At 70.9% G+C, this 230,686-nt stretch carries 191 protein-coding genes and 6 pseudogenes; 119 read left to right on the top strand and 78 right to left on the bottom strand.

The window, feature by feature from the left end:
- Window positions 1–11: 11 nt before the first annotated feature.
- From OHS70_RS03085 to OHS70_RS03050, 8 genes are read right to left on the bottom strand one after another with little or no spacing between them, the layout of a single operon-like run.
- A complete protein-coding gene (locus OHS70_RS03085) occupies window positions 12–443 on the bottom strand; it encodes a gas vesicle protein K (RefSeq protein ID WP_328393366.1) in 432 nt (143 codons plus the stop codon).
- Window positions 433–636 (bottom strand): gas vesicle protein, encoded by a 204-nt coding sequence (locus tag OHS70_RS03080; protein ID WP_384049586.1) that lies wholly within the window; start codon window positions 634–636, stop codon window positions 433–435. The genes OHS70_RS03085 and OHS70_RS03080 overlap by 11 nt, the downstream gene beginning before the upstream one ends.
- A gap of 2 nt (window positions 637–638) precedes the next feature.
- Complete coding sequence (locus tag OHS70_RS03075) at window positions 639–1,463, bottom strand: GvpL/GvpF family gas vesicle protein (protein ID WP_328393362.1); 825 nt, start codon at window positions 1,461–1,463, stop codon at window positions 639–641.
- Window positions 1,456–1,908: a gas vesicle protein gene (locus OHS70_RS03070; RefSeq protein ID WP_443062554.1), complete on the bottom strand. Its 453-nt coding sequence runs from the start codon at window positions 1,906–1,908 to the stop codon at window positions 1,456–1,458. The genes OHS70_RS03075 and OHS70_RS03070 overlap by 8 nt, the downstream gene beginning before the upstream one ends.
- Window positions 1,901–2,161 carry a gas vesicle protein GvpG gene (locus tag OHS70_RS03065; protein WP_328393358.1) on the bottom strand — a complete coding sequence of 87 codons (261 nt, stop codon included), beginning with the start codon at window positions 2,159–2,161 and terminating at the stop codon, window positions 1,901–1,903. The genes OHS70_RS03070 and OHS70_RS03065 overlap by 8 nt, the downstream gene beginning before the upstream one ends.
- Before the next feature lie 10 nt (window positions 2,162–2,171).
- Entirely contained in the window at window positions 2,172–2,885 is a 714-nt protein-coding gene (locus OHS70_RS03060) for a GvpL/GvpF family gas vesicle protein (RefSeq protein ID WP_328393356.1), read from the bottom strand.
- Between the two features lie 3 nt (window positions 2,886–2,888).
- Entirely contained in the window at window positions 2,889–3,368 is a 480-nt protein-coding gene (locus tag OHS70_RS03055) for a gas vesicle structural protein GvpA (RefSeq protein WP_328393354.1), read from the bottom strand.
- 24 nt (window positions 3,369–3,392) lie between these two features.
- Window positions 3,393–3,719, bottom strand: a complete 327-nt coding sequence (locus OHS70_RS03050; RefSeq protein ID WP_443062553.1) for a gas vesicle protein GvpO — start codon at window positions 3,717–3,719, stop codon at window positions 3,393–3,395.
- A 124-nt stretch (window positions 3,720–3,843) separates the two neighbouring features.
- On the opposite strand from OHS70_RS03050, the gene OHS70_RS03045 reads away from it, so the two are divergent.
- Together OHS70_RS03045 and OHS70_RS03040 are read left to right on the top strand one after the other, a co-directional pair.
- Window positions 3,844–4,671 (top strand): histone H1-like repetitive region-containing protein, encoded by an 828-nt coding sequence (locus tag OHS70_RS03045; protein WP_328393352.1) that lies wholly within the window; start codon window positions 3,844–3,846, stop codon window positions 4,669–4,671.
- Window positions 4,672–4,673: 2 nt separating this feature from the next.
- Entirely contained in the window at window positions 4,674–5,645 is a 972-nt protein-coding gene (locus OHS70_RS03040; RefSeq protein ID WP_328393350.1) for an SRPBCC family protein, read from the top strand.
- A gap of 183 nt (window positions 5,646–5,828) precedes the next feature.
- On the opposite strand, the gene OHS70_RS03035 is transcribed toward OHS70_RS03040, so the two are convergent.
- From OHS70_RS03035 to OHS70_RS03025, 3 genes are read right to left on the bottom strand one after another with little or no spacing between them, the layout of a single operon-like run.
- Window positions 5,829–6,932 (bottom strand): iron-containing redox enzyme family protein, encoded by a 1,104-nt coding sequence (locus tag OHS70_RS03035; protein ID WP_443062552.1) that lies wholly within the window; start codon window positions 6,930–6,932, stop codon window positions 5,829–5,831.
- Window positions 6,929–7,099 (bottom strand): CDGSH iron-sulfur domain-containing protein, encoded by a 171-nt coding sequence (locus OHS70_RS03030; RefSeq protein ID WP_328393348.1) that lies wholly within the window; start codon window positions 7,097–7,099, stop codon window positions 6,929–6,931. The genes OHS70_RS03035 and OHS70_RS03030 overlap by 4 nt, the downstream gene beginning before the upstream one ends.
- 16 nt (window positions 7,100–7,115) lie before the next feature.
- Complete coding sequence (locus OHS70_RS03025) at window positions 7,116–7,802, bottom strand: HemK2/MTQ2 family protein methyltransferase (protein ID WP_328393346.1); 687 nt, start codon at window positions 7,800–7,802, stop codon at window positions 7,116–7,118.
- A 263-nt stretch (window positions 7,803–8,065) separates the two neighbouring features.
- On the opposite strand from OHS70_RS03025, the gene OHS70_RS03020 reads away from it, so the two are divergent.
- Window positions 8,066–9,562 (top strand): aminotransferase class I/II-fold pyridoxal phosphate-dependent enzyme, encoded by a 1,497-nt coding sequence (locus tag OHS70_RS03020; protein WP_328393344.1) that lies wholly within the window; start codon window positions 8,066–8,068, stop codon window positions 9,560–9,562.
- 58 nt (window positions 9,563–9,620) lie between these two features.
- Here OHS70_RS03020 and OHS70_RS03015 read toward each other — a convergent pair whose 3' ends face one another.
- Entirely contained in the window at window positions 9,621–10,184 is a 564-nt protein-coding gene (locus tag OHS70_RS03015; protein WP_328393342.1) for a cysteine hydrolase family protein, read from the bottom strand.
- 485 nt (window positions 10,185–10,669) lie between these two features.
- Between OHS70_RS03015 and OHS70_RS03010 the strand changes: the two genes are divergently transcribed.
- On the top strand, window positions 10,670–13,399 hold the full coding sequence (locus OHS70_RS03010; protein WP_328393340.1) for a hypothetical protein: 2,730 nt from the start codon (window positions 10,670–10,672) through the stop codon (window positions 13,397–13,399).
- Between the two features lie 99 nt (window positions 13,400–13,498).
- Here OHS70_RS03010 and OHS70_RS03005 read toward each other — a convergent pair whose 3' ends face one another.
- The gene (locus tag OHS70_RS03005) at window positions 13,499–14,419 is read right to left on the bottom strand and encodes a peptidoglycan-binding protein (protein ID WP_328393338.1); all 921 of its coding nucleotides are present in this window, start codon (window positions 14,417–14,419) and stop codon (window positions 13,499–13,501) included.
- A gap of 559 nt (window positions 14,420–14,978) precedes the next feature.
- On the opposite strand from OHS70_RS03005, the gene OHS70_RS03000 reads away from it, so the two are divergent.
- The 4 genes from OHS70_RS03000 to OHS70_RS02985 are packed head-to-tail and all read left to right on the top strand — an operon-like array spanning window position 14,979 to window position 18,022.
- Window positions 14,979–15,650: a hypothetical protein gene (locus OHS70_RS03000; protein ID WP_328393336.1), complete on the top strand. Its 672-nt coding sequence runs from the start codon at window positions 14,979–14,981 to the stop codon at window positions 15,648–15,650.
- A 50-nt stretch (window positions 15,651–15,700) separates the two neighbouring features.
- On the top strand, window positions 15,701–16,276 hold the full coding sequence (locus tag OHS70_RS02995; RefSeq protein ID WP_328393334.1) for a toxin-antitoxin system, toxin component: 576 nt from the start codon (window positions 15,701–15,703) through the stop codon (window positions 16,274–16,276).
- Window positions 16,277–16,289: 13 nt separating this feature from the next.
- A complete protein-coding gene (locus OHS70_RS02990) occupies window positions 16,290–17,669 on the top strand; it encodes a DUF6545 domain-containing protein (protein ID WP_328393332.1) in 1,380 nt (459 codons plus the stop codon).
- Window positions 17,670–17,677: 8 nt separating this feature from the next.
- Window positions 17,678–18,022: a hypothetical protein gene (locus OHS70_RS02985; RefSeq protein ID WP_328393330.1), complete on the top strand. Its 345-nt coding sequence runs from the start codon at window positions 17,678–17,680 to the stop codon at window positions 18,020–18,022.
- Between the two features lie 153 nt (window positions 18,023–18,175).
- Here the strand turns inward: OHS70_RS02985 and OHS70_RS02980 are convergent, their stop codons facing one another.
- On the bottom strand, window positions 18,176–21,520 hold the full coding sequence (locus OHS70_RS02980) for an ALF repeat-containing protein (protein ID WP_328393328.1): 3,345 nt from the start codon (window positions 21,518–21,520) through the stop codon (window positions 18,176–18,178).
- Between the two features lie 605 nt (window positions 21,521–22,125).
- Here OHS70_RS02980 and OHS70_RS02975 point away from each other — a divergent pair.
- The 4 genes from OHS70_RS02975 (at window position 22,126) to OHS70_RS02960 (ending at window position 26,097) form a co-directional block, all read left to right on the top strand.
- Complete coding sequence (locus OHS70_RS02975; RefSeq protein ID WP_328393326.1) at window positions 22,126–22,650, top strand: hypothetical protein; 525 nt, start codon at window positions 22,126–22,128, stop codon at window positions 22,648–22,650.
- Window positions 22,651–22,766: 116 nt separating this feature from the next.
- The gene (locus tag OHS70_RS02970) at window positions 22,767–24,410 is read left to right on the top strand and encodes a trypsin-like serine protease (RefSeq protein ID WP_328393324.1); all 1,644 of its coding nucleotides are present in this window, start codon (window positions 22,767–22,769) and stop codon (window positions 24,408–24,410) included.
- Window positions 24,411–24,676: 266 nt separating this feature from the next.
- The gene (gene panD, locus OHS70_RS02965; RefSeq protein ID WP_328393322.1) at window positions 24,677–25,093 is read left to right on the top strand and encodes an aspartate 1-decarboxylase; all 417 of its coding nucleotides are present in this window, start codon (window positions 24,677–24,679) and stop codon (window positions 25,091–25,093) included.
- A gap of 353 nt (window positions 25,094–25,446) precedes the next feature.
- Window positions 25,447–26,097: an aspartate/glutamate racemase family protein gene (locus OHS70_RS02960; protein ID WP_328393320.1), complete on the top strand. Its 651-nt coding sequence runs from the start codon at window positions 25,447–25,449 to the stop codon at window positions 26,095–26,097.
- A gap of 459 nt (window positions 26,098–26,556) precedes the next feature.
- Here the strand turns inward: OHS70_RS02960 and gndA are convergent, their stop codons facing one another.
- Both gndA and OHS70_RS02950 read right to left on the bottom strand, forming a co-directional pair.
- On the bottom strand, window positions 26,557–27,996 hold the full coding sequence (gndA, locus tag OHS70_RS02955) for an NADP-dependent phosphogluconate dehydrogenase (protein ID WP_328393318.1): 1,440 nt from the start codon (window positions 27,994–27,996) through the stop codon (window positions 26,557–26,559).
- Between the two features lie 264 nt (window positions 27,997–28,260).
- Window positions 28,261–28,845 (bottom strand): cysteine hydrolase family protein, encoded by a 585-nt coding sequence (locus OHS70_RS02950; protein ID WP_328393316.1) that lies wholly within the window; start codon window positions 28,843–28,845, stop codon window positions 28,261–28,263.
- Window positions 28,846–28,916: 71 nt separating this feature from the next.
- Between OHS70_RS02950 and OHS70_RS02945 the strand changes: the two genes are divergently transcribed.
- The 3 genes and pseudogenes from OHS70_RS02945 (at window position 28,917) to OHS70_RS02935 (ending at window position 32,102) form a co-directional block, all read left to right on the top strand.
- Window positions 28,917–29,936 (top strand): GlxA family transcriptional regulator, encoded by a 1,020-nt coding sequence (locus OHS70_RS02945; protein WP_328405371.1) that lies wholly within the window; start codon window positions 28,917–28,919, stop codon window positions 29,934–29,936.
- Window positions 29,937–30,380: 444 nt separating this feature from the next.
- Window positions 30,381–30,733: pseudogene (locus tag OHS70_RS02940) on the top strand (VOC family protein).
- Between the two features lie 493 nt (window positions 30,734–31,226).
- Window positions 31,227–32,102, top strand: a complete 876-nt coding sequence (locus OHS70_RS02935) for an NAD(P)-dependent oxidoreductase (RefSeq protein ID WP_328393314.1) — start codon at window positions 31,227–31,229, stop codon at window positions 32,100–32,102.
- A 29-nt stretch (window positions 32,103–32,131) separates the two neighbouring features.
- On the opposite strand, the gene OHS70_RS02930 is transcribed toward OHS70_RS02935, so the two are convergent.
- From OHS70_RS02930 to OHS70_RS02915, 4 genes are read right to left on the bottom strand one after another with little or no spacing between them, the layout of a single operon-like run.
- Entirely contained in the window at window positions 32,132–33,517 is a 1,386-nt protein-coding gene (locus tag OHS70_RS02930; protein ID WP_328393312.1) for a GH1 family beta-glucosidase, read from the bottom strand.
- 20 nt (window positions 33,518–33,537) lie between these two features.
- On the bottom strand, window positions 33,538–34,410 hold the full coding sequence (locus OHS70_RS02925) for a carbohydrate ABC transporter permease (protein WP_328393310.1): 873 nt from the start codon (window positions 34,408–34,410) through the stop codon (window positions 33,538–33,540).
- The gene (locus tag OHS70_RS02920) at window positions 34,403–35,410 is read right to left on the bottom strand and encodes a carbohydrate ABC transporter permease (RefSeq protein WP_328393308.1); all 1,008 of its coding nucleotides are present in this window, start codon (window positions 35,408–35,410) and stop codon (window positions 34,403–34,405) included. Before OHS70_RS02920 ends, OHS70_RS02925 begins: the two co-directional genes overlap by 8 nt.
- Before the next feature lie 9 nt (window positions 35,411–35,419).
- The gene (locus OHS70_RS02915) at window positions 35,420–36,730 is read right to left on the bottom strand and encodes an extracellular solute-binding protein (protein ID WP_328393306.1); all 1,311 of its coding nucleotides are present in this window, start codon (window positions 36,728–36,730) and stop codon (window positions 35,420–35,422) included.
- A 142-nt stretch (window positions 36,731–36,872) separates the two neighbouring features.
- On the opposite strand from OHS70_RS02915, the gene OHS70_RS02910 reads away from it, so the two are divergent.
- Together OHS70_RS02910 and OHS70_RS02905 are read left to right on the top strand one after the other, a co-directional pair.
- Window positions 36,873–38,195 (top strand): ROK family transcriptional regulator, encoded by a 1,323-nt coding sequence (locus OHS70_RS02910; protein WP_328393304.1) that lies wholly within the window; start codon window positions 36,873–36,875, stop codon window positions 38,193–38,195.
- 268 nt (window positions 38,196–38,463) lie between these two features.
- Window positions 38,464–39,726: a transglycosylase family protein gene (locus OHS70_RS02905; RefSeq protein ID WP_328393302.1), complete on the top strand. Its 1,263-nt coding sequence runs from the start codon at window positions 38,464–38,466 to the stop codon at window positions 39,724–39,726.
- On the opposite strand, the gene OHS70_RS02900 is transcribed toward OHS70_RS02905, so the two are convergent.
- Entirely contained in the window at window positions 39,607–40,575 is a 969-nt protein-coding gene (locus tag OHS70_RS02900; protein WP_328393300.1) for a DMT family transporter, read from the bottom strand. The genes OHS70_RS02905 and OHS70_RS02900 overlap by 120 nt on opposite strands.
- Before the next feature lie 320 nt (window positions 40,576–40,895).
- Between OHS70_RS02900 and OHS70_RS02895 the strand changes: the two genes are divergently transcribed.
- On the top strand, window positions 40,896–41,591 hold the full coding sequence (locus OHS70_RS02895) for a (2Fe-2S)-binding protein (protein ID WP_328393298.1): 696 nt from the start codon (window positions 40,896–40,898) through the stop codon (window positions 41,589–41,591).
- A gap of 163 nt (window positions 41,592–41,754) precedes the next feature.
- On the opposite strand, the gene OHS70_RS02890 is transcribed toward OHS70_RS02895, so the two are convergent.
- Genes OHS70_RS02890 through OHS70_RS02855 form a run of 8 tightly spaced genes read right to left on the bottom strand, consistent with a single transcriptional unit; the run spans window position 41,755 to window position 51,252 of the window.
- Window positions 41,755–42,567 (bottom strand): endo alpha-1,4 polygalactosaminidase, encoded by an 813-nt coding sequence (locus OHS70_RS02890; protein WP_328393296.1) that lies wholly within the window; start codon window positions 42,565–42,567, stop codon window positions 41,755–41,757.
- Window positions 42,564–43,223, bottom strand: coding sequence for a spherulation-specific family 4 protein (locus OHS70_RS02885; RefSeq protein WP_328393294.1), 660 nt, complete (start codon window positions 43,221–43,223; stop codon window positions 42,564–42,566). The genes OHS70_RS02890 and OHS70_RS02885 overlap by 4 nt, the downstream gene beginning before the upstream one ends.
- 10 nt (window positions 43,224–43,233) lie before the next feature.
- A complete protein-coding gene (locus tag OHS70_RS02880; protein ID WP_328393292.1) occupies window positions 43,234–44,130 on the bottom strand; it encodes an NAD-dependent epimerase/dehydratase family protein in 897 nt (298 codons plus the stop codon).
- Window positions 44,131–44,138: 8 nt separating this feature from the next.
- Entirely contained in the window at window positions 44,139–44,852 is a 714-nt protein-coding gene (locus OHS70_RS02875; RefSeq protein ID WP_328393290.1) for a nucleotidyltransferase family protein, read from the bottom strand.
- Between the two features lie 16 nt (window positions 44,853–44,868).
- Window positions 44,869–45,870: an SDR family NAD(P)-dependent oxidoreductase gene (locus tag OHS70_RS02870; RefSeq protein ID WP_328393288.1), complete on the bottom strand. Its 1,002-nt coding sequence runs from the start codon at window positions 45,868–45,870 to the stop codon at window positions 44,869–44,871.
- Window positions 45,871–45,929: 59 nt separating this feature from the next.
- Entirely contained in the window at window positions 45,930–47,294 is a 1,365-nt protein-coding gene (locus OHS70_RS02865) for a hypothetical protein (protein WP_328393286.1), read from the bottom strand.
- Window positions 47,291–48,784: a GT4 family glycosyltransferase PelF gene (gene pelF / locus OHS70_RS02860; protein WP_328393284.1), complete on the bottom strand. Its 1,494-nt coding sequence runs from the start codon at window positions 48,782–48,784 to the stop codon at window positions 47,291–47,293. The genes OHS70_RS02865 and pelF overlap by 4 nt, the downstream gene beginning before the upstream one ends.
- Before the next feature lie 8 nt (window positions 48,785–48,792).
- Window positions 48,793–51,252: a hypothetical protein gene (locus tag OHS70_RS02855; RefSeq protein ID WP_328393282.1), complete on the bottom strand. Its 2,460-nt coding sequence runs from the start codon at window positions 51,250–51,252 to the stop codon at window positions 48,793–48,795.
- A gap of 462 nt (window positions 51,253–51,714) precedes the next feature.
- Here OHS70_RS02855 and OHS70_RS02850 point away from each other — a divergent pair, with 462 nt between their 5' ends.
- From OHS70_RS02850 to OHS70_RS02835, 4 genes are all read left to right on the top strand, one after another.
- Window positions 51,715–52,338: an ArsR/SmtB family transcription factor gene (locus OHS70_RS02850; protein WP_328393280.1), complete on the top strand. Its 624-nt coding sequence runs from the start codon at window positions 51,715–51,717 to the stop codon at window positions 52,336–52,338.
- 170 nt (window positions 52,339–52,508) lie between these two features.
- Window positions 52,509–53,237 (top strand): SRPBCC family protein, encoded by a 729-nt coding sequence (locus OHS70_RS02845; protein WP_328393278.1) that lies wholly within the window; start codon window positions 52,509–52,511, stop codon window positions 53,235–53,237.
- Between the two features lie 157 nt (window positions 53,238–53,394).
- On the top strand, window positions 53,395–54,858 hold the full coding sequence (locus OHS70_RS02840; RefSeq protein WP_328393276.1) for an SDR family NAD(P)-dependent oxidoreductase: 1,464 nt from the start codon (window positions 53,395–53,397) through the stop codon (window positions 54,856–54,858).
- Window positions 54,859–55,146: 288 nt separating this feature from the next.
- A complete protein-coding gene (locus OHS70_RS02835) occupies window positions 55,147–55,317 on the top strand; it encodes a hypothetical protein (protein ID WP_328393274.1) in 171 nt (56 codons plus the stop codon).
- A gap of 55 nt (window positions 55,318–55,372) precedes the next feature.
- Here the strand turns inward: OHS70_RS02835 and OHS70_RS02830 are convergent, their stop codons facing one another.
- A complete protein-coding gene (locus OHS70_RS02830; RefSeq protein WP_328393272.1) occupies window positions 55,373–56,779 on the bottom strand; it encodes a lipase maturation factor family protein in 1,407 nt (468 codons plus the stop codon).
- An 11-nt stretch (window positions 56,780–56,790) separates the two neighbouring features.
- Complete coding sequence (locus OHS70_RS02825; RefSeq protein ID WP_328393270.1) at window positions 56,791–57,357, bottom strand: DUF1990 family protein; 567 nt, start codon at window positions 57,355–57,357, stop codon at window positions 56,791–56,793.
- A gap of 255 nt (window positions 57,358–57,612) precedes the next feature.
- On the opposite strand from OHS70_RS02825, the gene OHS70_RS02820 reads away from it, so the two are divergent.
- The 4 genes from OHS70_RS02820 (at window position 57,613) to OHS70_RS02805 (ending at window position 63,487) form a co-directional block, all read left to right on the top strand.
- Window positions 57,613–58,845: a DUF6777 domain-containing protein gene (locus OHS70_RS02820; protein WP_328393268.1), complete on the top strand. Its 1,233-nt coding sequence runs from the start codon at window positions 57,613–57,615 to the stop codon at window positions 58,843–58,845.
- A 56-nt stretch (window positions 58,846–58,901) separates the two neighbouring features.
- Window positions 58,902–60,980 carry a SpoIIE family protein phosphatase gene (locus OHS70_RS02815; protein ID WP_328393266.1) on the top strand — a complete coding sequence of 693 codons (2,079 nt, stop codon included), beginning with the start codon at window positions 58,902–58,904 and terminating at the stop codon, window positions 60,978–60,980.
- Between the two features lie 98 nt (window positions 60,981–61,078).
- Window positions 61,079–62,458, top strand: a complete 1,380-nt coding sequence (locus OHS70_RS02810; RefSeq protein ID WP_328393264.1) for a wax ester/triacylglycerol synthase family O-acyltransferase — start codon at window positions 61,079–61,081, stop codon at window positions 62,456–62,458.
- Window positions 62,459–62,626: 168 nt separating this feature from the next.
- Window positions 62,627–63,487, top strand: a complete 861-nt coding sequence (locus OHS70_RS02805) for an Fpg/Nei family DNA glycosylase (protein ID WP_328393262.1) — start codon at window positions 62,627–62,629, stop codon at window positions 63,485–63,487.
- Window positions 63,488–63,519: 32 nt separating this feature from the next.
- On the opposite strand, the gene OHS70_RS02800 is transcribed toward OHS70_RS02805, so the two are convergent.
- The gene (locus OHS70_RS02800) at window positions 63,520–64,200 is read right to left on the bottom strand and encodes a hypothetical protein (protein WP_328393259.1); all 681 of its coding nucleotides are present in this window, start codon (window positions 64,198–64,200) and stop codon (window positions 63,520–63,522) included.
- Window positions 64,201–64,358: 158 nt separating this feature from the next.
- On the opposite strand from OHS70_RS02800, the gene OHS70_RS02795 reads away from it, so the two are divergent.
- The 5 genes from OHS70_RS02795 to OHS70_RS02775 all read left to right on the top strand — a co-directional run bounded on the left by OHS70_RS02795 (window position 64,359) and on the right by OHS70_RS02775 (window position 69,099).
- Window positions 64,359–65,174, top strand: a complete 816-nt coding sequence (locus tag OHS70_RS02795; protein WP_328393257.1) for a LytR/AlgR family response regulator transcription factor — start codon at window positions 64,359–64,361, stop codon at window positions 65,172–65,174.
- A gap of 178 nt (window positions 65,175–65,352) precedes the next feature.
- Window positions 65,353–65,622, top strand: a complete 270-nt coding sequence (locus tag OHS70_RS02790; RefSeq protein ID WP_328393255.1) for a hypothetical protein — start codon at window positions 65,353–65,355, stop codon at window positions 65,620–65,622.
- A 120-nt stretch (window positions 65,623–65,742) separates the two neighbouring features.
- Window positions 65,743–66,123 carry a hypothetical protein gene (locus OHS70_RS02785; protein WP_328393253.1) on the top strand — a complete coding sequence of 127 codons (381 nt, stop codon included), beginning with the start codon at window positions 65,743–65,745 and terminating at the stop codon, window positions 66,121–66,123.
- A 22-nt stretch (window positions 66,124–66,145) separates the two neighbouring features.
- Complete coding sequence (locus OHS70_RS02780) at window positions 66,146–67,882, top strand: sodium/solute symporter (protein WP_328393251.1); 1,737 nt, start codon at window positions 66,146–66,148, stop codon at window positions 67,880–67,882.
- Window positions 67,879–69,099, top strand: a complete 1,221-nt coding sequence (locus OHS70_RS02775; RefSeq protein WP_328393249.1) for a sensor histidine kinase — start codon at window positions 67,879–67,881, stop codon at window positions 69,097–69,099. Before OHS70_RS02780 ends, OHS70_RS02775 begins: the two co-directional genes overlap by 4 nt.
- 23 nt (window positions 69,100–69,122) lie before the next feature.
- Here OHS70_RS02775 and OHS70_RS02770 read toward each other — a convergent pair whose 3' ends face one another.
- The 3 genes from OHS70_RS02770 to OHS70_RS02760 form a co-directional block, all read right to left on the bottom strand.
- Window positions 69,123–69,632, bottom strand: coding sequence for a hypothetical protein (locus OHS70_RS02770; protein ID WP_328393247.1), 510 nt, complete (start codon window positions 69,630–69,632; stop codon window positions 69,123–69,125).
- Window positions 69,633–69,801: 169 nt separating this feature from the next.
- On the bottom strand, window positions 69,802–70,344 hold the full coding sequence (locus tag OHS70_RS02765; RefSeq protein ID WP_328393245.1) for a sigma-70 family RNA polymerase sigma factor: 543 nt from the start codon (window positions 70,342–70,344) through the stop codon (window positions 69,802–69,804).
- 187 nt (window positions 70,345–70,531) lie between these two features.
- A complete protein-coding gene (locus OHS70_RS02760; RefSeq protein ID WP_328393243.1) occupies window positions 70,532–70,993 on the bottom strand; it encodes a universal stress protein in 462 nt (153 codons plus the stop codon).
- A 60-nt stretch (window positions 70,994–71,053) separates the two neighbouring features.
- Between OHS70_RS02760 and lysX the strand changes: the two genes are divergently transcribed.
- Together lysX and OHS70_RS02750 are read left to right on the top strand one after the other, a co-directional pair.
- The gene (gene lysX, locus OHS70_RS02755; protein ID WP_328393241.1) at window positions 71,054–74,365 is read left to right on the top strand and encodes a bifunctional lysylphosphatidylglycerol synthetase/lysine--tRNA ligase LysX; all 3,312 of its coding nucleotides are present in this window, start codon (window positions 71,054–71,056) and stop codon (window positions 74,363–74,365) included.
- Between the two features lie 163 nt (window positions 74,366–74,528).
- Complete coding sequence (locus tag OHS70_RS02750) at window positions 74,529–75,416, top strand: polysaccharide deacetylase family protein (protein ID WP_328393239.1); 888 nt, start codon at window positions 74,529–74,531, stop codon at window positions 75,414–75,416.
- A 122-nt stretch (window positions 75,417–75,538) separates the two neighbouring features.
- On the opposite strand, the gene OHS70_RS02745 is transcribed toward OHS70_RS02750, so the two are convergent.
- Entirely contained in the window at window positions 75,539–76,204 is a 666-nt protein-coding gene (locus OHS70_RS02745; RefSeq protein ID WP_328393237.1) for a class F sortase, read from the bottom strand.
- Window positions 76,205–77,371: 1,167 nt separating this feature from the next.
- On the opposite strand from OHS70_RS02745, the pseudogene OHS70_RS38970 reads away from it, so the two are divergent.
- A pseudogene (locus OHS70_RS38970) lies at window positions 77,372–77,635 on the top strand (hypothetical protein); the annotation flags it as partial.
- A 72-nt stretch (window positions 77,636–77,707) separates the two neighbouring features.
- Here the strand turns inward: OHS70_RS38970 and OHS70_RS02735 are convergent.
- The gene (locus OHS70_RS02735) at window positions 77,708–78,223 is read right to left on the bottom strand and encodes a hypothetical protein (RefSeq protein WP_328393235.1); all 516 of its coding nucleotides are present in this window, start codon (window positions 78,221–78,223) and stop codon (window positions 77,708–77,710) included.
- Window positions 78,224–78,393: 170 nt separating this feature from the next.
- Window positions 78,394–78,888: a helix-turn-helix domain-containing protein gene (locus tag OHS70_RS02730; protein WP_328393233.1), complete on the bottom strand. Its 495-nt coding sequence runs from the start codon at window positions 78,886–78,888 to the stop codon at window positions 78,394–78,396.
- 47 nt (window positions 78,889–78,935) lie between these two features.
- Here OHS70_RS02730 and pip point away from each other — a divergent pair, with 47 nt between their 5' ends.
- From pip to OHS70_RS02710, 4 genes are all read left to right on the top strand, one after another.
- The gene (pip, locus tag OHS70_RS02725; RefSeq protein WP_328393231.1) at window positions 78,936–79,898 is read left to right on the top strand and encodes a prolyl aminopeptidase; all 963 of its coding nucleotides are present in this window, start codon (window positions 78,936–78,938) and stop codon (window positions 79,896–79,898) included.
- Between the two features lie 212 nt (window positions 79,899–80,110).
- A complete protein-coding gene (locus OHS70_RS02720) occupies window positions 80,111–81,058 on the top strand; it encodes an SCO0930 family lipoprotein (RefSeq protein ID WP_328393229.1) in 948 nt (315 codons plus the stop codon).
- Between the two features lie 205 nt (window positions 81,059–81,263).
- Complete coding sequence (locus tag OHS70_RS02715; RefSeq protein ID WP_328393227.1) at window positions 81,264–82,076, top strand: SAM-dependent methyltransferase; 813 nt, start codon at window positions 81,264–81,266, stop codon at window positions 82,074–82,076.
- Window positions 82,073–84,244 (top strand): putative bifunctional diguanylate cyclase/phosphodiesterase, encoded by a 2,172-nt coding sequence (locus OHS70_RS02710; protein WP_328393225.1) that lies wholly within the window; start codon window positions 82,073–82,075, stop codon window positions 84,242–84,244. Before OHS70_RS02715 ends, OHS70_RS02710 begins: the two co-directional genes overlap by 4 nt.
- Before the next feature lie 135 nt (window positions 84,245–84,379).
- Here the strand turns inward: OHS70_RS02710 and OHS70_RS02705 are convergent, their stop codons facing one another.
- Entirely contained in the window at window positions 84,380–85,282 is a 903-nt protein-coding gene (locus tag OHS70_RS02705; protein ID WP_328393223.1) for a LysR family transcriptional regulator, read from the bottom strand.
- Window positions 85,283–85,376: 94 nt separating this feature from the next.
- On the opposite strand from OHS70_RS02705, the gene OHS70_RS02700 reads away from it, so the two are divergent.
- The 6 genes from OHS70_RS02700 to OHS70_RS02675 all read left to right on the top strand — a co-directional run bounded on the left by OHS70_RS02700 (window position 85,377) and on the right by OHS70_RS02675 (window position 91,460).
- Window positions 85,377–86,084 carry a succinate dehydrogenase gene (locus OHS70_RS02700; protein ID WP_328393221.1) on the top strand — a complete coding sequence of 236 codons (708 nt, stop codon included), beginning with the start codon at window positions 85,377–85,379 and terminating at the stop codon, window positions 86,082–86,084.
- Between the two features lies 1 nt (window position 86,085).
- Window positions 86,086–88,044 carry a fumarate reductase/succinate dehydrogenase flavoprotein subunit gene (locus OHS70_RS02695; protein ID WP_328393219.1) on the top strand — a complete coding sequence of 653 codons (1,959 nt, stop codon included), beginning with the start codon at window positions 86,086–86,088 and terminating at the stop codon, window positions 88,042–88,044.
- Complete coding sequence (locus OHS70_RS02690) at window positions 88,041–88,790, top strand: succinate dehydrogenase/fumarate reductase iron-sulfur subunit (RefSeq protein ID WP_328393217.1); 750 nt, start codon at window positions 88,041–88,043, stop codon at window positions 88,788–88,790. Before OHS70_RS02695 ends, OHS70_RS02690 begins: the two co-directional genes overlap by 4 nt.
- Before the next feature lie 460 nt (window positions 88,791–89,250).
- Complete coding sequence (melC1, locus tag OHS70_RS02685) at window positions 89,251–89,637, top strand: apotyrosinase chaperone MelC1 (RefSeq protein WP_328393215.1); 387 nt, start codon at window positions 89,251–89,253, stop codon at window positions 89,635–89,637.
- A gap of 19 nt (window positions 89,638–89,656) precedes the next feature.
- Window positions 89,657–90,484: a tyrosinase MelC2 gene (gene melC2, locus OHS70_RS02680; RefSeq protein ID WP_328393213.1), complete on the top strand. Its 828-nt coding sequence runs from the start codon at window positions 89,657–89,659 to the stop codon at window positions 90,482–90,484.
- 64 nt (window positions 90,485–90,548) lie between these two features.
- Complete coding sequence (locus OHS70_RS02675) at window positions 90,549–91,460, top strand: transposase (protein WP_443062551.1); 912 nt, start codon at window positions 90,549–90,551, stop codon at window positions 91,458–91,460.
- On the opposite strand, the pseudogene OHS70_RS02670 reads toward OHS70_RS02675, so the two are convergent.
- Together OHS70_RS02670 and OHS70_RS02665 are read right to left on the bottom strand one after the other, a co-directional pair.
- A pseudogene (locus tag OHS70_RS02670) lies at window positions 91,359–91,841 on the bottom strand (ABC transporter); the annotation flags it as partial. The gene OHS70_RS02675 and the pseudogene OHS70_RS02670 sit on opposite strands and share 102 nt — an antisense overlap.
- A gap of 46 nt (window positions 91,842–91,887) precedes the next feature.
- The gene (locus OHS70_RS02665) at window positions 91,888–92,946 is read right to left on the bottom strand and encodes an LLM class flavin-dependent oxidoreductase (protein ID WP_328393211.1); all 1,059 of its coding nucleotides are present in this window, start codon (window positions 92,944–92,946) and stop codon (window positions 91,888–91,890) included.
- Between the two features lie 71 nt (window positions 92,947–93,017).
- Here OHS70_RS02665 and OHS70_RS02660 point away from each other — a divergent pair, with 71 nt between their 5' ends.
- The gene (locus OHS70_RS02660; RefSeq protein ID WP_328393210.1) at window positions 93,018–93,512 is read left to right on the top strand and encodes a phosphatase domain-containing protein; all 495 of its coding nucleotides are present in this window, start codon (window positions 93,018–93,020) and stop codon (window positions 93,510–93,512) included.
- A 39-nt stretch (window positions 93,513–93,551) separates the two neighbouring features.
- On the opposite strand, the gene OHS70_RS02655 is transcribed toward OHS70_RS02660, so the two are convergent.
- Window positions 93,552–93,767, bottom strand: a complete 216-nt coding sequence (locus OHS70_RS02655) for a dodecin (RefSeq protein ID WP_328393208.1) — start codon at window positions 93,765–93,767, stop codon at window positions 93,552–93,554.
- 239 nt (window positions 93,768–94,006) lie between these two features.
- Between OHS70_RS02655 and OHS70_RS02650 the strand changes: the two genes are divergently transcribed.
- The 3 genes from OHS70_RS02650 to OHS70_RS02640 all read left to right on the top strand — a co-directional run bounded on the left by OHS70_RS02650 (window position 94,007) and on the right by OHS70_RS02640 (window position 97,117).
- Window positions 94,007–95,257, top strand: coding sequence for an extracellular solute-binding protein (locus tag OHS70_RS02650; protein ID WP_328393206.1), 1,251 nt, complete (start codon window positions 94,007–94,009; stop codon window positions 95,255–95,257).
- A 139-nt stretch (window positions 95,258–95,396) separates the two neighbouring features.
- Entirely contained in the window at window positions 95,397–96,221 is an 825-nt protein-coding gene (locus tag OHS70_RS02645; protein WP_328393204.1) for a GNAT family N-acyltransferase, read from the top strand.
- A complete protein-coding gene (locus OHS70_RS02640; protein ID WP_328393202.1) occupies window positions 96,218–97,117 on the top strand; it encodes a lysophospholipid acyltransferase family protein in 900 nt (299 codons plus the stop codon). Before OHS70_RS02645 ends, OHS70_RS02640 begins: the two co-directional genes overlap by 4 nt.
- On the opposite strand, the gene egtD is transcribed toward OHS70_RS02640, so the two are convergent.
- From egtD to egtA, 4 genes are read right to left on the bottom strand one after another with little or no spacing between them, the layout of a single operon-like run.
- Window positions 97,012–97,974, bottom strand: coding sequence for an L-histidine N(alpha)-methyltransferase (gene egtD, locus OHS70_RS02635; protein WP_328393200.1), 963 nt, complete (start codon window positions 97,972–97,974; stop codon window positions 97,012–97,014). The genes OHS70_RS02640 and egtD overlap by 106 nt on opposite strands.
- On the bottom strand, window positions 97,971–98,726 hold the full coding sequence (gene egtC / locus OHS70_RS02630) for an ergothioneine biosynthesis protein EgtC (protein WP_328393198.1): 756 nt from the start codon (window positions 98,724–98,726) through the stop codon (window positions 97,971–97,973). The genes egtD and egtC overlap by 4 nt, the downstream gene beginning before the upstream one ends.
- A complete protein-coding gene (gene egtB / locus OHS70_RS02625) occupies window positions 98,726–100,045 on the bottom strand; it encodes an ergothioneine biosynthesis protein EgtB (RefSeq protein ID WP_328393196.1) in 1,320 nt (439 codons plus the stop codon). Before egtB ends, egtC begins: the two co-directional genes overlap by 1 nt.
- On the bottom strand, window positions 100,042–101,316 hold the full coding sequence (gene egtA / locus OHS70_RS02620) for an ergothioneine biosynthesis glutamate--cysteine ligase EgtA (protein ID WP_328393194.1): 1,275 nt from the start codon (window positions 101,314–101,316) through the stop codon (window positions 100,042–100,044). The genes egtB and egtA overlap by 4 nt, the downstream gene beginning before the upstream one ends.
- A gap of 126 nt (window positions 101,317–101,442) precedes the next feature.
- Between egtA and OHS70_RS02615 the strand changes: the two genes are divergently transcribed.
- Window positions 101,443–102,276 carry a TIGR02452 family protein gene (locus OHS70_RS02615; protein WP_328393192.1) on the top strand — a complete coding sequence of 278 codons (834 nt, stop codon included), beginning with the start codon at window positions 101,443–101,445 and terminating at the stop codon, window positions 102,274–102,276.
- On the opposite strand, the gene OHS70_RS02610 is transcribed toward OHS70_RS02615, so the two are convergent.
- The gene (locus OHS70_RS02610; RefSeq protein WP_328393190.1) at window positions 102,261–102,737 is read right to left on the bottom strand and encodes a type II toxin-antitoxin system PemK/MazF family toxin; all 477 of its coding nucleotides are present in this window, start codon (window positions 102,735–102,737) and stop codon (window positions 102,261–102,263) included. The genes OHS70_RS02615 and OHS70_RS02610 overlap by 16 nt on opposite strands.
- Before the next feature lie 165 nt (window positions 102,738–102,902).
- Here OHS70_RS02610 and OHS70_RS02605 point away from each other — a divergent pair, with 165 nt between their 5' ends.
- Together OHS70_RS02605 and OHS70_RS02600 are read left to right on the top strand one after the other, a co-directional pair.
- Complete coding sequence (locus tag OHS70_RS02605; protein ID WP_328393188.1) at window positions 102,903–103,925, top strand: LacI family DNA-binding transcriptional regulator; 1,023 nt, start codon at window positions 102,903–102,905, stop codon at window positions 103,923–103,925.
- 57 nt (window positions 103,926–103,982) lie between these two features.
- Window positions 103,983–104,252 carry a hypothetical protein gene (locus OHS70_RS02600; RefSeq protein WP_328393186.1) on the top strand — a complete coding sequence of 90 codons (270 nt, stop codon included), beginning with the start codon at window positions 103,983–103,985 and terminating at the stop codon, window positions 104,250–104,252.
- A gap of 113 nt (window positions 104,253–104,365) precedes the next feature.
- On the opposite strand, the gene trxA is transcribed toward OHS70_RS02600, so the two are convergent.
- The gene (gene trxA, locus OHS70_RS02595; RefSeq protein WP_328393184.1) at window positions 104,366–104,743 is read right to left on the bottom strand and encodes a thioredoxin; all 378 of its coding nucleotides are present in this window, start codon (window positions 104,741–104,743) and stop codon (window positions 104,366–104,368) included.
- A gap of 129 nt (window positions 104,744–104,872) precedes the next feature.
- Here trxA and OHS70_RS02590 point away from each other — a divergent pair, with 129 nt between their 5' ends.
- The 3 genes from OHS70_RS02590 (at window position 104,873) to OHS70_RS02580 (ending at window position 108,651) form a co-directional block, all read left to right on the top strand.
- Window positions 104,873–106,306 (top strand): dihydrolipoyl dehydrogenase family protein, encoded by a 1,434-nt coding sequence (locus tag OHS70_RS02590; RefSeq protein WP_328393182.1) that lies wholly within the window; start codon window positions 104,873–104,875, stop codon window positions 106,304–106,306.
- A 179-nt stretch (window positions 106,307–106,485) separates the two neighbouring features.
- Window positions 106,486–107,649 carry a glycoside hydrolase family 64 protein gene (locus OHS70_RS02585; protein ID WP_443062721.1) on the top strand — a complete coding sequence of 388 codons (1,164 nt, stop codon included), beginning with the start codon at window positions 106,486–106,488 and terminating at the stop codon, window positions 107,647–107,649.
- Window positions 107,650–107,724: 75 nt separating this feature from the next.
- On the top strand, window positions 107,725–108,651 hold the full coding sequence (locus tag OHS70_RS02580) for an AEC family transporter (protein WP_328393180.1): 927 nt from the start codon (window positions 107,725–107,727) through the stop codon (window positions 108,649–108,651).
- Between the two features lie 13 nt (window positions 108,652–108,664).
- Here OHS70_RS02580 and OHS70_RS02575 read toward each other — a convergent pair.
- Window positions 108,665–109,012, bottom strand: a pseudogene (locus OHS70_RS02575) (tetratricopeptide repeat protein).
- Window positions 109,013–109,134: 122 nt separating this feature from the next.
- On the opposite strand from OHS70_RS02575, the gene OHS70_RS02570 reads away from it, so the two are divergent.
- Window positions 109,135–110,100 carry a pirin family protein gene (locus tag OHS70_RS02570; protein ID WP_328393178.1) on the top strand — a complete coding sequence of 322 codons (966 nt, stop codon included), beginning with the start codon at window positions 109,135–109,137 and terminating at the stop codon, window positions 110,098–110,100.
- Between the two features lie 394 nt (window positions 110,101–110,494).
- On the opposite strand, the gene OHS70_RS02565 is transcribed toward OHS70_RS02570, so the two are convergent.
- The 9 genes from OHS70_RS02565 to OHS70_RS02525 all read right to left on the bottom strand — a co-directional run bounded on the left by OHS70_RS02565 (window position 110,495) and on the right by OHS70_RS02525 (window position 120,299).
- Complete coding sequence (locus OHS70_RS02565; RefSeq protein WP_328393176.1) at window positions 110,495–110,950, bottom strand: tetratricopeptide repeat protein; 456 nt, start codon at window positions 110,948–110,950, stop codon at window positions 110,495–110,497.
- A gap of 396 nt (window positions 110,951–111,346) precedes the next feature.
- Window positions 111,347–111,616, bottom strand: coding sequence for a hypothetical protein (locus tag OHS70_RS02560; protein ID WP_328393174.1), 270 nt, complete (start codon window positions 111,614–111,616; stop codon window positions 111,347–111,349).
- Between the two features lie 458 nt (window positions 111,617–112,074).
- Window positions 112,075–113,553: a UDP-N-acetylmuramoyl-L-alanyl-D-glutamate--2,6-diaminopimelate ligase gene (locus tag OHS70_RS02555; protein WP_328393172.1), complete on the bottom strand. Its 1,479-nt coding sequence runs from the start codon at window positions 113,551–113,553 to the stop codon at window positions 112,075–112,077.
- Window positions 113,554–113,801: 248 nt separating this feature from the next.
- Window positions 113,802–113,954 (bottom strand): hypothetical protein, encoded by a 153-nt coding sequence (locus OHS70_RS02550; RefSeq protein ID WP_328393170.1) that lies wholly within the window; start codon window positions 113,952–113,954, stop codon window positions 113,802–113,804.
- A gap of 50 nt (window positions 113,955–114,004) precedes the next feature.
- The gene (locus OHS70_RS02545; RefSeq protein ID WP_328393168.1) at window positions 114,005–114,520 is read right to left on the bottom strand and encodes a CBS domain-containing protein; all 516 of its coding nucleotides are present in this window, start codon (window positions 114,518–114,520) and stop codon (window positions 114,005–114,007) included.
- A 454-nt stretch (window positions 114,521–114,974) separates the two neighbouring features.
- Window positions 114,975–116,615 (bottom strand): phosphoglucomutase (alpha-D-glucose-1,6-bisphosphate-dependent), encoded by a 1,641-nt coding sequence (pgm, locus tag OHS70_RS02540; RefSeq protein WP_328393166.1) that lies wholly within the window; start codon window positions 116,613–116,615, stop codon window positions 114,975–114,977.
- A gap of 389 nt (window positions 116,616–117,004) precedes the next feature.
- Window positions 117,005–117,697 carry an NADPH-dependent F420 reductase gene (locus tag OHS70_RS02535; protein WP_328393164.1) on the bottom strand — a complete coding sequence of 231 codons (693 nt, stop codon included), beginning with the start codon at window positions 117,695–117,697 and terminating at the stop codon, window positions 117,005–117,007.
- A 59-nt stretch (window positions 117,698–117,756) separates the two neighbouring features.
- Window positions 117,757–117,894, bottom strand: coding sequence for a hypothetical protein (locus OHS70_RS02530; RefSeq protein ID WP_328393162.1), 138 nt, complete (start codon window positions 117,892–117,894; stop codon window positions 117,757–117,759).
- Window positions 117,891–120,299 carry a SpoIIE family protein phosphatase gene (locus OHS70_RS02525; RefSeq protein WP_328393160.1) on the bottom strand — a complete coding sequence of 803 codons (2,409 nt, stop codon included), beginning with the start codon at window positions 120,297–120,299 and terminating at the stop codon, window positions 117,891–117,893. Before OHS70_RS02525 ends, OHS70_RS02530 begins: the two co-directional genes overlap by 4 nt.
- A gap of 584 nt (window positions 120,300–120,883) precedes the next feature.
- Here OHS70_RS02525 and OHS70_RS02520 point away from each other — a divergent pair.
- On the top strand, window positions 120,884–121,045 hold the full coding sequence (locus OHS70_RS02520; RefSeq protein WP_328393156.1) for a hypothetical protein: 162 nt from the start codon (window positions 120,884–120,886) through the stop codon (window positions 121,043–121,045).
- 337 nt (window positions 121,046–121,382) lie between these two features.
- On the opposite strand, the gene OHS70_RS02515 is transcribed toward OHS70_RS02520, so the two are convergent.
- Entirely contained in the window at window positions 121,383–121,541 is a 159-nt protein-coding gene (locus tag OHS70_RS02515; RefSeq protein ID WP_328393154.1) for a hypothetical protein, read from the bottom strand.
- Between OHS70_RS02515 and OHS70_RS02510 the strand changes: the two genes are divergently transcribed.
- The 18 genes from OHS70_RS02510 (at window position 121,540) to OHS70_RS02425 (ending at window position 152,736) form a co-directional block, all read left to right on the top strand.
- Window positions 121,540–121,884, top strand: coding sequence for a phage holin family protein (locus tag OHS70_RS02510; protein ID WP_328393152.1), 345 nt, complete (start codon window positions 121,540–121,542; stop codon window positions 121,882–121,884). The genes OHS70_RS02515 and OHS70_RS02510 overlap by 2 nt on opposite strands.
- A gap of 57 nt (window positions 121,885–121,941) precedes the next feature.
- The gene (locus OHS70_RS02505) at window positions 121,942–122,244 is read left to right on the top strand and encodes a gas vesicle protein GvpO (RefSeq protein ID WP_328393150.1); all 303 of its coding nucleotides are present in this window, start codon (window positions 121,942–121,944) and stop codon (window positions 122,242–122,244) included.
- A 109-nt stretch (window positions 122,245–122,353) separates the two neighbouring features.
- Window positions 122,354–122,776: a gas vesicle structural protein GvpA gene (locus tag OHS70_RS02500; RefSeq protein ID WP_328393148.1), complete on the top strand. Its 423-nt coding sequence runs from the start codon at window positions 122,354–122,356 to the stop codon at window positions 122,774–122,776.
- On the top strand, window positions 122,773–123,489 hold the full coding sequence (locus OHS70_RS02495; RefSeq protein WP_328393146.1) for a GvpL/GvpF family gas vesicle protein: 717 nt from the start codon (window positions 122,773–122,775) through the stop codon (window positions 123,487–123,489). The genes OHS70_RS02500 and OHS70_RS02495 overlap by 4 nt, the downstream gene beginning before the upstream one ends.
- A gap of 4 nt (window positions 123,490–123,493) precedes the next feature.
- Complete coding sequence (locus OHS70_RS02490; RefSeq protein ID WP_328393144.1) at window positions 123,494–123,730, top strand: gas vesicle protein GvpG; 237 nt, start codon at window positions 123,494–123,496, stop codon at window positions 123,728–123,730.
- A complete protein-coding gene (locus OHS70_RS02485) occupies window positions 123,727–124,377 on the top strand; it encodes a DNA primase (RefSeq protein ID WP_328393142.1) in 651 nt (216 codons plus the stop codon). Before OHS70_RS02490 ends, OHS70_RS02485 begins: the two co-directional genes overlap by 4 nt.
- Entirely contained in the window at window positions 124,370–125,467 is a 1,098-nt protein-coding gene (locus OHS70_RS02480; RefSeq protein ID WP_328393139.1) for an SRPBCC family protein, read from the top strand. The genes OHS70_RS02485 and OHS70_RS02480 overlap by 8 nt, the downstream gene beginning before the upstream one ends.
- Window positions 125,464–125,778, top strand: coding sequence for a gas vesicle protein (locus OHS70_RS02475; protein ID WP_328393137.1), 315 nt, complete (start codon window positions 125,464–125,466; stop codon window positions 125,776–125,778). Before OHS70_RS02480 ends, OHS70_RS02475 begins: the two co-directional genes overlap by 4 nt.
- Window positions 125,775–126,548, top strand: a complete 774-nt coding sequence (locus tag OHS70_RS02470; RefSeq protein ID WP_328393135.1) for a GvpL/GvpF family gas vesicle protein — start codon at window positions 125,775–125,777, stop codon at window positions 126,546–126,548. The genes OHS70_RS02475 and OHS70_RS02470 overlap by 4 nt, the downstream gene beginning before the upstream one ends.
- Window positions 126,545–126,748 (top strand): gas vesicle protein, encoded by a 204-nt coding sequence (locus OHS70_RS02465; protein ID WP_328393133.1) that lies wholly within the window; start codon window positions 126,545–126,547, stop codon window positions 126,746–126,748. Before OHS70_RS02470 ends, OHS70_RS02465 begins: the two co-directional genes overlap by 4 nt.
- Window positions 126,745–127,026 (top strand): gas vesicle protein K, encoded by a 282-nt coding sequence (locus OHS70_RS02460; RefSeq protein ID WP_328393131.1) that lies wholly within the window; start codon window positions 126,745–126,747, stop codon window positions 127,024–127,026. Before OHS70_RS02465 ends, OHS70_RS02460 begins: the two co-directional genes overlap by 4 nt.
- A gap of 547 nt (window positions 127,027–127,573) precedes the next feature.
- The gene (locus tag OHS70_RS02455) at window positions 127,574–130,951 is read left to right on the top strand and encodes a pyruvate carboxylase (protein WP_328393129.1); all 3,378 of its coding nucleotides are present in this window, start codon (window positions 127,574–127,576) and stop codon (window positions 130,949–130,951) included.
- A gap of 192 nt (window positions 130,952–131,143) precedes the next feature.
- The gene (locus tag OHS70_RS02450; protein ID WP_328393127.1) at window positions 131,144–131,332 is read left to right on the top strand and encodes a hypothetical protein; all 189 of its coding nucleotides are present in this window, start codon (window positions 131,144–131,146) and stop codon (window positions 131,330–131,332) included.
- A gap of 506 nt (window positions 131,333–131,838) precedes the next feature.
- Complete coding sequence (locus OHS70_RS02445; RefSeq protein ID WP_328393125.1) at window positions 131,839–133,563, top strand: fatty acyl-AMP ligase; 1,725 nt, start codon at window positions 131,839–131,841, stop codon at window positions 133,561–133,563.
- Between the two features lie 175 nt (window positions 133,564–133,738).
- Window positions 133,739–148,219 carry an SDR family NAD(P)-dependent oxidoreductase gene (locus OHS70_RS02440; RefSeq protein ID WP_328393123.1) on the top strand — a complete coding sequence of 4,827 codons (14,481 nt, stop codon included), beginning with the start codon at window positions 133,739–133,741 and terminating at the stop codon, window positions 148,217–148,219.
- 76 nt (window positions 148,220–148,295) lie between these two features.
- On the top strand, window positions 148,296–150,761 hold the full coding sequence (locus OHS70_RS02435; protein WP_328393121.1) for a thioester reductase domain-containing protein: 2,466 nt from the start codon (window positions 148,296–148,298) through the stop codon (window positions 150,759–150,761).
- Entirely contained in the window at window positions 150,758–151,894 is a 1,137-nt protein-coding gene (locus OHS70_RS02430; protein WP_328393119.1) for an alpha/beta hydrolase, read from the top strand. Before OHS70_RS02435 ends, OHS70_RS02430 begins: the two co-directional genes overlap by 4 nt.
- Before the next feature lie 62 nt (window positions 151,895–151,956).
- Window positions 151,957–152,736, top strand: a complete 780-nt coding sequence (locus OHS70_RS02425) for an alpha/beta fold hydrolase (RefSeq protein WP_328393117.1) — start codon at window positions 151,957–151,959, stop codon at window positions 152,734–152,736.
- A gap of 23 nt (window positions 152,737–152,759) precedes the next feature.
- On the opposite strand, the gene OHS70_RS02420 is transcribed toward OHS70_RS02425, so the two are convergent.
- The 3 genes from OHS70_RS02420 to OHS70_RS02410 form a co-directional block, all read right to left on the bottom strand.
- Window positions 152,760–153,467, bottom strand: coding sequence for a TetR/AcrR family transcriptional regulator (locus OHS70_RS02420; protein ID WP_328393115.1), 708 nt, complete (start codon window positions 153,465–153,467; stop codon window positions 152,760–152,762).
- Window positions 153,468–153,618: 151 nt separating this feature from the next.
- A complete protein-coding gene (locus OHS70_RS02415) occupies window positions 153,619–154,734 on the bottom strand; it encodes a PP2C family protein-serine/threonine phosphatase (protein WP_328393113.1) in 1,116 nt (371 codons plus the stop codon).
- Window positions 154,735–154,849: 115 nt separating this feature from the next.
- Entirely contained in the window at window positions 154,850–155,329 is a 480-nt protein-coding gene (locus OHS70_RS02410; RefSeq protein ID WP_328393111.1) for a DUF2000 domain-containing protein, read from the bottom strand.
- 52 nt (window positions 155,330–155,381) lie between these two features.
- Between OHS70_RS02410 and OHS70_RS02405 the strand changes: the two genes are divergently transcribed.
- Window positions 155,382–156,224 (top strand): helix-turn-helix domain-containing protein, encoded by an 843-nt coding sequence (locus OHS70_RS02405; protein ID WP_443062720.1) that lies wholly within the window; start codon window positions 155,382–155,384, stop codon window positions 156,222–156,224.
- On the opposite strand, the gene OHS70_RS02400 is transcribed toward OHS70_RS02405, so the two are convergent.
- Together OHS70_RS02400 and OHS70_RS02395 are read right to left on the bottom strand one after the other, a co-directional pair.
- Window positions 156,209–157,123 carry a phosphatase domain-containing protein gene (locus tag OHS70_RS02400; RefSeq protein ID WP_328393107.1) on the bottom strand — a complete coding sequence of 305 codons (915 nt, stop codon included), beginning with the start codon at window positions 157,121–157,123 and terminating at the stop codon, window positions 156,209–156,211. The two genes, OHS70_RS02405 and OHS70_RS02400, sit on opposite strands and share 16 nt — an antisense overlap.
- A gap of 2 nt (window positions 157,124–157,125) precedes the next feature.
- On the bottom strand, window positions 157,126–158,334 hold the full coding sequence (locus OHS70_RS02395; protein WP_328393105.1) for an RNA ligase: 1,209 nt from the start codon (window positions 158,332–158,334) through the stop codon (window positions 157,126–157,128).
- Window positions 158,335–158,580: 246 nt separating this feature from the next.
- Between OHS70_RS02395 and OHS70_RS38965 the strand changes: the two are divergent.
- Window positions 158,581–158,706: pseudogene (locus tag OHS70_RS38965) on the top strand (pressure sensor protein); the annotation flags it as partial.
- 985 nt (window positions 158,707–159,691) lie between these two features.
- On the opposite strand, the gene OHS70_RS02385 reads toward OHS70_RS38965, so the two are convergent.
- Complete coding sequence (locus tag OHS70_RS02385; RefSeq protein WP_328393101.1) at window positions 159,692–160,345, bottom strand: hypothetical protein; 654 nt, start codon at window positions 160,343–160,345, stop codon at window positions 159,692–159,694.
- A 613-nt stretch (window positions 160,346–160,958) separates the two neighbouring features.
- On the opposite strand from OHS70_RS02385, the gene OHS70_RS02375 reads away from it, so the two are divergent.
- The 16 genes from OHS70_RS02375 to OHS70_RS02300 all read left to right on the top strand — a co-directional run bounded on the left by OHS70_RS02375 (window position 160,959) and on the right by OHS70_RS02300 (window position 191,541).
- Entirely contained in the window at window positions 160,959–162,185 is a 1,227-nt protein-coding gene (locus OHS70_RS02375) for an MFS transporter (protein WP_328393099.1), read from the top strand.
- 183 nt (window positions 162,186–162,368) lie between these two features.
- A complete protein-coding gene (locus OHS70_RS02370; RefSeq protein WP_328393097.1) occupies window positions 162,369–162,929 on the top strand; it encodes a GNAT family N-acetyltransferase in 561 nt (186 codons plus the stop codon).
- Window positions 162,930–163,170: 241 nt separating this feature from the next.
- On the top strand, window positions 163,171–163,743 hold the full coding sequence (locus OHS70_RS02365; protein WP_328393095.1) for a hypothetical protein: 573 nt from the start codon (window positions 163,171–163,173) through the stop codon (window positions 163,741–163,743).
- 302 nt (window positions 163,744–164,045) lie between these two features.
- Window positions 164,046–165,779 carry a phosphorylase family protein gene (locus tag OHS70_RS02360; RefSeq protein WP_328393093.1) on the top strand — a complete coding sequence of 578 codons (1,734 nt, stop codon included), beginning with the start codon at window positions 164,046–164,048 and terminating at the stop codon, window positions 165,777–165,779.
- Complete coding sequence (locus tag OHS70_RS02355) at window positions 165,780–168,746, top strand: DEAD/DEAH box helicase (RefSeq protein WP_328393091.1); 2,967 nt, start codon at window positions 165,780–165,782, stop codon at window positions 168,744–168,746.
- Window positions 168,743–169,954: a hypothetical protein gene (locus OHS70_RS02350; protein WP_328393089.1), complete on the top strand. Its 1,212-nt coding sequence runs from the start codon at window positions 168,743–168,745 to the stop codon at window positions 169,952–169,954. The genes OHS70_RS02355 and OHS70_RS02350 overlap by 4 nt, the downstream gene beginning before the upstream one ends.
- A 786-nt stretch (window positions 169,955–170,740) precedes the next feature.
- A complete protein-coding gene (locus tag OHS70_RS02345) occupies window positions 170,741–173,221 on the top strand; it encodes a vWA domain-containing protein (RefSeq protein WP_328393087.1) in 2,481 nt (826 codons plus the stop codon).
- Between the two features lie 146 nt (window positions 173,222–173,367).
- A complete protein-coding gene (locus OHS70_RS02340) occupies window positions 173,368–177,210 on the top strand; it encodes a tubulin-like doman-containing protein (protein WP_328393085.1) in 3,843 nt (1,280 codons plus the stop codon).
- Entirely contained in the window at window positions 177,207–179,954 is a 2,748-nt protein-coding gene (locus OHS70_RS02335; protein WP_328393084.1) for a hypothetical protein, read from the top strand. Before OHS70_RS02340 ends, OHS70_RS02335 begins: the two co-directional genes overlap by 4 nt.
- Entirely contained in the window at window positions 179,951–181,039 is a 1,089-nt protein-coding gene (locus tag OHS70_RS02330; RefSeq protein ID WP_328393082.1) for a hypothetical protein, read from the top strand. Before OHS70_RS02335 ends, OHS70_RS02330 begins: the two co-directional genes overlap by 4 nt.
- On the top strand, window positions 181,036–182,130 hold the full coding sequence (locus OHS70_RS02325; protein WP_328393080.1) for a hypothetical protein: 1,095 nt from the start codon (window positions 181,036–181,038) through the stop codon (window positions 182,128–182,130). The genes OHS70_RS02330 and OHS70_RS02325 overlap by 4 nt, the downstream gene beginning before the upstream one ends.
- A 6-nt stretch (window positions 182,131–182,136) precedes the next feature.
- Window positions 182,137–184,497: a hypothetical protein gene (locus OHS70_RS02320; RefSeq protein ID WP_328393078.1), complete on the top strand. Its 2,361-nt coding sequence runs from the start codon at window positions 182,137–182,139 to the stop codon at window positions 184,495–184,497.
- 76 nt (window positions 184,498–184,573) lie between these two features.
- The gene (locus OHS70_RS02315; RefSeq protein ID WP_328393076.1) at window positions 184,574–185,851 is read left to right on the top strand and encodes a toll/interleukin-1 receptor domain-containing protein; all 1,278 of its coding nucleotides are present in this window, start codon (window positions 184,574–184,576) and stop codon (window positions 185,849–185,851) included.
- A complete protein-coding gene (locus OHS70_RS02310; RefSeq protein WP_328393074.1) occupies window positions 185,848–186,879 on the top strand; it encodes an AAA family ATPase in 1,032 nt (343 codons plus the stop codon). Before OHS70_RS02315 ends, OHS70_RS02310 begins: the two co-directional genes overlap by 4 nt.
- 293 nt (window positions 186,880–187,172) lie before the next feature.
- The gene (locus OHS70_RS02305; protein WP_328393072.1) at window positions 187,173–188,015 is read left to right on the top strand and encodes a hypothetical protein; all 843 of its coding nucleotides are present in this window, start codon (window positions 187,173–187,175) and stop codon (window positions 188,013–188,015) included.
- Window positions 188,016–188,022: 7 nt separating this feature from the next.
- On the top strand, window positions 188,023–191,541 hold the full coding sequence (locus tag OHS70_RS02300; RefSeq protein ID WP_328393070.1) for a CHAT domain-containing protein: 3,519 nt from the start codon (window positions 188,023–188,025) through the stop codon (window positions 191,539–191,541).
- Window positions 191,542–191,582: 41 nt separating this feature from the next.
- Here the strand turns inward: OHS70_RS02300 and OHS70_RS02295 are convergent, their stop codons facing one another.
- From OHS70_RS02295 to OHS70_RS02285, 3 genes are all read right to left on the bottom strand, one after another.
- The gene (locus OHS70_RS02295; RefSeq protein ID WP_328393068.1) at window positions 191,583–192,230 is read right to left on the bottom strand and encodes a hypothetical protein; all 648 of its coding nucleotides are present in this window, start codon (window positions 192,228–192,230) and stop codon (window positions 191,583–191,585) included.
- On the bottom strand, window positions 192,220–192,699 hold the full coding sequence (locus OHS70_RS02290) for a DUF6114 domain-containing protein (RefSeq protein WP_328393066.1): 480 nt from the start codon (window positions 192,697–192,699) through the stop codon (window positions 192,220–192,222). The genes OHS70_RS02295 and OHS70_RS02290 overlap by 11 nt, the downstream gene beginning before the upstream one ends.
- Window positions 192,700–192,773: 74 nt before the next feature.
- Entirely contained in the window at window positions 192,774–193,394 is a 621-nt protein-coding gene (locus OHS70_RS02285) for a DUF6230 family protein (RefSeq protein WP_328393064.1), read from the bottom strand.
- Window positions 193,395–193,694: 300 nt separating this feature from the next.
- Between OHS70_RS02285 and OHS70_RS02280 the strand changes: the two genes are divergently transcribed.
- From OHS70_RS02280 to OHS70_RS02270, 3 genes are all read left to right on the top strand, one after another.
- Window positions 193,695–194,264, top strand: coding sequence for a PadR family transcriptional regulator (locus OHS70_RS02280; RefSeq protein WP_328393062.1), 570 nt, complete (start codon window positions 193,695–193,697; stop codon window positions 194,262–194,264).
- A complete protein-coding gene (locus OHS70_RS02275; protein ID WP_328393060.1) occupies window positions 194,251–195,054 on the top strand; it encodes an SGNH/GDSL hydrolase family protein in 804 nt (267 codons plus the stop codon). The genes OHS70_RS02280 and OHS70_RS02275 overlap by 14 nt, the downstream gene beginning before the upstream one ends.
- Before the next feature lie 132 nt (window positions 195,055–195,186).
- Window positions 195,187–195,366 carry a hypothetical protein gene (locus OHS70_RS02270; protein WP_328393058.1) on the top strand — a complete coding sequence of 60 codons (180 nt, stop codon included), beginning with the start codon at window positions 195,187–195,189 and terminating at the stop codon, window positions 195,364–195,366.
- 243 nt (window positions 195,367–195,609) lie between these two features.
- Here OHS70_RS02270 and OHS70_RS02265 read toward each other — a convergent pair whose 3' ends face one another.
- Window positions 195,610–196,014: a DUF5997 family protein gene (locus tag OHS70_RS02265; RefSeq protein ID WP_328393056.1), complete on the bottom strand. Its 405-nt coding sequence runs from the start codon at window positions 196,012–196,014 to the stop codon at window positions 195,610–195,612.
- 60 nt (window positions 196,015–196,074) lie between these two features.
- On the opposite strand from OHS70_RS02265, the gene OHS70_RS02260 reads away from it, so the two are divergent.
- The 3 genes and pseudogenes from OHS70_RS02260 to OHS70_RS02250 all read left to right on the top strand — a co-directional run.
- Window positions 196,075–196,824 (top strand): LysR substrate-binding domain-containing protein, encoded by a 750-nt coding sequence (locus tag OHS70_RS02260; protein ID WP_328393054.1) that lies wholly within the window; start codon window positions 196,075–196,077, stop codon window positions 196,822–196,824.
- Window positions 196,825–197,101: 277 nt separating this feature from the next.
- A complete protein-coding gene (locus OHS70_RS02255) occupies window positions 197,102–198,124 on the top strand; it encodes an alcohol dehydrogenase (RefSeq protein WP_328393052.1) in 1,023 nt (340 codons plus the stop codon).
- Between the two features lie 212 nt (window positions 198,125–198,336).
- Window positions 198,337–199,208, top strand: a pseudogene (locus tag OHS70_RS02250) (histidine kinase dimerization/phospho-acceptor domain-containing protein); the annotation flags it as partial.
- A gap of 149 nt (window positions 199,209–199,357) precedes the next feature.
- Here the strand turns inward: OHS70_RS02250 and OHS70_RS02245 are convergent.
- On the bottom strand, window positions 199,358–200,458 hold the full coding sequence (locus OHS70_RS02245; protein ID WP_328393050.1) for a mechanosensitive ion channel family protein: 1,101 nt from the start codon (window positions 200,456–200,458) through the stop codon (window positions 199,358–199,360).
- A gap of 470 nt (window positions 200,459–200,928) precedes the next feature.
- Here OHS70_RS02245 and OHS70_RS02240 point away from each other — a divergent pair, with 470 nt between their 5' ends.
- On the top strand, window positions 200,929–201,507 hold the full coding sequence (locus OHS70_RS02240; RefSeq protein WP_328393048.1) for an ATP-binding protein: 579 nt from the start codon (window positions 200,929–200,931) through the stop codon (window positions 201,505–201,507).
- 120 nt (window positions 201,508–201,627) lie between these two features.
- Here OHS70_RS02240 and OHS70_RS02235 read toward each other — a convergent pair whose 3' ends face one another.
- From OHS70_RS02235 to OHS70_RS02220, 4 genes are read right to left on the bottom strand one after another with little or no spacing between them, the layout of a single operon-like run.
- Window positions 201,628–202,872: a cytochrome P450 family protein gene (locus OHS70_RS02235; protein WP_328393046.1), complete on the bottom strand. Its 1,245-nt coding sequence runs from the start codon at window positions 202,870–202,872 to the stop codon at window positions 201,628–201,630.
- Window positions 202,869–203,867 (bottom strand): amidohydrolase family protein, encoded by a 999-nt coding sequence (locus OHS70_RS02230; RefSeq protein ID WP_328393044.1) that lies wholly within the window; start codon window positions 203,865–203,867, stop codon window positions 202,869–202,871. The genes OHS70_RS02235 and OHS70_RS02230 overlap by 4 nt, the downstream gene beginning before the upstream one ends.
- Window positions 203,864–204,748, bottom strand: coding sequence for an NAD(P)-dependent oxidoreductase (locus OHS70_RS02225; RefSeq protein ID WP_328393042.1), 885 nt, complete (start codon window positions 204,746–204,748; stop codon window positions 203,864–203,866). Before OHS70_RS02225 ends, OHS70_RS02230 begins: the two co-directional genes overlap by 4 nt.
- Window positions 204,745–205,083 carry an antibiotic biosynthesis monooxygenase family protein gene (locus tag OHS70_RS02220; protein WP_328393040.1) on the bottom strand — a complete coding sequence of 113 codons (339 nt, stop codon included), beginning with the start codon at window positions 205,081–205,083 and terminating at the stop codon, window positions 204,745–204,747. The genes OHS70_RS02225 and OHS70_RS02220 overlap by 4 nt, the downstream gene beginning before the upstream one ends.
- 580 nt (window positions 205,084–205,663) lie before the next feature.
- Here OHS70_RS02220 and OHS70_RS02215 point away from each other — a divergent pair.
- From OHS70_RS02215 to OHS70_RS02195, 5 genes are all read left to right on the top strand, one after another.
- A complete protein-coding gene (locus OHS70_RS02215) occupies window positions 205,664–206,104 on the top strand; it encodes a CBS domain-containing protein (RefSeq protein ID WP_328393038.1) in 441 nt (146 codons plus the stop codon).
- 230 nt (window positions 206,105–206,334) lie between these two features.
- Complete coding sequence (locus tag OHS70_RS02210; RefSeq protein ID WP_328393036.1) at window positions 206,335–208,404, top strand: SpoIIE family protein phosphatase; 2,070 nt, start codon at window positions 206,335–206,337, stop codon at window positions 208,402–208,404.
- 200 nt (window positions 208,405–208,604) lie between these two features.
- Complete coding sequence (locus OHS70_RS02205; protein ID WP_328393034.1) at window positions 208,605–209,156, top strand: hypothetical protein; 552 nt, start codon at window positions 208,605–208,607, stop codon at window positions 209,154–209,156.
- A 278-nt stretch (window positions 209,157–209,434) separates the two neighbouring features.
- Window positions 209,435–210,406 carry an MBL fold metallo-hydrolase gene (locus tag OHS70_RS02200; RefSeq protein WP_328393032.1) on the top strand — a complete coding sequence of 324 codons (972 nt, stop codon included), beginning with the start codon at window positions 209,435–209,437 and terminating at the stop codon, window positions 210,404–210,406.
- Window positions 210,399–211,427 carry an RNA ligase family protein gene (locus OHS70_RS02195; RefSeq protein ID WP_328393030.1) on the top strand — a complete coding sequence of 343 codons (1,029 nt, stop codon included), beginning with the start codon at window positions 210,399–210,401 and terminating at the stop codon, window positions 211,425–211,427. Before OHS70_RS02200 ends, OHS70_RS02195 begins: the two co-directional genes overlap by 8 nt.
- 15 nt (window positions 211,428–211,442) lie before the next feature.
- On the opposite strand, the gene OHS70_RS02190 is transcribed toward OHS70_RS02195, so the two are convergent.
- From OHS70_RS02190 to OHS70_RS02180, 3 genes are all read right to left on the bottom strand, one after another.
- On the bottom strand, window positions 211,443–212,840 hold the full coding sequence (locus tag OHS70_RS02190; protein WP_328393028.1) for a hypothetical protein: 1,398 nt from the start codon (window positions 212,838–212,840) through the stop codon (window positions 211,443–211,445).
- Between the two features lie 60 nt (window positions 212,841–212,900).
- The gene (locus OHS70_RS02185) at window positions 212,901–213,785 is read right to left on the bottom strand and encodes a hypothetical protein (RefSeq protein ID WP_328393026.1); all 885 of its coding nucleotides are present in this window, start codon (window positions 213,783–213,785) and stop codon (window positions 212,901–212,903) included.
- 132 nt (window positions 213,786–213,917) lie between these two features.
- Window positions 213,918–214,862 (bottom strand): nucleoside hydrolase, encoded by a 945-nt coding sequence (locus tag OHS70_RS02180; RefSeq protein WP_328393024.1) that lies wholly within the window; start codon window positions 214,860–214,862, stop codon window positions 213,918–213,920.
- Window positions 214,863–215,150: 288 nt separating this feature from the next.
- Between OHS70_RS02180 and OHS70_RS02175 the strand changes: the two genes are divergently transcribed.
- From OHS70_RS02175 to hypE, 15 genes are all read left to right on the top strand, one after another.
- A complete protein-coding gene (locus tag OHS70_RS02175) occupies window positions 215,151–216,845 on the top strand; it encodes a hydrogenase maturation protein (RefSeq protein WP_328393022.1) in 1,695 nt (564 codons plus the stop codon).
- Between the two features lie 61 nt (window positions 216,846–216,906).
- Complete coding sequence (locus OHS70_RS02170; protein ID WP_328393020.1) at window positions 216,907–218,001, top strand: hydrogenase expression protein HypE; 1,095 nt, start codon at window positions 216,907–216,909, stop codon at window positions 217,999–218,001.
- Window positions 218,002–218,064: 63 nt separating this feature from the next.
- Entirely contained in the window at window positions 218,065–219,843 is a 1,779-nt protein-coding gene (locus OHS70_RS02165; RefSeq protein ID WP_328393018.1) for a nickel-dependent hydrogenase large subunit, read from the top strand.
- Window positions 219,840–220,454, top strand: a complete 615-nt coding sequence (locus tag OHS70_RS02160) for a hypothetical protein (protein WP_328393016.1) — start codon at window positions 219,840–219,842, stop codon at window positions 220,452–220,454. Before OHS70_RS02165 ends, OHS70_RS02160 begins: the two co-directional genes overlap by 4 nt.
- A gap of 71 nt (window positions 220,455–220,525) precedes the next feature.
- Entirely contained in the window at window positions 220,526–221,116 is a 591-nt protein-coding gene (locus OHS70_RS02155) for a DUF5947 family protein (protein ID WP_328405368.1), read from the top strand.
- Window positions 221,113–221,766: a DUF6084 family protein gene (locus OHS70_RS02150; RefSeq protein WP_328393014.1), complete on the top strand. Its 654-nt coding sequence runs from the start codon at window positions 221,113–221,115 to the stop codon at window positions 221,764–221,766. The genes OHS70_RS02155 and OHS70_RS02150 overlap by 4 nt, the downstream gene beginning before the upstream one ends.
- Window positions 221,763–223,169 (top strand): hypothetical protein, encoded by a 1,407-nt coding sequence (locus OHS70_RS02145; RefSeq protein ID WP_328393012.1) that lies wholly within the window; start codon window positions 221,763–221,765, stop codon window positions 223,167–223,169. The genes OHS70_RS02150 and OHS70_RS02145 overlap by 4 nt, the downstream gene beginning before the upstream one ends.
- The gene (locus OHS70_RS02140) at window positions 223,166–223,675 is read left to right on the top strand and encodes a hydrogenase maturation protease (protein WP_328393010.1); all 510 of its coding nucleotides are present in this window, start codon (window positions 223,166–223,168) and stop codon (window positions 223,673–223,675) included. Before OHS70_RS02145 ends, OHS70_RS02140 begins: the two co-directional genes overlap by 4 nt.
- A 10-nt stretch (window positions 223,676–223,685) precedes the next feature.
- Window positions 223,686–223,805 carry a DUF6893 family small protein gene (locus OHS70_RS38960; protein WP_443062550.1) on the top strand — a complete coding sequence of 40 codons (120 nt, stop codon included), beginning with the start codon at window positions 223,686–223,688 and terminating at the stop codon, window positions 223,803–223,805.
- Between the two features lie 150 nt (window positions 223,806–223,955).
- A complete protein-coding gene (gene hypA / locus OHS70_RS02135) occupies window positions 223,956–224,348 on the top strand; it encodes a hydrogenase maturation nickel metallochaperone HypA (RefSeq protein WP_328393008.1) in 393 nt (130 codons plus the stop codon).
- A 3-nt stretch (window positions 224,349–224,351) separates the two neighbouring features.
- Window positions 224,352–225,047, top strand: a complete 696-nt coding sequence (gene hypB / locus OHS70_RS02130; RefSeq protein ID WP_328393006.1) for a hydrogenase nickel incorporation protein HypB — start codon at window positions 224,352–224,354, stop codon at window positions 225,045–225,047.
- 53 nt (window positions 225,048–225,100) lie between these two features.
- Window positions 225,101–227,485 carry a carbamoyltransferase HypF gene (gene hypF, locus OHS70_RS02125; protein ID WP_328405366.1) on the top strand — a complete coding sequence of 795 codons (2,385 nt, stop codon included), beginning with the start codon at window positions 225,101–225,103 and terminating at the stop codon, window positions 227,483–227,485.
- 52 nt (window positions 227,486–227,537) lie between these two features.
- Complete coding sequence (locus OHS70_RS02120) at window positions 227,538–227,873, top strand: HypC/HybG/HupF family hydrogenase formation chaperone (RefSeq protein ID WP_328393004.1); 336 nt, start codon at window positions 227,538–227,540, stop codon at window positions 227,871–227,873.
- A complete protein-coding gene (gene hypD, locus OHS70_RS02115; protein ID WP_328393002.1) occupies window positions 227,870–229,000 on the top strand; it encodes a hydrogenase formation protein HypD in 1,131 nt (376 codons plus the stop codon). The genes OHS70_RS02120 and hypD overlap by 4 nt, the downstream gene beginning before the upstream one ends.
- A gap of 61 nt (window positions 229,001–229,061) precedes the next feature.
- A complete protein-coding gene (hypE, locus tag OHS70_RS02110) occupies window positions 229,062–230,099 on the top strand; it encodes a hydrogenase expression/formation protein HypE (protein ID WP_328405365.1) in 1,038 nt (345 codons plus the stop codon).
- Between the two features lie 88 nt (window positions 230,100–230,187).
- Here the strand turns inward: hypE and OHS70_RS02105 are convergent, their stop codons facing one another.
- Complete coding sequence (locus OHS70_RS02105) at window positions 230,188–230,592, bottom strand: DUF7144 family membrane protein (protein WP_328393000.1); 405 nt, start codon at window positions 230,590–230,592, stop codon at window positions 230,188–230,190.
- Window positions 230,593–230,686 lie beyond the last annotated feature (94 nt).

The following is a 230,686-nucleotide window of genomic DNA, read 5'->3' as shown; positions in this document are numbered from 1 at the left end:
GGCCGCTCCGGTCAGTCGGGGGGCGGCAGAAGCGTGCCCAGCGGGCCGAGGTCGAGGTTGAGGTCCTCCATGGTCAGCCCGTACTGGGCGCACAGCTCGTTCATCCGGTCGTGCAGCACCAGAAGCGTCGCCCCCAGGCGTTCTTCCTGCTCTTCGGTGAGGTCACCCTGATCGACCCGGTGCAGCGCCTGGCGCTCCATCAACTGGCGCAGCAGCTCGACCAGGGTGAGCACCAGCCGTACCAGATCCCGTTCGACGCTGTCGGGGTCGCTGCGGATCCGGTGGGCAGGGGCGGCCGTGCCACCACCGGGCGCGGGCAGGTCCCTGGGAGCGGCGGGCAGCAGCCGGAAGGCACGGGCGGCGGCGTCCGACACCTCTTCGAGGCGGCGCCCCGCGTCACCGGAGCGGCGGCCTGTGCCCGCGGCCTCCTCCTCATGCGCCATGGTCGTCCAGCGGCTGCGATGTACGGATGGAGACGATCAGAGCACGCAGTGACACACGGACCAGGTCGATGTCGGCGATGGACAGCACCACGTCCCCGGTGATGACGACACCACCGCTGAGCAGACGGTCCAGCAGATCGATGAGGGCGACCTGGCGGTTTGCCAGAGGCTCCTGCGACGAGGGGTGGGCCATGGTCATGACGGCCCGCCCTCCTCCGCGTCGCCGGGCGTGGAGGGGGGCATGGCGAAGGAGTACGGCGCCCAGGGGCCGGTGACCTCGACCCGTACGCCCTGGAGTCCTTCGGAGGCACGGCTCACCTCGTTCCGGAATTCCTCCGCGCGCTCACGTGGCACGAGGTAGGCGTCGTTGACCACGTTCTCGGCTGTCGCGTCGGCCAGTTCGCCCTGCTGCACCCGGTGGCGGGCCCGGTCGGCGGCATAGGCGCGCCCTGTTTCCTCGACCCGTTCCGCGGCCTTCTGCGCCGCTCGGTAGACATCGTCGCGCACACTCTTCTGAGCCTTGCGGGCACGCAGATACGCCCGCCCCGGAGTGAGTCCGGGGGCCGACGCGGCGGCAGGCGGGGCGGGAGTGGTGGTCCCGGCGGACGCCTCGACGTAGATCTTGACGCCCCACTCGATGTGCGCGGCGAGATGGTCGAGACGTTCCGCGAACGAGTCCCAGGCGGTGTCCAGGACGGTCCGGGCCCGGTCGTCGTCGAGGTACACGGTCGCGAGCCGCAGAGGGAGGATCGTGGTGCGGTCGGCGAGTGCCTCGATCACCCCGTGGTGGGCCCGGGCGACGGCCTCGAGCCACTCGATGTCTTCGAGATGGCGTTTGAGTGCGTCCTCATGGAAGTCCTCCGAGGGCACCGCGCTCACCACGAGCACCATGTCGTCACCTTGTGTGCCCGCCACGAGCCGGACGGGTGCGTCGGCGACTCCGGTGAGTGAGGCCGCGGCGGCCTGGATGTCCTGCGTGGTGCGGGCCACCGCGTAGACGTAGGTGACACGCTCAGTCATCGTCGGTCTTCCCTTCACGACGAGAGGCGCGTGACGTGGCTGCGCGCGGTTTCCTCTCGCGTTCGGGAACTTCCTCGGGAAGGCTGTCGGGAGTTCCTTCGGGCAGCGCCCCGCTCCTGCGCAGCGCATCGATCTCCGCGCGCAGTCTCCGGTTCTCATCGGCGAGCGAAGTCTCGTCCCTGGCCCGGGACGACAGCGAGGGGTCGTGCTCCCACCAGTCGATGCCCATTTCCTTCGCCTTGTCGACGGACGCGACCAGCAGACGGAGTTTGATGGTGAGCAACTCGATGTCGAGCAGATTGATCTGGATGTCGCCGGCGATCACGATGCCCTTGTCGAGCACGCGCTCAAGGATGTCGGCGAGGTTCGCCGACGAGCCCTGCGCGTACTGAGGTGCCCCTCTGGACGGGTAGGAGCCAAGCCTGTTGGCCACGGGTTCACTCACGGCCCATGCCTCGCTGTTCCTGCCATGCCCTGATCTCCTCCAGCCGGTCGAGCAGTTCGTCCTCTCGCCGGTCGAAGGTCTCCTCGTCGATCTCCCCCGCCAGCAGTTCCGCTTCGAGGGCCGCAAGCGCCTGTTGTACGGGCGCCGGGTCGTAGTACTCGTCCTCTGCCGCTTCCAGGACGCGCTCCACCACCCATCCGACACCGCGCACGGGTGCCAGCGGCAAAGTGACGATCTGAGTGAACAAACCCATCGGATGTCCTTCAGACGAAGCTGTACGGGGGAAGAGGTCCGTTCAGCCGGAACTGGAACTCGTCGCCCATCTGGTTGGCCAGGCTCAACTCCGTGGCGAGGAAGAGCTCTTCCTGATCGTCCGGCACCAGGAAGGACACGCTGAGGAAGTCGCTTCCGGTCGGCTGGGACGAGTCCTCCTCCCGGGAGAACGGCCGCAGTGCCTCGACCACCCCTGCGGCCAGTGCCTCCTGGCGGGCCTGCACCTCCTGGGCGACCAACTCACCCAGGGCAAGCGGTGCATCCGGCCCGGCGGTGCCGCGGCGGATCTCGTCATTGAGCTGCCTGGCCACACTCGACGCCTCGAGGATCTGGCGCAGAAGTGCCTCCTCGTCCTGCATCACCTTCAGGTGGTACTCCGCGCACCCCTTGAGCGCCCGCAGCCTGTCCGCGTACTCGGCGCCGCGCTCTTCGAGCGCGGCGCGGACGGCGTCGTCGTCCGGTGCCGTGAGGCCGAATCTGAGGGGCAGAACCGTGCCGTCCTTCATCAGGCGGTCCTGGACCTGCTGGTGGGCGTTGAGATCGCGGCGTTTGGGACGCAGGTCGTCCGGCGCGTCACTGACCACTGCACACAGTGCACCGGCCGTGACGGTACGGAGTTCGGAGGGCGGTTCGCCGACGCCGGTGACGTCGTCGAGACGGAGCGGGTGCGACTCCTCGGCGATCGAGTAGACGTATACGGCCATGGCTCATTCCTCCTCGCGTTCCCTCGCGCGCCGGGAGGAGGTCCGCCGGGTGGGCCTCCGTCGCCTCTCCACCGGTTCCTTCTCCCTGCTTTCCTCGTCCTCCTCGTCCTCTTCCTCGTCCTCCCGGCCGCCGCCCTTCAGGGAGTCGGTCACGGCTTCCACAGCGCCGCTCAGGGCGCCCTTGGACTTTCCGCGCGCGCCGCTTTCGATCGTGTCCCCGACGATGTCCGTCAGCTGCGCCGGCTGCTTGCTCCCGGACTCGAGATCGAGGCGGTTGCACGCTTCGGCGAAGCGCAGGTAGGTGTCGACGCTGGCCACGACAATGCGGGCATCGATCTTCAGAATCTCGATCCCGACCAGTGAGACGCGGACGAAGACGTCGATGACGAGCCCGCGATCAAGAATGAGTTCCAGAACGTCGTAGAGGGTGCCAGTGCTGCCGCCCCTGGCAACACTGCTTCCGCCTTGCGGCACCACGGTCATGGTGCCTCCCTTCACCGGTCCCTCTCAGGACCGCCGGTCGATCTGTCCACGGGTGTAGCGACGTATGCGTTCGTACGCCACCAGGTCGCCCTCCTTGTCCAGTGTCACGCGGTAGCTGGCCATCACGCTGGTGGTGTCGGGGATGCGCTCCAGCTCCAGGACCTCCACGTCGGCCTCCCATCCGTCGTCCGTCGGCTTGAGGGCCGAAACCGACTCCGGAGCCCGCCCGAGCAGCGCGGAGAGCTGCTCAGCCGCGGATCGCATGGCGGCCGCGGCCTTGCCCTTGGACCGCCGCTTGGCGGGTTCTTCTGGGGCCATCTTGTTCTCCGGTGGGCGGAGCGGGCGCGTCATTCCATGCACAAAACTACAATTGCATCATATCGGGACATATGCCGCGGCGGCGTGGGCAGCTTGTCCCTTGCGGGGCTGGGATCACCTTCGTTCTTTCAATCGCCCTTGCCGGAGGGATCAGTTCATGAACGACACCACCAAGATCGCTCTCGCGGCTGCTGTCGCGGGCGGATACGTGCTGGGACGGACAAAGAAGGGGAAGCTGGCCTTCGCCATCGCGACCTATGTCGCAGGGCGCCGATTCGGGCTCGATCCGCAGCAACTGGCTGCAGAGGGCCTGCGAAAGCTCAAGGACGTCCCGCAAGTTGCCGAGTTGGAGGAGCAGATACGGGGCGAGCTGATGGACGCGGGACGCAGGGCTCTGGCGGCCACGGCTGATCGCCGTCTCGCCGACCTGGCCGACTCGCTCCACGATCGCACGCTCCGCCTCGGTGAGAAACGCGAGGAGGAAGAAGAGGAGGAGCCCGAGGAAGAGGAGGAAGGGCCCGAGGAGGAGGAAGAAGAGGAAGAGGAGGGGGAAGAAGAGGAGGAGCCCGAGGAGGAGGAAGAGGAAGAGGCGCCGAAGGCAGAAGAGGAGCCTGAGGAAGAAGAGGAAGAAGAGGAAGAAGAGGCGGAGGAACCTCCGCGTCGCCGACGGCCGGCCGCCAGGAAGACCGCAAGGCCCGCTCCGCGGAAGACCGCGGCCAAGAAGTCCGCGAAGAAGCCTGCGAAGAAGGCTGCGCCCCCGGCCAGGAAGAGCGCGGCGAAGAGGGCTCCGGCGAAGAAGGCGGCAGCGAAGAAGGCTCCCGCCAAGAAGACCGCCGGCAGGCGGACCGCCGCCAAGAGGAGCACGGCGAAGAAGGCTCCCGCCAAGAAGACGGCTGCCAAGAAGACGACGGCGAGCAGGACGCCCGCGCGGAAGTCGCCCGCGAAGAAGACGTCCGCCAAGAAGACGTCCGCACGGCGGAGGTAGTCATGGCCAAGACAGATCGTGACTCCGGCAACGGCGAGGCCTCGGGCCTGGACATGCTGCGCGACGAGTTCGTCGACTACCTCGGTGCCCAGGTCGAACACCTCGCGGACAAAGCGGGCGACCGGCTGGCCGATCTCACGGACCAGTTGCTCGACGCCGCGGACGGCGATGGACCGCTTCCCGGCGGTGGGTTCCTCAAGACGATCATCAGCGGGAAGGCCAAGGGCGTCAAGGACAGCGTGCTGGGCAAGGCGAAGGACGCACTCGGCGGTGGTGGCGGGGGCCGCAAGTCCGGCGGCGGCAAGTCGATGAACATCGTCGAAGTCATAGACGTCGGCGTCCCGCGCCGTACCGCCTACGACCACTGGACCCAGTACGAGGAGTTCAGCACCTTCACCAAGGGTGTCCGCAGCGTGTCCAAGAACGACGAGACCACCAGCGATTGGAAGCTCAAGGTCGGACCCTCGACACGAGGCTGGAAGGCCACGGTCCAGGAACAGGTGCCGGACGAGCGCATCATCTGGACGTCCGAGGGAGCGAAAGGCACTACGCGCGGCTGTGTCACCTTCCATGAGGTGACGCCCGATCTCACACGCATCGTGCTCGTCGTCGAGTACTACCCCTCCGGATTCTTCGAGAAGACCGGCAACCTCTGGCGCGCTCAAGGACGGCGCCTGCGGCTGGACTTCAAGCACTTCCAGCGGCACGTCTCGTTCGCCGACGAGGAAGTCGAGGGATGGCGCGGCGAAATCCGTGACGGTGAAGTGGTCCGCAGTCACGAAGAGGCACTTGAGGAAGAAGAAGCCGAATACGACGAGGAAGCCGAGGACGAGGAGGCCCCGGACGAGGAAGCGCGGGACGACGAGGAAGCCGAGGACGAGGAGGCCCCGGACGAGGAAGCGCGGGACGACGAGGAAGGCGACGAGGAGGAGTACGAAGGCGAGTACGAGGACGAGTACGAAGACGCGAAATGACTCGGCTGTTCACGAGGGGTCTCGCTCCGGCGAACCGCTTCATGGCAGCGGAACGCCGCGCCGGTCCGGTCCGGTCCGGTCCGGTCGGGGCTGGTTCAGGCGCCGCGCGTCACCGGACGCGGGTGGCGCGCACCGGGATCCCGGTGCTCATGCCGGTCCTCGACGGTGCCTCCTTAGGTCACGTCAGGTCCGGCCAGGTTCCCGTTCCCGGGGCGGCGTCGTCCCGCGGTCGTGCTCGGCGCGGGAAATGCCGAGCGGTACGCGCAGGCTCGTGCGCCCCGTGCGCCACATGGACGTCAGCCGGTCCCCGAACCGGTCGTCGAGCATGGCCGTCGCTGCCAGGCCGAAGGCCATGTCCGATGCGAGCGAGGGCTCTTCCGCGAGCAGTCCGCCGATGACGTCCCGGCGTACCACCTGTTCGTGCACGGCGTCGGCCATGACGTGCTCGGCGTAGAAGTGTTCCGCTGCGGGGCCTGCGCCGGTTCGGCGCATCGCCCCGGCCAGTCGTCGCGACGCGGGCGAGGACGTCGTCTCCACCGCTGCGAAGTGCCCGACCAGGGCGCCTCGCAGCGCCCGGTGCAGGCCGAACAGCGACATCATGTTGACCGTGGCCAGCATCTCCGGTCCGGCAGCGTCCAGATACCGCCCGTAGGTCGTGTCCAGGCCGAGGTCGTGCATGAGATCGGCGAAGAGCTGCGCATGGATGCGCTCGGGGTGCCCGGCGCCGAACTCGTCGAACTCGACGGCAGCGAACGCGGCCTTGGCCCGGCCTCGCAGCCGGGGGATGACCCAGGCGTGCGGATCGGCCTCCTTGAGGTGGTACAGGGAGCGCTGAGCCGCGTACTCCCGCAGCTGCCACAGCGTGCCCTCTTCGGCGAGGAAGTGGGTGATACCTGTTCCGTCGACGGGTTCGACGACGATGTCGTCGAGAGCGGTCTCCAGGCCCGGATGTCCCGCTGTTCCCTCGCGCAGCCCTGCCAGGAAGCGGCGCTCCATCGCGCCGCGCAGACGCAGGAGTTCCGGATCCCACTCCCATGCCGCGTCGACGCCGGCAAAGCCCTGGTAGTGCAGTTCGTAGCAGATGTAGAGGGCCAGTTGGAGATCCTCCGAGAACGGCGCCGCGCGCGAGGCGGCCGCGGGGTCCGGAAGGTGCGTGCCGACCGCGCCGCGCAGGGCGGCCAGCAGGTCGCTCGACACCTCGCCTCGTGCCTGCGGAAGGACGGCGCCTGCTGACGTGGCCGTGGCCGTGGTGGTCGTGGCCCGCGGGTCAGGCATGGGAAGGGTCATGTCCTGCTCCTGCGGCGGTGGCTGGTGTCGCACCATGGGTAGGTGCGGCTGCGCCGGCACGTGCAGACGGCCACGACAAAACGGTCGGACCTCACGGTCGTGCCGTCGTCGAGGGTGAGCTCCACGGGACCGTCGACGAGCATCGGCCCGTCATCGGTCAGAACCATGCGGCGGGGCGGGCACTCACCGGGTACGTTCGGCACGGATGATCACCAGCTCTTCCATCGACTCGCCGGGGGAGATGAGGCCGCGCGTCTCGAGCCAGCCGGCGCGGGAGCGCAGCACCGGTCCGAACGGCACCTGCCGCCGTCGGACGATCGCGGCGTCGAGGCCCCGGCACCGCAGCTGCGTGAGCGTCCGCGCCGTTCCGCACAGCGCGGACTGCACGATCAGCAGCGCGCCGCCCGGCCGCAGCATGTGCGGCGCCTGTGCGCAGATCGGGTCCAGCACGGCACGCCCGTCGGGCCCCGCGTCCCAGGCCTGGGCGCGTCCCCGGTCTGGCGGACGGCGATCAGGCGCGGGGACGTAGGGCGGATTGCTCACAATCAGATCGAATCGACGGTCCTTCACCGGCGTGAACAGATCGCCCCGCAGCACCTGCACCGGGGGACCGTCGAGGCCGGAGTTGGCCCTGGCTGTCGCCACGGCCTCCGGCGAACTGTCGACGGCACTCACCCGCGCGCCACGACGCGCGGCGGCCAGGGCGAGCACGCCGGTACCGGTGCACAGATCGAGGACGTCCCTTCCGGTGCAGGGCGCTGCATCCTCGAGCGCCTCGGCGAGAAGGTGCGTGTCGGCCTGCGGGGTGTAGACCTCGTAGGCCTGCCCGACCTGCCAGGGTGCTCGTAGGGCCTGCGACGTGTACGTCATGGTGCCGATTTCCTCAGCTCGGAAGCATGGCCCACTCACGCGAGCCGTGATCGGCGGGTGCCCGTTCTGATACGGTCCATGCCGGTATGCGGAGATGCTTCATCGGTCGCGTCCGTGCACACACTCGGGGCGGGTGCCTTGACGGCCACTCGAAGGCCGGCCAGGGGCACACGCGGCCCGGCTACCCCGGCCGCCCTCATTCACCGCTGTGACCCGCGCCGGTGATCTGTGCTGGAAGCAGCGACCCGGGGAAGGCGTGGAGGATGGGTACGGACAAGCGACAGGTTCTTGACCAGCGTGAGGCCCCGGTGCTGGAGGCGCTCGCGAGGTACCACGGGGCCGAGGAACTCGCCTTCTCGCCGCCGGGACACAAGCAGGCCCGCGGCGCGGACCCGGAGGTCCGCCGGATCCTCGGCGACGCCGTCTTCCTCGGAGATGTCCTGGCCAGCGGCGGACTGGACGACAGGCGCACACGCGGGCGGGTGCTGGAACACGCGGAGCGGCTCATGGCCGAGGCCGTGCACGCCGAGCACACCTTCTTCTCCACCTGTGGCAGCTCGCTCTCGGTGAAGGCAGCGATGCTCACCGTGGCCTCGCCGCACGAGAAACTGCTCGTGGGACGGGACGCTCACAAGTCCGTCGTGTCCGGGCTGATCCTGTGCGGTCTGCAGCCCGTGTGGGTCGAGCCGGCATGGGACGCCGAGCGGCACCTCGCCCATCCGCCGTCGGCAGCGGCCTACGAGAAGGCCTTCGCGGAGCATCCCGACGCGCGAGGCGCCCTGGTGACCAGCCCGACGCCCTACGGCTCCGCGGCAGATCTCACCGCCATCGCCGAGGTCTGCCACCGCCGGGACAGGCCCCTTGTCGTGGACGAGGCGTGGGGCGCTCATCTGCCGTTCCACGGCGACCTGCCCGTCTGGGCGATGGACGCAGGGGCCGACATCTGTGTCACCAGCATCCACAAGATGGGCAGCGGCCTGGAACAGGGCTCGGTGTTCCATCTGCAGGGCGACCTGATCGACCCGGCGGACCTCGCATCGCGGGCCGACCTGCTGGGCACCACGAGCCCGTCGGTGCTGCTCTACGCCGGCATCGACGGCTGGCGCCGCCAGATGGTCCGGCACGGCGAGGCCCTTCTGACCAGGGCGCTGGATCTTGCCGGACGCGTCCGTGTGGCGATCGAACGCATCGACGGTCTGCATGTGAACGACGCGCATGACTTCTGCGGCCCGGACCTGGCCGCTCAGTTCGACCCCCTGCCGGTGGTCATCGACCTGACGGGCCTGCACATCAGCGGCTACGACGCCGCCGACTGGCTGCGCGAGCACCATCGCATCGACATGCATCTGTTCGACCATCGCCGCATCAGCGCACAGCTCACCCATGCCGACGACAGCGACACCACGCGCACCCTGCTGACCGCGCTCAAGGATCTCGCGCCCCACGCGGATGAGCTGCGGCCGGCTCCCCGGGTGGACGTGCCGGACCCGGCCGGGCTGCGCATGGAACAGGTCTGCCTTCCACGCGACGCGTACTTCGCCGCCACCGAGGATGTCGCGCTCGATGCGGCGGAAGGCCGGGTCGCGGCGGAGATGGTCACCCCGTACCCGCCGGGCATTCCGGCCGTACTGCCCGGTGAGCGTCTTACCGAACGGGTGCTGTGCTATCTGCGGACGGGGATCGACGCCGGGATGAATGTTCCCGACGCGGCGGACCCTGAGCTGCGCACCGTGCGGGTCACCACCAAGAACAGCGCTTGACGGCAGGTCAGCGGTTCACGATGCGGCGTCGTGATGCCCAGCCGCTCGCGCCCTGACGTCATGCGGACCGTCCGGGCGGTGGTCCGTCGAACCCGACCGAATCCGTGCCGACGACCTGGGCGTTCATGTTGCGCTGCATCATCTTCAGCGCTGCCTCGGCCAGTTCCGGATGGATGTGCGCGACGGCGTCGCCGGCCACCGAGACCCGCAGATGACGAATGTGGGCGTCGAGGGCCGAGTAGAGCACGCATTGTTCGGTGACCTGTCCGCACAACACCACGTGATCCACGGTGAGCTGGGACAGCAGGTAGGCGAGAGGGGTCTCGTAGAAGATCGAATGCCGAGCCTTCAGCACGAACAAAGAGTCACGGTCGGGGCGGAGGGGCTCGACCAGATCGGCGTGCGGGCCCGCGAGGGCGGTGTCGAGGATCTCGCCGTGGTGGGAGCGCCATTCACCGAAGTTGTCGTTGACATAGATGACCGGAACGCCGTCCCGGCGTGCTCGTTCGATGAGCCGGACGACCGCCGGCACGGCTTTGGCGGCCGACGGGATCAGCAGGTCGGCGTCCGCGTGATCGTAGGTGTTGATCATGTCGATCACGACGACCGCGGATCTGCCCATACAGCCATGCTGGCACTTCCGCGCGTGATCGCATCCGCTGGGCGACGGCGGCCTGATCGAGGCTTCCCGCGTGGGGCCGCGTCCGGTGACTGCCTGCCCTGACGCCGTCGCCCGTGTCCGGCAGGGCTCGTACCAGTGCCTCCGCAACTACCCGCCGGACGCCACGAGTCCTGGGCACCGCGGCGAGACTCCGTTCGCTGCCGGGACGGGCGATGGTCGTGTGATCCCGTCGGGGAGCGCCCGGTGCCGTACCGGATTCGGTCCCGATGCCGTCACGGCGTCCGGGCGGTGCGCGCGTCCAGCGGCTCCCGGGCAACCCGGTCGTTCACCCACGGCGACCGCTCGACCACCGCTAGTTTGGCTGGATCCGCCGCTGCGGACAGGCGATCACGATCACCGTGTTCGCCTGTTCTGCTGCGCGGCGGGCCAACCCGGAGGACGGGCAGGCAGCGGCCCTGGCCGCCCTGAGCCTTGAAGGAGTACGTGTGCAGCGGCCGCTTCCCCAGGGGATCGAGTACCTGATCGAACAGTTCGACGCCTTCGCCGGAAACCGGAAGGGAAGCCGTCGGTTACCGGTGGTGCTGCTGCGCCGTGACGGCGGGGCCTCCGGTCCTTCCGGCGCAACCACAGCGGCCGGTGCAGGGGCCGGTTCCACCGTGCGATCGATCATCGTGGGTTACCGGGACCGCCTCTTCGAGCAGGACCTCGACCGCACGACCGACCTCGTCCCGCACGCGCTGATCGACGACGGCGATTCAACTCCGCCCACTCCCGCCCCCGCGCCCGGCGAGGATCCGGGCGCCGCGGCCGAACCGCATGTCGCCCTCCTCGACAGCATCGTCGACCAGTTCGAGAACTCCATGCCGCACGATGCAGGCGAGCTCAGGCTCCCCCGCTTCCACACCTGCCGTGCGGTTCTGGACATATCCGTGGGCGCCGGTTCGGCCGCCGGCAAGCGACGGCGCCTGCGGGACGAGCTCTACCTCCAGCTCCTCGGCCGCCGACCCCTCCTGGGGACGCTGGCGCGGCTGGCCGGCGCCAGCGGCACCAGCTTCCTGGCGACCATCTGGCTCTCGCTGTTCCAGCTGCTCGTCGTCGGACTGCCCCGGCGGTTCTACGGCCTGTGGCTCAGCAGACGCCGCACCGCGCGCTGGGTCGGCTCCCGGCGCCCCAAGGGACCGAACTTCCTCCGGATGGCACTGGCGATCACCAGGTCCGGCACCTCCCGGGGCAATCACGCTCTGATCCAGCGCATGCTGCTCATGGCCCTGCTGAACGACCTGTCGAGGGCCGCCCGGCCGTCGAGACTCTGGGTCTACCGGGCCCGACGCCAGTGGCCCTTCGTGCTGCTCCTGCCGGCCGTGGGTGAAGAGGGCACGCCCGTGCGCCGGCTCCTCGACACCTACGCGGACATCGTCCGCACCGAGCCGCCGGCTCCGCTGATGGTGCTCGGCGCGCTCGCCGGTGAGCACCCTCCCTCGTACGCCCAAGCTGTTGCGGCCGATCCCCGGAGCGTCACGGGCGTCGCCGACAAGGTGCATGCGCTGTACGCCCGGAGTTCCGCCTCCGCCGTCTACCTGGTCCCTCTGTCCGCCGGCGATGACGACGGCCCGGCGGACCGGTGGCTGGAGACGAATCCGAAGGTCTCCGTGCGCGCGAACGGTCGGGGCGACTACGTACGGGCCGTGGGGGCTCCGCTCATGGCGCTGGCTCTCGTCGCCGGTGCGACGGCCTTCTACGTGGGGGACGGTGAGCGGCCGCCGTCGTGCCATCCCGTGAGCACGGGGGAGATCGTGGGCATCACGGACGGGCGGGAATGCCATCTGGGAGTTGCCGGCCGGGACGACGAACTGCTGGAGCTGGAGAGCATTGCCGCAGAGCAGAACGAGGAGGCCGTGAACAGCAACCGGCCTTACCGCACCCTGGTGTTCTTCGCGCCGTTGACCGCGGAGCCCGGCGATTCCACTCCGGTCAGCATCCAGAGCCTGCGGGGCGCCCTGGCCGCGCAGAAAGAGGTGAACGGCCGAGAGGGGGACATAGTTCAGATACGTCTTCTGATCGCCAACTCCGGCAAGTACTTCGCGTACGGCTCGCAGAGCTCACCGGGCCCCGATGTCGCGCAGGAGATCATCGACCGGAAGGACCGGGACAAGATCGCCGCGGTCATCGGGATCACGCAGAGCCGGCCCTCGTCGTTCGCGGCGGTGCAGCAACTCTCCGCGGCGAGCATCCCCGTCATCGGGAACTCCGTCACGGGCAGCAGAATGGTCGATGAAAGGTCCCCGTCCTACTACTTCCAGGTCTCTCCGTCGAACGAGCGCACCGCCGAGATCATGGCCGAGTTCTCCAGGCACTCCGAGCAGATCGGCGAGCTGACGACGAACGTGGACGGTGGCGGCAGGACGGCGGTCGTGGTCTACGACCCGGACGACGCATTCTTCAGCGCTGATCTGGGGGCGAAGTTCTCGGAGAAGTACAAGGGCGGGAAGGTGGTCACCGTTCCCTACTACGAGAACCGGAACGGGCAGATCGTCTCGGACGTGGCCAGGAACGTCTGCACCGAGGTCCGCGACACGGGCGGCTTCATCGTCTACGCGGGACGCTCGGGCGAGATGCCGGAACTGTTCGACGCGCTGCAAGGCGCCGCGGACTGCCGGAAGTCGGACGGCAAACAGGTCGCCGTCCTCTCCGAGAGCACAGCCGCCAAGTACCTTCAGGATCCGGCGGAGATGCTGAAGAAGCATTCCGTACTGAAGCCGTACTACGTGATGTTCAACAACTCCAACGGCAAGGAGACCCCCGACAGCCCGTACTCGGAGTTCACCGACCGCTTCCGGGAAGTGTTCAAGGACAGGGTCGTACCGGAGGGCAACGCGGCCGGAGCCTACGATGCACTCCGTGTGGCCTCCGAAGTGATCAACTCGGTGTACGCCCAGTACAAGACCGCGGAAAACACCGATGCCCGCTTCCAGCCGACGGACGTCTACGCACGACTGTCGAATCCGGGCGTCCAGAACTTCTCGGGCGCGTCCGGACTCCTCTCACTCGACACCCGGCACAAGTACCCGCCGAACAAGGCCGTCTACATTCTCGAGTCGCACATGGACAAGAGCGTGACCACCTGGATGGCGTGCGGGCTGCTGCCCGACAAGCCGCTCGGCCTGAACGATCCGGACACCTGGGGCACGGCCGGGGAGGCACACCCCTGTCCATGAGCGCCAGGGTTGCCGCGTGTGGCGACAACTCCCCGGTTCGGCAGCCGGCGCAGGGTGGCCGAAGCCGCCCATGAGGGGCCGCCGCCGGCCGCCGTCCCGCTACTGGGTGCGCGACATCAGGTCGCGTCGGGTGCTGTCGCCGTAGACGCCGGTTTCGTCGCCACGGACGCCGTACCACTCCTGGAACCTGGCCACAGCCGCCTGCACTTCGATGTCGTAGTAGCCGTCGGTCTCACCGTCGTCGTAGATGTTGGGGACCTGGAGCAGACGCTTCTGCAGGTCGGACACCTCCTGCCCGTCGTCCCCCTGCCTCAGCGCGCCCGCGGGGGGCGACGCGGCAGCATCGTCGGGCAGCGGCCACTCGGGCTGTGCGGAGGGCGCGGACGGGACCGGGGGCATGGTGCCGCCGTTGGTCAGGAGCGAAGAGGCGACCATGAGACCGCTCGCCGCGCCCACCCCGAACGCCCCGGCGATACGCACCCGCTTGACGGGAAGGCGCGGCAGCACACGGCCCGTGATCCTCACACGCCAGCGGGCGGCGTGTGGTGCCGTCTCCCGGGTGTCGTCCGGCCACCGGGCGGTGTGCGACCCAGCGGTGCCCGAAGAGACCGTGTCCCGGCGGGCCGCGGCCCACCAGGGCTCCTCGGGGTGCGGGGTGTTCCGGTGGTCCGGGTCTTCCTCCAGGAATCCAGGGAGCGGGGCGGCGCCGGGAAGAGGGGCGTCCGCCGGGGGTGCGTTCCCCGCCCACAGCGGTTCGCCCACCGCGGCGGCCGGGTCGTCCCTCAGGTCGGCGCCGCGGGCCCACAGCGGCTCCACCACCACGGACGACGGGGCGGGCGACGGGCTCCCGGCCCGGCCTCGCTCCTCGTGGGCCCCGTACAGATGGGGGTCGGTCCGGCGGAGCTCGGCGCGTGCGGCGTCCAGCGCATCCAGCACCCGCTGGAAGGAGTTCGTGATCGAGTGCTCGGTGTCAGGTGCTGAACCGAAAGCTCGCTCAGGTTCGGTGTCGTCGACTATCACCGGCAGTCCTCCTCAACCGACATCCACCAGATGTCCGGTCCCGGAGAGGTGGAGGATGTCTTGTCGTGAACAGATAAGCACCAGAATCAAGCGGTATGTGATCTCCGGAGGCAGGGGGATCCCGGGGCGGCCGAAGCCGCACGGGTTGGTTTGTCATGAAGCGATACGCGGCGCGAGTGAGCCGCTCTCATTCGGCTTCTGCGATGTGGCGCACATCTCGGCCTCGCCGTACAGGAGATGACACTGCCTCCGGAAGTCCCGGTGCCCCGATGGGCACTGCGCACAGCGCCGTGCGGACTCGGTGGCTGCGGACGGGCGGCGATGCGCAGGCCGCCCTGTGTCCCGCCGTGCGACCGCCCCGGTGGACCGGGTCCGGCGACCGGCCGGGACGAGCCCGGAGCCGGCGTGATCGGGCGATTGGGGGATCGGTGATGGCGGATCAACGGTGGTTGTTAGCCTTGCACGGCCTCGTTCAATAACCGTTGGAGTTCGCGTGAGTGGTGGGCCGGCTCGGGACCTCGTGGGAACGGTGCGTCGTATCGACTCGCTGCTGGACCGCATGGGATTGAATCGCGGGGACGTGCTGCGGGTGGAGGGCGAGGGCGGGCTGTCGTATGCCTCGGGGGTGGCGGCGCAGGAGGTACGGGAGTTGTTGCGTGGCGAGCGGCTCGGTGGGCCCGGCCCGGGTGTGGACGTGGTCGAGGCGCGCCACCGGCGCGTGGTCGAGCGGATTCTGTTCCTGCGCGCGACGCGGCTGCGCGCGGCCGCGGACGGCAGCAGGCGGGCGTACTCCCTGGCGGAGATCGCGGCCGGCGCGGGAACGAGCGCGCAGTGGCTCGACAAGATGATCAAGACGGGCCGCGCTCCGAACCTCGACCACGCCGCCGGGATCGCGGGATTCTTCGGGGAGAAGATCGAGTTCCTGGTCGCCGAGCCCGCCGAGGCGCTGGACCGCGTCCTTCAGCAGATCCACAAGGACCTGCTGGAGCGGACCGTGGAGCGGCAGGACCAGGACCTGCGGCGCTTGCGAACGGCGGGTCCGGCGGGCGAGTTGGATCCCTCGCTCGGCGTTGTCGCGTACGCCACCCGGGCCCTGGCCGACGTACCGGACGACACCGCTCAGCCCCTGATCGCCCTGATCGAATCAGTGGCGCGGCGGTCCCGGGAGGAGCGCGCCAGGGAGGCCCGGGCCGCCCTCGAGACAGCGGTGGCGCACAATGACGTCGATTGATCGCGGCGGCGTGGACACCACGGCTCACCCGCGGTAACGCGCAAGGAACGATGCATGGGGGGCTGTGCATCCGGCACGAGGGACGGGTGGCACGGGTGGGGGTCTCGCGCGAGATGAAGCGGTATCGCGACGCGCTGTTCATGGGGCTGCCGCAGCCGGTTCCCGAGCAGCCGGTGGAGCTGCTGAAGGCGATCTGCGCGTGTGCGGCACGGAGCAGCGGGCGCGAAGTGCACTTGATGCTGGAGGAGTTCCCGCCGGGCTCGGTGACGGGCCTGTGGCTGGACATGGGCGACTACGACCTGGTCGCCCTCGAGGCGAACACCTCGCCACTGCACCAGGTCGTGATCCTGGGGCACGAACTGTGGCACCTGAAGGAGGGGCATTGCGGTCATGGCAGCGCGGCCGGTGCGATGGCCGCGGCGCGCATGCTGGGGGACCGCTGGAGCCTTGCGGACGCGGTCGCCTACGTCGCCGCCCGTACGGAGCCGGACCTCGAAGAGGAGCGGCGTGCAGAGAGGTTCGGCCGGATGCTCGCCGACCGGGTCAGGTCCTGCCTGGAGGGCAGGCGTAGCACGACACCCTTCGACGGAGTGGCCGGCCGCATCTGGGCGTCGCTCAGAGGATGACGGGCGAGAAAGCGTGAATCTCTACCTCCCGGCCGCCGCGCTCGGCATCGTGCTGGTCGTCAAACTTCCCTCGTTGGTGAGGCGCTGGCGCAGCCCCGTGGTCCGCAGCGTCAACGCCGTGATCTTCCTGCAGGCCGCGGCGTTCTTCTTCTCGGCGCCCCCGACGATCACGGTCGTCAACGAGATGACGGGCGTCAGCAATTTCTCGGCGGCGCTGGTCTACTGCATCCTCTCCGCCCACGCGTGTGCCTGCCGGGTCCTCATGGAGAACTGGCGCGAGGACGTGGAGGTCCTCCCCCACACACGCCGCCGGGTCAGGCGTTGGATCTGGGGCCACGGTGTCGTGACCATCCTGCTCATCGGCTGTTTCGTACGGGGCGAGGCGCCGGTCGAACGGCAGCGTGACTTCGAGACGTATTACGCCAACACTCCCTTCATGCGCGAGATGGTGCTGCTCTGCCTGTTCGCCGTCACCGCCGCTGCCGCCGCTGCGGCCGCCGCGTGCTGGAAATGGGCGCGCGACATCCGCAGGGAGCGCCCCGAGCGGAGGACACCGGCCGGAGGCTTGCTGCGCATCGGGCTCACCGTCCTGGCCGTGGGTTTCCTGACCAACGTCACCTACGGTATGGCCGAACTGGCCGCGGTCGTGGCCGCCTGGAGCGGCCGTGACTGGGAACCGCTCAACCGGGCGGCCGTGTCGTTCGCCTGCCTCGGCACCCTTTTCGTTGCTGTCGGCTTCCTCATCCCCATCGTCGGACCCTGGATCACCGCACGGCTGTTCGGGCCTCTGTGGACCCTGCGTGCCCTGGGCACCCTGCGGCGGACCATATGCCGCGACGGTGGTCCCCGGAGCCCGATGCGGCTCTCCACTCCCTGGAACGCCGGCCCGGGCCGGCGCCTCACGGACCGGATGACCGACATCCACGACCGGATGCTGGAGCTGGGGGCGTACTGCTCGGAGGAGGTACGGGCGGACGCCTACGCCCGGGCCCGCGAGGGCGGCAGGACGGAGGCCGAGAGTGTCGCCTTCGGCCTGGCCGCCATGTTCACGGCGGCGGCGGACGCCCGCGCCCTCGCGATGCCCGCCGACAAGGAACAGGGCGTGGTGGCGGTTCGGGCGCTGCGGGCCGCCGAAGCCGAGTACCGCGACCTTCTGGTCGGCATCTCCCGGGCTCTTCCGGCCCTGGCCGTCATGCCTCGGGCTCCTGCCGGAGCGGCAGATACCCCGACTCCGGACCGGCATCCCTCTGGGCAGTCGCCGGACGGGGCTGCCGACATGGAGGCCGCCTTAGGTGGCGGCCTGTTGGTCAGGCCGCCACCTCGTCAGAATGCCGGCTGGGCGGACCGGGACCGGGCGCTGAACGACAGCCTGGCGCGCCTTTCGTGTCGGTGAGCGGGCTGATGATCGGAGTCGGGGCTCGTACCGGCCTACGGACCGGGCTGATCGACCGGGTGGGAAACCCGCTGCTCGGCATCGCCGCCCTGTGGCGTCTGGTCCACCGGCCCGGGCCCACCCCCAGGAACGCGATGTTGCTTCCCCTGCCTTGGTACACCAGACCCGAACAGGTCCTGCGCTACCGGATGACCACGATGCACGACTGGATGCTCGAACTGTGCGCCTACTGCACGGACGAGGTACGCGAGCCGGCCTACCGGCCGGCGAAGGACAGCGGGCCCCGGAGCGCGAGTCCGTGGCCGCCGGACTCGCCGCCATGTTCACGGCGGTGTCGATCTCCCGGGCCCTGACGGCGGCACCCGGCCGTGGCGGCCGGCGCACGCGGAGGGCGTACCGGCGCGGACGCGCCCGAGGCACGGACGAGAACACTCCGGTGGCGACGCCCTGAGGAGCCGGCGGCATCTCTGCCGCGGGCCCCTCAAGGTGTTTCGGTACGCCGTCGTTCAGTGGGCGGTCATCCGGTTCATGATCGCTCCCCACGCGTCGAACGCGGCGTTCGTGAGCTCGGCGGTCCTGTGGGAGATCGAGGCGTTGACCACCCTGAGACGACTTCCCAGTCCGAGGGTGGCCATGCTGAACAGCGCGAGCCCGGCGGCGTTCTCGAACTCCTCACTCTCCCATCCGTAGCCGTTGAACGCGCAGATCGCGCTGGCGATGTCAAGGTGCGTGGTGACACCACCCAGGCCGAGGGCCGCGTACTGGAGTGGCTTGGCGCCGCTCCACCCGGCGGCGATACCGACATAGGCACCGAGCGTGCCGGTTACGAAGGCCCAATCGTGCGTGGTCCTGGACCAGTCCTGCCAGTCCTTTTTCGACGGGTTGAACGAGAAGATGTCGTTCTCGGAGGTGTCGGCCGGGTTCGTCTTGGCGATTCCGTGCAGCTCCATCTCCTTCGCGGCCTGCTCGGCCGCTGCCGTGCTTTCCCTGTCCCGCTGCCGGTTGGCCTCCTGGCGGGCCTGACTGGCCGCGGTGGCCGCGTCCGCCGCGTTCTGGCCCGCCTCGAGCGAGGCGTGGCGGGCTCTGCTCGCCGATTCCATGGCCGAGTCGGCGGATGCACGAGCACTGCGGGCTGATTCCAGTGCCCGGTTGGCGGAGTAGTTCGCCGAGCGGGCGGCGGTGCGGGCGGCGGCCGCCTGCTGCTTCGCCCTGTCGGCCGAAGCCTGGGCGTTGCGGGCGGACTCCTCGGCCTGGTTCGCGTATGCGTCCGCCTTCTGGGCGGAGGCGACGGCCCGAGTGGCCGCCTCCTGCGCCTTCCCCGCCCACATCTGTGCTTCCTCGCCCGCCTTGCGGGCCGTAGCGGCTGCCTCCTGGGCGCGGGCGGCGTCCTCCTGCGCCTTATCGGCGATCTTCGCGGCCGCGGCGATGGCACCCTGCATGGCCGCGACGTGGGTGGCGAAGTCGTGGTCGAGCTGCGCGGTCTGGTACTGGACGGTGGCGAGGAACTTCCGGCGCATCCACGAGGGGCCCTCGAGCACTGCCTGGGCATAGGCCTTGGTGTACGGCCCCGCGGTCTGGAGGAGGGCCGCGACGGCCACCGCGTCGTCCTCCCGCTGGGCCTTCTCGAACGTACCGAAGAGGAACTGGTGCAGCGCCTCGGGCGTTCCGGCGTTCAGTGCGGCGTTCGCCGCCTCGGTCACCGCGCGGCCGGGCTTGTCGGCCAGTAGCTGCGCGACGATGACACGGTTGTCCATGGCCGCCGCCTCGATGGCACCGGTGCGCAGGAACGCTGCCGCCGCGTCGGGATCGCTGCTCCGCAGCGCCGCGGTCGCGGCGAAGCCGACCTTCGAGCAGGAGGTGCGGGCGAGGTGGAGGGCGGTCTCCCGGTCGTCCTGGCGCTGTGCGATCTGCCGGTCGCCGTCGATCCAGACGTGGACGTCGGCGTCCGTACCGGCCAGGGCGAACTGCGCGGCCTCCCGGGACCAGATGCCGTGGGAGTCCACGAGGGCGAGGGCCGCCTTGCGTCCCGCGGCGGCGGCCCCTGCCAGGTTCCCGCCCCGCAGCGCCGACTCGGCCAGCGCGATGAGGTCCCTCGTCACCTGGGAGGTTTGCTCGGCCTGGCTGCGCTTGGCCTCGCTCTCCGCCCTGTCGAGGGCGTCGGCCTGGGCGAACAGGCGCATCTCCTCCATCCCTTGCCGGGTCTCGTGGTCCAGCCGCTGCTGCTCGGCCTCGCGCGCGTCCTTCTCGACCTTGAGCGCCTGGACGACCGCTTCCGTGGCCATATTGGCGGCCTTGGTCGCCTCGTTGGCGAACTCGGTGGACTTGTTCGCGTGGTCCACCGCCTGGCCGGCGTACTGGACGGCCCAGTCTGCGGCGTCCGCGGCCTTCTCCGCGTGGGCGGCCGCGCTGTAGGCGGCGTTGCGGGCGTCGCGCGCCGCGATTGCGGACGCGGTCGCGAGGGCCTGCGCGGTTCCGGCGGCGTTGGTGGCGATCGTGGCGTTGGCCTTGGCGATCTGGGCCTGGCGCCTGGCTTCCGCGGCCTCCGCATCGGCCACACCGGCCGAGCTCTCCGCGGCGCGCCGGGAAGTCTCTGCCGCGTCGGCGGCGTCGCGTGCCGCGCCGGCGGCTTTGCCACCCTCCTTGGCGACCTGGTCCGCGTAGTCGGCGGCGCGCGTGGCCTCATCCGCCGTGAGCCGGACCCATCGGGCGATCTTCCGGCACTCGCCGGCCAGTGCCTTGGCCTCGGCGGACTTCTCCAGATTCCTGGAGGCGGCGATGGCCGAATTGAACGCCTTTGACGCGGCGGTGCCCGCGGCGGCCGCCGCCTGGCTCGCGGCCATCGCGGCGTTCGCGGCGCGACGGGAAGCCTGAATGGCGGTGTTGGCGGCGTTGGTCGCCATCCGGGCCGCGTCGGACGCCCCCTTCGCGGCCTCCGCGGCCTTGCGGGCTGACCGGGCGGCCCGCACGACGTCGTTCTCCGCGAGGCGCGCCTCGGCCTCGGCGGTTTGCGCGGCCTCCTTGGCCTTGGAGGCGGCGGCCACGGCCTGGGCGCAGGCCTCTTCGGCCTGCTTCGTCTTCAATTCGGCAGCCTTGCCCTCGCGCGTGGCGACGGCGAGGAGCTCTTCGATCTTGGACCGTTCCTGATCGCGGGCTCGGGCGATGTGCTGGCCGGTTTCGAGGAACCACTCGATCTCGGTTTCCGTGCCCGACAGCGCCCTGTTGGCGTACTTCTGCACCTCCGGGCCCGCCAGCATCAACAGCTTGGCGGACTCGACGCGCATGTCCTCCAGACGGGCCGTGAACCGGTCCGCGGTGAGGAACTTCTCCAGCGCGGCCTGGGAGCCGTCGGTGAGGGCGGCGTTGCCCGCCTTGACCACGGCCTTGCCGCCCGTGGCGATCGTCGTGGCGGCGGCCACGCGCAGGTCCTCCAGGAGGGCGGACTTGAAGCCGCCCTGGAGAAAGGCGGAGACGGTGGAGTCACTGCCGTTGAGCACGGCGGTGACCTCGCGACGCGTCCCCTTGCCGGCCTTCGCGAGGCTGCCAAGGAGCGCGGCGCGGTTGTCCACCGCGGTTTCCGAGGCGAGTTTGACGGCCAGGAAGTTCTGCACGTCGGCGTCGGAGCCGGCCAGCGCGACGGCGGCGGCGGCGCGAACGGCCGTACCCCCCAGCACCCATGCCTTGACGACCTTGGCGCGGTCGGTGTCCGGCAGCCGGAGCGGGTCGGCTTCCGGAGGCTCGGTCTCGGCCCAGGCTGCCGTGGGGTTGAGAACGAGGCTGGAAGTCGTGACGACGGCCGCGGTGGCCGCGATGGCGCCGAGAATGCGCCGCCTACTCCAATAAATGGTGTCCAAAACGGTCCTTCGCTATCGGCGCATGGCACGCAGCAAAGAGTGCGGCGCGTCCAGGGCGGCAAGTTATGAGTCGCGTTTCAATCGCCGGACCATGGAACGCATTGCGAGGTCCGGGAGGCGCGCAGCATGAACCTACCCGGGACACGCTGCTTTGGCCAGACGATAGATGATGGACAATCAACGTTCGTTTATGCGGCCCGGTCTGGCGGGGTGTCACCCGGGAGCGGATTGGCCACCCAAATCGGGCACAAGTCCCCTGAGTGGTACATACTCCCTGGTCGACGCCTCCGATCTGTGTGAGTCAAGTCACTTGCCCAGAGGCCCGCCGGAGCCCTTCGCTGCGCTTGAGCCCACCCCGTACGGCGCTCGGTGAGCGGACGTCCTCGCGTCACCGCCAATGCGGCGGAATTGACTGACCGGCTGTCATGTTCGTTTTTCTGGACTTGATTTCCGTTCCAGGTGTGCGGTTAAGATCCCGGAGGAAGTTGGGGGCTTCCAAGGAGAGAACACCCGTCTTTGGTGCACCTCTTGTTGGTTGGACATGAGCCTTCGCATCCGTATGGAACTTTCCGGGCAGTGAACCGGAACTGAAGACTGGGGTAGGGATGAAGGCACGCAAGAAGCTCGTCCGCACGGTGGCCGCGGCCACGGCCGCCGGCGCCTTTGCATGGCTGGCGATCACGGGCGCCAACGGTGCCGCCGCGGGCGGGACCGCCACGGACGCCACCGCGATGAAGGCCGTCGCCGAGGACGGCCCGGGGTACGCCATCGAGGACTTCGGCTACCCGAACGCCGACAAGATCCTCGCCGAGCAGAAGATCACCCTCAAGCGCGGTGACGGCCACATCCTCCTCGCCGACTGCGCGAGCGCGACCGACCTCCTGGAGGTCTGGTCCCGCTCGAACGAGAAGATCTGCTTCCGGGTCACCGGAACCACCGGCTACCTGACCCTGGAAATCCCCTCGGTCTTCGTCATCAAGGGCAACGACTACTCCGCCCAGGTCGACATGACGGTCGGCGCGGAGCGCAAGACGTGGGACGTGAACAAGAACTCCTGGACCTCGGTCGGCGAGAGCGCCGACGAGCAGGGCCGCGAGTTCATGCTCATGGAGATCCGGACCTCCAAGTAACGCCCGTACGGCACTGGCAGGGGTCAGCCAGGACCACCGACTTGAACGGCGGCCGGACGCGCCTCCGGTCAGTACTCGACCGCTTCCCCACGAACCTGTTCACCGAAGGAAGAACCATGCTTGCACCCCGTCTGCGCCCGGCGCGGATAACCGGTCTGCTCTCCGCCACCGCGGTCGCCGCAGGCCTGATCTCGGCCGCCCCCGCCCTTGCGGTGGCCGGTCCCGAGGCTCCGGCCGACCAGTACAAGTCCATTGTGAAGCTGAACATCGGCGACGAGGCCAACTCCCGTGGCTGCACGGCGACCCTGGTCGACGCGAACTGGATCGTCACGGCCGCCAGCTGCTTCGCCGGCACCCCCGGTACGTCGGTCCCGGCCGGCAAGCCGGCGCTGAAGTCCATCGCCACGCTGTCTGACGGCAGGGCCGTCGAGGTCGTCGACCTCGTGCCCCGTACCGACCGCGACCTGGTTCTCGCCCGGCTGGCCACCGCCGCCACTGGTCTCCCGTGGACCAGGCTGGCCCCCTCGGCTCCCGCAGCCGGCACCGACCTCACCGCGGCCGGGTTCGGACGTACGAAGACCGAGTGGGTACCCGACAAGCTTCACACGGGCACCTTCACCACCAATGCGTCCGACACCGGCACCATCACCATCACCGGCAAGGGCTCCGACGTCCTCTGCAAGGGCGACACCGGCGGTCCCCTCCTCAACGCGTCTGGCCAGCTCGTCGGCGTCAACAGCCGCTCCTGGCAGGGTGGTTGCCTTGGCACTGCCACCGCCGAGACCCGCACCGGGGCCATCTCCGCGCGGGCCGACAACCTGAGCGTGTGGTCCGCGGAGGTCCGCTCGCTGACCGCCGGCTGGAAGACGGAGGCCGTCGTTCAGGCGGGCACCTCCCTTTACCAGGGCATCCGCCTGGAAGACGGCTCCTGGACCGGCTTCACCGACGTCCAGTCCAAGGCGGGGAACATCGGCGGCGTCCGTACCGCCACCGTCGCCGGGATCAACGGCGACACCCACGTGGTGGCGCTCGGCACCAACGGCCGCATCTACCACACCATCCGCAAGGCGGACGGCACGTGGGGCACGTTCGGTGACGTCGGTGCCGTCGCCGGCGTACTCTCCAACGTCACTCAGCTGTCCGCCGTCTCCACCGGCACCGAGATGCAGCTGGTCGCGGTCGCCGACGGCAAGGTCTTCCACACCGTGCGCCGCGCGAACGGTTCGTGGGCCCCCTTCGGTGACGTCGCCTCCGTGAGCAGCCCCATGAGCGGCGTGACCTCGATCGCCACCGCCAACACCGGGGGCGAGCTCCAGGTCGTCGCCGTCACCGGCGGCAAGGCCCACCACACCCTGCGCACCACCGCCGGTCACTGGTCCGTCTGGGGCGACGTCGCCCAGGCCTCCGGCGCCACCGGCCCGGTCTCTTCCGTGGCCATGGCCGGCATGGGCGGCACCGCCCACATCGCCCTCGCCACGGACAACGGCACCCGCCAGTACCACACCGCCCGCCGCGCCACCGGCGTCTGGAGCCCCGTCAAGGACCTGACGGCCCACCTCGGCAACATCACCGTCACGTCGGTGGGCGCGGCCGGCGTCGACCACGACGTCGAGTTCGCCTTCACCACCAGCGACAACCGGGTCGTGCAGACCTCCCGCAACACCGCCGGCAACATCTTCACGAACCCGGTCACCGTGCCCACGATCCAGAGCATCGCGGCCACCCCGCTCGGCTCCATCGCACTCGCCGGCACCCTCTGATACCGAGTCGGCTCTTCGCGCCCGCCCATCCGCCCCCGTCTCCGTTCGGGGGCGGGTGGGCGGGCACAGCCATGGCTGGACTGTCCGGCCCTGAACAGGCCATCGGGTGACGGGGTCCGGGCAGCCCCTCATTTTCAGCAACGGGTCAGCGCAAGTCCTGAAAGGCCCGGGGACAGCTGACCGAACATGCGAATCGTTGTAGGGTGCCGAGACCGCCCTTGACCTGCGTGAAGCAGGCAGGGAGCAGAGATTTCGGGAGCTTCTTCATGTTTCGGACAATGTTCAAGTCCAAGATTCACCGGGCCACCGTGACGCAGGCAGATCTGCACTACGTCGGCTCCGTCACTGTCGACCGCGATCTCATGGACGCCGCGGATCTGCTGCCCGGCGAGCTGGTGCACATCGTGGACATCACCAACGGCGCCCGCCTGGAGACCTACGTCATCGAGGGCGAGCGCGGCTCCGGCGTCATCGGCATCAATGGTGCGGCCGCCCATCTCGTGCACCCGGGTGACCTCGTGATTCTCATCAGTTACGCCCAGGTCGACGACGCCGAGGCCCGTGCGCTGGTGCCGAGCGTGGTCCACGTGGACGCGGACAACCGGATCGTGGAGCTCGGATCGGACGCGTCCGCGCCGGTGCCGGGCACCGACACGGCACGCAGTCCGCACGCCGTCGTCTGACCACCGGGCGACCGCCCGCCGGCCGTGCCGCACAGGCGGCCCGGCCGGCGCGGGCGGAGCAAGAGAACCCCGACGGTGTGCGCCCGCCGCGGGGTGTGCCTCTCCTCCGGCGCCGGCGGTGCTCCAGCAGATACCTGGCCGGGTTCGAGCCGGATGGCGGCGGTCCGTGAGGCCCTGGTGCTCCGCCCGGCAAGCTACGCCCTGTCGCGCCGCCTTGCACGCACCCTCTCGCCGTAGCCCCTCGGGCACCGGAGGCGCCGCCTGCGCCGGCTTCCAGCCGCCTTGAGACGGCACGCACCGGACGGCCTCCTTGACGGGGAGCCATTGCCGGTCACGGCACTAACATCGCGACCATGCTGGCGCTGCTCCACACCTCCCCGGTGCATGTCCCCGTCTTCGACGCCCTGCGCGACAGGCACCGTCCCTCGCTCGAGATGCTGCACCTCGTCCATGAGGATCTGCTCGTCCGTGCCAGGACCGACGGGCCGCAGGCGGTCGCGCCTGCCGTCGCGGACGTGCTCGCCGGAGCCGTTGCCGAGGGGGCGGACGCCGTCCTGTGCACCTGTTCCACGATCGGCGCGGTCGCCGAGGCATGCGCGCCCGGGCTCGGCGTACCGGTCCTTCGGGTCGACCGGCCCATGGCGGCGGCAGCCGCCGGGCACCGGCGGATCGTGGTGGCCGCGGCGCTGGCCGGCACCCTCGGGCCGACGGCAGACCTGATCAGGCAGGAGGCCGCGGGGCGTGACATCGAGCTGAGGACGCTTCTCGTCGAAGGCGCCTGGGAGCGCTTCGAGGCCGGTGACCGGGAGGGGTATCTGGATACGGTCGCGGCCGCCGTCGACGCGGTGCGTGAGGCGGATGTCATCGTTCTGGCCCAGGCGTCCATGGCGGACGCGGCGGAGCGCACGAGCACGGCCGTGCCCGTGCTCTCCAGCCCCGGACCAGGGCTGCGGGCAGCCGCCGACGCCGTTTCGGCACCGCCCCGCGGCGCCGGTGACGCGTGAATCCGGCAGGCGTGGGCACCCGGAGGGGGCGACAGTGGGATCGCACGGCTTCGAACCCTGGAGGTCCGGCATGACCCATCCGTTCCCAGACCCCGTACCGCCTACCCCCGGCCCCATGCCGGGGCCGCCGGGACCCGGCCCGGGACCGCTGCCCGGCCCGGTGCCGCCCGGCCCACCCCCACCGGGACCCGCGCCGGATCCGATCCCGAACCCGCCGGGCCCCGACCGCCCCGAGCCGGAACCGCAGCCCGGCCCCGAACCCCAGCCCGGACCGGCGAGTTGTCCGGTCCGGCGAACCGTCCGGCGAGTTGTCCGGTCCGGCGAACCGTCCGGCGAGTTGTCCGGTCCGGCGAACCGTCCGGCGAGTTGTCCGGTCCGGCGAATCGCCCGGCGGGCCGATCCAAGAGGCCGATCGGCCCGCCGCTCGGCGCGTGCGCCCCGGTCCGCCGCCCGCGTCGATCAGCCCGTGACCTCCGAGCGGTCACCACCCCAGAGGGTGTGGAACGATCCCTCCCGGTCGGTGCGCCGATAGGTGTGCGCGCCGAAGAAGTCACGCTGTCCCTGCGTGAGCGCCGCCGGCAGACGCTCGGCGCGCAGGGCGTCGTAGTACGCGAGCGCCGCCGCGAAGCCCGGTGTCGGGACGCCCTGCCGGGCGGCCGTCGCGACGACTTCGCGCCAGTCGTCCTGTGCCGCGCCGATCTCCTCGGCGAACTGCTTGTCGGACAGCAGGCTCGGCAGCTCCGGCTGTGCGTCGTACGCGGCGCGGATCCGGTCCAGGAACGCCGCCCTGATGATGCACCCGGCCCGCCACAGTGCCGCCACGGCCCCCGCGTCGACACCCCAGTCGTAGGCTTCGCTGCCCGCCTGAATCTGGTGGAAGCCCTGCGTGTACGACACGATCTTGGACGCGTACAGCGCCTGCTCCACCCGCTCGGCGAAGCGCGCCGCCTCCTCGGCCGCGAGCGGCTGCGCCGTCGGACCGGGCAGGTTGCGCGAGGCCTCGCGCAGTTCCGCGTGGCCCGAGAGTGAACGGGCGAACACCGCCTCGGCGATGCCCGAGACCGGCACCCCCAGGTCGAGCGCGATCTGCACGGTCCAGCGGCCCGTGCCCTTCTGCTCCGCCTGGTCGGTGACGATGTCGACGAACGGCTTCCCGGTCGCCGCGTCCGTGTGCGCGAGCACCTCGGCGGTGATCTCGATCAGGTACGAGTCGAGCCGGCCGGTGTTCCAGGCGCGGAAGGTCTCGGCGATCTGCGCGGGGGAGTAGCCCGCGACGTCGCGCAGCAGGTGGTACGCCTCGGCGATCAGCTGCATGTCGGCGTACTCGATGCCGTTGTGCACCATCTTCACGAAGTGGCCGGCGCCGTCGGGGCCGACATGGGAGACGCACGGCGTGCCGTCGGGCGCCTCGGCCGCGATCTTCTCCAGCAGCGGGCCGAGCGAGGCGTACGACTCGGCCGAGCCGCCCGGCATGATGCTCGGGCCGTGGAGCGCACCTTCCTCGCCGCCGGAGACGCCGACCCCGACGAAGTGGATGCCGCGCTCGCGCAGCTGCTTCTCACGGCGCCGGGTGTCGGCGAAGTGGGCGTTGCCGCCGTCGATGATGACATCGCCCTCTTCCAGCAGCGGCGCGAACTCCTCGATCACCGCGTCCGTGGCCTCGCCCGCTTTGACCATGATCATCAGTCGCCGCGGCCGCTCCAGCGCCGCCACGAACTCCTCGGGCGACTCCGCCGCCACGAACGTGCCCTCGTCGCCGAACTCCTGGACCAGCGTGCGCGTCTTGGCCGGCGTGCGGTTGTGCACGGCGACCGTGAGGCCGTTGCGGGCGAAGTTACGTGCGAGATTGCGGCCCATCACCGCGAGCCCGGTGACGCCGATCTGGGCAGTTCCACTCATGCCTACGCTCCTGGAAGTCCGTCGAAAAATCCGTGTCCCGCAAATCCGGGTCCCGCCCCCACGCATACGTACGGGCGCGGCCGGCCATTCATCGATCACCAAGTCTCGCGGAGGTGTCCGCATTCCCTGGTGACCTGGGCATCGTGCCCGGTGGCGCGGCCCGGGCGCGAGGCGGGCCCCTTCCTTCTCACGGATCGGACTCGGTCGGGCGGGGCGGGGCGGATGCGGTCCCGGCGGCGAGTGAGTGTGCGCGGCCGGCCGCGGTCAGGCCGCCGCGGCCACGACATCCTTCGTCGTGACCACCGTCGCGAAGCCTCCGCCGTGCAGTGACACGGCCGACGCCTGCGCCAGTTCGTCCGCGGACCGCCGCCAGCCGAACGGCCCCTCGAGGTCGAAGGTGTACGTCGCGTCCAGAGTGAAGAGCACCTCGTACCCGAGGTTTCCACCCATCCGTGCGGTGGTCTCCGCGCACATGTTGGTCTGGATCCCGGCCACCACGAACTGCGAGATGCCCTCGGCCCTGAACCACGCGTCCAGGTCCGGCGTCCCGTAGAAGGCCGAATTCACCGTCTTGGTCACGAAAAGCTCCGCTGCTGCGCCCTTTCCTCGCCGCTGCTCGACGTACTCCTTGAGGCCGTTCCCCTCGTGCCCCGGCCGCAGCGGCGAGTCCGGCTTCGACGAGTCGTGGCGGACGAAGACCACCGGCCGCCCTGTGGCCTGCCATGCGTCGATGAGCGAGGCGATGTTCTCGTCGGCCTCCGGATTGTTCCGCGGACCCCAGAAGGCCGGCTCGTCGAAGCCCTTCTGTACGTCCACCACGACCAGTGCTGCGTTCAGTGCGATCTCCATGCCGACCATGCTGCCGCCCCGGCCGACCCGGCCCCAGACGGGGGAAAGTCAGCGATCGATGGTTTACTGCCATAGTGGCCACCGACCCCGCGCCGTACCGTGTCGCCCTGGTGAGCTTCCCGGGCATCCGGGCCTTCGACGTCTCCGTCATCACCGAGGTCTGGGGCACGGATCGCACCGACCGCGGCGTCCCCGCATTCGACCTGCGCCGCGTCGCCACCGTCGCGGCGCCCGTCCCCATGCGCGGGGGGCTGAGCCTCACCCCCGACCGCACCCTCGCCTGGCTGCCCCGTGCCGACCTGATCCTGGTCCCCGGCCTGGACGACCATCTCACCCCCGCACCGGAACCCGTACTCGACGCCCTGCGCCGGGCGCACGCACGCGGCACCACCATCGCGGCCCTGTGCGGCGGCGCCTTCACACTCGCCCAGGCCGGTCTCCTCGACGGCCGCTGCGTCATCACCCACTGGAACCTCGTCGATCTGCTCAGGGCCGAGCACCCCCGCGTCACCGTCGTACCCGACGCCCTCTTCATCGAGGACGGCAACATCTGGACCGCCGCCGGTACGGCCGCCGGCATCGACCTGTGCCTTCACCTGGTCCGCACGGCCCATGGCGCCGAGGCTGCCGCGGCGATCGCCCGTTCCATGGTCACGGCACCCTTCCGCACCGGAACCCAGGCCCAGTTCATCGAGCACCCCATCCCGCGCACCGACCGCGACGCCGACGCACTCGCATCCGTACGCGCATACGCCGTCCATCACCTGCACGAACCGCTCGCCGTCGCCGACCTCGCCGCCCACGCGGGCATGTCGGCACGCTCTTTCGCCCGCCACTTCGCCGCGGCCACCGGCACAACGCCACTGCGCTGGCTCCTGGATCAGCGCATCGCCGCCGCGCAGAAGCTCCTCGAACACACCGACCTGCCGATGCCCGAGGTCGCCCGCCGTACGGGCTTCGGCAGCGAGATCACGATGCGCCAGCACTTCGCCTCGCGCCTCGCCACCAGCCCACGCGCCTACCGCGCCTCCTTCGCCGCCCATGCGCGGCACAGCCCGGCACTGAACCCACGGCGCCCGCCCGATGCCTGACGGCTCGCCACGCCGGTTGCTCCCGTGCTCCGGTCCGGCGGGGATGCTGCTGCCGCCGTCCCCGGTCGACCCTCGCAGCGCTGTTGGGACAGTGGATGATGCCGTTGGGATGTGAACCGGGCCGATCGGGGAGCCATGTCGTCATTGGAACAACTGAGATCGCTCCTCGGTGAGCCGAAGGTATGGGGCTGGGCGCGGCCCGAGTTGTGGTCAGCGTCGGAACGGCACCTCGGGGTCTCGCTGCCGTCGGACTACACACACCGGAGCGACGGGCGAACCATGGGACAAGGGCTCAGGCAGCGGTCGAGTGACCTGCGCCTTCACGTCACCGCCGACGGGGTTCGAACCCGGGACGTAACGAGTTCCCCCGCGGTTGAGACGGCGGTGGAGCGGGCGATGGTGTGGTGCCGGCCCGCCCGATCGCCGTCCTGGCAAGATGGCGGCATGGAACGTGTGCTTGGAATCGGCGGATACTTCATGCGCGCCGCCGACCCGGCGGCCCTGAGCGCGTGGTATCGCGATTGCCTGGGCCTGGACGCCGATGAGCACGGCCTGTGGCGTCAGGGAGCCGGGCTGACGGTGTTTGCGACGTTCGAGTCCGGGACCGACTATTCGGGTCCCGCGCCCAGCAGACCATGCTCAACTTCCGGGTCCGTGACCTGGATGCGATGCTCGCGCAGTTGCGTGCCAAGGGAGCGGACGTGGCCGAAGAAACGCAGGACATGGAGGGTGTCGGTCGATTCGGCTGGGTCACCGATCCTGAGGGCAATCGGGTCGAGCTGTGGCAGCCCGCCTGACCGCGTCTTCACGCAGGCGGTGACGTGCCGGTGGACCACGAGGTTGTCGAGGTGTGAACCTTGGTCACGCCCGCGGACAGGCATCATGGAGCGCCCGGGGCGGCACAGGCACAGAGCCTGGTGATCATGGAGTTGCAATGATCTGTGATCACCAGGCTCTGTGCCTGCACTGCCGTATGGCTGACCGATCCCCTGTGGGACCGATTCGCGGCGTGCTGCCACAGCCCCGGTCTACGATCCGGCCGGCCCATCCGCTTCTGTCGCGGAACTGTCCCGGCGACGTTGGTGGAGACCTTTCCGGCCCCGATCCGCCGCATGCGTTCGGTGCCCCGTTTTCCCCATGAGGCCAGGGCTGCGTTGAGCGAGACGCCGTGCTCCGTCCAAGGCGTACTTACCCGCGAGTGAGTACCTGACCAATTAGTCCGTACTGGTCAACCCCACTGGCAGCGGAGAGGATCCAGCCGAAGGACGAACACGAGGAGGAGTCCCAGGAATGACAACCAACAACAGCGTCCAGGTGAGTGTTCTCGGGCTTGGGGCGATGGGGAGCGCTCTCGCGGGCGCCCTGGTGAAGGCCGGATACGCGACAACGGTCTGGAACCGTTCACCGGAGAAGGCGGACGACCTCGTTGCGCAGGGCGCGGAGGCCGCTGCGACGGCCGGCGACGCGGTCCGGGCCGGCGGGTTGGTGATCGTATGCCTGCTGGACCACGCGTCGGTCCATGAGGTGCTCGATCCGCTCTCCAATGAGTTGGCGGGACGAACCTTGATCAACGTGACCACGACGTCACCGGCTCAGTCACGGGAGCTGGCCGCCTGGGCCGCCCATGCCGGGGTCGCGTATCTGGACGGCGGCATCATGGCCGTACCGCACATGATCGGCCGGCCTGGGTCATCGATCCTCTACAGCGGATCGGCCGATGTCTTCCATCAGTACAAGCCGCTGCTCGACCTGTGGGGAACCAGTACCTACTTCGGTGAGGATGCTGGGCTGGCGTCCCTGTACGACCTCGCCCTGCTCGCGGGTATGTACGTCATGTTCGCCGGATTCCTGCACGGCGCCGCCATGGTCGCGCCGGCCGGCGTGACGGCGGGCGAGTTCGCCGCTATGGCAACCCCTTGGCTGACCGCCATGACCGGCGCCTTCCAAGGGTTCGCCGCAGTCATCGATGGCGGGGACTACACCGTCGAAGGGCAACAGAGCCTCGAGTTCTCCAACCTCGGTGACCTCCTGGCCGCCAGTTCCGACCAGGGCATCAGCACCGAGGTGGTCGCCATGGTCCAGAGGCTGATCCAACGTCAGATTGATGCAGGCCATGGAGAGGAAGGCTTCGCCCGGATCATCGAGAGCATCAAACAACCGGGCTGACAGCTCGCGCGGACGGCGCTCCACCACGCCTATCCGCGCGAGCTCCAGGTGTCACGAATGCGCAGCCGCCCTGCGCGCCCTTCGCGAGCCGCGCGGATGATGTCCGCGTACCGGTGGCCGCTGCCCTTGACGGTCCGCTTCTGTGTCGCGTAGTCGACATGGACGAGGCCGAACCTCTTGTCGTAGCCGTACGCCCACTCGAAGTTGTCCATCAGCGACCATGCGAAGTACCCGGCGAGCGGCGCGCCCTTGGCGACCGCGCGGCCGCACGCGGCCAGGTGCTCCTCCAGGTACCGCACCCGCTCGGGGTCGTCCACGGTGCCGTCGGCGCGCACGGCGTCCGGGTAGGCGGAGCCGTTCTCGGTGACATGGATGCGCCGGGCGCCGTATTCGTCCGTCAGCCGCATCAGCAGCTGTTCCAGGCCGTCCGCGTGCACCTCCCAGCCCATCGCGGTGTGCCGGGCGCCCGCCGGATCGATCTGCCGGGCGTACGGGGCCCGGCCGGCCGGGTCGGCCTCGACGATCTGGCGGAAGTAGTAGTTCAGACCGATCCAGTCCAGCGGCGTGGCGATCGTGTCCAGGTCGCCGGGGCGCTCCGGCAGCTCGGCCCCGTACAGGTCGAGCATGTCCTCGGGATAGCCGCGGCCGTGGATCGGGTCCAGCCACCAGCGGTTGGTGTGGCCGTCCGCGCGGACCGCCGCCGCGATGTCCTCCTCGCGTTCGCTCGCCGCCTCGATCGGGCTGAGGTTGTTGACGATGCCGATCCGCGCGTCGGGCGACGCCGCCCGGACCGCCTGCACGGCGAGACCGTGACCGAGGTGGAGATGGTAGGAGGCCCGTACCGCCGCATCGAGGTCGGTGAGCCCCGGCGCCATCGCGCCCTCCAGATGGCCGATCCACGCCGAGCACAGCGGCTCGTTGAGGGTCGCCCAGTCCTTGACGCGGTCGCCGAGACGCTCGGTGACCGCGGAGGCGTAGGCGGCGAAGTGCTCGGACGTCTCACGGGAGGTCCAGCCGCCGCGGTCCTGCAGGGCCTGTGGCAGATCCCAGTGGTAGAGGGTGGCGAACGGGGTGATCCCGGCATCGAGGAGACCGTCCACCAGCCGGTCGTAGAAGGCGAGTCCGGCCTCGTTGACCGGCCCGTCGCCACCGGGCACGATCCGCGGCCAGGCGATCGAGAACCGGTAGGCGTCCAGGCCGAGTCGCTTCATCAGTCCGATGTCCTCGGGCCACCGGTGGTAGTGGTCGCAGGCCACGTCACCGGTGTCGCCGTTCGCGACCTTGCCCGGGGTGCGGGAGAAGGTGTCCCAGATCGACGGGGAGCGACCGTCCTCGGCGACGGCTCCCTCGATCTGGTACGCGGCGGTGGCCGCGCCCCAGATGAAGTCGGACGGGAGGGCGTTGAGGTCGTTCACGCACTGCCTTTCGCTCGGTGTCACTTGACCGCCCCCGCGGTGAGGCCCGCGACGAGATAGCGCTGGAGGAGCAGGAACCCGGCGACGACGGGCACGCTGACGACCAGCGAGGCGGCCATGACCTGGTTCCAGTAGACGTCGTTCTGGGTGGCGTAGCCCCGCAGGCCGATGGCGAGCGTGCGGGTGGCGTCGTTCGTCATCACCGACGCGAACAGCACCTCGCCCCATGCGGTCATGAACGCGTAGACGGACACGGCCACGATGCCGGGCACCGCGGCGGGCACGACGACCTTGAACAGCGCGCGCAGCGGCCCGCAGCCGTCCACCATCGCCGCCTCGTCCAGATCCTTCGGGATGGAGTCGAAGTAGCCGATCAGCATCCAGATCGAGAAGGGGAGCGAGAACGTCAGACAGGTCAGGATCAGCCCGCCGCGCGATCCGTACAGGGCGACCCCGGTGCTGTTCCCGACATTGACGAAGATCAGGAACAGCGGGAGCAGGAAGAGGATGCCGGGAAACATCTGGGTGGACAGGACCGTGACCGTGAACACCCGCTTGCCGCGGAACCGGTAGCGGCTGACCGCATACGCCGCGAACACCGCGATGACCACGGACAGCACCGTCGCCGAGCCTGCCACGATCAGCGAGTTGACGAAGTACCGGGCCAGCGGCACGGTGTCCCAGATGTCCACGTACGGGCGCAGGGTGAGCCCGCTCGGGACCCACTGGAACGTGCCCGACACGTCCTGCAGCGGTTTGAGCGAGGTGGACACCATCACATAGACCGGCAGCAGTGCGAACGCCGTCAGGAACGTGAGGATGACACGGCGCGTCCACAGGAAGGACCGTGGCGGCGCGCTCGGGGACCTGGGTGGCCTTGTCGCCCTAGACATCGTCGGCCTTCCTTCCTCGCGAGGTCAGCAGCAGGTACCCGGCCGTCACCAGCAGCAGGAAGAGCAGCAGCAGCACGGACATCGCCGAGCCGCTGCCGAAGTTCCAGGTGACGAACGACGACTGGTAGATGTGCACCGAGATCAGGTCGGCGGCCTCCGGTGCGGACCTGCCGAACAGCACGAACGGGGTGTTGAAGTCGTTGAAGGTCCACAGGAACAGCACGAGCACCAGCACCTGGTTGACCGGGCGCAGGGACGGCAGGGTGATGCGGCGGATCTGCTGCCAGACCCCGGCCCCGTCGATCGCCGCCGCCTCGTACAGCTCGCGCGGAATGTTCTGCAGCCCGGCCATCACGATGAGGAACGCGAACGGCCAGGACTTCCAGACCGCCACGACCACCAGCGCGGTGAAGCTGTTGTCGCCTATCAGCCAGAAAGAGGGCTCGTCGGTGAGCCCGAGCTGGTCGTGCAGCACGTGGTTGATCAGGCCGTTGTCGCGCTGGAACATGAAGGCCCAGGTGATGACGGCCGCGTACACAGGCAGGGCGTACGGGGTGAGGAACACGGCCCGCAGAAACCCTCGTCCCCGGAAGTTCTCCTGCATCACGATCGCCGCGCTCACGCCGAACAGCCAGGAGAGACCGACGGCCAGGACGGTGAAGACGCAGGTGACGAAGAACGAGTCGAGCAGTGCCCGGCCGATCGGGGCGTCGACATCGACGGCGAACTTGTAGTTGTCCGGCCCGGCCCAGGGCGCCGCACTCCAGTTGCGGATGTAGAACTGGGTCAACCGGCGGAAGCTCATCAGGATCCCGATCGCCATCGGGATCAGATGGACGAGCAGTTCGAGCACGACGGCCGGCAGGAGCAGAAGGTAGGGCAGGCCGCCGCGGCGGATCCGGTCGGGGATGCGCGGTACCCGGCGGCGCGCATCCCCCTTGCCCGTGCTCCCGCCGGTGCCCGCCCGGTCCAGGTGGCCGGGTGTCATGGTGGCGGTCATCGGGGGGCCTCAACTCTGCATCAGCTGCTGGGCCTTTTCCATGCGTGCCCTGACGGACTCGGTGGTCACCGGTCGTCCCGCGGCGGCGTCCGCCCACAGGTCCTTGACGGCGGTCCCGACGGCAGTCTCGAACTGCGACTCCTGGGGCACCTGGGGGAGCGGGGCGGCGCTGGTGGCCAGCGTGTCGCGCAGGACCTTCAGATCCGGGGCGGAGAACGCCGGGTCCTGCTGGGCGGCCTTGACGGGCGGGATGGAGCCGTAGCTCTTGTTGAGGAGCTTCTGCTCCTCGTCGCTGGTCATGAACTTCACGAACCTCTTCGCGCCGTCGATGTTCCTGGTGTTCTTGAACACCGCGATGTTGATGCCCGCGACCATCGAGTTGGTGTTCCTGCCGCTGCCCGGCTCACCGGCCGGCACGGGCACCGGGGCTACGCCCCAGTCCTCGGGCTTCATGCCCTGTGCGGCGAAGGTGGACGCGGCGGCCTGCCACAGCACCATCGCCGTCCTGCCCTTGGCGAAGTCGTTCAGCGACTGGTTCTGCGCGTACTCCGCGTTTCCCGGCGCCACGATCTTGTCCTTGGCCATGAAGTCGACGTACTGCTTGACCGCCGCGACCGCGCCGTCCGAAGTGAAGGTCGGCTTCCCGGACGTGTCGAAGAAGTCTGCGCCGTGCTGCTTGCCGAGCACGAATGCCTGGTGGATGTTGTTGGCGAGGTTGCCGCCCTCGGCGCCCAGCGCCCACTTGCCGTCCCTGGAGATCTTCTTGCCGTCCGCGACCAGTTCGTCCCAGGTGGCGGGCGGGCCGTCGATGCCCGCGTCGGCGAACATCTTCTTGTTGTAGTAGAGCGCGTAGGCGAGCGAGTAGAGCGGTACGGCCGCCGGGTCCTGGCCCTCTGCGCCGGCCGAGGCGACCGCCGAGTCGACGAAGCGCTCCCGGCCTCCGATCGCGCCGAAGTTCTTCTCGTCCCACGGCAGCAGGGCACCGGTCGCCTGGAGGGAGGCCGACCAGGTGTTGCCTATGTTCAGGACATCGGGGCCCTGGCCGGACGTGGTGGCGGCCAGGATCCGGTTGAGCAGATCGGACCAGGGGATGACCTCGAGCTTGACCTTGATGCCCGTCTGCTGCTCGAACTTCTTCAGCTCGGCGGTGAGGATCTTCTTGTCGGCCTCGATGCTGGGGCCCTGGTTCGAGGCCCAGTAGGTCAGTGTCCTGGGCGATTCGTTGCTGCCCGCGCCGTCGGTCGCGGTGCCGCCGCCGCAGCCGGTGACGGCGGCGAGGGCACAGACGACGACGGCTGCTGCGGCTCGTGTTCTGCGCATGAGAGGTGGCCCCTTTCCGGGGATGGCTGCGTTCGGGATCCGAACGGCCTCCATGACTTAATTCACGCCGTGATTTAAGAGGTGAGGGAAGGTCGCGTCAAGGCCTGGGGCCGGGGTATGTTGCCTGAAGGGAAGGAGACCCATGGCTCAGAGCGACAGACGGACGGTGCGTGACCTGCGGCGCGGCAATCGCGCACGGGTTCTGCAACGGTTGTATTTCGACGGCCCGTTGAGCCGCCAGGAGCTCGGACCGGCGACCTCGCTCAGTTCGGGTTCCATCAGCAACGTGGTCTCCGAGCTTGTCGCGGAAGGCGTGATCGAGGAGGCCGGAGTGGTCGACTCCGACGGCGGCCGGCCGCGCACCCTGCTGCGCGTGGCGCCCGGCAGCGGGCTCCTCGTCGGCATCGACATCGGCGAGACCCGGATCCGTGTCGAACTCTTCGACCTCTCGCTCACCGAACTCGCCCGCACCGAACGCCCCCTTGCCCAGCACGGTTACGACGTGGAGCGCGTCGTCGCCCATGTCCGCGCCGGCGTCGCCGACGTGCTCCGCGACGCGGACGCCGACCCCGCCCGTCTGCTCGGCATCGGCATCGGCGTGCCCGGACTCATCGAGTACGACTCGCCTGGCGGCGCGATCGTGCACGGCCAGACCATCGGCTGGAGCGCCGTGCCCTTCGAGCGGTTGCTGCGTGAAGCCGTCGACATCCCGCCCGCGGTACCGCTGTTCATCGACAACGGGGCCAAGACGCTGGGGCAGGCCGAGATGTGGTTCGGCGGCGGACGCGGCTCGCGCGAGGCCGCCGTCGCGCTGATCGGCTCGGGCGTCGGCGCCTGCGTCGTACACGCCGCGACCCCCGACGAGAACGCCCGCAGCAGCGCGCTGGAATGGGGCCACACCACTGTCCGTATCAGAGGCCGGCGCTGCCGCTGCGGATCGGCCGGCTGCCTGGAGGCGTACGTGGGAGGTGAAGCGCTGCGTGAACGCTGGCAGGAGGCGGGCGGTCCGCTGCCTCCCGACGCGGACGACGAGACCGCGCTGGCCACCTTGCTGGCCGCCGCCTTCCCCGAAGGGGGCGCAGCGGAACCCGACCCGGTCGCCCTCTCCCTCCTCGACGACACCGCCGAGTACCTCGGCGCCGCAGTCGCCGACCTGATCAACCTCTTCCGTCCCGAACGCATCCTGCTCGGCGGCTGGGCGGGACTGCTGCTCGGCCCCCATCTGCTGCCCGAAGTACGCCGATACGCAGGCGAGTACGCGCTGCATCACGCGGCCTCGCGCACCACCATCGAACTGGGCCGCCTCGGCCCCGACGCCGTCACCGTCGGCGCCGCCACCCTGCCGCTCGCCGACTTCCTCGCACGCGGCGGCAGCCGCCCGCCGGTGACGTCGCGGCCACCGGGCTCACCCGGGCCGGGCGCCCTGGCGCCGGCCCGGCGCCGCAGCTCCGCAGCCCCGGCCTGAGACCTGGCGGCAAGGAGTTCCGGGCCGACAGGCGTGCGTGGTGTCCACTCGTGGCCCGTGCGCCCCGGGCCCGGGCGGAAGGCGCCGCCGGGACTTCGCCCCCGGCGGCGCCTGCCCTTCCCGTACGGCGCGGGCATGGTTCGAGCAAGGCCGGGAACCGGCCACTCTGAGACTGAAGCCTTGTCATGGTCCTTGTGCTGCACCTAAGTTGGCCGCTTGCGACATGACCTGCATGCGTGACCGACATGTCAGTGGGGGAGTCTCAGCCATGGCCGCAACCGGTCGGCACCGCCGATATCAGCCGAGCCGCATCAACCGCGCGTCACTCACCGTCACGGCCGGCGGTGCGGGAATGGCGCTGCCCCTGATCGGCGCCGGGTCGGCCCATGCGGCGTCCGTCGACGTCTGGGAGAAGGTCGCGGCCTGCGAGTCCACCAACAGCTGGAAGATCAACACGGGCAACGGCTACTACGGCGGCCTCCAGTTCAGCCAGGCCACCTGGGAGGCGTACGGCGGAAGGCAGTACGCCCCGCGCGCGGATCTGGCCACCAAGGACCAGCAGATCGCCGTCGCGGAGAAGGTCCTCGAGGGCCAGGGGCCGCGCGCCTGGCCCACCTGTTCCGTGGAGGCAGGTCTGACCCGAGGCGGCGACGCCCCGGACATCGAGCCGATGACGGGTCCGAACAAGCCTGCCCAGCCGAAACAGCTCGCGCCCAGGAAGGCCGGCCCGAAGCGGAACGCGTCGCCCACCACGGTGCCGACCGAGCGCGAGGGTTACACGGTCGCCCGAGGCGACTCACTCTCCGAGATCGCCGGGCGGGAGCGGGTCAGCGGCGGCTGGCAGCGGCTCTACGAACAGAACCGCGCTGTCGTCGGCGACGACCCGGATCTGATCTTCCCAGGCCAGCGGCTGACCCTGCGCATCGCGGCCCCGCGCACCGACTCCCGCACCGACACCCGCCCCGCCGCACCGGACCGGCAGCAGCCCCCGCGCACCCGGCCGCAGCAGCAGACGCCGCAGCCCCGGTCGAAACCCCAGCCGAAGCCGCAGCCGCAGCCCAAGCGGCCGGCTCCGAAGCCGAAAGAGCAGGTCAAGCCGGCCACTGCCGCCAAGCCCGCCCAGCGGGCGGGATTCAGCGCACCTGTGGACGCCAACCCCTCCACCGCCTACCGTAAGGCCGGCTCCGCCTGGGCGAGCGGCTACCACACGGGCGTGGACTTCCCGATCCCCACCGGCACCTCCGTCCAGGCCGTCGCCGCCGGGCGGGTGGTGTCGGCCGGCTGGGGCGGGGCGTACGGCTACGAGGTCGTCATCCGGCACACCGACGGCAAGTACAGCCAGTACGCGCACCTGTCGGCCCTCACCGTGCGCTCCGGCCAGCAGGTCTCCAGCGGTCAGCGGATCGGCCGCTCAGGATCCACCGGCAACAGCACCGGACCGCATCTCCACTTCGAGGTGCGCACGGGGCCGGGGTACGGGTCCGACATCGACCCCCTCGCCTATCTGCGGTCGGGCGGTGTCAGGATCTGAGCCCGCCCGCGGCGGGTTCGGCCCCGTACCGAGCCGCTCGACGGTCAGCAGGATGAGGCCGCCCGCCGCCACCACACCGAAGCCCAGGGCCAGCACGGTCCCGGTCACGCCGTACCGGAAGGTCTCACCGAACATGGTGAGGCCGACGACCGCCGCCACCACCGGGTTGACGACCGTGACCGTCGCAAGCGGTGCCGCGAGGCCCGCGCCGCGGTAGGAGGCTTGGGAGAGCAGCAGCCCGCAGGTGGCGAAGGCGGCGATCGCCAGCAGGCTCGGCCACTGCGTGAGCGGCGCGGCCCAGTTCCAGTCCACCGCGGCCGTCTTGGTGAACACCGAGGCGATACCGAACGACACACCCGCCGCGCCGGCCAGCAGCACGCTGCGGGCGATCGGCCGGTGCATGCGCTGCGCGAGCAGGAACAGCAGCCCCACCGCGCCCACGGTGACCGCCGCGAGCACCACGCGCTGTGCACCCGGCAGCGAGTGGGAGTCGGTGTTCCCGGTCAGGGAGAGCAGTCCCGCGAGCCCCACCGTCGCCATGATCGCGCCCCGCCACGCTGTCGCCCCGGCCTTGCGCCGTACGAACAGCGCCGCCATCGGCAGCGCGAACACGATGGTCAGAGCGCCGAGCGGCTGCACCACGCTGAGCGGCCCGTACGCCAGCGCAGCCACATGCAGCACGGCGCCGATCCCGTTGAGCGCGACGGCGACCCACCAGCCGCCCTGGTGCAGGGGCGCGTAGGGGCGGGAGGGCGTGTGGGACGCCACGTGCTCCTGCAGGATGGCCCCGCCCGCATAGGCGACCGCGGAGACCAGTGACAGGAGCACGGAGAGCGCTAGGGAACTCATACCGACCACCCTGTCCCCCTTCTGCGTTCACGTCGTCGTTCTTGAGCAGGCATTTGGTCGTACTGCTGACGGAGTACGGGATGACCCCCGTAGTCCCCCTAGGGGACGGGGCGCGGGCCGGCCGGGGTGGTTGCCGGCCCGTCTTCACGCGTACGGCGCTCACTCCCAGTATCCGGTCAGCGCTCTTTCCCCGCGCGCTGCCGGGCCGACCACGCCGCCGGCCCGTGCCACCGCGCCATCGTTACGGTGTTCGGGTGCGCTCGCACCGTATTTTCGGTGCGACACCTCGCGCGGGCGACGAAAGAGAGCGGAGAGTGGGCGTGGACCTGGCAGAGCTGGCCTCCGTGGGGGGTTTCTTCGCCCTGCGGACCGGGACGCCGGACGGCGACCACACACCGCTCGGCCGCGTCTACACCGGTGACGGCGCGCGGCTGACGGAACGTGTCGACACCGTCGCCACGCGACTCGGCGTCACCGAACGACGGGTGGCCGCCTCCGTCACCCACCTCGGCCTCGCCGCCCGCCTCTGGTCCGTCGCGCTCGGGTCCGCGGCACTGCACGGGCAGCTGCCCGACCTCGATCCGGCGCTGCTGCACTGGGACACGGACCGCGCCGCCCCGGACGACCTGCTGCTCACCGAGGTGCGAGTGCTGCCCGGGACGCCGGACGGCGTACGCGAGGCGGTGCAGTACGGGCATCTGCTGCCGCTCGCCGACGCGCTGCGGCGCGACACGCGCGTCTCCCGGCAGCTGCTGTGGGGCAACGCGGGGTCCGCCCTCGCCGGGGCCGTACGCGCCCTGCACACATGGGCTCGCCGCAGCGGACGGCCCGAGGTGGCCGAGCGCACCTCCCGTCTTGCCGTGGAGCTGTTCGCGCACGCGGATCTCGCCGGCACGGTTCAGATGCCCGGGCTGCGGCGGCGCAGTTGCTGTCTCTACTACCGCAGTCCGGGCGGCGGGCTGTGCGGCGACTGTGTCTTCGACCGCCCGCCGCGGTCCGCCCCCGCAGCTGAGTGATCGTCGTGACGCCACCTACAGGTGGATGCGCGGGTTTCCCGTGGCCAGGCCACGGCACAGGCCCGGCCCGGCCCTGTTGATGTGCACCGTCTCGCACAACGGCGCGTTCGCTCGAGGCAAGGCGCAGCCGGTCGCAGCCGGCCGCGCCCGGCGGCCGGCTGTTTCAGCAGGGCCGGCGCCACACGCCCAGATCGAGCTTCTTGCGCATGGAGCTCAGGCCGAGACGCTCGGCCTGCTTGCAGAACCGGCCCACCGGAAGCGCGTACTCGACATGGAACACCGCCTTGCCCGCGGCCACGAAGGGCTTGAGCGCCGCGCAGTCGCCGAACTCGGCACATTCCTCGTTCACCGCGAAGTCGAACTCCCGTACCAGCTGCGGGACATGGGGCAGGTCGTTCTTCAGCCCCACCGACAGACCACGGTCGTGAGCGAGCCGCGCGATCATGCGGTTGTAGGCGAGCTGATCGGCGCCGGTCAGGGCGAAGCCCGTGTCGTTGAGGTAGCCGTCCATCAGATCGGGCTCGATCGCGTCGAAACCGCGGTCCCGGCACATGTCGAAGCGCTTCGCCATCAGCGGGCGCAGCACGTCGCGCCGGCGGATGTCCAGCCAGCGCTCGCCCTCCCAGCCGTTGGGCTTGCCCAGCAGCGACTCGGGGAAGTCGTCCCGGTCCGGCCGGAAGTCCTCCCAGGCACCGACGTTGATGTAGCAGATGACCTTGCGGCCTTCCCGGTGCAGCCTGCGCACCGTCGCGGCTTCGTTCTCGAAACCGTCGATGTCGTAGACGGGCACATCGACGCTGTGGTCGATCCTGCCCTGGAGCTGCCACTGCCAGGCGAGTCCGGGCTTCGGCTTCCAGCGCGGCCCCGAGCGGGAGGCGGTGGGGCCGGGGCCGGGCTCAGGGGGCGTCGAGCAGGCGGCGAGCAGGAGCAACGCGGCGGCACACAAGGCCGTCCGCAGCCGGGCCGTACGGGTCATGACGCCTTCCGGAGTGCGGGTGGCAGAGCCGACCAGGGGTTCGGGCCATGCCCGGTCACGGCGCAGTGTACGGCTGCTCCGCGCAGCTCCGCGGTCCGCGCAGCCAGTCCGCACAGCCCGCTGGGCACCCCGTGCACGAGGTGACAGAAGGTCTCGGGCGGATGGCCGCCGGTCCACGGCGGCGGCGCCGGAGCCGTGCGGTAGGCGTCCCACCCGCCCTCGAACGTCACCAGCAGATCGGCGAACGCCGCGTATCCGGGGGCCGGATGGACCCCGGGATTGAGCACGACGGTTCTCGCGCCGTACGTCCGTGCCGTCCGGGCGAGCCGCCGGTAGTGACGCACCCCGCCCCGGTCGGCAGCTACCTGGTCGAGGAAGAACCCGTCCGCGGCGTACCACTCGCGGTGCCGCGCGAAGTCCCGCGCCACATCCCGGGCGGAGCGCCGGCCATAGTCGGTGTCGACATACCCCAGCACCGGCGCCCCGGCCGCCCGCAGCGCTGCGGCCGCACCGGTGAAGTGCGGGTCGGGTGCCCGGCCGGGTCCGTCGTCGGCATTGAGCACCACGCCGTACAGCAGCGGTGCACAGGCGACGAGAGCCTGCCAGGCTGCCGGGTCGACGGCCGGATGGACGTACAGGGGCACGAGCAGTCTCATGACGGGACGCTCACCGGACGGGCCCGCCCGATGGGGCCGAGTTCCACAGATCGGCCAGCGAGTCGGCGAGAGCGTGCCGCGGCTGCCAGCCCAGCGCCGTGCCCGCGGCCGCGATGTCGGCGCACTGCCACGCGACCGCCGAGGAACGCGCCGACCCGTCGCCGCCCTCGTCCAGCTGCCCGGTGAAGGAGGCCACCCGCACGAGGGTCTTCGCCAGGTCCCGTACGGCGGTGGCCTGTCCGCTGCCGATGTTCAGCACCGGCGGCAGCGGCCCTTGCGCCGTCGCCGCACGTGCCACCGCGTCCGCCACATCCCGCACATCGACGAAATCGCGGTGCGCGGACAGATCGCCCACCCGGACCGTGCCGTGCGCACCGGCCCGCCGCAGCTGCGCGGCGAGCCGCCCCGGCAGTCCGGCCGCCGGTGCGCCGGGCCCGACAGGGTTGAACACCCGCAGCACCACCGCGTCGAGCCCCGAGGAGGTGACCGCGACGGTCCCGGCGAGCTTGGTGGCCCCGTACGGGCTCAGCGGCCGCGTGGCGGCCGACTCGGCCACGGGCGTACCGCGGTCGGCTGGGCCGTATTCGGCCGCAGACCCCAGATGGACCAGCCGCGTGCCCGGCAGCACCTCGCCCAGAGCCTCGCACAGGGCGGCCGGCCCGCGGGCGTTGACATCGGTGAGCTGGACGGCGCTGCCCGCCACGAGCCCCGCGCAGTTGACGACGACATCGGGCGCCGCCCGCAGCAGCGCGTCGGCGATGACCTGCGGACATGCGGTCAGGTCGACGGGCAGGTCCGCCGTCGACGAAGGGCCGCTCACGAGCAGGCGCACGTCGGGCAGACCGCGCAGCCGTGCTGCGGCATGCGCGCCGAGGAACCCGGACGAGCCGAGAAGGAGGATGCGCACGGCGCCCGTCACGCTCCCTTGAGCAGCAGACCGCGGTGCGTCGTGAACTCGGCGTTCGCCCGGTCGTAGTCGTCGGGCCGCCCGATGTCGAGCCAGTAGCCGTCGAACTCGTAGGCGTGCGGCGGGTTCTGCGCCTTGAGCAGGTCGAGCACGAGCTCGTCGAAACCGAGCGGCAGACCGGGGGTGTATCCGGCGAGCGTGTCGCGGCTCAGCCCGTACACACCCATGGAGACGCGGTAGTCCATGCTCGGCTTCTCGGCGAAGCCGACGACCTTGCCGGACTCGGTGGTGAGCACGCCGAAGTCGATGGAGACCTTGCGGGCGTAGGTGGCCACGGTCAGCGGCGCGCCGGATGCGCGGTGATGCTTGACGACGTCCCCGTAGTCGAGGTCGGTGAGGACATCGCCGTTCATCACGAGGAACGACTCGGGCAGCCGGTCCATCATGGTCAGCAGCGGGCCCATCGTGCCGAGCGGGCTGTCCTCGGTGGAGTAGCCGACGCGCAGTCCCCAGCGGGAGCCGTTGCCGACATAGGCCCGGATGATGTGGCCGAGGTGGCCGATGGCCAGGGTGCAGCTGGTGAAGCCCGCGGCGGCGAGCTGGCGCAGCACGATCTCCAGGATCGCGTGCTGGTCGCCGATGGGTACCAGCGGTTTGGGCAGTGCGGTGGTGTACGGGCGGAGCCGGACGCCCTTGCCTCCGGCGAGTATCACTGCGTGCATGGAAGCCCCCTGCTGGTCAGATGTTGTAGATGCCGGTCTTGTAGCGGGCCAGATTCGCCGGGTTTCGGAAGAAGTCCACGGTGTGCCGCAGACCGGCCTCCAGGCCGTGCTCGGGCCGCCATCCGGTCGCGGCGCACAGCCGCGTGGCGTCGGCGACCAGGCGCAGCACTTCGGAGCCGGCCGGCCGTACCCGCTGCAGGTCCTCCCGCACGTCCAGCTCGGTGTCCATCAGCTTGCCGATCAGACGCGTGAGGTCACCGACCGAGATCTCCTCGCCCGTGCCGGCGTTGAAGGTGCGGCCGACGACGGCTTCGGCGGGCGCGGTGCCCACCGCGAGAAAGGCGCGGGCAGTGTCCTTGACGTACAGGAAGTCGCGGGTCGGGCGCAGGTCCCCGAGGGTGATGGTCTGTTCGCCCGCCGCGATCTGGCCGATCACGGTGGGGATGACCGCCCGCATCGACTGCCGTGGCCCGAAGGTGTTGAACGGGCGCAGCGTGACGACCGGTGTCCCGAAACTGGCGTGGTAGCTGTCGGCGAGCCGGTCCCCGCCCGCCTTCGAAGCGGCGTACGGGGACTGGGTGTTGATGGGGTGGTCCTCGGTGATCGGCACGGTTCGGGCGGTGCCGTACGTCTCGCTGGTGGAGGTGTGCACCAGGCGCGGGACGCCGAACCGGCGTGCGGCCTCGAGCACATTGAGCGTGCCGGTGACATTGGTGTCCACGTAACTGTGCGGCGCCCGGTACGAGTACGGGATCGCGATCAGCGCGGCGAGGTGGTAGACGGCCTCGGCGCCCTCGACGAGCTGCTGCACCGAACCGGGGTCGCGCACGTCCCCGAGGACGATGTCGACCCGGTCGAGCACGTCGGCGGGCAGGGTCTCCAGCCAGCCGTAGGAGGAGAAGGAGTTGTACTGGGCCATGGCGCGGACCCGGAAGCCCGCGGCTACGAGGGTCTCCGTCAGATGCGAACCGATGAAACCCTCGGCTCCGGTGACGGCGACCAGCGCGTTCGATGTCACGGAAGTGCTCTCCTGTTGTCGGTGGTCGGGTGCGGACGCGTGGGGGCGTGGGTGGGCGATCAGCGGTGGGCGGTGGGCCGGGTGAGCAGCCGGGCGGCCGCGGCGGCCAGCACGAGGGCCGCGGCGGTGCGGCCCGCCAGGGCGACGGGATCCGGTGGCAGGCCGGCCAGCGCCGCACCCGCCTCGGTCGCGGCCGTGGCGAGTGAGACGAGGGCCGGGAGCCATGCCAGCGAGAACGCCTGGAGCAGCAGGGCCGTCCACAGCACGGCCCCGAGCCCGAGCAGCGGGGCCGGCCGGACGCCCACGGACAGGGCGCCGGCGGCCAGCAGGGCCAGATACGAGCCGAGACAGAGCACGAGAGCGCGCACCTCCAGCAGGACGTAACGGCGCAGCGTGCCGGCGGCGCGCAGGGCAGCCAGCGAGAGGGAACGGAAGTGGTACAGAAGCCATTCGGCGCACCCCATGCTGAGAGTGAGCACGACGACCGAGAGCGGTTCCGCGAGGCCCGCAAGCGCCGCGAGGACACCGGCGGCCAGTCCGAACAGCCCGTACGGCAGGGAGCGCAGCCGCGGCGGGCCCGTGCCCTTCGGCGCGGCCGGTCCGGACCGCAGCAAGGCCCGTACAGCGTGGGCGGCGACACCGGCGGTCAGGGTCACGGTCGACAGCAGGAGCACCACGGCCAGTACGTCGGGCGGCCGCTGAAGCCAGCAGACGGCGCCACCGGCGGCGACGGGCAACAGCGCGGCGAGCAGCGCCCGTTCGCGGCCCAGGACCAGCAGGACGCTCGCCGCCGCGAGATAGCAGGACTGGCCGGCGGCGAACGCCGCGCCCGTGTCCGGGCCGCAGACCAGCAGCCCGATGCCCGCGGCTCCGAGCGCTCCGGCCGGAGCGCCGACGGCCAGCGTGCGCGCGGCCGCGGCCCCGCCCTCGGTGGCGAGCCGCAGATGGGCCCGGTGGCTGAGCGCCTGGTTCCAGGCCCAGGCGGCAAGACCGGAGACGACGAGCCCGGTGATGTCGGCGGCGCCCTGCCACAGCCCGGCGCCCAGCACATACGCCAGACCGGGCAGCGCGAACACCACCCCGCGCAGGGCGCAGCGGACGGTGTCGGGCCGCCAGGGGTCGGGGGTGGACGCCGGCTGGGGATAGTGGCGCGGCACCCGGGCGTAGAGGTCCTCGGCGAGCGTGAACAGATCGGGGCGGTCGTAGCGCCGTGTCATCTGCTCGTTCGTCAGTCCGTCGGACTCCAGCAGCGCGGCGACCTCGTAGGGATGGACCGCGGACGCGACCTGCTCGACCATTCGCTCGGCCAGTTCGTCGATCGGGTCCTCGGCCCAGCTCGGCCGAGTGGGAGTGCGCGGGCGCGGCCTGGGTACGGCAGGCAGCGCCTCCCCGTCGCCCGGGATCAGGCGCAGCGGGCCGCTCATGCCGTCACCCCCGCCGTGCGGCGCTCGTCCGCTGAGGTGAACCCGCCGGATTCCAGAGCGAGTTCGTGATAGATCGACCGGAAGGTGTCGACGGTCTGCCGGAGCGTGAACTGCTCGATCACCCGCCGCCGTGCACCCTCACCCATCACCGCCCGCCGTGGCCCGTCGCGCAGCAGTTCAAGTGCGGCGGCGGCCATCGCCGCAGGTTCCCGGGGCGGTACGACCAGCCCGCAGTCGCCGACCGCCTCCCGCACTCCGCCGACATCCGTCGAAACGGTGGCGCGCCCGCAGGACATGGCCTCGATCAGCGTGAACGGGAAACCCTCGCTGATGCTGGACAGCATCACCACATTGCCCGCCGCGTACGCGTCCCTGATGTCGTCGACCCGCCCCTCGAAGGTCACCGCGTCGCCGTGACCGAGCTCGGAGGCGAGCGCCTCGCAGCGCTCCCGGTAGGCCTCGCCGCCACGCGGGGTGCCGCCGAAGAGCCGCAGCCGCGCATCGGGCAGTTCCTCCCGCACCAGCGCGAACGCACGGATGAGGGTCTCAAGATCCTTGATCGGGTCGACCCGGCCGGCCCAGCTGAGCGTCGGGGTGCCCGGTTCGGGGCCCGCGGGCGGGAAGGCCGCCGGGTCGACGCCGTTGTAGACCGTGCGGATGAGCGCAGGGTCCGCGCCGCCGCGCTCCTCCCACAGGCGGTTGTACCGGTTGCCCGGCGTCACCAGCGCGGCCCTGCGGTACGTCTCCTCGGCGAGCAGCCGGAAGAAGCCCAGCAGCAGCGCCTTGACGGGCCAGCGGTAGGGGCCGGTGCGATAGCCGAGATAGCGCTCGCGCAGATAGACGCCGTGCTCGGTGAGCAGCAGCGGCACACCGTGCAGCTCGGCGCCCACCAGTGCGGGCAGCACCGCGAGCCCGCCGCTGACCGCGTGTGCGACTCCGCCCGCCGGGGCCGGCGCGACCAGCGGCCGCAGGGCGTGCTCCAGCAGCTCCGTGGCGGTCAGCGCGTCGTGCACGGTGGGCCGCGCCGCGAACACCGGCAGATCGGGGCGGGTCCAGACGTCCACGAGTATGCGTACGGCGCGGTCGGTGCGCAGCGCGGGCGCGAGGTGGCCGTCGCGGGCCGCCCTGGCCAGTTCGTACAGCGCCGGTCCGAATCCGGGCTCGGCCGCGGGGTCGAGCAGTGCGGTCAGGAACGTCTCGTAGTTCGACATCAGCCGGCGCAGCCGGCGCCCGACCGGCGGCGACCCGGCGGGATCGGGACCCCACAGCGGGACGCAGACGGGCGGGGACACATGGGTGGGCAGCTCCCAGGCGAGGGGCTCCCTTCCGGTGCCCGTCACCGCGGTGATCCGGAAGTCGATGTCCGGCATTCCGCTCACCAGCTGGTCGCACCACACGCTCACGCCGCCGTGGCTGTGCGGATACGTTCCTTCGGTGAGCAGGGTGACCACCGGTGCGCCGGTGCGCAGCGGACGGAGTACGTCGGCCATGGCGGGCGTCAGCCCGTCACGCCGTACGCCACCCGCTCGCGCGTGTGGCGTTGCCCGTGCTGAGCCTGGCCAGGGGGCGTTGGTGGTTGCTGGGGGTGGAGGGTGGGGTCGTTGTGTGTGTGGCGTTGCCCGTGCTGAGCCTGGCCAGGGGGCGTTGGTGGTTGCTGGGGGTGGAGGGTGGGGTCGTTGTGTGTGTGGCGTTGCCCGTGCTGAGCCTGGCCAGGGGGCGTTGGTGGTTGCTGGGGGTGGAGGGTGGGGTCGTTGTGTGTGTGGCGTTGCCCGTGCTGAGCCTGGCCAGGGGGCGTTGGTGGTTGCTGGGGGTGGAGGGTGGGGTGGTTGTGTGTGTGGCGTTGCCCGTGCTCGGCCTCGGCGGGGGGCTTCCCGGTGCTGACAGCCCTTGTCCGGGCCGCCACTGACGGTCCGGCCGCCGGGCCCGGCAGGGTGAGCGTGAGCCGGTCCTCCTGTGGGCCCGGCTCGGTCCAGCCGGAGACGGAGCCGGCGTACGGGCTCCCGAACGCGGCGCTGCCCAGCGGCAGGGACTGCCGGGTGCCGGCGGGCATGGTGGCGGTGATCCGCACGCCGGCGGGCGCCTGCACGGTGACGGCATCGCCGATCCGGTACGCGGTCACCTGCCCGTCCGCGACCGCGGTCCGCCACGCCGCCCGGTCGCGCAGCTCGGCACCGATGTCGCGCTGGCGCAGATTGACCAAGGGAGCGCCGTCCGCATACAGGCCCGCGTACTCGTCGAGGATGCGGCCCAGCACCGGGTAGGCGATCCGGTCCTCGGCGAGGTTGGACTGGTGGATGTAGTGCGGCCGCGGGTCACCCGCGAGCACATGGCCGAGGCCGATCCGGGCCTCCAGCGGCACGATGTGGTCCGCGTAGCCGGTGACGGGGTCCAACGGCCCGTCCAGACAAGTCGTGTTGGCGGCAGTCTCGCAGAGGCCGCTGCCGCCGTCGGCCGCACGGGTGTAGATCCAGTTGTACTCGTCGATCTGCTCGGCGGTGCGTCCCGCGTTGTAGAAGACGTTCATCGGGTGACGCGGCACCGTCAGTGCCGTGCCGACCGGGCGCTGTTCACGTTCGCGGGAGTTGTCGGAGCCGAGCGAGGCGATGGCGTTGTCGGCGAGCGCGGGCGCGAGATGAGGATTGTCGTCCGGCTGCTGCGGCAGGATCCGCAGCCCCGAGTGCTCGCCCGTCACCAACTCGTCGGTCCGCATCGGGAGTCCGGCGCGCAGGCCCCAGCCGCGGTTGTCCGCGATCTGGGCGGATATCTCGGCACGGCCGGTGTACCGCACACTGCCGTCCGCGTTCTTCGCACAGGTCCAGGGGACGACGCCGACGTCCTGGACACAGCCCAGGAAGGGGTGGTTGTAGGTGTGGTTCACCCAGCGGTACGCGGCGCTGTCGGCGGTGAGCTGCTGCGCGAGCGGGTCGCTGCCGCCGTTCTCCTCCTTGAACAGCTCGCTGCCACCGCCGTTGAAGACCATGTCGAGCGTGAACCCCCGGCCGGCCGACCACTGGGCGGCGTACTGGGCGTCGGACGCGGTCATCCGGATGGGGTCCGGCTCGCCCCGCCCCGGCGGGCAGTCCACATCGCCGGGCGTGCAGTTCAGGGTGCTGTCCCAGCGGTCGTCGGCCGCGAAGACGTCGTCGACATGGACGGCGAAGTAGTGGCGGGACGCGCCGAGACGGACGCCTTGGGTCATCCAGTCCACGATGCCGCGGGCGAGCAGCCGGAACTGCTGCTGGTACCGGTTGTAGGCGAAGGTGACGACGAGCTCGCGGCGGCCGTCGTGGCGGTACTCGCCGACGATCGAACCGCGCTCGCCGGAGCCGGGCAGCGGGGCGTCCACATAGCTGGTGAAGTCGGCGCCCGTGGCCGGACGCGCGGCATAGCCGTAACTCTCGCCCACCGCAGGGGAGTTGTCCTCGAACGGCACCGGCCCGTCGAGATAGCCGAACGGTCCCGACCTCCCCGCGGGGGTGACCTGTGCCCGCACACCGTCCAGCGAACCGCTGTAGCCGCCGTTGGCGGGATGATCGAGGCCCACCTCGGGGCGGGCGTAGGTGTAGGCGTCGACCTGCGGGATCGCGAACGTCCGCTCGTACGCGGTCAGAGCCGCCAGCTCCGCGGAGTCCAGCCCGGGTGGAGCGTCGCTGGGCAGCACCACGGCCTGGAACCTTGCGCGCGGCCGTCCCTCCACGGTGTCGGCGAGGAACGCCGCGTCGATCGCCGGCCGGCCGCCCTGCGCGAGGTCGACAACCGTGTACGGCGTTCCCGAACCGGAGAGTTCGGCCGTGATCGCCCCGACCGCCGGACCGCCGTCGTCCACCACCAGCACCCGCAGATCGATGCGCGGCGTCGGCGGTGGCTCTGCCGCCCGGGCCGGCGGTGACGCGACGGCGAGCGCCGTCGCCAGTGCTGATACGCCTGCCAGGGCAGCCCGATGCACGGTGCGCCTCATGTGGTCCTCCCCCGGTAGGGCATGCCGGGCCCCCGCCCGGCATGCCCTACCCCCCCTTTGAAGTGGTCGGTGTGCAGTGGTCACCGTCCACGTCGGCTCTGTCGGATCACATAGTGGGGGGCGATTTGGTCGAACTGTGGGGGCATCGTGAAACCTGGCGTGAAACGGATGCGCGGCCCGGGCGGATGTGATGGGGGAAACGCGGCCGAGGCTGCGGCCGTTCCGGACGCGGCCGGACGGCATCCCTGCATCCGCGCGGCCAGACGTCCCATGTGGGCAAGCGGTTGTCATCCGCGGCTTTGTCCTTCAGAGGTCCAGGCCCATCGTGGTCCACCGCGCCGAGGCCCGGCGATCGCGGAAATCCGGCCAGCCGTGGGACGGCTCGATGACCCCTTCGCTGCGCCTTTGGCCGACAAGTCGAAGTGTCTGGACAAAATTAGTTGTCGGTGAGAACCTGAAGTCATGTTGGACGTGACAGTGATCGAGGACTCGGCGGCAGCCGCCGTCTCGCTGGACCCGATGCGCTCCCGGCTCCTCGCCGAGCTGGCGGCCGGCCCGGCCTCGGCCGCCATGCTGGCGACCCGCGTCGGACTGCCCCGGCAGAAGGTGAACTACCACCTCAGGGCGCTGGAGCGGCACGGCCTGGTCGAGCTGGCAGGCGAGCGCCGCAAGGGGAACGTCACCGAGCGCCTGATGCGCGCCACGGCGGCGTCGTACGTGATCTCACCGGTCGCCCTCGCCGCCGTGCAGCCCGATCCGGAGCGCTTCCGCGACCAGCTCTCCGCGCGCTGGCTGCTCGCCGTCGCGGCCCGGCTGGTGCGCGACGTTGGCACCCTGATCACGGGTGCGGCCAAGGCCCGCAAGCGCCTCGCGACATACGCCCTCGACGGCGAGGTGCGCTTCGCGTCCGCCGCCGACCGGGCGGCGTTCGTCGAGGAGCTCACTCGCGGCGTCAGCGCGCTCATCGCCAGGTACCACGACGAGCACTCCGAGGGCGGCCGCGACCACCGGGTGGTCGTCGCGCTCCACCCCACCGTCAAACCCGCAGCCGAACCCGCCCCCGTCCCGATCGAGGAGTCGTCGTGAGGAGGCCTGGGGCCGCCTTCACCTGGCACGGCCCGTGCTGCCGCGGCAAGCGCCTCTGCTAGGACGGGCCCGCCGCGACCCCCTTCGGGGTCGTCCGGGCCACGGCCTTCGGTCCGGGAGTCCGGCACATCGTCCACGCGCCCGAGAGCGTCTGAGCATCAGGAGCCGTCATGGAGAAGGAATTCGAGATCGTCCGGGAGTTCGAGGTCGACGCGAGCCCCGAGCAGGTATGGGAGGCGATCACCACCGGCACAGCGGGCTGGCTGTGGCCGATCGAGTACGAACCCCGGCAGGGTGGCGCAGCCCCCTTCGGCGGCACCGTCACGGCATGGGATCCGCCGCACCGGCTGACGGCGCGGACGGAGGACGCCGAGGGCGTGTCCGTGCAGACCTTCAACCAGCTCGACCATGTCGTCGAACCACTCGAGGGCGGCGGCTGCCGGGTGCGTTATGTGCACAGCGGGATCCTCGTCGACGACTGGGACAACCAGTACGACGGCGCGAACAAGCACACCGACTTCTATCTGCACACGCTGCGCCAGTACCTCACCTACTTCACAGGCCGGCCCGCCGCGTTCTGCACCCTCGACGCCCCGGACGCCTCCAAGGCCCCCGACGCACTGGAGACCGTCGCCCGCGGCCTCGGCCTGCCGGACACGGCGGCCGAGGGGACGACCGTCCGGGTCGAACTGCCGGGCGCGGGTGTGGCCGATGCCGTGGTCGACTACCGCAACCCCTACTTCGTCGGGCTGCGCACCGATGACGCGCTCTACCGTGTCTTCGGCCGCAACCACTTCGGTGCGCCGGTCGGCGTCAGCGTCCACGACTTCGCCGGCGGCGCGGACGCGCAGAAGACCGAGGCCGCCTGGCGGACCTGGCTCACCGGCCTGTTCACCTGACCCTCGCGACCAGGGCCTGCCCGGACCTCCCCTCCCGGCCGGGCAGCCCTTGGCTCCGCCAGGAGGTGACTTTCGTCATTTGGCCGGCACCCCATCACTCAGTAAAGTTGCGCTTTTGGAACGACGGCATTCGAGTGATCGAGGAACGGCAGCGGCGATGACGGTGACAGAGGACAGCCCGGTGTACGGCCAGGGCATCGACCCGGAGCGTCTGGCCGTCTGCCTGAGCGTGCTCGAAGAGCTCGACAAGCTCGAGGTCGACCACCCGGACGCGATCACCGTCCGCCGGGCCACCGCCGGGGTCTACCGGACCGTGAAGCAGCGCCGGCGCCAGGAGCGCCGGGCCGCCAAGACCGCCCACGACAAGGCGGTCACCGAGGCCACCGCGACCGGCTCCGCCGAGCGGATCGACGACGAGACGCAGGGCCTGCTGCCCTCCTCGTCCGTCGTCGGCGAGATCGCGGGCATACTCCAGCGCCCCCGCTCCTGCTACATCTGCAAGGCGCGCTATGTCGAGGTCGACGCCTTCTACCACCAGCTGTGCCAGGAGTGCGCGGCGGAGAACCGGGCGCGGCGGGACGCCCGCACCGATCTGAGCGGCAAGCGCGCCCTGCTGACCGGCGGCCGCGCCAAGATCGGCATGTACATCGCTCTGCGGCTGCTGCGTGACGGTGCCCACACCACCATCACCACCCGGTTCCCGAACGACGCGATCCGCCGCTTCAAGGCGATGCCGGACAGCGACGAGTGGATCCACCGCCTCAAGATCGTCGGCATCGATCTGCGCGACCCGGCGCAGGTCGTCGCGCTCGCCGACTCCGTGGCCGCCGAGGGCCCGCTGGACATCCTGATCAACAACGCCGCGCAGACCGTACGCCGCTCCCCGCAGGCGTACCGCGAACTCGTCGCCGCCGAATCCGCCCCGTTGCCCGCGGGCGAGCTGCCGCCCGCCCACGTCATCGGCACCTTCGGCAGCGGCGCGGTGGAGTCCGTGGCCGCGCTGCCGTCCGCCGGCGGCGAGGGACTGACCGCGCAGGACGTCACCGACCTGGCGCTGGTGACCGGATCGGCCTCGCTCGAGCGCATCGCCGCGGGCACCGCCATCGACGCCGGTGGTCTGGTCCCCGACCTGCACGACACCAACAGCTGGATCCAGACCGTCTCCGAGGTCGACCCGGTCGAGCTGCTCGAAGTGCAGCTGTGCAACTCCACGGCGCCGTTCATCCTCATCAGCAAGCTCCGCCCGGTGATGGCAGCGGGGCCCGGCAAGCGCAAGTACGTCGTGAACGTCTCCGCGATGGAGGGCGTTTTCAGCCGCGGTTACAAGGGCGCCGGCCATCCGCACACCAACATGGCCAAGGCCGCGCTCAACATGCTCACGCGCACCAGCGCGCAGGAGATGTTCGAGGCGGACCGCATCCTGATGACCGCCGTGGACACCGGCTGGATCACCGACGAGCGCCCGCACCCCGACAAGATGCGACTGGCCGAGGAGGGCTTCCACGCACCGCTCGACCTGGTCGACGGCGCGGCCCGGGTCTATGACCCGATCGTGCGAGGCGAGTCCGGCGAGGACCTCTTCGGCTGCTTCCTCAAGGACTACGCCCCCGCGAACTGGTAACCCCCCTTCCCGAACGGCGTGCTTCGGCCGGTGCACCAGCAGGTGCACCGGCCGTTGTCCATTTGGAGGGGGTCGTTGGCCTGAATTGAGTCGATGTGCAGCCCCCATCGAGCAGGGGGGCGCTCATTTGGTTAACCTTGGGGGACTGGACAGCCCCCAAGGGATCCACGAAACCCCTTCGGCCGTCCTGGGACAGGCCTGCAACCCGGCTGCGGTCCCGCCCGAGTTGACGGCGCCACCGCGACGGAACTGCCCCTGTCCCAGTTACGCGACACAGAGGAGTGCGCGGTGACACCAGATGTGAAGCACGAACAACGACCGTCGGAGCACGGCGGCGACCGGCCCGGCAAGGCCGAAGAGATCCGTAACCTCGAGGTCTGGGCCCGCTCGGCCCCGATCAGGCTGGCCGGGTACGAGGAAGATCTCGCCGAGCCGCACATCCTGCCCGGAATCGACTGATCCGGCGCGTAGCGTCCGTGCCCCCTGCCCGCCCCGGCAGGGGGCACGGACGTACTCACGAGAGCCTGGTGGGATAGAGGAACTCGCGCACATGGGTCCGGTGCCACCAGGCGCCGGTCGCCCGCAACTCGCTCCAGGTCGTGAACCGGTAGCGGTAGAGCCGCGCCCGTACGTACACGGGCGGGGCATCCGGGAAGGGGTTGTGGCGCAGCAGCCGGAGCGTGTCCCGGTCGCCGTCGAGCAGCCGCTCCACGAACGGCAGGAACCACGACCGTGCATAGGCGGGCGACAGTGCGGCGAACCACATCAGCCAGTCGAGCCGCAGATGGTACGGGGCGAACTGACGCGGCAGTCTGCGCACGTCCCCGGGCTTTCCCCGGAACTCGTACTCGCGCCACACCGTGCCCTCGTGGAGCACCCTCTCGTCCGTGCCCTCCACCACGATCTCGTGTCTGACCCGGCCCACCGTGCCGAACGCGCCATAGGCGTTGACGAGATGGAGCGCGTCGTAGGAGCGGTTCATGGCCTGCCGCCTGGAGAACAGGTTGCGCGTCGGGTGGTAGCTGAGGGCCAGCAGCCCGGCGCTGACGGCGATCACGACGATCTCGTACCAGAGCGGGGCGGCGGGCGCATCGGGCGGGTCCATGAACAGCGAGCCGTCCACGGCGGGCAGCGCCAGTGTGATCGTCAGCCAGTTCAGCCAGGCGAAGTTGCCGGAGAACACCAGCCACAGCTGGGTCAGCACGATCACGCCGGCGGCCGCGCTCGCGACGGGCTGCGGAGTGAACAGCAGTACGGGGACCAGAAGCTGGACCGCGTGGTTGGCGCCCGCCTCCACCCGGTGCAGGGGCCTCGGCAGGTGGTGGAAGAACCAGCTGAGCGGCCCTGGCATCGGCTGGGTCTCGTGATGGAAGAACAGACAGGTCAGATTGCGCCAGCACAGATCGCCGCGGATCTTGATCAGGCCCGCACCGAACTCCACCCGGAACAGCACCCAGCGCAGCAGCCAGAGCACCAGAACGGGCGGCGCGGTGCGCTCGTTGCCGAGGAAGACCGCGAGGAAGCCGGTCTCCAGGAGCAGGGACTCCCAGCCGAACGAGTACCAGGTCTGCCCCACATTGACGATCGAGAGGTACAGCGCCCACAGCACCGCCCACCACACCATCGCCACCGCGAGCGGCAGCCGGTCGGCGGCGCCCGCGACCAGGGCCGCCGAGAGCAGGCAGCCCGCCCAGGCGACCATGGCGAAGAAGCGGTCGGAGTAGTGCAGCCGGAACAGGGTCGGAGCGGCCCTGGGAGGGACCCGGCGCAGATGGTCCGGCACGGGCAGCATGCCCCGCTCGCCGATCAGTGCCCGGAACTGCAGCGCGGCGGAGAGGAACGCGACGAGATACATGACGGCCAGAGCCCGCTGGAACACCAGCCGGCTCAACCAGTAGGCGTCGTCGCCGAACCACTCCATCACGTCCAGTATCAGGCCGCGGCGATCCGCCGCAGGCAGCGGCCGAGCCGACGCGCGTACGCCTTCTGCAGGACGGGCACGACCGGACCGGCCAGCCTGCTGTACCAGGCGGCGGGCCGGCTGAACGCCGTGACGGTGAACCACACGGAACCGTCGTCGCGCAGGTCGACCATGAACACCTCCTCGCCGCATTCCGGATGTCCGGCGAGCGTGCCGTACGCGAAGCCCGTCCGGTCCTCGCCGTAGGCCGTCCACACCACCTCGCACGGCGCGGTGAGCCGCAGCGGACCGAGGCCCAGCGAGACCGTGACCCGCGTGCCGGGCTCGGCCCTGTCCGTGGTGGCGCGCACCCGGGCACCCGCGTCGCAGTGCATGGCCCAGGTGGTGACCGCTGTTCCCGCCGCCTGGAAGACGGCGCGCCCGTGGCCGATCCGTTCGGTGTGGTGCAGGTGCTGGTAGCCGTCCGGCAGCGGGCGGCGCGCGGTGGCGCCGACCTCGGGGTAGCTGAAGGGCCTCCCGGCGTCCGCGTCGTCCGCACCGGGGAGCGCACTGCGCACCACGCGGGGGAGCGGCGGCATCGCCCGTGTCCGCCGAATGGACGCGGCCCGCCGTGCGTCCACAGGATTCAGCCCTACGGGTGGGACGGCCCAGGTGCCCGGCTTCGTGATCAAGCTGACCAGTACGGACATCACGCACCATCCTTGAATTGAACGTGTTCAACTCCCTGTGGGCAGAGCCTATGGGGTGAACGCGAACGCGTTCAAGTCGCGAGGTGCCTGCGCTTCCGGCACAACTTTGAGAAACATCTCGAGGAGAAGAGGCAGGAGACACTGGTGCGCTCACCGATGCGGCGTGTGTGCGCGGCGGCCGCCGCGCTGTCCGTGGGGCTGCTCATGTCCGGGTGCGACGGCGCGGGCCGTGCGCACGACTCCGCGGAGGTACACCTCCAGGCGCTCGCGTCACCCGGCCCGGCCCCCTTCACGGCGTCGACGGCCACGTCCGCGTCCGTTCCCGTCCTGCCGCCCGTCACCGCCGTGCCCGTCGGCACGTCCCGCGCCGGCGGACCCGTGCTGCGTACGCTGTCGGGCTCGGCGCCCGGCCTGTACAGCGGCACCCAGGAGGTCGGCAGCTGTGACGTCGAGAAGCAGGTGCGCTTCCTCGATGCGGACAAGGCCAAGGTGCGTGCCTTCGCCAAGGGGGCCGGGATCCAGGAGACGGTCGTGCCCGCCTTCCTGCGCGGGCTGACGCCGGTCATGCTGCGCGCCGACACCCGGATCACCGCTCACGTCTTCCGTGACGGCACCGCCGTCGCGCAGCAGGCGGTGATGCAGGCCGGTACGGCTGTGCTGGTCGACCAGTACGGGGCGCCACGAGTGCGCTGCGCAGGTGGGAACCCCCTGAAGCCCCCGGTCGCCGCCGCGGGCGCCGTGACCGTGAAGGGCACGCCGTGGCAGACCTACCGCACCGATCAGGTGGTCGTCATCAAGCCGGCCAACCAGGTCGTGCGCAGCCTCATGATCGTCAACAACCTCGACAACGGCTGGATCGAGCGGCCGACGGGTACGGACGGTGCGGAGGACGCGCAGCCCGCTGTGTTCCCGCCCGTCAATCCGGACGAGGTCTTCATGGACACCCTCAGCCCCGCGCCGAACGACTCGGTGGCGCCGGCTGAACCCTCGGCCCCGGCCGAGCAGGCCGCACCGCCGGCCCCCGCGCCGGCGGACCCGGCCCCTGCCCCGGTGGACCCGGAGCCCACCCCGGCCCCGGCGGACCCGCAGCCCGTGCCGCCCGCCCCCGTGCCGGCGGACCCACAGCCCGCGCCGGCCGACCCGCAGCCCGCGCCCGCGGATCCGCAGCGCGCACCGGCGGACCCGCGGCCGGTGCCGTCCGCCCCCGCGCCGGCCGACCCGCAACCCGAGCCGCCCGTGGACCCGCCGCAGCCTCAGGGCGGCCTGGACCCGATGCCCCCCGACGCCGGCGGCCCCGCGGTCGACCCGGTCCCGGATGCTCCGGCGTCCGGCCTGCCGTCCCGGGCGGCCACCGACCCGGGCACCTTCCAGGGGTGAGCGGTCTCCCGGGACGACCGCTCGTGGATTGTGACAAATGATGGCAGAGTGGCTCCATGGCTGATCGGGCAGAGGGTGCCCTGTCGCTCCCCGACGACTGGCCGACGCGTGCGGATGTGAGCCTGACTCTCAACCACATGGGCACCTTCGACTGGGATCTGACCAGCGGGCTGATGCACATGGACAGGCCCGCGCTGGACGTCTTCGATGTGCACCCCCATGAGTACGACGGCCACCCGGAGAGCCTGGCCCACCGGGTGCCGCCGGACGAGGCTGTCAGGCTCGACTCCATGGTCGCCCAGGCGCTGAAGAACGGCAGCGACCACTACGGCGCCTACTTCCGCATCCGCCGTCGCGACGGCAGCCTGCGCTGGACCCACACCCAGGGCTGTGTGCGACGCGACGAGAACGGCCGGCCGCTGCGCATCATCGGGGTCGTCCGCGACGCCACGGAGGAGCTCGCCGACTCCACCGCCCGTGTCGAGGTCGACACCGAGCGGCGCCGGCAGACCAGTGTGGTCGAGAGCACCACGGCCGCGCTCGCCCACGCCCGTACCGTCCGCGACGTCATCGCTGTGCTCAAGGACTCGCACGGCCTGGAACACCTCGGCGCGACCAGCATGGTCATGGGGCTGCTGGAGTCCGGCGGCCGGATCCACCTGGTCGCCGAGGGGCCCGAGGGCTCCTTCGTCCCGGGGACCCGCTACACCAGGGTCGATGAGCAGTACCCCATGAGCGAGGTGGTGCGCACGCTGGCTCCCCGGTTCATCGAGTCCAAGCGGGATTTCGCGGATTCCTACCCCATCCTGTGGCCGCACATCAAAGGGCTCGGCATCTCGGCGGCCGCCTATCTGCCGCTGATCGCGCAGGCCCGGCCCATCGGGGCGCTCGGCCTGCTCTACCGCGACAAGACCGGCTTCAGCTCCGAGGAGCGCAATCTGCTGGTGGCGCTCGGCAGCAGCATCGCGCAGAGCCTGCAGCGTGCCGTGCTGTACGAGCAGGAGCACGATCTGGCCGAGGGGCTGCAGCAGGCGATGCTGCCCCGCCGGATCCCCGACGTGCCCGGCGCCCAGATCGCTGTGCGCTACCGCTCGGCACGGCTCGGGCGCGACATCGGCGGCGACTGGTACGACATCATCGCGCTGCCCGGCGGCCGGGTCGGCGCGGTCATCGGGGACGTACAGGGCCATGACACCCACGCGGCCGCCGTGATGGGACAGCTGCGCATCGTGCTGCGGGCGTACGCTGCCGAAGGGCACACCCCGGCGACGGTGATGGCCCGCGCATCCGTCTTCCTCCATGAGCTGGACACCGAACGGTTCGCCACCTGCACCTACGCGGAGGCGGACCTGTCGACCGGTGTGGTGCAGGTGGTGCGGGCGGGCCATGTCGACCCGCTGATCAGGGACCAGGACGGCAGCTGCCGCAGGCTGCCGGTGCAGGGCGGGCTGCCGCTCGGGCTCTCGGCGGAGTTCGGGCGTCTCGAGTATCCGGTCAGCACCGTCGAACTGGACCCCGGGCAGACGCTGCTGCTCTACACGGACGGCCTGGTCGAAGAGCCGGGCGCGGACCTCGACGACGGACTGCAGCTGCTCGCCGAGCTGGTGCACGGCGGGCCGCGCGATCTGCAGCTGCTGGCCGACCGGCTGTGCGAGGTGGTGGACGAGCGGGGCGGCGACGACGACGTGGCGCTGCTGCTGCTGCGCCGCAAGGGCGCGTACACCCCGCAGGCGGGCGGCCGGCTGCAGCAGCATGTCGCACAGAACGACCCCGAGGCGCTGCGCTCGGCCAGGCACATGGTCCGCGCGGCGGTACGTGCCTGGGGTGCGCGTGAGCGCGCCGACGAGATCGAGCTGGTCGCCGACGAGATGATCACCAATGCGCTGATGCACACCGACGGCGGGGCGATCGTCACCGCCAGGGTGCTGTCCGGCGCCGAGCGGCGACTGCGGGTCGAGGTCGAGGATCGCTCCAGCGCGCTGCCGCGGCGGCGTGAGGCGGGCGAGTCGGGAGTCTCGGGCCGAGGGCTGCTGCTCGTGGACCGGCTGACCGAGGCGTGGGGGGTGGAGTCCCGTGGGAGCGGCAAATGCGTCTGGTGCGAGTTCATCATTCCGGAGAGGGCCACGGTTCGATGATCATCCGCTGTTAACTGACCGTAAACTTATCGTACTTGACCGTAACTGATCGAAGGCGATTGACTTCGCATCCCTGGCTTCTAGGACATGAGGACCACTTGAGCAGCGAGCTTCTCGCCCCCCTGGACCTGGCGTTCTGGCATCTCGAATCCACCGGCCACCCGATGCATCTCGGTGCGCTCGCCTTTTTCGCTCCCGCTCCGGGCTCCGGGACCGGGGACGACCGGGAGGACGACGCCGAACGCATCCTGGGTCTGCTCGCGAACCGCACGGCCGCCATCCCCCGGCTGCGGATGCGGGTGCAGGACGTCCTGCTGCCTGTCGGCGGGGCTGCCTGGGCCGCCGACGACGACTTCGACGTGCGGCGGCATGTGCGGCATCTGCGTCTCCCGGAGGGCGACTTCGCCGCCGAAGCCGCCCATGCGGCGGGCGAGCTGATGGAGCAGCCGCTCGAACGCGGCCTGCCGCCCTGGGAGATGTACCTCCTGTCGAGCGAGCGCGCGACGTGCTTCGCGGTGCTCGTCAAGCTCCATCACGCCCTCGCCGACGGCATGCGCGCCGTGGCCATCGGGGCCGGCATCTTCGACGAGATCGCCGACGCCCGCAGGACCGTCGTCCGCCGCTCGCGCACCGTGACGTCTCGCCCGCTGCCGTGGGGCGCGCGGCGCATCGCCGGATTCGCACGGGGGCGCATCGCGGAGCTGGGCCAGGCGCTCGGCGTCGGGGCCTCCGTCGTACTGGCCAGCCGGCTCGACCCGCGCGGACTGCCGGCGCTCACGGCCGGCTCGAGCGGCACCCGTCGCGTCGGCACCGCCGTGCTCGACCTGGAGGAGGTGAGCTGCGTCCGCAGGGCGGCGGGCGGCACGGCCAACGATGTGTTGCTCGCGGTGGTGACGGGTGCGCTGCGGCGGTGGATGTCCGGACGCGGCGATCAGCTGCCCGGAGCCGGCCCGCGTGCCCTGGTGCCTGTCTCCCGGCGCAGGCCCGGCGGCCGGCCCGGATCCGGCAACAAGCTGTCCGCCTACCTGGTGGAGCTGCCGGTCGCCGACCCCGACCCGTGCTCACGGCTGGCGGCCGTACGCCTGGCCATGGACCGCAACAAGGCCGCCGGGCCCCTGCGCGGCGCCGGAGCGGTGGCCGTACTGGCCGACCAACTGCCGCCACTGGCTCATCGGTTCGGCGCGCCGCTGGCCGGGGGCGCGGCTCGGGTACTGTTCGACGTCCTGGTCACCAGCGTGCCGCTGCCCCGCTCGGCGCTCTCCCTCGGCGGCTGCCCGCTGCGCGAGATCTATCCGCTGGCGCCGCTCGCCCGCGGGCAGTCGCTGGCGATCGCCATGTCGACGTACGGCGGGCAGGTCCATGTCGGCCTGGTCGCCGACGGCAAGGCACTTCCCGACCTCGACAAGCTGCTGCTCGCGCTGCGCGAGGAGCTCGACGAGCTTCTCGCCGCCGTCCGGCAGCCCGGGCAGCGCCCGTAGACCGGACAGCGCCGCGCCGGTGGAGGGTGACGGCCTCGACCGCGCGGCCCGGCGGCACGCCGTGCCCGCCACCGCGACGGCCCGCGCACACCACCTGTGTGACCGGCGCACTCGACGATCCCGGGGCCCCGGCGGGCACCGGGCACGCCGGTGCGGCAGGGTGGAGGCATGCCCGAACTGCCTGAGGTCGAAGCCCTGCGAGAGTTCCTCGGCGCACACCTGGTGGGCCGGCAGATCACCCGCGTCATGCCGGTGGCCATCAGCGTGCTCAAGACGTACGACCCGCCGCTCGGCGCCGTCGAGGGCAAGACCGTCACCGCCGTGGACCGGCACGGCAAATGGCTCGACATCACGGCGGGCGGCCTGCACCTGGTCACCCATCTCTCCCGGGCGGGCTGGCTCCAGTGGAAGGACGAGCTCCCGGCCGCGCCGCCCCGGCCCGGCAAGGGACCGCTCGCCCTGCGCACCGTGCTGGCCGACGGCAGCGGCTTCGATCTGACCGAGGTGGGCACCACCAAGCGCCTCGCGGTGCATCTCGTGCACGACCCGGCGGAGGTGCCCGGTGTGGCGAGGCTCGGCCCCGATCCGCTCGCCGAGGACTTCGACCGGGCCGCGTTCGCCGCCGTACTGGCCGGTGAGCGGCGGCAGATCAAGGGGGCGCTGCGTGACCAGAGCCTGATCGCCGGGATCGGCAACGCGTACAGCGACGAGATCCTGCACGCGGCGAAGATGTCGCCGTTCAAGCCCGTCCAGAATCTCGGCGAGGCCGAGACGGATGTTCTCTACGAGGCGCTGCGCAGCACACTCGGCGATGCCGTGGAACGCTCGCGCGGGCTTGCGGCCGGGCGGCTCAAGTCGGAGAAGAAGAGCGGCCTGCGGGTCCACGGCCGCACCGGCGAGGCATGCCCCGTCTGCGGCGACACCATCCGCGAAGTGTCCTACAGCGACTCGTCGCTGCAGTACTGCCCCACCTGCCAGACCGGCGGCAAGCCGCTCGCCGACCGCAGGCTCTCCCGGCTTCTGAAGTAGCGCCCGCCTCCCCGTCGGGTACCGCGACCGGGTCACCCCCCGATCGACAGCAGTTTCTCCCCGTTGTCCGCCCGGACCTCCCAGCGGCCGATCTCCGCAGCGTGCAGGCCCGTGCTGCCCTCGATGTCCAGCGGTGCCTGATGCCCGGCGCCGCCCATCCCGAAGCCGCCCTTGGGTACGTGCCAGGTGAGCACGGGATGCTCCACCCCGTCCTTGCCGATCGCAACCAGCCGGCAGATGCGCGGCCCGGCGAGTCCCGTGAGCCGCATCGCGACCGACGTACCCGATCCCGCCTCCCGGAGAGCCACCGAAGCGCTGACCCCCGAGGACGGATCGCTTGCCACGACGCGTACCTCGGGCGGTACGTCGGGCACCGGACCGGCGCCGCCCCGGAGGGCGACGACACCCACGGGCAGTGCGACGATCAGTGCGGCGGCCGCGGAGACGAGCCGCAGCCGCCGTCGCCGCTCGCGCCGGTGCTCGCACGCCACCGCATCGGTCAGCCGCGCCAGCAACCGGGGTGTGGGGCGGACATCGACCCGGCCCGGGCTGCCGAGCTGGGACAGGGCCGTCGCGACCGAGGTGAAGTCCGACAGCTGCACGGCGCACATGACGCACCGGGAAACATGCTCCTCAAACAGGTACGCGTCGGCAGGTTCCAGGATGCCCAGCGCATAGGCGGCCACGTCATGGTGCCGCTGCTGCCGGTCCATGGGGGTTCCTCTATTCCTCGTGTTACGGGCGGTCACCCTGGAATACGCAGCAGGAAGGCCTTGCGCTCAACCGGTCGGCACGGTGTGAACGCGATCGCAAAGCCGTGCGACGAACAGGCCATGGTCCCGGCCCTCGAGGCACGCCTACACTCCGCACCATGCTGCGCGTACTGGCTGTGGACGACGAGAAACCGGCGCTCGAGGAACTGCTCTATCTGCTGCGTTCCGACACCCGGATCAGCAGCGCGGAGGGGGCGACGGACGCCACCGAGGCGCTGCGCCGCATCGGCCGTGCACTGGACGCCGGCCCCGACGGCGACGACGCCATCGACGTCGTCTTCCTCGACATCCACATGGCCGGGCTCACCGGACTCGACGTCGCCCGGCTGCTCGCCGGGTTCGCCCGTCCGCCGCTGATCGTCTTCGTGACCGCGCACGAGGGGTTCGCCGTCCAGGCCTTCGACCTCAAGGCCGTCGACTATGTGCTCAAGCCGGTGCGCAGGGAGCGCCTGGCCGAAGCGGTACGCCGGGTACGCGACCTGCATCTCACCGCCCGCGAGCCGCACCGCGCGGGCCCGGCTGCCACTGCTCCCGCCCCGCACACGGCACCGGCACACCCAACTCCCGGCCCGGCCCAGGGCGGCGAGCAGATAGCGGTGGAACTGGGCGGTGTCACCCGCTTCGTACCGGTCGACCAGATCACCTATGCCGAGGCCCAGGGCGACTACGCGAGGCTCCACACCGCCGACGGCAGCCATCTGGTCAGAATCCCGCTCTCCACCCTGGAGGAGCGCTGGGCGTCCCGCGGCTTCGTACGCATCCACCGCAGCCATCTCGTCGCCCTCGGCCGCATCGACGAACTGCGCCTGGACGCCGGTGCCACCACCGTCCGGGTCGGCACGGCCGAGCTCGCCGTCAGCCGCCGGCACGCACGCCAGCTGCGCGAACTGCTGATGCGCCACGCCCGGGGCTGACCTGCCGGCACCGCGGCGACGGGCACCCACGACCGTTCGACCCGGTGGGAGCGCCGCTCGTCGCGCGGCAACGGCCACCCGGCGACGCACGGCACCCGTCCGCCGAGACGGGCCCGGATCGGGCACGCGCCGCCGCACCGCGCGCCTAACCTTGATCGCGCCAGGGAGAAGGGTCCGGATGTCCGACATCGAAGCACTGCTGGACGAGCTGCGCAGCCTGCCGGCGACCCGGCCCACCGGCCCGGGCGAACTGCAGGCGCTGCTGACCGCAGCCAAGAGCGCCGCGGGCCGCTGGGCCGATGTGCTGTACGAGATCAGGGAGTCCGCCCAGGGACTGGCCGGCCCACGCGCCGAAGCCGCCCTCGAGGTCGCCTTCCGCAGGGCCGAGGAGTCCTACGTGGAGCTGGAGATCGCCCTCGGCGACTGCGCCCGGCACACCACCGGCTGACCCGCCCGGCCCGGTGGGCGCGCGGCCGCACCGCCTGCCCACCGGTCTCTACCGCAGCCGATCCCACCTGCGTAGACTCCACTTCTCCCGAGGCCGCCGACAACGCTGGAGCGGACGACGATGTCTGCAGAGCAACCCCCACGCCGAGTGGTCGTCACCGGAGTGCCGCGCAGCGCCCGCCGGGCCCCCGGACACGCGCCGGCCCGCTCGGAGATCAGCGAGCAGACCACGCTCGGCGCCACCTATGTGCGCTCCCTGATGCGCAGCCAGCTGCGCGCCGCCCTGTGCGCGCTCGGGACACTCGTGCTGGTCGTCGGATCGCTGCCGCTGCTCTTCGCGCTCCCGGCCGCACTCGGCGGCGGTGTCTCCTCACCGGCGCCGTTCATCTGGGCCGCGCTCGGCGTCGGGGTCTACCCCGTGATGTGGCTGACCGCCCGCTGGTACGTGCGCCGGGCCGAGCGCAACGAACGCGACTTCACCAGGCTGCTCGAAGGCCGCTGACCGTGCCGCCCGGGGAGCCCGCGTGAACCAGACCTACGCGGTGGCCGCCGTCACCGCCGTGGTGCTCGCCACCGTGCTCATCGGCGCGCTCGGCCTGCGCATATCCCGCACCACCTCCGACTTCTACGTCGCCTCCCGCACCGTGAAACCCGGCCTCAACGCCGCGGCGATCAGCGGCGAGTACCTGTCCGCCGCCTCCTTCCTCGGCATCGCCGGACTCGTCCTGCTCCAGGGCCCCGACATGCTCTGGTACCCCGTCGGTTACACCGCCGGATACCTCGTCCTGCTGGTCCTGGTCGCCGCCCCGCTGCGCCGCTCCGGGGCGTACACCCTCTCCGACTTCGCCGAGGCACGGCTGGAGTCCGCACATGTGCGCAGGCTCGCGAGCCTGTTCGTGGTCGGCATAGGCTGGCTGTATCTGCTGCCTCAGCTGCAGGGCGCCGGCCTGACGCTGGAGATCCTCACCGGCGCACCGGACTGGGTCGGCGGACTGGTCGTCGCGTTCGTCGTCACCGGGGCCGTCGCGGCGGGCGGCATGCGCAGCATCACCTTCGTCCAGGCCTTCCAGTACTGGCTCAAGCTCACCGCCCTGCTGGTGCCCGCCCTGTTCCTCGTCGCCGTCTGGGCGGGCGACGACACTCCGCGGGCCCGCTTCGACGCACCCGCCGTCTTCCGCGAGCACACCGACGTGCGCGTCGACGACACCGTCCGCATCGACCTCGACGCGCCGCTGACGCTCACAGTGACCGGCCGCGTCGACGGCACCCGTCACCAGGCACAGCGGATCACTCTCGACCGGGGCACGCACCGCGTCGACGCCGGCACCGTGCTCGCCTTCCCGCAGGGCGCCACGGTTCCCGAGCGGGCCGCCGCATCCGGCGCGGACACCTTCAGATGGTCCCAGCCGCTGTCGGGCGGGCGGGACGGCTATCAGCTGTACGCGACGTACGGGCTGATCCTCGCCACGTTCCTCGGCACGATGGGGCTCCCGCATGTCGCCGTCCGCTTCTACACCAGCCCGAACGGACGTGCCGCACGCCGCACCACCCTCGTCGTCCTCTCGCTGATCGGCGCCTTCTATCTGCTGCCGCCGGTGTACGGCGCCCTCGGCCGGATCTACGCTCCCGAACTCACCCTCACCGGGGCCGCCGACGCCGCTGTCCTGGTGCTGCCCGAGCGGATGATGGGCGGCCTCGCGGGCGATCTGCTCGGCGCGCTGCTCGCGGGCGGTGCCTTCGCCGCCTTCCTGTCCACGGCGTCCGGGCTGACCATGTCCGTGGCCGGTGTCATCACCCAGGACGTGCTGCCCTCGCGGGGCGTACGGCACTTCCGGCTCGCGACGGTGCTCGCCATGGCAGTCCCGTTCGCCCTCAGCGTCGTGGCGTCCCAGGTGCCGGTCGCCGACGCGGTGGGACTGGCGTTCGCCGTCTCGGCGTCGTCGTTCTGCCCGCTGCTCGTCCTCGGCATCTGGTGGCGCGGACTCACCCCGCCCGGTGCCGCTGCCGGTCTCGTGGTGGGCGGGGGAGCGGCACTGACCGCGGTGATGGCCACCCGCGCGGGGCTCGCGCCCGAGGGCTGGCCGCACACGCTGATGGCCTGGCCGGCCGTCTGGTCGGTGCCGCTCGGCTTCCTGACCATGGTGGCCGTGTCACTGGCCACACCCCGTCACATACCGCCGGGCGCCGCCGCGATCCTCGCCCGGCTGCATCTGCCGGAGGACCTCGTCGGCAGGCCACCACACGAAGGAGCTCAGCGTTGACCGGCACGGGAGTGGCCGCGCTCGTCGCGGCGGGGGCGGTGCTGCTCGCCGTCGGCATCGTGATCGGCCGCATCACGGCGCGCCGCGGCGCGGGGCCCGACCTCGATCTCGGCACGCCCGTCGAACGGGCCACCTTCCACACCCTGCACACCGCATCCCTCGCCGCGCCCCCGTTGCGGGCCGGGCTCACCGAGGACACCGCCCGCAAGGCCGCCCGGCGGCTGCGCTCGCTGCTCGGCACCGAGGCGCTCTGCCTCACCGACCGCGATTCCGTGCTCGCCTGGGACGGCCGCGGCGCCGACCACCACCGGGAACAGGTCCTGGCGCGCGTCGCCGAAATGCTGGACTCCGGGCGCAGCCAGAGCCTGCACTCCCAGTGCGCGGACCTCGAGTGCCCGCTGCGCTGGGTCGTCATCGCCCCTCTCACCGGCGAGGAAGGAGTGCTCGGGGCGCTCGTCGCCTACGGCTCACGGGAGTCGGCCGTGCTGGTGCGGGCGGCCACCGAGGTGGCCCGCTGGGTGTCCGTACAGCTGGAGCTCGCCGAACTCGACCGCTCCCGCACCCGGCTGATCGAGGCCGAGATCCGTGCGCTGCGGGCCCAGATCTCCCCGCACTTCATCTTCAACTCACTTGCCGCCATCGCCTCGTTCGTCCGCACCGATCCCGAGCGGGCCCGTGAACTGCTGCTGGAGTTCGCCGACTTCACGCGCTACTCGTTCCGGCGCCACGGCGAGTTCACCCATCTCGCCGACGAACTGCGCTCCATCGAGCAGTATCTGGCGCTGGCCGGCGCCCGGTTCGGCGACCGACTCAAGGTGACCCTCCAGGTCGCGCCCGAAGTGCTGCCGGTGACACTGCCGTTCCTGTGTCTGCAGCCGCTCGTCGAGAACGCCGTCAAGCACGGCCTCGAGGACTCCAGGAACGAGTGCCGCGTCACGATCATGGCGCAGGACGCGGGAGCGGAGGCAATGGTGACCATCGAGGACGACGGCGTGGGCATGGACCCGGAGGTGCTGCGGGGCATCCTGGCAGGGGAGCGGACCTCCGCCTCGGGCATCGGCCTGTGCAATGTCGACGAGCGGCTGCGCCAGGTGTACGGGGACGGGCACGGCCTGGTGATCGAGACAGCCGTCGGCGCAGGCATGAAGATCACGATCCGCATCCCCAAGTACCGCGCGGGAGTGCATTCGTCGGCGGGCCCGCGGACGGATACCTGACGGGCCGGTGGCGGTCGGGCGCCTCAGTACAGATGAACGGCCAGATGGCCGAGCGGCAGACCCAGCTGCCAGGCCGGAGTCCACACCTGTACGGCCTCGTCGACACCGCACTCCAGCGGCTGGTGCGCGGCCTGCCAGGGCTCCAGGCCCCCGAGGTCGGCGGCGAGCAGCTCGGTCTCGCGCAGCCACCGCCAGGCATCGACGGCAAGGTCCCGATCGGGATCGTCACCCCCATGCGTGGCTCTCGCCTCCAGCTGCGCCTGCACCCACTCCTGCCAGGGATGGCCGTAGGAGGTCAGGCCCAGCCAGTCCTCGATGCGGGCGGCCGAGTTCTCGGCGGAGAAGTCGTCCCTCGTCTCGCACAGATGAATGGTGAGCGCGAGCGTCTGCCGGCCCGCGCGGAACTCCAGTGAGCCGCTCTCCACCAGAGCGCTCGACCGCAGCATCTCGTCGGCGATGTACTCGGCGCACAGCCACGCCATGGGCACGGCGAGCCCGCCACCGCTGGTGCCATTCGTACTCTCGGGCTGCACCCGCACCACCCTCTCCCCTACACGTTCGTCCGCTTCGTCCGCGCCTCGACCACGAGCCTGTACCGACTGACACGGCTGGGGGCCCTTCTTTTCTCAACTTGAACGTGACGTTTCGCATATCGCCACGTCCGGTGCGGGGCCCTAGAGGGACAGGTCGCCCGGCGGTGCGTCAGTGGCGCACGGGACGGCGCGCCCGGCTGTAGCCGGGCAGTCCGCGGGCAAGTGCGCGAAGGGCGTAGTGCGACCGCGACTTGACGGTGCCCGGTGGTATCCCGAGCGCCTGCGCGGCCTCGTTCACGCTCAGCCCGTGGAAGTAGATCTGCACCAGCACGGCGCGGTGCTCGGGGCTGAGCGACTCCACGGCGGCGCGCACATCGAGCACGGCGACGGCGCTCTCGGTGGGGTCGCAGGGGTCGGCCGTGGTGGCGAGCACCCCGTCACCGATCTCCGTGGGGCGGGCCATGCGCGAGCGGCGGGCGTCGATCGCGAGCCGGCGGCCGACGGTGAACAGCCAGGGCCGCATCGACTCGTAGGGGGCGTCGAACGCCTCGGGGTGCTGCCAGGCCTTGACGAAGGTCTCCTGCAGCAGGTCCTCGGCACGCTGCTGGTCGCCGTAGGTCAGCCCCTGCAGAAAGTTCATCAGGGCGGGGCCGTGCTCACGCTGCAGCTCCACCAGGGCCCGCTCGTCGGTCGTCGCGGTCGCCGTCGCCATTGCCAACACCCTTTCCCGCAGAGGTCGCTGCCACGTGGCGTATCCGAACGCATCCCGGCGCCCGGGGACAGGCGGCGTACAGCGGTCTTCGGCGAACGGTCGTACGGAGCGGTGAATGGTGCGGTGAACGGTCGGCCGGACCGGCGGCCGAACGGAACGCACAGGTCCGCTCCGGTGACCGGCCCTGCTAAGGAACGACGGTCACCGGCCAGCGGCCGGCCTTCACCAGCCGTACGGCGACCGAACCGACGATCCGGTGCCCCGCCGACTGTGAGGCCCCGACCACCACGGCGTCCGCCTCCAGCCGGTCGGCCGCGGTGACCAGACCGCTGAACGGGTCACCGTGGAAGGTGTGGAACTCCCAGCGGACGTCCCAGATGCCCTTCACCCTTTCCGCCGCCGACCGGATCTCCGCCACCAGGCTCTCGGCGATCTCCCCGGTCGTGTCCGCCACCGGCGCCCCGAGCGCGGCGCCCGCGGGCAGCACCGGCTGCACGTAGACGATGGCCAGCAGCGCGTTCTGCCGCCGCGCCAGCCCTCCCGCATACGCCGCGGCCCGCAGCGAGGAGTCGGATCCGTCGACGCCGACGACGATCACCTTGGGGCCGTCCGTACCGCGTTCGAAACGGTGAGGCGCGTGCTCGTTCACACGAACGAGGCTATCGGCTCCGACAGGCGGTCCGCCGGGGGTCTCCTTAGAGTGCAGATCATGAGTGTCACCGTGGCGCAGCGCACTCCCGCCCGCGGCAGCCTGGCTTCCAAGGTGCCCGGCGCGTTCGCGGTGTTCTTCGGGCTGCTGGGGGCGTTCTGCGTACTCCTCGCCCTCATCCCGCCGCTGCGGCTCCTGCTGCACCCCGTCGTCCTGTTCCTGGACCGTTTCGCCGTCCCGGTCAGCGCCAACCTCGCCTACGCCGTGTTCCTGCTGCTGCTCGCCGCCGCCGTCGGAGCCCGCAAGCGGGCCGCGTGGTGGCTCGTCGTCATCTATCTGGGGCTGCTGGCGCTGTCCGATGTCCTGGTGCTCGTCATCGCCGCGGAATGGGCCTGGCTGCCCAACCTGGTGCTGTGTCTGCTCGCCATCGCGGTCCTGATCCGGGCCCGTGGCGAGTTCTACGCCCGCAGCAGACGCGGCACGTTCCGCCGTGCCCTTGCCGTGCTGGTGCTGGGCCTGGCGGCCGGGATCCTCGTCGGCTGGGCCCTCGTCGAGGTGTTCCCGGGAGGACTGCCGCAGAGCCAGCGGCTGCTCTGGGCCGCCAACCGGGTCCTCGGTGGACTGGTGTCGGGCGACCAGTTCGACGGCAGGCCACCACGCTTCCTTTTCTTCCTGCTCGGACTGTTCGGCGCGCTCGCCCTGCTTGCCGCCGCCCACACCCTGCTGCGCTCCCAGCGTCTGGAAGCCGCACTCCACGGCGACGAGGAGGCCCGGCTCCGCGCCCTGCTCGGCGCCTACGGAGCCCAGGACTCGCTCGGCTACTTCGCCACCCGTCGCGACAAGGCCGTCGTCTTCTCACCCAGCGGCAAGGCCGCCGTCACCTACCGTGTCGAGGCGGGTGTCTGCCTGGCCAGCGGTGACCCGGTCGGCGAACGGGAGGCCTGGACGCCCGCCATCGACGCCTGGCTGGACCTCGCGCGGCGCTACGCCTGGGCCCCCGCGGTCATGGGCGCGTCGGAGGAGGGGGCCAAGGCCTACGCGCGGTCCGGACTCGGGGCGATCCAGCTCGGCGACGAGGCGATCCTGAACGTCGCCCGCTTCGACCTGGGCGGCCGGGACATGCGCGTGATCCGGCAGGCGGTGAACCGGGTCAAGCGGACCGGCGCGCACACCCGCATCCGCCGCCACCGCACCCTGACCGACGAGGAGATGCAGCACATCGTCGACCGGGCCGACGCCTGGCGGGACACCGAAGCCGAACGCGGCTTCTCCATGGCCCTGGACCGGCTCGGGGACCCGGCCGACGGAGACTGCCTGCTCGTCGAGGCCCTCGACGGCGACGGCGAACTGATCGCGCTGCTGTCCTTCGTGCCCTGGGGCGAGGACGGGATCTCCCTCGACCTGATGCGCCGCGACCCCGGGGCACCCAACGGGATCATGGAGTTCATGGTCGCCGAGCTGTGCGCCCATGCCGGCAAGATCGGCGTCCGCCGTATCTCCCTCAACTTCGCGGTCTTCCGCTCGGTCTTCGAAGAGGGCGCCCGCATCGGCGCCGGTCCCGTGCTGCGGCTGTGGCGCCGGTTGCTGCTCTTCTTCTCCAGGTGGTGGCAGCTCGAGGCCCTGTACCGGTCCAACGTGAAGTACCAGCCCGACTGGTATCCGCGCTTCCTGTGCTACGGCGACGGAGGCTCGCTCGCCCGCGTCGGACTCGCCTCCGGGATCGCCGAAGGCTTCGTCTCCGTACCGAGCCTGCGCACCATGTGGGGGAGAGGACGGTCGGGCAGACGGCCCGAGGGCGTGGTCCCACCCCTGTCCACCGAAGGACTGCCGTCCATCGACGCGCTCGGCCTGGCCGCGCCGGCGACGGCCGCCGGGGCGGGCCAGGAACGGCTCCCCGAGCAGGTACGCATCCGCCACGCCAAGATGGAGAGGCTGCGTGCCGCCGGCATCGATCCGTACCCCGTCGAGATCCCCCGGCGCACCCGTACCCTCGCCGAGATCAGAGCCGCGCACTCGGCGGACGCCCCCGGCAGCCGAAGCGGCGAACGGGTGACGGTCGCCGGACGGGTGATGGTCGTACGCGACCTCGGCGGCATCGTCTTCGCCCTGCTGCGCGACTGGTCGGGCGATCTGCAGCTGGTCCTCAGCCGCGCCGCGGCCGGCGACGGCGTGCTGGACGGCTTCACCTCCACCGTCGACTTCGGCGACCACATCACCGCCGACGGCGAGATCGGCGTCAGCGACCGGGGCGAGCTCTCCGTCTTCGTCACCGGCTGGCGGCTGACCGGCAAATGCCTGCGCCCGCTGCCCGACAAACGGCACGGGCTCGCCGACCCTGAGGCCCGCGTGCGGCAGCGCTATCTGGATCTCGTCGCCAGCCCCGACGCGCGCGACGTCGTGCGCCGCCGGTCCACCGCCGTTCAGGCACTGCGACAGGGCCTGCTGGACCGCGGTTTCCTCGAGGTCGAGACGCCGATGCTGCAACAGATCCACGGCGGAGCCAACGCCCGGCCCTTCACCACCCACATCAACGCCTACGACCTCGACCTGTATCTGCGCATCGCGCCCGAGCTGTACCTCAAACGGCTGTGCGTGGGCGGCATGGAGAAGGTCTTCGAGATGGGCCGCACGTTCCGCAACGAGGGCGTGTCCTACAAGCACAACCCCGAGTTCACGATGCTCGAGGCCTACCAGGCCTTCGCCGACTACGACGAGATGCTCGAGCTCACCCGGGAGCTGATCCAGGGCGCGGCGACCGCCGCCTTCGGTTCTCAAGTCGCCCACAAGGCCGGTCCGGACGGCAAGCTCGTCGCCCACGACATCTCCGGCATCTGGCCGGTCAGGACGGTGCACGAGGCGATCTCCGCGGCGCTCGGCGAGGAGGTGGACGCCGACACCGAGGAGCAGGCGCTGCGTACCCTGTGCGACCGTGCGGGCGTTCCGCACATCCCGGACGACACCCGCGGCGACATCGTCCTGGAGATGTACGAACGGCTGGTCGAGGAAAGGACGAAACTGCCCACGTTCTACAAGGACTTCCCGACCGATGTCTCCCCTCTCACGCGCCGGCACCGCCATGACCCACGGCTGGCCGAACGCTGGGACCTGGTCGCGTTCGGTACGGAACTGGGTACGGCATACTCGGAGTTGACCGACCCTGTGGAGCAACGGAGCCGGCTGACCGCGCAGTCGCTGCTCGCGGCCGGCGGTGACCCTGAGGCCATGGAGATCGACGAGGACTTCCTGGCCGCCCTGGAGTACGCCATGCCGCCGACCGGAGGCCTGGGCATCGGCGTCGACCGGCTCGTCATGTTCCTCACGGGACTGACCATCCGCGAGACCCTGCCCTTCCCGCTGGTCCGCCGCACCTGAGCCGCGCAGGAGCTGCCTGTCGCAGCTGACGTATCTCCGGTACGCATCCGATGTACGCAGCGCCACCAGGTGCTTCGCGCAGCACTGCTCCCATCGGGTGGTTTCGCCGGCGCATCCGGTGTCGCTGTGCGATGCGCGGCGCTCATCATGCGAGCAGTTGGCCATGAAAAAGGATCAACCGACTCCCGGCCGTCGCTCGGTGCTCCGTACGGCCGCATGTCTGGGCGCCGTCGCCACTGTCGGACTCATTGCCTCCGAGCAGGTGCGAAGGCCGGGAAAGAAGCCGGTCCCGACCCCGGCCCCGACCGCGGCGCCGGCGGCGGGGCCGACCGTGGCAGCGGGGCCACCGCACGGCCTGCCGCAGGCCGGGGCCCGCCCTCGCAAGGCCTCCGCCTACCGTCTCCAGCCCATGGCGGGGTATGCCGCGCCCGTGCTGCGCCGCCCGGCACCGCCCGTGCGCACATCGCCGTTCCTGAAGGTGGCGGATGTCGGACGGGCCCTGGTGCTCACCTTCGACGACGGGCCCGATCCGCGCTACACGCCCGCGATCCTGAAGACACTGCGCAAGCACGCAGTGCAGGCGATGTTCTTCGTGTGCGGTGAGATGGCCACCAACAACCGCGATCTGCTGCGCGAGATGGCCGACGACGGGCATGTGGTGGGCAACCACTCGTGGTCGCATCCGCGGATCCCCGACCTTCCGCCGTCCCGGATCCGCAGGGAGCTGGGCCGCACCAGCGAGGTGGTCGAGAGGACGCTGGGGGAGGCGCCGCTGTGGTACCGGGCTCCCTACGGCGCCTGGAACAGACTGTCCTTCGAAATCGGCGCCGAGCTCGGCATGGAGCCGCTCGGCTGGACGGTGGACAGCCACGACTGGACGGAGCCCGGGACCGCGGCCATCGTGCGACGGGTACTGGACGGCGCCGCGCCGGGCGTGATCGTGCTCTCGCACGACGCCGGCGGCGAGCGGTCGCAGAGCGTCGCAGCACTGCGCAGGTATCTGCCCGAGCTGCTGCACGACGGATACCGGATCACCGTGCCGCGTCGCTGAACGCGGCGTCCGGCGCTGGGACCGAGCGCCGGACGCGGTGGCCCGGGAGCCGCGAAGGGACCGTGGGGCAGGGGCAGGGGCAGGGGCAGGGGCAGGGGCGAAGGGGGATCAGGGACAGGGGATCAGGGCGAGGATGTGACGGCTCTGACCATCCGTGCGAAGACGACGACGTTGCCGTCGTAGCCGTCCGTCTGCGAATAGCCGCCGCCGCAGGTGATGACCCGCAGTTCGGGCTGGCCCGTGTCGCCGTACACCCGGGCCCCCGGGAAGTCGTTCTTGGAGAACACCTCGATGCCGTAGATCTCGAAGACGGCCACGCGCCCGTCGGACCGGGACACCTCGATCTGCTGGCCGCGCTGGAGTGCACCGAGCCCGTAGAAGACGGCAGGACCCGTCTGGTTGTCGACATGCCCCACGATCACGGCGGTGCCGCGCTGTCCGGGCGAGATCCCGTTCTGGTACCAGCCCGCGAGGTTGGGTTCCTCCGGCGGCGGGGCACCAACCCAGCCGTCCTGGTCCAGACCGACATCCATGACCGGAGCGTCAACCTTGAGCGCCGGGATCCGCACGCGCGCCGCGGGGGCGTACGGCAGCGGCTCCAGCGGTACGGGCAGAAACGTTTCCCCCTGGAAACGGCCGTTCAGGGTGGCGGCGTGGGCCGGCTGCGGCGGGCCGAGCGCGACGTCCACTCCGTTCTTCATCAGAGCGATTCCGCTGAGCATGACGAGAGCCAGGACGCCCCAGGGCGAGCGCCTCCTCGACTCCGAATCGCCTGTGTGGTGGCGCATGGTTCTCCCTTCGTACGCCTGTAGGCACGCTAAGCGCATGCTGCAAAGGCTGCGAGGAGGGAACGGCGAACGGGTGGCGGGGGCCACTCGGGGTGATCCATCCGGGTAATCGGAAGATAAAAAGTTCTGACGGTCTGTGACCTGCGACTCCACCAGATCGCTCGGCGTGTCGCCTCACCAGGGCGGACCAACGCCGAAATGCGGCCGGTCAGCCCCCCAGTGAGTGTTCGTTATGGAAGGCGTACTCGTCGAATTTCCCGGAGCCCGGCTTTGGGGCGTCTTCCAGGAGGTTGAACGATGCGTGCCTATCGCGCTGTCGCGGCGACCGCGACCGCCTTCGCGGCAGTCGGGCTCTGCGCCCCGCTGGCCGCCGCGGGCGGTAGTCCCAGCGGCGGCCCCAGAAATGTCCGAGTCAGTCCATCTTCCGTCCACCAGGGCGGCATCCTCACCATCTCCGTCGACGGCTGCGAGCGGGGTGGCACGGTCAGGTCGAACGCTTTCCCGGACGCTCACCTCTCCAGGGACTTCGACGTCCGGGACGGCCTGGGGAACCTCGTCAACCGCGGGAACCTGGGCAGCCGCAGCGACTCCAAGGGCCGCGGTAACCTCGCCGACCGCGGAAGCTTCAACGACGCCGGGATCGTGGACGACGGCGGGGTGATCCTCGACGACCGCGGAATTCTCGGCGATCGCGGGCTCGACCCCCGTGGGAACTTCAACAACCGCGGGAACTTCAATGACCGCGGAGGTGACCGCGGGAACTTCAACGACCGTGGGAATCTGGGCAACCGCGGTGACTTCAACGACCGCGGAGGTGACCGCGGTGACTTCAACGACCGCGGGAATCTCGGCAACCGCGGTGACTTCAACGACCGCGGGAATCTGGGCAACCGCGGTGACTTCAACGACCGCGGGAATCTGGGCAACCGCGGTGACTTCAACGACCGCGGGAATCTGGGCAACCGCGGTGACTTCAACGACCGTGGGAATCTGGGCAACCGCGGTGACTTCAACGACCGTGGGAATCTGGGCAACCGCGGTGACTTCAATGACCGCAGGGATGACCGGGGCAATTTCGACGACCGCGGGAACCTGGGCAACCGGGGCAACTTCGACGACCGCGGAAACCTCGGCGTGCGCGGTGAGTTCGACGACCGCGACCTGCGGGACGGTCGTGCGGTTGCCTTTGCCCGGGTCAGGGACAACGCCACGCCCGGGCGCTACAACCTGACCGTCCGTTGCGACGGCAGCCCGGCTGTTGCCTCCGCGCAGTTCACCGTCCTCCGCGGCCGGGGCGCGCAGGGCGGTCTCGGCGGTTCGATCGGCCCCAGCTCCGCGGAGATGGGGGTGGGCGCCGGTCTGGTCGCCACGGCGGCCGTCGGCGGCAGCCTGTTCATCGTTCGTCGCCGTCGGATCGGCGGACAGGGCTGACCGGTCGAACCCCCGGTCGGTCAACCGCAAGTAGCCCCGAATCCTCAAGAGGATTCGGGGCTACTTACGGGTTCAGTGCTGGCGGGTCGAGGAACGCCGGCGGATCACGACGACGGTCGCGGTCGTCGCCGCGACGACGAGCGCGGCGCCGGCAATGATCTCGCCGGTGTTCAGACCGTCCATGCTGCCGCCGAGTCCGCCGCGGACGCCCTGGGGAGCCACGGTGGAGCCTGTGGTCGGAGTGGTGGTGCCGCCACGAATCGTGAGGTCGATGGTGCCGATACGGCCGATGCAGTTGAACTGCACCGAATACACGGAGCCGGGCCTGGCGTTGAGGTCGACGGTGGCCGCGGTCGACCCGTTCTGGGGGATCGTGACGGTGTCGAACACCCCGGAGGTGACCGTGGTCGTGCTGGGGCAGCCCCCGGCGGTCAGCGTGACGCGTCCGCCGGGGGCGACGGTCGAAGGGGTGACTCGGAAGTCGTAGGGAGTGGTGTTGATACTGGTGGCAGCGAGGGCGGTGGGAGCGGTCAGGGCGAGAGCGGCCACTCCCAGCAGAGCGGCGGATGCGGCACGTATCGCGCGCATGGTCAATCCTCCGGGTCTCCGAGGAGCATTTGCGGAACGGTTCCACAACGGGCGGACAGTGCACCTCGATCACGGAAACGCTAAAAGCGGGACGAACCGTCCGCGATCCGTGTCGGGCATTCGGGGTATAGCGGTCCCTCTGCTGGCCCAATGAAGCCCGTGCCGCCGCGTCATTCCCGGCCGGGGATGAGATGGGGGGCCGCGTCGGCGATCCGCGCGCGCATGGGCCGCCGCCGCAGGGCTTCGAGCGCCTCGCCGATCAGCTCGCTCAGCGGGTGGGACAGCTCGGCCTCGAAGGCGGTGGCCGCCGCCGCGGTCGCCTCCCACTCGGCGTCCAGCGCCGGCAGCAGGGACTCGGCCCTCGGGGTCAGTGCCGCGATGCGCCGCCGCCCGTCCTCACCGGGGCCGACCACGGCCAGCCCTTCCCTGACCAGTTGGGCCACAGTCTGGCTGGCCGCGGAGTGGGTCACGCCGATTGCCGCGGCCACCTCCTGGATGGTGCTGGGGCCACGGGCGGCCAGCATGCGCAGCACCGGCGTGTAACGGGGGCGCACTCCGTCCAGGCCGAGGTCGCTGTAGACGGCGGCGACATCCGCTTCCAGGAGCCCGAGCAGCAGGCGCAGCCGGGTGCCGAGCAGTTCGGGCCCGGCGGCGGGGGAGTCCATGGAGCTAATGTAACAGCGCTGTTGTATCTCTTCGGAGGGGTGTCGCCATGGCAGAGCTGTATCCGCCGATCGAGCCGTACGAGCAGGGAATGCTCGACGTCGGGGACGGCAACCGCGTCCACTGGGAGGTGTGCGCGAACCCCGGAGGCAAGCCGGCCCTCGTCGTCCACGGCGGTCCGGGCTCGGGCTGCGTACCCGGCATGCGGCGCTATTTCGATCCGGAGCGCTATCGGGTCGTCCTGTTCGACCAGCGCGGCTGCGGACGCAGCACGCCGCACGCGAGCGACCCGGCCACGGACATGCGGCACAACACCACCGGCCACCTGATCGCGGACATGGAACGTCTGCGCCAACACCTCGGCATCGAGCGCTGGCTGCTGTTCGGCGGGTCGTGGGGCTCCACCCTGATCCTCGCCTACGCCGAGCAGTACCCGGACCGGGTGTCCGGGATCGTCATCAACGGCGTCACCATGACCAGGCGCTCGGAGATCGACTGGCTCTACAGGGGTGTCGCCCGCTTCTTCCCCGAGCAATGGGACCGGTTCCGGGACGGCGTACCCGAGGCCGAGCGGGACGGCGACCTCGTGGCCGCGTACGCGCGCCTGATGGAGCACCCCGATCCTGCCGTGCGGGCGAGGGCGGCGGCCGACTGGTGCCGCTGGGAGGACGCCGTACTCTCCCTGGAACCGCACGGCGCGCCCGATCCGTACAGCGGCCGGCCCGACGACGCTCGGCTCGCCATGGTGCGGATCGCGTCCCGCTATTTCGCCCACGGTGCCTGGCTCGAGGAGGGTGCGCTGCTGCGCGACGCACGACGGCTGAAGGGGATCGAGGGTGTGCTCTTCCACGGCCGGCTCGATCTCAGCGGGCCGCTCGGCACCGCCTGGGAACTGACCCGTGTCTGGACGGACGCGGAACTGGTGGTCATGCAGGACGCGGGGCACAAGGGCAACGAGGCGATGCGGGCGCAGGTGACCGGCGCGCTCGACCGCTTCGCACGCCGCGACTGATATGTCTCCTGGGGCAGTTGAGATCCGGCCATTCCGCCTGGGGCGAATTGCGAGGGTGAGAGCCGGATTTCGCCCCTTCGCGGCTGCGGCCCGGGTCACCGTCAAAGATTTTTCCCGGCGCGTTGAACACAAGTCGTCCCGGCGTCCGTACCTAAGGCCATGAACGGCGCACCCTGGCGCCGGGACGGGTTCGAAAACTAACGGGAGTGGACATGAACACCTGGCGCAACGCCTCACTCGCGGTGACTGCGGCGGCCGTACTCTCGCTGACGACGGCGTGCGGTCAGGAAAAGGGAAACGAGACTCCCAACGGTCAGGCAGTCGGTGCCGCCCAGCCCGCGGATGCCGGCTACGGCTCCGGAGGGTACGGCGCCGACGCCGGCGGGGAGGCGGCCGGCGCCAAGCCCGCCGGTCAGCTCGCGGTCTGGGAGAGCAAGGACCTCGGCAAGGTCGTCACCGACAGTGCGGGCTTCACCCTCTACCGGTTCGACAAAGACACCGCCGAGCCGCCGAAGTCGAACTGCGAAGGTGACTGTGCAAAGGCATGGCCCGTCGTGGCCGCCGGCGGCGCCTCCCCGGCGCCGGGCGTCGACGACTCCCTGATCGGTCAGGTGACCCGGGCGGACGGCACCAAGCAGCTCACCATCGACGGCTGGCCGATGTACCGCTATGCCAAGGACACCAAGCCCGGTGACGTCAAGGGCCAGGGTGTGGGCGGCACGTGGTACGCGGCGGCTCCCGACGGCAAGAAGGCCGCCCCCGGAGCAGGCGGCGGCGAGGGTGCCGAGCAGGCCGACCTCGCGGGTCTGTCCGTGCGCAACGACCCCAAGCTCGGCGAGGTCGTCGTCGACAAGAACGGCATGACGGTCTACCGCTTCACGAAGGACTCCGCCTGGCCGATGAAGACGGCGTGCACCGGCGCGTGCCTCGACAAGTGGCCGGTGGTCGAGCCCGTCGACAAGAACGACACCGAAGGAATCCTGAAGAAGGGCTTCGTCACCTTCGACCGTCCGGACGGAATCAAGCAGCAGACCATCGACTGCTGGCCGATCTACACCTTCGCCGGCGACAAGAAGCCCGGTGACACCAACGGCCAGGGTGTCGGCGGTACTTGGTTCGCGGTCTCGCCGGAGGGCAAGCCGGTCGGAGCGCCCAAGTAGTCCCCACGTCGCGACTCCGGCAGGGCCGGCCCGTCTCACGCCTCTGGCGTGACGGCGGGCCGGTTGCATGTGCCGGTCGCGTGTGACCAAGAACGGACCGCTAATTTCCGTTTGGGCTCGCCCTCTTGGCGGGCGATCAGTAGCCTCGGCTCGAACGCTGGCCATGGACATGGCCGTCCCCCGTGGCGACTTGTTGGAGACTTCGATGGAGCGTCCCGCCTGGGCCCCGCAGGGCATCGACATATCGGTGCCGAGCGTGTCCCGCATTTACGACTACTACCTGGGCGGATCGCACAACTTCGAGGTCGACCGGGAAGCGGCGCGCAGGGCCATGGAGTTCATGCCGGGCCTCCCCAAAATCATGCAGGCGAACCGGGCGTTCATGCGGCGGGCCGTGAACTACGCGGCCGCCGAAGGCATCACCCAGTTCCTCGACATCGGTTCCGGCATTCCGACCTTCGGCAATGTTCATGAAGTCGCCCGCAGGGCGACGTCCGACGCCCGCGTCGTCTACGTGGACCACGACCCGGTGGCCGTCGCCCACAGCCGGGCCGTACTCGAAGGCGACGAGCAGTCCGCGATCGTCGCCGCCGATCTGCGCAAGCCCCGCCAGATCCTCGACAGCCCCGAAGTCACCGGACTGCTCGACCTCGAACGCCCGGTCGCGCTGATGCTGGTGGCCGTACTGCACTTCATCGAGGACGAGGACGACCCGAAGGCGGCCGTGGCCGAGCTGCGTGACGCACTGGCGCCGGGCAGCCTGATCGTCGTCACCCATGCCTCGTACGAAGGTGTGCCGGTGACGCAGGACGAGGCGGGCGCCGCCGTCGAGGTGTACCGCTCCATACGCAACCCCCTGATCATGCGCTCGCGCGACGACATAGCCCTCTTCTTCGACGGTTGCGCGATGGCCGAGCCCGGTCTGGTCCCCATGCCGCACTGGCGGCCGGACGTGGCCCCCGAGCAGGAGGATCCCTATGCCTTCTCCGGGTTCGCCGGGGTGGGGCGCACGGCGTGAAGGCGCCGGAGAAGTCGGCGCCGCCCGCGGGCGAACCGGACGGACCCGAGGACCGGCTGAGGAGATTCGCGACGATCTGGAGCCGGGCGATCTTCCCCGCCACGGCCACGTCGATGACCCGGCCCGAACTCGAGGCGCAGCTGCTGCCGCTGGCCCGGCAACTGGCCGGGGCGCTGCACGGGCGGCCGTTCGTCCCGCAGGCCGCAGGGCCGGTCGGGGCGGCTCTCATCGACGCCCACTGCACGGACCCCGACGTCCTCAGCCGCACCCTCGGCGTCATCGACGCCTATCTCGTCCTGTACTGCGGCACGGACGACGACGAGCAGCGGACCGCCGAGGAGAACAGGGCCCGCTGCGCCCGCCTGCAGCACGCGCTGGCGGCCGGCTTCGCCGGGGCCCTGCGCGAGCGCACCCTCTCCGAGCAGGAATCCATCGCCCGGTCCTCGCTGCTGGCGCGCAGCGACGCCCTCGACGCCATGCACGCCACCGAGGTCCGCTTCCGCGCCGTGTTCGAGGGGGCCGCGATCGGCATCGCGATCGCCGACCTCGAGGGCAATGTGCTGGAGGTCAACGACACGCTGACGCAGATGTTCGGCGGTCTCGAGCACCATGTGCGCGGCCGCAAGGTCACCGACTGGGCACACCCCGAGGACCGGCCCCAGGTGTGCGAGCTGTACCGCGAACTGGTACGCGGCGAACGCGACCACTACCGGACCGAGAAGCCGTTCTACCGCAACGACGGCACGGTCCTGTGGACCAATCTGACGGTCTCCCTGCTGCGCGACGCCGAGGGCCGGCCCCAGTACCAGCTGGCGCTGACGGAGGACACCACCGAGCGCCGGCTGCTCAATCTGCGGCTGCGCTACGAGGCCACCCACGATGCGCTCACCGGACTGCCCAACCGCACCCTGTTCTTCGAACGGCTGGAAAAGGCCGTCACCGCGGGCGACGGTGCCCGCTTCGGGCTGTGCTACCTCGACCTCGACGGCTTCAAGGCCATCAATGACAGCCTCGGCCATGCCACGGGTGACCGGCTGCTGGTGGAGGTCGCCGACCGGCTGCAGAGCTGCGCCACCGCACCCAGCGAGATGGTGGCCCGCCTCGGCGGGGACGAGTTCGTCGCGCTGACCACCGGGCCCGACACCCAGCGCGAGGTCGACGACTTGGCCACCCGCATCCTCGGCGCGCTCGCCACGCCCATCAACGTCGACGGCCGGGAGTTCTCGGTGCGCGGCAGCATCGGCATCGTCGAGGGGCCGGGCGGCGAGCGCACCAGCGCCGAGGTGCTGCGCAGCGCCGACATCACGATGTACCGGGCAAAATCGGCGGGCGGCAACCGCTTCGAGCTCGCCGATCCCGAGGCGGACGCGCGCGCCATCACCAGGCACGGGCTGACCAACTCCCTCCCGGCAGCCCTCGAGCGTGGCGAGTTCTTCATCGAGTACCAGCCCCTGGTGCACCTCGGCGACGGCAGCGTGCACGGCGCCGAGGCCCTGGTGCGCTGGTGCCACCCGCAGCACGGCGTGCTCGGGCCCGACCGCTTCATACCGCTCGCCGAACGCACCGGGCTGATCGTGCCGCTGGGCCGCTGGGTGCTCCAGGAAGCCGTACGCCAGGCGCGGTACTGGAGCAGACGCCACTCCGACGGCGGTCCGCTGCGGATCAACGTCAACCTCTCGCCCACCCAGCTCAAGCATCCCGGGCTCGTCACCGACACGATCGACGTCCTCGAGCGCTCCGGCCTCGAACCGCGCGCACTGTGCCTGGAGGTCACCGAGTCGGCGCTGATCGGAGCCGACGAGGATCTGCTCAAGCCGCTGCGTCAACTCGCCGAGATGGGCGTGGACATAGCGCTCGACGACTTCGGCACCGGCTACTCCAACCTTGCCAATCTGCGCCGGCTGCCGGTGAGCGTGCTCAAGCTCGACCGCTCCTTCACGCAGGGGATGCAGCGCCACCCCGCCGATCCCGTGGATCTGAAGATCGTGGAGGGCATCGTCTCACTGGCGCACAGCCTGGAGCTGGCCGTGACGGTCGAGGGAGTGGAGACCGGGCGGCAGGCGGAGCAGTTGCGGGACCTGGGCTGCGACACCGCCCAGGGCTGGTACTACGCGAGACCCGGCGCTCCGGACCGGATCCACACGCTGGTCCTCGCGGACGCGGTCTAGCCGGGGCCCTGCACGCCTACCTGCTCCAGCACCTGCCCCGACGACGCGAGCGCATCCGCATCCGCAGGGCCAGGGGGCCTGAACCACAACAAGCACCCCGGCGAACGTTCCGGTCACTGCAGTACCGGGGACCGGTCAGGAGGTCGTCCCGCCCCCTGTGGCCCGTGAGCCGAGCAGCACGCGCTGGAGCTCGAGGGCCGCCCGCGGCGGTGCGACGTCGCTGCGGTGCGCGAGCGCGATCGTACGGCGCAGACCGGGGCGGGCGAGCGGGGTGACGCGCAGATCGCCGCCCGCGCGCGCGGCCACCATGCTCGGCACGACCGCCGCGCCGAGCCCGGCGCGCACGAAGCCCAGTACGGCGTCCATCTCGCCGCCCTCCACGGTGAAGGAGGGCTCGAATCCGGCGGCGCGGCAAGCGGCGACGGTCAGTTCGCGCAAGTCGTAGCCGTGCCGGAACATCACCAGCGGCTCACCCTGGAGATCGGCGATCCGCACGGGCCGGCGGGGCTCCTTCGACGCGGGGGAGGTGACCACGACCAGGTCCTCCTGGAGCAGCTCGACCGTGGTGAGCGCGGGGGACGGGCTGGGCAGCGGCAGGACCACCAGGGCCAGATCGAGCGAGCCGCGCGCCAGTTCCCGTACGAGATCGTGCGAGCCGCCCTCCTCGATCAGCAGCCGGATGCCCGGATGCAGGGCGTGGAAGTCCCGCAGGACCTCGGGCAGCAGTCCCGTGCACAGACTCGGGGTGGCTCCCAGCCGTACCCGCCCGCGCCGCAGCTGGGCCAGCTCCTGCACCTCATGGCGCGCGGTGTCGGCGTCGGCGAGGATACGGCGGGCGAGCGGGAGCAGCGTCTCACCCGCGTCGGTGAGCGCGATATTGCCCCGCGCCCGGGCGAACAGGTCCGCCCCCAGCTCCTTCTCGAGTGCCCGGATCTGCTGGGAGAGCGACGGCTGGGAGACATGCACGCGCTCGGCGGCACGGGTGAAGTGCCGCGTCTCGGCGACGGCCACGAAGTAGGCGAGCTGCTGCAACTGCATGCTCCCAGGATAGGAGCACGATAGGCAGCGGCTATCGATATGAGCCGGATCATGTCTTGGACCTCTGATGGTTCCCGGCTCTAGCGTCGAAGGCATGGCTCTGGCAACGCGGACGGACCGACAACCGTCCCTCACGCGCACGTTCTGGGGATCGACCATCGGCAAGAAGACGGTCATGGCCGTCAGCGGCCTGGTCATGCTCGGCTATCTGGTCGCCCACATGTTCGGCAACCTCAAGATCTTCTTCGGTGCGGGCGAGTTCAACGCGTACGGCCACTGGCTGCGCACCATGGGTGAGCCGGTCATGCACTACGGATGGGCCCTCTGGCTCGTCCGCGTGGTGCTGCTCGCCGCAGTGGTGGGACACGGCGTCGCGGCGTATCAGCTCAGCCGCCGCGACATCCGTGCCCGGCCGGCCCGTTACCTGCACAAGCGCCCGCGGGCGAGCTACGCCACCCGCACCATGCGCTGGGGCGGGATCATCCTCGCGCTGTTCATCGTGTGGCATGTGCTCGATCTGACCACCGGCACGGTCCACACGGGCGGATTCCAGGAGGGCCACCCGTACCAGAACGTCGTGGACACCTTCTCCACCTGGTACGGCAACGTCATCTACATCGTCGCCATGCTCGCCGTCGGACTGCACATCCGGCACGGCTTCTGGAGCGCCGCACAGACCCTCGGCGCCGGCAACGCCGCCCGCGACCGGATCCTCAAGGGAGCGGCCAACGGGCTCGCTCTGCTGCTGACCGCCGGATTCCTCTCCGTACCCGTCGCCGTCATGACCGGAATGGTGAACTGACATGACCGACCACACCGGCTACTCGGCCTACGCGACCGGCGCGCCGCTGGCCGACACCAAGGCCCCCGACGGCCCCGTCGCCGAACGCTGGGACCGCCGCCGCTTCGAGGCCAGGCTGGTCAACCCGGCCAACCGGCGGGCGCACACCGTCATCGTGGTCGGCACCGGTCTCGCCGGCGGAGCGGCGGGCGCCACACTCGCCGAACAGGGCTACCACGTCGAGCAGTTCTGCTACCAGGACTCCCCGCGCCGGGCCCACTCCATCGCCGCACAGGGCGGCATCAACGCGGCCAAGAACTACCGCAACGACGGTGACTCGATCCACCGACTGTTCTACGACACCGTCAAGGGGGGTGACTTCAGGGCCCGGGAGTCCAACGTCCACCGCCTCGCCCAGATCTCCGTGGAGATCATCGACCAGTGCGTGGCCCAGGGAGTGCCGTTCGCCAGGGAGTACGGCGGGCTGCTCGACACCCGCTCCTTCGGCGGCGTCCAGGTGTCCCGCACCTTCTACGCCCGGGGCCAGACGGGCCAGCAGCTGCTGCTCGGCGCCTACCAGGCCCTCTCCCGGCAGATCGCCGCGGGAAACGTCACGATGCACGCCCGCACCGAGATGCTCGACCTGATCGTCATCGACGGGCGCGCACGCGGCATCGTCGCCCGCGACCTGATCACCGGAAAGATCGACACGTACGTCGCGGACGCCGTCGTGCTGGCTTCCGGTGGCTACGGGAACGTCTTCTATCTGTCGACGAACGCCATGAACTCCAACGCCACCGCCGTCTGGCGGGCGCACCGGCGAGGCGCCTGGTTCGCCAACCCCTGCTTCACCCAGATCCACCCCACCTGCATCCCACGCACCGGCGACCACCAGTCCAAGCTGACGCTGATGAGTGAGTCGCTGCGCAACGACGGCCGTATCTGGGTGCCGAAGGAGCCTGGCGATCACCGGCCGGCGAACGAGATCCCCGAGGACGAGCGCGACTACTACCTGGAGCGGATCTACCCTTCCTTCGGCAATCTCGTCCCGCGTGACATCGCCTCGCGTGCCGCCAAGAACGTGTGCGACGAGGGCCGCGGCGTCGGTCCGGGCGGCCAGGGCGTCTATCTCGACTTCGCCGACGCCATCCGGCGGATGGGCCGCGCGGCGATCGAGGAGAAGTACGGCAACCTCTTCGAGATGTACGAGCGGATCACCGCTCAGAACCCGTACGAGGTCCCGATGCGGATCTATCCGGCCGTGCACTACACGATGGGCGGGCTGTGGGTCGACTACGACCTCCAGACAACCGTCCCGGGTCTCTTCGCGATCGGCGAGGCCAACTTCTCCGATCACGGTGCCAACCGCCTCGGTGCGTCAGCGCTGATGCAGGGCCTCGCCGACGGCTACTTCGTCCTGCCGGCCACCATCAACGACTACCTCGCGCGAAACCGGTTCGACGGCACCGTCGGACCGGGCCATCCCGTGATCGCGGAGGCTGTCGCCGACACCGAGGACCGGCTGAACCTGCTGCTGGCGGTCGACGGCGACCGCACCCCCGACTCCTTCCACCGCGAGATCGGTGAACTCATGTGGGAGTACTGCGGGATGGCCCGCACCGAGAAGGGCCTGCTCAAGGCGCTCGAGCGGATTCCGCAGATCCGCGAGGAGTTCTGGCGCCGGATCAAGGTGCCCGGCACCGGCATGGAGTTCAACCAGTCGCTGGAGAAGGCCAATCGCATCGTCGACTACCTGGAGCTCGCCGAGCTGATGTGCCTCGACGCGCTGCACCGCTCCGAGTCCTGCGGCGGCCACTTCCGCGAGGAGTCACAGACAGCCGACGGCGAGGCCGCCCGCAGGGACGGGGAGTTCGCGTACGCGGCCGCCTGGGAGTTCAGGGGCACTGGTGAGGCGCCCGTCCTGCACAAGGAAGACCTCGTCTTCGAGTACGTCCACCCCACTCAGCGGAGCTACACATGAAGCTCACCCTGCGCGTCTGGCGCCAGCACAACTCCGGCGCCCCCGGCGCCATGGCCACCTACGAGGTCGACGGGATCTCCCCGGACATGTCGTTCCTGGAGATGCTCGACACGCTCAACGAAGAACTCATCCTGCGGGGCGAGGACCCGGTCGCCTTCGACCACGACTGCCGCGAGGGCATCTGCGGCGCGTGCAGCCTCGTCATCAACGGCGACGCCCACGGCCCGGAGCGCACCACCACCTGCCAGCTCCACATGCGGTCCTTCCAGGACGGCGACACCATCGACATCGAGCCCTGGCGGGCGGCCGCCTTCCCGGTCGTCAAGGACCTGGTGGTCGACCGCTCCTCCTTCGACCGGATCATCCAGGCCGGCGGCTACATCAGCGCCCCCACCGGTTCCGCTCCCGAGGCCCACGCCACCGCGGTGCCCAAGCCCGACGCCGACTCGGCCTTCGAGCACGCCGAGTGCATCGGCTGCGGCGCCTGCGTCGCCGCCTGCCCCAACGGCTCAGCCATGCTGTTCACCTCGGCGAAGGTCAACCATCTCAATGTGCTGCCCCAGGGTGCGCCCGAGCGGGAGACCCGGGTGCTCGACATGGTCGCCGCCATGGACGAGGAGGGCTTCGGCGGCTGCACGCTGGCCGGCGAGTGCGCGACAGCCTGCCCCAAGGGCATTCCGCTGCCGTCGATCGCGGCGATGAACAAGGAGTGGCTGCGGGCCGCGAGGAGCGTCCGACGCCGTTGACGAGCCGTCCGACGCGCCGTCAAGGACACGTGGGCGGACGCACGCCGGTGTCCGGCGTTCCGGGCCGCCGGTTGATCTCGCCGGACAAGGGGCCCCGGTCGGGACGGCCGCACGCTCGGCGTGCGCCGGAGTGCGGGACTGTCCCCCGCTCGGTGGAGGCATGGGTTCCGGACATGTTTGGGGAGTGAGGATCGACACAAGTCCGCACCCCGAGCCGGAGATTATTTACAAGAACGTCACATCTGCCGCTGAATCTTCGGTTCATGTCGTATAAAGCCGGGAGCCGGAAGCAAGATCAATTTTGTTCAAGTCTGCACATCGTATGACGACATGTCCGTATCAGGTGCAACCTCCTTCCGTCGACTTCGGGCGAGAGCGGATGGCCCTGTAGGCATGCAGGGCAACGGCGGTCACGACCACACCGCCGACCCGACCACAGCCATTCCTGGGGGGAACTCCCATGTCCCGAACAACCCGCCGTCAGGCCCTCGGTGTCGCCGCCGGCGCGGCCGCAGGGCTCGTGCTCATCGGCGCCGCGCCCGGCCGGGCGGCCCGGAGCGCCGCGCCCCCGCCGCGCACGCCGGCCCAGCCTGCCCCCTTCGACGAGGTCTACCGGGGGCGTCGTATACAAGGCGGGCCCTCGCACGCCGCCGGCCACCACGGCCACCACGGCGGCGGATACACCGTGCGCGTCGACGGCGAGGAGCTGCATGTGATGCGCAACGCCGACGACACCTGGATCAGCGTCGTCAACCACTACGAGCCGCATGCCACGCCGCGTGCCGTCGCGCGCGCCGCCGTCGTGGAACTCCAGGGCGCGGACCTCGTTCCCCTCGAACTCTTCTGATCCCGGAGCAGCCCGCACCATGACCGTACGCAAGAACCAGGCACAACTGTCCGCGGACGAGAAGCGCCGCTTCACCGATGCTCTGCTGGAGCTCAAGCGCAGTGGCCGCTACGACACCTTCGTCTCCACCCACAACGCCTTCATCATGAGCGACACGGACAACGGGGACCGGGTGGGCCACCGCTCGCCGTCCTTCCTGCCCTGGCACCGCCGCTACCTCATCGAATTCGAGCAGGCTCTGCAGTCCGTCGACGCATCGGTGGCCCTTCCCTACTGGGACTGGACCACCGACCGCACCTCCGCATCCTCTCTCTGGGCAGCGGACTTCCTCGGTGGCACCGGCCGTGCCAGGGACGGCCAAGTGCTCGACGGCCCGTTCTCCGGTCCCTCCGGCGCCTGGCCGATCAACGTCCGCGTGGACGGCCGGACCTACCTGCGCCGCGAGCTCGGAGCAGGTGGCCGGCAGCTGCCCACCCGTGCGGAGGTCGAGTCCGTCCTCGCCATGTCCACCTACGACGCCCCGCCGTGGAACAGCGCGTCGGACGGCTTCCGCAACCACCTCGAAGGCTGGCGCGGCGTCAATCTGCACAACCGCGTCCATGTCTGGGTCGGGGGCCAGATGGCCACCGGCGCCTCCCCGAACGACCCGGTGTTCTGGCTGCACCACTGCTTCATCGACAAGCTCTGGTCGCAGTGGCAGGCCCGTCACCCCGGCTCGACGTATCTGCCCGCGGCAGGTACCCGTAATGTCGTCGACCTGCGCGACACCATGCGTCCGTGGAACGACGTGACCCCCGCCGACATGCTCGACCACGCCCCGCACTACACGTACGACACGGCCGCCTAGGAGATTTCTGAAGATAGTGCCGTTCTGGCCCGGGATCTTCTGGTTCGGGGCCAGACTCGTATGCATGCTGGGGCGGCGGTCTGAGGAGCCGGTCGGGCCTGATGTGTGGGCCACGTGCCGGGAGTTGATTCCGGCTGGGAGTGTGTTCGCGTTCCTGGCCGAGCATCGGGATGCGCTGTTCCCGGAGGAGATGTTCGCTGACCTGTATCCCTCGCCGAACGGGCGGCCGTCGGTGCCGCCGCAGGTGCTGGCGTGTGCGACGGTGCTGCAGGTACTGGAGAACCGCACGGACCATGACGCGGTGGCCGAACTGCGGTGTGACCTGCGGTGGAAGGCGGCCTGTGGGCTGGGCCTGTACGACACGGGGTTCGATCCGTCGCTGTTCATCTACTTCCGGCGCAGGCTCGCGGCCTCCGGGGATCGGGACCGGATCTTCGCCCGGGTGCGGGAGATCATCAACAAGACCGGTGTACTCAAGGGCCGCCGCAGGCGGGCACGGGACTCGACTGTGTTCGAGGACGCGGTGGCCACCCAGGACACCGTCACCCAGCTGATCGCGGCCATCCGCCGGGTGATCCGCGAGGTTCCCGGTGCCGCCGAGGCCGCTGCCGCCCAGTGCCGTGCGCACGACTACCGCGATCCGGGCAAGCCCCGGATCGCCTGGGACGACGAAGCAGCACGGGACCGCCTGGTGGATGCCCTGGTCACCGACGCGTTGCGGCTGCTGGGCCATCTGCCCGAGCAGAATCTGGGCGACAAGGCCGCGAACGCGGTGGGCATCCTGGCCCTGGTCGCCGGGCAGGACGTGGAGTTCGCCGAGGAATCCGACGGCACCGACGGCCGGTGGCGGATCGCCCGGAAGACCGCCCCGGGCCAGCAGCTCCTCGCTCGTGCGGTGCACCTGTCCCAGACCGTGGCACTCGGGGCACGCACCCGCCGCCGTGTTGGCCGAGAAGGCGTCCGAGTCCAGCCGTGAAGCGCCCTCGGGATAGTCACCCACCCGCGAGAACAGCATCCGCAGCGAGTTGGACAGCGTGGTGACCGTGCCCACGGAGGAGCGCGAGGTGGGGGAGGAGCGGCGCTGTTCCAGCGAGACCGCGGGCGGCAGCCCGGTGATCTCGCCGGCCTTGGGCGCGCCGACCTGGTGGATCAGCCGCCGGGCATAGGGGGCGACGGACTCGAAGTAACGCCGCTGGGCCTCCGCGTAGATCGTGCCGAACGCCAGCGAGGACTTCCCCGACCCCGAGACCCCGGTGAAGACCACCAGGGCGTCCCGCGGGATGTCGACATCGACACCGCGCAGATTGTGCTCCTGGGCGCCGCGGACGCGTACGAACGGGTCGTGGGGGGTGTGCATGGCGGACGATTCTAGGCGTTCGGCCAGGTCATGCCGGGCCGGCCGGTCAGGCTCGGGCCGGTGCGGACAGGCCCGCCACCCGGGCCAGCCGCCTGAAGGAGTCCAGCAGCGCCTCGCGGTCGTACGTACTGGTCGTGACCAGTACCTCGTCGGCCGCGCTGTCCCTGATCACCGCAGACAGTACGTCGGCCACCTGGGCCCCGGTCCCGGCGATGTGTCCCTCGAGGCCGGCTTCATAGTGCGAGCGCTCGCGGGCGGTCATCGTCATCGACTCGATCCGCTCCGGCGCGGCGAGCGGCGGAAAGGAGCCTTGCGTACGGGAGTACGCCGCCGACCAGGCCTCCGGTCCCAGCAGCCGGCGTGCCTCCTGCTCGGTCCGGGCCACCACGACCGTGCCCGAGACGATGACATACGGCTGCTGGGCCCACATCGACGGCCGGAACCCGCTGCGGTAGAGGTCGATGGCGCTGAGCATCCGCTCGCGGTGGCGCATGTCCCCGATGACCAGCGGCAGCCCCGCGCGGGCCGCGATCGAGGCACCCTCGCCGGTGGCCAGCACATACGGCGGGACGCGCAGACCCTCGGCCGGGCGGGCGTGCACCTGCGGACCGGGCCTGTGCCCGCCGGTGCCCGACCCGTCCGACGGACGGCCCCCGGACCCGTCGAAGTAGCCCAGGAGCTCGTCGAGCTGCTCGGCGAAGCCGTCCGCGTCCTTCCTGTCCCGTCCGAGTGCCCGCCGTACGCCGTCGGTGAAGCCCACCGAACGGCCGAGTCCCATGTCGACCCGGCCCGGGTACAGCGACTCGAGCACCCCGAACTGCTCGGCGACGACGAGCGGTTGGTGGTTGGGCAGCATCACCCCGCCGGTGCCGACACGGATCGTCGACGTCGCCGCGGCCACGGCCGCCGCGAGCACGGTCGGCGCGGAGCCCGCGACACCGGGCACGCCGTGGTGCTCCGAGACCCAGAAGCGGTGGTAGCCGAACGCCTCCACCTCCTGGGCGAGACGCACGGTCTCCCGCAGCGCCGAAGGGCCGTCATGACCCTCGCGGATGCGGGAACGGTCGAGAACGGACAGCCGGACGGACGCGATCGGTGAACTCACACTCCGTTCAACGCGCACACCGTGCCCGGATTCCCCTGCCGCTGTCCGAGCCGCTGTCTAAGGTGGTCGGCGTGATACGCAGCCGCAGGCCTCTGGCCGTGTTCGACCTCGACGGGACGCTCGCCGACTCGGGACACCGTCAGCGCTTCCTGGAGCGCAAACCGCGCGACTGGGACGCCTTCTTCGCCGCCGCACCCAAGGACCCGCCACTCGCCGAGGGCGTGGCACTGTGCCTGGAGGCCGCCGCGGAGTGCGAGGTGATGTATCTCACGGGCCGGCCTGAGCGGTGCCGGCAGGACACTCTGGAGTGGATCGCCGCGCAGGTGCTGCCGCAGGGACGCGTGTACATGCGACGCGACGACGACCGGCGGCCGGCGCGCAGGACCAAGCTGGAGATCCTGCGCAGGCTCGGCCGCGACCGGGAGATCCGGATGCTGGTGGACGACGACGAACTGGTGTGCGGCGACGCCGAACGGGCGGGCTTCAGGGTCGTACGTGCCCGGTGGTCGGCCGCTGCGGCGTCGGAGGCGATGCGCGTCGCACAGCAGCGTGAGGGCCGCACCTGACCGGACCCGTACCCCCGTGCCCGCGCCGGATCGCGCCGGTCAGGCGGTGTCCTCGAGCCGGAAGCCGACCTTCAGGCCGACCTGGAAGTGTTCGATCTCCCCGTCGACGATATGGCCGCGCACCTGGGTCACCTCGAACCAGTCCAGTCCCCGCAGGGTCTCGGACGCGCGGGCGATGCCGTTGCGGATGGCCTGGTCGACGCCGTCGGGCGAACTGCCCACGATCTCGGTGACCCGGTAGGTGTGATTGGACATGGGGCCGCACTCCTCTCGATGCGTTGACTCCACCGTGCCCCACCGCGAGGCGGCGCGCGAGGCGACCGGACGGCGCCCCAGCGGGTGCCAGGTGCGCGGCGAGAGGTTGCCCGCGGCATCCGAGGAGGTCTTGACCGGTGCTTTTGGTCCATACCAAAATCCAGCCACACCCGTGCGAGCGCGGCGCGCTTCCCCCCACGTCGGGTCCGTCTCCGTGCCCTCGCAGAAGGTGACCTCTCGTGACGAACCGCTCGCTCGTCCTGTCCACCACACTCCTGTGCACCGTCACCCTCGGCGGCTGCGGGATGATTCCGGGCGCCGGTTCCGCTACGACCACGGTCAGGGTCTGGCTGATGCAGGACAGCGTCTCCGACGAGTTCCTCGAACGCTTCACCACCGCCTACGAGAAGGAGCATCCCTCCGTCGAACTGGACGTCACCTTCCAGGAGTGGACCGGCATCGGCAAGAAGATCACCACGGCGCTCGAGGGCGACAAGGCCCCGGACGTCATCGAGGTGGGCAATACACAGGTGGCCCAGTACGCGGAGAGCGACGCGCTGCTCGACCTCACACTCGAGTCCGTACGCGACCTCGGCAACGAGGAATGGCTGCCGGGCCTCGCGGAACCGGGCAGCATCAACGGCTCGCAGTACGGCATCCCCTGGTACGCCGCCAACCGGGTCGTCATCTACAACAAGGACCTGTTCGCCGGCGCGGGCATCGAGGAGCCCCCGAAGACCCGCGCCGCATGGCTGGAGGTGTCGGAGCAGCTCAACACCGGTGGCAATCAGGGCATTTACCTCTCGGGCCAGGACTGGTACACCCTCGCCGGCTTCATCTGGGACGAGAAGGGCGAGCTGGCCGTCGAGCGGGGCGGCGGCTGGGAAGGGGCGCTGGACACCCCGGCCGCACTGCGCGGCATGCAGTTCTACAAGCAGCTCCAGTCCCACGGCAACGGACCCAGGGACGCGGACGAGATGACACCGCCGCAGACCGACGTCTTCGCCAAGGGCAAGGTCGCCCAGATCATCGCCGTGCCGGGCGCGGCGACCGTCATCGAGAAGGCCAATCCGGCGCTCAAGGGCAAGCTGGGCTACTTCCCCGTACCGGGCAAGACGGCCGAGGCACCGGGCGCGGTGTTCACCGGCGGTTCGGATCTGATCGTGCCGAGGGGTGCGCGGGAACGGGCCGAGGGCGTCGAGGTGGTCAAGGCACTGGCGAGCGAGGAGTGGCAGACGGACCTGGCCACGACGATGAACTACGTCCCCAACAAGACCACGCTCGCGGGCGTCATCGACGGCGAGGAAGGCACCAGGGCGATGGCCGCGGGGGCGGCCCACGGCAGGGCCACCCCGAACTCGCCCCAGTGGGCGGACGTCGAGGCCGACAACCCGATCAAGCCGTACATGACGGCGGTGCTCCAGGGCGCGGACCCCGCCACCGCCGCCCGCGCCGCCTCGAAGCGGATCACCTCCGCGCTGCTTCCCTAGCGGTGCGCAGCCCGGCATTCAGCGTTCGCACATCCCCGCTCCGCCGGACGGTCATGTCGAATCCAGCCGGCCACGGAAGAAGTAAGGAGCCGGACCGCCGCACCTGCGGTCCGTCCCCTTCGTCCGGCAGGAGGCCGCCATGCCCGCATCCCCCCTCGTCGTCCCCGCGCCGCTTCCCCAGGCGCCGTCGCCGGTGCCTGTCCCCACCCTCACCCCTGGCGCCGAGCACGACCAGCCGCGCTATGTCGTCTCGCTCGCCCGCGACCAGGAGGACGTACGCGCCGCCCAGCGGCTGCGCCACCAGGTGTTCGCCGGCGAGATGGGTGCCCGGCTCGACGGCCCGGAGCCGGGGCTCGACATCGATGCCTTCGACATGTACTGCGACCACCTGCTGGTACGCGAGGCCGACACCGGCGAGGTCGTCGGCACCTACCGGCTGCTGCCGCCCGACCGCGCCCGCGTCGCCGGGCGGATCTACTCCGAGAGCGAGTTCGACCTGACCCGCCTTGCCCCCATCCGCGACGACCTCGTCGAGGTCGGCCGCTCCTGCGTGCACCCCCTGCACCGCAACGGCGCTGTCATCGCCCTGATATGGGCGGGGCTCGCCCGCTACATGACCCGCACCGGGCACAACTGGCTGGCGGGCTGCTGCTCCATCCCGCTCGCCGACGGCGGCACGCTCGCCGCCGCGACCTGGGACACGGTGAAGGCCAAGAACCTCGCACCCGAGGAGTACTGGGTCACCCCGCACAAGCTCTGGAACCCCGAATCCGTCGTCCGGCCCGAGGGACGCACCGAGCTGCCGCCCCTGCTGCGCGGCTATCTGCGTCTCGGCGCCTGGGTGTGCGGAGCGCCCGCCCACGACCCCGACTTCGGCGTCGCCGACCTGTACGTGCTCCTCTCGCTGCGCCGCACCAACCCGCGCTACCTGCGGCACTTCCTCTCCCTCGCCCCCGTGCGATGAGCGTCTGGCTGCCCAGCGCGCCCTGCACCCCGCAGGGCTGCGCCACCCGTTCGGGCGCACCCGCCGGCCGGATCGCCGCGACTGCCCGGCTTCTGGCCGGTACTTCGGTGGTCGTCGCCGGGGTGCTGCTCGCACCGGTCGTGGCCCTGTCGGCCGTACTCCTCGGTCCCGGGATCCGCGACCGGCTGGCCCGCCGGTGGGCGCGTGCGGTGCTGCGCTCCTTCGGCGTCCGCGTACGGATCGTCGGAAGCCCGCAGCACCAGCGGGCGTCCCTGGTGGTCGCCAACCACATCTCCTGGCTGGACATCCCGCTGGTCGCGGCCGTACTGCCAGGGCGGATGGTGGCCAAGAGCGAGGTACGCCGCTGGCCCGTCCTCGGGCCGCTCGCCGCCCGCGGCGGCACCTTGTTCCTGGAACGGGACCGGCTGCGCGCCCTGCCGGCCACGGTGGCATCGATGGCGGCGGCGATGCGCGCCGGCTCACGGCTGATCGTCTTTCCCGAGGGCTCCACGTGGTGCGGCCGGGACCAGGGCCGGTTCCGTCCCGCCGCCTTTCAGGCCGCCCTGGACGCGGGCGTCGCCGTCCAGCCCGTACGCATCGGCTACACGCCCACCGGCCCGGCCGCATTCGTCGGCGACGATCAGCTGGGTGCGTCGCTGTGGCGGGTGGTGGCGGCCGGCGGGCTCACCGCGGAGATACGGCTGCTGGAGCCGATCCTCCCGGGAGCCTGCGCCGACCGCCGCTCACTGGCCCGGGCCGCGCAGTCCCGCGTCGCCCGGAGCCGGACCGATCAGCGCGGCCCGGCGAGACTGAGCGCGAATCTGCCCGCCTCGTCGGTCCACCAGCGCGTCAGCTCCATGTCCGCATCGGCGAGTTCCTTGCGCACACCTTCCTGACGGAACTTCGCTGACACCTCCGTGCGCATCTCCTCGCCCGCCTCGAACGGCACCACCAGGTCCAGCTCGGGAATCTTCACGGTCACGGCGTGGCGCGCCCGCAGCCGCATCTCGATCCACTCGTTCCCGCGGTCCCACCGCGCCACATGGTCGAAGTCGGCCGGGTCGACGTCGGCGTCCAGCTCCCGTGCGATGACGGCCAGCACGTTCTTGTTGAACTCCGCCGTCACCCCGGCCGCGTCGTCGTAGGCCCGCACCAGCACGTCCTCGTCCTTCACCAGGTCCGTGCCCAGCAGCAGACTGTCCCCGGGGGACAGCAGCGAGCGCACCGAACGCAGGAACACCCCCCGCTCGGCGGGCAGCAGATTGCCGATCGTGCCGCCGAGGAAGGCGACCAGACGCGGCCCGGGGGTGCCCGGCAGAGCCAGCCCCCGGGTGAAGTCGGCGATCAGCGCATGCACATGGAGCGTGGGCCGCTCGGCGAGCAGTGCCTCCGCCGCGCCGACGAGAGCGCTCTCACTCACATCGACCGGCACATAGCTGTGCAGCTCCGGCAGCGCGTCCAGCAGGTAGCGGGTCTTCTCCGACGAGCCGGATCCCAGCTCCACCAGGGTGCGTGCGCCGCTGGCCGCGGCGATCTCCGGCGCGCGGGCGGCCAGGATCTCCCGCTCCGCCCGGGTGGGGTAGTACTCCGGCAGGCGGGTGATCTCCTCGAACAGCTCACTTCCTCGCGTGTCGTAGAACCACTTGGGCGGCAGTTCCTTGGGCGTACGGGTCAGGCCATGCAGCACATCGGAGCGCAGCGCGGCGTCCGTGGCGTCCTCGGGGAGGGTGCGGGTGAGCAGAAACGGGCTCATCGGTTGGGCTCCTTGAGCTCGGTCAGCAGGACCTCGGCGCGGGTCGCGGTGAGCACGGTGCGATCGGGCGCCTCCTGCCACAGTGGATCGTCGTCGTAGGGCTCCGATGCCACGACCGTGCGGCGGCCGGGCTCCGTCAGGTACCACAGGGTGTCGCCCCATGCGGTCGCGGCGATCTCGCGGCCGTCGGTGAGCAGCAGATTGAGGCGGGAGCCCGGCGCGGCCTCCGCCACCTCGCGGACGGTGTCCGCCAGAGCCTGGCCGAGGCTGTCGCCGGCGCGCAGCCGGTGCAGCACCAGCGCCCACAGCAGCGCCGCATCACAGCGGGACTCCAGGGAGAGAAGGTCCGCCGCGGGAAGCGTCGCCGCCAGCGGCGCCAGGGAGGCGGGCCAGCCCCGCACCGCCCCGTTGTGGCTGAACAGCCAGTTCCCGAAGGCGTAAGGGGCGGCCGCCGCCTCGCCGTCCGCACCCGGCTCGGTCGCATCGCGTACGGCGGCCAGCACCGCGGCACTGCGCACGACCCGGGCCAGATCGGCGAACGGGAGATCCGCCCAGATCGGCCCGGAGCGCCGGTAGCGGGCGGGTACGGGGTCACCCTCCGCGTACCAGCCGACGCCGAAACCGTCCGCGTTGACCGTGCCGTGCCGCTGCCGGCGCGGCGCCCACGACTGGCGCACCAGTGCGTGCGGCGGCTCGACGAGGAGGGCGCCGAGCGGCTGCGGCGTCCCCAGGAAGGCGATGTGCCTGCACATCAGGCCGGACCCCCCGTCTGCCCGTCCGCGTCCCGTGCGGTGCGGAAGCCGGAGAAGATCTGCCGGCGCACCGGCAGGTCCCAGTTGCGGAAGGTACCCCGGCAGGCCACCGGGTCCACGGCGAACGAGCCGCCGCGCAGCACCTTGTACTCGCTGCCGAAGAAGACCTCCGAGTACTCGCGATAGGGGAAGGCGGCAAACCCGGGATAGGCAAGGAAGTCGCTCGACGTCCACTCCCACACGTCCCCGATCAGCTGCCGCACACCCAGCGGCGAGGCGCCCTCGGGGTAGCTGCCGGCCGCGGCGGGCCGCAGATGGCGCTGGCCCAGGTTGGCGTGCGCCGGTGTCGGCTCCTCGTCGCCCCACGGATAGCGCCGCGTCCGGCCCGATCCCGGGTCGTGCCGGGCGGCCTTCTCCCACTCCGCCTCGGTGGGCAGGCGCCGTCCCGCCCAGCGGGCGTACGCGTCGGCCTCGTACCAGCTCACATGGAGCACCGGCTCGTCCGGGGGGACCTCCTCGGTCACCCCGAAGCGGCGGCGCAGCCACACCCCGCCCTCGCGCCGCCAGAACAGGGGCGCGCCGATGCCGTGCTGCCGGATCTGCTCCCAGCCCTCGTCCGCCCACCAGCAGCGCTGGGTGTAGCCGCCGTCCTCGATGAACGCCTGGTAGGCGCCGCAGGTCACCGGCACCGTGTCGATGCAGTACGCGGGCACCACACGCTCGTGCGCGGGCCGCTCGTTGTCCAGGGCCCAGGGCTCGGAGGATGTGCCCATGGTGAACGGGCCTGCGGGGACGAGGACTTCGGATGGAAGCAGCTGCCCGTTCCCGGTCGCCGGCGGCTCGGGTGCGGTCAGTGCCGCCGGGCCCCTTCTGAGCTGATGGGTGATCAGCATGGTCTCGTCGTGCTGCTGTTCGTGCTGGGCGATCATCCCGAAGGCGAACGCCGCGTCGAGAAGCGGACCGCCCTCCAGCGGGGTCCGCTCAAGTATGTCCAGCACCCGCCCGCGGACGTCCGAGGCATACACGCGCGCTTCGGCCGGGGCGAGCAGCGGCAGCGTCGGCCGCAGCGCGCGGGGGTGCTCGAACGCGTCGTAGACCGAGTCGATCTCGGGCCGCAGCGCCTCACGGCCGCCGACGGTACGCAGCAGCCACTGCTCCTCCTGGTTGCCGATGTGCGCGAGGTCCCAGACCAGCGGGGACATCAATGGTGAGTGCTGGGCGGTCAGTTCGTCGTCGTCGACGCACGACGTCAAGGTCGCCGTACGGGTACGGGCGGCGGTGAGCGCCTCCAGGGCGCGCGTGCGCAGGTCGTCGGTCATGTGCCACGTTCCTCGGTCAGGGCGGGAAGGCGCAGATCGTCGGCGGGACAGCGGCCCCGCAGGACATGGCGCTCATGGAATGCGGCGACTGCCTCGATGACGGCCTGGGAGGCGCCGATGCGCTCCAGAGCCTCCAGCGCGGCGGTGAAAGCGGCGGCGGCGGCGTAGTGCAGCTCGGGATCCGCCAGTCCGTGCCGAGCGGCGCGGACCCACAGCGGATTGAGCGGGGCGGGCAGCGAACCGGCCGTCTCGGCGAGCGGCTTGACGGCGCGGTACACCGTCTCGGCCGCCTCCGGATCGTCGAACAGGGCCGCGGTGACCGCGACGGGCACCATCCAGCCGTGTTCGCCGGGCTGGGTGTCGATCATCCGCAGCTCCAGATGGCCGCGCGGGCGCACCGGAGGAAACAGGGTGGTCAGGTGGTATTCGAGATCATTGGCGGTGGGCGGGCGAGGGGCGCCTGAGCGTATCCACCCCCGGAAGCTGAGCCCGTGGGGCAGGTACCACGGCCCTTCGGCACGGCGCACCATCATCACCGGGGCGTCCAGCACATGTCTCGCCCAGGCCGAGCGCGGCTCCGCGTCCAGCGGTGGGGAGAGGGGGCGTACGGGGTCGAGGGAAGCCCACACGGCCTGTCGTGTCGACCGCCAGCCGGTCCGACGCCCCGCACGGAAAGGAGAGTTGGCGAACGCGGCCAGCAGAACCGCGCCCAGCAGATGGGCCAGTCGCCAGCGTCTGCCGTGCCCGAGCGGGCCGGGCTCGGCCTCGCCCGCGTCCAGACAGACCTGGATGGCGGTCGAACTGCACATCATGGCGCGACCCGACGGACCCGATCGGTCCAGATACGACTCCATGGCGTCGTAGCGGGGCTCGTGGAGCAGGCGGCGCGGTGGGTGGTAGGGGTCGAGGCCGAGCCCGGTGAGAGTCAGGCCTGCCGGGGCGAGCGCGGTGCGCACGGCCTCAAGATCGGCGGCGAGGGAGTCGATGCACTCCATCACGGTGGCGGCAGGTCGCGAGCTGAGCTCCAGCTGGCCGCCGGGTTCGAAGGTGAGAGCGGATTGGAGGGGGAGTGCACGTACGTGGTCGTGAGCGGCGGCGAGGCGGTCGGCCGCCACCTGGCGTTCGGGCTGGTCGCGCTCCTGGACCAGCCATTCCAGCTCCGCTCCCAGGGTGCGGGGCGGGCCGGTCTTGAAGCAGATACATCGGAGCAGGTCCTCAGCATCGTCCTCGGATATCGGACGGCCGAAGTCGCCGGTATCGGGTGGGTGCATGATCGGCTCCTCCTGTCGAAGGCACTCTGCCAACCTAAGGCCACGGCCTCGGGTTCGCACAAGGGTGCCCCTGAGGAGGCGAAATATGTTTGCGGCCGCCCTCCGGGGTCAGGGACGATCACCGCCATGAGTGCACGACTACGGGGGATCGCGAAACAGACCGAGGAGATCGTCGGGGCAGGCCGCTACCGTCTGCCCCACGGGAACGAGGTGCCGATGTCCGAGGAGCTCGCCGCGGCGCGGGCGGGCACCAGGATGTACGGCCCCGCAGCCGTACCGGTCACACCGGACACCGACCGCACCACGGCCTTCGAGGTCACGGGCGAGAGCAGCATGGAAGCCGCCCGCCGGCTGACCGGCGCCGGCCCGGAGCCCGTCGCGGTCCTGAACTTCGCCTCCGCCCGCAATCCCGGCGGTGGCTACCTGAACGGCGCGCAGGCCCAGGAAGAGGCCCTGTGCCGCTCGTCGGCCCTGTACACGACGCTTCTGCAGGCCCCCGAGTTCTACGACCACCACCGCGCCGACCGCAGCCCGTTCTACAGCGACCGGGTCATCCATTCGCCGTCGGTGCCGGTCTTCCGCGACGACCGCGGACGGCTGCTGGAGCGGCCGTACACTGTCGGTTTCCTCACCTCACCGGCGCCGAACGCCGGCGTGATCACCAGCCGTGCGCCACAGGAGGCGCACCGCATCCCGGCCGCTCTCGCGTCCCGAGCCGAGCGGGTCCTGGAGACCGCGGCCGAGCGCGGCTACCGCAGACTGGTGCTCGGAGCATGGGGCTGCGGAGTGTTCCGCAACGACCCGGCGACGGTCGCCGGAGCCTTCCACGCGCTGCTCGGGCCGGGCGGCCGGTTCGCCGGTCATTTCGACGAGGTGGTGTTCGCGGTGCTCGACCGCACGGCGGCATCCTCGACGCTCGGTGCCTTCCGCAGCACGTTCGCCGCTCAGCTCCAGCCGTAGCGCTCGCGCAGACGCTGCACGACGGTGTCGAAGCGGGGCCGGTCCAGCGCGCACGCCTCCCGGCGCATACCGTCCTCGTGCACCCGCAGCACACGGTCGAGGTCCACCCACGAGGAGCGGCGCGCGCTGTCCCACGATCCGGTGCCTATCGCCACCCACTCACGGTCGTCGTCATGGGCCTTGCTGGACAGCTGCACGGCGAGCACGGTGCCGGCCTGCTCCCTGGCGACGACCAGCACCGGCCGGTCCTTGCCGCGGCCGTCGTTCTCCTCGAACGGCACCCATGTCCAGACGATCTCGCCGGGGTCGGGATCACCGTCCCGGTCCGGGGCGTACGAGGTGCGCACCGGCCCCACCCGGTTGGGATCGGCCTCGGTCGTGGCCGCGGGACCGCTGCGGCCGGGCAACTGGTCCGCGGGGTCGCAGCCGTTCGGGCGGGAGGAGCCGGAGAAGGTCGTCACGCGGTCACCGTAGGACCTCCGGGCCGTCAGGATCCAGCCGTCCGGCGGCACAGGGAGGCCCTGGGGTGAGGGTGTTGTGAAGCCGCAGGGCATCCGTGCCCCCTGCTCATTTCCGGCCAAGGTGCATCAGCGGCCCCGGAACCGTCTGGAAGGATGCCGAGGGCGATGAGCCATTCACCCGAACAGCCCTTGGAACGTTCCGTCCCCACCAGCGCCGATGTCGCCCGCCTGGCCGGGGTGTCCCGGGCCACCGTCTCGTACGTGCTCAACAACACTGCGGCCGTACGGATCAGTGAGCCGACCCGCCGGCGCGTCCGCGCGGCCGCCGAGGAACTGGGCTACGTGCCCCACGCCGCGGCCCGCAGCCTGCGCGCCGGACACACTCGCATCGTGCTGCTGCCCAGTGCGCACATCCCGGTCGGGCCGCTCTACAGCCGTTTCCTCGGCGAACTCCAGCGCTGCCTGCGCAGCCTCGACTACACCGTCGTCCAGTACGGCGGTGTCGGTCCCGACGGCGATGCGGCTGCCCGTGCCTGGGCCGAGCTGCGTCCCGTCGCCGTCGTGTCACTCGGCGAGGTCGCCCTGACCCCGAGCGGCGTGGACGTGCTCAAGCGCTCCGGCGCCAGAGCCGTGATCTCGCTCGGACCCCGGCGCGTCGAAGGTGCGCACGCGCTCGTGATGGACCAGCGCGAGGTCGGCGGCTGTGCCGTCAGGCATCTGCTCGGGCGGGGCCGTCGGTCGATCGGCGTCGTCATGCCCGAGGAGGACGGCCTGCGGATGTTCTCCGAACCCCGGCTCGAGGGCGCCCGGCGCGCCGCGGCCGGCGCGGGCGCGCGTATCGTGCCGCTGCCGCTGGCGTACGAGGAGGAGCCGGCCCGGGACCTGGCCGCGCGCTGGCGCTCACTCGGCCTCGACGGCGTCTTCGCCTACAACGACGAGTACGCGATGCTGCTGATGCGTGCCCTGCAGGACGAGGGCATCGACGTGCCGGGACGGTCCGCGGTGATCGGCGCCGACGATCTGCCCCTCGGCAGACTCCTGCGCCCGCGCCTGAGCACGGTTCAGATCGAGCTCGTGGAAGGCCGGCGGCTTGCGGAACTCGTCGACCGGGTCGTCCGCGACCCGGGCACCGAGCCCGAACGCCACGATCTGATGACGGCGCGGCCGATCCACCGCGAGTCCAGCTGACCCGCACCCGCGGGCGACGACATGCGCCCCGGGCGGCCGGTGTCTAGCGTCGCTTGCATGAGCACTCATCCGCAGCGCTTCGAGATCCTGGTGGTGCCCGAACACATCGAGGGTGACGACGCCGCCTCGCTGGCGGAACACGCCATCCGCTCGGCCATCGTGGAAGCGACGGGACAGTTCGGCCGCTCCGGATACCCGCGCTATGTCGGGGACGGCGTCGAGGCCGACATCGACCCGGTCACCCGCACGGTCGAGGCACTGCTGGTGGACGGCGCGGAACTGGACTACGGCCTGTCGGTGCGGGTCCTTGACGCGAGGGACGACTGACCCGTGCCGACAGGCTGCCGCACGCGCCACGCGCCGACAGGAGGGCGCAGGGCGGGTGTGGGCCCGCACGTCGGCGGACCCTCCCGCACTGCGGGGCTCCCGCGGCGCGCGGCTCACGCCTCGGCGGCGCCGCTCTTCGTGTCCTCGATCGACTTGCGGACCTGGTCCATGTCCAGTGCCCGCGCCTGGCCGATCACGTCCTCCAGCATGGTCTCGGGCAGCGCACCGGGCTGCGCGAAGACCGCGACCTTGTCACGGACGATCATCAGCGTCGGAATGGAACGGATCTCGAACGCGGCGGCGAGCTCCTGCTGAGCCTCGGTGTCGACCTTGGCGAAGACCAGATCCGTATGACGCTCGGAAGCACCTTCGTAGACCGGCGCGAACTGCCGGCAGGGACCGCACCAGGAAGCCCAGAAGTCGATCAGGATGAAGTCGTTGTCCTCCACGACCTGATCGAAGTTTTCCTTGGTGAGCTCAACAGTGCTCATGACGTGCTACCTCTTCCTGACGCTCGTCGACGTCCGGCGGACTCGCCCCGCACAACGGTGTCCGGGACCGGGCTATTCCTGCCCCTGCCCATGTGGCCGAGGCGCACACCCCGGATCAGACTGGTCCTTATGACCCAAGCTGTGGAGTACGACGTCGTGGTGCTGGGCGGGGGTCCTGTCGGGGAGAACGTCGTCGACCGTGCCAGGGCGGCGGGCCTGAGCACCGCGCTCGTGGAGAGTGAACTGATCGGCGGCGAATGTTCGTACTGGGCCTGCGTCCCGAGCAAGTCGCTGCTGCGCCCGGTCATCGCCCGCTCGGACGGGCGTCGGGTGCCCGGCCTGAGCGCGGCGGTGCAGGGACCGCTGGACACCGGCGCGGTGCTGGCCTGGCGCGACGAGCGCGTGGGCAACTGGAAGGACGAAGGCCAGGTCGGCTGGCTGGACTCGATCGGCGCGCGTGTCTACCGCGGCCACGGCAGACTCCACGGCCCGAAGGCGGTTGCCGTGGAAGGCCCGGAGGGCGAGCACCACCTCCTCACCGCCCGGCACGCCGTCGTGGTGAGCACCGGAAGCCGCGCCGTACTGCCCGGCATCCCCGGCCTCGAGGGTGCCAGGGCGTGGACGAGCCGTGAGGCCACCAGTGCCCGGAAGGCACCCGGCCGGCTCGCGGTCGTCGGAGGAGGTGTGGTCGGCACCGAGATGGCAACGGCCTGGCAGGCACTGGGATCGCAGGTCACGCTTGTGGTGCGCGGCGGGGGACTGTTGCCGCGCATGGAACCCTTCGTCAGCGAGTACATCGTCGACGCACTCGTCGAGGCCGGCGCCGATGTCCGGCTGAACGCGTCGGTGCGTGCGGTCGAACGCGCCAACGGCTCGGGGCCGGTCACGCTGGTGCTGGACGACGGCGGGCGCGTCGAGGCCGACGAGGTGCTCATCGCGACCGGCCGCGCACCGCGCACCGATGACATCGGTCTCGAGACCGTCGGCCTGGAGCCGGGCTCCTGGCTGCCGGTCGACGACAGCTGCCGGGTGGAGGGCAGTGAATGGCTGTACGCCGTCGGTGATGTGAACCACCGTGCCCTGATGACCCATCAGGGCAAGTACCAGGCCCGCATCGCGGGCGCCGCCATCGCCGCACGGGCACAGCACGTGCCCCTGCTGGAGACCGACCGCTGGGGCGCGCACACCGCGACCGCCGACCACGCCGCGCTGCCGCAGGTGGTGTTCAGCGACCCGGAGGCGGCGGCCGTCGGCCTCTCGCTCGCCGAGGCCGAGCGGGCGGGCCACCGGGTTCGCGCCGTCGACTACGACCTGGGCGCGGTGTCGGGTGCCGGGCTGTATGCGGACGGCTACCGCGGCCGCGCCCGTATGGTCGTCGACCTTGACCGCGAGATCGTGCTCGGCGTCACCTTCGTCGGGCCGGGCGTCGGCGAGCTGCTGCACTCGGCCACGATCGCGGTCGCGGGTGAGGTGCCCGTCGACCGGCTGTGGCACGCGGTTCCGGCCTTCCCGACGATCAGCGAGATCTGGCTGCGGCTGCTGGAGACGTACCGCGGCAACTGAGCGCATTCGGCCCCGCCTTGGTGCCCGGGCGGGGCCGAACCGCGTCCAGAACCTTGACGTCCGGTTCCGGTCGGCCGATTCTGAGAGCGCTCTCAAGGGTGCTCTCCGAGCCGACCAGGAGGTTGAGTGTGCTTGCCACAAGGAAACTGCCGGCGTCGAGGAAACTTCCGGCATTACTCATCGCCCTGCTGCTGTGCGCAGCGGGATTCACGACCGCAGGGCCGACCGTGCGCGCCGAAGCCGCGGTACCCGCGACGATTCCACTGAAAGTCACGAACAACTCGGGCCGCGGCGAGCCCGTCTACATCTACAACCTCGGCACCCTGCTCAGCACGGGGCAGCAGGGCTGGGCCGACGCCAACGGCACCTTCCACCCCTGGCCGGCCGGCGGGAATCCGCCCACCCCCGCGCCCGACGCATCCATCGCGGGACCCGCGAGCGGTCAGTCCAGGACGATCTGGATGCCGAAGTTCTCCGGCCGGATCTACTTCTCCTACGGGCAGAAGCTGGTGTTCAAGCTGACCACGGGCGGGCTGGTGCAGCCGGCCGTTCAGAATCCGAGCGACCCCAACCGCAACATCCTCTTCAACTGGTCGGAGTACACCCTCAACGACTCCGGTCTGTGGATCAACAGCACCCAGGTGGACATGTTCTCCGCCCCCTACGCGGTCGGCGTCAAGGCGGGCAACGGAGCCGTACGCAGCACCGGGCGCCTCAAGCCCGGGGGCTACAACGGCTTCTACAACGCGCTGCGCGGCCAGCCCGGAGGTTGGGCCAACCTGATCCAGACCCGCCCCGACGGCACTGTGCTCCGGGCCCTCGCCCCCGGTCACGGCATCGAAGCCGGCGCGCTGCCCGCGGGCGTCATGGACGACTACATCAACCGGGTGTGGAGCAAGTACGCCACCTCGACTCTGACGGTCACGCCGTTCGCGAACCAGCCGAACACCAAGTACTACGGCCGGGTCTCCGGCGGTGTCATGAACTTCACCAACAGCGCCGGCGCCGTCGTCACCTCGTTCCAGAAGCCCGACTCGGACAGCGTCTTCGGGTGCTACAAGCGGCTGGACGCTCCCAACGACCAGGTACGCGGCCCCATTTCACGCACCCTGTGCGCCGGACTCAACCGCTCCACACTGCTGGTCAACCCCAGCCAGCCGGACACGAGCAGCGCGAACTTCTACCAGGACGTGGTGACGAACCACTACTCCCGCAAGATCCATGCGCAGATGGCGGACGGCAAGGCCTACGGCTTCGCCTTCGACGATGTCGGCGCGCACGAGTCGCTGGTGCACGACGGCAACCCGCAGGAGGCATACGTGACGCTCGACCCGTTCAGCTGACCCCGTATCGGCCGCTCCCGGCGCACGCCAGGGGGCGGCCATCGCGTGGTGATCACATGGGGCATGCTTGGCCCAGTGAGCGTGCTCTCCGGCTTTCTGCCCATCTGGGCGATCACGGCGGTCGGCTGGGCGGCCGGCCGCTTCGACGTGCTCGGCCATCAGGCGCAGGCCGTCCTCGGGCGGTTCGCCTTCGCGTTCGCCATGCCGGCGCTGCTGTTCCTGACCCTGTCGCGCGCCCGGCTCTCCGAGCTCGCCGGTCCCGGGGTGGCGGTCTTCGCCGCCAGCCTCCTCATCGTTTTCGCCCTGGGCCTGGCCCTGGGCCGTCTGGTGTTCCGGCGACGGCAGGCCGACCGGGCCATCGGTGCGATGGCCGGTGCCTACGTGAACTCGGCCAACCTCGGCATTCCGGTGGCCGTACACGTCCTGGGCGACGCCTCGTTCGTCATCGCCGCGGCGCTGTTCCAGACCCTGTTCATCACTCCTCTGATCCTGGTCCTGATCGATGCGGAGGTACGGCGCGGAGCGCAGGGCCGGTGCGGGCGGATCCTCCGCCTGCCGCTGCGCAACCCGATCATCGCGGCGTCAGCGGCCGGCGCGACCGTGGCGGCACTGGGCCTTCGTCTGCCGGAAGAGGTCACCGCCCCGGTCCAGATGCTCGGTGGCGCGGCCGTCCCCGCCGCGCTGTTCGCACTCGGCATGTCGCTGAACGCGCGGGCCGCCGGCCGCCCGAGCGCCGGCGGTCGCGCGGAGAGGCGGGTGCTGGTCGCGCTGAAGATAGCCGTGCAGCCGCTGCTCGCCTATGCGCTGGGGCGCTGGGTCTTCGGCATCGAGGGGCGCGACCTGTTCGCGGTGGTGCTGTGCGCGGGTCTGCCGACGGCACAGAACGCGTTCATCTTCGCTTCTGAGTACCGCCTCGACACCGCCCTCGCGCGCGACACGGTGCTGCTTTCCACGCTGCTGTCCATGGGATCGCTGTCCCTGATCACCTGGCTGCTCGCGTGAGCAACCAGGTGAGTCATCGCGTGAGCGGCTCGCCGGACATGGCCGATGCCATCCGCAGATGCGGTGCCGCGTCCTCCGGCCTGCCCTGCCGCTCCAGGGTGCGTCCCAGCATCAGTCGCGCGTAGTGCTCCACAGGGTCGCGCTCCAGCACGGCACGCAGCTCCGCCTCGGCCCGGCCCAGCTGTGCGGAGTGGTATTAGGCCCGGGCGAGCAGCAGCCGGGGAGCGACCTGCTCAGGAGCCTCCTCGACCAGTCCGCTCAGGATCCGGGCCGCCGTCGTGTACTCCTTGGCGTCGAAGAACAGTCCCGCCCAGTCCCACCGCTCGGCGGCGGTTCCGTACTCGTAGTAGCTCTCGCTCACTTGTCTCTCCTCCTGGCGGCCGGACGTGTGACCTGCAACATCCAGGGATTGTTGAATATTCCACTATAGTTTTGGAGTGGGGGGCCGACCTCCGGACCCCGTACAGGAATAGGTTGTGCGCCATGAGCAATCTCGATCGTCAGGCCGCACTGTCCGTCTGCGGCGGTCGGGGATTCGTCGTCGCCGAACCCGTCCGTGAACTCCTCAGCCCCCGCCAGGTCCCGCTCGGCGAGTCCACCGTGGTCCGGCGGTTGCTGCCCAATCTGGGCCGGCGCATGGTCGGCGCCTGGGCCTTCGTCGACCACTACGGACCTGACGACATCGCGGACGAGCCCGGCATGCAGGTGCCGCCCCATCCGCACATGGGCCTGCAGACCGTCAGCTGGCTGCACGAGGGGGAGGTGCTGCACCGCGACAGCACGGGCGTCAAGGCCACCATTCGCCCCCGCGAACTGGGCCTGATGACCTCCGGCCGGGCGATCAGCCACTCCGAGGAGAGCCCCAGGTCCCACGCCCGCTTTCTGCACGGCGCGCAGCTGTGGGTCGCGCTTCCCGACGGCCACCGCGATGTCGAGCCGCACTTCCAGCACCACAGTGACCTGCCACGGGTCACCGCGCCCGGCCTCACCGCCACGGTCATCCTCGGGACCCTCGACGGCGCCGCCTCCCCTGGTACGACCTACAGCCCGATCGTGGGCGCGGACCTTGCCCTCGCCCGCGGGTCCGAGGCGATGCTGCCCCTCGACCCCGACTTCGAGTACGCGGTGCTCGCGATGTCGGGCGAGGTGAACGTCGACGGGGTACCCGTGCTCCCCGGATCGATGCTCTACCTCGGCTGCGGCCGCACCGAACTACCGCTGCGCGCCGAGTCCGACGCGGGACTGATGCTCCTGGGCGGCGAGCCGTTCGACGAGGAGATCGTCATGTGGTGGAACTTCATCGGGCGGACCAACGAGGAGATCGCACAGGCCCGTTCGGACTGGATGGACGGCACCCGCTTCGGCGAGGTGAAGGGCTACGACGGCGGACCGCTGGCGGCACCCGAACTGCCCGCGACGCCGCTGAAGCCGCGAGGGCGCGTGCGCTGACCTGCGGCGCCACCTCAAGAGTCTGGAGCGTTCCGCCCATCTCCTTGAGCTTTCCGGCCACGGCCTCGGTCTCGAAGTCCCAGGTGAGCACACCAACTGCTGTGGCCTGCGTCGAGCTCGCGGCCGATGCGCGCCACGTCCTCGTCGGTCATCGTGAGGCCCTTGTGGAAGAACTCGCCGATGACCCTGCCTCCGACCCCGCTCGCGAGGGCACCGCCGGCCCGACGCTGTGGGGCTCAATCCGGGTGCCGTGGCTCGGCCTGCCGATGAGCCGGGTTCGTGAACGACTGCCGATGAGCAGCGCGCGCTTGTTGCCAGGTCTGCTGCGTGATCAGGTTCTGGTCCCGGAGTCTGTCCAGGACGATGTCTCCGCGTGGTGTCTCCACGGCACGGGTCACCGCTGTGACCGTGTGTTTCTGCTCCGCGGCCGGTCGCCGCGCAGGTCGGCTTCGACGGCTTGCGCTGCGGCGGTGAAAGGGTCCTGCGGGGCTGCGTCTGCGGCTTCGGCGAGGTGTCGGCGCGCTGTGTCGCGGTCGCCGCGGGCGAGGGCTGCGTCGTAGCGCCCCATGGACAGGGCATGGCTCAGTGCGTCGCGGTCGGTGGTCATGCTGGTGCCGGGCGCCAGGCATAAGGCTTCTGCGGCTTTGGCGAAGCGAGTCTCTGCGACGTATGGCTCGTGTGCGGCGAGAGCGAGGTGACCGAGCCGCAGAAGGACGTCGGGGTTCAAAGGGCGCAGGGTGTGCGGCTGGGTCCAGACGGTCTGTGCTTCGGCGGGGCGTGCGAGCTGCTCGAAGCAGTCGCCGAGGCGCAAGAGTGCAAGGGGGCCGGGTTCGTGTCCGGGGCTGGGCATGCAGCCGAGGGTGTGGCGCAGGTCTTGTCGGCCGTGGTGAAGTCCGCTGAGAGGTAGGCGCTTTCGGCACGGAGCATGAGAGCTTCGGTGGTGTCGTGGATGTGCAGGGCGCAGTTCGCGAGGACCCAGTCGAGGAGTTTCTCGGGTGTGGGTGGTGTGGTCGGCCGGGTTGCCGCCGTACGGGAGTGTCCTGGCGGTGGCGATGACGAGGGGTCCGCAGGGGGGCTCGCTGGAGCCAGGGCTGCAGGGTGGTCAGTGCGGCCTGGGGGTGGCCGCTGGTGAGGAACTGTGCGGCGGTGTCCAGGACGGGGCGGGTGTCGCTGATGGAGATGCGGATCTCGTCCGGGGTCAGTGGTGCTGCGGCCGCGCGGCCGGCGGCGTGTCATGGTCACCGCATCAGTGCTCGGCCTCGTACCTGTGCACGCGTTCGGCCAGCGGAGGAGGTGTCTCGGCGAGACCGGTGACGGACCCGCTCGCCATGCGCGCGCACACCCCCGCGCAGGCGAGGAGTTGTTTGTCGCTGTGGTGCGAGACCACCGCCGCGTCCGTGTCCGGTGCGGCCCGGTAGTCGGTGCGGCAGACGATGCAGACCAGCCCGGCAATCATCTCCTCGGACGGTTCTGTACGGCTGTGACGGCGGTTCGAGATCGCGTCAGGCGAATACATGGAAGCGTTCCCTCTTGCTCATGGCGTGACAGCGGGACCGGAGCGATTCTTGGAGCGGGTGCCAGGCGTTTTCTTGGGCCGTCGCGGGCCCGGTGGTCGGGTCGACGATTCGTTGGCGTCGTTGCGCGCTACGTGGTTACCGGCGAGTCCTGCCCTCTCCCGGGGCCGATGCGTCCGGCCGCGCCGTTCCTGGAGGCGTCCGCCACAAACGATGACGGCCGAGGTGCGCGGGGTATCGCCCCTGCGTATCGCCACCGTACTCTCGTCCGCGCTCCGAGTGGAACAGTCCGCCTCCAGGAGGCGAGGGAACACTCTGTCTGCAGCGCGTGAGGCGGGCCGCGTCGGCCGTCCAAGCGAGGCCATGACGAGACCGTCCGACCGCCTGGACGCGAACCGGTCCGGGCCCCGGACCGACCGGCGTACGAGGCGGCCGGCGACGATTCCCTGTCCGTTTGCCGCTACGCCCCGGCGAGTTCGCGCACCACCGCCATATCGCTGAAAGGGAGCAGTTCCTCACCCACGATCTGGTACGGCTCGCTGCCCTTCCCCGCGACCACGACGATGTCGTCCGGTCCCGCGGCGGACAGGGCGAAGCCGATCGCCCGACGGCGGTCGGTGAACCGTTCGAACGGTGTGCCGGTCGCCGTGAGACCAGGGGTGATCTGGTCCAGGATCGTCTCGGGGTCTTCGGTGCGGGGGTTGTCCGAGGTGAGGACGCACAGGTCGGAGTGGGTCCCGGCGATTTCCCCCATCTCGGCGCGCTTGGTGGTGTCCCGGTCCCCGCCGCAGCCGAAGAGGGTGATGACCCGGCCGGTGGCGAAACCCCGGATGGTGGCCAGGACCTTCTCCAGGGAGTCCGGGGAGTGGGCGTAGTCCACGATCACGGACGTGCCGCGCGGGGTCTCGAAGCGTTCGAACCGGCCGGGGATCGGAGGCATCCGGTCGAGCGCGGCGACCAGCCCCGCCAAGTCGTGACCCAGGACATGGCAGGCCGCCACAGTGGCCAGTGCGTTGGCCACGGAGAACCGGCCCGGGACGGGGATCGCCGCCGGGTACTTGCGGCCGTCGTGATGCAGGGTGAAACGCGTGCCGGAGGCGTCCACGACGAGTTCTGTCGCCCGGTAGTCCGCCTCGGCGTCCAGGGCGTACGTGGTCACCGCGCCGGGCATCATCGCCTGGATTCCGGCGCCCACCGGGTCGTCGGCATTGACCACCGCGCGCCGGCACAGACCCCGGAACAGGCGCAACTTGGCGTCCCGGTAGTTCTCCATCGTTCCGTGGTCGTCCAGATGGTCCTGAGTCAGGTTGGTGAAGACGCCGACGTCGATGAAGGAACGGTCGACCCGGTGCGTCAGCAGGCCCATCGACGTGGCCTCCAGCACGACGCTCCCCGCCCCGCGGTCGCGCATGCACCCCAGCAGGTACTGGAGGTCCGGCGACTCCGGCGTGGTCAGCACCGACCTCGGCATCGGGATCACTTCGTCCCCGATCCGGCTGCCTGCAGTCCCGATGACCCCCACCTCGGCGCCCTCTGCGATCCGCAGTACGGACTCCACCATGTACGACACCGACGTCTTTCCGTTGGTGCCGGTGATCGCCACCATGTCCATCTGCCGCCCCGGCTCGCCGTGGTAGCGAGAGGCAACGACCGCGGCTGCGGTCCGCGCGTCCGGTACGCGCACGGCGCACACGTCCGCGGTCCACACCGACGCCGGAAGATCGGGCGCTCCTCCCTCGAGGAGCACGGCCGCCGCGCCGCGTGCGAGGGCCGGCCCGACGGACTCGGGGCCGCCCCCGCGGTGTCCGGGCACCGCGATGAACAGCGAACCCGGCGACACCCGGTGGGCGTCGAAGCACACTCCCGCGGTGATTCTCGTCTCCGGACTGCCCTGAAGAACCTCGTGGTTGTGTCCGGCCAGGAGCTTGCTCAGCTTCATATGATCCCTTCAAGGTGGCTTGACCGGTCGCGCGGCCGTGGCCGAGCGGCAGCGGCGCCCAGCGCCTACGGTGTGCCGATAACTGCGGAAAGTGAGCCACGGGGCGGGGCGGTGCCCCGGGCGGGGCGCGGCCGGATCGGGGCCGCCGGGGCTGAGCCCAGGCTGGTACAGGGACCCGGACGGTGACCTGGGCCGGAGGGCCGGGAGAACGGGAGAAACGGGGGCCGGGGAGAGGCCGCTGAGAATCGCTAGCCGTGGCCGTGCAGCGCCGTGCGGCCGGTCTCCGGCGCCTCGACGTCAGCTGCATGCGAAGGGGCGACGGCTGCCGCGCTCGTGGCAGCCGGGCACAGCGTGCGGAGTGCCTGCCGCAGGCACTTCCTCGTCACGTATGTGCAACCCATGGGGCGAGTGTACGGCCGGGAAAGCGGCTCGATTCCCACCCGCGGCCGGGCTACGCGGAGGGAACGAAGAGAGCCGGGGCCGCCGGAGCGCGACCGCCGGGGGTCGGGACGCGGCGCACGGCGCCGGACGCTCGTGAGGGCTGCGGTGACGAGGAGTGGGCGTGTGCGGCGACGGTCAGAACGCCGAGGGCGTAGCCGCCGTCATCGACGACCGGACAGGCGCGGAGTTCCCGCGTCCGCATGTCGTCGAGCGCCGAGGAGAGGGACACTCCGGGACGGGTGAAGGGGCCGCGTTCGTGGACGATGGCGCTGACGGCGGTGCGTTCGGTGTACCAGGACCGCGCTCGGTACGGGCCGAACTGCGCTCGCGTGACAAGGCCGACGCAGAGACCGTCATGTCCGTGCAGGACGAGGAAGTCGGCGTCGGCGACGTTGAGGATGTCCAAAGCTGCGTCGACCATGGTGTCGACAGCGATCTGCGGGTCGGCCGGTCCCATTGCGTCGGCCACCGTGGCCGAACCCCATCCGTCCGCCGGCGAGTGAAGCTTGTCGATGGTCATACTCATGTCGTTGACCCGCCCCTGAGCTCGTCTGCACGCGCCCACTGTTGTTGCTCGCCGAAAACGACATCAGCCTCGGAGCCGATGCACGAAGGGTTCTCGGTGGCCCCACCGTACACCGGCCGCAGGCCGACACCGTGGGCGTCACAGCTGATCCGGCCCGCAGACGGCCCGCCGGACGGCCCCACCGAGGGTGACCGGCCGAGCTGTCGACCATACGGGTCGCAGCGGAGTTGACGCTGCTCCGGACGGGGGACCGGCCCCGTGAATGGCGCAGAAGCGGCTTGGTGCCGCGGAGGAGGAGCAGCTTGACCCCCGTCCGGTGCCGGACAGCGGCGCCTGCCTGCCACTGAAGCTGCCGAGGCGCGCCGGCCCTGCCTCGGCGGCAGGGCCGGAAGCCGAACCGGAGAGCTGTGGACGGACGCGTCGTCAGACGCCGTGTCACCGGAGGGCAGGACGGTCAGCTGCTCAATGCCGCCGCCACGACGGACCGGGCCTCCTCCTGTACGCGCGTCAGGTGGTCGGCTCCGAGGAAGGACTCGGCGTACACCTTGTAGACGTCTTCGGTACCCGAAGGGCGTGCGGCGAACCAGGCGTTGGCGGTGGTCACCTTGATGCCGCCGATGGCCGCCCCGTTGCCCGGCGCCTGGGTGAGCACCGAGGTGATCGGTTCCCCGGCAAGGGTGTCGGCCGTCACCTGGTCGGGAGAGAGACGGCTGAGTACGGCCTTCTCCTCGCGGGTCGCGGGGGCGTCGACACGGGCGTAGGCCGGTTCGCCGAACCGGGCGGTGAGCGAAGCGTAGCGTTCGCTCGGCGTCTGCCCCGTCACCGCCAGGATCTCGGACGCGAGCAGGGCCAGGAGGATGCCGTCCTTGTCGGTGGTCCACACCGAGCCGTCCCGGCGCAGGAAGGAGGCCCCGGCGGACTCCTCACCGCCGAAGCCGAGCGAGCCGTCGATCAGGCCGTCCACGAACCACTTGAAGCCCACCGGCACCTCGATCAGCTCGCGCCCGAGGTCGGCCGCCACCCGGTCGATCATGCTGGAGGACACCAGCGTCTTGCCGACACCGGCACCGGCCGGCCACTGGTCGCGGTGACTGTAGAGGTAGGCGATGGCGGTGGCCAGATAGTGATTGGGGTTCATCAGGCCGCCGTCGGGGGTGACGATGCCGTGCCGGTCGGCGTCGGCGTCGTTGCCGGTGGCGATCTGGAAGTGGTCGCGGCGCTCGATCAGCGACGCCATCGCGTACGGGGACGAGCAGTCCATCCGGATCCTGCCGTCCCAGTCCAGCGTCATGAACCGCCAGGTGGGATCGGTGTACGGGTTGACGACGGTCAGATCGAGGCGGTGCTCCTCGGCGATGCGGCCCCAGTACGCCACGGATGCGCCCCCGAGCGGATCTGCACCGATGCGCACACCCGCGGCGCGCACCGCATCCAGGTCGAGCACGGACGGCAGGTCTCGCACATAGGCGCCGAGGAAGTCGTACCGCTCGGTGGTCGGCGCGGCGAGCGCCGCGCTGCAGGGCAGGCGGCGGACATCCTTCAGACCGCCCGTGATGATCTCGTTGGCGCGCTCCTGGATCCAGCCGGTCGCCTCGGAACCGGCGGGCCCGCCGTTCGGGGGGTTGTACTTGAAGCCGCCGTCGGCCGGTGGATTGTGCGAAGGCGTGACCACCACGCCGTCGGCCCGGCCGGAGGCACGCCTGCGGTTGTGGGCGAGGATGGCGTGCGACACCGCCGGGGTGGGGGTGTAGCCGTCGGCGGCATCGATGAGCACGGTGACGCCGTTGGCCGCGAAGACCTCCAGAGCGGTCACCCGGGCGGGTTCGGACAGCGCATGGGTGTCGGCGCCGAGGAACAGCGGCCCGTCGGTTCCCTGCTGGGCCCGGTACTCGCAGATCGCCTGGCTGGTCGCGGCGATGTGGTCCTCGTTGAAGGCGGTGGCGAGGGCGGATCCCCGGTGTCCCGACGTGCCGAAGGCGACTCGCTGGGCGGGTTCGGCCGGATCGGGGTGCAAGGCGTAGTACGCGGTCACCAGCCGAGCCACATCGATGAGGTCCTCCGGCCGCGTCGGCTGTCCCGCGCGCTCGTTCGGCATCCGTCCACTCCTCCGCATCGGTCGGTGCGATCAGTGCACGAGTCATGATCGCTTGTGAGTCGCGTTTCGTCCGGCCGCCCCTCCGCACGGATGTGCCGAGAGACGCCCCGGGCGGGCATGCTCAGCGTCGGCCCGGGCACCCGCATCGCGTGGCCGTTCCGAGAAGTTGGCCCGTTCGCTGCCGGCGTCCTCGTTTGTCACGGGTGGTCAAGTATGACGTCACCCGAAGGCCGCCGTGGCGCCGATGGCCGAGCCGGTGGCTCCGCCTGAGGCACTTGAGCAACTGGTAGTGGGCAACGGTGCCTTCAGGCCGGGAGCACCCCCGGTCCTGGGCCGCTTGGCCCGTCAGCCCGCGTTCGCTCGCAAGCTCGGCCGAGTTCGGTCGCTCCTCAGCCGCGTCGGGCCGCGGCCAGGGCCGCGCGCAGCGTCGCGGCGTCCGCGCTCGCTCCCGGGTCGTCCATGGAGATGCCGCGACCCTGCGGGTTCTTCGCGTACGGAACGACATAGGCCGGCGTGTCGCGCTGGAAGCGCCAGCTGTCGGCGAGCGGCCCCGCGTCCACCGCGTCATAGCCGAGGAGATCGAGCAGCCGGGTGGCGGCGGCCTTCGCCTCGGGGTCATCGCCGGCGATCGGCAACGCCGAACGGTCCACCGCGCCTGAGGGCCGGGCCAACGCGGCGAGATGCCCGAAGAAGATGTTGTTGAACGCCTTGACGACCTTGGCGTCCGGCAGATGCCGCTGGAGGAGTTCGCTGGTGGTGGTCTCTTCCGCGTCCAGTTCGGTGATCTGTCCGTCGCGCTCGGGGTAGTAGTTGTCGGTGTCGAGAACGATCTTCCCTGACAGCGGCGCCACCGGCACCTGACGGTAGTTCTTCAGCGGGACGGTGACCACGACCCAGTCGCCGGCGGCCGCCGCCTCGGCCGGTGTCGCGGCCCGGGCGTGCGGGCCCAGCTCCGCAACCAGGTCGGCGAGAGTCTCAGGTCCGCGTGAGTTGCTGAGGACCACATCGAGCCCGGCGGCTACGCCGAGCCTCGCGAGGGTGCTGCCGATGTGCCCACTGCCGATCAGTCCAAGAGTGCTCATGGTGATCACAGCGGGCCACACGGCAGCCGTATTCCCCGGCCCTGCGACTTGGGGTGCTTTCAGCCGCCTTCGGCGTAGCCCTGCTCGGTGTCCCGCACCGCGCAGCGCACGGTGGTCCCGACGCCTTCGGGGGCGAAGTCGATGGGAAATATGAAGAGTTCATCGCCTTGCGGTCCGGTCCGAGACGGGGCGCTCAAGCGTGCAGTGCCTGTTCCGTCCAGATGGACTTGCCCCAGTGGCTGTAACGCGTCCCCCATCGAAGGACGAGCTGGGCAACGATGAACAGTCCGCGCCCGCCTTCGTCGTCGTCTCCGCTGTGGCGCAGGTGGGGGGCGGTGTGTCCGGCGTCCGCAACTTCGCATACGAGTGTGCGGTCGTGGATGAGCCGCAGATGCACTGGACCCACAGCATGCTTGACCGCATTGGTGATCAGCTCGCTGGCGATCAGCTCGGTGGAGAACACAAGCTCTTCCAGCCCCCAGTTGTTCAGCTGCCCGGCGACAAGATCCCGGGCCCGGCCGGCAGAGACCGGTTCCGTCGGCAGGTTCCAGGTGGCGACCCTGCGGCTGTCGAGTTCGCGGGTGCGGACCAGCAGGAGAGCCGAGTCATCGAGGGTCGTGCCGCCCGGATGCAGTTCGGAGGTGACACGATCACAGAGATCCTCCAGGGAACTCGAGCCCTCGCTGAGGACTCTCGCCAGGGTATCCAGCCTCTCTTCGATGTCCTGGTCGTGCACCTCGACCAGACCGTCGGTGAAGAGAGCCAACAGACTTCCCACCGGTAGGTCGACCTCGAGGGACTCGAAGGGAAGCCCGCCGAGCCCCAGGGGCGGGCCGGCCGGCAGCTCCGGGAAACGGACGCGTCCATCAGGTTCCACGATCGCCGGCGGCAGGTGGCCCGCGCGAGCCATGGTGCAGTGTCGCGACACGGGGTCGTAGATCGCGTAGAGGCAGGTGGCCCCGGTTGCGACATTGTGGTCCCCGGCGAACGCGCCGGGGGCGTCCACGTCGTCCTCGGGCTGCCCCACGAGATCGTCGAGCCGCATGAGGAGTTCGTCAGGGGGTATGTCCAGACGTGCGAGCGCGCGCGCCGTCGTCCGCAGGCGTCCCATGGTGGCTGCCGCCTGGAGCCCACGGCCCACCACGTCCCCGACCACGAGTCCGACGCGGGTTCCTGACAGCGGGATGACGTCGAACCAGTCGCCGCCGACGCCGCTCAGACTGTCCGCGGGCAGGTAGCGATGAGCCAGTTCGACCGCCGAGTTCGACGGCAGCTGCTGGGGCAGGAGCTGCCGCTGGAGAGCCAGGGCCGCAGCCCGTTCGCGGGTGAAGCGACGAGCGTTGTCGACGGACACCGCGGCCCGGGTGACCAGCTCGTCCGCCACCGCAACCGCACCGCTGTCGAAGAAGCCCGACCCATTGCCGCGATCGAAGGTGACGAGGCCCAGGGCGCTGCCCCCGGCGCGCAGCGGCACGACCAGTGTGCCCTCTTCGAGCACGAGCCCGCCCGAGGCGAGACTACGGTGCTGGGGCGAGCCGTTCGGATACTCCACCGGACGCAGTGGACGGTTCTGCGGCCCCACGTCGTCTGCTGTGCCGCCGGGTGCCGCCGCGCGGGACGAGGCGCGCATCAGCCGGGTACCAGCCGGACCTGCGACGCTCGGCACCTCGCCGGTCAGCACCGCCGGAGCGAGGTCGACCTGGACAAGGTCGGCGAACTCCGGCACAGCCACCTCGGCCAGCTCGTCGGTCGTGACGATCACATCCAGCGTGGTTCCGACGCGACGGCTGGCCTCGGCCAACAGGCTCAGCTCCCGCTGCGCCTTGTAGCGGTCGCAGATGTCGAACGCGTCCTCGCACACGCCGAGTACATGGCTGCCCATGTCCTGAAGCCGGTAGTAGGAACAGGACCAAGTGTGTTCGCTCCCGGGGTCGCTGGGTTGCTCCCCGCGGAAGTGCAGGTCGAGGAACGGCTCTCCTGTCTCGATCACCTGGTGCAGGACCGTGTCGATCGTCTCCGGATAGCCCGCCGTCACGAATCTGCCCCCGGGGTACAGGTCGTCGGCCAACTCGCCCCGGACTTCCGCAAGCGGCAGCCCGAGCTCCTCCTCGGAGACGGCGTTGCACCAGACGAGACGGAGATCGGTGTCGTAGATGGCGAGACCCACAGGTGACTGCGTGGCCAGACTGTGCAGCATGGCCAGCCGGGATTCCCATGTTCTGAGCCGCTCCCGGTCGGCGGCCACGAGGAGCCGCTGCGCCGGGCCGGTGCCGGACAGGTGACAGACGGCGGTGACGAGTTGCAGACGGTGACCGTCCCGGTGGACGGCGACATGTACGTTGCGCTCCGGGAAGGGCGGGACCGGCTGCCCGGCGGTCTGATCAGCCGATGCCGATGCCGATGCCGATTCCGCTGTGGACGCCAGGAATGTGCCGACAGGCCGTCCGATGATCTCGGTCGGCCGGTAGCCCAGAAGCTCCTGCGCGACGGGACTGCAGCCGATGACGATGTCCTGGCCGTCGAGTACGAACGTGGCGGCCTTCGTGACGTGCAGCGGGCCACGGAAGTCGACGTTCCCGGTCGCCTTCCGTGCGTAACTCATCACGCCCTCACCGGCCTGCTTCATCACGTCCAGAATCCGTCCGATGCTGACCCTGCGCAACCAATCGGACCGAGCGCGCGGCTGCCGACGAGGGACGGACGGCCGTCCGGCATGACAAGGGCTGCGTCCACGGAGCCGAACGGGAGGGGCAGGCGCTGTCACCGAACAGCTGCCCTGGGCGATGTCGCGCCCTGACCGGCGTGGCCGTGCTCCAGCCGGGCTCGGAGCCCGCGCCGCAGCCGGCCCAGGTCAGAACTGCCGCACCAGGTGAACGGCGACGAGCGTGGTGACGTCGGCGAGCGCTTGGAGCGGCCACAGGCCGTACCCCTCGGGCAGGTCGCGCATCAGGATCGGCAGGGCGAGGCCGATCAGGCTGAAGACGACGCTCTCCAGCAGGCGGGCCGCTGCTGGAGGACGCCACCGACACCGGCGTCCTCGACCAGGCCCGTATCCGGCAGAGCGAGTCCCTCCTCGTCCTCACCCGGAGGACGGCGAGAACCTCGGCATCGTCATGGCGGTCCGAAGATCAACCCGCGGGTCCGGAGCTGTACGACCACGATTTCGCGGCCACCGTCTCGCGCACGATGCGCGCCCCCTACCCCGACGCGCCGCATCCGGAACTGGAGGCCCACTCCATTCACGAAGCATTCCGGGAGAACGACTGCCACGTCGACGACGGTGAAGAGCAGGGAACCGCGCTCGACCGGCATCACGCCGAGCACATGGCGGCCCGTCATCGCGGGTGAAGGCAAGCGCGGAGACGCTGCGGCTACGGGTCGGACTGGCGTGTTCTTGTAGTCGGCGCCGCAGGTACTCGGCTGTCCGCGTCGTTGATGGACACCCTCGCCGGGCTCCGACCCGACCGGCCGGGTCTCGACTGGCGCCCGTCGCTCGGCCGGGTGCTGTGTGCGGACGGCCGGGTGGGAGCCGGCGACCACGCGGCAGGACCTGGACATCCTGATGACCGGGCTTCATCCCCACCCGCCGGAGCGCAGGCCGAAGTGACCGGCCGGCGCCGCTGAACCGTCCCGGGTGAGGTGGCTCGCGGCGGCGCTGGACCGGCCACGCACACGCTCGTAGCGTTCAATTGGCGAGCGCCGGGACCGCTTCGGCGTCGTCGAGCCGATCTGCCGCGTGCCGACCCAGCACGGCTGCCGCCGCGTCAGGCCGCCCCACGCCCACGGCAACCTGCCTCGGCAGCGGCACGCGTACCCGGGAGGGCCAAGGGTAGGCGACGGTCATGGACACCAACCTGTCGGACCATGTTGCCCAGGTCGTCCGGGAAGCCATCAGGGACGAGCTGCGCGAGCGGACAACCAAGCAGCGGCGTACGGCACTTCTGTACACGGGTTCCGGTGCCGCCGGGCTCTACGCGGGGGCGGCTCTGACCGCCTTTCTGGTGCTGGCCCTTGCTGCATTTCTGCCCGGGTGGGCCGCCGGCCTGATCGTGGGGATCGTCCTCGCGGTCGTGGCGGTCTGGCTCAAATCCGCGGCGCGTCAGGAGGGTTCACCCTCTGCCGCCGTATATCCGCCCGAGGTGCCGCCGCTTCCTCCGCATGCTCCTGAGACGGACATCCGGAACTGACGAAGCATCACGTTTCCGACGCCCAGGACGGGCAACCCGATGGAGAACGAGTCAGGCATGACGAACCAACGGAGAACCTCAAAGGGTTCCGGGGCGGACGGCCCGCCCACTGCCGTCGAGGTCCTGCGGCTGGCCCGGAGCCAGCTCGCCGAACTCACGGGAATGCAGCCGGAGTCGGTGTCGTCCTTCGCCCGCACCGAGGACGGCTGGGTCCTCGAGGTCGAAGTCCTCGAACTGGCCCGGGTCCCCGACACGACCAGCCTGCTCGCGACGTACGAGGTCGTCCTCGGCCCCGACGCCGAACTGACCACCTACCGGCGCGTCCGGCGCTACGAGCGCGGGAAGGCGGACCCCTCATGACGGTCCACGCGGCCGTCCCCTGAGGGCCGTGGTCCGCCGATCACCGGGCATGAGCCGTACCCCGCGCCGGCCAAAGGACCACAATCACCAGACAGGAGGACCGGACATCATGACGGTTGTTCCGGCACAGCAGAGCCGCGGCGGCGGTACCAGCGGACTCTACGACGTGCTCGAGCTCGTACTCGACCGCGGGCTCGTCATCGACGCCTTCGTACGCGTCTCGCTCGTCGGCATCGAGATCCTGAAGATCGACATACGGGTCGTCGTGGCCAGCGTCGACACCTATCTGCGGTTCGCCGAGGCGTGCAACCGCCTCGATCTGGAGGCCGGCCCGAACAGGAGCCCCGGTCTTCCCGAGATCGTCGGCGAGATCACCGAGTCCGGTGCCCGCGGAAAGTCCAAGGGCGCCCTCTCCGGTGCCGCACAGACCATCTCGGACGCCTTTCAGCAGGCCCGGGACGAAGGCCAGTCCGAGCCCCGGCCGCGTACCCGGCGTACCGCGCCGGCCCGTAAGAAGGAGGAGCAGGAGTGAGTACATACGTCTACGGCATCACCCGCCGCTCCCACCCGGGCCCCGCCGCCGAACTCGTGGGCGTCGGCGACCCGCCGCTGCCCGTACGCGCAGTGACCGAGGGTGAGCTGCTGGCCATCGTCAGTGACGCCCCGGAGCACCTTCGTCCCAAGCGGCGTGATCTGCTCGCGCACCAGCGGGTGCTCGCCGAGGCGTCGGCCGCCGGTGCGGTGCTGCCGATGCGCTTCGGCGGTGTGTCACCCGACGACCACGCTGTCAAAGCCGTGCTCGCGGAGCGGGCCGGCCATTTCCAGGAACGGCTCACCGCGCTCGACGGCAAGGTCGAGTTCAACGTGAAGGCCGTGCACGAGGAAGAGCTCGTCCTGCATCGGATTCTCGGTGAGAACCCCGAACTGCGAGCGATGAGCGAGGCCAACCGCCTGGCAGGTGGTGGGAGTCACGAAGAGAAGCTCCGCCTCGGTGAGCGGATCGTGGCCGCCGTGCAGCGGCGCGAGACGATCGACGCCGAGCACTTGCGCCAGGAGCTCGGGCGCTCGGCCGAGGCGATCAGCGAGGGACCCCAGTCCTCCGGCTGGCTGGTCAATGTCTCCTGCCTGGTGGCGCATGACGACGCCGACGCGTTCGTCGCCGCGGTGAACTCCCTGGCCGAGGCGAGTCCGCAACTGTCCGTGCAGCTCAACGGCCCGTTGCCCCCGTACAGCTTCGTGGAGTGACGCCATGGGCCTGCTGGGCGAGATCGTCCTGCTTCCCGCGGCACCGGTGCGCGGCACCCTCTGGGTGCTGCGTCAGGTCGCCGCCGAGGCCGAGCGGCAGTACTACGACCCTTCGACCGTCATGCGTGAACTCGCCCTTCTGGAGAGGCGGCTGGAGGCCGGGGAGATCGACGAGGCCGAATTCGACCGCCTGGAGGACGAGCTCCTCGACCGACTCGAGAGTGGGAATCCGACACCATGAACAACAGGCTGACCTTGGGGCTCGCGGTAGGCGCGGGCTATCTGCTCGGGCGGACGAAGAAGGCGAAACTGGCCTTCGCCGTCGGCACGATGGTGATGGGTAAACGACTTCAGCTCCATCCGCGTGCGCTCGCCGAGGCACTCACGGCGCGGCTGCGCGACAACCCGCAATTCAAGGAGATCGGCGACCAACTGCGCACAGATCTGCGAGGAGTGGGCAAGGCCGCCACCGGCGCCGTCGTGAACCGGCAGATCAGCGGACTGGCGGACCGGTTGCACGAGCGCACCCTCGGCGTCCAGGACCAGCTCTCCGGGGCCGTCGACGAGGCGACGGGGCCCATACGGGCAGATGAGACGGAAGGCGCGGAGGAGCTTTTGGACGCACACGACGCCGAGGATGCCGAGACCGTGGCCGACGATGCTGACGCGGAGGAGTCACCGGCAGCCGGCAAGAAGCAGCCCGTCAGGAAGAAGGCCGCGGCCCGGAAGCCCGCCCGCACGCGGGGCGCCGCCAAGGAGCCGGCCGCCCGGAACACTGCCGATGCCAAGAAGACCGTGCCTGCCAGGGCGACGGCGAGGGCAAAGGCCCAGGGGAGCGCTGCGGCCCGGAAGACGGCCGCGTCGAGGGGAGGCCGGTCCCATGACTGATACGAAGAACACCGGCAACACCCTGCCGGGCTCCCTGGACCCGGCGGCGGTCGACCGGCTCAAGTCCGAACTCCAGGGCTACGCCCTTGCACAGACCGAACGCCTCCTCGCGGCGCTGGGCCGCAAGCTCGGCGAGAGCACCGTCAAGCTCAACGACATTGCGGACGGCCGCAGCCCCGGCTTCGCCCGCCTGGCCCTGGACGGCGGCCGCAAACTCGCCGACGGCAAGGCACCCGTGCGCACCGCCGTGGAACTCGGCGCCGCTCGGCTGAAGGAGAATGTCGTCGACGCCGTCAAGAGCATCGCCTCATCGGGGAAGAAGGGCAGAAAGGGCGGGGGCGGGAGGAAACCTACCGTCATCCTCGAATCCGTGGACGTCGGAGTGCCTGTGCGTGAGGCCTACGACCAGTGGACCCGTTACCAGGACTTCCCCGCCTTCGCCAAGGGAGTCACGAGCGCGGCAGCCGCGGACGACACCACATCGGACTGGAACCTCAAGGTCTTCTGGTCCAACCGCAGTTGGAAGGCCCGCACCACCGAACAGATCCCCGACACCCGCATGGCCTGGACGTCGGAAGGCGCCAAGGGCACGACCAAGGGCGTCGTCACCTTCCACGCCCTGGGCGACACGCTCACACGCGTTCTGCTGGTCATCGAGTACTACCCCAAGGGGCTGTTCGAGAAGACGGGGAACATCTGGCGCGCCCAGGGCCGCCGGGTGCGGCTCGATCTCAAGAACTTCGCACGCCACATCTCGATGCGCGGTGAGGCCGAGAACGGCTGGCGCGGCGAGATCGCGGACGGTGAGGTGGTCCGTACCCATGAGGAAGCCGTGGCGGAGGAGGAGGCCGCGGAGGACGGGTACGAGGACGACGAGTACGGGTACGACGCCGCGGACGACGAGGTGCACGGCGAGGCGGAGGGCGAAGAGCCGTCTGACGACGAGGACTTCACCACGCAGGACGAGCACCGCCAGGATGAACCGGACGAGGACCTCCCCGACGACGAGTCGGCGTACGCGCCCGAGGACGAGGATGACGAGGCGTACGAGACCGCGTATGCCGGCTCCCCGGCCCGGGACAGCCGATGACGTCCCCGAGCCGGCTGCCGGACCCCTACCTCTCCGGCGCCTCCGGGGCCAACCTGGCGGACATCCTGGAGCGCGTGCTCGACAAGGGCATCGTGATCGCCGGGGACATCCGCATCAATCTCCTCGACATCGAACTGCTGACCATCAAACTCCGCCTTGTCGTCGCCTCGGTGGACAGGGCGAAGGAGATGGGCATCGACTGGTGGCAGGAGGACCCGGCGCTGTCCTCCGGGGCGCGCCGGCGTGAACTGTCCGAGGAGAACGAACGGTTGCGACAGCGCATCGCCGCTCTGGAGGCGGATTCCGCATGACCGACCTGTGCTACGTCTACGCCGTGACCCTGCCCTTCGGCACGGCTCTGCCCCAGGATGTGCGAGGCGTCGGCGGTGCGCGGCCGCAGCTGCTCATCCACGACGGTCTGACCGCCGTGGTGAGTGCTGTACCGGCCGAGGACTTCCACGGCGAAGCCCTTCGCGCGCATCTGGAGGATCTGGACTGGCTCACCGCCACAGCACGGGGGCATGAGGCTGTGATCGGCGCACTCGCACAGGTCACGACCCCGCTGCCGCTGCGTCTCGCGACCGTCTGCCATGACCACGACGGCGTACGGCGCCTCCTCGACTCGGGCCGAGAGCAGTTCGTCAGGTCCTTGGACCGTCTGGACGGGCGGGTCGAGTGGGGGGTGAAGGTGTACGCGGACGACGGCGCGGCGGAGGCACCGCGCGACGACCGGGCGTCTGGCGACGCTCCGGCCAATGGCCGGGACTACCTGCGCCAGCGGCTGCGCCGGCGGGAAGCCGGTCAGAGCCGGTGGTCCGAGGCCGTCACGCTGTCGCACACGCTTCATGCGAAGCTGACGCGCCTCGCCGAGGCCGGTCTGGTCCACCACCCCCAGGACGCCAGGCTGCCGGGTGTTCCACGGGGCAACGTACTGAATGCCGCGTATCTCGTACCACGCGAGCGGAGTGAGGCCTTCGTCGCGGAGGTCGGGCGGCTGGCACCGGCGGGCCGAGGGGTCCGGTTGGAGCTGACCGGCCCTTGGGCACCGTACTCGTTCGCCAGGGAGGTGGACGAGGTATGACGCAGCAGGCCACGCCACCGCTCGCGCAGCGCCGGCTGGCGCTCGTCGACCTGCTCGACCGGCTGCTGGCGGGCGGAGTCGTGATCACGGGGGATCTGACGCTGAGTATCGCGGACGTCGATCTCGTCCGGGTCGATCTGAAGGCGCTGATCTGCTCAGTCGGACCGGTCGTGGCCTCTCCCTTCGGGGAAGACACATGAGCCGGCGCCACGTGGACCTCGATCCCGACACCGTGGAGCGTGACCTGGCCCAGCTGGTGCTGACCGTCGTGGAACTGCTCCGCCAGCTCATGGAACGGCAGGCCCTGCGCCGGGTGGAGACTGGTGACCTCACTCCTGACCAGGAGGAGCGCATCGGTCTCACGCTCATGCTGCTCGAGGACCGGATGGGAACCCTTCTGGACAAGTTCGGTCTGCGGCCCGAGGACCTCAACATCGACCTCGGCCCGCTGGGCTCCCTGCTGCCGCGCGGCGAATGACGCGACCGCGCCCGGCGGCATGAGGGCGCTGGACCGGACAGCGAATCCAACGCGCCGGCTGTGTCGCCCGGTCAGGACCCCGAGTCCATGCTTTCGCTGGTCCGGTCGGTGCGGCCGTCCGGCGAGGGTGCGGCTCAGCCGGTGGCGGGCCGTCGACATCTGCGTCAACCGGTGCAGGACCGTCGGGCTGTCAGTGGTGCGGACGTCCGCTCACCCCGTGGCGACGAACAGGCGATCCGGCGTGACCACCGCGGTGGCATGTCGATGCGGGAGCGTGAGCGCAAGCACGGTGTGACGTGCCGGACGCTGCGGAAGGTGGTGGACCCGCTCCGGCCGGAACCGCGCGGGAAGCTCCTGCCCCGGGCCCCACGGCCATGGACTGTGCCGGCGCCTGCACCGTCCGGCGTGACGTAGCTCCCGCCGGTCGGAGATCGACGCCACCGCTACTGATCGGTACCGTCACGGGAACAGCGGATGCCGATCCCGGACTGCCGGGATGACATCGCCACCTTGAGGCTGCGCGCCCGCAACACGACAGGGGACATTGATGTTCCGCAAGGTATTGGTCGCCAACCGGGGCGAGATCGCGATCCGCGCCTTCCGTGCGGCGTTCGAGCTCGGCATCTCCACCGTGGCCGTGTTCCCCTACGAGGACCGCAACTCGCTCCACCGGGCAAAGGCGGACGAGGCCTATCAGATCGGCGAAAAAGGCCATCCGGTGCGGGCCTATCTCTCGGTCGACGAGGTGATCAAGGCCGCGCGCAAGGCCGGTGCCGACGCCATCTACCCCGGATACGGCTTCCTCTCGGAGAACCCCGACCTCGCCGCCGCGTGTGCCGAGGCCGGGATCACCTTTGTCGGGCCCCCCGCTTCCGTACTGCACCTCACCGGCAACAAGTCCCGCGCGGTGGCGGCCGCCCGCGAGGCCGGTGTTCCTGTACTGAAGTCGTCGGAGCCGTCCACGGACGTGGAAGCGCTGCTCGGCGCCGCCGACTCCATCGGGTTCCCGGTGTTCGTCAAGGCCGTAGCCGGCGGCGGCGGCCGGGGAATGCGGCGCGTCGCCGAGCCTGCCGAGCTGCGGGAGGCGATCGACGCGGCGATGCGCGAGGCGGAGTCGGCGTTCGGGGACGCCACCGTCTTCCTGGAGCAGGCCGTCATCAACCCGCGCCACATCGAAGTGCAGATCCTCGCCGACGCCCAGGGGAATGTCGTCCACCTGTACGAGCGGGACTGCTCGGTGCAGCGGCGCCACCAGAAGGTCGTCGAGATCGCTCCCGCGCCGAACCTCGACCCGGAGCTGCGAGCCCGCATCTGCGCCGACGCCGTCGCGTTCGCCCGGCACATCGGGTACGTCAACGCGGGCACCGTGGAGTTCCTGGTCGACGAGCGCGGCAACCATGTCTTCATCGAGATGAACCCCCGTATCCAGGTGGAGCACACGGTCACCGAGCAGGTGACCGGACGGGACCTGGTGATCGGGCAGCTGCGGATCGCCGCGGGAAGGACGCTTCCGGAACTGCGCCTGACGCAGGACGACATCGTCCTTTCGGGCACGGCCCTGCAGTGCCGTATCACCACGGAGGATCCCGCCAACGGCTTCCGCCCCGACACCGGCACCATCTCCGCGTACCGTTCCCCGGGCGGCCCCGGCGTACGGCTCGACGGCGGCACCGTCCACACCGGCGCCGAGGTGTCTGCCCACTTCGACTCCATGCTGGTCAAACTGACCTGCCACGGCCATGACTTCGCCAACGCCGCCCGCCGCGCACGGCGTGCGATCGCCGAGTTCCGTATCCGCGGAGTCGCCACCAACCTGCCCTTCCTCGGCGCCGTGCTCGACCATCCCGGCTTCCGTGAGGGCCGTGTCACGACGAGCTTCATCGCCGACCACCCGGAGCTGCTCACGGCGCGCCCCTCGGCCGACCGGGGAAGCCGCATGCTCACCTATCTCGCCGAGACGACCGTCAACCGACCCCACGGTCCGCGCCCCCAGGTCATCGACCCGGCCGTCAAGCTCCCTGCCGCCTCACTGGGCACACCGCCCGCCGCAGGCTCCCGGCAGCGCCTCGCGGCACTCGGGCCGGAGGCGTTCGCAGCGGAGCTGCGCGCACAGCGGGCCGTCGCGGTGACGGACACGACCTTCCGTGACGCGCACCAGTCCCTGCTGGCCACCCGGGTGAGGACGCGTGATCTGCTGGCCGTGGCCCCACATGTCGCCCGCACAGCACCGGAGCTGCTGAGTCTGGAGTGCTGGGGCGGCGCCACCTACGACGTGGCTCTGCGCTTCCTCGCCGAGGATCCCTGGGAGCGTCTCGCGGCACTGCGGGAGGCGGTGCCCAACATCTGTACGCAGATGCTGCTGCGTGGGCGTAACACCGTCGGTTACACGCCCTACCCCGTCGAGGTGACCGACGCCTTCGTCGCCGAGGCGGCGGCGACCGGTATGGACATCTTCCGGATCTTCGACGCGCTCAACGACGTCTCGCAGATGCGTCCCGCCATCGATGCCGTACGGTCCACCGGCACCGCGCTGGCCGAGGTCGCCCTGTGCTACACCGCGGACCTGTCGGACCCGGCCGAGCAGCTGTACACCCTCGACTACTACCTGCGCCTCGCAGAGCAGATCGTCGAGGCCGGTGCGCACGTACTGGCCATCAAGGACATGGCCGGCCTGCTTCGCCCGCCCGCGGCCCGCACCCTGGTGACCGCACTGCGTGAGCGCTTCGACCTTCCGGTGCATCTGCACACGCATGACACGGCGGGCGGCCAGCTCGCGACGCTGATCGCCGCGATCGACGCGGGCGTCGACGCCGTCGACGCCGCCGTGGCCTCGATGGCCGGCACCACCAGCCAGCCGTCCTTGTCGGCGCTCGTCGCGGCCACCGACCACACCGAGCGCGCAACCGGGCTCTCGCTCGACGCGGTCGGGGGGCTCGAGCCGTACTGGGAAGCCATGCGCAAGGTCTACGCGCCCTTCGAGTCGGGGCTCGCCTCGCCCACCGGGCGCGTCTATCACCACGAGATCCCCGGCGGACAGCTGTCGAACCTGCGTCAGCAGGCCATTGCGCTCGGCCTCGGCGACCGCTTCGAGCTGATCGAGGACTGCTACGCGGCCGCCGACCGGATGCTGGGCCGGCTGGTCAAGGTGACTCCCTCCTCGAAGGTGGTGGGAGACCTCGCCCTGCACCTGGTCGGAGCCGGGGTCGAGGCGGCCGACTTCGAGTCCGACCCCGGCAAGTTCGACGTACCGGACTCCGTGATCGGCTTCCTGCGCGGCGAGCTGGGCGACCCGCCCGGCGGCTGGCCCGAGCCGTTCCGCACGCGCGCACTCCAAGGCCGCCCCGAGCAGGCCGAGACCCCGACCCTGTCGGACGAGGACCGTCAGGGACTGGGCCGGGACCGGCGGGCGACGCTGAACAGACTGCTGTTCCCCGGCCCGACCAAGGAGTTCGACGCCCACCGCGAGGCGTACGGCGATACGTCCGTACTGCCCACGCAGGACTTCTTCTACGGCTTGGAGCCGGACACCGAGCACACGGTCACCCTGGGGGCCGGTGTCACGCTGCTGATCGAACTGGAGGCGATCTCCGAGGCCGACGAGAGGGGCTTCCGTACGGTGCTGGCCACGCTCAACGGCCAGCTGCGCCCCGTGTCGGTGCGGGACAGGTCCGTCGCCACTGAGGTCAAGGCCGCGGAGAAGGCCGAGCGCGGCAACGACCGGCATGTCCCCGCGCCGTTCGCGGGTGTGGTGACGCTCCAGGTGGAGGAGGGCGCTTCGGTGTCGGCGGGTCAGACGGTGGCCACGATCGAGGCGATGAAGATGGAGGCCTCCATCACCGCCCAGCGTGCGGGCACGGTGGCGCGGCTGGCGATCGGAAGGATCCAGCAGGTCGAGGCGGGCGATCTGCTCGTCGAGATCGGCTGACGACTGCTCCGTGCGTGCGTGCGTACGCGGCCGGCCCGGGTGAGGTTCCCGTGCCGGCCGCCCGCGTACGGGAGCCTGCCCGGTTCCACCGGGCGACGGCGGCTGGTGGCGCACTCCGGCCCGCCATCGTTCGGGCGTGGTTTGCGCTGATGAGAGGTCTCTCCTTGGCGCGGGTGGCCTGTGGAGGGTGTGGTGGGTGATCCTTGGGCCGATGTCGCGGTGCGGCGCTTGGCCGCCGGGGATGTGGGCCCGGTCGGCAGTGTGCAGGGGAGAGAGGGCGGCGGGGGCGTCACGGAGGCACACGTGGCCGCCGTCGTCGGCGAGGGCGGCTGGGACGCCGCGGCGGGCGCGGCCGCGGCCAGGAAGTTCCTGGCCGCCTGACCGTGCGCGGCGGCGACTCTGCTCCGGCCTGAAGGTCCCCTGGAAGAGGCGCGCGGCGAAGCCGGAATCAGGTCTGCCGCGATCGGATGCGCGTTGTCGGCGAGGGGGACCAGCGTCGAGGCTGAGAGCGCTTCGATGGACGCGCCGGCGAAGGGGGTTGGAGTCGGGTCGCTTCTCGTCCCGGGTCGGGCGCGCGGTCGCATCCTTGAGTGCGGGTGCTTTCTCCTACGGGGCGTCAGATGGCCTGATTCAGTTGGATACTCAGGGTTTACATCCGCTTCGCCTGTCGGGACGAGGGAACTTGCTATGGTGCTACTCGTCGGTAGTAAACCGAACGGGGGGCGCGAGGAGTCCGCGGACGCATTGCCGCAACTCCTCGGGTGGGCGGTCGAGTCGGACGGCATGGCAAGGGGGCCATGCCGGCCACGGCTACTGCGCGTACATACGACGCGGCCCTCGAACTCCAGTTTCCTGCGTCACTCATCCAGACAGGTGAGACTCGTCACATGGCAAGTTCACTGGTCGATCTGCTGACCACGCACGCCTCGCAACAGCCCGACCGGACCGCATACCGCTATCTCGTCACCGGAGACTGTGACGGAGAGATTCAGGACCTCTCCTACGGGCGTCTGGCCGACCGGTCCCGAGCCGTCGCCGCTTGGCTGCAGGCGCGCGGCCTGGCCGGTTCCCGCGCCATGCTGCTGTACCCGCCCGGGCTCGAGTTCATCTGCGGCTACCTGGGCTGTCTTTCGGCCGGGGTCGTCGCCGTGCCCGGCGTGCCCCCGCAGGGGCGGTCGCAGAACCACCGGGCCGTGACCCGGATGAGGCGTCTGATCGCCGACGCGGACGCCAAGGTGATCCTGGGCGGCCGTGAGGTGATCGCCGCCCTCGGCGCCATGGTGGAACACCTGCCCGAACTGGACGGGATCACCTGCGTCGCCACCGAGGACATCCCCGACGACGCGGCCGACTCCTGGCGCGAACCCGACCTCACCGCCGACTCGGTCGCCTTCCTCCAGTACACCTCCGGCTCCACCTCCGCCCCGCGTGGCGTGATGGTGACCCACGGGAACCTGCTGGACAACCAGCGGGTCATCACGGAGCGGATGGGCCACACCCCGGACACGATCGCGGAGTACGACCACGAACTGTTCGTCAGCTGGCTGCCCGTCTACCACGACATGGGCCTCATCGGCCCGGTCCTGAACACGGTCCACCTCGGCGTCACCGCCACGCTCTTCTCGCCGCTGCACTTCCTGCAGCAGCCCGCGCGCTGGCTGACCGCCCTCGACCGCTACCGCCCGCACACCAGCGGCGGCCCCAACTTCGCGTACGAGCTGTGCCTGAAGCACGCCACGCCCGACCTCCTCGACGGCCTGGACCTGAGCCGGTGGAAGGTCGCCTTCAATGGCGCCGAACCGGTGCGGGCCGCCACCCTGCGGCGGTTCACCGAGACCTTCGGTGCGGCCGGCTTCCGCCGTGAGGCCCTGTACCCGTGCTACGGCCTGGCCGAGGCCACCCTGATGGTCACCGGCAGTTCGGTCACGGCCCCGCCCGCTCTGATCGAGGCAGCCGAGAGCGGGCCGCACGCCGGTGCGGCGGACGCGGCGGCGGTCAGCTCCGGCCGACCCGGCCCCGGCATGACCGTGGTGATCGCCGATCCCGAGCGGCAGGAGGAACTGCCCGAGGGCGAGGTCGGCGAGATCTGGGTCGGCGGCGCGAGTGTCGCCAAGGGCTACTGGCGCAATGCCCTCGCCACCCGTGAGACCTTCCGGGCCACTCTGAAGGACCGTCAGGGCCGTTTCCTGCGGACCGGCGACCTCGGCTTCCTGCGTGGCGGTGAACTGTTCGTCACCGGACGCCTGAAGGACCTGATGGTCATCGACGGACGCAACCACTACCCGCAGGACCTGGAGCTGTCCGCCGAGATGTCCCACTGGGCGCTGCGGCCGGGCTGCACCGCGGCGTTCTCCGTGGACAGCGGAGTGCAGGGCGAACAGCCCGTCGTCGTCGCCGAAACGGCCCCGGAGGCGGCAGGCGAGTCCGAGAAGATCACCGATCTGATCCGCAGCTCGATCGGCGCGGCCCATGGCTTGTCGGTGCACGACATCGTGCTCGTACACCCTGGCACCATCCCCAAGACGTCCAGCGGGAAGATCCAGCGCCACGCCTCCCGGGAGGCGTACCTCGCCGGCACCCTTTCGGTGGTCGGCGTCCCCGCCCTGAGATGACGTCACCCGCCGCCGGAGCGCGCGATCGCGCCCGGCGGCGGCACAACGACCGTACTGGCCGAACGCCGGTTGCACGGTGGTACGTCGCCGAGTCCGCCGTACACCGGGGGGCGTACCAGCCGTGCCGGTCGTACGGAAACCGCCTGAGCCCCACTTCACGAGGACACCTTTCCAGATGCCTGCGAGCGAGTCCCCGAAGCAGTTCCCCGAGATGTCCGACACGACTTCCGAGGGCGTGCGGGCCTGGCTGGCGGCGGCTGTCGCCGCGGAGGCCGGGCTCGACCCGGCGGCCGTCGACCCTGAGCGGCCCATTGCCGAATTCGGCCTGGGTTCACGCCAGTTGGTGACGCTGGCCGCACGCCTCTCCGGGCACATCGGCCGTCCCCTGGAGCCGTCCTTCGTCTTCAACCACCCCACGATCGCCGCGATCACGGAGGCGGTCCTCGACGACAGGCCCGCTGTCACCGTGACGGCGGACCCGGCGCCGGCGAACCCGCCGGAGCGGACGGACGGGGACATCGCCATCGTCTCCATGGCCTGCCGTTTCCCCGGCGGCGCCGACGACCCCGAGGCGCTGTGGCGGCTGCTGGCCGCGGGCGAGGACGCCATCACCGAGGTGCCCGCGGGCCGCTGGGACACCCAGGGGCTCTACGACCCCGATCCGGAGGCCACCGGCAAGGCGTACACCCTGCGCGGGGGCTTCCTGGCCGACATCGACCGCTTCGACGCGCCCTTCTTCGGGATCTCGCCGCGCGAGGCCGCGGCCATGGACCCGCAGCAGAGGCTGCTGCTGCAGACCACCTGGGAGACGATCGAGCGCGCCGGGATCGTCCCTCGGACGCTGAACGGCACCTCCACGGGCGTCTACATCGGCCTGTACGACAGCGGATACCTCGCCTCGGCCGGACTGGGCCAACTCGACGGGCACGTCGGCACCGGCTCGGCGTCCAGCGTGGCTTCCGGCCGCATCGCCTACACCCTCGGTCTCCAGGGCCCGGCGGTGACCGTCGACACCGCCTGCTCCTCCTCCCTCGTCGCCCTGCACCTGGCCGCGCGGGCGCTGGCGGGCGGCGAGTGCGACCTCGCGCTGGCGGGCGGCGCGACGCTGATGGTGACGCCTCGCGGACACGTCGAGTTCAGCAGGCTGCGCGGACTGTCGCCGTCCGGGCGGTGCAGTCCGTTCGCGGCCGACGCGGACGGTGTGGTGTGGGCCGAGGGCTGCGGTCTGGTGCTGCTCAAGCGGCTCGCGGACGCCCGCCGGGACGGCGACCGGGTCCTCGCGGTCGTCAAGGGGTCGGCGATCAACCAGGACGGCCGAAGCCAGGGCCTGAGCGCCCCGAGCGGCCCGGCGCAGGAGCGGGTACTGCGCGCCGCCCTGGACGCCGCCGGGCTCCGGCCGGACGACCTGGACCATGTCGAGGCACACGGGACGGGCACACGGCTCGGCGACCCCATCGAGGGGCGCGCGCTCGCGACCGTCTTCGGACCGGGGCGCCCCGCCGACCGGCCGCTCGGCGTCGGCTCCCTGAAGTCGAACATCGGTCACACCCAGGCCGCGGCGGGCATCGGCGGCGTCATCAAGACGGTCCTGGCCCTCGGCCACGAGCTGCTTCCGGCATCGCTGCACGCCGAGACCCCGGCCGAGCACATCGACTGGGCGGGCGGCGGCCTGCGTGTGCACAGCGCCGCCGAGGCATGGCCGCGGGGCGGCGACCGGGTGCGGCGGGCCGGGGTGAGCGCGTTCGGGATCAGCGGCACCAACGCTCATGTGGTGCTGGAGGAGGCGCCCGACGACCTGGCGCGGCAGGGCCGCACGCCGACGCCCGTCCGACAGCCGCCCACCCGGAATCCGACTCCCGAGCCCGGGACTGCCGGAGAGCCGATTGCAGAGGAGCCGGCTGCCGGAAAGCCGATCGCCGGAGAGCTCACCGCGGAACTGCCCGGAAGGACCCTCTTCCCGCTCTCCGCGCGCACTCTCCCCGCCCTCCGGGGACAGGCCGGCCGGCTCCTCGAACTGCTCGCAGCACAGCCGCAGTTGCCGCTGGCCGGTGTGGCCGGGACCCTGATCCGTCACCGTACGCATTTCGAGCACCGAGCCGTCGTCCAGGCGAGCGACCGCGACGAACTGCTCACGGCGTTGCGCGGGATTGCCGAGGGGCAGTCCGACACCGACATGGTCGTCGGCCCTGGGCGGACCGTTTCACCGGGCAAGCTGGCCTTCGTCTTCCCCGGCCAGGGCGCTCAATGGGCCGGCATGGCCCGCGATCTGCTGGACCGCTCCCCGGTGTTCGCGGACGAACTCGACCGGTGCGACGCCGCCCTGCGCCCGTTCACCAACTGGTCGGTGGCGGCCGCCCTGCGTGGTGACGCGGGCGCCCCGCCTCTGGACCGTGTGGACGTCCTCCAGCCGGTCCTCTTCGCCGTGATGGTGTCCCTGGCCGCCGTGTGGCGGGCCCGCGGCGTACGGCCGGACGCCGTCATCGGCCACAGCCAGGGCGAGGTCGCCGCGGCCTGCGTCGCCGGGGCGCTCAGCCTCAACGACGCCTCCGCGGTGGTCGCCCTGCGCAGCCAGGCCCTGACCGGCCTGTCCGGCACCGGCACCATGGCCGTCGTCGCTCTGCCGCACACCGAGGTCGAGGCCCGCCTCGCCGGCCTCGGCGGCCGGGTGTCCCTCGCCGCCGTGAACAGCGGCCGCTCGACGGTGATCGCCGGCGAGGTGGAGCCCCTGGAAGCCCTGCTTGCCGACCTCGACCGCGAGCAGGTGTTCGTCCGCCGGCTCGACGTCGACTACGCCTCCCACAGCGCCCAGGTCGAGCCGGTGCGCGCCACGATCCTCGACGAACTCGACGGCGTCCTCACCTGTCCGACCTCCGTCGCCTGGTACTCCACGGTCACCGGCGAGCCGGTCACCGAGGAGCTGGAAGCCGACTACTGGTACTCCAACCTGCGTGAACCCGTCCGCTTCGGGCCCACCGTGGAGCGCATGGTCGCCGACGGCTACCGCTGCTTCGTCGAACTGAGCCCCCACCCGTCCCTGCTCACGGCCCTGCGCACCGTCGCCGAAGACGCCGGGGACCCGGCCCACGACCTGGTCGCCGTCGGCTCGCTCCGCCGCGACGAGGACGGGGCCGCCTGCCTGGACCGGGCCGCCGCCGAACTCCATGTCCACGGCCAGCCGGTCGACTGGCGCCGCCTGGTGGCCGACACCGGGACGGTGGACCTGCCGACGTACGCCTGGGATTCGCAGCGCCACTGGATCGAGCCCGAGTCCGCCGCCGGCGCCCCTGGTCTCTTCGACCGCGCCGCGCACCCGCTGCTCGGCATCCAGCTGCAGTCGGCGGACGAGACCCGCTGGACGTTCCGCAACGAGTGGTCCCCGGCCACCGCCCACTGGCTGCCCGACCACACCGTGTTCGGGCGGACCGTGGTCTCCGGCACGACCCTGATGGAGCTGTGCCGCGCCGCGCTCGCCGTGGCCCGTCCGGACGACCTGGGAGACGTCACCGACCTGCTCCTCCTTGCGCCCCTCACCCTGCCCGCGTCGGGCACGGTCGAGGTGTCCGTAGAGGTGGTCACCGCCGGCCCCCGGCCGGAGATCACCGTGCACAGCCGTCCGCGCGGCCAGGAGGCCACGGGCTGGACCCTGCACGCCACCGCGTCGGCGGCCGGGCCCGACGAGGTGACGGCGGGCCGGCCGCCGGAGTGGCCGCAGACGGCCGAGGAGGCCTGGAGCCCGCGGACGTACGAGCGGCTGGCCGCGCTCGGTCTCGGGTATGGCCCGTCCTTCCAGGGCGTGCAGTCGGCGGTCACGACCGGGGACGGCGCACTGCTGGCCCGGCTCTCGCTGCCGTCCGCGGCCCGCGATGTGGCCGACCCGTACCCGGTGCATCCGGCGCTGCTGGACGCCGCGCTGCACGTGGCCGCCGCGTTCGACGCGTCCGACGGCCGCGTGCTGCTGCCGGTCGCGGTGGGCCGCTGCGTCCTGCCGCCCGGCGGCGCGACCGACCTCACCGCGTCCGTACGGCGGACCGGCGGCTCCGGCACGGACCTCACACTGGACGTGACGCTCTGGGACACCGACGGTATCCCGGCAGGCCGGCTGGACGGTGTACGGCTGCGCGCCGCGGACCCGGCAGACCTGAACGGCGGCTCGGAGAACGGCCGTCACCTGTACGAGGTGGCGTGGACGGCCGCACCCGAAGCGCCCGCCGGGGCGCCGGGCGCGGAGTGGGCCGTCATCGGCGACCGGTCGGACCCGGATGTCACCGCGGCCCTGCGAGGCCTCGAAGCGGCGGGGATCCAGATGCGCGAGACGGGCGCCGAGATCCTCGTACGGTTCTGGCCGCAACCGGCGGCGGATGCCGAACCGGCCGCCGCAGCACGGGAGTTCGCGGCCACGGCACTGGCCGAACTGCGGACGCTCATCGCTCTCCCGCCGGAAGAGGCGCCGGCCCGGACCGTGTGGGTGACCCACGGCGCCGTCGCCGCGGACGACGAAGACACGGTGCCCGGCTTCGCCCAGTCGGTGCTCTGGGGCCTGGCCCGCAGCGCCCGCACGGAACACCCGGACCTCGGGCTGACCCTGCTCGACCTCGACGGCTCCGGACCCGCGGGCGCGCTGACGGCCGCCGTCGGGTACGTCGATGAGCCCGAACTCGCCTTCCGCGCGGGCACGTTGCTCGTCCCGCGACTGGTGCGCGCCCGCGCCCGGGATGCGCTGCGGATCCCGGCCGGGGACTGCTACGAGCTGACCGGCCTCCCGGTGGACCCCAGCCTGCGCCCCGTGGCACCCCGGACCCTGGCCGCCGGCCAGGTGAGGATCCAGGGGCACGCTGTTGCCGTGCAGCCCACCGCGGACCTCGTCCCCGGTGACGAGGCGCTGCGCGCCGCGTGCGCCGGTGTGCTCACCGAGGCCGGCCCCGGCGTCGAGGGACTCGCCCCCGGCCTGCGGGTCGTCGCCCTCGCCGACACCGCACCCGGCTCCGAGGCGATCGCCGACGCGCGGCTGGTCGCGGTCCTCCCCGACGAACTGCCGTTCACCGCCGCGGCCGCCCTGGGCGCCGTGCACGCCGTTGCCGCCGAAGGTGCCGAGCCAGGCCGTGAACAGCTCGGGGCGGCCCTGCGTGCGGCTGTCGCATCGGCCGCGGCCGGGCGCACGCGCCCCGTCCGTCCCCAGGTCCTGCCCGTCACCGCCGCGCGCGAGGCGATACGGCGGCGGACCGCATCCGGCGGCCCCCTCGTCCTCGACCTGGTCGGCCGCCCCACCCTGGTGCCCACCGACGGCACCGTGCTGATCACCGGCGGTCTGGGCGCGGTCGGCCGGCACCTTGCCCGGCTCCTCGCCGAACACGGTGTCCCGCGCCTGCTGCTGACGTCACGTCAGGGTGCCCAGGACCCGCGTACCGCGGAGGTCACCGCGGAACTGACCGCGCTCGGCGCCGAGGTCGAGGTCGCGGCGTGCGACATCGCGGACGAGACAGCCCTGGCCGGCGTACTCGGCCGTATCGGCGACGAGTTGCCGCTGCGCGGCGTCGTGCACTGTGCCGGCATCCTGGCCGACGGCATGGTCGCCGAGCTGACACCCGAACGCCTTGCGCAGGTGCTGCGCCCCAAGGTCGACGGCGCCGCCCACCTGCACCGGCTCACCGCCGACGCACCGCTCGACCTCTTCCTGCTGATCTCCTCGGCCGCCGGCGTCGTCGGCAACGCGGGCCAGAGCAACTACGCGGCGGCCAACGTCTTCCTGGACCAACTGGCCCACCACCGGCGGGCTCTGGGCCTGCCCGGCGTCTCGGTCTCCTTCGGTGCCTGGGCGGGCGAGGGCCTCGCAGCCGAACACGCCGACCTGGAACGGATGGCCCGCCTCGGCCACCGCGCCCTCACCCCCGATCAGGGCCGCGAGCTCGTGGAACTCTCCCTGCGGCGGGGATCACCGCACCTGGTCGCCTGGGCCCTGGACCTGCCCCGCCTGCGCGAGACCACGGCCGCCGCAGGCAGCACCGCGGGAGCGCTCTGGCGCTCGCTGCTGCCCGCGCCCCGCACCGCCCAGGACGGCGGCGACGGCCTGGCGGACCGCCTGGCCCGGCTGCCGGAGGCCGAGCGCTCCGAACGCGTCCTGGCTCTGGTCCGCGAGGAGGCCTCCCGCGCCCTCGGCCTGCGCTCGGCGGAGTCCGTCCGCCCCGACCGGCCACTGCGCGAACTCGGCATGGACTCGATGACGGCCATGGAACTCCGTAACCGCATCGGCACCCGCATCGGCGCCAAGCTCCCCGCCACCCTGCTGTTCGACCACCCCACCGCGGCCCGGCTCGCCGAGTACCTGCTCACCACCGCACTCGCGTCCGGCGGCACTACGACCCGCCGGACCGCTCCCCACACGCAGCGGACCCACACGCAGACACCGGCGACGCGGGCGTCCGACGAGCCGGTGGCCCTGGTGGCCATGGCATGCCGTCTGCCGGGCGGCGTGAACGATCCGGAGGGCCTGTGGCACCTGGTCGCGGAGGGCCGCGACGCGGTGGGTCCGTTCCCGGCAGGACGCTGGGACGTGGAGTCCCTGTACGACCCCGACCCGGAGGTCATGGGCAAGTCGTACGCCCGGGAAGGCGGTTTCCTGGAGGACCTCGAGTCCTTCGACGCGGGGTTCTTCGGGATCACACCGAGGGAAGCGGCCGCCATGGACCCGCAGCAGCGCCTGCTCCTGGAGACGGCGTGGGAGGCACTGGAGCGCGCCGGGATCGTGCCGGCCGAGCTGGCGGGGAGCAGCACCGGCGTGTATGTCGGGATGTTCGGCAGCGACTACCTGGCGGGCACCCGGCTCGACCAGCTGGACGGGTACATCGGCACGGGCTCGGCGCTCAGCGTGGCCTCGGGCCGGCTCGCCTACGCGCTGGGGCTGGGCGGCCCCGCGCTCACGGTCGACACGGCGTGCTCGTCGTCGCTGGTGGCGCTCCACCTGGCGGCGCAAGGGCTGCGGTCGGGCGAGTGCGATCTGGCCCTCGCCGGTGGCGTGACCGTGATGGTGACGCCGGGGACCTTCGTGGAGTTCAGCCGGCTGCGGGGCCTGTCGCCGACCGGCCGCTGCCGCTCCTTCTCCGACGACGCCGACGGCGCCATCTGGGCCGAGGGCGTGGGCATCGTCGTACTGAAGCGGCTGAGCGACGCGCGGCGGGACGGTGACGAGGTGCTGGCCGTGCTGCGCGGCACGGCCGTCAACCAGGACGGCCGCAGCCAGGGACTGTCCGCACCGAACGGTCCGGCCCAGGAGCAGGTGATCCGGCGAGCCCTTGAGCAGTCCGGACTGGAGCCCGCCGACATCGACTACGTGGAGGCGCACGGAACGGGTACGACGCTGGGCGACCCGATCGAGGCGAACGCCCTGTCGGAGGTCTTCGGCGGCTCGCGTCCGCACGGCCGGCCGCTGTACCTGGGCTCGCTCAAGTCCAACATCGGTCATGCGCAGGCGGCTTCGGGCGTGATCGGGCTGATCAAGGTGGTGCAGTCGCTGCGCCATCGGACCCTGCCCCGCACCCTGCACGCCGGCACGCCCAGCCGCCACGTCGACTGGGACGACAGCGGGCTGCACCTGCTGCAGGAAGAGGTCGACTGGCCGTCCTCGGGGGATCGCGTACGCCGTGCCGGAGTGAGCGCCTTCGGGATCAGCGGAACCAACGCGCATGTGATCGTGGAGGAGGCCCCGGCGGCCGAGGCGGAGCCGCAGGACGACGTCACGCCGGGAAAGCGGCTGTTCGTGTTGTCCGGGCGCAGTGAGGCCGCCGTGCGGGGGCAGGCTGCCCGGCTGGCCCGGTACGTGACCGAGGACGCCCCCCTGCCGGACGTCGCCCACACCCTCGCGAACCACCGCAGCCACTTCGAACGGCGTGCGGGGATCGTGGCGGGTGACCGGGACGAACTGCTGGCCCATCTCGACGCGCTGGCGGCCGGACGCATGCCTCTTGCGCCGCCCCGTGAGGAGCAGACGGGCAAGGTGGCGTTCGTCTTCGCCGGGCACGGCGGCCAATGGCCGGGCATGGCCATCGAGTTGTTCGCCGGATCGGACGCGTTCCGCGAGGAAATGGCCCGCATCGACGAGGCGATGCGCCGTCACGTCGGCTGGTCGGTGCTCAACGTGCTGCGGGCGCCGGAGGAATTCTCCCCGCTCGACCGGACCGAGTTCCTGCAGCCGGTGCTGTTCGCGGTCAACGCGTCACTGGCCGCCGCCTGGCGTGCGCTCGGCATCGCCGCGGACGCCGTGGTCGGCCACAGCCTGGGCGAGATCGCCGCCGCCTACAGCGCGGGCGCCCTCACGCTGGACGACGCCGTGGCCGTGGTGACCGGGCGCGCCCAGGCGGTCGTACCTGTGGTCGGACAGGGCGGCATGCTGGCCGTGGACCTGCCGCGCACGGACGTCGAGAAGCTGCTCGAGCCGTACGCGGACCGGCTGTTCGTCGCGGCGGTCAACAGCGCGCACTCCACGGCCGTCTCCGGCGATGCCGACGCGCTGGCCGAGCTGCGCCGGCACCTCGACGGGCAGGGAGTCCGCGTACGGCCGCTGTCGACGCCGTTCGCCTCTCACACCCCCTTGATGGACCCGCTCCGCGAGGAACTGCTCGGCCGGTTCTCCGGCATCCGGGGCATAGGGACGCCGACCCCGCTGTACTCGGCGGTACTGGCCGAACCCGTGCCCGGTGACCGGCTCGATGCCGAGTACTGGTTCGCCAACCTCAGGCAACCCGTCCGCTTCGCGGACACCATCCGCCGGATGCTCGACGACGGCTACCGCTACTTCGTCGAGCTGAGCCCGCACCCGTCGCTCGGTGCGTCGATCGAAGCCGTGGCGGCCGAGGCCGGGATCGACGCGGTCAGCGTCGGATCGCTGCGTCGGCAGCAGGACGGGCGCGACGTCCTGCTGCGCAGGCTGGGGGAGTTGTACACGGCCGGGCACATCCCCGACTGGTCGGTGCTGTTCCCGCGGGGCCGCCGGATCGACCTGCCCACCTACGCCTTCGCCCGCGAACGCCACTGGCTCGCTCCCGCCCCGGCCTCCCCGGCGGGCGGCGCCTCGCCGCTGCTCGGCACGCACATCGAGGCCAGCGACGAGCCCGACCGGCACATCTTCCAGACCGACATCGACCTGCGCGACAGCCGCTTCGGCTATCTCACCGACCACCGCGTCACCGGCGAGGTCTGGCTGCCCGGCGCCGCCTTCCTCACCATGGCACTGGAGGCCGCTGCCGCGTTGCAGGGCGGCGGCGAAGCGCGGCTGACCGACGTCAGGTTCGTACAGCCGCTGTGTCTGGACGCGGACCGGCCCGTACGGCTGCAACTGGTCCTGCGGCCCGCGGAGGACGGCTTCAGGGAGTTCACCATCGCCTCGACCTTCGCCGGCGAGCGGCGTGCGCCGTGGGAGCGGCACGTCAGCGGACGCGTCTGCGTCCTTGCCGGCGAGCCTGCGTCCGGTGCCGGCGAGCAGCTCGGCGCACTCCGCGAGCAGTGCGACGAAGAGGTCGAACTGCCGGGCGTCTACGCCGGACTCGCCGCCCTGGGCATCGACTACGGCCCGGCGTTCAGAGGTCTTGAGAAGGGCCACCGCACGGACGGTGCGGCGCTCGCCCGGCTGGCCCCGAAGCCCGCCGCCGGCCACCTGCTGCACCCTGCGGTCCTCGACGCCGCCTTCCACACGGCTGCCCTGCCGGGCGCGGCGCCCGAGGGCCGGGCGTTCGTGCCCGCCGGCGTCGGACGGCTGCGGTTCACCGGGCTGCGCACCACGCCTGTGTGGGTGACCTGCCGGCTGCGTTCCGTGGACGGCGACACCGCGACCCTGGACCTGCGACTCTGGGACGAGAGAGAGCAACTGGTCCTGGAGGCGGAGGAGTTCGAGCTCGCCGCGCTCTCACCGCTCGACGGCGCGCTCTTCGAGACCCGCTGGCAGTCACGCCCCGTCGCGCAGGAACCGCCCGCCCACGGCAGTTGGCTGATCCTGGCCGACGAGACGGGCGTGGCCGCCGAACTCGGTGAGCGGCTGGGCTCCACGGTGCCGCATGTGATCGCGCGAAGGGGCGACTCGTTCGGCGTCGAGGGTCCCGGCCGCTACGTCCTCGACCCGGCCGATCCGCAGCACCTGGCCCGCCTCCTCGACGAGGCATTCGCGGACGGCTGGCCCGAGCAGGTGGTCCAGCTGTCCGCACTCGACGCCCCGGCGATCGAGGATGCCGGTACGGCCCGGGAGGCGGCCCGGCTGTGCTGCCTGAGCACCCTGCACCTGGTACGGACGCTCGCCGACCGCGCGCACGGCCGGGCCCCCCGCCTGTTCGTCGTCGTACGGGGCAGCCAGGCCGCCGGTGACAGCACACAGGTGACGCACCCGCAGCAGGCCCTCGCCTGGGGCTTCGGCCTCACCGTTGCGCAGGAGCACCCGGAACTGTCGACCACGCTGATCGACCTGCCCTCCGAGGACGGCGTCGACGCCCTGTGGACGCAGTTGCGGCACGCGGACGACGAACGGCTCGTCGCACTGCGGGAGTCGGGCCGTCTGGTGCCGCGCCTGGCCCGTACCCGTCCCGACGACGGCGGCCACGGCGAGATCACCCCGGAGGGTGTGCACCTGATCACCGGTGGTCTTGGCGGCCTCGGCCGCGTCGTCGCCGAGCGACTGGTCCGCCGCGGTGCCCGCCGACTGGCCCTGTTGAGCCGGGGCACGCCCGACGCCGACACCGCGAGCTGGCTCCAGGGCCTCGAGGCGCGCGGCGTCACCGTCCACCTCGCCCGCGCCGACGTCGCCGATCGTGACGGCCTGACCGCCGCCCTGGACGCCGTCCGACGGGACTCCGGCCCGATCGCCGCCGTCGTCCACGCGGCCGGTGTCCTCGACGACGCCACGATGGCGAACCTGACGGACGAGCGTGTCCTGCGTGTCCTCGCCCCCAAGGTCCTGGGCACCACCCTGCTCACCGAGCTGATCCCGGAAGCCGGGAACATGGTCCTGTTCGCCTCGGCCGCAGGCCTCCTCGGCTCGGCCGGGCAGAGTCCGTACTCGGCGGCGAACGCCTTCCTGGACGCCTGGGCGCACCACCTCTCCCGTGGCGACCGCCGGGCGCTGAGCCTCGACTGGGGTGCCTGGACGGGTGTCGGTATGGTCGCCGAGTCCGTTGCCAGGGCCGCCGAGACCAGCCGGTCGGGGCTGGTCGCCTTCTCCCCGCAGGACGGCGGCGAGCTGTTCGAGCGGGTGCTGGCCACGGCCCGCCGCCAGCTCGCGCCCATCGCCCTGGACTGGGAGATGCTGGCGCTCGTCCCGGACGCGGCGCGGACCCGCCCGATCCTGGGCGACCTGGTCACCGTCCCGACGGGTACGGCGGTCTCCGACGACCTCGTCACCAAGGTGTTCGAGGCGACGACGGACCACGACCGCGCCGCATGGCTCGAAGCGTACGTACGGGCCAGGGTGGGCGACGTCTCCGGAGGCGTCGTGGACGTGTCCGCGACCACGGCCCTCAAGGAACTGGGCCTGGACTCCCTCATGCTCGTCCGGCTGCGCAACGCGTTCGCCCGCGATCTGGGCGTCGAACTTGCGGCCGCCGATGTCTTCTCGGCGTCCGACATCCGCGACCTCGCCCGTGCCCTGGGCGCGGCCCTGCCCGAGCGGGACTCCGTGGTGCGGGACGACGAGCGGCCGGCCCGCCTCCGCCTTCAGGTGCCCGAGACCGAACTGCGGCCCGCGACCCGCGATGTCGTACGGCTGCTGCGCAGTGCCCGGCCGGGCATGCCGGACGCGGCGCATGGCATCGGCCTCGCCGTACGGCTCACCACGCCGGTCACCCGGGAGACGCTCACCGGCATCCTCACCCGGTTCGCCGGACGGCACGCTGCCCTGCGCACGGCGATCGTCACCGGCGCCGAAGGAGGGTGGCAGCTGCGCGTGGACCGGGAGTTGAGCGGACCGGTACTGCGCTGGACGGCGGTGGCCCCCGAGGCCGAACTCGACGCAGCCGACCGGCTGCGGGAGTTGCTGGAGCCGCCGTTCGACCTGGCGAAGGCGCCGCTGTGGCGGTTCGAGCTGCTCGACGGCGGCGCGCGGGGCCAGATCCTGGTGTTCGGCGCGCACCACGCGGTGAGCGATCTGCAGTCGCTGCTGCTCGTGGCGGGGGAGATCGACGCCGAGCTGTCCGGTACCTCACTCGGTTCCGACGTCACCAACCGGGACATCGATCTCCTGATCGAAGCCCAGCAGACGGGCCAGGGCACCGGCGCGGCCGAGTGGCGCGAGGCCTTCCACGGCAGCGCCCGTCTCGATCTGACGCTCGCCCGGCCGCGCCCCGCTGCGCGGTCGTACCGGGCCGGCAGCGTGACCGTGGAGATCCCCGACGGGCTCATGGAGCGGGTGTCGGCGGCCGCGAGCAGGCTCGCCGTCACGCCCGCCGCCTTCTGTCTCGGCACGCTGACCGTGCTGCTGGCACGGAAGCGGGAGCGTGAGCGCTTCGTGCTCGCCGTACCAGTGGACACCCGCATCCACGCAGACGCGTACGACGCGGTGGGCTTCTTCGGAGTGCCGGTGCCGTTCCCGGCGGAAGCCGGGGCGGGTGAGCGGATCGAGGAGGTGCTGCACCGCACCGACGGCCGCCTCGAGAAGCTCCTCGCGAAGGGCGCCATGTTCTCGGACGTCCTGTCGACGCTGGCCCAGCAGGGGCTGTACCGGGCGAACGCGCCGCTCGTCGAGGTGTACTTCAACTACGTACGCTCCTCGGCAGGGCGCCTCGCAGGCCTGGAGGTGCTGCCGGCCGGGACCGGCTACTCCGACCTCGACCTGATGATCACCATGACCCCGGACGCGGGACGGGTCCGGCTCGACCACAACCTCGACATCCTGGACGCGGCGACCTCCACCGAACTGGCTGAGGAGTTCCTGCGGCTGCTCGCGGAGGCGGTCGAGGATCCGACGGCACCGGTGCGTACGACGCGTACGACCGTCGATGCCGCCCCGGCCCCGACCGAACTCCCGGTCCCGGCGCAGACCCCGGCCGCCGACAGCCCCGCTGCCGCCCCGCGCCGCTTCCTCGCCCTCGCCGCCACCTTCGCCCTCGGACACCTGTCGCAGATGTGCGAAGCGGCCGTCGACGAGGGGGCGCAGGACGGCGGCGTGACGGTGGCGGAAGCCCCGTACCACCACGTGCTCTCGAGCCTGCGGGACCCCTCCGGTGTCTTCTCCGACCCCTCCACGGCGGTGGGGGTGGTGCTGCTGCGGGCGGTGGACCTGGAACGGTTCGGCCCGGTGGACGACGCGCTGCTCGCCCAGTTGCGCACCGAGTACCCGGCCGCGCTGCGGAACCTGTCCGAGCGGACCCGCAAGCCGCTGATCGTCGGCTTCCTGCCGTCCTCGCACGACGACGACCGCTTCGCGCGGTGGGAGCGCGAGATCGCCGCCGACCTGGCCGGGCTGCCCGGCATCGCGGTGCTCCGCCCCGGCGACTGGACCCGGCACCACGCCGTCGAGGAACGCTTCGACGAACGGACCGAGCAGCTGGCCCACCTCCCCTTCACCCCGCACTTCCAAGCGGCGGTCGCCCTACGGCTGGCCGAGGTCGTACAGGCGGTACGGCGTCCCGCGCCCAAGGTGATCGCGGTGGACGGTGACGAGACCCTGTGGGGCGGGGTGGCCGGGGAGACCGGCCCGGAGTCGGTGGACCTGACCGGTCCGCGTGCCGTGCTGGCGCACAGGCTGCTGCAGTGGCGTGCCGCGGGCGCACTGCTGGCGCTGGTCAGCAACAACGACGAGGACACGGTCCGCGCCGTCCTGGGGCGCCCGGACAGCCTGCTGAAGGCGGAGCACTTCAGCGTGCTCTCCGCCACCTGGGGCCCGAAGTCGGGCCGGCTGGCCGAGGCGGCGCGCACGCTCAACCTCGGTCCGGACAGCTTCCTGTTCCTGGACGACAACCCGGTGGAGATCGCGGGCGTGCGGTCGGCGTTGCCCCAGGTGCTGTCGGTGACCTGCCCGCCGGCGGCTGAACTGGAGGAGTTCCTCGACCGGTTGTGGCCGCTGGTTCCGGCTGCGGCGACGGCCGAGGACTCACTGCGGGCCGGGTTCTACGAGCAGGAGCGGGAACGCGACGCCATCCGCGAACAGGCCGGTTTCGAGGAGTTCCTCGACCGGCTGGAACTCGAGGTCGACATCCGGGCCCTGTCCGAGGCCGATGTCCAGCGGGCGGAACAACTCGTCCGCCGTACGAACCAGTTCACCCTCCGCGCCCGATCGGCCGACGGCGGTGATCTCGCCCGGTGGCGGGAGCGCGGCGAGGTGTGGGCGGCCGCGGCCCGGGACCGTTTCGGCGACTACGGCCAGATCGGCCTGCTCGCCGTCCGCCCGGACGGCGGTCAACTCGACGTGCTGGCCTGGATGATGAGCTGCAGGGCTCTCGGCCGGGGTGTCGAGGAACGCCTGTTGCAATGGCTGGCCGACCGCGCCGACGAGCTGGGATGCGCGAAGGTCCGTCTCACGGCGGAGCGCACCCCGCGCAACGTACCGGCCCGCCGACTCCTCGCCGCGCTCGGCGGCGGCGACCAGGACGACGAACGCCTGGAGACCGTGGTCACACCCGAACACCTGCGGACCTTCCGCTCCTGGCAACAGCAACAGCAACAGCAACAGCAACAGCAGCAGCAGTGACAGCAGCAGTGACCGGACCGGCTCCGGCCTTCGGCAGCAGTGGCGGAACGGACAGCGCGCACCATGAAGGGCTCCCATGCATGACGTGAACGAGGACCGGTCGGCTGTTGCCGGACAACGGTCGACCGGCGAGTCGATCGAGCGGGGCGGGGTCGGCCTCAGCGTGACCGACCTGCTGGCCAAGGTCATGACGACCGCCGCCCCCCAGCCGACCGCCACAGGCACGGAGTCCGGTACCGGCACCACGGCGGCCCAGGACGTGGACCGGCTGGCCGCCGCCGTCGCCGCCGCGGCGGGCCGCCATCTGCCCGACGGGCACCTGTCGCCCGACACGGACTTCTTCGACGCCGGGGGCACCTCTGTGCGCGCCGTGGAACTCGTCGCGGCGCTGGAACGCGAGCTGGGCATGGAGATCGGCCTGGACGACGTGTTCGCCGACGCCCGGCCACGCAGCCTCGCCCGGCGATGGCTCCAGGCCACCGGGGCCGCGACCGTCCCTTCGACCACGACCGTCCCCCCGACCACGGCCACTTCAGGGACCCGGGCCGCCACCGCGCCCGCCACCGGGGCGGCCCCGGGCACCCTCCCGCTCTCCGCCGCAGGCACCCGCCCGGCCCCCGCGCCGAGCACGCTCCCCGTCCCGGCCCCCCGCACCCCACCGGCGGTCGCGACCACGCTCCTGCCCGGCAGCGCCGACGACCCCCACTCCGTGGCCCGCCGCGAGGACCTCGACCAGATCCTTGCCGACCTCACCCTCGCCGACCGCCTGCCCTGGACCGGCTCGCCCGAGCCGCTGCCGCCCCGCCGGATCCTGCTGACCGGCGCCACCGGCTTCCTCGGCAGCCACATGCTCCTCGACCTGCTGCGGCACAGCGACGCCCACGTCTACTGCCTGGTCCGCGCAGCCGACGAGGAGGCGGCCGTCGCCCGGCTCGGTGAGGCGCTCAAGAGCTACGAGCTGCCCTGGTCGTCGGAGATCCGCCGCCGGGTGACCGCGCTCCCCGGCGACATCCGGCGCCCGCAGCTCGGCCTGTCCGACGACCTGTGGCACACACTCGCCCACGAGTTGGACAGCGTCGTCGGCGTGGCGGCGGCCGTGGACTTCCTGCGCGGCTACCAGTCGCTGCGGCAGAGCAATGTCGTCGGTGCGCTGACCCTGGCCGAACTGGCTGCGGCGGGCCGGCCCAAGCCGCTGCACCACATCTCCTCGATCGCGGTCTTCAACGAGGTCGGCATCCCCTCCATGGGCGAGGACGACCCGCTCGCCCACGTCGACCGCCTCATCGCGGGCTACGACCAGACGAAATGGGCAGCCGAAGTCGCGCTGCGCCGGGCCCGTGACCACGGCCTGGTGGTCACCGCGATGCGCCCGGGCGGCATCGGCGGCCACACCAAGACCGGCGCCTACAACCCCCAGGACCTCAGCAGCGGTCTCACCTCGGCCTTCGGCCGCTTCCGCACCGTCCCCGCCTTCCGCTACCTGAACGCCGCCCCCGTGGACTGGGTCAGCCGGGTCGCGGTCGGCGTCATCTGCGAACCCGACGCCTGGGGCTACGACTACAACCTGACCGGCGTGCCCAACACCCTCGACGACGTCGTACGGGACATGGCGCTCGGCGGCATGCATGTGCGCGTCCAGGAGTGGGACGAGTGGCGTGCCGACGCCCTGGCCCGCCTGGAGGCCGATCCGGTGCCGGAACTGGCTTTTCTGGGCAGGGTTCTGCAGAGCCCCACCGCCCTCAAGCTGTGCGAGGCGACACTGAAGGGCCCGGCGGCCGTCGACGACCGCACCGCCGCACTCGTCGACGCGCTCGGACTCGAACCCGCGGCCCGCTACGACACCCAGGCACAGCTCAGGACGTTCGAGCGGCTCGCCCGGGACGGACTCGCCCGGCTGCCGCACAAGGACGACCAGCCGTACCTGTGGTTCTCCGAGACGACAGAGGGCGGCGTGGGCCCGGTCGGCGCCGGTGCCGACACTCCCTGCTCGATGGCGCTCACCCTCTCCATCGCGAGCATGTACCAGCTGGTGAAGGAGCGCAGGGTTGACGTCAGCGGCGAGTTGAGGTGTGCGGCAGTGCACTCCGAGCCGGTGGTCGTGGAGCGTGGCGACGTCTGGATCCGCCCCGAGGACGGCATCCCGCAGCAGCACGGCATGCGGCACCAACTCCTTTGCTACCGACTGTCGTTGCGCGATGCCGACGGCGGACGCTGGTGGCTGGAGGGCCGCAAGTACGCCCGGGCACGCCGCGACCTGTGGCGGCAGACCCGCGCGCTGAGTGTCGAGATCGGCCGCGAGGGCGAACCGGCCCACCTGGCGGGCGAGCTCGTCGTGCCCGCGGACAGCTACATCCGCGACCAGATCGACGGCATCGAGGTCGACCCGCGCCTGACCGGCCAGGAGAAGCGGGCCGCCAAGCTCGCCTGGCTCGCCTGGTTCGGCCTGGAAATGGGACGCGGCCTGCTCGGCCCCTTCGCCCGGGCCGCCGCAGACCTGCTCGACCTGCGCCGCAACCCCACCCTCACGGAGCGCAACCGATGATCCTCAGAACCACCAACTCCCGGACCAGGCCGATGATCCGCAAGGTCAGGACCACCACGGCCCTGCGCCCGCTCCACCACCGCCTCGATCCGGCGGCCGTCGAGGAGATTCCCTTCCGGGCGGGGGACGGCGTCCGCCTCGGCCTGACCCGGATCGACAGCGGCGAGGCGGACCGGCCCGCCGTGCTGCTCCTGCACGGGCACACCGCGTCCTCCGACATGTTCCTGCTGCCCGAGACCCGCAACCTGGTCGACGTCCTGCTCGACGACGGCTACGAGCCGTGGCTGCTCGACTGGCGGGGCAGCTGCCGGCTGCCGTACAACGAGACAGGCCAGAAGTACACATATGACGACGTCGCGCTGTACGACATCCCCGAGGCCGTCTCCCACATCCGCCAACGCATCGGCGACCGGCCGCTGTTCGTGGTCGCGCACTGCATCGGCTCGCTCACCCTGTCGCTGAGCATGGCGGCGGGGCTGGTGCCCGGGCTCGCGGGGGTGGTGTCGCAGGGCGTGTTCCTGACACCGAAGCTCGCGGGCCGCACTTCGCTGCGGATGTCGGTGGCAGGGGAGCTGCTGAAGTCCCGGATCGACCACGTGCCGGTCGACTTCCGCAAGGTGGGCTTCTGGTCGAAGTACACGCCGCTGTTCGCGCTGGCATCCCGGAAGGCGAGCTGCCCGGATCCGACGTGCCAGATCCTGCACAACTCGGCGTGGGGCACGGGCGCCTCGCTGTTCGTGCACGAGCACCTGTCCGAAGCCACCCACAACCGGCTGGCGGAGCTGCTCGGCCCCGCGCCGCTGTGGATCCTGCCGCATCTGCGCCGGATCGAGCTCGCCCGGAGCGTGGTGCGCTGGCACGACGGCGACCTGCGCTACCGGGCGCTGCCGCAGAACGCGCTGGACGCGGCCGGCCGCATCGACACCCCGGTCCTGCTGCTGGCGGGCAGCGACAACGGGCTGTGGCTGGACTCCCAGAAGCTCTGTCACGACGTCCTCGCCCGCCGGCAGCCGCAACTGGACGTGGCGTACACCGAGATTCCCGGCTACGGCCACCTCGACACGTTCCTCGGCCGGGGCGCGGCTCTCGATGTGTTCGGGCACATCCTCGACTTCCTCGGCAAGCGACGGTGACGGCCGCCCCGCAGCCGACTACCGTACTTGCCAGTAACCGGACCGCACTCCAGGAGGCACCCATGCCGCAGCTCGATGTCGACGGCGCAGCACTGACGTACGACGACGAGGGCCCGCGCGACGGCGACGCCGTGCCCCTGGTGTTCATCCACGGCTGGACGGCCAACCGGCACCGCTGGGACCACCAGGTGGAACACTTCGCCCGGAACCGGCGGGTGATCCGGCTCGACCTGCGTGGGCACGGCGAGAGCAGCGGGTCGGGGGCACGGACGATCGCGGAGCTGGCCGGGGACGTCCTCGCCCTCCTCGACCACCTGAAGGTCGACCGGTTCACAGCCGTCGGCCACTCCATGGGCGGGATGATCGCGCAGACCCTCACCCTGGCTCACCCCGAGCGGGTCGAGCGCCTGGTGCTGGTGAACTCGATCAGCCGGATGACCTACAGCCGGGGGCGGGGGCTGCTGATGGCGGCATCCACGCTGGTGCCGTTCAAGCTGTTCGTCGCCACCAACATCCAGCGGGCCTTCGCCCCCGGCTACCCGCGCGAGGAGATCCGCGAGTACATCCGGGCCTCCTCGGCCACGCCGCGGGAGGTGGTCATGACGTGCTACGGCGCCATGCGGAACTTCGACATCCTCGACCGGGTCGGCGAGATCCGCACGCCCACCCTGCTGGTGCACGGCTACCACGACATCCAGCTGCCCGTCTCACAGATGCTGCGGATGGCGAAGGCCTACCCGGACGCGGTGGTCCGGATCGTGGACGCCGGCCATGAACTGCCCCTGGAGAAGCCGGCGGAGCTGACCGCGGCGCTCGACTCGTTCGTGACCGGCCGGGCGTGAGGTGGTGAGCGGCGCCGGCCGCGTCACTGCCGGCCGGATCGTGTGATCCGCTCGAGCCAACGCTGGAGCAGTGCGGTCTCGGCCGGCTCGAGGGCCTGGGTGCCGACAAGGGCGAGCTGCGCGCGCAGGCACAGTGCGGCGCTGTTCAGGGGGTCGGTCTCCCCACGTGCGGTTGCCTCGGTGAGGACGTGAGAGAACACGGCATCGCGCATGCGGTGGGAGAGTGCGGGGTCGTCGAAGAGCGCCGGTGCGGCGATGTGGTTGAGTGCGATGCCGACGTTGGCGGAGAGGATCAGCTGGGCGGCGGTCCTCGGCTCTGTGATCAGCGCGCCCGCGGCCGCGCAGCGTACGAGTGCCGCGACGAGCAGGTCGAACACGCGCTCCCGGGCCTTCGAGCGGGACCACGGCCGAGGGGCGAACATCAGCTGGTAGAGCGCCGGGTACTCCTGCGCGAACGCCAGGTGGCCGTCCCAGCCCGCACGGAGGTCTGTCACCGGGTCGCCGGTCTGCTCCTGCGTCGCAGCCCTGAGCGCGGCATAGCGCTCGTAGCCGTGGTCGGCGACGGCGTCGAGAAGGCCGTGCTTGTCGCCGAACAGCCGGTAGAGCACCGGCTGGGTCACGCCGACCGCCTCGCAGACCGCCCGGGTGGCGATGTCGTTGTCGGAGGAGGTCGCGAGCTGCTGCTCCGCGGCCTCGATCATCGCCGCGCGCAGCGTGTCGGGCACTGCCATGGGATCGATGATACGGTCCAGCGCTATCGATGATACGACCGACAAGTCTGGTCAGCCCGACGGTGAATGGGTGACCTTCGGCAAGGACGGCAAGAAGTCCGAACGGAAGGACCATCGCTGACCGCATCCGGCCCGTACGGCTTCCGGTCGCCTACGCGGGGTGATCCTGGGCCCGGGTGTTCGCGCTCTGCACGGCGAGGGCCGCGATGTCGTCCTCGAGCCGTCCGCCGCTGTAGTCGAGCAGCTTCCGGTGAAGCCGGTCGAGCAGTTCGCGGGGCGGCGCCGGGCCTTGTTGCCGCATCCAGTCCGGCAGCGGAAAGAACGCGCCGGTGCGGTCCCGGGTCTCCGTTACGCCGTCGGTGTAGAGCAGCAGCTGGTCGCCAGGGGCGAAGGCGACGGTGTCGACGCAGTAGTGGTCTCCGATGAGTGTCGCGAGGTTGAGGGGTGGCGAAGGGGTGGTGGGCTCCAGGACGCTGATCTCCCCGTGGTGCACGAGCAGCGGCGGGGGATGCCCGCAGTTGAGAAGTCTGACGTGGGCGCTGCCGTGCGGGATCTCGGCGACGAGGGCGGTGGCAAAGCGCTCCGGCAGGTCCTGGGTGGGGTGCGCGGCGCTGTAGCGGGTGATGCTGGTCTCCAGGCGATGGACGATGCCCCTCAGATCGGGCTCGTCGTACGCGGCATCCCTGAAACAGCCGATCACTGCCGCGGCGGCCCCTACCGCGGACAGGCCCTTGCCGCGTACGTCGCCGATGAGCAGCCGGACCCCGTACGGCGTGGCGGCCGCCTCGTAGAAGTCGCCGCCGATCCGGGCCTGCTCCTGGGCCGCCAGGTACAGCGACTCGAGCTCGATGCCCTCGATGCGGCGCGGCAGGGGGCGCAGCAGCACCTTCTGCGCCGCGTCGGCGACGAGCCGGATGTTGAAGAGTGCCTCCTCCCGCTGGCGCCGGACATGGCTTCCGTATGCCGCCGCCGCGGTGACCGCGACGATCGCGGCCGCCGTGTACGGCGTCCCCAGGTCGGTGTAGAAGAAGCTGAGGGAGATCATGACCACCAGGCAGAACGTCCCCAGCAGGACGGTGGGGAGCACGGGCCACATCGCGGCGGCGAGGGCGGGTGCGACGGGCAGGAGGCGGCTGATCGCGATCTCCCTCGGTGTGGAGAAGGCCAGGCCGGAGATGAGGACGGTAAGGATCACCGGCGACCACAGGGCAGCTTCCCACCGGCCGCCGTAGGGACGACGGCGCCGCAGCTGTCCGGACGTGATCACAAAGTGCATCATATCGGGGCGAAGCTGGCATCGAGCTCCGATGGACCATGCAGCTCATGCGCGGTGATCCGAGGACGACTGCCCGATGGCGACGGCCGCCGGTGAGCCGCGTCGCTCAGGGGTGCATCCGCGCGCCCTTGAGAACCCTGTCCACCGCGTTGCGCGGCCCGTAGACGGCCATTCCCACCAGATCGAGCCGGTCCTTGCCCACGGCACGTACCGCCGCCCGGTTGTCCCGGTCGTTGCCGGTGCCGAACAGGTCCGAGGTGAAGACGGCACTCGGGAGCGCGCGGGACAGTGCACGGGAGTGCGCGGCGGTCAGCGTCTCCTTCGCCGCCTCGAAGACCAGCACGGGCTGGCGGAACATCGGCAGATACGCGGTGTCGTCGGCGTCCGCGTAGGGCTCGCCGATCACCTCGGGCGAGGCGGTGCCGAGCCCGCTGACCACAAACGCGGTCACATTCAGCCGCTGCCAGGGCTCCAGGTCGTCGCGCAGCAGTACGGCGATCTTCGTGTCGAAGCGGACAGGCTCGTTCTCGTCCCCTGTACAGGTCTCGGTCCGGGTCCCGGCCTCGGTCGCATCGTCGGTTCTCATGCTTCAAGACTCGTGCGTGCGCGCCTTCCCCGTCTTGTACGTTCTTTGCGTGATGCCGCGGCAGGAGGTCTCTGCATGGCGCCCGCCGGTCGCGGGCGTCGTGGAGGTCTTCCACGCCCGCTTCACCGAGCACGCCTACCCCATGCATGTCCACGACGCGTGGACCCTGCTGATCGTCGACGACGGCGCGGTCCGTTACGACCTGGACCGTCACGAGCGCGGTACCCCGAACGGCACTGTCAGCCTGCTCCCGCCGCAGGTCCCGCACAACGGCTCACCTGCCACCCCTCACGGATTCCGCAAGCGTGTGCTCTACCTCGACATGACGCAGCTGGACGAGAGCTTCATCGGGCCCGCGGTCGACGGCCCGGACCTCACGGATCCCGTCCTGCGCAGACGCGTCGGACAGCTGCACACGGCCCTCGCCGGCCGGGGAGACGAGTTCGAGGCGGAGAGCGGTCTCGCCCTCGTCAGCGAGCGCCTGCGCGAGCACCTGCGGCCGAGGCAGGCCGTCGGCGGCGCGGTGCCCGACCGCGGCGTCGCCGGGCACCTGCGTGACCTCCTCGACGAGCGACTGGTCGAAGGCGTTTCCTTGGACGAGGCCGCGCGCCTGGTCCAGGCCCACCCCACGCATCTCGTACGTTCCTTCAGCGCCGCCTTCGGCATCGCACCCCACCAGTACGTGACGTCCCGCCGCGTCGACCTGGCCCGCCGTCTGCTGCTCGACGGACAGCCGCCGGGCGAGGTCGCGACCTGTGCCGGCTTCTACGACCAGTCCCACCTCACCCGGCACTTCAAGCGGGTCGTCGGCACCACCCCGGGAAGGTACGCCCGTACCGGGGCCGTCGGGTCCGCCGGCTCCACCTCCGCGCAACTCGCTCAGAAGTTGCCGTAGTTGACCTGCCACGTAGGCAGACCCATGCGGCGCCACACTGCGACCACGCGGTCGCGGTCGTCGAGGGAGACGCGTACCGCGAAGCGTTCGCGGACGTGCCGGTCGAACAGCTCCGCCTTCACCACGTCATCGCGGCGGCCGTCGCCGGCTGCGCGCATCCACAACTCGTCGTAGGGGACCTCGTAGTGGCGCAGCCAGGCCTCCGTCTTCTCCCGGTGCTCCTCACCGCGGCCCGAGAGCAGAACGATGACATCGCCGTCGGCGCGCCGGAAGGAGCACAGCGCGCCGCGCACCGACACGTTGAGCAGGTCCTCGTCGCAGCGGGTGAAGTCGTAGGGTCCCCGCTCGCCCCTGATGGCGAGTGTGCCGTCGATGTCGCACATCACCGCCGAGGGCAGCGCGGGGTCGGCGGTGTACGGCTCCACCGACGGCTCGTCGTTCAGCCATGCCTCGGTGAGCCGCCAGCCGCCCTTCCGTGCTTTCGCGTGCTTGTCGGCAAGGATCCGGATGATGTCCTCACCGACAGCCCGGTCCCGCCCGGTGTCGCGCCGTACGCACTCCTCCACCTCCACATCGGTGAAGTCGTGCACGACGAAGGACGCCTGCCCGCCCACCGCGGCCTTCAGACGCTTGGGGATGTGCGGTGTCAGGTGGGTGTTGTCCACGACGACGTCGAAGCCGCCGTCGACCGCCGCCCGCACAGCCGCGTCCTGGATCGCCAGCACGGTCTGCTCGTGCGCGTACGACCGGCCACGCTCGGGCGCCGGGACGTCGAGCATCGCCCGCAGGTCGTCGAGGTTCACCCGGCGCATCCGGCCCGCGGAGTCCTCCTGCAGCCGGCGCGCGGCGGTCGTCTTCCCCGAGGCCGGAAGCCCTGTCATGACATGTACTACGGGCACGGTCAATTCTCCTCGTCGGTCTTGAACGGGTCGGACGCCTCCGGCCGGACGGAACGGTAGGTCACAAGCTCCGTGGGGCGTCCGTCCAGGCGCAGGAACATGGCAGGGCGTACGGCGGCGTCCCGCAGCGCCTTCGCGGCGCGGGCGAAAGCGCCCCGGTCGTCCGCCAGATGGACCAGCGACCGGTACGCCTCGTCGATCGCACGCTCGCGGGCGGCCACATCCTCCTCGACCCGACTGATCACCCCGCGCACCCAGGCGTCGAACTCGTCGGGCACCTGCTCCAGCAGCGCGTCGAGCGGCTTGCCGCCCGACGCCTCGATGTCCGCCGCCGAGCAACCCAGGGCCTGGGCAACCTGCTTGGCGGGCAGGCCGGCGAAGCGCTGGATCCCGTGGCTGCGCCAGATGTCCCGTTCGGTGACGCCGGTGAGCACCTTGTGGAGCCGTACGTATTCGGAGAGCTTGGCCTTGGCCCGTACGCCCGACGCAAAGCGCAGCACGAAGCCCTCCGCGTCGGTGCCGGTGGCCTCCCTGCCGCCCGGCAGCCGGTTGGACTCGGCCAGGGCGAGCAGTTCCGCGAGCGGCATGGCGGGCCAGACGGTGACGACCGAGCCGATGCCCTTCCAGCAGGACGCCGCCTCGGCCAGCGGTATCTCCCTGCCGTCGTTGGCGAAGGCGGCGAGGAGCACGAGGTCACGGCGGTCGCCGTAGTCGACGACGATCCGGTTCTGCGGGTACAGGATCTCGGCGAGGTAGGTCACTCCGGGCACCAGGGCGGAGGTGTCCTTGCCGTCCAGCAGACGCTGGGCCCAGGTGGCCTGGGTGCTGATGAACGACCCCTTGGACGCGACGCGCCACCGGCCCGCGTAGTGGAAGATCACCGCCAGGCTGCCGTCGACCTTGTCGTACACCTCGAAGGACTCGTCCGGGAGGGCGGGCGCGTACGGCTGACCGGCCTCGTGCTCGCCGACGTTGAAGAACTTCGGCAGCGGAAGCGCGACGATCTCTCCGGTGGCGTCGTCGGCGACCAGACCGCGGCAGCGCGTGGTCACCCGGTTCCACACCCGCTCGTACTGGCACGTCCTCGTGTACGTGTAGATCGACAGCGGCAGTTCGGGGTGCGGCTTGCGGGTGACGTACCCGGCGTCCAGCGCCGCCGCCAACTCCTGCGGCGGCAGCAGCTCATGGAGAGTCAGGAATGCCTGGCTCATGTGTTCCTCCCGTTGATGGACCCCGATTGTCAGGTGCGGGAGGCTTCGGAGAGTACCGATTTTCCTGTGGCCGGACGTACGGAGACGCAGGTCACAGCTGTTCGGGGTGCCGGGTGTCGCGGTTCGCCGTGGCCGGCGCGGGCACGGCGGTGAACCGTCGGAGCGGAATGTCGGCAGAGTACGGCCCTCCCGTCGGCGCACCATGGAGTACACGAGGCGCGGGTGTCACGAGAGCGGGAGTCCCCGATGGCGCGTGGACGGATGCGGATCTACCTCGGGGCGGCACCGGGGGTCGGTAAGACGTACGCCATGCTCGAGGAGGGACAGCGTCTGGGCCGGACCGGAGCCGATGTGGTCGCCGGCTTCGTCGAGCCGCCGCCGGAGCGCCCGTACGACGCGGACGTGGAGAGCCCCGCCGGTGACAACCTCACGCCGGCCGCCCGCGGGCGCCCGCTGAGCAGTGACGACCAGCGCGTACTCGGCGCGTGCGCGGCGCAGCTGGGCATGGCACACAGCCACGGCCGGCTCGCCGAACGGGCCCGCCGAGACCGGTGTCCGTGCCGCCGCGGAACACACCCGGGCCTCACTGGTCCTCACGGCGAGTCACGAACTGCGGGGCCGCTGCGCACCGCCGAGGAGTCGCTGAACCGTCTGAGCGACCGCCTCGCCGGGACGTCCGCCGGGCCGGTGGGTCCGCAAGCGGCCCGCCTCCTCGACACGGCGCACGCGGCGGTACGGCGCGCCGGCAGGCTCGTCACCGACCTCGACGACCTCAGCCGGCTGTACGGCGGGGCGCTGGACCTGTATCTGCGCCCGGTCGACCTCGACGAGGCGCTGACCGCAGCCCTGGACAACCTCGGCCCCGGCGGCCACACGATCGACTGCACGCTGCCGGAGCAGTTGCCCGATGTGATCGCCGACGCAGCGGTCCTCACGCGCGTACTGACGTCACTCGCCGCCGACGCGCTGCGCCACCGCCCGCCGGACCGGCCGCCCCGGTTCACGGCCGAGGTCCGGCCGGCCCATCTGGAGATCCAGGTGACGGACGGAGCCACCGTCGGGTCCGACGACACGTCCCGAGGAGGTCGCTCCGGCCGCAGGACCGACAGCCTGCCCCTGCGGCTCTCCCGCGACCTCACGGAGACCATGGGCGGCACCCTCGAGCCCGACGCCGGCGGAACCGCCTTCGCGGTGCGGGTCACCCTTCCGACGGCGGCACCCCGCACCACCGTCCGGCCGGAGCCCGGTGACGACGGTTGAGCGCGACGGCCATGGCGCGGCGGATGCAGACCCCGCGTCAGGGCAACGCTGAATTGGCCGAGTTGTCGTCACCCACGCCCTCGGGTCGCCCTCCGGTTCACCGGGCGAGGAGCATGTAGGTGTTCTCCAACTCGTCCTGCACGACGCGGGCATCTCCCGCGACCGTCCGTACGTGAAGGTCGTCGACCGGGGTGTGGACCCGATACTGCCAGCCCTGCGGAAGTTGCAGCCGCCGGCCGAGTGTGGCCAGGGACTCCAGCGTCTGGCTGTCGTCCACGGTGTGGGAGTACGCCTGCATGACGTAGCTGCGATCGCCCGGGGCGGTCAGCGTGTGCACCTGCTTGCCGGCGGAAAGAACGTACTCGGTGTCCCGCTTCACCGTGGTTTCGACGTAGAACTTCTTGGCCGTGGCCCCGGTGACGTCGATCTCCGCGGGGATGCGGACCTCGGCCACCCAGCGGGCCTCAAGACCGTCGAACGTCGCGACGTCCCCCCAGGAGAACGCCGTGACCTCGTCGATCGTCCAGAAGCGGGGTCCGTTGAGGAACACCATGGGCACCTCGAACTGCTCCGCCAGCCCACGGGGGTCGAGCGCGGTCCACTGCTTCGGCGGACAGTCGTTGAGGCCGAAGGTGGTGTACACGGCTGCCTTCAGATGACCGTTCTCGCCCGGCGAGATGAGCAGGATCTCGCCGTAGCGAGCGTTCCGCAGACCGCTCAGGTGGCGGGCCGTTTTCGTCGTGTCGGACATCGCTCCTCCTTCTCACAGCCGCTCTCCGCTCCTGTGCGCAGACCGCCTGTGGGGAAAGGCCCGCCGGCGGGCGGGCCCGCGTGGTGCCGCGGGTCGTCCACTCCATCAAGCGCAGCACACGCGTCGTGAATTCGCATGTCGTCCCCGGCGGCGCCCTGGTGGGCGAAAGCCGTCGGCGCCCGGCCGGCCCGGCCGGCCCGGTCGTTGCACGGCTCGGGATCAGCGGGAGCGGCGGGTTCCTGCCGGTGCTGCTCACACGGAGGGGGAGACGGAGGGCTGGAGCAGGAGAAGTGCGATGCGCGGCTCGGGTTGATGCGGACGCTGATGCCGCTGGGGTCCGGGTAGAGCCGGAAGTCGAGCCACTGGTCGGGTGGGCGCAGGGCGGTGAAACAGACGGGTTCGCGGCCGATGACAGGGGTGCGGTACTGCTCCTCGGGGACGGGGTCGTCCAGCCAGGGCAGCGCCTGCCACGGCAGTGTGCCCAGCAGCTGGTCGGCGCTGCGGCCGAGCAGGTCGGCGGCGGAGGGGGTGCAGAACCGGAGCCCGCGTCCATGCGCGCACGATGGCGCCGTGCCGGACCGCCGCCGGCGATCCGCACTCGTATCGTGAGGGCGTGATCTTTCGCAGGACCGGCACGGGCGGGGGAGACCGAACGACGACCGTCGCGGCGGGGCGGCTCGGCTACCCGGCGGCTGCCGTGGTGTTCGCCATCGGAATGGCCGGGACGACTCTGCCCACCCCTCTGTACGGGCTCTACCAGGAACAGATCGGCTTCTCGGAGCTGATGGTGACGGTCGTCTTCGCCGTGTACGCGATCGCGGTCATCACAGCCCTCCTGGTGGCAGGGAACTACTCCGACGCGGTGGGCCGAAGGCCTGTCCTGCTGGCGGCGATGGCCTTCTCCGCCGCGAGCGCGTGCTGCTTCCTCCTGGAGAGCGGCCTGCCCCTGCTCTTCGCGGGCCGGCTGCTGTCGGGCTTCGCCGCAGGGCTGCTCAGTGGCGCGGCGACGGCGGCCGTCATCGAACTGGCCGGGCCCGGCAGGAGGGCCCGTGCCGGTTTCGCCGCCACCGCCGCGAACATGGGCGGCCTGGGCTGCGGGCCGCTGCTGTCCGGGCTGCTCGCCCAGTACGCACCCTGGCCGCTGAAGCTGACGTTCTGCGTCCACCTCGCCCTGGTGGCAGTGGCCTCCGTGCTGACCTGGCTGCTGCCCGAGACCGTCGATGAGCCGGAGCGATGGCCGCCGCTGAAGCCACAAGGTGTGTCCGTGCCACCTGAGGTGAAGGGCGTGTTCGTGCCCTCGTCGGTGGCGGCGTTCGCCGGTTTCGCCCTGCTCGGTCTCTTCACGGCGGTGGCACCGAGTTTCGTCGCGACGACCCTGGACGTTCACAATCTGGCCGTCACGGGCGCCGTCGTCTTCTCCGTGTTCCTCGCTTCGACGATCGGTCAGTCGTTGACCCAGAAGGTCGGTGCACGCCGTGCGCTCCCCATCGGCTGCGGTGTTCTGGTCGTGGGGCTGATGCTGGTGGCCTCGTCGCTGATCACCGAGCAGCTGTCCCTGCTCGTCCTCGGGGCCCTGTTCGGCGGAACGGGGCAGGGCCTTGCCTTCCGCGCCGCGCTCAGCCTGGTCAGCGGCGCCGCCCCGGCGCGGAGCCGGGGCGGGACCATCTCGGCGTTCTTCGTCGTCGCCTACGCCGGTATCTCCCTGCCGGTGGTCGGTGTCGGCGCGATGGCCATGTGGCTCGGGTTGCGCGGGGCGGGGTTGGTTTTCGCCGGCTGTGTGACGGTGGTCGCCGCCTGCGCGGGTACGTATGCGGCCCTTCGCCCGCCTGCCGGTCAGTGAGGCACGGCTCCCGGACCCTGTCGAGCCTTGCGGGCCGCCCCCGGGGCGAGTTGTCCGTTGCCGGGGTCTGGGTACGTGGTCGTGGGCCGCGCCGTACGGACCTTCCGAGTGCCGCGCCCCGTCACACTGTCCGTGCGAAGATCCCTTCGCTGTGTGCTGTGGTGGCGACCGTGGAAGGTGACGATGTACGCGATATCCCTGGGCGACGACGGCGCAGAGCTGCGCCCGCTCGAGCCGTGGCGGGCCGAGGAGTTCCTGGTCCATATCGACCGAGGCCGGGAGTTCGTCGGGCAGTACAACGGGCTGCCCGATGTCGTCACGGACCTGGAGTCGAGCCGGGCGTTCCTTCAGGCGTACGCGGAGAAGGCCGCGGCCGACGCCGGGCGGCTCTACGGCATCTGGACGGACGGCACACTGGTCGGCGCGGTCCTCTTCCGGAGGATGGACGTCGAGCAGGGCACCGCCGAGGCGGGCTGCTGGCTGGAGCCGTCGGCGGTGGGCAAGGGGCTGGTGACCCGGGCCGTCCGTGTGATCATCGACTGGGCCGTGGAGGAGCGGGGTATCCACCGCGTGGAGTGGTGGGTCTCGGCGGCGAACCAGCCCAGCATCGCGGTGGCCCGGCGGCTCGGGATGACGCGGGACGGCGTGCTGCGGGAGAGCTGTCTGCACCGGGGGAAGCGGCACGACGAGGAGATCTGGTCGGTGCTTGCTCCGGAGTGGCGGGCGGTGAGGCAGGCGTCGTGAGCCCTTGGCGCAGTGCGGGTCGCAGGAGTCGCGGGCAGATCGGCGACCCTGCGGGCCCGAGGGCGGCGCCTTGCGTCCGGGATGCCGGAACGGGTGGATCGCCGCACGCGTGATGCGGAGTCCCGCGTGCGGTCCGGCGGCGGAGATGGTGGGTAGGCAGTTGGGCGGAATGCTCAACAGGGCAATCGGTCGCCGGCCCGGCCACCCGGCCGGACGGGGCACCGGACCGTGAGGGGGGAATATGGCGGCCGGCGAGCAAGTCACAGCTGCAGGACTGCTGATCACCGAGTACGAGCGGATCAAGGACGAACAGCGCGCGCGTATCGGCTTTCGCGACAACCTCCTTTACGCCACGCTCGCCTCCATGGCTGCGGTCATCGCCGCCGCTCTTCAGGGGGACAGACGGCTCGAGTTGTTGTTGCTGCTGCCGCCGGTCTCGGTGGTGCTCGGGTGGACCTACCTGGTCAACGACGACAAGATCTCCGCAATCGGTCGCTACGTGCGAGATGAACTACGCCCGCAGCTAGTGGCCTTGACCGACGGTCGTGGTGACGCGTGCGTCTTCGGCTGGGAGGTCGCCCACCGCAACGACCACCGACGGACCTCCCGTAAGTGGCTCCAACTCGCCGTCGACCTGCTCGCCTTCTGTCTGGCGCCGGTGGCCGCCGTCGTCGTGTTCTGGACGGTCGGTCCGGTGGGGGCACCCTTGCTTGCCGTGTCCCTGGCCGAACTTGTGGTGATCGCCGTGCTGGGGTGGCAGATCGTGCTCTACGCGGACGTGAAGGGGGCGCGCGTCGAGCCGCCTGTGACGTAGCCCCGGGAGGAAGGGCGCGGTGGATCTCCCTCACGGCGTGTGGCCGTCGCTGTCCCGAATCTCTGAACCGGCCACAAAGCGTCAGAATCAGATCATATGAGCGGTCGAAAACGCTTCGATATGGCGTGACTTCTGCTCGAGATCGACCGAGTGTGAGCTGGGCCGCGGTGCCGCTACAGTGGCGTGCCCTGCGTCGCGTTGACGGGTGTCGACAGGTGCAGAACATGGGCCTGATGCGGCCGCTGTTCGCACAGCCCCGTGGCCGCAGGCAGGGCCGGCGACCGAGGGCGACGGGGGACTTCGTGGCTGAGGCGAACAGTCAGGGCGACACGCTTGTCGTGCTCACTGCCCTGGAGGTGGAGTACGAGGCCGTTCGGGCGCATCTGGCCGCCTTACGGACACACAGCCACAGCGCCGGCACGCTGTTCGAGATCGGCTGGCTGGACGGCACGCCGTGGCAGGTGGCCCTGGCTGAGATCGGGGACGGCAACCAGGCGGCGGCGGTGCTGACCGAGCGGGCCGTCCGCCTGTTCCGCCCGCGCGCGGTGGTCTTCGTCGGAGTGGCCGGAGCGCTCAAGGACGACATCCAGCTCGGCGACGTCGTGGTGGCCACGCACGTCTACGCCTACCACGGTGGCAAGGAGGAGAACGGCCGGTTCCTGGCCCGGCCGAGGGTCTGGCCCATACGCCACGAGCTGGAGCAGCTGGCCAAGCACGTCCGCAGGACCGGTTCGTGGACCCGGCTGCTGCCGCCCTCCCCCGGGGACCGGCACCCCTCAGTCCATCTCAAGCCCATAGCCGCCGGTGAAGTCGTCCTCAACTCGGCGGACTCACCGTTGAAACGGCAGCTGCGGCAGCACTACCAGGACGCCGTCGCCATCGAGATGGAAGGCGCCGGCGTGGCTCACGCCGCCCACCTCAACGCGGCACTGCCCGCCCTGATCGTCCGCGGTATCAGCGACAGGGCGGACGGCCGGAAGTACGACGCCGACGCCGAGGGGTGGCAGAGAATCGCGGCCAGGAACGCTGCCGCCCTCGCCTTCTCCACCCTGCGCGAACTCCCCGTCGGAAGCGACCGGCCGGCCGTGGAGGACCCGCCCGCCCGCGGCTCGGCCGTCGTCTTCGTCTCCGCTCCCACGTCCCCGTCACCGGAGACCGGGCGATGGCGCGGCGGTGAGGAGGTCGAGGTCCCCGACGGGCTGTACCTGCTTCACGACGAGTACCTGGAGGAACACCCCTCCTCCGACCGTTCCCTGATCCGGCGTCAGGCACTGGCACGCCGGCTGGACCTCACCGGGCAGTCGGCCTCCCGGTACGTCTGGCTCCGTCAGATCGAGGCCCGACGGGACACCCCCGAAGTGCGGGCGGCGAAGCGGGCACTGGCCGACGAACACCAGCTGCTCACGCGTCTGCGGCAGCGGATCGGCGGCCTTCCCGGAACCAGTTCGCTCACCTCGCACGGCCGCACCGACGTGCTTGCTGTCGGCTGGCCGGTGTTGCGGACCACCGGGGCACCTTGTCAGACCCTCCACGCCGCCCTCGGCAGGGAGGGCGAGCCGGTCGACCCATGGCGGCAGCACCGACTGCTCACCGGCCTCGCCGGACTGTGCGGCACGCTGGCCGCGTTGCACGACCACGGCGTCACCCATCGGTGTCTCGGCCTGTCCGCCGTCATCGCCCACGACGACGGCCGCCTCGTGCTGCGTGACCTCGGACTGGCCACCCGCCCCCCGCGGCCAGGGGAAGGCCCCGCCGAACACCAGGCCCCCGAGCAGCGGCGGCGCGCCTGGGGCGAACGCCCCGGAGCCTGGACCGATGTCCACCAGCTCGGCGCGCTCGCCTACCGCCTCATCACCGGACACCTTCCTCTCCCCGGCACACCACTGCCCCTGCGCGCCCATGTGCCGGACGTGCCGGAGCCCGTCGATCGCGCGGTACGCGCCGCCCTGGCTCAGGACCCCGCCGAGAGACCGGCCCCCCGCGCTTTCGGGGCCGCGCTGCGCAGCGCATGCGACGAGCTTCCCCGAGGAGTCTGAATGGCGTTCCGCACGGTCGATCTGCCGGGGCCGGTCATCCTCGTCCCGGGCGCGTCCCTTGAGGGCCAGATGCGTCAGAAGGCCCAGGATCACCCGGGCCTGCCGACCGATCCCCTGCGGCTGGCATCCGATCTGAACAGCCGTGATGACGGGGCGCCGGCGACCTTCAGCGAGCCGCGGCGCGCCGGCGGGGACCGGAGTCTGCTGGTCCATGGCGGGACCTATCTCGTACGCCTGTTCCTCACCAAACCGCACCAGGGCAGCTACACGATCGCCGCAATCGACCCGCTCAGGATGCGCGACCACCACCGGCTCTCCCAGGGCTGTCTGCTGCTGCGGCCCACCGATTGGCGGGTGTGCTACGACGTCCGCGAGGTCCCGCAGGACTCCGACGCGTACTGGCCGCGGCTGACCGAGGAATGGCTGCGGATCGGCGACAGGCTGGCCACGGAGCGCGGTGCTCCTGCGCTGACGGCCGAGCAGACGCAATTCCTCGACACGGTCGACCAGCTGATCGACGCCTCCGAGGCGATCACCACAGACTCGGCCAGATCCACGGAGCCCTTTCCCTATGCCTCGGTGGGCTCCACGGGCGGACAGCGGCACGGCACGCGAGCGGTCTACGAGTTCCGTCTCGCCGGACCGCGCAGACCCGAGGAGGGTGTGTGCGTCCGGATCCGCGGAAGGTCCGGGTACCGGGGGCAGGTGACCCGGGCCGCGGGTGCCTCGGTCACGGTCCGCTTCGATCAGCCGGTCGACTGGGCCCACATCGACCAGCAGGGCGAACTGGAGATCGCCCCCAACAGCGTCGTCTACGCACGGCAGCGGGAGGCGGTCGCCCTGTTGCGGGCACGGCAGGCGCGCGGCACCGGGCTCCTCCCGGCCCTCGTCGACCACCAGGTGCGCGGCATCCGGCCGGTGTCCGACGCGCCGGCCGAGGAGCTCGACGACGACCAGCTCCAGGCGTTCCGCAAGGCTGTGGCCGTCGAGGACATGCTGCTGGTGCTCGGTCCGCCGGGCACCGGAAAGACCCGGACGATCAGCCAGATCGCAGCCGGTACGGCTGCCGCCGGTCTGCCGGACCCCGTCCTGGTCACCTCGCACACCAACCGCGCCGTCGACAACGTCCTGTCCCGGCTTCCCCGCGACCTGGTGGTGGTCAGGGTCGGGAGCGAGGACAGGACCACGGCCGAAGGCAGACCATTTCTGATGGAACGTCAGGCGGCTGAGCTGCGGGAGGAGATCCTCCGGGTCACAGGGCCCTGGAAGCGCGAATACGCCGGCGTCGCCGTCGCCGGGCAGTGGGCGCGTGAGCTGGGCGGCCGGCTTGACCGGCTGGGCTTCCTCGTGGCCGAGGAGACGCGGTTACGCGGCGAGCTTGCGGCCGCCCGGCGCGCTGTCGGCGGACCGGCGCAGACCCGTGTGGACGAGCTGACCTCCGAGCGGCTGCGCACGGAGCGGGCCCTGGGCCGCAGCGGGCGGCGGACCGAGCGCCTCACCCGCTCGCACCAGGCGGCGCGGCGGCGAAGAGGCTGGTGGCTGATCGGATTTCTCTTCGGTCTGCCGGCTCTGCTGTACGACCGGCGCCTGGCCGCGGCGCACCAGAAGGACGAGAAGCTGCTCGTCGCCGCCACCCGGATCCGCGACGCGCTCGCCGAGGCCGAGCGGCAACTCGACGCCGTCACCCGGGACATCCCCGCCGTGCGAGCCGCACGGAAGGCCGCGCACGAGGTGGAGCGGCGCACTGCGCAGTGCCGGTCGGACGGGTGCACCGCCGCACGCTCCGCTCGCGAGTCCCTGCCCGTCGGCGAAGCGCCTTCGCCCGTACGCGAGACGGAACCGGAGACCTGCGACCGCGATCTGGCCGAGCTGCACGACCGGTTGGCGCGGCGGCTGCCTCTGCTCGCCGCCAGGGGGGAGCTGCTCGGCGCATGGCATGACGCGGTGTCCGGGGCGAGCGAGCAGCTCTACCCGGAGCTGATCCGCTACGCCCACGTCATAGCGGCGACGTGCATCGGTACGGCATCCCGGCCCGAACTGTCCGGTGTCGACTTCGAACTGGCCATCGTCGACGAGGCCGGGCAGATCGGCATGGCCGACGTCCTCGTGCCGCTCGTGCGAGCACGCCGGGCCGTGCTGGTGGGAGACCACCAGCAGCTCCCTCCGTTCCTCGACTCCGAGGTGGAGGCCTGGGGGAAGAACGTCGGGGATCCCGCCGTCATGAAGCTGCTGTCCGAGAGCGCGCTCGAAGGACTGGTGCACAGGCTGCCGAAGACCCACGTCGTCCCGCTCACCCACCAGCGCCGTATGCCCTCGGTGATCGCCGACTTCATCTCCTCCTCGTTCTACGACGGCAAGCTGTCCACCCCCGTGGAGCGCGGGCACCGCGACCCGCTGTTCCGCAGCCCGTTCGCCTTCGTCGACACCGCGCGCCTGCCCGCCGCCGAGCGGTACGAGAAGGAGGCGGGACGCCGGGACGAGCGCTGGGGGCAGCGCGGCTGCATCAACCCGGCGGAGGCGAGGCTGCTCACCCGGCTCGCCGCCTTCTACCACCGCAACCACACGGAATGGGCGGTCATCGTTCCGTACAAGGCGCAGAAGGCCGTGATCGCCGCGGCCCTGTCCCGGGTGATCGATCCGGAGCAGGTGGACCTGAACGTGGGCACCGTCGACTCCTTCCAGGGCGGCGAACGGGACGTGATCCTCTACGGGTTCACCCGGAGCAACCGCGACGGTCGTGTCGGATTCCTGAAGGAACTGCGCCGGGCGAACGTCGCGTTCACGCGGGTCAAACACCAACTGGTCCTGGTCGGTGACATGGACACCTTGACCGGCGCCCGCGACACGCGCTTTCGCGAACTGGCCCGCTCGCTGCGCGGCCACCTCGTCGAGCACGGCGACATCCGCCAGTACCGGGAGATCTCCGACCGCCTGGCCGACCTCGCCGACGAGGGAGGCCGCGCGTGAACAGCCGGGCGAGACTGATGCCCTACCCCGAGGAGCGCGCCCTGGAACACGCGGCGTACACCCTGGAGGTCGTACCGACCCGCATCTACTCGGTCCTGCTGCCCGTGTGGTGCGTCGAGGTGAGGGCGGAGGTCACCGAGGGAGAACCGTACGAGCTGATCGACCGCTTCCTCGAACGCGGTATCGCGGAAGCCGAGCTCGACACGGCCGAATCACTCGCCTCGTTCTTCGCGCTCGATCCGTCCCTGGTCCGCCAGGCGCTGCGGTTTCTCCATGCCATCGGCCATGTGAAGGAGTCGCGGGGGCGCATCGCCCTCACCGAGCTCGGGCACCGGTCCGTACGCGACAAGGTGCGCTACACGCACACCCGGCAGGACCGGCGCAAGCTGTACTTCGACGCCTTCGCGTGCCGCCCGCTCACCCGCGCCCACTACGACGTCCGCAAGGTCACCTTCCTGTCCGGCGACTGTGTCCAGGAGGCGCTCGACCGGCGGGACGGGCCCCCGCTGAACGTCCTGAGCGCCACCCGCTGCTTCCGCCGGGAAGCACTCTTCGAGCTGGCCCGCAACCCCGACCGTGACCGTTACAACCTGCCGGAACGGATCGACAACCCGGAAAGCCTCCACGAGGAGTACGTGTTCATGCCGGCGTACATCGTGCGGGCGGTGGCCCCGGGCGAAAGGGTCCGGCACCTCGTCTACACGCAGGCCGCCGACGAGGCCGACGACGGACTCACCGCCGCATGCGAGACCACGCCCGAGGTCTTCAGCGCTTTCGAAGCGGAAGAAGTGGACGCCGAACGCCAGGACTTCCGGAACAGAGCGGCCCGGTGGCTCAGCACCCGGAACCTGGCCCGGTACCAGCCGAGCAGGGGCGAGCACGGTGCCTGGCGGGTCACGATCCCGGGCACCGGCTTCGGTACGGGCGGCGGTCTGCCCCTCACCAAGCTCGGCTCGTTCGTGGTGCTCGGCACGTCCTTCTTCCAGGTCTGGTGCGCCGACGAACGAGTACGCCGCCGCGCCCTCCTCGAGCGGATCGACTCCTACCTCGGCGCGCGGGCCCGCACCGACCGGGACACGGTCGAGGCGCAGATCGCCCGGATCTCCCACCAGCTCGGCCTGGGGATCCTGGGCATCGACGACCTTCGCCGGGCCGCCGCCGGTGCGGGCAGACGGGCCCTGGCCGACCAGTTGGCCCGTCTGAGGTGACATGGCGCAACCAGTGGCGTGAGGCTCTGAGCGGAAGGAGCGCACGGAATTACCGAGGGGCGCACGAAATTTTCAAATGCGCCCCCTCGTGACACTCGGACGTCACGGCCTCGATCGCCGCGGCGAGTTCTTTTTCTTGCGGCCATCTCCCGGCCGCTGAGGCGCTTTTGTGCAGGTCAATTGATTGGGCAAGGAGCGGCCGGGGTCTGATCAAGGTTTTCGTCCCGTCCGACCGGTATGTTTCCGTCGACTCTTTGCGGCGTCGAAGTGGCCTCCTGTGCGAATGATCTCGAACGCGTGTGCAGGTTGATGGCGTGATGGGTGCATCATTCCGGCATCGCTGCGTGCAATTCACGGCACGAATCTCAGAGATTTGCTCAGCGTCGGAAGCGGACGGGTCTAATCTCTACCCACGGCACGAAAGCCTTCCAGTGGGGGACCGGTGTGTGCCGTGTCGTACGGGGGGCGTCATGGGGCTGTTCGCTGAAGGTCGGCATTTCATGGAGGTGCCGCTTCCGCAGGAATGCGAAGCCCTGCCGAAAGCGTGTGCCCGGCACGGATCTTCCGTCGGGGAGAACCGGCTCGCATGGGGCGCGCGCTCCGGCCTCGTGCTGCCGGCCATCCGGCCACATGGCAAGAGATCCACTGTGAAGGGACGTCGAAAACCCCGGCAGTGGGCCGGATCCTGCCGACGACGATGAAGAACGCCATGCACGTTTCACGCGGCATGCGGATGCCGTGCGGTGCGCCGAGTGGCCTCTTACGAGGTTGTGGGGAGTAGCAAGCGTGGAAGACGACGCGGGTTCGTCGGCGGCTCGGGCCGACGGCGTCCTGACAGGGGCGGTTGAACCGCCCACCTCGATCCAGATCCACGGCGCTCGGCGTCCGGGCTCAGCCGTGTCGGCCGGCAGGGCGCTCCTGCGCACCGCGGCCGTGCTCGGAAGTGCCCTTCTTCTCGCGGGACTTCTGTCCCCCGGGGCAGGGGCCGCACCCGACCGCTCACCTGCCGCCGCACCGCCCGCGGCGTCGGACGACCCGATCAACTACGCCGTCGCGGTGGACGAGTCCGCCAGCCTCGCTCCCGGGGACATCGACCGGGAGAAGGACGCCGTCTCGGCGATCGCGGTCGGCGAGCCGTCACCGAAGTCGCGGATGGCGGTGTTCGGCTTCGCCAGCGCCGACACAGCGGATCAGTCGCCCATCCATGAGGTCTGCCCGGTCACGGAGCTCGACGTCGCCGGGCGGGAACGCATCAGCGAGTGTGCCTCCGAACTCCGCCGCCGGGAGCGGGACGAAGGCTCGGGTACCGACTTCATATCCGCCGTCCGGCAGGGCGTGGCCCGGCTCACCGAGGCCCCCGGGCCCGACGTCCCCCGGGTCCTGTTCCTGCTCACCGATGGCAAGCTCGACGTGGAGGACAGCTATACCTACCGGGAGCTGGACACGGCCAGCCGTACCGACGCCGTGGAGCGGGACCTTCGGCGAGCCCTGAAGGAGGCCCGTGACGCGAAGGTGCAGATCTGGCCGCTCGGCTTCGGCTCGGACATCGACCGGGACGCGCTGCGCGCCCTCGCGGCCGGCGGCTACCAGACCGGGTGCAAAGACATACCCGAGGCCGAACCGAAGGCGGCGGTGGTGCCGAGGGCCGAGGACGTCGGTGAGGCGCTGGAGACCGCGTTCTCGGCCGCGCGCTGCCTCTACCGGGAGCCGGGTGACAGCGGACGCCCGCCGACCGACCTCAAGGTCCGTGTCTCGCCCCTGGCGGCCGTGGGCACGATCGTGGTCTCCAAGGGGGACCCTGAGGTCACGGCCACCTACTACGACCCCAACGGAAAGAAGGTCTCCCAAAGCGGCCCGGAGTTCGAGTTCTCCGGGCGCGACCGGGCGGTGGAGTCGCTGCGCATCACCCGTCCGGTGGCCGGCGAGTGGCGGGTGCACCTCGACGCGCCCGAGGGCCACCGCGACCGGCTGGCCCGTATCAGCGTCCTGTGGCGAGGCGAAATACGCTCGAGCATCTCGCTGGAGAAGCCGTCCCCGAGGCCCGGGGAGAAGACGGCTGTCCGCGTCCAGTTGCTGACGCGCGACAGCGTCAAGCTGGAGGAGCGCGACCTGCGGGGCATTTCCGTGGCCGGGAAGCTGACCGGCGACGGCTTCGGACAGGTGGCCATCGGGCTCGCGGACGACGGAGAGGGTGCGGACAAGAGGGCGAACGACGGAGAGTTCTCCGGCACGGTGACCGTTCCGAAGAAGGCCACCGGCGCGCTGATGTTCTCCAGCACCGTGGAAGCGGTCGGCCTCAGCCCTGACAACCGGCCCTATCCGACCCGGATCGCCCCGCCGACCGTGACGTTCGACGCCCTGCTCGGCGTGCCGAGCGCCACCGTTCATCCCGGCGGCCGGGTGCACGGCTACGTCGCCGTCAGCAACAGGGACTCCACCGAGCGCACCGTGCGCCTCGCGCTCGCCGACGCGCAGGGCACCGGACTCACCATCAGCCCGGCGCAGGTGACGGTCCGCCCCGGCACATCGCGCAACGTGGACTTCACCCTGGACGTGGGCAGCACGGCGGAGCTCGGCGTGCCCGTCACGGAGAGCGGTCTCGTGCTCGGGGGCAAGGTCGTCGTCGCCGAGGACGATGCCGTGCTCGACGACGCCTCACTCGACATCACCGTCACCCCGCGGCCCAGCGACGCCGAGGTGTTCTGGGACAAGTGGTGGCCTGTAATCATCATCGGTACCGCCCTGTTCGCCGTGCTGCTGGCGTTGCTGCTGTCCCGCCGCCGCCTCCGCCGGTGGCAGATCGCGCCCGGAGGCCTGGTCCTGGAACTGCGCGACGCCGCCAACCGGACGCTCGGCGAGCACAAGGCCAAGGCCGGCCGGGGCAGCTGGTACGAGTTCGAACTCGTCGACGCCGCCACCGACAGCCCCCGGATCCAGCGGCGCCCCGGCGGAGCGTATGCGGTGCGGCGCAGTCCCGACGGAGGAGCGGTTCTGCGCTCCCGCGGGCAGGCGGACCGGACGCTGCGTCACGGGGATTCCATGACCATCGCCGACGGTCTGACTCTGCACATCGCCGAAGGCAGCGGCCGCAGACCCGCTCGGCCGGGCCGGTCCGCCGTCTCGTCCCGCAGAGCGGGCACCGGCCGCCCCGAACGGGGCTCCGGCAAGGGCGGCGGCCGAGCCGGGACGACCGCGGGTGACCCCGGTTCACAGACCAGCTCTTACCCGTCGGGTGTCCCCGGCGGCACGTATCACGAGGACCTCTGAGACCTGATCCCTGGCGGCGCGGCCGCCGGTACCCGAGCCCCGCCGGCTTCCTCCGGGGCCGGGTCCAGCGTGTCGCGATCCTCCGCATACGTACCTGACCATCCGTGACCGGGAAGCCCGACGGGCCCCGGTGAAGGGCGAAACCCATGAAGATCTTCCAGCCGATGCTCTTCGTCGGCCTGGGCGGCACCGGCGGGCTCGTCGGCTCCGAGCTCGAGCGCCGACTGCGCGCCGATCTGTGCGGGCCCGACGGCACGGCGCTCAACAGGCTGGGCATCCAGCTGCGCTACCAGCTTCCGGAGTGCCTCCAGTTCGTCTACGCGGACTTCAGCGAGTCGGAGCTCGCCAGGCTCCCGCATCTGAGCGCCGACAACTCGTTGCGGGCCGCCTACAGCCGAACCTCACGTGCCACTCATGACCTCCTCCCCGACTTCGACAGTTCCCCAGAGGTCACCAGGATGCTGCGCGCGGTGATGCGGAGCGAGGCAGCGGGCTGGCTCCCACCGCGCGAGGGCGAGCCGAAGGTCACCCCGCTGCGCAACGGTGCCGGGCAACTGCCCACCGTCGGCCGCGCCGGCCTCTTCGGCACGCTGCGGCACGGCCTGGCGCCGGTGATGGGGCCGCTGCTGCAGGCCATCGACGCCATCAGCCGCTCCGGGGGAGAACTCAGCCAGCTCGGCGGCGGTCCCATGTCCGGCTGTGACGTGTTCGTGGCCTTCTCGGTGGCAGGAGGCACCGGAGCCGGGATCTTTCTCGACTACCTGCACCTGATCGGCGAGGCCTTCAAGGCCAAGAACTTCGCCGGTGCCAGGATCTACCCCCTGGTCGTCATGCCCTCCGCCTTCTCCCCTTCCGCCGGGGGAGGCCGGGAGGCGGAACTCAACGCGGCCAGAGCGGTGGTGGACCTCTTCCGGCTCGTGGACGAACAGAACGTGCCCACCGCCGAGTCCGACCTCGGCGACACGGCCCAGGAGTCGGCGCTGCACATCCGCTACCCGGGCGTGCACCCCATCCGCCTGAGCACCGGCATGGTGCCGACCGCGTTCCTGTTCAGTCGCACCGCCGGCATCCGCCCCGACGACCTGCGCCGCTCCATCGTCTCGCTCGTGATGTCGCTGATCGGTACGGAGCTGGGCGACGGCACAGGTCCCCGCGGCCGCGCCGACGACGACTACCAGACGTTCGCCGCCAGCTTCATCAACCGTGGCCTGCACCGCGCCGCAAGGGCCGCTTCCGGTATCGGCCACCAGGGCGTCTCCACCAGCCTGGTCGCCTCCATGACCGCGCCGTTGGACGAGCTGGCCGAGCTGGTCTCCTCGCGCATGCTCGCCATGTCGGTACGCCGTCTGACCGACCCGGGCAGGCAGTCGAGCCACACGTACACCGGCACCGTCCGCCGGATGTTCGCCGACGCAGGGCTCGACGAGCTGTGGGCGCGCGAGGCCCTGCCCGTACCCGACCCCGACCCGCTTCCGCGTGGCGGCGCCGATATCCAGCAGGCGCTGCGCGACCGGGTCAGCGACATGCAGGCACTCCTGGAGGACCTGCGACGCCGGGTCTCCCGCCGTGCCCCGGCGCTCGCCGAACAGTTCGCCCCCCGTGCGGCGGTGGAGCGGCTCCTGCGCTCCACGGACCTGTTCCAGGTGGAGCGCATCATCAAGGGCGTCCCCGGCGACCCGGACCCCGTCACCGTGCTCGGCTTCCTCGGCATGCTGGAGAACCGCAGCCGCGAACCCGGGCGGCCCGCCGGAGTCGAGGTGCAGCCCCCGGCCGTCCCCCGGGTCAAGGGGAGGATCGGCGGACTCTCCAAGGCACGATGGGGCGACGACGACGTGGTCGCCGCGATCGAGGCCCAGGACCGCTGGTACAAGTGGCGCAGCCGGGTCATCTGGCACGAAGCCTGGCGGGAGCAGGAGCAGCGCTGGCGCCCGGCCGTGGTGGCGGCCAACCACGAGGTGACCCTGCTGGTCGAGGCGTTCCGCAAGCATGTCGAGGAAGAGCCGAGGGCGTTCGCGGAGCAGGTGCAGGAACTCTACGACGACCGCACGGGCGTGTCGTACCTCCTGCCCCCGCAGAACAACCTGCACGAGTTCTACGACGACCTGATGGAACGCCTCATCAAGCGGGTCAACCTGCGTGACAACGACGACGAGGCCGCGCTGCTCCTCAAGCTGATCGACGGCGACCGCTGGCAGGCCGCGCACAGCTCGGGACGGCGTAACCCGGGGGCCGCCGTCGCGGTGGTGAAGTCCACGGTGGAGCAGCGGATCAAGACGCTCTTCGCGGAGAGCGGGGTGCAGGCGGACGAGCGCCCGCTTCTGCCGTCGATGGCGATGCTGCTGGCCGCCGCGGCCGGGGTGGGGGACGCCGCCGAGGAGACCGGCAAGAGCGCGATCGAGCAGTTCCGGTTCAAGATTGCCGGGCTGCTCCCGCACGGATTCGTACCGGAGGGCCGCGGCCCGCTGAAGATCCTGATCGTCTACCCGCGCATCCAGGCCAAGGACGCGGTCGAGGAGTACCTGCGCAAGTCACTGCTGCTGCCGAGGGACGGAAAGCGGTCCATCGAGTTCCGGGGGGTGGAGACCGACTCCATCACGGTGGTGCTCTTCCGCAGCGAGATGAGCCTGACCGAGGTGCCGGAGGCTCGTAACGTGCTCCGGCAGTGGGCCAGGGCGAGCCAGGCCGAGCAGGTCGAGGACGTGCTGAGCTGGCGGCAGCGACTCGGCTACCGCGACGACTGGCTGGCCAGCACCGAGCAGGACCGCCAGCACATCCTCCACCGCCTGCTCTGCGCAATCTGGAACGGCCAGGCGGACATCGTCGAGGGCGACGCCGACTCGCCCCGGCGGGTGCGTATCCGCCTGTACGAGGAAGAGGGCCCCCATGTGCCCGGGATGACCCTGCGGCTGGACGAGTACCGGGACGAGATTTCCGGATGGGCCGGACTGCTGCGCTCCTACGAGCGATGGGCGCTGCTCGACGAGGGCAGCATCGTGGAGGACTACTGCGGCGTGCTGATGAGGGTGCAGCCGAAGAGCCTCGGGCTGTCGGGCAGTGAGCCGGACCCTCTGTACGTACAACTCGTCCACAAGGTGGCGCCGCACCAGCTCAAGATCCTCGAGGAGCGGGAGCGCCTGTACGGTCCGCGGAGCACCCAGTGGATCAGGCCGCTGCGCCAGTTCTGGTCCGAGACCCTCCAGGGCGCTCTGGACATCGAGTTCACGGACAAGGGGGCGTTCCAGCCGACGCTGCGGACCCTGGAGGCGGCGATGGGGCAGCAGCCCGACGGCGGGGGAGCGCACTCGGCCGCCGAGCCGCCTCCGGGCGCCCAGCGGGCGCAACGACGCGAGGAGGAGGACGACTGGGGAACGCGTCCGCTGCACTCTGCGCAGCCCGACAGGGAAGGCGGCCCCGGACCCGCCCCGGATCACTCCGACGGACCCGGGCAAGGGCCCGCCCGTCCCGGACGATCCGACCGGCCTGAGCCGCCCGCCCCGTCCGACCCGGCCCACCGCGCCGGCCGTTCCCCTCATCATGCGGCGCCCGACCGGGACCGGCCCGCACCGGAGGACGGTGACGGGCCCCACTGGACGCCGGAGGACCCCGGCAAGCGCACACCGGCCGCCGATCCGTTCGCCGGCGGGACGGCCGGGGGGTCACGTTCCGGCCGTCCCGCACAGGACGACTACCCGTGGGAGGACGGCGGGAGGGACGACCCGCCTCCACCGCCGGCGAACCCGTACGGCCGTCCGACGCCGGAGCCGAGCCCGCAGGCACTTGGCGGCGCCTCGTCCCCCGAGCCGCCGTCTCCCGTCTATCCGCCCTACCGGGCCGACGCCGATGACACACAGGACGGCTGGCCGGGTGAGGACCACGACCTTCCGTGGACCGCCGGGTCCGGGGGCACGGACGGCGACGGGCCGCAGGCCTCCGGCGGAGCCGACGAGGACCGCACGACCCGTAACCCCTGGGAGCGTGAGCCCGAGTGAGCCCGGCAAAGGATGCCGCGAAGCCGGTGATCGTGCTGGACCTGCGGTCCGGCGCGCACGCTCTGGCCGCGCCCGGGGCCCTGCGGGCCTTGGTCCAGGAACAACTGCGGCACGAGGGGCTGCCCGAGCCGGAGGACTTCTACCGGTTCCTCGTGGTCGACACGCCGCATGGACTGACGTCCCATCACAGCCTGTACGAGCAGATCCTCGGCTACCGCACCGTCGGGCAGCGTGTGCGCGTGCTCTGCCTCGTCGTCGGTGACCTGCCCGACGCCCCGGGCGGGGACTCCCCGGGCGACGGGGCGGCACCCGGCAGCCTGCCGGAGGAGAACCCCGAGGCCGGGTACGGCCGCCGGATGCAGCGGCCGGCCGCTCTGCGGGGTCCGGACGCCGGGCTGCTGTGGGCCGGAGACCTGCGGGCGGCCCGGACGGCGGGCGATCCCGTCTCGGCCGACGACCCGGATGCCCTGGCGATCCTGGTGGATCTGCTGCGTGCGCTGTTCGACGACGCCCTGGAAACGCTCGCGCAGTTCCCCGACGCCGTGGCGGTGCCCGGCGTGCGGGTGCTGGAGCACGATCTGTCGGAGGCCGCCAGGGCACGGGCATGGCGCCAGGCACTGAGCCGGTTCGCGGGCGACCGGTCGGAGGCCGGCGTGAGCGGCGCGCGGGAGGGAGGCGAGGGCATCCCCGTCGAACTGCCCAAACCCATGGACGAGATGGCGGCCGGGCGGCCTGCCGGGCGTGTTCCCGGACCCCGTCTTCCGGGAGGTGCGGCGGACCGTGCCCACCTGAACTGCGCCGACGCGCTGCACGATGCGTGGGAGGGCGTGGACCGGTTCCGGCGGCTCGGCGGCCTGGTCACAGGGTCAGGAGGGCGCGCCGCGGCCCACGCGCTCGACGATGCGGCGCACGGCCTTGCCCGCTACCGGGATCTGGTGCTGAAGGCACTGCACGACGGCGGTCCTGCGGCGGGCACCGCCACTGCCGAGTCCACACTCCGGCTGGCGGAACTGGGTATTCAGGTGCCGCCGCACGCCGGTGCGAGGGAAGGGACCGGAGAGGGGCTGCGCAGACTCGCCGAGCGGATGCTGGACGAGAGGCTCGCGCTGCGCAGCGTCGCGGAACGGTTCGCTGCACTCTCCGAGCAGGTGGCGCCCGTCCCCGGGGCCGCACTCCTTCCGGAGGTGGACCGCCGGTGCCCGGCGGAGCTGCTGGAGCGGGTGTCGGCGGCACAGCGGTTCACCGTGTCCGCCGCGTCACCGGGACAGCTCACCGGTGCCGTCGTCGCCACCGCCCTGGCCGCGTTGTGGACCTGGCCGGTCACCCTCGCGGCTCTTGCCGTCCTGCTGGTGCTCGTCGGCGGCAGCCTGCTCGCGGGCGTACGCCGCCCGAACCGGGGCACCGGCGGCGCGACGCCCGGCTCGGCGTCCACCGGTGCCCTGCCGCAGGCGGCGGCGGCACTGCTCGGGGGCGCTGCGGGTGCCTGGTCGGCGACATGGTGGAAGGTCCCCCCGTGGGCGGGCCTCACCGGGCTGCTGCTCGGACTGGGTCTTGCCGTTGTACTGGTCGTGCTGCGCTGGGGCCAGGCTGTCGATCACTGGTGGGAGCGGACCGGGGGTGCGGACGCGCAGCGAGCCCTGGACGGCCTTGACGCCCTGCTGGAGGAGGCGGTCCTGCGGCAGTGGTGGGCTGCCGACGAACGGATGTACTGCGCGAACGCGGCACGCATGGTCGCCGGGGCGCTGCGCGGCGCCGCCGCCACCGCCGAGGCGCTCGACGCCGGGGCGGCACACGGCCGCGGATCCGGGCAGGCGGACGACGGTGGCTGGGGCGAACAGCCGGCCCAGGAGCCCGCGTCCCACGCCGCGAGGGAGGCGTCGGCCGGCACGGAGCTGCCGGACTGGATGCCCGCGCCCGACACGTACGAGCGGATGCCCGGGTCTCCCGAACGGGGGCAAGGACCGGGGGACGGGGCGCCCGCCGCGGTGGGCGTCCGCGCGACGGCCGTCCGTCCGTCGGGCGACGGTCCCGCGTGGCTGGACAGGGAGGCCGGTGAAGGTGGACCGGAGCTGGTCGACACTCTGGTCGGCGACCTCGTCGACGCCTTGGTGACTGCCCTGGATCCTTACTGGGGAGCCGTTGAACGCGGCCGTGCGGGAGGCGCCGCACTGACCCGTATCGAGCAGGAAGTGCGCGAGCAGCTCGACGCGGCGCACCGTCACCTGCTGCGCAACGGCGTGGTCTCGGCGCCACCGTTCGCCCGGTTCCAGCAGCGGCGCGGCACCTCGGAAGGACTGCTGGGCATAGGAGCGCAGCGCGTCGCCGAGGCCACCGACCCCAACCCGGACCTGCGCAGGGTCATCCAGCTCGTCTCCCCCGACCAGGCGCCGCTGCTGAGCCGTGACCCGTCCGCCGTGGAGTGGATCAGGTTCGCACCGGAGGCGGTGTGGAACGGGGTCGAGGCCCGGCACGGGCTGGATCCGGGATCGCCGCCTCCGGCCGCGGACACCCCTTCCGGGACGGCCCCGGTCGTCCGCAGCCGCGCCGTCTGGACCTCGTCCGGGCGCTACGCCGGGCTGCTCCGGCTCGTCCCCCTGCGGGCAGGCGTGGTGGAGAGCGTACGGCTGCGGGAGTGGGCCGATGGCGAGGAACGCGTGTCCACGGGTGCGGACTGGCACCTCCAGGGCGCCGACGACTGGACGAAGCCGCGGGAACTGCCCGATGGTGAGGAGAACCCGTGGTGAGTGAACCGAAGACGGGCGCGGGCAGCATCACGGAGCCGAGTCCCAAGCCCGGCACCGACAGACCGCCGGACCTTTCCTTCACCACTCCCCGGGGCAAACGGCACCACGTTCCCGTCCGTTTCGGCCCCGATCTTCAGCGGGTGGTACGTCCTCCCCACGTGGCGCGCGAGGTGCTGCTCGGCGACGCCTGGCAGGGGCTCCAGGTGCGACTGTGCGCGGCTGACGCGGCCGATCCGCACGAGTACCAGATCCTGGAGACCGAGGTGGGCGTCGCACTGGCGGTCCACCGGGCCTTCTCCGGCACCCCCTTCCAGGGTCTCTTCCCGGTTCCGGTGGGCTACGACATGGACGCGGCGGAACCCTTCCTGATCTACGCCGCCCCGCGCGGTGAGCCGGCGACCTCCCTCGCCCACGGCATCTCCACCACCGACCAGCGGATCCTCGAGCGCGATCTGGTGCTCGCCATCCGGCTGTTGGAGAGCCTTGGCCTGGTCCACCGCGGGATCGTGCCCGCCGCCGTCCGGTGGGACGGCGAGCGGACCCAGCTGTGGGACCTCGGGGCGGTGGCACGTACCGGCATTCCGCGCGTCCCCTGGGGGACGGCGCCCTATGCCTCCCCCGAGCAGCGCGCCGGAGTCGGCGAAGTCGAGGCCAGAGACGCCCTGTGGAGCGCCGCCCAGCTCATGTACCAGCTCGTGGCGGGGCGTCAGGGCAGTCCGGAGGGCCCGCCGGCGGACCTGGACGTCCACCGGTCGCTGGTACAGACCCTGGGCGGTGCCTTCGCCCCCAAGGCGGAGGACCGCCCCACACCGGGGCAGCTGCTCGGGCTGCTGATGCCGGACTCCGACCCGCACGCCATGGTGGCGGCACGCCCCGACCCGTTGGAGCCGCACCGCAGGGAGTTCGACACCGCGCTGGCGCGCAAGCGCGCGGCGGCCGGGCTGGACCGGGACGGCTCGCAACCGCACGGCGATCCGCACCCCACCGAGCCGCTCCGGACTTCGGACGGCACGGATCCGGTCGGCCGAAGGCGCACGTGGTTCAACGGTGGCACGGGTGACCGTGGCGGAAGGGGACGCCGATGAACAGCACCGCATCGCAGCTCGAACCGGGACAGGTGATCTGCCCCTACTGCCTGGAGATCGTCACCTACGACGAGCGGGTCCTCCACACACGCAACGAGAAGCTCCAGTACGAGAAGCTGGACATGTCCAAGCTCACCAATCCGCTGCGGCGCGCCGATGTCATGCGCAGCTCCTTCCAGCTCTGCGGCAACACCGAGGACATCAAGCCGCACTACATCCCGGTGCCCTACCTGACCCACGGCCGCCCGCTGACCGTGGCCATGGTCGGGACCTCGGGAACGGGCAAGAGCCACCTGCTCACCCAGATGATCGCCGAGGTGACGGACGGCGGTCTGGAGCCCTACGGGGTGAAATGGCAGTCGGTCAACCCGGCCGACCACTCCGTCTTCATCAGGGAACGGGTGGCCCTCCTCCGCTCGGGCGAGCAGCTCGAGGCCACCGGGCAGACACCCTTCGCCGAATTCGTCGAGGCACTGCTGCTGACCGGGGTGGACGGGCAGGTGCGCCCGGTCGCGTTCTTCGATCTGGGCGGTGAGGACCTGGTGCGTACCGATGCGCTGCTGCGCTTCCTGCTCGGTGTGGACGCGCTGGTGTTCGTGGTCGATCCGGTGCTGGCCTTCGGGCTGCCGCAACTGGACGACGCGCGAACGCAGTACGGCCTGGAAGTCAGCCGGAGCGATCCGGCCTTCGAGACAGTGCTCGACCGGCTGCCGCGTCAGGGTCCCTACCTCGATGTGGCCACGGCGCTCGTGGTCGGCAAGGCGGACCTGCTGCGCTTCGAACCACCGGTGGACCGCTGGCTGAGCGAACCGTCCTCGGTCCCGGCCGATCCGCGACGGCTCCGCGATGAGAGCCGCGACGTGTACGCCTTCCTGCGGCGGCACGCCGCCCCGGCCTGGCTCCGGCCGTTCGAGAGCGCACTGCGCTGCACCCTGCACTTCGCCTCCGCGACCGGGGGCCAGCCCCAGAACGGTCTGTTCCCGCACGGGGTGCGCTCACGGCGGGTGCTGGGACCGCTGGTGTCCATCCTTGCGATGTGCGGGCTGCTGAGCAGCAACCCGGACCACAGGCCCTCGACCGTGGGGATGTGACGCGACGTGAGCGACGAGAACCAAGAGGACATGCTCGACCAGCTCGTCTTCCGCTGGGAGGGCAACCGCGACCGGCACGAAACGGGCATCACGGCCGTGGCGTACTCGTGCGGCAAGGACCGCGCCGAAGCCCTGCGAGCCGCGCTGGCACCACTGCTGCGCGTGGAGGGAGGGAAAGAGCCCAGCCTGGTCCGGGTGGTCCTCAGGGAGTGGGGCGAAGTCGTGCTGATCCACCGCAGACCCGCCCCGGACGCCACCGGCAGGCAGAGCACGCTCTCCCATGCGCTGCTGGGACCGTCCGAGGCGCTGACGCCCCGCTTCTGTCTTGCCCTCAGTTCCTGGCAATGGGGACAGGATCCCGCCGAGGAGCTTTCCGGGCCGGTGGATCGGGTACCGCGCCAGGCGCTGTACGGCGCCGCGCGAGAGCAGTGGAGACAGTTCACGCAGGACGTACCGGCGGTCGAGGCACATCTCACGGTTGCGGTGGCCCAGCTCTTGCGCACCCCGAACCACCGGGTGTCGATGCGCATCCCGGAGGCCTTGGGGACCGGTAAGGCCCTTGCCCCGCTGCTGATGTGGGGGCTGTGCGGTGTCTTCGAGCAGTGGATCGGCCGTGAACACTGGACCTTCGCGACCTACGACACCGTTGATTCGAACGCGCTTCGGGTGGTCTGTGTGCCGGAGTGGCGCCAATCGGCCACCCAGGACATCAGTTTGGAGCGGATCACCTTCGAGGGCCACCCGCAGGACGAGGCACACGAGGTGGCGGCAGACCTGGTGAGGTGCTTTCTGCGGTCCCCTTCCAGGCCGCACGAGCTGGGCAGGCTCATGGACATGTGCCGGGACGCGGTCGACCGGCCGCTGAGGGATCGGCTGAGCGAGCTCAGGCGACTGCTCAGCCATGGGTTCGACATGTACCACGACCAGGCGGAACAGGGACCAGTCATGGTTCCCTCCCCGACGTCCCACGCCTCTGGAACCTGGACGGACGAGCGGGCGAACGCTCACACAGCCGGGCAGGACCGTCAGAGTGTGCACGGCTCTCCGGATGAGCACGTTCGCCGCGTGGAGTGGGCCGACCTGCCGGAGACGAGCCGCTCGTACGAATGGACCGGCCCCCACGGGCAAGGGCCCTCCGGCCCTGACCCGACCGTCCCGGACGCGGATCCGGCAGCGGAACGTTCGTACCAGCAGCCGCCGCTTCCGGGGAGCCCGCCGCCGCTCACCAGCCCCCCACGGCAGGCACCCCGTGCGCCGGAGCCTGCGGTGGAGGAAGCGCCCCGCAAGCCCGCGGCCTCTCCTGCTCCCGCCGACCGGGGTCCTTCGGCGGACCCCCAGTTGCGTCCCGGCCCAACGTTGTCCGGGGCCGGCGCACCGGGCGTGGCCGAACCACGAGGGGGGCCGTCCGGACAGCTCTTCCCGCCCCTTTCACGAGAAGTGCCGCACACCCCTGAGAAGCCGCGGACGACGCCGTCACGCTCACCGCACACGGACCCGTCGACGGCGAGCCAGGGGTCCGTGCCGCCCGTGCGTCGTCCGGTCGTGGCATTGCGGGCAGTTCCACGACGTGCCGGAAAGCTGCAGAGGCTGGGCAGGCTGCTCTCCCCTGCCAGGAGGCGCCGGCATCGTGAGGCGGCGGATCAGGCGCAAGGGATCCTGCGCGACGCTGAGGCAGCCACGACCGCCACCACCATGAGAGAGGCCGGCAGGCGGGAGATACGGCGACGGCTCAGCCGGCTACCGGACGAGGTGCTGCTCGACAGGCTGGGTTCGCAGGACGTGGCACGACCGACCCGCGACCTCCTTCTCGACGCGCTGGCGGACAGAGCACGGTGGCACTCCCTGCAGGAGGCGGACACGGTGTGCCGTGAGGTGTTGCGCCAGGGCCTGTACCTCTATCCGCTTCCTGACGAGCCTGACGCAGACGCGCAGGAGCACGCTTTGCAGGCAGCGTCGGAGGATGCTGTCTGGCTGTTCCACTGGGCGGTACGGCCGTATGTCAGGCACCCCGGCCTCGCGGACGCCTTGGAACGGCTGCTTCGTCGGCTGTGCGTCAAGGACGGACCGGCGGAACGCCATGTGCTGGAGGGTGTTCTCCACCCCCGTGACGGTGAATTGCCTGACCTGCCGCCCCAGGTCTGGGTCCACCTGGTCGACCACTTGCGGGACGGGCCCACGCCACCGCGGGCAGAGACCGGTGAGGAGCAGCCGTACCGGCCTGTCGCCCACGGTCACCGGCAGGGGCCGCAGCACGGCATGCACCGCGCGGAGCCGCCGGACGAAAGCTGGAAGTTCGGTTGCATCGCCATGGGTCTCCTTGTCGTTCTCCTGCTTCTCGTTCTGGCATGGGGGTGGATGGGCGGTTGAACAGGCCGATCTGAGCAGGCGCATGAATTTCGATACGACGGCGCGTCGTGGGATCCAGTAGGGGGAGGGCAGCCGCATGGTGCCCCAGCGGGTTTTCATCAGCCACAGTTCCCAGGTGGAGCATTTCGACTGGGAGGTGTGCCTCGCGGTCCGTCAATGCCTGGAGTTTGCCGGGTACGAGGTGTTCCTCGACAGGAAGTCGCTGCGCAATCAGGAGGGCTGGGAACCCCAGATACGCAAGAACCTGGCCAGTTGCGACGCGGCGGTGTTCATCATCGGCCGCCGCGCGCTCAGTTCGAAGTGGGTGCGACGCGAGGCCGAGATCCTGAGGCAGGAACACGACGTCCGGGGAATCTTCCTGGTGGTCGTCCTGCTGGACGGGGTTTCGTCATCGGATCTGGAATCCGCGCATCTGGACGTGCTCAACATCAAACAGGTCATCAGGTGCGACACCAAGGTCAGACCGACACCCTCGAAACTCGCCACGAGAGTGGCCCGGGAATTCGCGAAGCTCCCGAGGCTGCCCGGCGAGGACGAGCCGATGCGGCGCTGGATCGAGCGCGTATCACTGATGCTGCGCCGTTGCCCGGACCGGAGCGCTCTCGAGCAGGCGGCGCGGATGCTCGGGCTGGAGGAGGCTGAGGCGCAGCAGGCCGGGGGCTTCAACGGCGAGCGTCTGCTCGCCCGCCGCCTGCTCGACGCCGGCCTGGGTGAAACAGTTCCCGCTGCCGTGGGTCACCTGTACGCCGCATTGGGGCCCGCGGGAGGCCATCTGGCCAACCAGATGGCGCCGACGTGGGTGGACGCCACTGCCGCCCGCGGCCTGATCCCGGCCGAGGGGACCGACGAGGGACGCGTGATCCTGCTCAACGCCTACGCCAAGGAGACCGCCGAACACTACATCGACCGGGCGATGTGCAAGGAGACCAGCAGGTACGACAAGGAAATCACCATCGCGCTCGAAGGTGATGAAACAGAGGCTGCGGCCGTTTTCAGGGGCGAGTTGGAGGGCGCTCTGTGGAATATGGCGGCCGCCTCGCCCGGTGAGAAGTGCGCCAAACCGCCGGGCAAGGACCTCTATTTGGTCATACCCGTGGCCAGGGGGGCCCGAAGACGCATGCTCGCAGCAGTCATACAGGACATCAGGCGTGATTTCCCATGGCTCCACGTGGTCGCCGTGCTTGACGGAACCGCGCCGGACGAGCGTCTGCGGGAGGAGTGGGGGTTGTCGGACGCCATCGTCGCCAGCCCGGTCCTGGGTGATGAAGGGGAGAGGCTGGGTCACATCCGGGTGAAGAACCTGTTCGACGCAGTCGAGACGAAATACCAAATGCCACGCAGAGGAATGGGATGACCGAGAAATCCGGCTACGGATCCGTACGGACATGGGGCGGCCCGGACCGTGGGGACGGCACGTGCTACCTGATGCCCGACGAGGGGCACCTCGCCGTCGAGGTCGCCCTCGCGACCGGACGCCCACTGCTGCTGCGTGGCAAACCCGGCTGCGGCAAGTCCTCACTCGCGATGCATGTGGCACATGAACTCGGCTGGCGTTACTACGAGCAGGTGGTCACCTACCGCACGCAGGCCAGCGATCTGCTGTGGACCTACGACACGGTACGGCGCCTCGCCGACGCTCAGGCACGCGCGAACGGAGGCGATGAGCTCAACGACCACCGGTACGTCCGGCCCGGACCGCTGTGGTGGGCGTACGCCCGGGACTCCGCACTGCGGCGCGGCGCCCCCCCGGACCTTGCGGTGCATGACGTCGCCGTCGGGAACGGCGGTCCCCAGGACACGTGCGAGGAGCCGTTCGTGAAGTTGAACGAGAGCCGGTCACGGGACGGAGCCGTGGTCCTGATCGACGAGATCGACAAGGCCGACCCGGATGTACCCAACGGCCTGCTGGTGCCTCTGGGATCCGGGAAGTTCAGGGTGACGGAGACCGGCACCGTGGTCCGCATGGAGCAGCGCACCGAGCCGGGCCCGGCGCCCGCCCGCCACCTTGTGGTGATCACGACCAACGAGGAACGAGAGCTGCCACAGGCGTTCCTGAGGCGCTGTGTCGTCGCCTCGCTCCCTTCGCCCGGCAAGGACCGGCTGGTCGAGATCGCCCGTGCACATCTCACCGACGAATTCTGGGACCGGGACCAGGAGGCCTTGGCGGCCGCTGTGGCCAGGGAGGTCCTTGCCGCGCGGGAACAAGCCGACAAGGACGGCATGCGTGCCCCCAGCACGGCCGAGTTCCTGGACGCACTGCATGCCTGTCTCTCCCTCGAGATCCGCAGCCCGGCCGACCCCCGCTGGACACGGCTGCGCAACCTCGTCCTGCTCAAGCACCAGCAGCCCGAGGACGCGGCCGAAGGAGACGGGGGGCGATGAGCGGCCGGCGTGACCACGCGGGGCGTGGCGCACCGGACGCCATGGGTGCGGCGCCGCGGAGGGGGTGCACATGGCTGGGAGATCTGGCCTTGGCCCTTGAGACGATCGCACCCCAGGACGAAGGGACGGCGAGACGCATTGCCCGTCTCCTCGGTCTGGGCCCGTCGTTGCCCACCGGGCCGCAGGACACAGGACCCGCCTGGAGTGCAGATGCCCCTCCGGAACACACTGCGGCGGCCGCCGCCGGGAAAGGGCCGGAGCTGCCGTCCACCGGGGAGGAACGCGGCTCGGCTGTGCCCACCATGCTCGAAGGGCTCGGACTCGATCCGGAGGACTCCGGACAGTACAGGGCAGTTGACGCAGGCCCGGTCGCCGGCGGCACGGGCCACCCGAGGGTCAGCCCCCTGGAGACCCTGCCCGCATGGCCCCGTGGCTGGTCGCGTCCCAGTGTCGCCAGGCCCGACCGCGAGCTGATGAGTCGCCGGCCGACGCACACGCCCCTGCTCGCGCCCTTGTCCACCGCAGCCCTGTTGGAGGCGGCACTCGCCGGCACAGCACCCGAGGGCGAGGTGGAGGTCGAGATGACCGTCGATTTCCTCGCCCGTGGCCTGCCGCTGGCCGAACTGCCCCGGCGCAAGCTGCGGACTCTGCGGCACGGCGTTCAGATCCTGGTCGACCACGGGCCCGCGATGCAGCTGTTCTCCCGTGACCAGATGCAGCTGTGCGAGCGGGTCGAGGCCCTGGTCGGGAAGGAGAAGACGGAGCTGCTGCGCTTCGCCTACGCACCCCTGCGCGGCGCGGGCAAGGGACCGTTCTGGACCTGGCGGACCTATCAGCCTCCTCCTCGCGGAAGTACGGTTCTGCTGCTCAGCGACTGCGGAACGATCGGGCCACCAGGAGACCACCGCAGGAGCAGGCCGGCCGAGTGGCGGGAGTTCGCTGCCGAGGTGCGACGCCATGGCGCCCGCCCACTGGGACTGCTGCCCCTGCCGAGGGACCGCTTTCCTGCCTGGCTGCCCGCGACCATGCCGGTGTTCGCCTGGGACCGCGGCACCACCGTGGGGCACGTCACCGCCCGGGTGGCCCAGGCCCAGGCAGGCTGCGGCGCGAACTCCGTTCTCGGGGGAGAGGGGTGAGGCCACGGTGAGCGGTGCCGACACGACACCGGGGCACGGATGGGACGACCTGCCGCCCGGCCCCCCGCCCGAGGCCGCCGAGCTCGCGGAACTGCTCAGCACCGCCGTCCGCATCGAACCTGAACTGATGCGGGCGGTGCGTCTCGCACTGCTGCCGCAGGCGGATGTCGGCGCCGAGTCCGACCTGTGGTTCAGTGCCTGGACAGCATCCCGCAACCCCCGCGCCATGGTGTTGCTCCCGGATGTCCAGCGGGTCCTCAGGGCACGCTTCGCCGACAGACTCGCGCGCTGCGCGGCGGACGACCCGCTGAGGCAACTGGGCCGTCTCATCGAGGGGCTCCACGGTCATCTCTCGCCCCTGACGCGGCTGGAGGAGGAGGTGACATGGCGGCTTGCGCTCGGCGGCCGGGACGCGCCGGCCGATGCCGAAGCGGCGCTGCGTTCGGCGCTCAGGGCTCTGGTGGAGGACGAAGGCCGCCAGGGCGTCGCCGACTGGCTCGTGGGTGCCTGGCGCCGACTCCCGGAGAGGCTGCTGGACACCGTCACCGGATGGCAGTTCCGTTCGATCGCTGCCTGCCTCGACACCGGTGCCGGCATCGATCGCCGTGGGCCTGCCGGACTCACATGTGCCGATGCAGCCATGGTCGTCGACGCCGTGGCCGCATCGGGCGAAGAGACTGTCCCCGAGGTGGAGATCCCCGTCCGTATGCACCGCGGGGTGCTGAGCGTCGGCGGTGCCCCGGGCGACGAGCCCGACACGTTGCTCATCCGCGCCCCTGGAACCGAACCCGTCGTACTGGAACTGCGCCCGGGCACAACGGGCCAGGACAGCGAGGTGCTTCTGGTCCACTCCGGCCGGCGGGAGACCCGCACGGGATGCTCGCCCTCGGCTCGCCTGGTCAACGCCAGAAGCGATGTCTACGATCCGTCGGGGACGGCCCACGGCCTGTTCGCCACCCATGGCCGCTCCGAACGGCAGGATCCGACGGCCCCGGCCCGTCCGACCGTGCTCATCGGCCGCCGCCCCGATACTGCGGGCTTTCCGCAGTGGGTGTACGACAACCTGTGCGAGCTGCTGCACGGCGCCGGGTACCAGGTGCTGGACATCAGAGTGCTGCAGTCGCTCCCGACCGAGGCCGGTGACATCACCTGGCCGGACACTTTCGACGCGGCAGTCATGCTGCTCGACCCGGTCGAGATCCGTTCACCCATGGTGCGGGAACAGATCGCACTGGTGGTCTCGTGGTGTGCCGGGTCCGAAGGCCCGGCGCCGCTCCTGCTGGCCCTCGACGGGGTGAGCACCACGGGAGCGGAGGCCCGGCTGATCTCCCGCTGGGGGAAGTACAACTGGCTCCGGGACACGGATACGCGTGTATGGCGTGCCGACTTCCCCAGGGGGCGCTGGCACGCCCGTGACGTCGCCCGGATGGCCGCGCAGAGTGTTCACCGTGCTGTCGCGCGATCAGCTGTCGCCCCGAGCGGCCCCCGCCGCGTTCCCACGCGCGCCCAGATCCTGAGCCGGACGGTTGCCCAGCGCCTGACGCGCTACGCGGACATAGGTGATGTGGCTGCCCTGGGTCGCGCTCTCACCCTGCTCCAGGCGGCCTCGCCCGCCCTGCGACCGGGCCATCCGGAGGACGCGGCCCTGCTCGTCCAGTACGCACGTGCTCTGTGCTACCGGGCGCGGGCCACCGACAGCGTGGACGACGCGGAGCACGGAGTGCAGATCCTGCGCGGTGTGCTGGCGGAGACCTCCACCGGCGGGGCTCAACGCGAGGGCCGGACAAGGAGACTGGCGCTGCACGGCCTGCTGCGGGCGTTGCACGTCCGCCTTGTGGTCGGCGGGGAGCACACGCCGGAAGGCACGGGCGGGGAGGCGTTCGACGAAGCGCTGGCTCTCGGCCGGGAGGCCCTCGATGCGGTCCAGCCGACCGCTGATCGCGCCGAGTTGGTGGCCTGCCTCGCTCCTTTGGCGGCGGACGTCACGTGGCTGCGTGAGAAGCCTGAGCATGCCGAGTGGGCCTCTCGACTGAACCTTGAGGCCGCCCTTGACGAGCGGAGCATCGGGCCGGTCGAGCGAGTGGCCGCGGCCCGGAACGCGGCGCGGTCGGGGGTGCGGGCAGGACGCGCCTCCCTCGCCCTGCAGGGCTTCAAGCGGCTGTTCGACCAGTTGGAGCGCCTCGACTGGGTGGGCATGGGCGATGCGCAGTTCGCCCTTGTCGCCGACGGCTTCGCCGGGATGCCGGAGAACGCCGCTGCCTGCGCCGTGGCCGCCGGCGAGCTCATGGGGGCTGTGGAACTCCTGGAGCGCGGCTTGTGCCTGCACCGTGTGATCCTGGCCGGACGGGCGCTGCGGGAAGACGACGCCGGATCCTGCCAGCCGCGCAGGCAGAGGCTGTACCGGCTCCGCAGGGAGACCGCCCGGCTTGCGCCGAGGCTGGCCGAAGCTGATCTGCGGGCGGCGACAGCCGACGGGCCGGTGGTCGTTCTCAACGTGGCCGCTCTCCGTAGCGACGCCCTGATCCTGACGGGTGACTCGGTCTCCGCCGTGGAGCTGCCCGGCATCGAGGCCCCCTCGGCCCGACGGGGGCCGGAGTTCCAGGAGGCCGAGATGCGCGAGGCCCTGAGGCCGGCCATGGACGAGCTGGCACGGCGGTTGCCCGGCGCGGAACGCGGGATCCCCCCGTGGGTCTGGTGGTGCCCCACGGGACCGCTCTCAGACCTCCCCGTACACGAGGCGTACCCCCCGCAGCGGGTGGAGACCGGTGCGGAGCCGGCGCCCGGTCCCGCGCCCGTCTCGTCGTACGCGCCCGGACTGGCGGGCTTGCTGCGGCACCGGCGTCCCGGGGCGGGCCGCCCCGCCCGGAGGCCGTCCCGGGCGCTGGTGGTGGTGGGGAACGCAGGTGACGAGACGTGGTGGGCCCGGTCCGCCGAGGAGGAGGTGGCGGTGCTGCGTGGTACGGGAATGGAGTTCGACGTGCTGGGCGGCCGATCGGCCACCCGACTCGCCGTACTCGAAGCCCTCTCGGAGGTCGAGGTCGTTCACCTTGTCTGCCGTCTTGTGCGATCGCCCGCACCTGTGCAGCGGGCCGAGGGCACATCGGCGCCGGGCGCAGCCGGGGACGCGGGCGTGGCGCTCGCGCTGGCCGACGGACCGCTGAGTGCCTCGGACATCGCTGCGGCGGACCTGTCCCACACCGAGCTGGTGTTTCTCTCCGGGTACGGCGGGGCCGTCGGCAGCGGCACGGAACCCGATCGGGACACCGTGGCGGGCAGCCTGCACTTCGCGGGGTGCCGCCATGTCGTCACCTCCCTCAGCACGTCCGGACCGGACCGCCTCACAGCTGCGTCCGGATCCCTGGCGGCGAAGGTGTACCGCCTGCTGCTGGACCAGAATCACCGGCTCCAGCCGGACCGGGTGCCGTGGGCGCTGCACGAAGTCATGGCAGAGGCCCGGGGGAGGGAGGGAGAACGGCTCGGCCGAGGCGGCCGGCCATTTCCCTCCCTCGTTCATCTCGGCTCGTGACACCGTGCCCCAGGTCCGCGAGACGCACCGGTGGGGGATGCTCACCGGCCCGCGGCGCGGAAGTCCGGTCCGGCGATGGTCAGGTCGCCGCCGAACCGGGCGATCTGCGACATGCTCACGTCGTCGAACGCGACGGTCCGCGTGGCGACCCCCGGGTGAGAGAGCCACCCGGGGAGGGAGTCGGGGCTGATCGTGACGTTGCGGATCGCCGGGAGCGGTGCGCCGCCCAGACTGGTGAGTGAGCCGGACAGCCTCGAGGCGTAGAGCGTCACAACGTCCTTGCCCCTGACCGTGGACGTGGCCGCCGGCCTGGCCCGCAGGCGTAGCCCACTGCTGCCGCCGGTCGTCAGGTCCAGGCCGGCGATGTCCATCAACCGTGCGGTGAACTTCAGAACCCGTTCGGCCCCCGCCGCGGTCCGTACGGTCACCACCCCGTGGAAAACGCTCCCGTGGAGGACGAGCCGCTCCGCCCGCAGAACCCAGGGGCGGCTGCCGAGAGGGGCAGGCGAACGGTCGCGCGGAGCCCCGGTGCGGGCAGCGTCGATTGGGCGGATGCCGCCGGAGGAGAGGAACGCGGCCGAAGCCGCGGGCGCGCCGACCAGCACCGCCGGCAACGCCGTCAGCGCCAGCGTCGTGGCGAGTGACCTGCGCGACCGGTCGAGTACGCCGATCAGGCCGCTATCCCTCACCCTGGCCCTCGCTCACCGCAACAGCTGCGGGGGCGCCGTGTGCCGCCGACCGGGAATCCGCGGGGTCCGGCGGGGCCCAGGCACAGGCGAGAGCCCCGCCGACGAGGCCGCACAGCAGACCCAGAAGCATTCCCCCGAAGTTGACCATGGGGAAGGAGGCCAGGGCGAGCAGCATGGCCGCGATCCCGGCGAACACGCGCACCTGCTGGTGGAACCAGAGGGTGATGCCGAGGACGACAAGCAGGATCCCGATGATCAGCGATCCTCCGCCGGCCGTGGTGGACAGGGCCAGAGGGATGCCACCCGGACCGAGGCCGACGTAGGGGAGGTAGAGGACGGGTACTCCCGCGGCAAGGGTGAACAGGCCGGCCCAGAAGGGGCGCTCACCGCGCCAGGCCCTGAACCTCCGTCGGCCGCCGGCGATCGCGGCCTGCAGTTCCGGTCGTCTGCGAAGAAGCTTGTGGATCACGTACGTCTTCCATGTGAAAGCGGGCGGGAGCCAGGGCCGGCAGGCACCCGGCCGGCGTGTGCCGGGTCATGCGGTCAGAAACACGAGCGATTGCCCTGCACGAGGCGCATGTTGAGACCGGGGACGTTGAGAGTGGCGGCCGAGACGGCGACCGCGGTCACACGCACGTCGGTGAGGGTGGCCGATGCGGCTTGCTGCGCGATGCCGTTGGGATCGAAGAACCGGGAGTCCCTGTCGTCCGGGTTGATCTTGCCCGTGGTGAGCGAGCCGGCCGCGACACCGATGTCGAGATCATTGAGCAAGGCCTCATCGGCCGCCAAGGACGTCCCGTCGATGAACAGGTCCTTCGCCTCGGCCTGGCCGTCATCACCGGTGAGCCTCAGCGTGTAGGTGCCGAGGACCGGGATCGGGACCACGATGGACTGGCACAAGCCGTCGATCTTGGCGCGCCTCATCCCGGTGACCACGACCGGTACGGGAGCACCTTTGCGGGGCGTGTCCACCATGCCGTAGATGCTCAGGCCTCGTGCGGTCAGCGTGTCGGCGCCGATCTGGAACTTCTGTCCGGAAACGAAGAACGACGCGGCCAGCGCTCCTTGCGCCATGGCGATGCCGAGAGCCGTGGCCGCCGTGACACCCGATGCCAGGACGACGGCGAAGCGCTTCCAGCGTGTCCTGCCGCATGCGTCCGACATCCGTCTCCTCCGGTCGAGAGATGGGCATGCCGGTGCCAGACGAAACAGGCGATGTCCCAGCATTTGCTGATCGATCCTAGGCTGACGTGACCGGAAGCTGTCGGCACATCAGGGCGTGCAGACGGGTGAGGCGGTTGTGGCCCACTGCAACCCCCGGCCGGCGCTTCACGGGCCCGCGTGGTCGAGCTGCCCGAAGCTGCCCAGGTGCTGTACAACCTCGGTAGTCGTGAACCTGATTAGTCACTTTCTTGAGTATGATGGGTGGGGTTCAGCGGGCGGATGGGGAGAAGAGGCGGTCCGATGGCTTTGCGTCATGCCGTGCTGGCGGCGCTGTTGGATGAGGAGCTGAGCGGCTACCAACTGGCCAAGTCTTTCGACATGGGCGTGGCCAACTTCTGGCACGCGCTGCCTCAGCAGCTGTACGTCGAGCTCGCCAAACTGGAGGCGGACGGGCTGGTCACGGGCCGGGAAGTGGTCCAGGACACCCGGCCCAACAAGCGCCTGTTCCGGGTCACCGACGCCGGTCTCGCCGAGCTGGAACGGTTCGCCGCGGCCTCCGCCAAACCCTCGTTCATGCGTGACGACCTGGTCGTCAAGGTCCAGGCCTCCGATCTCATCGACACCGATGAGGTCATCGCGCAGCTCATGGAGCGGGCCGCCTTCGCCGGAGCCAAGGTCGAGTTGTTCAGCACGCTGCTGCACAAGATCCGCAGCGACCGCAGCGAGGAGGAGTTCCTCCGGCACGGTGAGCGGATCGGGCCCTATCTGACCTGCCTGCGGGGCCTCGCCTTCGAACAGGGCAACCGGGACTGGTGCGAGCGCACGGCGGCGATCCTGCGGGAAAGGCGGGCGGCTCATGCGCAGCGGTGAGTATCTGCGTTACGTAGCTCTGGGTGACAGCCAGACCGAGGGCCTCGGCGACGGCGACGACATCGTGGGGCTGCGGGGTTTCGCCGACCGGTTCGCCGAGCTGCTCGCCGTGCACAGCACCGGTGTCGAGTACGCGAATCTCGCCGTGCGCGGCCGCCTCGCCGGACAGGTCCGCGCGGAACAGCTCGGCTCCGCCCTCGCCCTGCGCCCGGACCTGGCCACCGTCGTCGCCGGCGTCAACGACCTGCTGCGCCCCCGGTTCGACGCCGACGAGGTGGCCGGCCACTTGGAGGCGATGTTCGCCGCGCTCACCGCCCAGGGCGCCCGTGTGGTGACCCTCACCTTCCCCGACGTCGCACGGATCACGCCGCTCGCCCGCCCGATCAACTCCCGTGTCGTCGCCCTCAACCACCGCATCAGGGAGGCGGCACGACGGCACAGCGTCGCCGTCGGCGAGACCTCTCTCCACGACGTCGTCACCGATCTCCGCCTGTGGAGTCCGGACCGGCTCCATGCCGGCCCGCTCGGCCATGAACGGATCGCCGCCGCCATCGCCCACACACTCCAACTACCCGGCAGCAGCGACGCCTGGACGCGCCCCCTGCCTCCTCCGGACACACCCGCCCCCGCCGGATGGCGTGCTACGGCCACCGAACTGCGCTGGGCCGCCTCGTTCCTCGGCCCCTGGCTCGGCAGGCGCCTGCGCGGCCGCTCCTCCGGAGACGGCCGCACCGCCAAACGCCCGCAGCTTCTCCCCGTCCCCCCACTCCCCGACGGGCCTACCCCGTAGGTCGCACCGGCCACATCGGGCGACGGAACCCGAGGCCGGACCCTGTGGATGCCGCAGCGATGAATGCCGTAGGCCGGCTACAGGAGTTCCGGCGGAACGGCTGAGAGCGCGGGCTCGTCGACCGGGAAGGCCGTGTCGTCCACAGCGCTCGGTGTACGGACACCGAACGAGGAGCTCGTGGCGAAAGCGGCCCGTACGGAAGCTGGTTCGCCGATCGCCTTCGAGGCGGGCTTCAGCATGTCCAGCGCCGGAACCGAAGACGGTGACGCGGACGGTGAACACACCCGTCCGCCCGCCGGCTTCACGCTGTAAGCAGTAACAGGTCGGCTCAGGACCGAGATCCGCCCCGAACACGGCGTCGCAGGGACCGAGCGGTCGAGGTGCAACGACGGTGCGCGGACCGCCCGTTCACCACGCACATGGCCGTGAAATGTCCGTAGTTCGTCAGGCGAGCGCCTGCAGACCGTCGATCGACGCCGGCGCTCCGTCGACAGTGGCCGTTCGGCACATGTGGCACCGAACGATCACTGGCGGGCCCCCGCGCCCGTGCTCGGGTCAGGAGCCCGCTTGGCCCCCTTGATCGCCGCGCGCCACGTTCCTCTCCTTGATGCGAGCCGCTTCCTTGCGAACCTCGGCCTGGGTGGCGCGTTCCTTCTGCAGCCACTCGGGAAGGTCCCGCTTCAGCGCGTCGATCTGCTCCGTGGTGAGGGCGTCCGTGATTCCGCCACGGGCGAGACCCGAGATGGAGATGCCGAGCTTCGCCGCGACCACCGGTCGCGGATGCGGACCGTTGCGGCGCAGTTCCAGCAGCCACTCGGGCGGATCGGCCTGCAGCGCGTTCAATTCGGTGCGCGAGACGACACCCTCCTGGAACTCGGCGGGGGTGGCCTCGAGGTACACGCCCAGCTTCTTGGCCGCGGTTGCGGGCTTCATCGTCTGGGCGCTCTGGTGCGACGTCATGGTGTCCAGAGTATTCGAGCGCGTGCGCCACCTCCGACCACGACCGGTAACCTTGGCGGAGTGACAGGCTCGGAAGTACCCCCTTCGTTCCGGCTCGCCTACGTCCCGGGAGTGACCCCCACGAAGTGGGTGCGGATCTGGAACGAGCGGCTGCCCGGAGTCCCACTGAACCTCATCGGGGTACCCGCCGCTGAGGCGTTCGACATGCTGCGCGGCGGCGGCGCCGACGCGGGTTTCGTACGGCTGCCGGTCGACCGGACGGACCTCAGCGCGATCCCTCTCTACACCGAGACGACGGTGGTCGTGGTCCCGAAGGACCATGTCGTGGCGGCGGTCGACGAGGTGTCCGCCGAGGATCTTGCCGACGACATCGTGCTGCATCCCCTCGACGACGTCCTCGGCTGGGAGCGTCTGCCGGGACGGCCCGCGATCGAGCGCCCCGCCACGACGGCGGATGCCGTCGAACTGGTGGCGGCAGGGGTGGGACTTCTCGTCGTCCCCCAGTCACTCGCCCGCCTGCACCACCGCAAGGACCTCACCTATCGGCCGGTCTCGGACGCTCCCGAGTCGCGTATCGCACTGTCGTGGCCGCAGGATGCGACCACCGACCTGGTCGAGCAGTTCATCGGGATCGTCCGCGGGCGGACCGTCAACAGCACACGGGGTCGCCCCCCGGCCCCGGCCCAGCCGAAGCGCAAGCCCTCCGACAAGGGCGGTGCACAGCGCAAGCCCGCAGCCGGCAAGACCCCTCGGAGCGGTGCCGGCGGCCCCAAGGGCGGCAAGCGCGGCAAACCTCGCCGCCGGTCGTAGCCTCGGCCCGTGCCGGCAGTCAGTACCGGCACTGGGGACGGGAGGGGCCGCCTGCAGGGCATGCCGCCGGGATGCGGTGTCGCGCCGCCAAGACCGTGGCCCGTGGCCTGGTCCGCCGGGCTGCCGAGCTTGCGAGGTGCACCCGGATCTGACGCCGTCGGCCCTTCGACGCAGCTCCGCGAGGTGAGCCGGCTGCTCACCCGGCTTGGCGCGCGTGATCGGTCCCGAGCTGGTGTGCTGATAGCTACGCGCCTCGTGCTACCCGGGAGAGATCCAGATGAGCACCCATCGAGTCGTACAGGTGGCCGCCGCCGGCGGTCCGTTCGAGATCGTCGAGCGTGAGGTACCGCAGCCGGGCCCCGGCCACGTACGGATCGCCGTGGACGCCTGCGGGATCTGTCACAGTGACGTCGCTTTCGTGGACGCCCTGTTGCCTGGCGTCCGTTTTCCTCTGGTCGCCGGGCATGAGATCGCCGGGCGCATCGAGGAGCTCGGCGAGGGGACGCACAGCGGCTGGCAGGTGGGCGACCGGGTGGCGGTGGGCTGGTTCGGCGGCAGCTGCGGCCACTGCACGCCCTGCAGACAGGGTGACTTCATCGTGTGCGAGAACCTGAAGGTTCCGGGGTGGGCGTACGACGGGGGGTACGCCGAGAAGGTGGTCGCACCGCAGGACGCCCTGGCGCGGATCCCCGACGCGCTGACGGCGACCGATGCGGCACCCCTCGCCTGCGCGGGGGTGACCACGTACAACGGGCTGCGGCGCAGTTCCGCACGGCCGGGCGATCTGGTCGCCGTGCTCGGTATCGGGGGCCTCGGCCATCTGGCGGTGAAGTATGCGGCGGCCATGGGCTTCGAGACCGTGGCCATCGCCCGTGGATCGGGAAAGGCCGACTTCGCCAAGCAGCTCGGCGCGCACCACTACATCGACAGCACGGCGGACACGCCCGTCGCGGACGCGCTCCGCTCCCTCGGCGGCGCGAAAGTGGTCCTGGCCACCGCCGCCAACTCCGACGCCATCACGGCGACCGCGGATGGGCTCTCCCCCCGCGGCGAGCTCGTGGTCGTCGGCGCGGACGCGGACCCGCTGGGGATCGGCCCGAACCAGCTGCTCATGAGCGGCAGGATCATCCGCGGGCACCCCTCCGGAACCGCGCAGGACGTGCAGGACACCATGGCGTTCAGCGCCCTGCACGGCATCCGCCCGATGGTCGAGATCCTGCCTCTGGACCAGGCCGCCGAGGCGTACCGGAAGATGATGTCCGGCGCCGCGCGGTTCCGGATGGTCCTCACCACTCGCTGACGTTGCGTCCTACTGCTGAGGGCCGGCTCTGTGGATCGTGAACCCGGGGGTCCACCAGGCGCTGTCGTCGGCCGTGACGGCGAACGCCTCGACACCTTCCACGGACCGGAGCCAGGCACGAGCGGCGTCGCCCATCGCGAAGGCGGCCGTGGCCAGGGCGTCGACCTCGGTGAGGTGGCCCTGTCCCGGCGGTCCGCAGCCTCCGGGCCCGGCTGACGATCGGCCTGGTCGTGCTGCTGGCGGTGAGCTGTGGAGCCGTCGGTCTGGCGACGACCACCGCGCTCGAGGGCTTCCTCGTCCGGCGGCTGGACCAGCAGCTGACGGCGGTCGGCAACCATTTTCCCGCGAGCCTCGACCCCGCCAGGAAGCTGCGCGGCGACGGCGGCCCTGACACCCGGGGACAGGCCACAGGGACCTTCGGTGCCTGTGTGCTGGGCGGTACGGTCACCCAGGCCGCCGTCGTACGCGACCAGACCGAGACGGGTGTCGCGCTCACCGCCGCCGACCGCCGTGAACTGGTGGACGTACCGGGCAACGGCAAAGGCCGCACCATCCGGCTGTCCACGCTGCATGACTACCGGGTGATAGGCGTCAGGGGCCCGCGGGCGACGTACTGATCACAGGCCTGCCGCTCCAGCCCGTCGAGGACACCGTGCAGAGGCTGCAGCTGGTCGAGGCGATCGTGTTCGGGGCGGCGCTGCTGGCCACAGGAATCGCGGGAGCAGCGTGGGTGAGGCTTTCGCTGCGTCCGCTGCGCCGGGTGGCCGCGACAGCGTCCCGGGTGGCCCAACTGCCGCTCGCCGGTGGCGAAGTCGCCGTGCCGCCGCGGGTCCCGGACACCGATCCCCGCACCGAGGTGGGCCAGGTCGGGAGCGTGTTCAACCGGATGCTCCGGCATGTCGAGGACTCGCTCGCCCGCAGACACGTGAGCGAGGAACGGCTGCGGAGGTTCGCCGCGGATGCCGGCCATGAGCTGCGCACACCCGTCGCCTCGATCCGCGGCCACGCGGAGCTGGCCCTGCTCCACCCCGGTCCCGTGCCGGACAAGGTGCGCCACGCGCTCGACCGGGTCCGGTGCGAATCGTTGAGCTCTGCGCCGGCGCGCCGCCTTCACGCAGGGCGATGTGCATCCCGGGCCAGGGCTCGAGTGCCCGTCCCGGGGTGCGGCCCGCCTGCCCGAGCAGGCGGGCCGCACCCCGGGACGGTGGCGCCGACCGATGCAGGCCGGCCGCCTCAGACGATCGGGCTGTGGTGCGTCGGGGCGGTCATCGGCTCTGTGGCCGAGCGCGGGTCCGGAATCGGCAGCTCGGCCGGCTGCATGACAACGCTCCGCCTCGGGGCGGGAATGCTGATGCCCTCGGCCCGATAGCGCCGGTGCAGTCGCTTGATGAACTCGTGCTTGATCCGGTACTGGTCGCTGAATTCCCCGACCCCCAGGATCACCGTGAAGCCGATCCTGGAGTCGCCGAAGGTGTGGAAACGGATGAGCGGTTCATGGTCGGGGATGGCGCCGGCGACATCGGCCATGACGCTCTCGACGACCTCGGTGGTGACCTTCTCGACATGATCCAGGTCGCTGTCGTAGCCGACCCCCACCTGGACGTTGAGCGTCATCTGCCGCTCGGGCTGGTGGTAGTTGGTCATGTTCGTGCCGGACAGCTTCGTGTTGGGGATGATCACCAGGTTCTCGGAGAGCGTGCGCACCACGGTGTTGCGCCAGTTGATGTCGACGACGTAGCCCTCCTCCCCGCTGCTGAGCCTGATGTAGTCACCGGGCTGCACCGTTCTGGAAGCCAGGATGTGCACACCGGCGAAGAGGTTGGCCAGGGTGTCCTGCAGGGCCAGGGCCACCGCCAGACCGCCCACGCCCAGCGCGGTGAGCAGCGGCGCGATGGAGATGCCGAGGGTCTCCAGTACGACGAGGAAGCCGATGGCCAGGACCACGACGCGCGTGATGTTCACGAAAATGGTGGCCGACCCGGCGACACCCGTCCTGGAGTTGGCCAGGGCCTGCACCAGGCCGGCGACGATCCTCCCGACGGTGAGCGTCGCGGCCACGATGAGAACGGCGGTCAGCGCCATGGTGACGTTGCGCTCGACCCGGGCAGTCAGGGGGAGCGCCGAGGCCGCGACCGCCGCGCCGCCGGTGATCGCGGCCCAGGGAAGCAGTGCCCGCAGGGCGGCGACGATGATGTCGTCGCCGCTCCAGCGGGTTCTGTCGGCCCGTACGCCGAGCCATTTCAGGATCACACGCGACAGCGCGGCGGCCGCGATGCCCGCGGCCAGAGCGATGCCGGCGACGATCAGGTCGTGCAGGGCGAGAGCACGGTTCACCTCTCCCCTCCCGTGGCACCTGGAAGGGTGCGTGCGGCGGAGCTTGCCGCTATGAGCCGTGTGTGGTGTGTCGTCACCTAGTCACCTGCGTGTTCGTGGAGTGCCGTTGTGCGACCTGTCATCCTGCCGTACGCCCAGGAGGCGGCGTTTCCACATCGCCTGACTGCGTGTCACCGCATTCGGCCGGAAACCGGTCAAGATCAGTTTCCGGTAGTGATCTTCCGTTGTCGACGCGCGGGACGACCGGCGGAGGCATATGCATCGGTACGACCCCTTGTCGGCCGGTGAAAATCTGATTAGAGTTCGGCAATGTCGAACGCAGGTCGGGTGGAATTCCCTCCGAGTCCGGGGAACCGGCCGTGGGCGGCAGGCGACGCAGCGTGACACGTCACCGGTCAGAGGGCACGCCCCTCGAATGAGCGGTCCAACAGCCCGCCGTAAACCTGCAGAGCAAACCACCGGGAATCGCTATGCGAACCACCGTCTCGAATCCGTCCGCGGCGCGGCGCGGCACCGTCGCACACCGTGTCCTCACCTCTCGCCGCGGGCCGGGCGACGCCGCGTGTGTCCATGTCTTCACCGTGTCCGCCGAAGCCGCAGAGGTCCCCGTGGCCCGGCGGCGAGTGGCTCGCGTGCTGCGGGAATGGGGGCTGCACGACGACGGGCTGCACACGGCATCGCTCGTGATCTCCGAGCTGGTCGGCAATGCCGCACGACACGCCGTTCCGTATTCGGCCAGGACCACGGTGATGCTCACCAGAACCGGGACGACGCTCGTACTGGCCGTGCACGACGAGCACCCCTTCCTGCCGCAGCCGCCCCTTGCGGCCGACCCCGGGCAGGACTGCGGACGGGGCCTGATGATCGTCGACAGCCTCGCCCGCGAGGCAGGGGGCACCCTGCAGGTGCGCCGGGCGCCCGTACGGGGCAAGGAGGTCCGGGCGGTCTTCCCCGCCGCCGACGCCGCGGACAGCGCTGACCTCGCCACATGCCTGGCCGACGCCTGCCCCGTGATGCACTTCCTGCCCCACGCGACCGGTCGCTGGTGAACCCACCGACCGCCGGCCGCCGGCCGGTGCGAGGGGCCGTGATGCTGATCGGGCGGGCCGGGGCCTGAGGCCCGGCCCGCCCGACGACGGCATGAGGATGCCGTCAGCCCCCGGTGCCCGTCACGGCGTGGCCGGCTCGAGCACGACGGACAGCTCCGAGAGACCGCGGAAGGCCGGGAACGGCACTTCCATCCAGGGCGCCTCCCGCGTCGGGTCGGCCAGAGCCACCCTCGGGAACCGGTCGAACAGACCGGTGAGCGCGAGCTGCATCTCCAGCCTGGCCAGCGGCGCTCCCAGGCAGTAGTGAATGCCGTGACCGAAACCCAGATGGGCATTCTGGGCGTTCCCCTGCCGTGTCACGTCCAGCTGATCAGGGGATTCGAACTTGCGCGGGTCACGGTTGGCCGAAGTGAGCGCGATCTGAACCAGGGCGCCCTTCGGAATCCGCGTCCCGGCGATCTCCACAGCCTCGGTCGCATGACGGAACGTCGCGCTCTCCACCGAGCCGTCGTACCGCAGCACCTCCTCCACCGCCGGTCCGACCAGGTCCGGGTTCTGCTGCACCGCGCGGAGCTGTGCAGGGTGGGTGATGAGATGGTGGACGGCGTTGCCGATGAGGTACGCGGTCGTCTTGTGACCCGCGAACATCAGCAGAAACGCTGTCGAGACCAGCTCGTTCTCGCTGAGCCCGCCGTCATCGTCGCGCGCTGTGATCAGGGCGCTGAGCAGGTCCTCACCCGGGCGGCTGCGCTTGCGCGCGAGGAGATCCGTGAAGTACGCGTGCAGGCTCTGCTCCGCCTTCTGCTGGGCGTGCCTGGATTCCTTGCTGAACCCGGTCTGCGCCACCGTGGTGGACCACTGCTGCACCTGCGCCCGCTCGTCCGGCGGTACGCCGAGCAGCTCGCAGATCACGATGATCGGCAGCGGGAACGCGAACGTCGGCAGCAGGTCGACCGGTTGCCCGGTCGGGCACGCGTCGAGCAGTGTCTCGACGAGGTCCTGGATCTGCGGCCGCAGCGACTCCACGCGTCGCGGGGTGAATGCGGTGTTGACCAGCTTGCGCAGCCGGGTGTGCTTGGGCGGGTCGGCGTTGAGCATGTGATCGTCCAGAGCCACCGACGAGTCACCGAAGATCCTCCGGTACGCGTCCATGGCCCCGTACATGTCCTTGCTCAGCCGAGGGTCCGCCAGGGCAGCCCGTGCGTCCTCGTACCGCGTGATCAGGTACGTGTCGATGCCGTGAGGCGGTCGCATGGGACAGACGGGTGCCGTCTCCCGGAGGTCGGCGTACACGGGGTGCGGGTTGCGCCTGAACTCCGGGGTGCACCGCTCGGCTGCGGTGGCCGGACTTTCCACAGTGGTCACGGACGGCTCCTGAGGTCGAAGATGGCCTCGGCGTTGCCGCCGAGAATGAGCTGCTGGGACGCTTTGTCGACAGGCAGCTTCTCGATCATGCGGATGGATTCCTCCAGCGGCGCGGACATCGGCGGCGAGTCGGTGCCGAAGAGCATCCGCTCGGGCCCCAGCACCTCCGCGTTGAGGCCGAGGTGCGCCGGGCTGAACGGACTGGTGTCGACATACATGCGCCGCAGTGCGGCGGCCGGGTCGGCCGCCTGCGGGGTGGCGGACGGCGGGGCCGATGGCGGCGCGCCGGCCGCCGGGGTGGAGGACGGCGCCGCCGGCGCGCCCCCGCCCCAGTGCCGCGGACGCGCCGCCGTCTGCAGGCGCTCCGGCAGCAGCGCGATCGCGCCGCCGCCGGTGGCACCGATCAGCCGCAGGCCGGGATACTTCTCCAGCCATCCCGCGAACGCGATCATGGCCATGCCCATGGTGACGTCGCCGAACCGGCCGATCTGCTCCACGAAGCCGACGTTGTCGACCCGCTCCGTGCCGATCGGTTCGGCCGGGGCGTGCACCAGGACCGGCACTCCTGTCTCGGCGGCAAGCGCGAAGAAGGAGTCGGCGCGCGGAGAGCCGAGCAGCTCGCCGTGGACGCTGGACGTGGTGATCAGACCCACGAAGCCAGGGTCTGCAAGCGTCTCCCGGACCCCTTCCAGATGATCGTCGTCGCCGAAGGGGTTGGCGTACACGTACCCGCGCAACTGGTCCGGGAAGGAGGCGAACAGGCCGGACATCCAGTCGTGGAACCGTCTCAGACGGTCCCGGGGCTGTGCGTAGTTGTCGACGCCGGGGACTCGGGCCATCGCGCCGGCGCCGACCGGACTGCCGATGATGGTGAGGTCGATCCCGGCCTGAGCGCGGGCGGCGAGCATTCCGTCGACGTCCGTCAGGCTGGGAGGCATGGGGAAGCGCTGGGCGGCCTCCGGTGGGGACAGGTGCCCGTGGATGTCGATGATCATTTCCTGGTCCCCGGGTTCGGTGCGATGGCGTGGGCGACCGCGACACAGTCCTCGTCGCCGTGTCCCTGCTCGGTGGCGCGGAGGTGGGTCTCCGCGGCCGCGTCGACGAGCGGAAGACGCATTCCCGCCGCCGCGGCCTGGTCCGCTACGAGCTTGAGGTCCTTGGCCATCAGACACAGTCTGAAGTCGGGCTTGTCGAATCGCCCGGCGGCCAGGCGTTTTGACTTGAACGCCATGACCGGCGAGGCGAAGCCGCTGCCCGCGATGGTGCTCAGTACGAGCTTCCGGTCGAGCCCGGTCGCGGTCGCCAACTCCACGGCCTCGGCCATGGCTTGGACCTCGATGCCCATCAGCAGGTTGAGGAGCAGCTTCATGCGCATGCCGGAACCGAGCCCGCCGAGGTGGACGACCTGCTTGCCCAGCAGCTCGAGCAGCGGCCGCCCCGCGGTGAAGACCCGCTCCTCGCCGCCCACGAACAGCCGCAGATCACCGCTGCGGGCGTGCTCGCGGTTGCCCAGCATGCCCACGTCCAGAACGGAGGGCATGTCCCCGGCGATACGGACGACCTCGTCCGGGGCGACGGTGCTGGCGCAGACCAGTGAGCCGCGGTACTGGCCTGCGGTCAGCACCCCGTCAGGTCCCCGCAGCACGGCGCCGAGGGCGTCGCCGTCGGCCACGGTGCAGATGGCGGCGCTCGTGCCCTCGACGGCATCGGCCGGATGGGCTGCGGCGAAGGCGCCGGCCTTCGCGAGAGGTTCGGCCCGCTCCGGGGTGCGGTTCCAGACCCGTACCGGAACACCCTGCTCAAGAAGGCGGGTGGCCAGGCCGGTGCCCATGGTGCCGAGACCGAGTACGGCCACGGGGCCGTTGGGGCGCGTCATGACTTCCTCCCCACGGTCTCCTTGATGACCCGGAAGCGCAGCGACTGGGTGTGGTCGACCCACTGGCGCAGCGGAGCCACCAGCGTCTGGTGGTCTTCTCCCTGCTGCCAGGCGAAGAAGTGCTCGGGGGTCTCCCATTCGCTGGTGATCACCCACTGCCGGGAGCCGTCGACGGGCTCACCCAGTCTGTCGATGATGTGCCCGGGGACTTGAGCGACGGACTTCCGTATTCGCTCGTACATCTCCAGAAACCCTTGTTCGCCGTTCTCGATGACCTGAACCGCGAACACCACGGACAGCCTTTGGGCCGATTGGCCGTTCTGCAGTGCGTCCATGTCTCCTCCTGGTGGTTGAGATCCGGCAGGACACGACTCCCACCGACTCATGGCCCGCCTGGCCACGCAACTCCGGTGTGGCGAGAGCCCAATGGGGGTAAGGGCGGTCGCTTTGCGGATGGTCCGTCCGGGTGACAGAAGAAGGCCCTTTCCGGAAGCCGCCGACGGCCCTTGTGCCCGATGAGAGTGAATCCCCTTGCTGTTGGACGATGAGCCGCCCTCGTCGTCCCTCGGACCGGCACCGCTCACGGCGGGAAGCGGTGCGGCGGGTACGGGGCCGGTGCCCCCGGGGCGCGTCGTGCCTCAGCGCCGGCGCCGGGGGGCGTCCCCGCGTGGGCCGCCGCGCCGCCGCAGCGACGCCGCGGGAAGAAAGCGCCTGCGGTCCGCCCGCCCATGCTTTGAACGTGTTCAGCATCGTTCGCGTCGCACCGTGTCGAGCGGTCGCGTCGCGCCTTATCGAACAGATGAACCGCTCGCGGATGCGAACAGCGCGAGGTGAGGTGACCCTGGAGAAGCGGGGGTGACCAGGGCGGCCAGGGCCAGGACGGCCGCCGCAGCCCTGACGGAACGGAAGTGGAACATGACCAGGAAGACCAAGCTCACCGCCCGCGACATCATGACCGGCGGAGTGCAGTGCATCGGCGCCCACCAGTCACTGCTGGACGCGTCCAAGATGATGCGCGACCTCAACGTCGGCTGTCTGCCGATATGCGGCGACAACAACAGGCTCACGGGTCTGATCACCGACCGCGACATCGTCGTCCAGTGCTGCGCCGAAGGCATCGACCCGGCAACGGTCCAGGCCGGTTCCCTCGCCGGGGAGCTCCACTGGATCGACGCGAGCTCGGGTGCCGACGAAGCCCTGTCGATGATGGAGGAGCACCAGATCAAGCGCCTGCCGGTGATCGACGTGCAGAAGGGCCACCAGCTCGTCGGCATGATCACGGAGGCAAACCTGGCGATGAATCTCTCTGACGCGCAGATCGCGGAGTTCGCGACCAAGGTGTACGCGAACGCGTGAACGCTGCCGGGCCGCGGTGAGGCCGCCGAGGAGGCACGGCTGCCGGCACCTGATGCCTGTCGGGCCAGGTGCGGGCGCCGGGTCTCCGGCGGGCGCAGCCGTCCCCGCCGTGCAGCAGCCTGCTTCCGTTCCGGGACGGGGCGGGACGGGGCGGCGCCGTCGCGCCGATCGTCGAGGTGGCGACGCCGACGGGCTTTGCCTGCGCGTGCGCGGGTCGAAGGGAACGTGCAGTGCCATCAGATCGGTCGAGAGACGAGCAGACCGCAAGGCAGCTCCGGTCCGAGCCCGGAACGCTTCTGGAGCGCGTCGCCATTGCCGTCTTCGGCTTCGACGAACATGACCGGATCTGCTACTGGGGACCGGGCGCCGAGACTCTGTTCGGCTACGGCTCCGAGGCCGTGCTGTCGAACCCCGGCGCCGTCCTCTTCCCCGGCCCGGCCGACGGCGGCACCCCCGGCGCGGCTGCACGCCTCGCGGGGCGGGGCCGCGACGAGGGCTACTGGCGCGGACGGGTGCCGGCCCGGCACCGGGACGGCACGGTCTTCGACTGCGGCTTCCGGGTCTTCTCCGTCTCCGGGGCCGCAGGGCGGTCGGTGGTCATGGCCCTGGCGAGCCGCAGCCAGGAACTCGACCGGGTGAAGACCAACCTCGCATTCCTCGACGCCCTCTTCGAGACCTGCCCCATCGGCCTGGTCATGCTCGACGAGGAGCTGCGCTACGTGCACCTCAACCAGGCGCTCGCCGACATGGACGGCCTCCCCATCGAGGCGCACCTCGGACGGCGCATGGGGGAGATCATGGTGACGTCCGACGACGGCGCGTACCTGCGCATGCTGAGGGCCGTCGCCACCGAGGGCCGAACCGTGGCGGGAACGCTGGTCGGCATGCGCACGCTCGGGCACCCGGATCGTGACCAGGTACGGTCGGTGAGCTTCTTCCCCTTGAGCCAGGCGGTCGGCACGCGCCCCGGACTGGGCGGCCTGATGGTCGACGTCACCGACCGGGAGCAGGCGATCGTGGAGGCGACCGCAGGCCGCCAGCGTCTGGCCCTGCTGGACCGGGCCACCGCCAAGATCGGCACCACCCTGGATGTGAACGTCACGGCCGGCGAGCTGGTCGCCGCCGCGGTTCCCGACTTCTCCGACGCCTCCGTCGTCGAACTGGTGGAGTGGACGGACGAGCCCGAGGTGTTCAACCCGGACCTGCCGCTGGTCACCCGCAGGATCGCCGCCGGTACCGTCCTGCCGCCACCGGCCGGCGAACTCGTCAGCGGACTGGAGTTCGTGACCTACCCGCCCGGCTCCAGCATCCACGAGATGCTGCGAACGGGCCGCCCGGTCTCCGTCCCCGTGAACGAGGAGTTCGTGACGCGGACCGTCGTGCACCAGGCCCGCGCCCGGCTGCTCATCGACAGCGGCCTGACCGCCATCCTCATGGCCCCGCTCATCGCCCGGGGAACGGTGCAGGGGCTCACCATGTTCGGCCGCTCCGCCGCCCGGCCGGCCTTCACCGAGCAGGATCTCAGCCTCGCCGGTGAACTCGCCTCCCGCGCCGCCCTGTGTCTGGACAACGCGCGCCTCTACAGCCGGGTACAGGACATCGCGCTCACCCTCCAACGCGCGCTGCTCCCCACCGCCTTGGCCACCAGCCCCTACGTACAGGTCGCCCACCGCTACGTCCCCGGCAGTCACATCACCGAGGTCGGCGGCGACTGGTACGACGTGATCAGCCTGTCCGGCGACCGGCTGGCGCTCGTCGTCGGCGACGTCATGGGCCATGGAGTGCCTGCCGCGGCAGCCATGGGAAGGCTGCGTATCACCGCCAAGGCGCTGGCCAGGCACATCCAGGAACCGCAGGACCTGCTCACCGAACTCGACGCATGCGCCCTGGACGCCGGTATCGATCTCGCGACCTGTCTGTACGTCCTCTACGACCCCACGACCGGAAACGCCCGCCTGGCCAGTGCCGGGCACCCCCCGCCGCTGGTGCTGCACCCGGACGGCAGGGTCGAAACCGTCGATGACGTGCTGGGTGTCCCGCTCGGCGTCGGCGGCTCTCCCTTCCTGGCGACCGACATCGTCCTCCCCGACAACGCCACCCTCGCCCTCTACACCGACGGCCTCATCGAAGCGCGCGGCCAGGACATCGACGACGGGCTGGAGGCGCTGCGCGCCGAACTCCGCAGCACGGCCGACGGCCCGCTGGAGGCGACGGCGGACCGTATCCTCGCGAACCTGCTGCCCGATCCGCCGGGGGACGACACGGTCCTCGTCCTCGCCCGCGTCCGCCGCGCGCCGTAGCCCGGCGCCTCCGGTCTGCGGGCTGCGGCCCGAGGCCGGATCCGAACGGCACGCAACGCACCGCAGCGGATTGCCGTGATCGTTCGGTTACGGTGTGCCATCGAAACGCGTACCGGGTACGCGAGGCTTCGCGGGAAGGGCACACGCATGACTTCGATCCTGGCCGCCGCCGGGGCACGACGCTCCGCGCCCCGGTCGGCATGACGGCGCCGGACCCGCAGCCGCATCCGGTCGCCTCCCGGGCGAGTGTGCCCGCCACCGCCGCCCGCGCCGGCGACACGGCGGCCGCACGCCTCAAGGAACGGATCTACGCGACCATCACCCTGACCGCTGTCGTGGTGGCGCTCGCCGAGGGAGATTCGGTCGGTCACGGCGAAGCCGGGCTCACCGTGGCCGTGGCGGCGCTCGGGGTGTGGCTGGCGACGCTGGTCGCCGACGAGCAGTCGCACCGCGCGCTGACCCGGCGCAGCGCCAACCGCGCCGAGATCCGAACCGCGCTGCACGTCTCCAGCCCGCTGCTGCTGGGCGCGGTGGGTCCCCTCGTACTGATCGGCATGTCGGCGCTCGGGGCGATGGATCTGGTCACCGCACTGCTCATCGGCGCAGGGGCGGAAGTGGCCACCCTGTTCCTGTGGGGCTGGCGGACCGGCCTGCGGATGGGCAACGGGCCGGTGAGCGCGATGGTCTCGGGCCTTCTCGACATGGTGATCGGTGTAGCGGTCGTGGCCGTGAAGCTTCTCGGGGGGCATTGAGCCGGGGCGGTCCGCCGCACAGCGGCGGTGCCGCATCTCGTGAGCCGACCCGCTTGCTGCGTCGTCGTGCGGGGCCCCGTCTTCGGGAGCGTGCACCACGCGCGGTCGGTCCGCGCCTGCCGGCGCCCGGTGACGGCGGCTCTCGGGCCACGCACCGTGGACCGGTTGGCGCCGGGAAATCCACAGGCCGCGGCCGGGCGGTGCCCGCTACGATCAAGCCCCATCTGATCACGGCGGTCTGACAACCGCTGAACCAACGGTTGTCGACGGAGGCACCGATGACGCAGGCCCCCGGGCGACTGCCCGGCCACCCCGAACGGCTGGAGCAGGGGCACCCGTTCCGGCAGTGGAAGACCTGGCGGATACCCGGCACCGAGCTGACCCTCACCGGCTATTCGCGAGCCAACGACAAGACGTTCTTCCACATCCCCGAACTGCGCTGCAGCCTCGACGCCGGACTGTGCGAAGGCCGGCAGGTGGACACCGTCTTCCTCACCCACACCCACCACGACCACTCCAAGGACCTCGACCACCTGGCCGCGAAGGCGTCGGGAGCCGACATCCATCTGCCCGCCGCGGCTGTGCCGTACGTCGAGACCTTTCTGCGGGCGTCGGCCGAACTGAACCACGGCGCGGCATACGATCCGGCCCTCGCCGGGACCTACCGCCTGCACGGCGTGCGGCACGGCGACGAGTTCACCTTCGGACGCCGCGGACACCATGTACGGGTGGTTGAGTGCGAGCACAAGGTGCCGTGCGTGGGCTACGCCTTCTCCGAGCGCCGCAAGGCGCTGTTGCCCGAGTACGAGGAGCTGCGGCGCTCCCTCGCCGCGGAGGGCCGGGGCGCGGAGTTCGGGCGGATCGTGGCGCAGCGGCGCAAGGACGGTGCCGAGGTCGAACAGGAGGTCCGCAGACCGCTGTTCGCCTTCCTCGGCGACACACATGTGAGCGTGTTCGAGCGCAATCCCTGGCTCTTCGAGTACCCGGTCGTCATCACCGAGTGCACCTATCTCGACGACTCCGAACGGGAACGCGCGGACCGGGTCGGGCACACGGTCTGGAGCAGGCTGCGACCAGTGGTCGAGGCCCACCCGCAGACGCTCTTCGTCCTCACGCACTTCAGCCTGCGCCACTCCGACCAGGATGTCCTCGCGTTCTTCAGGAACGAGCCGTTCGACAACGTACTGCTGTGGGTGCACCCCGACAGCCGTCTGCCCGAGCAGCACCAGCACGGCGGCTCCGGTGCCTGAGAACCGCTGGTCGCCGTATCCGAAGATTCCCGCCAAGGCACGGCTCGGCGGAGCACGGGCCCGTGACTGGGTCGCGCTGGAGAAGGTCCACGGGGCGAACTTCGCCGTCGTCTGTGACGGCGCGGGGGCCGTCCATCCCGCCAAACGCCGTGAACTGCTCGGCGAGAGCGGCCTCGACGAGTTCTTCGGCGTGGGCCGCATCTGGCCCGCGCTGGCCGTGGCGGCCAGTCGCTGCGCCGCGGCCCTGCGGAATCGGCACGGCACAGACGCCTCGGCATCGGTGACCGTCTACGGCGAACTGGCGGGCGGGCGATACCCGCATCCGGACGTGGCACCTTCACCGGGCGCGGAACCCGTGCAGACCGGGGTCTGGTACGCGCCGGGGCTGCTCTGGCTGCCGTTCGACGCCGCCGTCGAAACCGACCGGGGCACCTGCTGGGTCTCCGACGGGGCGCTGCGCGAGGCGGCCGGAACCGTCGGTCTGCACTGCGCCCCGCTGCTCGCGCAGGGGACGCTCGCCCAGGTCCAGGACCAGTCCCCGGTGTTCGCGACCCGGCTGCCCGGCCTGCTGGGCCTGCCCGAACTGCCCGGCAACCTCGCCGAAGGGCTGGTCGTCAAGCCTGCCGGGGAATGGTGGGTCACGGACGCGGACAGCGGCCGCAGTACGCCGCGCCCCGTCGCCAAGCTCAAGCAGCCGGCCTTCGCCGAGGACGAGCGCTTCGACGGCTCCCGGCCGTACCGGCCACCGGCCGAGGGCGCGGCCGGTGCCCCCGGCTGGCTCGTCGGCCAGGTCACCGCACTGCTCACCCCGGCACGCGCGGCAGCCGCCGTCAGCAAGCTGGGACCTCGCACACCACCGGATGCCGTGGCACGGGAGATCGCCCAAGACGTGGTGGACGAGGCCGCCGAGGCACTCGGCGGCCTGGAGGACGGTCTCTGCCGGGCTCTGCAGGAGGCGCTGCAGCCCGGAGCGCTCGCACTCGCGCGCTTCGACGCCGCCGACCGCAGGGCCACGGCATAGTCCTCCTCGCTCGGATCAGCGGCCGGCCAGCGCGTCCCGCAACCGTCGGGCCTGCTTGACCAGTTGGGACGAGCCGGGCCGCCCTGCGAGTGCGCTCACCTCCGGCAGTTCACCACGCGCACCCGACTGCTGCGCAGAGTCGGCGGCGATGGCGAGCAGTGCCCCGTGCAGTTGGGGGCGGGTACAGGCCAGAAGCCCGGGGAGCGCCGCGGCCAGCACGTTCCAGACCGGGGCGGCGGCGCCCGGGGACATGGCCGCCGTACGGAGCGAGCCGGTCAGCAGTGGCACCTTCAGGGTGCCCAGCGCCACCAGCTCACCGACCTCCCGGCCCAGCAGCGTGCCGTCCAACCGGCCTCGCGCGGCGAGCAGGAGGAGCGCCTGCACGGCGGCCTGCCGGTCCTGCTCCGGGGCGGAGGCGAGCCCGTAGGCGACGGCCAGATGCACGGCGGGACCGGCCGGGCCTTCGCTCGCGGCCAGCGCGTGAAGGAACGCCGGGGCACCGCGGCCGTCACCGTCGGCGGCCGACGCGATCCCCGACAGCAGCCGGGCCGCGGCGATCTCCGGATGCCAGGGCAGCACCGCGACCGTGTGCCCGTCCCGCCTGTCCAGACCGAAGTGGGGACAGCCGATGTGCGGCTCGAACGTCCGGAAGAGCGACCAGAAGCGCCTGGGGAACTCACCACGGCCCTCGATCGCCTCCGTGCCCACCAGGATCCGCCGCCCGGCGCGAGCGCCCCTGCGCCTGCTGGGCCGCTCCGGCTCGCCCGCTTCGCGCTCACGCCACCACGCCGGGTGGGGCAGTCCGCCCTGACGCAGCCAGGCGAGAATCCGGGGTCCCTCGGGCAGTTCCAACTTCTCCGCCGCGCGCAGCACTTCGGGTTCGACCGGGCCACCGCCGCAGCGCAGCAGCGCCTGCCCCAGATCGGCAGGGCCCGGCCGGACGCCCGACCGCTCGTACTGCGCGAGCCGCTCGACCAGGGCGTGCGGCTCCACGGCCCCGGTCGGCCTGCTCGGCGCGGCCAGCAGGGACGGCACGTGATCACCCGCCCGCAGTCGTGCGGCGATCTCGCCGATACGCGCCCCCGCGATGTGGTCAAGCGCCTCGTGCTGGCAGAGCTCGAGCCAGCCGCGCTCGGCGTTCTCCCAGGGCTCCTCGGCCCGGACGGCGCCTGCAGCCTGCTCCACCACAGGGGTCAGGCCCTGTCCCGGCCCCCGCCGCCGCCCCGCGAACTCGCGCACGACGGGCCCCAGCGCGGCGGCCAGAGCGTCCCGGTCGCGGTACGCCCAGGTCACCACGGCGTTGAGCAGTCGCTCGTACGTCGCGACGTCCCGGTCGCCCCGTCCGGCCGGCACGGCCGCGAGCTCCTCGGCCAGTGAGCCGAGCGGCGGCACGGCGGATTCCCCCTTGATCACATGAGGGAGGCTAGACCGCCCGGCAAGCCTCACGCGAGTCACCCGCCCGCCCTCCCTCACTCAGTCCCCGTCCGCCGCCAGGCGCTCCGCGCGCGAGCGAGCGGTCCGGGCGTCGCGGCGGGCCTGGCGGGCCCTTCGCCCGGCCTCGGTGGCCCGGTGCCGCGCCTCGTCCAGGGCGCTCCTGGCTGCGCGTGCCCTCTCCTGCGCGTCCGACAGTTCCCCGGCCACCGCGGCCGCGTGCTCCTGCGCCTCCCGCACGAGCGTCTCGGCCTGCTCGAGGTCGTCCTCGCGCTCCCGCGCCCGGCGATCGGCGGCATCCGCGTCCTGCCGGGCCTGCGTGAGCTGGGCACGGCGCTGCTCCTCGGCCGTCGCCGCGGTGGCGCCGTTCCCGCCGCCCGCGGAACTGCGCTGCGGCGCGGACGGTGCGGCCGTCGTCGCACGGGGCGCAGTCGGCAGGGGTGCCGTCACCGGGATCGCGGGGAAGCCGGTGGCGCTGAGCGGCTTGGCCAGCCGGCCGGATGCCCACGCCTGCGCCGCCTGCGGGTCCGCGAGGGCCGCGTGCAGGGTCGCTTCGAGCTCCAGCTGAGCCGCCTCACCGATGGGGTGCCCGGTATCGGCAGCGAGCTGCCGGGCCTGTCGGGCGAGTTCACCGACCACCGTGTGCTTCTGACGGCTGAGCGTGCGCAGCTGCCCCGGGTCGAGCTCCTGATGGGCCTGGCGCAGACCTTCACCGAGCTGGAGCATCCGGGCCACCTGCTCGGGGTGGGCGCGGACGAACATGTTGCTGGTCCACGCCGACTGCGTCGGGCGTCGCAGGGCGCCGATCCGGTCGGCAAGCTCGCGGTCCCTCGCCCTGCGGGCCGCGGCCGCATGCCGGCCGCGAGCCTCGACGAACTCGTCCGGCGGCAGCCCGTACAGCTCGTCCGCGACACTCTCCAGATCCACGACTCGCCCACCACCTTCCCTGTGTTCGAGAGGGCAATCAACGGCGCTCGGCGGAGCACCCGGGCGTTGATCATTCCCGACGCCAGGACGTGCGTAACGATCCGCGGGGCAACCGGGTCGGCCACGGCGGTCCTACGCCCTGCGGCTGCCGAGCACGTCGATCGCCGTGATCACCCGGTCCCAGAACCTCTCACTGTCCAGGGTCAGCGCGACCCGCGCGTTCACCGGCCGGTCCAGGTACTGGTGCATGTCCACCACGGTCGCCCCGCGCGTGTACTGCCCGCGCAGTTCGACGGCCACGCTTGCGTCGACGCACCGCACGATCGCCGGGTCGATGACCCGGGCGACCGCCACCGGGTCGTGCAGCGGTGGTGAGGCGAAGCCCCACAGCCGCCGGTAGGTGGCGGCGAAGTACGTCATCAACTGCACACAGATTCGGGCGAGTTCGGTGTCGAGGCTCTCCAGGCGGGCCAGCACCCCGGGTGTGGCGAGGGCCTGATGGGTGACATTGAGACCGCACATGGTGACCGGGACGCCGCTGCGGAAGACGACGTCCGCAGCCTCCGGGTCCACGTACACATTGAACTCGGCCGCCGGTGTCCTGTTGCCGCCCTTGGTCGAGCCGCCCATGAGCACGATCTCCCGGATGCGTGCGGCACAGTCCGGGTACCGCGTGAGCAGCAAGGCGATATTCGTCAGGGGCGCCGTCGGGACAAGCGTGACCGGCTCCGGATGCTCGGTCAGGATCCGGTGCATCAGGTCCACCGCGTGCTCCGGGACGGCGTCCACGGTGGGTTCCGGGAACTGCGGCCCGTCCATGCCGGATGTGCCGTGCACGTCGTCCGCAACCAGCAGCGGCTGAACGAGCGGTCGCGCACAGCCGGCCGCGATGGGAACACCGGTGATCCCGGCGACCGTGCAGATCCGCCGCGCGTTCAGTGTCGTCTTCTCGACGGTCTGATTGCCTGCGACCGTCGTGATCGCGAGCAGTTCGACCTCCGGGTCCCCCGCCGCCAGCATGAGGGCGATGGCATCGTCGTGCCCGGGATCGCAGTCGATGATGATCGGGACAGGCACGGCACTCCTCGGTGTCCTGGGAACAGTGACGGTGTCGCACGCAGTCTTCCCCCGGAGTCCCTCACCCTCTCCCGATGCCCCGCGCGAGCGCGGAATGACATCAGGGGTGGCCAGGGGCGCGCCTGCCTGGTTCGGACGCCGCCGAGTGGTCCCGGCGGTGTTCGCTTTCGAGTGACACCCACGGCACTGCGCCGGGCCGGCGCGCCGGGATGTTCGACGATCGCCGTGGCCGCATCCAGCTCGCGTGCGATCCGGCCGCAAGCCAGCCGTACCCGGTCGAAGGCCGCCATGCACATTCTTGTCGTCGCCAGCGCGTACAACAGCCTCACCCAGCGAGTCCACGCCGAACTCCGGGACCGCAGACACACCGTGGCCGTGGAACTCGCGCTGCACGACGACTCCATCCGGGACGCCGTCCATCTGCACCGGCCCGAACTGGTGGTGGCGCCCATGCTCAAGACCGCCGTCCCGCGCGATGTGTGGCAGTCACACACGTGTCTCATCGTCCACCCGGGACCGGTGGGTGACCGAGGGCCGTCGTCTCTTGACTGGGCCGTCCACGAGGGCGCCCGCTCCTGGGGCGTCACCGTCCTTCAGGCCGAGGACGACATGGACGCAGGCGCCGTGTGGGCCTCTGTCCGGTGCGCCCTGCCGCCCGTGGCCAAGAGCGATCTGTACCGCAACGAGGTGTCGGACGCCGCGGTCACAGCCGTCCTTGAGGCCGTGGACCGATTCGCGTCCGGTTCGTACACCCCGCGGCCCCAGGGCGGCGACACCGTCCGCGTACGGCCGTACTTCCGCCAGGCGCTCCGGCGCATCTCCTGGGACTCGGACTCCACCGACTCGGTCGTGCGCACCCTGCGCGCAGCCGACTCGCAGCCGGGGGTGCTCGACGAACTCCTGGGCGCCGAGTGGTTCCTGCACGGTGGTCATGCCGAGGACACGCTGCGGGGCCGGCCCGGCGATCTGCTCGCCACCCGGGCCGGTGCGATCTGTCGCGCCACCGCCGACGGTGCGGTATGGATCCCGGAACTGCGGCCCCGGCGCGCTCCCGGAGTGCCCGCCACCTTCAAGCTCCCGGCCACCACCGCCCTGGCGGGCCGGCTGCCCGTGCTGCCGGAGATCCCGCCCCCGCTGCATGCGGACGGACCGCGCCGGACCTGGAGCGACATCCGCTACCGCGAGGAGGGGCAGGCCGGATTCCTTCTCTTCACCTTCCCCGGCGGGGCGATGAGCACGACGCAGTGCCGGCGCCTGCTGGACGCCTACCGCGTGGCGTGTGCCCGCCCCACCTCGGTGCTGGTCCTGGGCGGCGCCCGGGACTTCTTCTCCAACGGCATCCATCTGAACGTCATCGAGGCCGCGGCCGACCCGGCAGGGGAGTCCTGGGCCAATCTCAACGCCATGAACGACCTGGTGGAGGCCGTTCTGACGACCACCGACCGCCTGGTGGTCGCCGCCGTCGCCGGGAACGCCGCGGCCGGCGGGGTCATGCTGGCCGCGGCGGCCGACGAGGTGTGGTGCCGGGCGGGCGCCGTGCTCAATCCGCACTACCGGCTGATGGGGCTGTACGGCTCCGAGTACTGGACGTACTCCCTGCCCCGCCGAGTGGGCGAGGCAGCGGCGGCACGGCTCACCGAGGAGGCGCTGCCGATGACGGCGGGGGAGGCGCTGCGGCTCGGCCTGGTGGACCGGGTCGTCGACCGCGCGCCGCAGGAGTTCGCCGGAGAAGTCACCCGACTGGCCGCACGGCTGGCCTCGTTCCCCGCGACGGGGCAGCGGATCGCCGCGAAGAAGTCGGACCGGGAGCGCGCCGAGTCCATCAGGCCGCTGGCGGCCCACCGGGGGGAGGAGCTCGCCCGGATGCACCGCATCATCTTCGATCCCACCGCTCCGTACCACGCGCTGCGGCGGTCGTTCGTGCGCAAGCAGCCGTCCGGACGTGCTGAGAGTGCGGTGGCAGCCACACCGGCCGACTGTTAGCAAGAACGATGACAACCGATTTCCAAGGGTCTGTCGCCAGTGCTCCCCAGGAGGCGTCCTCATGCAAGCAGCAACGTCGAACGCGGTCGACACCCGGGAATCGTCGGGTGAGGCCGCTGCTGACCAGTCCACGATCCACATCCTCTGGATCAACGCGGGACTGAGTTGCGACGGTGACTCGGTCGCCCTGACGGCCGCCATGCAGCCGAGCATCGAGGAAATCGTGCTCGGCGCACTGCCCGGTCTCCCGAAGGTCGAGGTGCACTGGCCGCTCATCGACTTCGAATGCGGCCCGGTCGGCGGCGCCGACACGTTCATCGAATGGTTCTTCAAGGGCGAGCGCGGCGAGATCGACCCCTTCGTGCTGGTCGTCGAGGGCTCCATCCCCAATGAGTCGATCAAGCAGGAGGGGTACTGGTGCGGCTTCGGTGACGACCCCGAGACCGGTCAGCCCATCACGACCAGCGAGTGGATCGACCGGCTGGCGGACAAGGCGCTGGCGGTCGTCGCGATCGGCACCTGTGCCACGTACGGCGGTATCCACGCCATGGCCGGCAACCCGACCGGCGCCATGGGCGTGCCCGACTACCTCGGCTGGGACTGGAAGTCCAAAGCCGGCATCCCCATCGTGTGCGTGCCCGGCTGCCCGATCCAGCCCGACAACTTCTCCGAGACGCTGACCTATCTCCTCTACCAGGCCACCGGCGCGGCGCCGATGATCCCCCTGGACGACAAGCTCCGGCCGACCTGGCTGTTCGGCGCCACGGTGCACGAGGGCTGCGACCGGGCGGGGTACTACGAGCAGGGCCAGTTCGCCGATGCGTACGACTCGCCCAAGTGCCTGGTGAAGCTCGGCTGCTGGGGCCCCGTGGTCAAGTGCAACGTGCCCAAGCGCGGCTGGATGGCCGGAATCGGCGGCTGCCCGAACGTGGGCGGCATCTGCATCGCCTGCACCATGCCGGGCTTCCCCGACAAGTTCATGCCGTTCATGGACGAGCCGCCCGGCGCGAGGGTGTCCGTCACGGGTACCAGCGCGTACGGCGCCGTGATCCGCAGGCTCCGCAGCTTCACGGCCAAGACCGTGGACAAGGAGCCCAAGTGGCGGCACACGGGCGAAAAGATCACCACCGGCTACCGGCCCCCGTGGCCGCTCTGACCCCCGCTCAGGACACCGACCCATCTCCTGCTCGAAGACGTGAAGAAGGGCACCGCACACACGATGGCAACACAGGCGAAAGCGGCCGGCGACGGCCTGGTGGAGATGGCTTGGGATCCGATCACCCGGATCGTGGGCAGTCTCGGCATCCACACGAAGATCGACTTCAAGCAGAAGCGGGTCGCCGAGTGCTACAGCACCTCGTCGGTGTTCCGCGGCTACAGCGTCTTCATGCGCGGCAAGGACCCGCGCGACGCCCATTTCATCACCAGCCGCATCTGCGGCATCTGCGGTGACAACCACGCCACGTGTTCGGTGTACGCGCAGAACATGGCCTACGGGGTGAAGCCGCCGCACCTCGGTGAGTACATCATCAACCTCGGCGAGTCCGCGGAGTACATGTTCGACCACAACATCTTCCAGGAGAACCTGGTCGGGGTCGACTACTGCGAGAAGATGGTCCGCGAGACCAACCCGGGCGTCCTGGAGCTCGCCGAGCGCACCGAAGCACCGCACGCGGCGGAGCACGGCTACCGCACCATCGCCGACATCATGCGCTCGCTGAACCCGCTGGAGGGCGAGTTCTACCGCGAGGCACTCCAGGTCAGCCGCTACACCCGGGAGATGTTCTGTCTGATGGAGGGCCGCCATGTGCACCCCTCCACGCTCTACCCGGGCGGAGTGGGCACCATCGCCTCCGTCCAGCTGTTCACGGACTACATGACCCGCCTCATGCGCTACGTCGAGTTCATGAAGCGGGTCGTCCCGCTGCACGACGACCTCTTCGACTTCTTCTACGAGGCGCTGCCCGGATACGAGGAAGTCGGCCGCCGGCGCGTGCTCCTGGGCTGCTGGGGAGCGCTCAACGACCCTGAGTACTGCGACTTCACCTACGCCAACATGACCGACTGGGGCCGGAGGATGTACGTCACCCCCGGCGTCATCGTCGACGGCAAGCTGGTCACCAACGACCTCACAGAGATCAACCTCGGCATCCGCGTCCTGCTCGGCAGCTCGTACTACGAGGACTGGGAGGGCCAGGAGCAGTTCGTCACCCACGATCCGCTCGGCAACCCCGTCGACCCGCGCCACCCCTGGAACCAGCACACCATCCCCGCCCCCCAGAAGCGGGACTTCAGCGACAAGTACAGCTGGGTGATGTCCCCGCGCTGGTTCGACGGCAAGGACCACCTGGCGCTGGACACCGGCGGCGGCCCCATCGCCCGCCTGTGGTCCACCGCGCTCTCCGGGCTCGTCGACATCGGCTACGTCAAGGCCACCGGCCACAGCGTCGTCATCAACCTGCCCCGCACGATGACCAAGCCGGAGACCACGTTCGAGTGGAAGATCCCCCAGTGGAGCAACGCACTCGAACGCAACCGCGCGCGCACCTACTTCCAGGCCTACGCGGCGGCGGTCGCCCTGCACTGCGCCGAGAAGGGACTTGAGGAGGTACGCGCCGGACGCACCCAGACCTGGGAGAAGTTCGAGGTGCCGGACGAGTCGATCGGAGTCGGTTTCACCGAGGCCGTACGCGGAGTGCTCTCGCACCACATGGTCATCCGGGACGGCAAGATCGCCAACTACCACCCGTACCCGCCGACTCCGTGGAACGCGAGCACGCGGGACACCTTCGGCACGCCCGGCCCCTACGAGGACGCGGTGCAGAACACCCCGATCTTCGAGGAGAACCCGCCCGAGAACTTCAAGGGCATCGACATCATGCGGGCCGTCCGCAGCTTCGACCCCTGTCTGCCGTGCGGCGTCCACATGTACGTGGGCGGCGGCAAGACCGTGAAGACGATGCACGTGCCCACCGGCCTGAGCGGTCTGGCGGGATGAGCGCGGCAGCGGACACCACCGTGGCACGGGCCGGCGCCGCGGCGCGGCCCGGCACCGCGGAACAGGCGGGCCGGCGCGTCGAGGAGGTTCTCGAACAGCTGGCCGCGTCCGGAGACGGGCGGACCTGCGCCGCGGCCGAGGAACTCGTGCGGGTGCTGATGGACTTCTACGGCACAGGACTCGCGCGAACCGTGGAGCTGCTGCGCCGCCATGCCCATCAGGGCCCTGGGGCCGACCCGCTCGCCGCCCTGCTCGGTGACGAGCTGGTGGCGAGTCTGCTCGTGCTGCACGACCTCCACCCCGAGGACCTCACCACCCGCATCGGCCGCGCCATGGACACCGTCCGCGGACTCGGTGTCGAGCAGGCCGGGTTCGACGAGGCGACCGGCGTACTGCGGTTGAGGACGACCGGATCCGGCGGATGCGGCTGCCCGAGCACCCAGGACGGGGCCAGGCAGGCCGCCGTGGACGCGCTGGCCTGCTTCGCCCCCGAAGTCACCAGCGTCGACATGGACGGCACGGGCACCGCACGCGAACCCGCCCTCCTCCAGATCGGAACGCGTCCGGCCGGCCCGTCCCCCGTCGGCTCCTGTTCGGCCACCGCGCGGTGAGCGGGCTGCCTCAGGCCGGACCGGCAGGACGCGCGCCCGGCCGGGAGCCGCGCGGCCTGCGCCGGTTCGCGATGCCCCGCCCGCCCCGGCAGGAGCGCTGCGAACTGTGCGGAGCGCAGGTGCCCGAGGAGCACCGGCATCTGGTCGACACCGAGAAGCGGGCACTGGCCTGCGCCTGCTCCCCCTGCGCGCTGCTGATGGCACGACCGGGCGCATCCCACGGACGCTTCCGCGCCGTACCCGACCGCTGTCTCGCCGACCATGACCACCGGCTCGACGACGGTGCCTGGGAACTCCTCCAGATCCCCGTCAGCGTCGCCTTCTTCTTCCACAACTCCGCCCTCGGCCGGCTGGTCGCGCTGTACCCGAGTCCGGCGGGGGCGACCGAGAGCGAGGTGGAGCCCTCGGTCCGGGAGTCCGTACTGAGCGCAACCCGGCTCGCCGGCGAGCTCGAACCCGACGTCGAAGCCCTCCTGGTGCGCCGCACCGGCGGGCGCACCGAGTGCTACCTGGTGCCGATCGACATCTGCTACGCGCTGGTGGGCCGGATGCGCCTGCTGTGGCAGGGCTTCGACGGCGGCGCCGAGGCCCGTGCCGACCTCGACGCCTTCTTCGACGACATCCGCCGGCGAGCAGGCGCACCGCAGGGGAGCCGGCCATGACCGAGTTCGCCTTCACCTGCACGGGCGTACGGGCCGACCCGTACGCCGCGGGGCCCACTCTCGTCTTCCGGCTGCGTATCACCGCATCGCAGCAGGCCCGGGTGCACGCGCTCGCGCTGCGCTGTCAGATCCGTATCGAGCCGGCCCGGCGCACCTACGACGCGGCCGAAGCCGCAGGGCTGGGCGACCTGTTCGGCGAGCGCTCCCGCTGGGGAAGCACCGTCCACCCGGTGCAGTTCGCCCAGGTCCAGGTCATGGTGCCCGGCTTCACCGCCGAGACCGAAGCGGACGTCGTCGTGCCCTGCACCTACGACATGGACATCGCGGCGACCCGTTACCTCGACGCGCTGGCCGGCGGCGAAGTCCCCCTGCTCATGCTGTTCTCCGGTACCGCCTTCACCGGAGACTCCGGCTTCCGCGTCGAGCCGGTCCCCTGGGACCGCGAGGCACAGTGCCGGATGCCGGTCAAGGTCTGGCGCGAGATGCTCGATCAGCACTTCCCGGGCTGCGGCTGGATCCGGCTGCCCCGGGACACGATGGACGCACTGCTCGCCCACCGCTCCCGCCGGGCACTGCCGTCCTTCGACGCGACCGTGCGGGAACTGCTGGAGGCACAGGCCCCGTCGCCGGACGAGAGGACGACGGCATGACGACGACCGCCGCGTTCCCGCCCGGGACGGAGGCCAGACTCGCCTACGCACGGCAGGTGGCCGACGCCGTCCTGTTCGAGGGCTATGTCCTCTACCCGTACCGGGCGTCGGCCGCGAAGAACAGGCTGCGGTGGCAGTTCGGGGTGCTCGTTCCTCCCGCCTGGAGCGCCGACGGCTCCGAGCACGACTTCCAGCACACCGAGTGCCTGATGGAACCGAAGAGCGGCGCCGTCCTCGCCGTCGAGGTGCGGTTCCTGCACACACAGCGACGGATCGTGCAACAGGCGTGCACGGACGGTGCGTTCGAGACGGTGCCCGAACTGCACCTCGACGACCGTGTGCTCATGCCCTGGGACGAGGGATCGGAGGAACGCGTCGAAGTCTCCGTGCCCGTGGCCGAGTTGGAAGGGGACGGCATCACCGTCCCGTTCACCCGGCCGGCCGGTGAGGAGACCGAACCCGTAGTCGACGGAAGCGGCCGGGAGGTGGGACGGCTCGTCCGCCGCCGCGAGGAGCTCTTCGGAGTTCTGCGGCTGCGCGCCGAGGAACTCGCGGGCCCCTACCGGACGATGCGGCTGACGGCCGTCGTGGAGAACACCAGCGCCTGGATGCCGCAGCCCGGCGGAGACCGGGACGCCGCCCTGCCGCACTCCCTGGTCGCCGCCCACCTGCTGATGTGCCTGAGCTCCGGATCGTTCCTGTCCATGACGGACCACCCTCAGTGGGCCACGGCGGCGGTCGCGTCCTGCCGGAACCTGCACACCTGGCCCGTACTCGCGGGCGAGAGGGGCCGAGGCGACCTGGTCCTGTCCTCCCCGATCATCCTGGAGGACCACCCGGCCATCGCACCGGAGAGTCCCGGCGCCCTCTACGACGCCACCGAGATCGACGAGATCCTCGCGCTGCGCACCGCGGCCCTCACCGACGAGGAGAAGCGCGAGGCACGTGGAACGGACCCGCGGGCGGCGGCCGTGATCGACCTGGCCGACTCGATGCCCCCCGAGGTCCTGGAACGCCTGCACGGCGCGGTGCGTTCCCTGCGGGAGGTGACCGGCCCCGACCCGTTCGGGACCGAGCACGGCACCGCCCGGCCCGAGACCCCCTGGTGGGACCCGGGCTCCGACCCCGCCGTCGACCCGGCGCACGACGAAGTGCTGGTGGACGGCAGGGCGGTGCGCGCGGGCAGCCGGGTGATCCTGCAGCCGGGCCTGCGCCGCAGCGATGCACAGGACCTGTTTTTGCAGGGCCGCAGCGCCCTGGTCGAGGCGGTGCTCCACGACGTGGACGGGGGAGTGCACCTGGCGGTGACCGTCGAGGGCGATCCGGGTGCCGACATCCGCCGCGAGCAGGGCCGCTTCCTGTACTTCCAACCCGACGAGGTCAAGCTCCTGGAGGACGCGTGAGCAGCCCCGTACAGGATCGTTCCCGGACCCTGGTCGCCGGCATCGGCAACATCTTCCTCGGGGACGACGGCTTCGGCGTCGAAACCGTGCGTTTGCTGGCGGAGCACCAACTGCCCGACCACGTCGAGGTGGTGGACATCGGGACCCGCGGCGTCCACCTCGCGTACCAGCTGCTCGACGGGTACGACACGCTCGTCCTGGTCGACGCGACGGCGCGCGGCGGCGAGCCCGGGACCCTGTACCTGATCGAGGCCGCGACGCCGGGCACGGTGGAACCGGACGGCGTCCCGCTCGACGGGCACGGCATGTCGCCCGACACCGTCCTGGCACTGCTCGGCACCCTGTGCGCCGGCACCGGCGGCACCCCGCCGCGGCGCACGCTGGTGGTGGGATGCGAACCGGCCTGTGTCGAGGAGGGCATCGGACTCAGCCCCCAGGTGACCGCCGCTGTGCCTCAGGCCGTGCAGATGGTCACGGACCTTGTCCAACACCAACCCGTGAGATGAGGAGAAGACCATGAAGAAGACCATCATCGGCGGCGCTGCTGCTGCCGCCGCCACCGCTACCGCCGTAGCGGCGATCGTCGCCGGGGTGCTGCCCGACCTCAGGCGCTATCTGCGCATGCGCAGGATGTGACGAGCGCGTCCGCCGTGCGGGTGCCGCCCACCCTGGGCTGCACCGAACGGCGGACGCAGCCGTGTGGTGTCGGCGTGCCGGGCGGCCCGGCGGGCGGCCGCGCCCTCTAATGGGGCCGAACTGGCCGACCGCCGCGCAGGACGGAGATCGATGCACGAGATGTCCATCGCGCTGGCCGTCGTCGACCAGGTGGAGGAAGCGGCGCGCTCCCAGGGGGCCACCGTGGTCAGGGCCGTGCGGCTCGAGGTCGGCGAACTGGCCGGCGTGGTCCCCGACGCCCTCGCCTTCTCCTTCGAACTGGCCTGCGCCGGCACCGTTCTGGAAGGCGCCGAGCTGATCGCCCGGTCCGTCCCCGGCCGCGCGCGCTGCGAGTCGTGCGCCGAGGACTGGGCGGTCGGGATGCCGCCGCAGCTGTGCTGCCCGAGGTGCGGCGCGGCCACCGCCGAGCTGATCGCCGGCCGCGAGCTGCGCATCACCGCCGTGGAGTGGGACGACGAGCGGGCCGGCGCAGGTATCCCAGAACCGATCTCCGAGGAGGGCTGACCCATGTGCCGAGTGGTCGATCTGCAGCAGGCGGTGCTTGCCAAGAACGAAGCCGCAGCGCATACGCTGCGCTCCGAACTGGCCGCCCGCGGCACCACGATCGTCAACCTCCTGTCCAGCCCCGGCAGCGGGAAGACGGCTCTGCTGGAGGACGAGCTGCTGCTGGCGCGGGAACGGGGGGTGCAGGCCGCGGCCCTGACGGCCGATCTGGCCACCGAGAACGACGCCGTACGGCTGGCCAGGTCCGGTGTGCCGGTCAAGCAGGTGCTCACCGACGGGCTGTGCCACCTGGAGGCCGCGATGCTGGCCGGACACCTGCACGGCTGGCTGCCCGAGGACACCCGGCTGCTGTTCGTGGAGAACGTCGGCAATCTCGTCTGCCCGGCCTCCTACGATCTCGGCGAATCACTCAGAGTCGTCCTCGCATCGGTCACCGAGGGCGAGGACAAACCGCTGAAGTACCCCACGGCATTCGGCCTCGCCCACCTCGTGGTGGTCACCAAGACCGACATCGCCGAGGCCGTCGGGTTCGACGAGGCCGCGTTCCGCAGCCATGTGCAGCAGGTCAACCCCGGTGTGGAGGTGCTCCTCACCTCCGTACGCACCCGGCAGGGCGCCGGCGCCCTGCTCGACCGGGCACTGGCCGCGGCCGAGGGCACCACGGTCCATGCGCCGGTCATGGCGCGGGCCCGCTCGTGACCTCCACCCAGCAGGGACCCGCCGCCGTGCAGACCGTGCAGCGGCGACGGGTCATGGTGCGGGGCGTGGTGCAGGGCGTCGGATTCCGTCCCTATGTGTACGCACTCGCCACCGCGATGGATCTGAGCGGGCATGTGACCAACACGGGGGACGGCGTCGTCGCGGAGGTCGAGGGCGCGCCGCTCGCCGTTGCCCGGTTCTGCGCACGCCTCGCCGAGGAGGCCCCGCCCCTGGCCCTGGTGGAGTCGGTGCACGCCCAGGAAGTGCCCGTCACGGGCGGCAGCGGGTTCACCATCGTCGCCTCCCTGACCGGCGGACCGGTCCGCACTCTGGTCTCCCCGGACACGGCCACCTGTGCGGAATGTCTCGCGGAACTTGCCGATCCCGCCGACCGGCGCCACGGGCATCCCTTCATCACCTGCACGCACTGCGGACCGCGCTTCACCATCGTCACGGGCCTGCCGTACGACCGCGACCACACGACGATGGCCGGCTTCCCGATGTGCGCCGAATGCGCCCGGGAGTACAGCGATCCGGCCGACCGGCGCTTCCACGCACAGCCCGTCGCCTGTCCCGGCTGCGGGCCGCGGCTGCGGCTGATCGTGGCGCCCGCCGCCCCCGGGCTGCGACACCGGCAGGTGGTCGCGGACGATCCGAACGACCGGACGCTCGGCGGCCCGATCGCGGCCGACCCGATTGCCGAGACCCGCGCACTCCTGTCCGAGGGAGCGATCATCGCCGTCAAGGGGCTCGGCGGCTACCACCTCGCCTGCGATGCGACGAACACGGCGGCGGTCGCCCTGCTGCGCCGCCGCAAGGCCCGCGGCGACAAGCCCTTCGCGCTGATGGCGAGGGACGTCGCCGACGTCGACCACCTCGTCCATGTGGGCGCCCTGGAACGGGAGTTGCTCGCGGGGAGCGTCCGTCCCATCGTCCTGTTGCGGCGCCGCACCGAGCCGCTTCCGCGGCCTGGCGCGGTGTCACCCTCCGACGCGGTCGCTCCCGGCAGCCCGGACCTCGGCGTCATGCTCCCGTACACCCCGCTGCACCATCTACTGCTCGGCCTCCCCTGCGACGAGGGGAGCGCGCCCCGCCTCCTCGTGATGACCAGCGGCAACATCGCCGGTGAGCCCATCGTCACCGACGACGCGGAAGCACTCGACCGGCTCGCCCATCTGGCCGACGGCTGGCTCCTGCACGACCGTCCCATCCACGTTCCGTGCGACGACTCCGTGGTGCGCGTCTGTGACGGACAGCAGCTGACGCTGCGCCGCTCCCGCGGCTATGCCCCGCTGCCACTCACCCTGCCGGTGCCCGTCGAGCCGGCCCTCGCGGTCGGGGGTGATCTCAAGAACACCTTCTGCCTCGGCGAGGGCCGCAAGGCCTGGCTGTCCGCTCATGTCGGCGACATGGACGACCTCGCCACTCAGCACGCATTCGCCTGTGCAGAGGAGCAGTTGGAAGCCATCACCGGAGTGCGGCCGGAGCTGCTCGCGGCCGACCGCCACCCCGGATACCGCTCCGGGCAGTGGGCCGTCCGCAACGCCGCGGGCAGGCCCGTCGTACGCGTCCAGCACCACCACGCACATGTCGCCGCCACCATGGCCGAGCACGGCCTGGACGGCAGTGCGCCGGTCATCGGTGTCGCCTTCGACGGCACCGGTTACGGCGACGACGGTGCGGTGTGGGGCGGGGAGTTCCTGCTCGCGGACTACGAGGGACACACGCGGTACGCACACCTCGGCTACGTCCCGTTGCCCGGCGGTGACGCCGCCGTACAGCGCCCGTACCGCATGGCGCTCGCGCATCTGCGCGCGGCGGGCATCGGCTGGACCGGGGACCTGCCCTGCGTGAGAGCCTGCCCGCCGGATGAACTCCATCTGCTGGAACAGCAGTTGGGGCGCAATCTGAACTGCGTCCCCACATCGAGCATGGGCCGGCTGTTCGATGCGGTCTCCTCGCTCCTCGGGGTGTGCCACCGGGCCGGGTACGAGGCACAGGCCGCCATCGAACTCGAAGCCGCCGCGATGGCCTCCGGCCGTGCGGACAGTGGTGGTTACGCCTTCACGATGCGCACGGCGGCACCCGGCAGCGGGGCCGCCGCCCTGACCGCCGAGCCGTCGTCCGTTCTGGCGGCCGTGGTCGACGACGTACGGGCGGGCACCCCGAAGGCCCTTGTGGCCGCACGCTTCCACGCAGCGGTCGCAGACCTCGTGCGCACGGTCTGCGCCACCGCCCGCGAGCAGCACGGTCTGCGGACCGTCGCGCTGACCGGAGGAGTGTTCGCCAACGCGCTGCTCTCCTCGGCATGTGCGCACGGTCTGCGCGAGGACGGCTTCACCGTGCTGCGCCACCACCTGGTCCCTCCGAACGACGGAGGGCTGGCACTCGGCCAACTCGTCGTGGCCGCCCGTGCGGCCGCCGGCGGGGGCGGATGACGACAGGCGCGGCACAGCACGCGCGACGCAGCACGGCAGCGAGGAGAAACACATGTGCCTTGCGGTACCCGGCAAGGTGCTGGGAATCGAGGACCGGGACGGCACCAGGATGGCCACCGTCGACTTCGGCGGGGTGGTCAAGGAGGTGTGCCTGGAGTACCTGCCGGACCTTCAGGTCGGTGAGTACGCCATCGTCCACGTCGGATTCGCCCTGCAGCGCCTCGACGAGGACTCGGCCCGCAAGACGCTGGAGCTGTTCGAGACCCTCGGGCTGCTCCAGGAGGAGTTCGGCGACCCGTGGGAGCCGGCCGAGCCCGACGCGAACGGACGGACGGAGCAGCCCGCAGACGCCGGGGACGGCGCGGCGGCGCAGGAGGCGAAGCGTTGAAGTACATCGAGGAATTCCAGGACCCGGCCCTGGCCCGGAAACTGCTCGACGACATCCGGGCCACGGTGACCAGGCCGTGGGCGCTGATGGAGGTCTGCGGCGGCCAGACCCACACCATCATCCGCCACGGCATCGACCAGCTCCTGCCGGACGAGGTGGAGTTGATCCACGGCCCCGGCTGCCCCGTCTGTGTCACCCCGCTCGAAGTCATCGACAAGGCGCTGGAGATCGCCTCCCGCCCCGAGGTGATCTTCTGCTCCTTCGGAGACATGCTCCGCGTCCCAGGGACCGGCCGTGACCTGTTCCAGGTCCGCGGACAGGGCGGCGACGTACGGGTGGTCTACTCGCCCCTCGATGCGCTGCGGGTCGCCCAGGAGAACCCGGACCGTGAGGTCGTCTTCTTCGGCATCGGCTTCGAAACCACCGCGCCCCCCAATGCCATGACGGTGTATCAGGCCCGCAGACTCGGCATCCCCAACTTCAGTCTTCTGGTGTCCCACGTACGGGTTCCTCCGGCCATCGAGGCGATCATGCGGTCGCCGAGCTGCCGTGTGCAGGGCTTCCTCGCCGCCGGACACGTATGCAGTGTCATGGGCACGAGCGAGTACCCGGAACTCGCCGAACGGTTCCGCGTGCCCATCGTGGTGACGGGATTCGAGCCCCTCGACATTCTGGAAGGCGTCCGCCGGACGGTCCAGCAGCTGGAGCGCGGCGAGCACACGGTGGAGAACGCCTACCCGCGTGCCGTACAGCCGGAGGGAAACCCCGCGGCACAGGCCATGCTCGCGGACGTCTTCGAGGTCACCGACCGCGCCTGGCGGGGCATCGGCGTGATTCCCGCCAGCGGGTGGCGGCTGTCCTCCCGCTATCGCGAGTACGACGCCGAGCACCGCTTCTCCGTCACCGGCATCGACACCCGCGAACCGGCCGAGTGCCGCAGCGGCGAGGTGCTTCAGGGGCTGCTCAAGCCCCATGAGTGCGAGGCCTTCGGCACCACCTGCACCCCGCGTACGCCGCTGGGCGCCACCATGGTCTCCAGCGAGGGTGCCTGCGCCGCGTACTACCTCTACCGGCGCCTCGACCTCGAGCAGAAAACCGTGTCCCGGGAAGGGGCTTCCGTTGTCTGACACCCTGCGAGCGCCCCACCCGGGCGAGACCGCGCTCACGGACCCCGGTGCACCGGACGTGATGGCGTGGACGTGCCCGATGCCGCTGCGCGACCAGTCGCGGGTGGTCATGGGCCACGGCGGCGGCGGCGCCATGTCCGCCGAACTGGTCGAGCACGTCTTCGCACCCGCCTTCGGAGGGCCGGTGCTCGCGCAGCTGAGCGACTCCGCCGCCGTCGAGCTGGGGGGCGCGCGACTGGCCTTCTCCACCGACTCGTTCGTGGTCCGGCCGCTGTTCTTCCCCGGCGGCAGCATCGGCGATCTCGCCGTCAACGGCACGGTCAACGACCTTGCGATGAGCGGGGCCCGCGCGGCGTACATGTCCTGCGGGTTCATCCTCGAAGAGGGGGTCGAGCTGTCGGTCGTGGGACGCGTTGCGCAGGCCCTGGGCGCCGCCGCCCGCACCGCCGGTGTGGAGGTGGTGACCGGCGACACCAAGGTCGTGGAGGCGGGGCACGGCGACGGCATCTTCATCAACACCTCGGCCATCGGACTCGTCCCGCCGGGTGTCGACCTGCGCCCGCAGCGCGTCCGACCCGGCGACGCGGTGATCGTGAGCGGCCCGATCGGTGTCCACGGCGTCGCCATCATGAGTGTGCGCGAGGGCCTCGAGTTCGGCGTGGAGATCGAGAGTGACTGCGCGGCGCTCGGCGGCCTGGTCGAGGCGATGCTCGCGGTCACCCAGGACCTTCACGCACTGCGTGACCCGACACGCGGCGGGCTGGCGGCAGCGCTGAACGAGATCGCCGCGGCCTCCGGTACGGGCGTCGTCGTCGAGGAGCGCGCCGTACCCGTCCCGCCGCCCGTCGCCAACGCCTGCGCCGTACTGGGCCTCGACCCGATGTATGTCGCGAACGAGGGCAAGCTCGTCGCCTTCGTCCCGCGCGAGCACGCCGACGCGGTCCTGGCGGCCATGCGCACACACCCTCTGGGCAGGGAAGCGGCGATCGTCGGTGAGACGGTGCAGACGCACCCCGGCATGGTGGTGGCCCGCACAGGGCTCGGGGGTACGCGCGTGGTCGACATGCCGATCGGGGAGCAGCTGCCCCGTATCTGCTGAACGGGCTCGACGGCAACCGTCCCACCGGCCGTGCGGTGACGCCGCACGGCCGGTGGGACGGGCCCGATGGGGGCGACGAACCGACCGCCTACTCCCGCGTGACCACCAGCAGTGCCCAGATGATGAACGCGTACAGGGCGATCAGCACGATCGACCAGAAGGGGTAGTACGGGATGGTCAGGAAGTTGGCGATGATCAGCAGGCCGGCCAGGACCACTCCCGCCGCGCGTGCCCAGGTGGCCCGGGCGAAGAGGCCCATCGCGACCAGGACTGCGATCACGCCCAGGATGAGCTGGATCCATCCCCAGCCGGTCAGGTCGAACTTGAAGAGGTAATTCGGCGTGCGGACGTAGATGTCGTCCTTCGCGATGGCCATGATGCCCCGGAACAGGTCCAGGAGACCGGCGATGAACAGCATCACGGCAGCGAACGTCACGAGCCCGCCGGCCGCCGCCCCGGACGTTCCCGGGCGGCTTGGCGTGGTGGTCGTCATGGAGTACTCCCTTTCCTGACGGACAACGGCGGCCGGGGCCGCCGGTTCACCTCCGAGCATCTGCGGTCCGCCGTCCCGGGCCCTCACCCGCGAC

The sequence above is a fragment of the Streptomyces sp. NBC_00390 genome (assembly GCF_036057275.1).
Classification (GTDB): Bacteria; Actinomycetota; Actinomycetes; order Streptomycetales; family Streptomycetaceae; genus Streptomyces.
This window is presented reverse-complemented; position numbering and strand designations above follow the sequence as displayed.

Bases quoted from the DNA above. Each gene is read 5' to 3' on its own strand.
- OHS70_RS02535 (WP_328393164.1), bottom strand. From the start codon at position 117,697: ATGAGCACTCTTGGACTGATCGGCAGTGGGCACATCGGCAGCACCCTC.
- OHS70_RS02750 (WP_328393239.1), top strand. From the start codon at position 74,529: ATGAAAAAGGATCAACCGACTCCCGGCCGTCGCTCGGTGCTCCGTACG.
- OHS70_RS03055 (WP_328393354.1), bottom strand. From the start codon at position 3,368: ATGACCGTGGTGCCGCAAGGCGGAAGCAGTGTTGCCAGGGGCGGCAGC.
- OHS70_RS02455 (WP_328393129.1), top strand. From the start codon at position 127,574: ATGTTCCGCAAGGTATTGGTCGCCAACCGGGGCGAGATCGCGATCCGC.
- OHS70_RS03040 (WP_328393350.1), top strand. From the start codon at position 4,674: ATGGCCAAGACAGATCGTGACTCCGGCAACGGCGAGGCCTCGGGCCTG.
- OHS70_RS02395 (WP_328393105.1), bottom strand. From the start codon at position 158,334: ATGAGCCAGGCATTCCTGACTCTCCATGAGCTGCTGCCGCCGCAGGAG.
- OHS70_RS02905 (WP_328393302.1), top strand. From the start codon at position 38,464: ATGGCCGCAACCGGTCGGCACCGCCGATATCAGCCGAGCCGCATCAAC.
- OHS70_RS02785 (WP_328393253.1), top strand. From the start codon at position 65,743: ATGTCTGCAGAGCAACCCCCACGCCGAGTGGTCGTCACCGGAGTGCCG.
- OHS70_RS02240 (WP_328393048.1), top strand. From the start codon at position 200,929: ATGCGAACCACCGTCTCGAATCCGTCCGCGGCGCGGCGCGGCACCGTC.
- egtA (WP_328393194.1), bottom strand. From the start codon at position 101,316: ATGCACCCACCCGATACCGGCGACTTCGGCCGTCCGATATCCGAGGAC.
- OHS70_RS02565 (WP_328393176.1), bottom strand. From the start codon at position 110,950: ATGCCCAGCCCCGGACACGAACCCGGCCCCCTTGCACTCTTGCGCCTC.
- OHS70_RS03025 (WP_328393346.1), bottom strand. From the start codon at position 7,802: ATGACGTACACGTCGCAGGCCCTACGAGCACCCTGGCAGGTCGGGCAG.
- OHS70_RS02545 (WP_328393168.1), bottom strand. From the start codon at position 114,520: ATGAGTATGACCATCGACAAGCTTCACTCGCCGGCGGACGGATGGGGT.
- OHS70_RS02690 (WP_328393217.1), top strand. From the start codon at position 88,041: ATGAAGCTCACCCTGCGCGTCTGGCGCCAGCACAACTCCGGCGCCCCC.
- OHS70_RS02925 (WP_328393310.1), bottom strand. From the start codon at position 34,410: ATGTCTAGGGCGACAAGGCCACCCAGGTCCCCGAGCGCGCCGCCACGG.
- OHS70_RS02150 (WP_328393014.1), top strand. From the start codon at position 221,113: ATGACCGAGTTCGCCTTCACCTGCACGGGCGTACGGGCCGACCCGTAC.
- OHS70_RS02480 (WP_328393139.1), top strand. From the start codon at position 124,370: ATGACTGATACGAAGAACACCGGCAACACCCTGCCGGGCTCCCTGGAC.
- OHS70_RS02640 (WP_328393202.1), top strand. From the start codon at position 96,218: ATGAGCGTCTGGCTGCCCAGCGCGCCCTGCACCCCGCAGGGCTGCGCC.
- OHS70_RS02935 (WP_328393314.1), top strand. From the start codon at position 31,227: ATGACAACCAACAACAGCGTCCAGGTGAGTGTTCTCGGGCTTGGGGCG.
- egtC (WP_328393198.1), bottom strand. From the start codon at position 98,726: ATGTGCAGGCACATCGCCTTCCTGGGGACGCCGCAGCCGCTCGGCGCC.
- OHS70_RS02225 (WP_328393042.1), bottom strand. From the start codon at position 204,748: ATGACGCGCCCCAACGGCCCCGTGGCCGTACTCGGTCTCGGCACCATG.
- OHS70_RS02315 (WP_328393076.1), top strand. From the start codon at position 184,574: ATGGTGCCCCAGCGGGTTTTCATCAGCCACAGTTCCCAGGTGGAGCAT.
- OHS70_RS03085 (WP_328393366.1), bottom strand. From the start codon at position 443: ATGGCGCATGAGGAGGAGGCCGCGGGCACAGGCCGCCGCTCCGGTGAC.
- OHS70_RS03030 (WP_328393348.1), bottom strand. From the start codon at position 7,099: ATGGTTCTGACCGATGACGGGCCGATGCTCGTCGACGGTCCCGTGGAG.
- OHS70_RS02570 (WP_328393178.1), top strand. From the start codon at position 109,135: ATGAGCAATCTCGATCGTCAGGCCGCACTGTCCGTCTGCGGCGGTCGG.
- OHS70_RS02425 (WP_328393117.1), top strand. From the start codon at position 151,957: ATGCCGCAGCTCGATGTCGACGGCGCAGCACTGACGTACGACGACGAG.
- OHS70_RS02985 (WP_328393330.1), top strand. From the start codon at position 17,678: ATGATCGGAGTCGGGGCTCGTACCGGCCTACGGACCGGGCTGATCGAC.
- OHS70_RS02675 (WP_443062551.1), top strand. From the start codon at position 90,549: ATGCTGGGGCGGCGGTCTGAGGAGCCGGTCGGGCCTGATGTGTGGGCC.
- OHS70_RS02475 (WP_328393137.1), top strand. From the start codon at position 125,464: ATGACGTCCCCGAGCCGGCTGCCGGACCCCTACCTCTCCGGCGCCTCC.
- egtB (WP_328393196.1), bottom strand. From the start codon at position 100,045: ATGACCGACGACCTGCGCACGCGCGCCCTGGAGGCGCTCACCGCCGCC.
- OHS70_RS02230 (WP_328393044.1), bottom strand. From the start codon at position 203,867: ATGATCATCGACATCCACGGGCACCTGTCCCCACCGGAGGCCGCCCAG.
- OHS70_RS02550 (WP_328393170.1), bottom strand. From the start codon at position 113,954: ATGGGTTGCACATACGTGACGAGGAAGTGCCTGCGGCAGGCACTCCGC.
- OHS70_RS02805 (WP_328393262.1), top strand. From the start codon at position 62,627: ATGCCCGAACTGCCTGAGGTCGAAGCCCTGCGAGAGTTCCTCGGCGCA.
- gndA (WP_328393318.1), bottom strand. From the start codon at position 27,996: ATGAGTGGAACTGCCCAGATCGGCGTCACCGGGCTCGCGGTGATGGGC.
- OHS70_RS03075 (WP_328393362.1), bottom strand. From the start codon at position 1,463: ATGACTGAGCGTGTCACCTACGTCTACGCGGTGGCCCGCACCACGCAG.
- pelF (WP_328393284.1), bottom strand. From the start codon at position 48,784: ATGGCCGACGTACTCCGTCCGCTGCGCACCGGCGCACCGGTGGTCACC.
- OHS70_RS03065 (WP_328393358.1), bottom strand. From the start codon at position 2,161: ATGGGTTTGTTCACTCAGATCGTCACTTTGCCGCTGGCACCCGTGCGC.
- OHS70_RS02255 (WP_328393052.1), top strand. From the start codon at position 197,102: ATGAGCACCCATCGAGTCGTACAGGTGGCCGCCGCCGGCGGTCCGTTC.
- OHS70_RS02695 (WP_328393219.1), top strand. From the start codon at position 86,086: ATGACCGACCACACCGGCTACTCGGCCTACGCGACCGGCGCGCCGCTG.
- OHS70_RS02460 (WP_328393131.1), top strand. From the start codon at position 126,745: ATGAGCCGGCGCCACGTGGACCTCGATCCCGACACCGTGGAGCGTGAC.
- OHS70_RS02165 (WP_328393018.1), top strand. From the start codon at position 218,065: ATGGCAACACAGGCGAAAGCGGCCGGCGACGGCCTGGTGGAGATGGCT.
- OHS70_RS02520 (WP_328393156.1), top strand. From the start codon at position 120,884: ATGCGCGCCCCCTACCCCGACGCGCCGCATCCGGAACTGGAGGCCCAC.
- OHS70_RS02410 (WP_328393111.1), bottom strand. From the start codon at position 155,329: ATGAGAACCGACGATGCGACCGAGGCCGGGACCCGGACCGAGACCTGT.
- OHS70_RS02705 (WP_328393223.1), bottom strand. From the start codon at position 85,282: ATGCAGTTGCAGCAGCTCGCCTACTTCGTGGCCGTCGCCGAGACGCGG.
- OHS70_RS02405 (WP_443062720.1), top strand. From the start codon at position 155,382: ATGCCGCGGCAGGAGGTCTCTGCATGGCGCCCGCCGGTCGCGGGCGTC.
- OHS70_RS02310 (WP_328393074.1), top strand. From the start codon at position 185,848: ATGACCGAGAAATCCGGCTACGGATCCGTACGGACATGGGGCGGCCCG.
- OHS70_RS02730 (WP_328393233.1), bottom strand. From the start codon at position 78,888: ATGGACTCCCCCGCCGCCGGGCCCGAACTGCTCGGCACCCGGCTGCGC.
- OHS70_RS02275 (WP_328393060.1), top strand. From the start codon at position 194,251: ATGCGCAGCGGTGAGTATCTGCGTTACGTAGCTCTGGGTGACAGCCAG.
- OHS70_RS03000 (WP_328393336.1), top strand. From the start codon at position 14,979: ATGGGATTGAATCGCGGGGACGTGCTGCGGGTGGAGGGCGAGGGCGGG.
- trxA (WP_328393184.1), bottom strand. From the start codon at position 104,743: ATGAGCACTGTTGAGCTCACCAAGGAAAACTTCGATCAGGTCGTGGAG.
- OHS70_RS02745 (WP_328393237.1), bottom strand. From the start codon at position 76,204: ATGCGCCACCACACAGGCGATTCGGAGTCGAGGAGGCGCTCGCCCTGG.
- OHS70_RS02515 (WP_328393154.1), bottom strand. From the start codon at position 121,541: ATGACCGTCGCCTACCCTTGGCCCTCCCGGGTACGCGTGCCGCTGCCG.
- OHS70_RS02850 (WP_328393280.1), top strand. From the start codon at position 51,715: ATGTTGGACGTGACAGTGATCGAGGACTCGGCGGCAGCCGCCGTCTCG.
- hypA (WP_328393008.1), top strand. From the start codon at position 223,956: ATGCACGAGATGTCCATCGCGCTGGCCGTCGTCGACCAGGTGGAGGAA.
- OHS70_RS02645 (WP_328393204.1), top strand. From the start codon at position 95,397: ATGCCCGCATCCCCCCTCGTCGTCCCCGCGCCGCTTCCCCAGGCGCCG.
- hypE (WP_328405365.1), top strand. From the start codon at position 229,062: ATGGCGTGGACGTGCCCGATGCCGCTGCGCGACCAGTCGCGGGTGGTC.
- hypB (WP_328393006.1), top strand. From the start codon at position 224,352: ATGTGCCGAGTGGTCGATCTGCAGCAGGCGGTGCTTGCCAAGAACGAA.
- OHS70_RS02220 (WP_328393040.1), bottom strand. From the start codon at position 205,083: ATGGACGCACTGCAGAACGGCCAATCGGCCCAAAGGCTGTCCGTGGTG.
- OHS70_RS03050 (WP_443062553.1), bottom strand. From the start codon at position 3,719: ATGACGCGCCCGCTCCGCCCACCGGAGAACAAGATGGCCCCAGAAGAA.
- OHS70_RS02720 (WP_328393229.1), top strand. From the start codon at position 80,111: ATGAACACCTGGCGCAACGCCTCACTCGCGGTGACTGCGGCGGCCGTA.
- melC1 (WP_328393215.1), top strand. From the start codon at position 89,251: ATGTCCCGAACAACCCGCCGTCAGGCCCTCGGTGTCGCCGCCGGCGCG.
- OHS70_RS02795 (WP_328393257.1), top strand. From the start codon at position 64,359: ATGCTGCGCGTACTGGCTGTGGACGACGAGAAACCGGCGCTCGAGGAA.
- OHS70_RS02555 (WP_328393172.1), bottom strand. From the start codon at position 113,553: ATGAAGCTGAGCAAGCTCCTGGCCGGACACAACCACGAGGTTCTTCAG.
- OHS70_RS02145 (WP_328393012.1), top strand. From the start codon at position 221,763: ATGACGACGACCGCCGCGTTCCCGCCCGGGACGGAGGCCAGACTCGCC.
- OHS70_RS02560 (WP_328393174.1), bottom strand. From the start codon at position 111,616: ATGTATTCGCCTGACGCGATCTCGAACCGCCGTCACAGCCGTACAGAA.
- OHS70_RS02920 (WP_328393308.1), bottom strand. From the start codon at position 35,410: ATGACCGCCACCATGACACCCGGCCACCTGGACCGGGCGGGCACCGGC.
- OHS70_RS03015 (WP_328393342.1), bottom strand. From the start codon at position 10,184: ATGGGCAGATCCGCGGTCGTCGTGATCGACATGATCAACACCTACGAT.
- OHS70_RS02200 (WP_328393032.1), top strand. From the start codon at position 209,435: ATGACGCAGGCCCCCGGGCGACTGCCCGGCCACCCCGAACGGCTGGAG.
- OHS70_RS02215 (WP_328393038.1), top strand. From the start codon at position 205,664: ATGACCAGGAAGACCAAGCTCACCGCCCGCGACATCATGACCGGCGGA.
- OHS70_RS02995 (WP_328393334.1), top strand. From the start codon at position 15,701: ATGCATGGGGGGCTGTGCATCCGGCACGAGGGACGGGTGGCACGGGTG.
- OHS70_RS03035 (WP_443062552.1), bottom strand. From the start codon at position 6,932: ATGACCCTTCCCATGCCTGACCCGCGGGCCACGACCACCACGGCCACG.
- OHS70_RS02420 (WP_328393115.1), bottom strand. From the start codon at position 153,467: ATGGCAGTGCCCGACACGCTGCGCGCGGCGATGATCGAGGCCGCGGAG.
- OHS70_RS02600 (WP_328393186.1), top strand. From the start codon at position 103,983: ATGAGCACTCATCCGCAGCGCTTCGAGATCCTGGTGGTGCCCGAACAC.
- OHS70_RS02470 (WP_328393135.1), top strand. From the start codon at position 125,775: ATGACCGACCTGTGCTACGTCTACGCCGTGACCCTGCCCTTCGGCACG.
- melC2 (WP_328393213.1), top strand. From the start codon at position 89,657: ATGACCGTACGCAAGAACCAGGCACAACTGTCCGCGGACGAGAAGCGC.
- OHS70_RS02490 (WP_328393144.1), top strand. From the start codon at position 123,494: ATGGGCCTGCTGGGCGAGATCGTCCTGCTTCCCGCGGCACCGGTGCGC.
- OHS70_RS02525 (WP_328393160.1), bottom strand. From the start codon at position 120,299: ATGAGTTACGCACGGAAGGCGACCGGGAACGTCGACTTCCGTGGCCCG.
- OHS70_RS02700 (WP_328393221.1), top strand. From the start codon at position 85,377: ATGGCTCTGGCAACGCGGACGGACCGACAACCGTCCCTCACGCGCACG.
- OHS70_RS02430 (WP_328393119.1), top strand. From the start codon at position 150,758: ATGATCCTCAGAACCACCAACTCCCGGACCAGGCCGATGATCCGCAAG.
- OHS70_RS02160 (WP_328393016.1), top strand. From the start codon at position 219,840: ATGAGCGCGGCAGCGGACACCACCGTGGCACGGGCCGGCGCCGCGGCG.
- lysX (WP_328393241.1), top strand. From the start codon at position 71,054: ATGAGTGTCACCGTGGCGCAGCGCACTCCCGCCCGCGGCAGCCTGGCT.
- OHS70_RS02865 (WP_328393286.1), bottom strand. From the start codon at position 47,294: ATGAGCGGCCCGCTGCGCCTGATCCCGGGCGACGGGGAGGCGCTGCCT.
- OHS70_RS02605 (WP_328393188.1), top strand. From the start codon at position 102,903: ATGAGCCATTCACCCGAACAGCCCTTGGAACGTTCCGTCCCCACCAGC.
- OHS70_RS02325 (WP_328393080.1), top strand. From the start codon at position 181,036: ATGAACAGCACCGCATCGCAGCTCGAACCGGGACAGGTGATCTGCCCC.
- OHS70_RS02830 (WP_328393272.1), bottom strand. From the start codon at position 56,779: ATGGAGTGGTTCGGCGACGACGCCTACTGGTTGAGCCGGCTGGTGTTC.
- OHS70_RS38960 (WP_443062550.1), top strand. From the start codon at position 223,686: ATGAAGAAGACCATCATCGGCGGCGCTGCTGCTGCCGCCGCCACCGCT.
- OHS70_RS02170 (WP_328393020.1), top strand. From the start codon at position 216,907: ATGCAAGCAGCAACGTCGAACGCGGTCGACACCCGGGAATCGTCGGGT.
- OHS70_RS03060 (WP_328393356.1), bottom strand. From the start codon at position 2,885: ATGGCCGTATACGTCTACTCGATCGCCGAGGAGTCGCACCCGCTCCGT.
- OHS70_RS02120 (WP_328393004.1), top strand. From the start codon at position 227,538: ATGTGCCTTGCGGTACCCGGCAAGGTGCTGGGAATCGAGGACCGGGAC.
- OHS70_RS02855 (WP_328393282.1), bottom strand. From the start codon at position 51,252: ATGAGGCGCACCGTGCATCGGGCTGCCCTGGCAGGCGTATCAGCACTG.
- OHS70_RS02875 (WP_328393290.1), bottom strand. From the start codon at position 44,852: ATGCACGCAGTGATACTCGCCGGAGGCAAGGGCGTCCGGCTCCGCCCG.
- OHS70_RS02285 (WP_328393064.1), bottom strand. From the start codon at position 193,394: ATGTCGGACGCATGCGGCAGGACACGCTGGAAGCGCTTCGCCGTCGTC.
- OHS70_RS02505 (WP_328393150.1), top strand. From the start codon at position 121,942: ATGACGAACCAACGGAGAACCTCAAAGGGTTCCGGGGCGGACGGCCCG.
- OHS70_RS02465 (WP_328393133.1), top strand. From the start codon at position 126,545: ATGACGCAGCAGGCCACGCCACCGCTCGCGCAGCGCCGGCTGGCGCTC.
- OHS70_RS02845 (WP_328393278.1), top strand. From the start codon at position 52,509: ATGGAGAAGGAATTCGAGATCGTCCGGGAGTTCGAGGTCGACGCGAGC.
- OHS70_RS02715 (WP_328393227.1), top strand. From the start codon at position 81,264: ATGGAGCGTCCCGCCTGGGCCCCGCAGGGCATCGACATATCGGTGCCG.
- OHS70_RS02915 (WP_328393306.1), bottom strand. From the start codon at position 36,730: ATGCGCAGAACACGAGCCGCAGCAGCCGTCGTCGTCTGTGCCCTCGCC.
- OHS70_RS03020 (WP_328393344.1), top strand. From the start codon at position 8,066: ATGGGTACGGACAAGCGACAGGTTCTTGACCAGCGTGAGGCCCCGGTG.
- OHS70_RS02355 (WP_328393091.1), top strand. From the start codon at position 165,780: ATGGCGTTCCGCACGGTCGATCTGCCGGGGCCGGTCATCCTCGTCCCG.
- OHS70_RS02340 (WP_328393085.1), top strand. From the start codon at position 173,368: ATGAAGATCTTCCAGCCGATGCTCTTCGTCGGCCTGGGCGGCACCGGC.
- OHS70_RS03080 (WP_384049586.1), bottom strand. From the start codon at position 636: ATGGCCCACCCCTCGTCGCAGGAGCCTCTGGCAAACCGCCAGGTCGCC.
- OHS70_RS02365 (WP_328393095.1), top strand. From the start codon at position 163,171: ATGGCGGCCGGCGAGCAAGTCACAGCTGCAGGACTGCTGATCACCGAG.
- OHS70_RS02370 (WP_328393097.1), top strand. From the start codon at position 162,369: ATGTACGCGATATCCCTGGGCGACGACGGCGCAGAGCTGCGCCCGCTC.
- OHS70_RS02280 (WP_328393062.1), top strand. From the start codon at position 193,695: ATGGCTTTGCGTCATGCCGTGCTGGCGGCGCTGTTGGATGAGGAGCTG.
- OHS70_RS02445 (WP_328393125.1), top strand. From the start codon at position 131,839: ATGGCAAGTTCACTGGTCGATCTGCTGACCACGCACGCCTCGCAACAG.
- OHS70_RS02500 (WP_328393148.1), top strand. From the start codon at position 122,354: ATGACGGTTGTTCCGGCACAGCAGAGCCGCGGCGGCGGTACCAGCGGA.
- OHS70_RS02435 (WP_328393121.1), top strand. From the start codon at position 148,296: ATGCATGACGTGAACGAGGACCGGTCGGCTGTTGCCGGACAACGGTCG.
- OHS70_RS02825 (WP_328393270.1), bottom strand. From the start codon at position 57,357: ATGCCGCCGCTCCCCCGCGTGGTGCGCAGTGCGCTCCCCGGTGCGGAC.
- OHS70_RS02970 (WP_328393324.1), top strand. From the start codon at position 22,767: ATGCTTGCACCCCGTCTGCGCCCGGCGCGGATAACCGGTCTGCTCTCC.
- OHS70_RS02910 (WP_328393304.1), top strand. From the start codon at position 36,873: ATGGCTCAGAGCGACAGACGGACGGTGCGTGACCTGCGGCGCGGCAAT.
- OHS70_RS02385 (WP_328393101.1), bottom strand. From the start codon at position 160,345: ATGTCCGACACGACGAAAACGGCCCGCCACCTGAGCGGTCTGCGGAAC.
- OHS70_RS02265 (WP_328393056.1), bottom strand. From the start codon at position 196,014: ATGACGTCGCACCAGAGCGCCCAGACGATGAAGCCCGCAACCGCGGCC.
- OHS70_RS02960 (WP_328393320.1), top strand. From the start codon at position 25,447: ATGCTGGCGCTGCTCCACACCTCCCCGGTGCATGTCCCCGTCTTCGAC.
- OHS70_RS02655 (WP_328393208.1), bottom strand. From the start codon at position 93,767: ATGTCCAATCACACCTACCGGGTCACCGAGATCGTGGGCAGTTCGCCC.
- pgm (WP_328393166.1), bottom strand. From the start codon at position 116,615: ATGCCGAACGAGCGCGCGGGACAGCCGACGCGGCCGGAGGACCTCATC.
- OHS70_RS02765 (WP_328393245.1), bottom strand. From the start codon at position 70,344: ATGGCGACGGCGACCGCGACGACCGACGAGCGGGCCCTGGTGGAGCTG.
- OHS70_RS02900 (WP_328393300.1), bottom strand. From the start codon at position 40,575: ATGAGTTCCCTAGCGCTCTCCGTGCTCCTGTCACTGGTCTCCGCGGTC.
- OHS70_RS02790 (WP_328393255.1), top strand. From the start codon at position 65,353: ATGTCCGACATCGAAGCACTGCTGGACGAGCTGCGCAGCCTGCCGGCG.
- OHS70_RS02735 (WP_328393235.1), bottom strand. From the start codon at position 78,223: ATGCGCGCGATACGTGCCGCATCCGCCGCTCTGCTGGGAGTGGCCGCT.
- OHS70_RS02205 (WP_328393034.1), top strand. From the start codon at position 208,605: ATGACGGCGCCGGACCCGCAGCCGCATCCGGTCGCCTCCCGGGCGAGT.
- pip (WP_328393231.1), top strand. From the start codon at position 78,936: ATGGCAGAGCTGTATCCGCCGATCGAGCCGTACGAGCAGGGAATGCTC.
- OHS70_RS02800 (WP_328393259.1), bottom strand. From the start codon at position 64,200: ATGGACCGGCAGCAGCGGCACCATGACGTGGCCGCCTATGCGCTGGGC.
- egtD (WP_328393200.1), bottom strand. From the start codon at position 97,974: ATGAGCCCGTTTCTGCTCACCCGCACCCTCCCCGAGGACGCCACGGAC.
- OHS70_RS02840 (WP_328393276.1), top strand. From the start codon at position 53,395: ATGACGGTGACAGAGGACAGCCCGGTGTACGGCCAGGGCATCGACCCG.
- OHS70_RS02155 (WP_328405368.1), top strand. From the start codon at position 220,526: ATGCCCCGCCCGCCCCGGCAGGAGCGCTGCGAACTGTGCGGAGCGCAG.
- OHS70_RS02175 (WP_328393022.1), top strand. From the start codon at position 215,151: ATGCACATTCTTGTCGTCGCCAGCGCGTACAACAGCCTCACCCAGCGA.
- OHS70_RS02510 (WP_328393152.1), top strand. From the start codon at position 121,540: ATGGACACCAACCTGTCGGACCATGTTGCCCAGGTCGTCCGGGAAGCC.
- OHS70_RS02485 (WP_328393142.1), top strand. From the start codon at position 123,727: ATGAACAACAGGCTGACCTTGGGGCTCGCGGTAGGCGCGGGCTATCTG.
- OHS70_RS02815 (WP_328393266.1), top strand. From the start codon at position 58,902: ATGGCTGATCGGGCAGAGGGTGCCCTGTCGCTCCCCGACGACTGGCCG.
- OHS70_RS02590 (WP_328393182.1), top strand. From the start codon at position 104,873: ATGACCCAAGCTGTGGAGTACGACGTCGTGGTGCTGGGCGGGGGTCCT.
- panD (WP_328393322.1), top strand. From the start codon at position 24,677: ATGTTTCGGACAATGTTCAAGTCCAAGATTCACCGGGCCACCGTGACG.
- OHS70_RS02890 (WP_328393296.1), bottom strand. From the start codon at position 42,567: ATGACCCGTACGGCCCGGCTGCGGACGGCCTTGTGTGCCGCCGCGTTG.
- hypF (WP_328405366.1), top strand. From the start codon at position 225,101: ATGGTGCGGGGCGTGGTGCAGGGCGTCGGATTCCGTCCCTATGTGTAC.
- OHS70_RS02615 (WP_328393192.1), top strand. From the start codon at position 101,443: ATGAGTGCACGACTACGGGGGATCGCGAAACAGACCGAGGAGATCGTC.
- OHS70_RS02950 (WP_328393316.1), bottom strand. From the start codon at position 28,845: ATGGAGATCGCACTGAACGCAGCACTGGTCGTGGTGGACGTACAGAAG.
- OHS70_RS02885 (WP_328393294.1), bottom strand. From the start codon at position 43,223: ATGAGACTGCTCGTGCCCCTGTACGTCCATCCGGCCGTCGACCCGGCA.
- OHS70_RS03045 (WP_328393352.1), top strand. From the start codon at position 3,844: ATGAACGACACCACCAAGATCGCTCTCGCGGCTGCTGTCGCGGGCGGA.
- OHS70_RS02975 (WP_328393326.1), top strand. From the start codon at position 22,126: ATGAAGGCACGCAAGAAGCTCGTCCGCACGGTGGCCGCGGCCACGGCC.
- OHS70_RS02440 (WP_328393123.1), top strand. From the start codon at position 133,739: ATGCCTGCGAGCGAGTCCCCGAAGCAGTTCCCCGAGATGTCCGACACG.
- OHS70_RS02105 (WP_328393000.1), bottom strand. From the start codon at position 230,592: ATGACGACCACCACGCCAAGCCGCCCGGGAACGTCCGGGGCGGCGGCC.